The 172610-nt window shown below is 73.0% G+C and carries 162 protein-coding genes, 1 tRNA gene and 4 pseudogenes; 75 read left to right on the top strand and 92 right to left on the bottom strand.

Going from position 1 to position 172610, the window contains the following annotated elements:
* Together ACA361_RS32960 and ACA361_RS32955 are read left to right on the top strand one after the other, a co-directional pair.
* The coding region (locus ACA361_RS32960; RefSeq protein ID WP_375018554.1) for a HAMP domain-containing protein at nucleotides 1-3365 on the top strand (3365 nt) is incomplete at its 5' end.
* Nucleotides 3366-3422: 57 nt separating this feature from the next.
* Complete coding sequence (locus ACA361_RS32955) at nucleotides 3423-4106, top strand: two-component system response regulator (RefSeq protein ID WP_375018552.1); 684 nt, start codon at nucleotides 3423-3425, stop codon at nucleotides 4104-4106.
* 30 nt (nucleotides 4107-4136) lie between these two features.
* On the opposite strand, the gene gltX is transcribed toward ACA361_RS32955, so the two are convergent.
* Nucleotides 4137-5543, bottom strand: coding sequence for a glutamate--tRNA ligase (gene gltX / locus ACA361_RS32950; RefSeq protein WP_375018550.1), 1407 nt, complete (start codon nucleotides 5541-5543; stop codon nucleotides 4137-4139).
* Between the two features lie 88 nt (nucleotides 5544-5631).
* Nucleotides 5632-6216: a TIGR03086 family metal-binding protein gene (locus tag ACA361_RS32945; RefSeq protein ID WP_375018548.1), complete on the bottom strand. Its 585-nt coding sequence runs from the start codon at nucleotides 6214-6216 to the stop codon at nucleotides 5632-5634.
* A gap of 121 nt (nucleotides 6217-6337) precedes the next feature.
* Between ACA361_RS32945 and ACA361_RS32940 the strand changes: the two genes are divergently transcribed.
* Both ACA361_RS32940 and ACA361_RS32935 read left to right on the top strand, forming a co-directional pair.
* A complete protein-coding gene (locus ACA361_RS32940; protein ID WP_375018546.1) occupies nucleotides 6338-7171 on the top strand; it encodes a helix-turn-helix domain-containing protein in 834 nt (277 codons plus the stop codon).
* Nucleotides 7172-7197: 26 nt separating this feature from the next.
* Nucleotides 7198-7869: an NUDIX hydrolase gene (locus ACA361_RS32935; RefSeq protein WP_375018544.1), complete on the top strand. Its 672-nt coding sequence runs from the start codon at nucleotides 7198-7200 to the stop codon at nucleotides 7867-7869.
* A gap of 16 nt (nucleotides 7870-7885) precedes the next feature.
* Here the strand turns inward: ACA361_RS32935 and ACA361_RS32930 are convergent, their stop codons facing one another.
* The gene (locus tag ACA361_RS32930; protein ID WP_375018542.1) at nucleotides 7886-8653 is read right to left on the bottom strand and encodes an SDR family NAD(P)-dependent oxidoreductase; all 768 of its coding nucleotides are present in this window, start codon (nucleotides 8651-8653) and stop codon (nucleotides 7886-7888) included.
* A gap of 108 nt (nucleotides 8654-8761) precedes the next feature.
* Nucleotides 8762-9778 (bottom strand): methyltransferase, encoded by a 1017-nt coding sequence (locus tag ACA361_RS32925; protein ID WP_375018540.1) that lies wholly within the window; start codon nucleotides 9776-9778, stop codon nucleotides 8762-8764.
* Nucleotides 9779-9977: 199 nt separating this feature from the next.
* On the opposite strand from ACA361_RS32925, the gene ACA361_RS32920 reads away from it, so the two are divergent.
* A complete protein-coding gene (locus ACA361_RS32920) occupies nucleotides 9978-10604 on the top strand; it encodes a DUF1524 domain-containing protein (RefSeq protein WP_375018538.1) in 627 nt (208 codons plus the stop codon).
* Nucleotides 10605-10625: 21 nt separating this feature from the next.
* Here ACA361_RS32920 and ACA361_RS32915 read toward each other — a convergent pair whose 3' ends face one another.
* A complete protein-coding gene (locus tag ACA361_RS32915; RefSeq protein ID WP_375018536.1) occupies nucleotides 10626-11153 on the bottom strand; it encodes an HAD domain-containing protein in 528 nt (175 codons plus the stop codon).
* Nucleotides 11154-11255: 102 nt separating this feature from the next.
* Between ACA361_RS32915 and ACA361_RS32910 the strand changes: the two genes are divergently transcribed.
* Nucleotides 11256-12107: a class II glutamine amidotransferase gene (locus tag ACA361_RS32910; protein WP_375018535.1), complete on the top strand. Its 852-nt coding sequence runs from the start codon at nucleotides 11256-11258 to the stop codon at nucleotides 12105-12107.
* Nucleotides 12108-12130: 23 nt separating this feature from the next.
* Nucleotides 12131-12949: a PIG-L family deacetylase gene (locus ACA361_RS32905; RefSeq protein WP_375018533.1), complete on the top strand. Its 819-nt coding sequence runs from the start codon at nucleotides 12131-12133 to the stop codon at nucleotides 12947-12949.
* Here the strand turns inward: ACA361_RS32905 and ACA361_RS32900 are convergent.
* The 5 genes from ACA361_RS32900 to ACA361_RS32880 all read right to left on the bottom strand — a co-directional run bounded on the left by ACA361_RS32900 (nucleotide 12946) and on the right by ACA361_RS32880 (nucleotide 18097).
* Nucleotides 12946-14136, bottom strand: coding sequence for a hypothetical protein (locus tag ACA361_RS32900; protein ID WP_375018531.1), 1191 nt, complete (start codon nucleotides 14134-14136; stop codon nucleotides 12946-12948). The two genes, ACA361_RS32905 and ACA361_RS32900, sit on opposite strands and share 4 nt — an antisense overlap.
* Nucleotides 14133-15551 carry a hypothetical protein gene (locus ACA361_RS32895; RefSeq protein ID WP_375018529.1) on the bottom strand — a complete coding sequence of 473 codons (1419 nt, stop codon included), beginning with the start codon at nucleotides 15549-15551 and terminating at the stop codon, nucleotides 14133-14135. The genes ACA361_RS32900 and ACA361_RS32895 overlap by 4 nt, the downstream gene beginning before the upstream one ends.
* A gap of 164 nt (nucleotides 15552-15715) precedes the next feature.
* Nucleotides 15716-16096 (bottom strand): VOC family protein, encoded by a 381-nt coding sequence (locus ACA361_RS32890; protein WP_375018527.1) that lies wholly within the window; start codon nucleotides 16094-16096, stop codon nucleotides 15716-15718.
* Nucleotide 16097: 1 nt separating this feature from the next.
* Nucleotides 16098-16808, bottom strand: coding sequence for a TetR/AcrR family transcriptional regulator (locus ACA361_RS32885; protein ID WP_375018526.1), 711 nt, complete (start codon nucleotides 16806-16808; stop codon nucleotides 16098-16100).
* On the bottom strand, nucleotides 16805-18097 hold the full coding sequence (locus ACA361_RS32880; RefSeq protein ID WP_375018524.1) for an acyl-CoA dehydrogenase family protein: 1293 nt from the start codon (nucleotides 18095-18097) through the stop codon (nucleotides 16805-16807). The genes ACA361_RS32885 and ACA361_RS32880 overlap by 4 nt, the downstream gene beginning before the upstream one ends.
* 113 nt (nucleotides 18098-18210) lie before the next feature.
* Here ACA361_RS32880 and ACA361_RS32875 point away from each other — a divergent pair, with 113 nt between their 5' ends.
* Together ACA361_RS32875 and ACA361_RS32870 are read left to right on the top strand one after the other, a co-directional pair.
* Nucleotides 18211-19287 (top strand): phosphotransferase family protein, encoded by a 1077-nt coding sequence (locus tag ACA361_RS32875; protein ID WP_375018522.1) that lies wholly within the window; start codon nucleotides 18211-18213, stop codon nucleotides 19285-19287.
* 34 nt (nucleotides 19288-19321) lie between these two features.
* Nucleotides 19322-19822 carry a GNAT family N-acetyltransferase gene (locus ACA361_RS32870; RefSeq protein WP_375018520.1) on the top strand — a complete coding sequence of 167 codons (501 nt, stop codon included), beginning with the start codon at nucleotides 19322-19324 and terminating at the stop codon, nucleotides 19820-19822.
* 21 nt (nucleotides 19823-19843) lie between these two features.
* On the opposite strand, the gene ACA361_RS32865 is transcribed toward ACA361_RS32870, so the two are convergent.
* Entirely contained in the window at nucleotides 19844-20428 is a 585-nt protein-coding gene (locus tag ACA361_RS32865) for an SDR family NAD(P)-dependent oxidoreductase (RefSeq protein ID WP_375018518.1), read from the bottom strand.
* Nucleotides 20429-20605: 177 nt separating this feature from the next.
* On the opposite strand from ACA361_RS32865, the gene ACA361_RS32860 reads away from it, so the two are divergent.
* Together ACA361_RS32860 and ACA361_RS32855 are read left to right on the top strand one after the other, a co-directional pair.
* Nucleotides 20606-21316, top strand: a complete 711-nt coding sequence (locus ACA361_RS32860; RefSeq protein ID WP_375018516.1) for a DUF2625 family protein — start codon at nucleotides 20606-20608, stop codon at nucleotides 21314-21316.
* A gap of 56 nt (nucleotides 21317-21372) precedes the next feature.
* Nucleotides 21373-22296: a TIGR03621 family F420-dependent LLM class oxidoreductase gene (locus tag ACA361_RS32855; protein WP_375018514.1), complete on the top strand. Its 924-nt coding sequence runs from the start codon at nucleotides 21373-21375 to the stop codon at nucleotides 22294-22296.
* An 18-nt stretch (nucleotides 22297-22314) separates the two neighbouring features.
* Here the strand turns inward: ACA361_RS32855 and ACA361_RS32850 are convergent, their stop codons facing one another.
* The 9 genes from ACA361_RS32850 to ACA361_RS32810 all read right to left on the bottom strand — a co-directional run bounded on the left by ACA361_RS32850 (nucleotide 22315) and on the right by ACA361_RS32810 (nucleotide 35413).
* Nucleotides 22315-23409, bottom strand: coding sequence for a pentapeptide repeat-containing protein (locus ACA361_RS32850; RefSeq protein WP_375018512.1), 1095 nt, complete (start codon nucleotides 23407-23409; stop codon nucleotides 22315-22317).
* Between the two features lie 305 nt (nucleotides 23410-23714).
* Entirely contained in the window at nucleotides 23715-24662 is a 948-nt protein-coding gene (ligD, locus tag ACA361_RS32845; RefSeq protein ID WP_375018510.1) for a non-homologous end-joining DNA ligase, read from the bottom strand.
* Between the two features lie 108 nt (nucleotides 24663-24770).
* Nucleotides 24771-25100 carry a monovalent cation/H(+) antiporter subunit G gene (mnhG, locus tag ACA361_RS32840; RefSeq protein WP_375018508.1) on the bottom strand — a complete coding sequence of 110 codons (330 nt, stop codon included), beginning with the start codon at nucleotides 25098-25100 and terminating at the stop codon, nucleotides 24771-24773.
* A complete protein-coding gene (locus tag ACA361_RS32835) occupies nucleotides 25097-25366 on the bottom strand; it encodes a monovalent cation/H+ antiporter complex subunit F (protein ID WP_375018506.1) in 270 nt (89 codons plus the stop codon). Before ACA361_RS32835 ends, mnhG begins: the two co-directional genes overlap by 4 nt.
* Nucleotides 25363-25920, bottom strand: a complete 558-nt coding sequence (locus tag ACA361_RS32830; RefSeq protein ID WP_375018504.1) for a Na+/H+ antiporter subunit E — start codon at nucleotides 25918-25920, stop codon at nucleotides 25363-25365. The genes ACA361_RS32835 and ACA361_RS32830 overlap by 4 nt, the downstream gene beginning before the upstream one ends.
* Nucleotides 25917-27440, bottom strand: coding sequence for a Na+/H+ antiporter subunit D (locus ACA361_RS32825; protein WP_375018579.1), 1524 nt, complete (start codon nucleotides 27438-27440; stop codon nucleotides 25917-25919). Before ACA361_RS32825 ends, ACA361_RS32830 begins: the two co-directional genes overlap by 4 nt.
* Before the next feature lie 56 nt (nucleotides 27441-27496).
* Nucleotides 27497-28120, bottom strand: coding sequence for a Na(+)/H(+) antiporter subunit C (locus ACA361_RS32820; protein WP_375018502.1), 624 nt, complete (start codon nucleotides 28118-28120; stop codon nucleotides 27497-27499).
* Nucleotides 28117-30978 carry a Na+/H+ antiporter subunit A gene (locus tag ACA361_RS32815; RefSeq protein ID WP_375018501.1) on the bottom strand — a complete coding sequence of 954 codons (2862 nt, stop codon included), beginning with the start codon at nucleotides 30976-30978 and terminating at the stop codon, nucleotides 28117-28119. Before ACA361_RS32815 ends, ACA361_RS32820 begins: the two co-directional genes overlap by 4 nt.
* Before the next feature lie 139 nt (nucleotides 30979-31117).
* Nucleotides 31118-35413, bottom strand: coding sequence for an SCO7613 C-terminal domain-containing membrane protein (locus ACA361_RS32810; RefSeq protein ID WP_375018499.1), 4296 nt, complete (start codon nucleotides 35411-35413; stop codon nucleotides 31118-31120).
* A gap of 36 nt (nucleotides 35414-35449) precedes the next feature.
* Between ACA361_RS32810 and ACA361_RS32805 the strand changes: the two genes are divergently transcribed.
* On the top strand, nucleotides 35450-35632 hold the full coding sequence (locus tag ACA361_RS32805; RefSeq protein WP_375018498.1) for a hypothetical protein: 183 nt from the start codon (nucleotides 35450-35452) through the stop codon (nucleotides 35630-35632).
* On the opposite strand, the gene ACA361_RS32800 is transcribed toward ACA361_RS32805, so the two are convergent.
* Together ACA361_RS32800 and ACA361_RS32795 are read right to left on the bottom strand one after the other, a co-directional pair.
* Complete coding sequence (locus ACA361_RS32800) at nucleotides 35629-36993, bottom strand: lysine N(6)-hydroxylase/L-ornithine N(5)-oxygenase family protein (RefSeq protein WP_375018496.1); 1365 nt, start codon at nucleotides 36991-36993, stop codon at nucleotides 35629-35631. The two genes, ACA361_RS32805 and ACA361_RS32800, sit on opposite strands and share 4 nt — an antisense overlap.
* A gap of 165 nt (nucleotides 36994-37158) precedes the next feature.
* The gene (locus tag ACA361_RS32795; RefSeq protein WP_375018494.1) at nucleotides 37159-37809 is read right to left on the bottom strand and encodes a hypothetical protein; all 651 of its coding nucleotides are present in this window, start codon (nucleotides 37807-37809) and stop codon (nucleotides 37159-37161) included.
* Between the two features lie 541 nt (nucleotides 37810-38350).
* On the opposite strand from ACA361_RS32795, the gene ACA361_RS32790 reads away from it, so the two are divergent.
* The 4 genes from ACA361_RS32790 to ACA361_RS32775 are packed head-to-tail and all read left to right on the top strand — an operon-like array spanning nucleotide 38351 to nucleotide 41719.
* On the top strand, nucleotides 38351-39394 hold the full coding sequence (locus ACA361_RS32790; RefSeq protein ID WP_375018492.1) for a permease: 1044 nt from the start codon (nucleotides 38351-38353) through the stop codon (nucleotides 39392-39394).
* The gene (locus ACA361_RS32785; RefSeq protein ID WP_375018491.1) at nucleotides 39391-40155 is read left to right on the top strand and encodes a TIGR03943 family protein; all 765 of its coding nucleotides are present in this window, start codon (nucleotides 39391-39393) and stop codon (nucleotides 40153-40155) included. Before ACA361_RS32790 ends, ACA361_RS32785 begins: the two co-directional genes overlap by 4 nt.
* Nucleotides 40152-41024 (top strand): patatin-like phospholipase family protein, encoded by an 873-nt coding sequence (locus ACA361_RS32780; RefSeq protein WP_375018489.1) that lies wholly within the window; start codon nucleotides 40152-40154, stop codon nucleotides 41022-41024. Before ACA361_RS32785 ends, ACA361_RS32780 begins: the two co-directional genes overlap by 4 nt.
* Nucleotides 41021-41719, top strand: coding sequence for a pentapeptide repeat-containing protein (locus ACA361_RS32775; RefSeq protein WP_375018487.1), 699 nt, complete (start codon nucleotides 41021-41023; stop codon nucleotides 41717-41719). Before ACA361_RS32780 ends, ACA361_RS32775 begins: the two co-directional genes overlap by 4 nt.
* Nucleotides 41720-41776: 57 nt before the next feature.
* Here the strand turns inward: ACA361_RS32775 and ACA361_RS32770 are convergent, their stop codons facing one another.
* The gene (locus ACA361_RS32770) at nucleotides 41777-42160 is read right to left on the bottom strand and encodes a hypothetical protein (protein WP_375018486.1); all 384 of its coding nucleotides are present in this window, start codon (nucleotides 42158-42160) and stop codon (nucleotides 41777-41779) included.
* Nucleotides 42161-42579: 419 nt separating this feature from the next.
* Between ACA361_RS32770 and ACA361_RS32765 the strand changes: the two genes are divergently transcribed.
* Nucleotides 42580-43677 (top strand): winged helix DNA-binding domain-containing protein, encoded by a 1098-nt coding sequence (locus tag ACA361_RS32765; RefSeq protein ID WP_375018484.1) that lies wholly within the window; start codon nucleotides 42580-42582, stop codon nucleotides 43675-43677.
* A 25-nt stretch (nucleotides 43678-43702) separates the two neighbouring features.
* On the opposite strand, the gene ACA361_RS32760 is transcribed toward ACA361_RS32765, so the two are convergent.
* On the bottom strand, nucleotides 43703-45226 hold the full coding sequence (locus tag ACA361_RS32760; protein ID WP_375018482.1) for a long-chain-fatty-acid--CoA ligase: 1524 nt from the start codon (nucleotides 45224-45226) through the stop codon (nucleotides 43703-43705).
* Nucleotides 45227-45453: 227 nt separating this feature from the next.
* Between ACA361_RS32760 and ACA361_RS32755 the strand changes: the two genes are divergently transcribed.
* On the top strand, nucleotides 45454-45717 hold the full coding sequence (locus ACA361_RS32755) for a hypothetical protein (protein ID WP_366620387.1): 264 nt from the start codon (nucleotides 45454-45456) through the stop codon (nucleotides 45715-45717).
* Nucleotides 45718-45795: 78 nt separating this feature from the next.
* The gene (locus tag ACA361_RS32750; RefSeq protein ID WP_375018480.1) at nucleotides 45796-46974 is read left to right on the top strand and encodes a DUF2786 domain-containing protein; all 1179 of its coding nucleotides are present in this window, start codon (nucleotides 45796-45798) and stop codon (nucleotides 46972-46974) included.
* A 36-nt stretch (nucleotides 46975-47010) separates the two neighbouring features.
* Here ACA361_RS32750 and ACA361_RS32745 read toward each other — a convergent pair whose 3' ends face one another.
* The 3 genes from ACA361_RS32745 to ACA361_RS32735 form a co-directional block, all read right to left on the bottom strand.
* Entirely contained in the window at nucleotides 47011-47223 is a 213-nt protein-coding gene (locus ACA361_RS32745; protein ID WP_366620391.1) for a helix-turn-helix domain-containing protein, read from the bottom strand.
* A 336-nt stretch (nucleotides 47224-47559) separates the two neighbouring features.
* On the bottom strand, nucleotides 47560-48117 hold the full coding sequence (locus tag ACA361_RS32740) for a DinB family protein (protein ID WP_375018478.1): 558 nt from the start codon (nucleotides 48115-48117) through the stop codon (nucleotides 47560-47562).
* 108 nt (nucleotides 48118-48225) lie between these two features.
* Entirely contained in the window at nucleotides 48226-49113 is an 888-nt protein-coding gene (locus tag ACA361_RS32735) for a class II glutamine amidotransferase (protein WP_375018476.1), read from the bottom strand.
* A 297-nt stretch (nucleotides 49114-49410) separates the two neighbouring features.
* On the opposite strand from ACA361_RS32735, the gene ACA361_RS32730 reads away from it, so the two are divergent.
* Nucleotides 49411-49593: a hypothetical protein gene (locus ACA361_RS32730; RefSeq protein WP_375018474.1), complete on the top strand. Its 183-nt coding sequence runs from the start codon at nucleotides 49411-49413 to the stop codon at nucleotides 49591-49593.
* Here the strand turns inward: ACA361_RS32730 and ACA361_RS32725 are convergent.
* Nucleotides 49569-50354, bottom strand: a complete 786-nt coding sequence (locus tag ACA361_RS32725) for a DUF4184 family protein (RefSeq protein ID WP_375018473.1) — start codon at nucleotides 50352-50354, stop codon at nucleotides 49569-49571. The two genes, ACA361_RS32730 and ACA361_RS32725, sit on opposite strands and share 25 nt — an antisense overlap.
* 443 nt (nucleotides 50355-50797) lie before the next feature.
* Here ACA361_RS32725 and ACA361_RS32720 point away from each other — a divergent pair, with 443 nt between their 5' ends.
* On the top strand, nucleotides 50798-51967 hold the full coding sequence (locus ACA361_RS32720; RefSeq protein WP_375018471.1) for a hypothetical protein: 1170 nt from the start codon (nucleotides 50798-50800) through the stop codon (nucleotides 51965-51967).
* A gap of 460 nt (nucleotides 51968-52427) precedes the next feature.
* Here ACA361_RS32720 and ACA361_RS32715 read toward each other — a convergent pair whose 3' ends face one another.
* Nucleotides 52428-53195: a hypothetical protein gene (locus tag ACA361_RS32715; protein WP_375018469.1), complete on the bottom strand. Its 768-nt coding sequence runs from the start codon at nucleotides 53193-53195 to the stop codon at nucleotides 52428-52430.
* 104 nt (nucleotides 53196-53299) lie between these two features.
* On the opposite strand from ACA361_RS32715, the gene ACA361_RS32710 reads away from it, so the two are divergent.
* The 4 genes from ACA361_RS32710 (at nucleotide 53300) to ACA361_RS32695 (ending at nucleotide 57696) form a co-directional block, all read left to right on the top strand.
* Nucleotides 53300-54220 (top strand): aldo/keto reductase, encoded by a 921-nt coding sequence (locus ACA361_RS32710; RefSeq protein WP_375018467.1) that lies wholly within the window; start codon nucleotides 53300-53302, stop codon nucleotides 54218-54220.
* 98 nt (nucleotides 54221-54318) lie between these two features.
* Nucleotides 54319-55167, top strand: a complete 849-nt coding sequence (locus ACA361_RS32705; RefSeq protein WP_375018465.1) for a serine/threonine-protein kinase — start codon at nucleotides 54319-54321, stop codon at nucleotides 55165-55167.
* Nucleotides 55168-55318: 151 nt separating this feature from the next.
* Nucleotides 55319-56602, top strand: a complete 1284-nt coding sequence (locus tag ACA361_RS32700; protein WP_375018463.1) for a citrate synthase — start codon at nucleotides 55319-55321, stop codon at nucleotides 56600-56602.
* A gap of 188 nt (nucleotides 56603-56790) precedes the next feature.
* A complete protein-coding gene (locus ACA361_RS32695; protein ID WP_375018461.1) occupies nucleotides 56791-57696 on the top strand; it encodes a hypothetical protein in 906 nt (301 codons plus the stop codon).
* A 37-nt stretch (nucleotides 57697-57733) separates the two neighbouring features.
* Here the strand turns inward: ACA361_RS32695 and ACA361_RS32690 are convergent, their stop codons facing one another.
* The gene (locus ACA361_RS32690) at nucleotides 57734-59110 is read right to left on the bottom strand and encodes an MFS transporter (protein WP_375018460.1); all 1377 of its coding nucleotides are present in this window, start codon (nucleotides 59108-59110) and stop codon (nucleotides 57734-57736) included.
* Nucleotides 59111-59173: 63 nt separating this feature from the next.
* On the opposite strand from ACA361_RS32690, the gene ACA361_RS32685 reads away from it, so the two are divergent.
* Complete coding sequence (locus tag ACA361_RS32685; RefSeq protein ID WP_375018458.1) at nucleotides 59174-59536, top strand: hypothetical protein; 363 nt, start codon at nucleotides 59174-59176, stop codon at nucleotides 59534-59536.
* A 264-nt stretch (nucleotides 59537-59800) separates the two neighbouring features.
* Here ACA361_RS32685 and ACA361_RS32680 read toward each other — a convergent pair whose 3' ends face one another.
* Both ACA361_RS32680 and ACA361_RS32675 read right to left on the bottom strand, forming a co-directional pair.
* Nucleotides 59801-60382: a DUF4291 domain-containing protein gene (locus ACA361_RS32680; RefSeq protein ID WP_375018456.1), complete on the bottom strand. Its 582-nt coding sequence runs from the start codon at nucleotides 60380-60382 to the stop codon at nucleotides 59801-59803.
* A gap of 33 nt (nucleotides 60383-60415) precedes the next feature.
* Complete coding sequence (locus tag ACA361_RS32675) at nucleotides 60416-61099, bottom strand: TetR/AcrR family transcriptional regulator (protein ID WP_375018454.1); 684 nt, start codon at nucleotides 61097-61099, stop codon at nucleotides 60416-60418.
* 99 nt (nucleotides 61100-61198) lie between these two features.
* Between ACA361_RS32675 and ACA361_RS32670 the strand changes: the two genes are divergently transcribed.
* On the top strand, nucleotides 61199-62092 hold the full coding sequence (locus ACA361_RS32670) for a TIGR03620 family F420-dependent LLM class oxidoreductase (RefSeq protein WP_375018452.1): 894 nt from the start codon (nucleotides 61199-61201) through the stop codon (nucleotides 62090-62092).
* A gap of 540 nt (nucleotides 62093-62632) precedes the next feature.
* On the opposite strand, the gene ACA361_RS32665 is transcribed toward ACA361_RS32670, so the two are convergent.
* Entirely contained in the window at nucleotides 62633-63295 is a 663-nt protein-coding gene (locus ACA361_RS32665) for a response regulator (protein WP_375018577.1), read from the bottom strand.
* A gap of 152 nt (nucleotides 63296-63447) precedes the next feature.
* Nucleotides 63448-64611, bottom strand: a complete 1164-nt coding sequence (locus ACA361_RS32660; protein WP_375018450.1) for a sensor histidine kinase — start codon at nucleotides 64609-64611, stop codon at nucleotides 63448-63450.
* 167 nt (nucleotides 64612-64778) lie between these two features.
* Between ACA361_RS32660 and ACA361_RS32655 the strand changes: the two genes are divergently transcribed.
* From ACA361_RS32655 to ACA361_RS32645, 3 genes are read left to right on the top strand one after another with little or no spacing between them, the layout of a single operon-like run.
* A complete protein-coding gene (locus ACA361_RS32655) occupies nucleotides 64779-65735 on the top strand; it encodes an ABC transporter ATP-binding protein (protein ID WP_375018449.1) in 957 nt (318 codons plus the stop codon).
* Entirely contained in the window at nucleotides 65732-66511 is a 780-nt protein-coding gene (locus ACA361_RS32650) for an ABC transporter permease (RefSeq protein ID WP_375018448.1), read from the top strand. The genes ACA361_RS32655 and ACA361_RS32650 overlap by 4 nt, the downstream gene beginning before the upstream one ends.
* The gene (locus ACA361_RS32645) at nucleotides 66508-67287 is read left to right on the top strand and encodes an ABC transporter permease subunit (protein ID WP_375018446.1); all 780 of its coding nucleotides are present in this window, start codon (nucleotides 66508-66510) and stop codon (nucleotides 67285-67287) included. Before ACA361_RS32650 ends, ACA361_RS32645 begins: the two co-directional genes overlap by 4 nt.
* 74 nt (nucleotides 67288-67361) lie before the next feature.
* Here the strand turns inward: ACA361_RS32645 and ACA361_RS32640 are convergent, their stop codons facing one another.
* Nucleotides 67362-67679: a hypothetical protein gene (locus ACA361_RS32640; RefSeq protein ID WP_375018444.1), complete on the bottom strand. Its 318-nt coding sequence runs from the start codon at nucleotides 67677-67679 to the stop codon at nucleotides 67362-67364.
* Between the two features lie 452 nt (nucleotides 67680-68131).
* Here ACA361_RS32640 and ACA361_RS32635 point away from each other — a divergent pair, with 452 nt between their 5' ends.
* The gene (locus ACA361_RS32635; protein WP_375018575.1) at nucleotides 68132-68998 is read left to right on the top strand and encodes a helix-turn-helix domain-containing protein; all 867 of its coding nucleotides are present in this window, start codon (nucleotides 68132-68134) and stop codon (nucleotides 68996-68998) included.
* A gap of 205 nt (nucleotides 68999-69203) precedes the next feature.
* Here ACA361_RS32635 and ACA361_RS32630 read toward each other — a convergent pair whose 3' ends face one another.
* Nucleotides 69204-70037 (bottom strand): LLM class F420-dependent oxidoreductase, encoded by an 834-nt coding sequence (locus ACA361_RS32630; RefSeq protein WP_375018442.1) that lies wholly within the window; start codon nucleotides 70035-70037, stop codon nucleotides 69204-69206.
* A 55-nt stretch (nucleotides 70038-70092) separates the two neighbouring features.
* Entirely contained in the window at nucleotides 70093-70587 is a 495-nt protein-coding gene (paaI, locus tag ACA361_RS32625; RefSeq protein ID WP_375018440.1) for a hydroxyphenylacetyl-CoA thioesterase PaaI, read from the bottom strand.
* A gap of 98 nt (nucleotides 70588-70685) precedes the next feature.
* Between paaI and ACA361_RS32620 the strand changes: the two genes are divergently transcribed.
* From ACA361_RS32620 to ACA361_RS32610, 3 genes are all read left to right on the top strand, one after another.
* Nucleotides 70686-71087 (top strand): nitroreductase family deazaflavin-dependent oxidoreductase, encoded by a 402-nt coding sequence (locus tag ACA361_RS32620; RefSeq protein WP_375018438.1) that lies wholly within the window; start codon nucleotides 70686-70688, stop codon nucleotides 71085-71087.
* A 102-nt stretch (nucleotides 71088-71189) separates the two neighbouring features.
* Nucleotides 71190-72245, top strand: coding sequence for a phosphotransferase enzyme family protein (locus ACA361_RS32615; protein ID WP_375018436.1), 1056 nt, complete (start codon nucleotides 71190-71192; stop codon nucleotides 72243-72245).
* A 37-nt stretch (nucleotides 72246-72282) separates the two neighbouring features.
* Nucleotides 72283-73152: an NAD(P)-dependent oxidoreductase gene (locus tag ACA361_RS32610; protein WP_375018435.1), complete on the top strand. Its 870-nt coding sequence runs from the start codon at nucleotides 72283-72285 to the stop codon at nucleotides 73150-73152.
* Here ACA361_RS32610 and ACA361_RS32605 read toward each other — a convergent pair.
* A complete protein-coding gene (locus ACA361_RS32605) occupies nucleotides 73125-73829 on the bottom strand; it encodes a histidine phosphatase family protein (protein WP_375018434.1) in 705 nt (234 codons plus the stop codon). The two genes, ACA361_RS32610 and ACA361_RS32605, sit on opposite strands and share 28 nt — an antisense overlap.
* 74 nt (nucleotides 73830-73903) lie before the next feature.
* Between ACA361_RS32605 and ACA361_RS32600 the strand changes: the two genes are divergently transcribed.
* Complete coding sequence (locus ACA361_RS32600; RefSeq protein ID WP_375018432.1) at nucleotides 73904-74530, top strand: class I SAM-dependent methyltransferase; 627 nt, start codon at nucleotides 73904-73906, stop codon at nucleotides 74528-74530.
* 22 nt (nucleotides 74531-74552) lie between these two features.
* Here the strand turns inward: ACA361_RS32600 and ACA361_RS32595 are convergent, their stop codons facing one another.
* Nucleotides 74553-74987, bottom strand: a complete 435-nt coding sequence (locus tag ACA361_RS32595; protein WP_375018430.1) for a CBS domain-containing protein — start codon at nucleotides 74985-74987, stop codon at nucleotides 74553-74555.
* A gap of 198 nt (nucleotides 74988-75185) precedes the next feature.
* On the opposite strand from ACA361_RS32595, the gene ACA361_RS32590 reads away from it, so the two are divergent.
* The 4 genes from ACA361_RS32590 to ACA361_RS32575 all read left to right on the top strand — a co-directional run bounded on the left by ACA361_RS32590 (nucleotide 75186) and on the right by ACA361_RS32575 (nucleotide 80263).
* Nucleotides 75186-76304, top strand: coding sequence for a hypothetical protein (locus ACA361_RS32590; protein WP_375018428.1), 1119 nt, complete (start codon nucleotides 75186-75188; stop codon nucleotides 76302-76304).
* Entirely contained in the window at nucleotides 76301-77401 is a 1101-nt protein-coding gene (locus ACA361_RS32585; protein WP_375018426.1) for a hypothetical protein, read from the top strand. The genes ACA361_RS32590 and ACA361_RS32585 overlap by 4 nt, the downstream gene beginning before the upstream one ends.
* A 61-nt stretch (nucleotides 77402-77462) precedes the next feature.
* On the top strand, nucleotides 77463-78950 hold the full coding sequence (locus ACA361_RS32580) for a hypothetical protein (RefSeq protein ID WP_375018425.1): 1488 nt from the start codon (nucleotides 77463-77465) through the stop codon (nucleotides 78948-78950).
* Complete coding sequence (locus ACA361_RS32575) at nucleotides 78950-80263, top strand: AAA family ATPase (RefSeq protein ID WP_375018423.1); 1314 nt, start codon at nucleotides 78950-78952, stop codon at nucleotides 80261-80263. The genes ACA361_RS32580 and ACA361_RS32575 overlap by 1 nt, the downstream gene beginning before the upstream one ends.
* A gap of 34 nt (nucleotides 80264-80297) precedes the next feature.
* Here the strand turns inward: ACA361_RS32575 and ACA361_RS32570 are convergent, their stop codons facing one another.
* On the bottom strand, nucleotides 80298-81176 hold the full coding sequence (locus ACA361_RS32570) for an ABC transporter ATP-binding protein (protein ID WP_375018421.1): 879 nt from the start codon (nucleotides 81174-81176) through the stop codon (nucleotides 80298-80300).
* A gap of 95 nt (nucleotides 81177-81271) precedes the next feature.
* On the opposite strand from ACA361_RS32570, the gene ACA361_RS32565 reads away from it, so the two are divergent.
* From ACA361_RS32565 to ACA361_RS32555, 3 genes are all read left to right on the top strand, one after another.
* Nucleotides 81272-81787: a hypothetical protein gene (locus ACA361_RS32565; RefSeq protein ID WP_375018419.1), complete on the top strand. Its 516-nt coding sequence runs from the start codon at nucleotides 81272-81274 to the stop codon at nucleotides 81785-81787.
* 132 nt (nucleotides 81788-81919) lie between these two features.
* Nucleotides 81920-82612 carry a hypothetical protein gene (locus ACA361_RS32560; protein WP_375018417.1) on the top strand — a complete coding sequence of 231 codons (693 nt, stop codon included), beginning with the start codon at nucleotides 81920-81922 and terminating at the stop codon, nucleotides 82610-82612.
* 162 nt (nucleotides 82613-82774) lie between these two features.
* The gene (locus ACA361_RS32555; RefSeq protein WP_366626463.1) at nucleotides 82775-82990 is read left to right on the top strand and encodes a hypothetical protein; all 216 of its coding nucleotides are present in this window, start codon (nucleotides 82775-82777) and stop codon (nucleotides 82988-82990) included.
* A gap of 70 nt (nucleotides 82991-83060) precedes the next feature.
* Here ACA361_RS32555 and ACA361_RS32550 read toward each other — a convergent pair whose 3' ends face one another.
* From ACA361_RS32550 to hrpA, 7 genes are all read right to left on the bottom strand, one after another.
* Nucleotides 83061-84599, bottom strand: coding sequence for a chromosome segregation ATPase (locus tag ACA361_RS32550; RefSeq protein ID WP_375018415.1), 1539 nt, complete (start codon nucleotides 84597-84599; stop codon nucleotides 83061-83063).
* Nucleotides 84600-84729: 130 nt separating this feature from the next.
* On the bottom strand, nucleotides 84730-85518 hold the full coding sequence (locus ACA361_RS32545) for a sugar isomerase domain-containing protein (RefSeq protein ID WP_375018413.1): 789 nt from the start codon (nucleotides 85516-85518) through the stop codon (nucleotides 84730-84732).
* Nucleotides 85511-85963 carry a PTS sugar transporter subunit IIA gene (locus tag ACA361_RS32540; RefSeq protein WP_375018411.1) on the bottom strand — a complete coding sequence of 151 codons (453 nt, stop codon included), beginning with the start codon at nucleotides 85961-85963 and terminating at the stop codon, nucleotides 85511-85513. Before ACA361_RS32540 ends, ACA361_RS32545 begins: the two co-directional genes overlap by 8 nt.
* Complete coding sequence (locus tag ACA361_RS32535) at nucleotides 85960-86262, bottom strand: PTS sugar transporter subunit IIB (RefSeq protein ID WP_375018409.1); 303 nt, start codon at nucleotides 86260-86262, stop codon at nucleotides 85960-85962. The genes ACA361_RS32540 and ACA361_RS32535 overlap by 4 nt, the downstream gene beginning before the upstream one ends.
* 90 nt (nucleotides 86263-86352) lie before the next feature.
* Complete coding sequence (locus ACA361_RS32530; protein WP_375018407.1) at nucleotides 86353-87804, bottom strand: PTS ascorbate transporter subunit IIC; 1452 nt, start codon at nucleotides 87802-87804, stop codon at nucleotides 86353-86355.
* Between the two features lie 30 nt (nucleotides 87805-87834).
* Nucleotides 87835-88575, bottom strand: coding sequence for a GntR family transcriptional regulator (locus tag ACA361_RS32525; RefSeq protein ID WP_375018405.1), 741 nt, complete (start codon nucleotides 88573-88575; stop codon nucleotides 87835-87837).
* A gap of 160 nt (nucleotides 88576-88735) precedes the next feature.
* Nucleotides 88736-92716, bottom strand: coding sequence for an ATP-dependent RNA helicase HrpA (hrpA, locus tag ACA361_RS32520; protein WP_375018403.1), 3981 nt, complete (start codon nucleotides 92714-92716; stop codon nucleotides 88736-88738).
* A 209-nt stretch (nucleotides 92717-92925) separates the two neighbouring features.
* Between hrpA and ACA361_RS32515 the strand changes: the two genes are divergently transcribed.
* On the top strand, nucleotides 92926-94467 hold the full coding sequence (locus ACA361_RS32515; RefSeq protein ID WP_375018401.1) for a protein kinase: 1542 nt from the start codon (nucleotides 92926-92928) through the stop codon (nucleotides 94465-94467).
* Here ACA361_RS32515 and ACA361_RS32510 read toward each other — a convergent pair whose 3' ends face one another.
* Nucleotides 94468-95061 (bottom strand): CGNR zinc finger domain-containing protein, encoded by a 594-nt coding sequence (locus ACA361_RS32510; RefSeq protein WP_375018399.1) that lies wholly within the window; start codon nucleotides 95059-95061, stop codon nucleotides 94468-94470.
* Between the two features lie 124 nt (nucleotides 95062-95185).
* Between ACA361_RS32510 and ACA361_RS32505 the strand changes: the two genes are divergently transcribed.
* Nucleotides 95186-96337, top strand: a complete 1152-nt coding sequence (locus ACA361_RS32505; protein ID WP_375018397.1) for an epoxide hydrolase — start codon at nucleotides 95186-95188, stop codon at nucleotides 96335-96337.
* Nucleotides 96338-96364: 27 nt separating this feature from the next.
* Here the strand turns inward: ACA361_RS32505 and ACA361_RS32500 are convergent, their stop codons facing one another.
* The 3 genes from ACA361_RS32500 to ACA361_RS32490 all read right to left on the bottom strand — a co-directional run bounded on the left by ACA361_RS32500 (nucleotide 96365) and on the right by ACA361_RS32490 (nucleotide 99632).
* A complete protein-coding gene (locus ACA361_RS32500) occupies nucleotides 96365-97813 on the bottom strand; it encodes an NADH-ubiquinone oxidoreductase-F iron-sulfur binding region domain-containing protein (RefSeq protein WP_375018396.1) in 1449 nt (482 codons plus the stop codon).
* On the bottom strand, nucleotides 97810-98577 hold the full coding sequence (locus ACA361_RS32495) for a hypothetical protein (protein ID WP_375018395.1): 768 nt from the start codon (nucleotides 98575-98577) through the stop codon (nucleotides 97810-97812). Before ACA361_RS32495 ends, ACA361_RS32500 begins: the two co-directional genes overlap by 4 nt.
* 146 nt (nucleotides 98578-98723) lie before the next feature.
* Nucleotides 98724-99632, bottom strand: a complete 909-nt coding sequence (locus ACA361_RS32490; protein WP_375018394.1) for an SDR family oxidoreductase — start codon at nucleotides 99630-99632, stop codon at nucleotides 98724-98726.
* Between the two features lie 75 nt (nucleotides 99633-99707).
* Between ACA361_RS32490 and ACA361_RS32485 the strand changes: the two genes are divergently transcribed.
* Genes ACA361_RS32485 through ACA361_RS32470 form a run of 4 tightly spaced genes read left to right on the top strand, consistent with a single transcriptional unit; the run spans nucleotide 99708 to nucleotide 103169 of the window.
* Entirely contained in the window at nucleotides 99708-100460 is a 753-nt protein-coding gene (locus ACA361_RS32485; protein WP_375018392.1) for an enoyl-CoA hydratase family protein, read from the top strand.
* On the top strand, nucleotides 100457-101332 hold the full coding sequence (locus tag ACA361_RS32480; RefSeq protein WP_375018390.1) for a CoA transferase subunit A: 876 nt from the start codon (nucleotides 100457-100459) through the stop codon (nucleotides 101330-101332). Before ACA361_RS32485 ends, ACA361_RS32480 begins: the two co-directional genes overlap by 4 nt.
* The gene (locus ACA361_RS32475; RefSeq protein ID WP_375018388.1) at nucleotides 101329-102066 is read left to right on the top strand and encodes a CoA-transferase subunit beta; all 738 of its coding nucleotides are present in this window, start codon (nucleotides 101329-101331) and stop codon (nucleotides 102064-102066) included. Before ACA361_RS32480 ends, ACA361_RS32475 begins: the two co-directional genes overlap by 4 nt.
* A gap of 32 nt (nucleotides 102067-102098) precedes the next feature.
* A complete protein-coding gene (locus ACA361_RS32470) occupies nucleotides 102099-103169 on the top strand; it encodes an NAD(P)H-dependent flavin oxidoreductase (protein ID WP_375018386.1) in 1071 nt (356 codons plus the stop codon).
* A 78-nt stretch (nucleotides 103170-103247) separates the two neighbouring features.
* Here the strand turns inward: ACA361_RS32470 and ACA361_RS32465 are convergent, their stop codons facing one another.
* The 12 genes from ACA361_RS32465 to ACA361_RS32410 form a co-directional block, all read right to left on the bottom strand.
* The gene (locus tag ACA361_RS32465; RefSeq protein ID WP_375018384.1) at nucleotides 103248-104282 is read right to left on the bottom strand and encodes an aldo/keto reductase; all 1035 of its coding nucleotides are present in this window, start codon (nucleotides 104280-104282) and stop codon (nucleotides 103248-103250) included.
* A gap of 83 nt (nucleotides 104283-104365) precedes the next feature.
* Nucleotides 104366-105220, bottom strand: coding sequence for a helix-turn-helix transcriptional regulator (locus ACA361_RS32460; RefSeq protein ID WP_375018382.1), 855 nt, complete (start codon nucleotides 105218-105220; stop codon nucleotides 104366-104368).
* Between the two features lie 34 nt (nucleotides 105221-105254).
* Entirely contained in the window at nucleotides 105255-106184 is a 930-nt protein-coding gene (locus tag ACA361_RS32455; protein ID WP_375018380.1) for an oxygenase MpaB family protein, read from the bottom strand.
* A gap of 112 nt (nucleotides 106185-106296) precedes the next feature.
* Entirely contained in the window at nucleotides 106297-107481 is a 1185-nt protein-coding gene (locus ACA361_RS32450) for a CaiB/BaiF CoA transferase family protein (RefSeq protein WP_375018378.1), read from the bottom strand.
* 6 nt (nucleotides 107482-107487) lie between these two features.
* Nucleotides 107488-108663 (bottom strand): acyl-CoA dehydrogenase family protein, encoded by a 1176-nt coding sequence (locus ACA361_RS32445; protein ID WP_375018376.1) that lies wholly within the window; start codon nucleotides 108661-108663, stop codon nucleotides 107488-107490.
* Nucleotides 108664-108721: 58 nt separating this feature from the next.
* Nucleotides 108722-109417 carry a GntR family transcriptional regulator gene (locus ACA361_RS32440; RefSeq protein ID WP_375018374.1) on the bottom strand — a complete coding sequence of 232 codons (696 nt, stop codon included), beginning with the start codon at nucleotides 109415-109417 and terminating at the stop codon, nucleotides 108722-108724.
* Nucleotides 109418-109611: 194 nt separating this feature from the next.
* A complete protein-coding gene (locus tag ACA361_RS32435) occupies nucleotides 109612-110766 on the bottom strand; it encodes an acetyl-CoA C-acetyltransferase (protein WP_375018372.1) in 1155 nt (384 codons plus the stop codon).
* Nucleotides 110767-110809: 43 nt separating this feature from the next.
* Entirely contained in the window at nucleotides 110810-111427 is a 618-nt protein-coding gene (locus tag ACA361_RS32430; RefSeq protein ID WP_375018370.1) for a TetR family transcriptional regulator, read from the bottom strand.
* Between the two features lie 13 nt (nucleotides 111428-111440).
* Complete coding sequence (locus ACA361_RS32425) at nucleotides 111441-112223, bottom strand: SDR family oxidoreductase (protein ID WP_375018368.1); 783 nt, start codon at nucleotides 112221-112223, stop codon at nucleotides 111441-111443.
* Between the two features lie 46 nt (nucleotides 112224-112269).
* A complete protein-coding gene (locus ACA361_RS32420; protein WP_375018366.1) occupies nucleotides 112270-113457 on the bottom strand; it encodes an acyl-CoA dehydrogenase family protein in 1188 nt (395 codons plus the stop codon).
* 24 nt (nucleotides 113458-113481) lie between these two features.
* On the bottom strand, nucleotides 113482-115359 hold the full coding sequence (locus tag ACA361_RS32415) for a PP2C family protein-serine/threonine phosphatase (protein ID WP_375018364.1): 1878 nt from the start codon (nucleotides 115357-115359) through the stop codon (nucleotides 113482-113484).
* A 113-nt stretch (nucleotides 115360-115472) separates the two neighbouring features.
* Nucleotides 115473-116231 (bottom strand): hypothetical protein, encoded by a 759-nt coding sequence (locus tag ACA361_RS32410; protein ID WP_375018362.1) that lies wholly within the window; start codon nucleotides 116229-116231, stop codon nucleotides 115473-115475.
* Nucleotides 116232-116429: 198 nt separating this feature from the next.
* Between ACA361_RS32410 and ACA361_RS32405 the strand changes: the two genes are divergently transcribed.
* The 3 genes from ACA361_RS32405 to ACA361_RS32395 all read left to right on the top strand — a co-directional run bounded on the left by ACA361_RS32405 (nucleotide 116430) and on the right by ACA361_RS32395 (nucleotide 119297).
* Nucleotides 116430-116503, top strand: a tRNA-Pro gene (locus ACA361_RS32405).
* A gap of 1039 nt (nucleotides 116504-117542) precedes the next feature.
* The gene (locus ACA361_RS32400) at nucleotides 117543-118322 is read left to right on the top strand and encodes a PQQ-binding-like beta-propeller repeat protein (RefSeq protein WP_375018361.1); all 780 of its coding nucleotides are present in this window, start codon (nucleotides 117543-117545) and stop codon (nucleotides 118320-118322) included.
* A gap of 489 nt (nucleotides 118323-118811) precedes the next feature.
* Complete coding sequence (locus ACA361_RS32395) at nucleotides 118812-119297, top strand: hypothetical protein (protein WP_375018359.1); 486 nt, start codon at nucleotides 118812-118814, stop codon at nucleotides 119295-119297.
* Nucleotides 119298-119667: 370 nt separating this feature from the next.
* On the opposite strand, the gene ACA361_RS32390 is transcribed toward ACA361_RS32395, so the two are convergent.
* The 4 genes from ACA361_RS32390 to sigJ all read right to left on the bottom strand — a co-directional run bounded on the left by ACA361_RS32390 (nucleotide 119668) and on the right by sigJ (nucleotide 123784).
* Nucleotides 119668-120021, bottom strand: coding sequence for a DoxX family protein (locus ACA361_RS32390; RefSeq protein WP_375018357.1), 354 nt, complete (start codon nucleotides 120019-120021; stop codon nucleotides 119668-119670).
* Nucleotides 120018-120599, bottom strand: a complete 582-nt coding sequence (locus tag ACA361_RS32385; RefSeq protein WP_375018355.1) for a cupin domain-containing protein — start codon at nucleotides 120597-120599, stop codon at nucleotides 120018-120020. The genes ACA361_RS32390 and ACA361_RS32385 overlap by 4 nt, the downstream gene beginning before the upstream one ends.
* Before the next feature lie 38 nt (nucleotides 120600-120637).
* The gene (locus tag ACA361_RS32380) at nucleotides 120638-122809 is read right to left on the bottom strand and encodes an MMPL family transporter (RefSeq protein ID WP_375018354.1); all 2172 of its coding nucleotides are present in this window, start codon (nucleotides 122807-122809) and stop codon (nucleotides 120638-120640) included.
* A gap of 99 nt (nucleotides 122810-122908) precedes the next feature.
* Complete coding sequence (gene sigJ, locus ACA361_RS32375; protein WP_375018352.1) at nucleotides 122909-123784, bottom strand: RNA polymerase sigma factor SigJ; 876 nt, start codon at nucleotides 123782-123784, stop codon at nucleotides 122909-122911.
* A gap of 929 nt (nucleotides 123785-124713) precedes the next feature.
* Between sigJ and ACA361_RS32370 the strand changes: the two genes are divergently transcribed.
* From ACA361_RS32370 to ACA361_RS32355, 4 genes are all read left to right on the top strand, one after another.
* Entirely contained in the window at nucleotides 124714-125433 is a 720-nt protein-coding gene (locus tag ACA361_RS32370) for a hypothetical protein (RefSeq protein WP_375018351.1), read from the top strand.
* Between the two features lie 582 nt (nucleotides 125434-126015).
* Complete coding sequence (locus ACA361_RS32365; protein WP_375018349.1) at nucleotides 126016-127308, top strand: hypothetical protein; 1293 nt, start codon at nucleotides 126016-126018, stop codon at nucleotides 127306-127308.
* A gap of 107 nt (nucleotides 127309-127415) precedes the next feature.
* Nucleotides 127416-128003 carry a hypothetical protein gene (locus tag ACA361_RS32360; protein ID WP_375018347.1) on the top strand — a complete coding sequence of 196 codons (588 nt, stop codon included), beginning with the start codon at nucleotides 127416-127418 and terminating at the stop codon, nucleotides 128001-128003.
* 70 nt (nucleotides 128004-128073) lie between these two features.
* Nucleotides 128074-128670 (top strand): hypothetical protein, encoded by a 597-nt coding sequence (locus ACA361_RS32355; RefSeq protein ID WP_375018345.1) that lies wholly within the window; start codon nucleotides 128074-128076, stop codon nucleotides 128668-128670.
* Nucleotides 128671-128814: 144 nt separating this feature from the next.
* Here the strand turns inward: ACA361_RS32355 and ACA361_RS32350 are convergent, their stop codons facing one another.
* Nucleotides 128815-129093 carry a site-specific integrase gene (locus tag ACA361_RS32350; RefSeq protein WP_375018343.1) on the bottom strand — a complete coding sequence of 93 codons (279 nt, stop codon included), beginning with the start codon at nucleotides 129091-129093 and terminating at the stop codon, nucleotides 128815-128817.
* 221 nt (nucleotides 129094-129314) lie between these two features.
* Nucleotides 129315-130397 (bottom strand): pentapeptide repeat-containing protein, encoded by a 1083-nt coding sequence (locus ACA361_RS32345; protein ID WP_375018341.1) that lies wholly within the window; start codon nucleotides 130395-130397, stop codon nucleotides 129315-129317.
* 807 nt (nucleotides 130398-131204) lie between these two features.
* On the opposite strand from ACA361_RS32345, the gene ACA361_RS32340 reads away from it, so the two are divergent.
* The gene (locus ACA361_RS32340) at nucleotides 131205-131501 is read left to right on the top strand and encodes a hypothetical protein (RefSeq protein WP_375018339.1); all 297 of its coding nucleotides are present in this window, start codon (nucleotides 131205-131207) and stop codon (nucleotides 131499-131501) included.
* 1449 nt (nucleotides 131502-132950) lie between these two features.
* Here the strand turns inward: ACA361_RS32340 and ACA361_RS32335 are convergent.
* The 5 genes from ACA361_RS32335 to ACA361_RS32315 all read right to left on the bottom strand — a co-directional run bounded on the left by ACA361_RS32335 (nucleotide 132951) and on the right by ACA361_RS32315 (nucleotide 139240).
* Nucleotides 132951-133895 (bottom strand): PrsW family intramembrane metalloprotease, encoded by a 945-nt coding sequence (locus ACA361_RS32335; protein WP_375018337.1) that lies wholly within the window; start codon nucleotides 133893-133895, stop codon nucleotides 132951-132953.
* On the bottom strand, nucleotides 133892-135694 hold the full coding sequence (ftsH, locus tag ACA361_RS32330) for an ATP-dependent zinc metalloprotease FtsH (RefSeq protein WP_375018573.1): 1803 nt from the start codon (nucleotides 135692-135694) through the stop codon (nucleotides 133892-133894). The genes ACA361_RS32335 and ftsH overlap by 4 nt, the downstream gene beginning before the upstream one ends.
* A gap of 536 nt (nucleotides 135695-136230) precedes the next feature.
* Entirely contained in the window at nucleotides 136231-136905 is a 675-nt protein-coding gene (locus ACA361_RS32325; protein ID WP_375018336.1) for a response regulator transcription factor, read from the bottom strand.
* Nucleotides 136902-137444: a hypothetical protein gene (locus ACA361_RS32320; RefSeq protein ID WP_375018334.1), complete on the bottom strand. Its 543-nt coding sequence runs from the start codon at nucleotides 137442-137444 to the stop codon at nucleotides 136902-136904. The genes ACA361_RS32325 and ACA361_RS32320 overlap by 4 nt, the downstream gene beginning before the upstream one ends.
* Before the next feature lie 50 nt (nucleotides 137445-137494).
* The gene (locus tag ACA361_RS32315; protein ID WP_375018332.1) at nucleotides 137495-139240 is read right to left on the bottom strand and encodes an amino acid permease; all 1746 of its coding nucleotides are present in this window, start codon (nucleotides 139238-139240) and stop codon (nucleotides 137495-137497) included.
* 167 nt (nucleotides 139241-139407) lie between these two features.
* Between ACA361_RS32315 and ACA361_RS32310 the strand changes: the two genes are divergently transcribed.
* Together ACA361_RS32310 and ACA361_RS32305 are read left to right on the top strand one after the other, a co-directional pair.
* Nucleotides 139408-140751: a sensor histidine kinase gene (locus ACA361_RS32310; protein WP_375018330.1), complete on the top strand. Its 1344-nt coding sequence runs from the start codon at nucleotides 139408-139410 to the stop codon at nucleotides 140749-140751.
* 114 nt (nucleotides 140752-140865) lie between these two features.
* Nucleotides 140866-141042, top strand: a complete 177-nt coding sequence (locus ACA361_RS32305; protein ID WP_375018329.1) for a hypothetical protein — start codon at nucleotides 140866-140868, stop codon at nucleotides 141040-141042.
* A gap of 240 nt (nucleotides 141043-141282) precedes the next feature.
* On the opposite strand, the gene ACA361_RS32300 is transcribed toward ACA361_RS32305, so the two are convergent.
* Nucleotides 141283-141708, bottom strand: a complete 426-nt coding sequence (locus ACA361_RS32300; protein WP_375018327.1) for a DUF3592 domain-containing protein — start codon at nucleotides 141706-141708, stop codon at nucleotides 141283-141285.
* A 480-nt stretch (nucleotides 141709-142188) separates the two neighbouring features.
* Nucleotides 142189-142908 carry a TetR/AcrR family transcriptional regulator gene (locus tag ACA361_RS32295; protein ID WP_375018325.1) on the bottom strand — a complete coding sequence of 240 codons (720 nt, stop codon included), beginning with the start codon at nucleotides 142906-142908 and terminating at the stop codon, nucleotides 142189-142191.
* Between the two features lie 86 nt (nucleotides 142909-142994).
* On the opposite strand from ACA361_RS32295, the gene ACA361_RS32290 reads away from it, so the two are divergent.
* From ACA361_RS32290 to ACA361_RS32270, 5 genes are all read left to right on the top strand, one after another.
* Nucleotides 142995-144131 (top strand): PQQ-dependent sugar dehydrogenase, encoded by a 1137-nt coding sequence (locus ACA361_RS32290; RefSeq protein WP_375018324.1) that lies wholly within the window; start codon nucleotides 142995-142997, stop codon nucleotides 144129-144131.
* Nucleotides 144132-144142: 11 nt separating this feature from the next.
* Entirely contained in the window at nucleotides 144143-144844 is a 702-nt protein-coding gene (locus ACA361_RS32285; RefSeq protein ID WP_375018322.1) for a (2Fe-2S)-binding protein, read from the top strand.
* Nucleotides 144841-145824 (top strand): FAD binding domain-containing protein, encoded by a 984-nt coding sequence (locus tag ACA361_RS32280; RefSeq protein ID WP_375018320.1) that lies wholly within the window; start codon nucleotides 144841-144843, stop codon nucleotides 145822-145824. Before ACA361_RS32285 ends, ACA361_RS32280 begins: the two co-directional genes overlap by 4 nt.
* Complete coding sequence (locus ACA361_RS32275) at nucleotides 145821-148004, top strand: xanthine dehydrogenase family protein molybdopterin-binding subunit (protein WP_375018318.1); 2184 nt, start codon at nucleotides 145821-145823, stop codon at nucleotides 148002-148004. Before ACA361_RS32280 ends, ACA361_RS32275 begins: the two co-directional genes overlap by 4 nt.
* A 269-nt stretch (nucleotides 148005-148273) precedes the next feature.
* Nucleotides 148274-149326, top strand: a complete 1053-nt coding sequence (locus tag ACA361_RS32270) for a hypothetical protein (protein WP_375018316.1) — start codon at nucleotides 148274-148276, stop codon at nucleotides 149324-149326.
* Nucleotides 149327-150145: 819 nt separating this feature from the next.
* Here the strand turns inward: ACA361_RS32270 and ACA361_RS32265 are convergent.
* Both ACA361_RS32265 and ACA361_RS32260 read right to left on the bottom strand, forming a co-directional pair.
* On the bottom strand, nucleotides 150146-150793 hold the full coding sequence (locus ACA361_RS32265) for a response regulator (RefSeq protein WP_375018314.1): 648 nt from the start codon (nucleotides 150791-150793) through the stop codon (nucleotides 150146-150148).
* A complete protein-coding gene (locus ACA361_RS32260; RefSeq protein ID WP_375018312.1) occupies nucleotides 150790-151941 on the bottom strand; it encodes a sensor histidine kinase in 1152 nt (383 codons plus the stop codon). Before ACA361_RS32260 ends, ACA361_RS32265 begins: the two co-directional genes overlap by 4 nt.
* 230 nt (nucleotides 151942-152171) lie before the next feature.
* Here ACA361_RS32260 and ACA361_RS32255 point away from each other — a divergent pair, with 230 nt between their 5' ends.
* Entirely contained in the window at nucleotides 152172-152627 is a 456-nt protein-coding gene (locus tag ACA361_RS32255; RefSeq protein WP_375018310.1) for a DUF6326 family protein, read from the top strand.
* A 75-nt stretch (nucleotides 152628-152702) separates the two neighbouring features.
* Here ACA361_RS32255 and ACA361_RS32250 read toward each other — a convergent pair whose 3' ends face one another.
* A complete protein-coding gene (locus tag ACA361_RS32250; protein WP_375018586.1) occupies nucleotides 152703-152984 on the bottom strand; it encodes a hypothetical protein in 282 nt (93 codons plus the stop codon).
* On the opposite strand from ACA361_RS32250, the gene ACA361_RS32245 reads away from it, so the two are divergent.
* From ACA361_RS32245 to ACA361_RS32230, 4 genes and pseudogenes are all read left to right on the top strand, one after another.
* Nucleotides 152883-153212, top strand: coding sequence for a hypothetical protein (locus ACA361_RS32245; RefSeq protein ID WP_375018571.1), 330 nt, complete (start codon nucleotides 152883-152885; stop codon nucleotides 153210-153212). The genes ACA361_RS32250 and ACA361_RS32245 overlap by 102 nt on opposite strands.
* Before the next feature lie 807 nt (nucleotides 153213-154019).
* Nucleotides 154020-154244, top strand: a pseudogene (locus ACA361_RS32240) (hypothetical protein); the annotation flags it as partial.
* A 482-nt stretch (nucleotides 154245-154726) separates the two neighbouring features.
* Nucleotides 154727-155476 (top strand): hypothetical protein, encoded by a 750-nt coding sequence (locus ACA361_RS32235; RefSeq protein ID WP_375018584.1) that lies wholly within the window; start codon nucleotides 154727-154729, stop codon nucleotides 155474-155476.
* A gap of 453 nt (nucleotides 155477-155929) precedes the next feature.
* Nucleotides 155930-156091, top strand: a pseudogene (locus tag ACA361_RS32230) (DUF397 domain-containing protein); the annotation flags it as partial.
* 101 nt (nucleotides 156092-156192) lie between these two features.
* Here ACA361_RS32230 and ACA361_RS32225 read toward each other — a convergent pair.
* The 9 genes and pseudogenes from ACA361_RS32225 to ACA361_RS32185 form a co-directional block, all read right to left on the bottom strand.
* The gene (locus ACA361_RS32225) at nucleotides 156193-156666 is read right to left on the bottom strand and encodes a CAP family protein (RefSeq protein ID WP_375018308.1); all 474 of its coding nucleotides are present in this window, start codon (nucleotides 156664-156666) and stop codon (nucleotides 156193-156195) included.
* Nucleotides 156667-157272: 606 nt separating this feature from the next.
* Nucleotides 157273-157896, bottom strand: coding sequence for a hypothetical protein (locus ACA361_RS32220; RefSeq protein WP_375018583.1), 624 nt, complete (start codon nucleotides 157894-157896; stop codon nucleotides 157273-157275).
* A pseudogene (locus tag ACA361_RS32215) lies at nucleotides 157830-158480 on the bottom strand (MFS transporter); the annotation flags it as partial. The pseudogene ACA361_RS32215 and the gene ACA361_RS32220, both read right to left, overlap by 67 nt.
* Nucleotides 158481-158505: 25 nt before the next feature.
* Nucleotides 158506-158814, bottom strand: a pseudogene (locus ACA361_RS32210) (MFS transporter); the annotation flags it as partial.
* A complete protein-coding gene (locus tag ACA361_RS32205) occupies nucleotides 158811-159161 on the bottom strand; it encodes a hypothetical protein (protein WP_375018306.1) in 351 nt (116 codons plus the stop codon). The pseudogene ACA361_RS32210 and the gene ACA361_RS32205, both read right to left, overlap by 4 nt.
* Entirely contained in the window at nucleotides 159158-159670 is a 513-nt protein-coding gene (locus ACA361_RS32200) for a hypothetical protein (protein ID WP_375018304.1), read from the bottom strand. Before ACA361_RS32200 ends, ACA361_RS32205 begins: the two co-directional genes overlap by 4 nt.
* Nucleotides 159671-159717: 47 nt before the next feature.
* The gene (locus ACA361_RS32195; RefSeq protein WP_375018303.1) at nucleotides 159718-161304 is read right to left on the bottom strand and encodes an MFS transporter; all 1587 of its coding nucleotides are present in this window, start codon (nucleotides 161302-161304) and stop codon (nucleotides 159718-159720) included.
* Between the two features lie 70 nt (nucleotides 161305-161374).
* Nucleotides 161375-162415 (bottom strand): AraC family transcriptional regulator ligand-binding domain-containing protein, encoded by a 1041-nt coding sequence (locus tag ACA361_RS32190; protein ID WP_375018301.1) that lies wholly within the window; start codon nucleotides 162413-162415, stop codon nucleotides 161375-161377.
* Between the two features lie 588 nt (nucleotides 162416-163003).
* On the bottom strand, nucleotides 163004-163972 hold the full coding sequence (locus ACA361_RS32185; RefSeq protein ID WP_375018300.1) for a zinc-binding alcohol dehydrogenase family protein: 969 nt from the start codon (nucleotides 163970-163972) through the stop codon (nucleotides 163004-163006).
* A 109-nt stretch (nucleotides 163973-164081) separates the two neighbouring features.
* Between ACA361_RS32185 and ACA361_RS32180 the strand changes: the two genes are divergently transcribed.
* The 4 genes from ACA361_RS32180 (at nucleotide 164082) to ACA361_RS32165 (ending at nucleotide 166731) form a co-directional block, all read left to right on the top strand.
* Nucleotides 164082-164459, top strand: coding sequence for a winged helix-turn-helix transcriptional regulator (locus tag ACA361_RS32180; protein WP_375018298.1), 378 nt, complete (start codon nucleotides 164082-164084; stop codon nucleotides 164457-164459).
* 215 nt (nucleotides 164460-164674) lie between these two features.
* Nucleotides 164675-165379: a hypothetical protein gene (locus ACA361_RS32175; protein WP_375018296.1), complete on the top strand. Its 705-nt coding sequence runs from the start codon at nucleotides 164675-164677 to the stop codon at nucleotides 165377-165379.
* A gap of 364 nt (nucleotides 165380-165743) precedes the next feature.
* Entirely contained in the window at nucleotides 165744-165920 is a 177-nt protein-coding gene (locus ACA361_RS32170; RefSeq protein WP_375018294.1) for a pentapeptide repeat-containing protein, read from the top strand.
* Nucleotides 165921-166173: 253 nt separating this feature from the next.
* On the top strand, nucleotides 166174-166731 hold the full coding sequence (locus tag ACA361_RS32165) for a hypothetical protein (protein ID WP_375018292.1): 558 nt from the start codon (nucleotides 166174-166176) through the stop codon (nucleotides 166729-166731).
* Nucleotides 166732-167292: 561 nt separating this feature from the next.
* Here the strand turns inward: ACA361_RS32165 and ACA361_RS32160 are convergent.
* The gene (locus tag ACA361_RS32160; protein WP_375018290.1) at nucleotides 167293-167637 is read right to left on the bottom strand and encodes a DUF1801 domain-containing protein; all 345 of its coding nucleotides are present in this window, start codon (nucleotides 167635-167637) and stop codon (nucleotides 167293-167295) included.
* A 302-nt stretch (nucleotides 167638-167939) separates the two neighbouring features.
* On the opposite strand from ACA361_RS32160, the gene ACA361_RS32155 reads away from it, so the two are divergent.
* Entirely contained in the window at nucleotides 167940-168260 is a 321-nt protein-coding gene (locus ACA361_RS32155; RefSeq protein WP_375018288.1) for a hypothetical protein, read from the top strand.
* Nucleotides 168261-168497: 237 nt separating this feature from the next.
* Here ACA361_RS32155 and ACA361_RS32150 read toward each other — a convergent pair whose 3' ends face one another.
* Nucleotides 168498-168809, bottom strand: a complete 312-nt coding sequence (locus ACA361_RS32150) for an NADPH-dependent F420 reductase (RefSeq protein ID WP_375018286.1) — start codon at nucleotides 168807-168809, stop codon at nucleotides 168498-168500.
* A gap of 388 nt (nucleotides 168810-169197) precedes the next feature.
* Nucleotides 169198-169749, bottom strand: a complete 552-nt coding sequence (locus ACA361_RS32145; RefSeq protein WP_375018284.1) for a hypothetical protein — start codon at nucleotides 169747-169749, stop codon at nucleotides 169198-169200.
* 617 nt (nucleotides 169750-170366) lie between these two features.
* Between ACA361_RS32145 and ACA361_RS32140 the strand changes: the two genes are divergently transcribed.
* Nucleotides 170367-170612, top strand: a complete 246-nt coding sequence (locus tag ACA361_RS32140) for a hypothetical protein (RefSeq protein WP_375018282.1) — start codon at nucleotides 170367-170369, stop codon at nucleotides 170610-170612.
* Between the two features lie 116 nt (nucleotides 170613-170728).
* Here the strand turns inward: ACA361_RS32140 and ACA361_RS32135 are convergent, their stop codons facing one another.
* Nucleotides 170729-171019 (bottom strand): hypothetical protein, encoded by a 291-nt coding sequence (locus ACA361_RS32135; RefSeq protein ID WP_375018281.1) that lies wholly within the window; start codon nucleotides 171017-171019, stop codon nucleotides 170729-170731.
* A 444-nt stretch (nucleotides 171020-171463) separates the two neighbouring features.
* Between ACA361_RS32135 and ACA361_RS32130 the strand changes: the two genes are divergently transcribed.
* Nucleotides 171464-172198 (top strand): dienelactone hydrolase family protein, encoded by a 735-nt coding sequence (locus ACA361_RS32130; protein WP_375018279.1) that lies wholly within the window; start codon nucleotides 171464-171466, stop codon nucleotides 172196-172198.
* The last annotated feature ends 412 nt before the right edge of the window (nucleotides 172199-172610 follow it).

Here is a 172610-nt window from a genome sequence, read left to right as displayed (position 1 = left end):
GCGGGGTCTGGAAGGACCTGACCGACAACGTCAACTCGATGGCCAACAACCTGACCACGCAGGTCCGCGGGATCGCCCAGGTCACCACGGCGGTCGCCGAGGGCGACCTGGGCAAGAAGATCACCGTCGGCGCGCAGGGCGAGATCCTGCAGCTGAAGCTGACGGTCAACCAGATGGTCGACACGCTGTCGGCGTTCGCCGACGAGGTCACCCGCGTCGCCCGCGAGGTCGGCACCGAGGGCCGGCTGGGCGGCCAGGCGCGGGTCCCCGGCGTGAGCGGCGTGTGGAAGGACCTGACGAACAACGTCAACGGGATGGCCTCGAACCTGACCTACCAGGTCCGCAACATCGCCCAGGTCACCACGGCGGTCGCGCAGGGCGACCTGACGAAGAAGATCACCGTGGACGCCCAGGGCGAGATCCTGGAGCTGAAGGACACCATGAACACGATGGTGGACCAGCTGTCGGCGTTCGCCGACGAGGTCACCCGGGTGGCCCGCGAGGTCGGTTCGGAGGGCCGGCTGGGCGGCCAGGCCACCGTCCGGGACGTCAGCGGGGTCTGGAAGGACCTGACCGACAACGTCAACTCGATGGCCAACAACCTGACCACGCAGGTCCGCGGGATCGCCCAGGTCACCACGGCGGTCGCCGAGGGCGACCTGGGCAAGAAGATCACCGTGGACGCGCAGGGCGAGATCCTGCAGCTCAAGGACACCATCAACCAGATGGTCGACACGCTGTCGGCGTTCGCCGACGAGGTCACCCGCGTCGCCCGCGAGGTCGGCACCGAGGGCCGGCTGGGCGGGCAGGCGCTGGTGCCCGGCGCCGGCGGCATGTGGAAGAACCTGACCGACAACGTCAACGGGATGGCGTCCAACCTGACCTACCAGGTCCGCAACATCGCCCAGGTGGCGACGGCGGTCGCGCACGGCGACCTGACCCGGCGGATCGACGTGGACGCCCAGGGCGAGATCCTGGAGCTGAAGACCACGCTGAACACCATGGTCGACACGCTGTCGTCGTTCGCCTCGGAGGTCACCCGGGTGGCCCGCGAGGTGGGCATCGAGGGCCGGCTGGGCGGGCAGGCCGAGGTCGAGGGCGTGTCGGGCACCTGGAAGCGGCTGACCGAGAGCGTGAACGAGCTGGCCGGCAACCTGACCACGCAGGTGCGGGCGATCGGCGAGGTGGCCAGCGCGGTCGCCACCGGCGACCTGAGCCGCAACATCACCGTCGGGGCGCGCGGCGAGGTCGCCGAGCTCAAGGACAACGTCAACCTGATGGTCGCCACCCTGCGCGAGACCACCCGGGCCAACGAGGAGCAGGACTGGCTCAAGACCAACCTGGCCCGGATCGGCGGGCTCATGCAGGGCCACCGCGACCTGATGCAGGTCGCCGAGCTGATCATGCGGGAGCTGACGCCGACGGCCAACGCCCAGTACGGCGCGTTCTACCTGGCCGACCACTCCGGCGAGGAGACCGAGCTGGCGCTGATCGCCGGGTACGGGGTGCGCAAGGGCCGGGCCGGGTCGGTGCGGTTCGGGCTGGGCGAGGGCCTGGTGGGGCAGGCGGCGGCCGAGCACCGCACGATGCTGATCGCCGACGCCCCGGCCGACTACATCAAGATCGGCTCGGGGCTGGGCGAGGCCGGCCCGGTGAACATCATCGTGATGCCGATCATGTTCGAGGACTCGGTGCTGGGCGCGATCGAGCTGGCCTCGTTCAGCCGGTTCACGGACGTCCACCTGGCGTTCTTCAGCCAGCTGATCGAGACGATCGGCGTCACGCTCAACGCGATCAGCGCCAACGCCCGGACCGAGTCGCTGCTGTCGGAGTCGCAGCGGCTGGCCCAGGAGCTCCAGGAGCGCTCGGACGAGCTCCAGCGCCAGCAGGGCGAGCTGCGCAACTCCAACACCGAGCTGGAGGAGAAGGCGGCGCTGCTGGCCCAGCAGAACCGCGCGATCGAGATCCAGAACTTCCAGATCGAGCAGGCCCGGCGGACGCTGGAGGAGCGCGCCGAGCAGCTGGCGATCTCCTCGCGGTACAAGTCGGAGTTCCTGGCGAACATGTCGCACGAGCTGCGCACGCCGCTCAACAGCCTGCTGGTGCTGGCCAAGCTGCTGTCGGAGAACCCGAGCGGCAACCTCACCGACAAGCAGGTGGAGTTCGCCCGGACGATCCACGACTCCGGCACCGACCTGCTGGAGCTGATCAACGACATCCTGGACCTGGCCAAGGTCGAGGCCGGGAAGATGGAGCTGCACCCGCAGCGGCTGGCGGTGTCCGGGCTGGTCGACTACGTGGACGCCACGTTCCGGCCGCTGGCGGTCGACAAGGGCCTGCACTTCGGGGTGGACGTCTCCCCCGAGGTGCCGGGGTCGCTGTACACCGACGAGCAGCGGCTGCAGCAGGTGCTGCGTAACCTGCTGTCCAACGCGGTCAAGTTCACCTCCGAGGGCGACGTCCGGCTGCGGATCGAGCGGGCGGGCGACATCAGCTTCACGCTGCCGGCGCTGTGGAACACCCCGGACGTGATCGCGTTCCGGGTGATCGACACCGGGATCGGGATCAGCGCCGACAAGCTCCAGGTGATCTTCGAGGCGTTCCAGCAGGCCGACGGGACTACCAGCCGCCGCTACGGCGGCACCGGGCTGGGCCTGTCGATCAGCCGCAACATCGCCCGGCTGCTGGGCGGTGAGATCCACGCCGAGAGCGAGCCGGGCCGGGGCAGCGTGTTCACGCTGTACCTGCCGGCGCAGTACTCCGAGCCGGACGGCCGGCGGCGCTCGGTGCTGCCGGACGAGCCGGTGCCGGCGGCGGTGACCGCGTCCGCGACCGACCCGGGCGGCGCCGCGGCGCCGCCCGTGGAGCCGGTCCTGCCGGCCGATCAGCCGGCGCCGGCCGGGGAGCGGCCCGAGGAGGCCGAGCCCGCGCTGACCGGGCTCCTGGACGAGCCGCCCGCCGACTTCCTCGACACGGTGCTGTCGGGCCGCAAGGTGCTGATCGTCGACGACGACGTCCGCAACGTCTTCGCGCTGACCAGCGTCCTGGAGGGCTACGGCATGGAGGTGCTGTACGCCGAGGACGGGCAGGCCGGCATCGACGTGCTGCACCGCAACCCGGACGTGGCGCTGGTGCTGATGGACGTCATGATGCCCGGCCTCGACGGGTACGCGACGACCGCCGCGATCCGCGAGATGCCGCAGTTCGCCGAGCTGCCGATCATCGTGATCACGGCCAAGGTGATGAAGGGAGACCGTGAGAAGAGCCTGGCCTCCGGCGCGTCGGACTACGTTCCGAAGCCGGTGGACGTGGACCATCTTCTGGACGTCATGCGCAACTGGCTGCAGCCGTCCATCGTCCGCTGACCATAGGATCACGCGGAACGATCACGCGGGGCCCGGAGCGATCGGAGAAGAGCAAGCGTGGACGACAAGGCGAAGATCCTGCTCGTGGACGACCGCGAGGAGAACCTCATCGCGCTGGAGGCCATCCTCAGCTCGCTCGATCAGGATCTGGTCCGGGCCCGGTCCGGTGAGGAGGCGCTCAAGGCGCTGCTGACCGACGAGTACGCCGTGATCCTGCTGGACGTCGTGATGCCGGGGATGGACGGCTTCGAGACCGCCCGCGACATCAAGCGCCGGCGCAAGACCCGCGATCTGCCGATCATCTTCCTGACGGCGGTCAACAGCGACCCCGACTACGCGTTCCGCGGGTACGCGGCGGGCGCGGTCGACTTCATCTCCAAGCCGTTCGACCCGTGGGTGCTGCGGGCGAAGGTGTCGGTGTTCGTGGAGCTGCACAACAAGAACAAGCAGCTGCGCGACCAGACGAACCTGCTGCGCGAGCAGGCGGCGCTGCTGCGCGAGCAGGCCGCGCTGCTGCAGGCCCGGCCGTCCACCGATCCCAGCCGGGAGCCGGGCACCGTGCCGGAGGGCGAGGCGCGGGCGGCCGCGGAGCTGTCGGCGCGGCTGGACGCCGTCCAGGAGCAGCTGGAGTCGGTGGGCAAGCGGGTGCCGGCGACGCTGCGGGAGGACTTCGCGGAGCTGGACCGCCGGGTGGCCGAGCTGCGCACGACCGTCACCGGCGACGAGGACCCGGCGGGCTGACCGCCCGGCCGGGTCCCGGTCGCGCCCGGGTCAGGAGGCGGGCTGGGCGGCCAGCTTCGCGCGGGCGGCGGCGATGCGGGCCAGCGTCCGCTCGCGGCCGAGGATCTCCAGGGACTCGAACAGCGGCAGCCCGACCGTGCGGCCCGTGGCGGCCACCCGGACGGGGGCCTGCGTCTTGCCCAGCTTGAGGCCCTGCTCCGCGCCGACCCGCTCCAGCCGGTCCTTGAGCTCACCGGCCTCCCAGGGGGCGTCCCGGTAGGCGTCCTCGGCGGCGGCGAGGATCTCGGCCGCCGGGCCCTTCATGGCCTTCTTCCAGGACTGCTCGTCGTGGGGCGGCTCGTCCAGGAACGCGAAGTCGACCATCGGCACGATCTCCGACAGCAGCGCGACGCGGGTCTGCGCCAGCGGCGCCAGCTTCGCGAACACCCCCATGTCCACCTCGAACGGGGCGCCCTCCAGGAACGGCAGGCAGGCGGCGGTGAAGTCCTCGACCGCCAGGGCCCGGATGTACTCGCCGTTGAACGCGCGCAGCTTCTTCTCGTCGAAGAACGCAGGCGAGGAGTTGACGTCCTCGATCCGGAACTCCTCGACGATCACCTCCCACGGCACGATCTCGCGGTCGCCGGACGGCGCCCAGCCCAGCAGCATCAGGTAGTTGCGCATGGCCTCGGCGAGGTAGCCCTCGTCCCGGTAGTCCTCCAGGGCGACCTTGTCGCGGCGCTTGGACAGCTTCTGCCGCTTCTCGTTCACGATCACGGGGACGTGCGCCCAGACCGGCGGCTCGCCGCCGAGCGCCTCCCAGAGCAGCTGCTGCTTGGGCGCGTTGGACAGGTGCTCCTCGCCGCGGACGACGTGGGTGATGCCCTGGCTCATGTCGTCCACGGCGTTGGCCAGCAGGAACGTCACCGAGCCGTCGGCGCGGGCGATGACGAAGTCCTCCAGCACGGCGTTCTCGAAGACGGGCTTGCCGCGCAGCAGGTCGACCACGGTGGTCTGGCCCTCGTCGGGCGTGCGGAACCGCAGCGCCCGGCCCGGCCCCGGCTCCAGGCCGCGGTCGCGGCAGAAGCCGTCGTAGCCCTTGTGCTGGTCACCGGTCCGGGCGATCACGTCGTCGCGGGTGCAGTCGCAGTAGTACGCGCGCCCCGCGTCGATGAGCGTGCGGGCGGCCCCGGCGTGCTTGTCGGCGTTGGCCGACTGGAAGTAGGGGCCCTCGTACTGCCCGCCGTCGATCCCGAGCCAGGCCATCGCCCGGATGATCCCCTCGGTCCACTCGGGGCTGTTGCGGGAGGCGTCGGTGTCCTCGATCCGCAGGACCAGCGTCCCGCCCGACTGCGCGGCCATCACCCAGTTGAACAGGGCGGAGCGAGCACCCCCCACATGGAACATCCCCGTGGGGGACGGGGCGAAGCGGACACGGATCGAAGACGTTGAAGACATGCCCCAAGCGTAGAACGCCCCGCAACCGGTTTGCGCCGAGCCATGCCCGGGGCATGTCCCCCGTCGTTCCCTGTCGTTCCCCGCGGCGTCAGGGCTTCCAGTGCGGGTCGCGGCCGGCCATGCCGAGGAGGCGGTCGAGCAGCGGCGCCGATTCCGGCACCTTCACCTCCGCGCCGAACGCCCCGTACCGCCGGCCCATCTCCGCGGTCGGCTCCAGCTCCTCGTACGCGGCCCGGACGAGGTCGTCGGGGATGGCTGGGTCCTGGCCGGTGGCGACGGCGAGGTCCCAGCCGTGCAGGACGAACTCGCCGAGCATCATCCCGCCGATGACGGCCGCCGGCATGCCGTCCGGGTCGCCGGTGAGGCTGGTGTTCCCCTCCCAGGCGGCCGGGTCGGTCCACGCCTCGGCGCTCTTGCGGGCCAGGTCGGCGTACAGGTCGGCCCAGCCGGCGTCCGCGGTGAAGTCGTGGCCCTCCGCGGGGCCGCCGGCGGGCGGCGGCTGCTTGCGGGCGGCGCCCTCGCTCCGGCCCGTCCAGAAGATCGTGTGGTTGAGCAGGGCCCGGACGTCCCACTCCGGGCACGGGGTGGGCCCGTCCAGCGCCCCGGCCGGGACCCCCCGCACGATCCGCGTCGCGGTCTCCGCCGCCGGCGGCATCATCTCCCGGAACTCCATGGCGAACTCCCATTCTCGATCATGTGTTCGAATGCGGGTCCAGGTTAGCCCGGCCGCCGCCCGGCGGTCTTGAAAAAACGCGACACGGGCTCCGCCGGCCCCGGAGTCGTAACCTGGGGGCATGGCCCGGACGATCCCGCCCGAGAGCCCGTCCGGCGTGCTCAACGCCCGCGCGGCCCGGGAGAGCTTCCAGGTCACCAGGACCGCGCCGCCGCCGGAGCTGGCGCCGTACGTCGACTACTTCTGGGTCCTGGTGTGGGACCTGCGCGGCCGCGAGCCCCACCGCCAGCGGGTACTGACCCGGCCCAGCGTGCACATGACGTTCACCGGCTACTGGACGGCCGGGACGACCCGGGACCGGATCGTCGGCGTGGTCCGCGACGAGTTCGTCGAGGAGATCTCCGGTGATGGGCGCGTGGTCGGGGCCGGCTTCCTGCCCGGCGGGTTCCGGCCGTTCCTGGGGGCGCCGGTGGCGGGCATCACCGGCCGGATGCTCGCCGTGGACGAGGTGTTCGGGCCCGTCGGCCGCGCGCTCGGCGCGGAGATCGCCGGGCTCCGGGACGCGGGCGCGGCCCTGGCCCGGCTGGAGTCGTTCCTGCTCGAACGGCGCCCGGCCGCGCCGGACCCGCAGGCGGAGCGGGCCGCGCGGGCGGTCGCGCACGTCGCCGCGCGGCCGGCGCTGGTCCGGGTCGGCGAGCTGGCCGCCGATCTCGGCATCGGGCAGCGCAGCCTGCAGCGGCTCTTCCAGGAGTACGTGGGGATCGGCCCGAAGTGGGTGATCCGGCGGTACCGGATGCTGGAGGCGGCCGAGCGGGCCGCGGCGGGCACCGGCGTCGACTGGGCGGAGCTGGCGGCCGAGCTCGGCTACGCCGACCAGGCGCACTTCACCCGCGAGTTCACCGCCGCGGTGGGCACCTCCCCCGCCCGCTACGCCCGGGCCCAGGACGGCGCGTGAGCGCGGCCGCCTGAGAAGATCGGCCCATGCCCCGGTCCCCCGAGTCCCCCGGCTCCGGCCGCCCCGCCGCCCCCGACGCCGTTCTCACCAGCCTGCCCGCGTTCCGGGAGGCGGCGGCCGCGCGGCTCGGCGCGTTCGCCCACACCACGGTCCCGGACGCCCCCGGAGCGCGCCGCGCCGGGGTGGTGCTGTGCGTGGTCGAGGAGGCGGGCGTCCCGTCGGTGCTGCTGATCAAGCGGGCGCCGCGGGGCCGGAACGCGGGCCAGTGGGGGCTGCCGGGCGGCCGGATGGACCCGGGCGAGACGCCCGAGCAGGCCGCGCTGCGCGAGCTGCACGAGGAGCTGGGGCTGGCGGTCGGGCCGGCCGAGGTGCTGGGGCGGCTCGACGACTTCCCGGCGGCGTCCGGGTTCGCGATCACGCCGATCGTGGTGGCACCGGCCGAGCCGGGGCCGATCGTGCCCAGCCCGGCCGAGGTCCAGTCCGTCCACCGGGTGAGCCTGGCCCGGCTCGCGGCCGGCGACACGCCCCGCTGGGTGCCCCAGCTGGGCGGCGGGGAGCTGCTGCAGATGCGGCTGCGCCCCGACTGGATCGTGCATCCGCCGACCGGGGCGATGCTGTGGCAGTTCCGCGAGGTGGTGCTGCTGGGCCGGGAGGCGCGGGTGGCCGACTTCCTCCAGCCGGACTGGACCCGCACCTGACCCCGCCCGCCGGCCCCTAGAACGTGCCGCCGTCCACCACGACGCGCTGGCCCGTCACGTACGAGGCGCCGTCGGAGACCAGGAACCGCACCACGTCGGCGACCTCCTCGGGCGTGCACACGTGCCCGTACGGGGAGGACGCGTCGACCTGCCGGATGTCCTCGATGCCGGTCGTGGCCCGGACCAGCCGCTGCCCCATGTCGGTGTCCACCAGCCCGGGCGCCACGATGTTGACGTGCATGCCGTTGGAGCGCTCCTCCTTGGCGAGCGTGCGCGCCAGCGCCTCCATGGCGGCCTTGCCCATCGCGTACGGGGCGCCGTTCGCGGGGTACTGGTCGGTGATCACGCTGGAGACGAACACGATGTCGGCGCGCTCGGACCGGCGCATGAGGGGCAGCAGCGCCGCGGTGAGGTGGTGCGGGCCGAGGGCGTGCACGTTCATCACCCGGGCGAGCTCGGCGGGGTCGGTGTCGGCGACGCTCTGGCCGCGGCTGGCGATGCCCGCGTTGTGCACGAGGACGTCCAGCCGCCCGTAGTCGGCCTCCACGCGGGCGGCGAGGTCCCGGCAGGCGTCGGCGGAGTCCACCGGCGCCGCGTACGCGCGGGGCGCCGAGTCGGGGGCGGCGGCCTCCAGATCGGCGACGGTCTTGCGCGCGGACTCCTCGTCGCGGCGGTAGCCGACGGCCACGGTGGCGCCGTCGGCGGCCAGGCCGAGGGCGATCGCCCGGCCGATGCCGCGGCTTCCCCCGGTGACCAGGGCGACGCGTCCGGCGAGAGAACTCATGGGGCTTCTCCTTCGAGGGGTGCGAGGGGTGCGGGGCGAGGGCGGGACGGGGCGTCCCCCATCCTGCCCTGCGCCCCCGGCTCCCGGGTAAGCGACCCCTGACCGAGATCAGCCCGCCGGGACGGCCTCGATGATCCGGTAGCCGGAGCCCGGCAGCGCGGGCGTCACCGACGCCGCCCGCAGCCCCGCCGCCGCCAGCAGCGCGCGGAACTCCGCCTCGGTCCGCTCCCGCCCCCTGAGGACGACCATCATGTTGATGTCGGACATGATGTTCGGCGCGTTCCCGGGCGTGACCACGGGCGGCATCACGAAGTCGACGAGCAGCACCCGCGCGTCCGGCCGCATGGCCCGGCGGCAGGCGGCCAGGATCGCCGCGGCACGCTCGTCGTCCCAGTCGTGGACGACGCTCTTGAGCACGTAGGCGTCGGCGCCCTCCGGGACGGACTCGAAGAAGTCCCCGGCGACGATCTCGCAGCGGCCGGCGACGCCCGCCTCGCCGAGGGTGCGCTCGGCGTCCGCCAGCCCGCCGGGCAGGTCGAACAGGATGCCGCGCGCCTCCGGTACGGCCCGCAGGATCGCCGCCAGCAGGGTTCCGCCGCCGCCGCCGAGGTCGGCGATGGTGCGGAAACGGCCGAAGTCGTATCCGTCGATGATCGCCGGGGCGACGTCGGCGGTGTGCTCGGCCATGGCGGTGTTGAACGTCTTCGACAGTTCCTCGTCGCGGTCGAAGAACTCGAACGACGACATCCCGAACAGCCGTTCCCAGGCCGGTTCCCCGCTGCGCACGGTCTCGGCCAGGTCGCCCCAGGACCGCCAGACCTCGGGCCCGCAGTAGAGCCGCAGCAGGCCGGCGACCGAACCGGGGCCGTCGCTCCGCAGCCCCGCGCCCATCGGCGCCAGCTCGAACAGGTCCGGATCCTCGTGCTGGACCACGATCCCCAGCGACGCGAGCGCGCGCAGCAGCCTGCGCAGGAACGGCGCGTGCGTGCCGGTCTCCTTCGCCAGCTCCGCGGCGCTGCGCGGCCCGCCGGCCAGCGCGTCCCCGAGGCGCAGCTCCGCGGCGGCGTACACGATCTGCGCCGGCATGTAGCCGAAGGCCAGGTCCAGAAGTGGTGATCGGGCCATGACCCGCTCCCTCCGTCATTTCCCCACGTCATGCGTACGGGAACGACGCTAGGCACCGATCGAGCGGACGTATTGGACAAATGCGACCCGGTTTGCCGTAACAGTACCGTGATCTTGCCGGTACGTAACGGACATTTCTAGTTAATCCCGTTAAATGAGATTGGTGTGGCTCCCAATTCCGATGCCGGAGGAGAGAACCGTGAAACGCACGGCGATCACCGTCACCGCTCTCGCCTTTTCCATGGCCGCGCTCACCGCGCCGCCGGCCGCCGCCGAACCGCCCGCGCCGCCCGGGAAGGCGGCCACCCTCGACCACCTGGCGGCCCTCACCGTCGCCGCCGAGGGATCGTCCACCGGCTACAGCCGCGAGAAGTTCCCGCACTGGAGCACCGTCTCCGGCGCGTGCAACACCCGCGAGACCGTCCTGAAGAGGGACGGCACGAACGTACGGACCGACTCCGGCTGCGCCGCCACCTCCGGCAGCTGGTACAGCCCCTACGACGGCGCCACCTGGACGCGGGCGTCCGACGTGGACATCGACCACATGGTCCCGCTCGCCGAGGCGTGGCGGTCGGGCGCGAACTCCTGGACGACCTCGCGCCGCGAGGCGTTCGCCAACGACCGCGCCAGCTCCCAGCTATGGGCGGTCACCGACAACGTCAACCAGTCCAAGGGCGACCAGGACCCGGCGGAGTGGACCCCGTCGCGCACGGCGTTCCGCTGCATGTACGCGCGCTCGTGGACCGACGTGAAGTACCGCTACGGCCTCAAGGTCGACTCGGCCGAGAAGCGGGCCCTCACGAACCTGGTCAACACCTACTGCTGACGGCCCACTGCTGCTGACGGCCTACTGCGGGCGGGGCCGGGGCCCGGCCCGGCCGGCCAGGTCGCCCAGCCAGGCGCCGGCCAGCTCGACGTGCCGCCGCGTCAGCCCCGAATCGGGTTCGACCGGGACCAGCAGGTGATCGCCGATCCCGGGCTCGGCGGCGATGCGGTCGGCGGCGTCCGGCTCGTCCTCGAACCAGACGAACGGCCGCCGCTCGACCCACGCCGCCACGTGCCGCGCCTTCCACGCGCCCAGCGTGCCGGCGCCGGCGATACCCGGGAAGCGCGGGATCGGGACGTACGGCAGCTCCGGCAGCCCCACCCGCGGGCCGATCCAGGTGTTGGCCTCGTCGCACCAGTAGCTGGCCCACGCCAGCTCCGCGCCCGCCGACCCGGCCAGGTCCAGCAGCATCCGGCCGTGCCCGGCGTCCAGCCACAGCCGGTAGGTGATGCCGTTGGGCGAGCAGCGGTGCCGCTTGTAGCCCCGGTGCGGCCGCTGGAACGGGTTGAGCACGCCATCGACGTCCAGCAGCACCAGCGGCGTCCCCATAGCGGAAACGTACGCCATGGCCGGGCGCGCCGCCACGCCGTCCGATCACCGGCGCGGGGGGCGGTGCTGACGCGGGCGGCGGGCTTCCGGCATTGTGGAACCATGTGCCGACTCTTCGGTATGACGACCGGGGGACCGCGGGTCCGCGCCACGTTCTGGCTGCTGGACGCGCCCCAGAGCCTGCACGCCCAGAGCCGCAGGCAGCCCGACGGGACGGGGCTGGGCTGGTTCTCGCTGGGCGACGAGCCGGTCCGGGACCGGGCGCCGATCGCCGCGTACGAGAACGCCGACTTCGCCGCCGCCGCGACGCACGTGCAGTCGCACACCTTCGTCTCCCACGTGCGGTTCGCGTCCACCGGGGAGGTGAACGTCCACAACGCCCACCCGTTCGACATGAACGACCGGCTCTTCGCGCACAACGGGGTCGTCCAGGGCCTGGACGTGCTCGACTCGTGGCTCACCGACGTGGACCGGGCCCTGATGGAGGGCCAGACCGACTCGGAGATGGTGTTCGCCTACATCACCGCGGAGATCCGCCGCCAGGGCGACACCACGGCGGGACTGATCTCCGCGGTGCGGCGGATCGCGGCGGAGCTGCCGGTGTTCGCGCTCAACATCCTGCTGGCCGAGTCCGGCCGCCTGTGGGCGCTGCGCTACCCCGACCCGAACGAGCTGTGGGTGCTGGCGCCCGACCTGAACGGCGGCGGGCACGCCCGGCACCTGGACGGCGGCCGCGAGCCCGGCCATCTGGACCTGGCGGCCGACCACCGGACCCCCGCCCACGTGGTCGCCAGCGAGCGGATGGACGATGATCCCGGCTGGCGGCTGATGGAGCCGGGCGAGCTGCTGGTCATCGACGGGCTGAAGGCGACCTCGCTGTTCCCGTTCGATCCGCCGGCCCACCCGCTCACCCAGGCCGACCTGTCGGCCAAAGAAGCCTCGTCGCAGGCTTGAGACGTCTGAGGAGACAGCTGAACATGGAGACCCGGCTCACCCTGATGGCCGTGCACGCGCACCCCGACGACGAGGTGCTCGGCACCGGCGGGCTGCTGGCCCGCTCGGCCGCGGAGGGGATCCGCACGGTGCTGGTGACGTGCACCAACGGCGAGGCGGGCGACGACTCCGGCGGGCTGAAGCCCGGCGACCCGGGGCACGACGCCGCCGGGGTGGCGCGGCGGCGGCTCGCCGAGCTGCGGGAGTCGGCCGGGCTGCTGGGGATCGAGCACGTGGAGCTGCTCGGCTACCGCGACTCCGGCATGGCCGGCTGGGACACCAACGCCCATCCGGACGCGTTCGCCAACGTGCCGGTGCGGGACGCCGCCGCGCGCCTCGCGGAGCTGATGGAGCGCTACCGGCCGCAGGTCGTCGTCACCTACGACGAGAACGGCGGCTACGGGCATCCCGACCACGTCCAGGCGCACCGGATCGCGATGGCCGCGACCGAGTCGTCGGGGATCCCGAGCAAGCTCTACTACACGGCGGTCCCGCGGTCCGGGGTGAAGGACATGATGGCCTACCTCAAGGAGGCGGGCGCCGATCTCGGCGACGTCGAGCTGCCGGACGACTTCGGCGTGCCGGACGAGCTGATCACCAGCGTGGTCGACGTCACGCCGTACGTGGACCGCAAGTTCAAGGCGCTGGAGGCGCACGCCAGCCAGGGCGACAGCATCTTCATGCTGCGCCTGCCCGAGGAGGCCCGGGTGATGGCGTTCGGGTTCGAGGCGTTCACCCGCCGCGTCTGCCGCGTGGACGCCCCCGAGAAGGAGGACGACCTGTTCGCCGGCCTGCGCGGCTAGCGGTCCGCCCTGCCCGCCCTGCCCGCCCTGCGCGGCTTCTCGCCGCCGCCGCGCGCGGCGGCGCGGTAGTGGTCGAGGACGTCCTGGCGCAGCAGGTCTCCGAACCCGGCGCGCTCCAGCCGCAGCGCCAGCCCCGCCGCGTCCGTCCCCAGGTCGGGCGCGGCGGCCTCCAGGCGCCAGTCGTGCGCGGCGAGCCGGGTGAGCAGGTAGCCGCGCCGGACCTGGTTCTCCGACAGCCGGAACGTCTTGAGGTAGGCGGTCCGGCCGGTCTCGGCGTCCACGATGGTCTCGCCGATGTGGTTCTCGCGGCCGGGGGCGAAGGCGGGCAGGAAGCGTCCCAGCGTGAAGCCGTTGAGGTACTGGACCTCCTGGAGCGTCCGGTCCGCCCCGAACAGCCCGGCGGCCATGACCTCGTCGTGGAACGCCGCCCACTCGTCCCGCCGCAGCTCCGCCTGGGCGCGCAGGTCCTTCAGGGAGCGGACGGCGGTGCCGTCGACGCGCACCGCCATGTCCCGGGCCGGGGCGCCCAGCAGGCCGTACTGGTAGATCTGCTCGCCGAACAGGTCGTGCACCAGCGTCGCGTGCAGGGCCCGGTAGTCGTCCGGATGCGGGACGACGAAGGCGCTGGCCAGCGCGTCGGCGACGTACACCAGGACGCCGCACTGGCCGGGATGGATCTCGAAGACCCCGAGCGCCTCCTCCAGCCCCGGCACGTGCAGGCCGAGGTAGGTCTCCTCGGTGCGCGGCGACAGGCCCCTGGTCAGGGCCCGCCGCGACCACGCCTCCCACATGATCTCCGGGCCGCCGAAGTGCAGAGCGAGGTAGCCCTCGACGGCCAGGTGCAGGGGCAGGAAGCGCAGCCGGTCCCGGGCGACCCGGCGCGCCATCCGGCGGCGCACCGTGATCGGCATGCACGGCGGCGCCGCGCCCCGGTCGTCGCGGGCCAGCAGCCGGGTGCCGTACGCGGCGGCGGGCTCGCCGGCGGCCTCCCACCTCGCGACGAAGGCGTGCGGGATGTAGGAGGTGTAGTACGTGCCGTCGCCGACGTCCACGACGGACGGGTCGTCGTAGACGCGGCGGTCGAGCCGCAGGTGCGGGACCGGCTCGTCCCGGACGAGCGGCACCAGCCGGATCGATCCCCAGGTCTGCGCGGGCCGGGTCGCCAGCCCGTCGGGCGTGAACGTCACGGCGCTCCTCCGGTGAAGCGGGCGATCCGCTCGTCCAGGTAGGCGCGGACGTCCGCAAGGCCGGTCCGGCCCTCGGCGAGGGCGGCCAGCTCGGTCAGGGTCGGCAGGTCCTCGGCGTCGCGGACGCCCGCGGTGGGCACCGTCGGGGCGAGCCGCCGCACGTCGAAGTCGCCGGCGTCGTACACCGGGTTCAGATGGGTGATCGCGACCTTCCGGTCCGGGTCGAGGCGGGTCCGCCACACGCGCAGCACCTCGGCGGCGAGCCCGGGCGGCGCGTTGTCCCAGCCGTCGGAGACGATGACGAGGCGCTCGGGGCCGGTGTCGAGGGCGTCCAGGATCCGCTCGCCCAGGGGCGTCGGGCCGTACGGGTAGAGCAGCAGCTCGTCGGTGCGGCCGGACGTCCAGAACGCGGTGTAGCGCTCCGCGAGGGCCTGCAGCAGGTAGTGGCAGGCCAGCGCGACCGCCAGGGGGCGGCGGCGCTTCTGCCCGGAGCCGGTGGCCGAGAAGCTGTCGTCCAGGACGGCCGCGACCCGCCCCCAGCGGCCGGCCAGCGGCCCGGCCGCCTTGCGCGCGGCGGTGCGCAGGGCGGTGGTCAGCTCCTCGCGGCGCTTGACGCGGTCGTCCAGCGGCAGCGCCAGCACGTAGGTGGCGAGCCTGGTGAGCGGCATGCCGGACAGGTCGGTACGGACGTTGCCGGCCTTGTCCGCGTGCGCGTTCTCCTGGAGGCGGAGCCGTTCGAGGCGGGTCATCCGCGGCTCGATGCGCTCCAGGAAGACCTCCCGCGGCACGCCGTGCTTGGCCGCGAAGCCCTCGGCGACCGTGTAGGGCAGGTCGTACAGGGCGGCCTGCTCGTAGTGGGCGCGCCGCCAGGTCTCGAACATCGGCGTGCGGTACGAGGCGCGGCGGTGCGGGTCGAACAGGAACGGCCCCATCTCCCCCTTCACGCGCAGGTGCGCGTGCCGGATCGCGCCCTTGACGCCGGCGCGGTACTTGACCGCGTCGAAGCCGGGGTCGGGGCGGGCGGCCATCCAGTCGCGCATGATCGCCCGGGTGCGGCGGTTGTTCACCCGCGCGCGGCGCAGGTCGCGGAACAGCCGCAGGACGCGGTGCTGCGGGAGGGCCTGGAGCCGGGCCGCGATCAGCCGTCCCTCCGCGTGCCGCCGCTCCGGGCCGGGCGGGTGCACGAGGAGGTTGCGGATGATCATGGCCGCGTTGTGGTCGTTGACGTCGAGCGCGAGCGCGGCGGCGTACAGGTCGCGGTAGCCCTGCAGCATGTACTCGTGCAGGAACTCCAGCGAGAGCGCCTGCTCGCCCTCGTCCTGGCGGAACTCGCGCTGCCCGGTCGAGGTGATCGCCGCGTTGACGAACATCAGCACGTCCTCGCAGGCGACCAGGTCGGCCTGTGTCTCCGGCATCGCTCCCCCGCGGTCCCGTGGTCCGGGTGCCGGCCGGGGAATGGGGGCGCGAGCAGCGAATCATCACTGTAAAGGTGGGTTCCGGAAGTCGCACCGGAGTCCCGCGGCCGGCATCCGCACCGTAGCACCCGGAAGCCGGGCGCATCCGCCCATTTTCCCGAGGTTCAGGGGCGATATGTTCCGAAATGCCAGACGTTGCCCTCCAGATCGCGGGCACTGTAGTCGCGCGAGCCGTAGGGCTTGTCGGCGAGCCCGATGACGATCTCCGCTCCGGCCGCCTTCGCGCGGTCGTGATGGGCGTCGGGATCGTCGACCGCGACGTACATCCCGGCGTTGCCGCCCCCTTCGCCGGCGCCCTTCCCGGTCTCGCCGAGCATGACGATCCCCGTGTCGTAGCGCATCTCGATGTGCACGATGCCGCCCGCGTCGTTCCTGGCCACCTCGTGCCTCTCGAAGCCGAAGGCGCGCTCCAGCCAGTCCATCGCCTTGACCGGGTCGCGGTAGTCGACGATCGGGTAGAAGGTGCGCCTGGTGCCGTCGGTCATGTCAGCCTCCCTGTTCGCTGGTGACATGCCCATGCTGCGGCGGTCCCGCGTCCCCCGTATTGGAAGAATGCGACCCGCGCCTGGCGGCGTCCCGCTCGGCGGCCAGCGCGCGCGTCTCGTCCGACACGGGCGCCGCCAGGATCGCGGTGACCACGTCCGTCAGGTAGCTGGTGAACAGGCGGTCGTCGGTGCGCGGGCCGGACCTCGCCCGGCGGCCCAGCTCGAGCGAGGCGTACAGGAGCGCGGTGAACCGCCGGTGCAGGCGGGCGGCGTCCGCCTCCAGGAGCGGCAGCACCAGCGCGCGCCAGCGGTACATGCTGTCGGCCGGGTCCTCCAGCGCGGCGGCCGGGACGATCACGTCCGGGCGGCCCAGGACGTCCGCCCAGATCTGCAGGAAGTCCCGGCCGCCCTCGCTCGCCAGGAGCGCGGCGAACGGCCGCACGAGCGCGCCGGCGAGCGCCCGCACGTCGTCGCGGCGGTCCGCCTCGTAGGCGTCGAGCAGGGCGTGCCGCCGCGCCTCCACCTCGGGCAGGTGGCGGGCGAAGACGGCGCGGACGATGCCGGCCCGGTCGCCGAAGTGGTACTGGACGGCGGTGGCGTTGCGCGCCCCCGCGGCCTGGACGATCTCGCGGAGGCTCACCGCGTCCAGGCCGCGCCGGGCGTACAGGTGCTGGGCGGCGTCCAGCAGCCGCTCGCGGGTGGTGGCGGTCACTCGTTCCCTACGGCGTGCTCCAGGACGGCGGCGTAGCGCTCGCGGGCCGCCGCGCGGCGGGTGGGCAGGTGGCCGCTCGGCCACAGGCCCTCGACCGGCTCCCGGTCGCGCAGCAGCTGCCGCGCGACGGTGATCTTGTGCACCTCGGTGGGCCCGTCGGCGATGGCCAGCGCCTGCGCGCCCAGCATCATCTGGGTGAACGGCATCTCGCCCGACACGCCGAGCGCGCCGTGCAGGTGCATGGCCCGCTGCACCACATCGTGGAAGACCTTGGGCATGGCGGCCTTGACGGCGGCGATGTCCTTGCGCACCTTCCGGTAGTCCTGGTGCTTGTCGATCAGCCACGCGGTGCGCAGCACCAGCAGCCGGAACTGCTCCATCTCGATCCAGCTGTCGGCGATCTTCTCCTGGGTCATCTGCAGCTTCGCCAGCGGCCCGAACCGGGTGTGCCGCGACACCGCGCGCTCGCACATCATGTCGAACGCCTTGCGGACCTGCGCGATCGTCCGCATGGCGTGGTGGATGCGGCCGCCGCCGAGCCGGGTCTGCGCGATGGCGAACGCGCCGCCCTCCTCGCCGAGCAGGTTGCCGGCCGGCACCCGGACGTTCTCGTACCGCAGGTAGCCGTGCGAGCCCTCCCGCTCGCCGCCGACGCCGACGTTGCGCACGATCGTCAGCCCGGGCGCGCCGGCCGGGACGATGAACATCGACATGCCCTCGTACGCGCTGATGTCGGGGTTCGTCACCGCCATCACGATGAGGAACTCGGCGTGCCGGGCGTTGGAGGAGAACCACTTCTCCCCGTTGATAACCCAGCCGTCGCCGTCGCGCTCGGCGCGGGTGGTGAACAGCGTCGGGTCGGCGCCGCCGTGCGGCTCGGTCATCGAGTACGAGGAGGAGATCTCGCCGTCCAGCAGCGGCGCCAGGTAGCGCTCCTTCTGCTCCTCGGTGCCGAAGTGGGCGAGGATCTCGGCGTTGCCGGAGTCGGGGGCCTGGCACCCGAACACCGACGGCGCGTAGCGGGAGCGGCCGAGGATCTCGTTCAGCAGGGCCAGCTTGACCTGGCCGTACCCCTGGCCGCCCAGCTCGGGGCCGAGGTGGCAGGCCCACAGGCCCTTCTCCTTCACCTGCTGCTGCAGGGGCCGCACCAGCTCCTTGAAGCGCGGGTCGCTCTTGTCGTACGGGTCGCCCAGGACCAGGTCGAGGGGCTCGACCTCGTCGCGGACGAACGCGTCCGCCCAGTCCAGCAGCTTCTGGTACTCGGGGTCGGTCTCGAAGTCCCATGCCATGGCGGCCTCCTCGGCGTCGGGCGGTTCTCCCCGCCGATAATGTGCCCACTCGAAGTATTAATGCAAGTGCATCACTGTTACTCTCCGGCACAACCGTCCGAGGGAGTGCGATCGTGCAGCAGCCGGCAGACATCGAGCGCGGGCTCGTGGACTTCGACGTGCTGGCCGCGTGGATGACGGAGCAGGGGCTGCCGGACGGGCCGTTCGAGCAGGTCGCGCTGCTGTCCGGCGGCACCCAGAACGTGCTGCTGCGCTTCTCCCGCGGCGGCCGCGAGTACGTGCTGCGGCGCGGGCCGCGGCACCTGCGCGCCCGTACCAACGACGTGCTCCGCCGCGAGGCGCGGGTGCTGGCGGCGCTGGACGGCACCGCCGTGCCCGCACCGCGCGTGATCGCCGCCTGCGCCGACGAGAACGTCATGAACGGCGCCGTCTTCTACCTGATGACGCCGGTCGAGGGGTTCAACGCCTCGGTCACCCTCCCCGAGCCGCACGCCTCCGACGCCGCGATGCGCCGCGAGATGGGCCTGAACGCCGCCCGCGCGCTCTCCGCGCTCGGCGCCGTCGACCACGAGGCCGTCGGCCTCGCCGGCTTCGGCAAGCCGGAGGGCTTCCTGGAGCGCCAGGTGGGCCGGTGGATGTCGGAGCTGGACGGCTACGGCGCCCTCGACGGCTACCCGGGCCCCGACATCCCCGGCCTGGAGCCGGTCGCGGCCTGGCTGGACGCCAACCGCCCCACCACGTGGCGCCCCGGCATCCTGCACGGCGACTACCACCTGGCCAACCTCATGTACTCCCCGGAGGGCCCGGAGGTGGCGGCGATCGTCGACTGGGAGATGTGCACGATCGGCGACCCGCTGCTCGACCTCGGCTGGCTGCTGGCGACCTGGCCCGCGCACGGCGACATGAGCGCCACCCTCGCCGGGCCGCTCGGCGACGCCGGCGGCCTGCCCGGCCCCGGGGAGCTGGTCACCGCCTACGCCGAGCGCGCCGAGGCGGCGCGGGGCCGCGACCTGGCGTCCATCACCTGGTACGCCGTGCTCGCCTGCTTCAAGCTCGGCATCGTCCTGGAGGGCACCCATGCCCGGGCGTGCGCGGGCAAGGCTCCCAAGGAGACCGGGGACCTGCTGCACGGCATCACCCTCGGCCTCTTCCGCCGCGCCGAGGCGTTCATCGCCGCCGAGGACGCCTGAGACCGGGCGGCCGGGCGGCTGGGAGGATCGGGGCATGGAGATCCGCCAGGGCGGCGCGGACGACGCGCCGGTGATGCTCGCGATGCTGGACGGCGCGGTGGCGTGGCTCGCGAGCCGGGGACGGACCGGGCAGTGGGGCGCCACGCCGTGGAGCACCGACCCGGCGCGCGCCGGGCGCGTCCGGGACATCGCCCGTACCGACGACGTCCGGATCGCGTACGCCGGCGGCCGCCCGGCGGGCGCGATGGCGCTCTCCGCCGGCCCGCCCCGCTACATCGAGCCGGTGGACGAGCCCGAGGTGTACGTGACGCTGCTGGTGACCGACCGCGCGCACGCGGGCCGCGGCGTCGGCAGCGCCCTGCTCCGCCACGCCCGCGAGGAGGCGCTGCGGCGCGGCGCCGCGCTGCTGCGGGTCGACTGCTACGCCGGGGACGACGGGCGCCTCGTCGAGTACTACACGGCCAACGGCTTCGCCCGGGACCGGACGTTCTCGGTCGACGGCTGGCCGGGGCAGCTCCTCACCCGGCGCCTCTGACGCGTTCCGGGGCGCCCGCCGCTACCGCGGCGCCAGGGCGCGGTGAGGGAGGGCGAGGCGGACGATCTCGGCGCGGGCGCGGCCCATCGGGACGGCGTCGCAGCGGATGCCGTACCCGGCCAGCTCGGCGCCCAGGCAGCGGGTGAACTGCGCGGCCGTGGAAGCGGCGCCGGGCGTCCGCCGCGCGCGCGGGAAGCGGACGCCGGCCGCGGGCTCGTCGGTGACGGTGACGATCGCGCCGGTACGGCGGCCGACCATCCGGCGGGCGACCTCCCGGGAGACCAGGAAGACGCCGGTCGCGTCCACCGCGAACGCGCCCGGCGGCTCGATCCCGGCGACGTTGACCAGCAGCCCGACCGGGCCGAGCTCGCGTTCGGCGCGCGCGACGGCGGCCTCGACCGCGTCGCCGTCGAAGACGTCGGCGGCGACGGCGATCGCGCGCTCTGGGCCGATCTCGGCGGCGACGGCGCGGGCGACGGCCGCGTCCCGGTCCAGTACGGCGACCCGTGCCCCGGCGGCGGCCAGGGTACGGGCGAGGGCGGCGCCGACGCCGCGGCCGGCCCCGGTCACCAGGGCGGCCGTGCCCGCGAGCGGGGTTCCGTCCATGCGTTCCTCCACCGGCAAGTTAGGTGAACCTAAGTTAGGTGTACCTAACCAATCCTGAAACCGGGGTGCGCGTCAAGAGCCGACGCGCCCGTCGCCCCGGGGACCTTTCGGCCCGTTGCCGGACATCTGGGAGGATCGCCCGAATGCCCCGATCCCGGATGGGAGGACGTACGACCCGTGAGTGATCTCCGTTCGGCCGCCGAGCTCAAGGACGTCGCCGACCCCGCCTGGCCCGAGCTGCGCGAGCTGCTGGGCCGCGCCGACGGGTACCAGACCGCCGAGATCCTGCCGGTCGATGAGGCGGCCGGGGAGGAGGCGCTGCGGCGGATCCAGGTGAGCGCCGGCTCGTACCTGGGCGCGCTGGCCCTGCACACCGGCGGCGTGCTGGTCGCCGGCGGCTGGGTGCGGGTGCTCGGCGGCGGCTTCCCCGAAGGCGGGCTGCCCAGCCTGGCCGAGGCCAACCCCGCGCTCGGGCGGCGCGGCGGCCCGGCGCCGCCGCTGCTGGTCGGGTACGACGTGCTCGGCGGCCGGTTCGAGGTGAACGGCTCCGATCCCGCCGCCGACGGCCGGCCGGGCGAGCCCGGGCAGGTGTGCTACTTCCAGCCCGAGAGCCTGGAGTGGAAGCTGCTGAAGACGCCGCAGCGCGTCTTCGGGCACAGCATGTGGCTGCGGTTCCTCATCCTCGGCAACCTCACCGACTTCTACTGGACGCTCCAGTGGCCGGGCTGGGAGGACGACGTCGCCGCGCTGCGCCACGACGAGGGCATGGGCTTCCACCCGCCGCTGCCGGCGCTGAACGGCGCCGAGGAGATCGCCGCCGCCTCCCGCAAGCCCGTCCCGGTCGCCGAGCTGTTCGCCCTGCACGAGGAACTGCGCGCCGCCGGCTGACACTCGCGTCGGATTCCTGCCAGCGCGCCCCGGCCCGCCTGGGCGAGGCTGGGCGCATGAGTCATCGCTTCCGGTTCGGGATCGTCGGCGAGTCGGTCCGCACCGCGGCCGAGCTGACCGCGCTGGCGCGGCGGGCCGAAGAGCTCGGGTACGCCACGCTGACGCTGCGGGACCACTTCGTCGCCGAGCCGTTCGGCGACCAGCTCGCGCCGATGCCCGCGCTCACCGCCGCCGCCTGCGCCACCCGCACGCTGCGGGTCGGGACGCTCGTCCTGGCCAACGACTACCGGCACCCCGTCCTGCTCGCCAAGGAGGCCGCCACCCTCGACCACCTGTCGGGCGGCCGCTTCGAGCTGGGCGTCGGCGCGGGCTGGCTGCGCGACGAGTACCTGCGGGCCGGGCTGCCGTTCGACCCCGCCGGGGTACGCGTGGAGCGCCTGGAGGAGTCGCTGCGGATTCTCAGGGGCCTGCTGAGCGGCGAGAAGACGACGTTCGCCGGAGAGCACTACCGGGTGGACGGCCTGACGGTCTTCCCCGCGCCCGTCCAGGCGCCGCCGCCCCTCCTGGTCGGGGCGGGCAGCCCGCGGATGCTCGGCATCGCCGGCCGGCACGCCGACATCGTCGGGATCCTGCCCCGCGCGCTGCCCGGCGGGACGATCTCCGAGGAGATCTCCGAGCGGATGCCGGACACCATCGCCCGCAAGGTCGACCTCGCCCGCGAGCCGGGCCGCGACATCGAGCTGAGCCTGCTCGTCTCCCCCACGTTCGGCCCCGACCCGCGGGCGTGCGCCGAGCGGGTCGCCCGGCGCCGCGGCTGGGACGCCGGCCTCGTACCGGACATGCCGACGCAGTTCCTCGGGCCGCCCGAGCACATCGCCGGGCAGATGGCCGCGCGCCGGGACCGCTTCGGCTTCACCTACTACCTGGTCTCCGACCGCGACATGGAGGCGTTCGCACCGGTCGTCGCCCTGCTCTCCTAGGCCGGGACGGGCCGCGGCTCAGCGGCCGGCCGGGCGCTCGCGGGCCAGCCGGCCGCCGGCGGCGCCGGCCCCCTCGACCCGCCACCCCGGCGGGAGGACGTGGTCGCCGTTCATGTCCACCACCGTCGCCGACGTGAACCGGGCGGCGCCGTCGAACTTCACCGCGCGGAACCCCGTCCCCCCGGAGAAGACGGCCCGGTCGAAGCTGACGTCGCCGCCGAAGACCGCGAGCTCGAAGTCGGCGCGGCCGTAGAAGGCGGCCCCGACGAACCGGGCGTGCCCGGTGAAGGCCGTCTTCCGGAAGTCGGCGTCCCCGGAGAACGCCGCCCGGCCGAACCTGGCGGTGCCGACCGTGCAGCCGCTCAGGTCGAAGTCGAAGAGGATCGCGCCGGTCAGGTCCAGCCCGATGCCCGACCAGGGCACCTCGGCGTCGCGCCGCAGATGGGCCGCCAGCAGCCGCTGCGCGGTGAGCCTGACGTCGCGCTCCTGGTGCCAGGACACCGTCGGCTCGGCGGACGCGGCCGCGACCGCGGCGCGCTCGCTCGCCGGCAGCCCCGCCAGCTCCTCCTCGCCGACGGTCGGCGGCGGCGGCGCGGACAGGAACGGCATCCGCAGGTAGGCGCAGATGATGTTGACGATGGTCTGCCGGTGGATCGGGTTGTGGTTGCCCAGCCGCTCCAGGGTGTAGAGCGCGGTGACGCGCACCGGGGCCTTGTCCGAGCCGAGCAGCTCGGCGGCCGCGTACAGCTCGGTGACCCGGCGCTCCCCCGCGTCGTGGTCGATCAGCGCGGTGGCGATCTCCTGGTGCCGCTGCCGGCGGAACGCCAGCATCAGCCCCACCGCCGCGCCGACCCCGGCCCCGGCGGCCAGGCCGGTCCGCACGGCCTCCAGCCGCACCCGCGCCCGATCCGCCGCGGTCGCCTTGGCATCGCGGGCCAGCACGTCGTTGGTCGTGCCCAGCATCCACACGGTCGTCACCCAGATCGCGACGCCCGCGAGGGAGGCCGCGACCAGCATCCAGAAACCCGCCGCGAGGGGCCGTACCCGCGGCCGCTCGTGCGCGTTACGCCGGGCCTTCGCCGCCCGCAACGCGCGCCGTACCGAACCCAGCACAAGGCACCACCCCGTCCCGCGTCACCGGCCGGGCCGTGCCGTGGAAGGGGCGTTGGAGATCATGCTGACGCGTCCTTTCCCGGAGCCGGCGTGCCAATGAGAACGATCATTCGCGGCGAGGGGGTTTCGGGGGCGCCTCCACCACTGATGCACACACCCTATTATTACCGACCGCGAACGATTGATTACCGACCGAAAGCAAAAGGTTGGAGGATCATGCCTGGTCAGAGCCCTGACAGCGGGCCTGACAACAGGGAAGTGGGATCATTGCCGCCGTCCGTAACCGGGCGAAGCCCGGGCGGTTCTCAGTCCTCGGGAACGACCTCGTCGGGCGACTTGTCGGCCCGCAGGCCCCGCCACGCGGGATGGCGGAGACGGCCGTCGCCGGTCCACTCGGCGTAGGCGACCTCGCCGACGAGCTTGGGCTCGACCCAGTGCGCGCCGCGGGCCTCGGGCGGCGGGACGGGGGCGGGCGCCGCGTCGCGTTCCAGGGGCGCCAGCCGCTCCGCCAGGTCGCGGAGCATGGTGTCGGTGAACCCGGTGCCGACATGGCCGGCGAACGTCAGCGGCCCGGCCGGCGCGTGGACGGCCAGCAGCAGCGCCCCGATCGCGCCCGAGCGGCGGCCCGCGCCCGGCGTCCAGCCGATGACGACGACCTCCTGCGTGCGGACGTTCTTGACCTTGGTCCAGCAGCGGTCCCGGCGGCCGGGCAGGTAGCGGGAGTCCAGCCGCTTGGCGACGATGCCCTCCATGCCCAGCCGGCCCGACTCGGCGAACGCGTACGCGAGGTCGTCGTAGCCCGGCGGCGTGTCCCACCGGCGCGCCGACAGCTCCAGGCCCATCAGCAGGTCGCGGCGCTCCCGGTACGGGCGGTCGATCAGCGGGGTGCGCCCGGCGTGCAGCACGTCGAAGACGATGTAGACGACCGGGTTCTCGGCGGCGAACGCCGCGATCCGCTCGGGGCTGCGGACGTGCATGCGGTGCTGGAGGGCCTCGAACGAGGGGCGCCCGGCGCGGAAGCCGACGATCTCGCCGTCCAGCACCGCCGGCCCGTCCACGGCCTCCGGCAGCTCCGCGAGCTCGGGCCACGCGGCGGTGATGTCGCGGTCGTTGCGCGACATCAGCCGCAGCCGCCCGCCGTCGAGGTACGCGACGGCGCGGATGCCGTCCCACTTCATCTCGGCGGCCCAGGGCCCCGAGGGCAGCCCGCCGGCGACGGCGAGCATCGGCCGGTACGTCGGCAGCGACCCCATGACCGACGACGTACCGGCGAAAAGGCCAGGTCAAGGCCACGACCGTCCCAAAAGATGGGCAGCGCGGAGATCGCCGGTTCGAGGCCGCCGGCTCGCCGCCCGGCGGCCTCAGCCGTCCTGGAGGTCCTCGGCCAGCTCGTCCACGTAGAGGCGTTCCGGCTGGAAGCGGCCCGTACGGTACGCGGCGCGGCCGACCATGTGCGCGGCGACCGGCACCGTGACGATCTGGAGGAGCGCCACCATTAGCACGGTGGTGAAGACCCCGGGGCCGGGGAAGTTCACCGCGACCGCGGCCAGGATCAGCAGCAGCCCCACGGCCTGCGGCTTGACCGCGGCGTGCATGCGGGTGAGCAGGTCGGGCAGCCGGAGCAGGCCGAGGGCGGCGCTCAGGGCGGCACCGGAACCGATCAGCAGGCACAGCGCGGTGACGGCGGTCACGCGTCCTCCCCGTCGCGGTGCACGAGGAAGCGGGCGATGGACACCGACCCCACGAACCCGACCAGCGACAGCGCCAGCAGCGAGGGCAGCGTCCAGGGTTCGCCGGTGGCGATGGCCTGGACGCCGAGGCCGCCCATCGTGATGGCCACCATGACGTCGAGCGCGACCGCGCGGTCGAGCATGGAGGGGCCGCGGATCAGCCGTGCGAGCGTGCAGGCGGCGGCCAGCCCGAGGGCGCCGGCGGCGATGGCGATGACGATGGTCACGAGTCCTCCAGGGCTCGGCGGTCGGCACGGGTGCCGAAGGCGCGGACGACCCGCGCCTCCAGGGCCAGCACGTCGGCGCGCGCCCTGGCGACCGCGCGGTCGCCGGAGCCGCCGAGGATGTGCAGGTAGAGCGTCGAGCTGCGGCGCTGCACCTCCAGCACGAGGGTGCCGGGCGTGGCCGACAGCGCGATCGCCATCGCGGTCAGGATGAAGTCGGACCGGGTCCGCAGCCGTACCGCGATGACGGAGTTGACGACGCCGCGCTCGGCGTGCCCGAACGCCTGCCACGCCAGCGGGCCCGCGCTGCGCAGCAGGTCCGCGCCGAAGCGGGCGGCGAAGCGGAGCAGGCCGACCGGGTGCAGCCGCAGCCCCGGGTCCAGCGGCGGCAGCGGGAAGACCAGGATGAGGGCGACGGACACCAGCACGCCGGACACGGCGTTGGCCAGCGAGAACCGGTCCCACATCAGCAGCCAGATCAGCGTGAGCCAGGCGACCAGCGGCAGCGGGATCACCCGGCGGCCGATCCGCAGCGTGGTCCTGGGCAGGTCGTTCACGGCGGTCCCTCCGGTGCCACCGCGCGCACGTACGCGTGCGGGCGGTCGAGTTCCCCGGCGGTGCGGCCGGTCAGGTCCACCAGCGGGCCGCCGCCGGCGGTGTAGGCGAGGCTGAGCGCGACCATGGCGACGGTCGCGCCGACCATCGCGGCCGGCAGCCGCACGGAGGCGCCCGCACCGCCGTCCTCGTCGTCGCCCTCATCGTCCTCGTCGCCTTCGTCGTCGCCCTCGTCGTCGCCGCTCTCCTCCGGTCCCGGCTCGGCCGGGGCCCGCCAGAAGACCTGGTTCCAGACCTTGACCAGCGCGTACAGCGTGAGCAGGCTCGTCACCACGGCCGCCGCGACCAGCACCAGCGCCAGCGGGCCGCCGTCCCGGACGCCCGCGTAGAGCAGGCCGAGCTTGCCGAGGAAGCCGGACATGGGCGGGATGCCGCCGAGGTTCATCGCGGGGACGAAGAACAGCACGCCGATCAGCGGCGCGGTGCGCGCCAGCCCGCCGAGCCGGAGCGTCGACGCGCTCCCGCCGCGCCGCTCGATCAGCCCGCTGACCAGGAACAGCGCGGTCTGGATCGTGATGTGGTGCAGGACGTAGAACACGGTGGCGGCCAGCGCGGCCACCGACCCCAGCGCCACCCCGAAGATCATGTAGCCGATATGGCTGACCAGCGTGAACGACAGCAGCCGCTTGAGGTCGACCTGGACCATCGCGCCCAGCACCCCGACCAGCATGCTGAGCAGCGCGGCGACCAGCAGCGTGGTGCGCAGCGCGCCGCCGGGGAACAGCAGCGTCTCGGCCCGGATCACCCCGTAGATGCCGATCTTGGTGAGCAGGCCGGCGAACACGGCGGTGACCGGGGCGGGCGCGGTCGGGTACGAGTCCGGCAGCCACATCGACAGCGGGAAGACCGCCGCCTTGACGCCGAACGCCGTCAGCAGCAGCACCTCCGCGGCCAGCGTGATCCCCGGCGGCAGCGCGGCGATCCGGCCCGACAGCTGCGCGAGGTTGACGGTGCCGGTGGCCGCGTACAGGACGGCGATCGCGATGAGGAACATCATCGACGACAGCAGCGCCACGATGATGTAGATGGTGCCGGCCCGGATCCGGCCGGCCGTCCCGCCGAGCGTGATCAGGACGTAGCTGGCCATCAGCATGATCTCGAACCCGACGAACAGGTTGAACAGGTCGCCGGCCAGGAACGCGTCGGCGACGCCCGCGGCGAGCAGCAGGTACGTCGGGTGGAACACCGACAGCGGGGTGAGCGGGCCGCGCTCGGCCATGTCCTGCCCGATCGCGTACACCATCACGCACAGGGTGACCGCCGACGACACCACCAGCATCAGCGCCGACAGCCGGTCGGCGACCAGCGTGATGCCGACCGGCGCGGCCCAGCCGCCGAGCCGGGCGACCAGCGGCCCGGACCGGTCCGCCTCGGCCAGCAGCGCGATCGCGATGCCCAGCACGGCGGCCAGCACGGTCACGCTGATGACGCGCTGCAGGCCGGGATGCCGGGGACCGAGCATGATCTTGATGCCGGCGGCCAGCAGGGGCAGCAGGACCGGGAGCGGGACGGCCTGGTTCACCGGGCGCCTCCCGTGCCGTCGGGTCCGCGGCCGCCGGTATCGGGCGCGCCGGCGCCATGCGCGCTGCCCGTGCCGTCCGTGTCGTCCGTGTCGTCCCCGTACAGCGTGGGGTCGTCGACCGCGCGGCGCTCGCGCTCGGCGCGGATCCGCTCGCGCAGCTCGGCGCGCGCCCGGCGGGCCTCGCGGCGTCGCTCCCGGCGCAGCCTGCGGAACTCGCGGCGCTGCGCGCGGATCTGCGCGAGCAGCTCGGACCGCCCGCGCGCCACCCGCCGGTCCTCGACGTCGTCGCGGACGTCGTCGTCGCCGCCCTGCCGGCCGGAGCGGTAGGCGATCGACAGCACGAACGCGGCGGACGCCAGCGAGATGACGATCGCGGTGAGGATCATCGCCTGCGGCAGCGGGTCGCTCATCGGCCGTCCGGGATGGACGCCGGGCGGCGCCTTCGCCAGGATCGGCGCCCGCCCGGCCTGCCCGCCGGCGGTGAGGATGAGCAGGTTCACGCCGTTGCTCAGGACGAGCACGCCGACCAGCAGCCGGCTCAGGGTGCGCTCCAGCAGCAGCGTGACGCCCGCCGCGATGAGCACGCCGCCCGCCGCGGCCAGCGTGACCGACGCGTTCACCGGCCCGACTCCTCGTCCGCCGCCCGGTCGGCCTCGGCGCCCAGCGAGCCCAGGATGTCCATGATCAGGCCGAGCACGATGAGGTAGACGCCGAAGTCGAACACCAGCGAGGTCGTCATGTGCACCTCGCCGAGCAGCGGCAGGTGCACGTCCAGGGAGCCGCTCTCCAGGATCTCGCCGCCCCACAGCAGGCCGCAGAACGTGGTGCCGGAGGTGACGACCATGCCGGCGCCCAGCAGCAGCCCGACCTTGACCGGCGCCGCCTCGGCCAGCTCGAACGGCCCGCCGGCCAGGTAGCGGATGGCCAGCGCGAGCCCGGCCACGATGCCGCCGACGAACCCGCCGCCGGGCGCGGAGTGCGCGGTGAACAGCAGGTACAGCGAGTACAGCAGGACGGTGTGGAACACCAGCCGGGCGACGACCTCGATGACGATGGTGCGCCGCTCGGCGGCCAGCGTGTACGCGGCCGCGGCCAGCCAGTTCGGCTCGCGGTAGTCGTCCTCGTCCTCCTCGGTGGTGTCGGTGCCGGGCGGCGACATGCCGCGCACCGACCACACCGCGGTGCCCGCCGCGGCGTCGGCGGCGCGCGGCCACGGCGCGCGCCGGCGGCGGGCGAACACCATGCTCGTGACGCCGAGCGCGGCCAGCGCGATCACCGAGCTCTCGCCCAGCGTGTCCCAGGCGCGCATGTCGACCAGCAGCATCGCGACGATGTTGGAGCCGCCGGCCTCCTCGGCCGCGGCGGGGTACCCGCCGGAGATCGGCTCGGCCTGCCGGGCCCGCGCCGCCAGCAGCGTCAGCCCGGCGGCGAGCAGCCCCGCCAGGGTCCCGACTGCCACGTGCAGACGGCGCCGCCACCGCGCCGTACGGGAGTAGCCGCGCGGCAGCTGGCGCAGTACCAGGACGAACACGACCAGGCTCGCGGTCTCCATCAGCAGCTGGGTGAGCGCGAGGTCGGGGGCGCCCTGGAGTGCGAACAGGACCGACACGCCGTAACCGGAGGCGCCCGCGAGCACCACGGTCTGCGCGCGGCCGCGGGCGCGCACGGCGGCGACCGCGGCGGTCGCGGTCAGCGCGGCCACCATCAGCTGCGGCAGGCCGTCCCACCACCGCCAGGGCCCCCCGCCCGGCCACGGGATCCCCGCCACCACCACGGCACCGGCGAGCAGGACGGCGGTGACCAGGATCGTCTCCAGGTACCCGGGCAGCGAGCCGCGCTGGACGGTCCCCGTCACCTGGAAGGCGGTGTCGTTCAGCCGCCGCATGATCCGCCGGTAGACGGCCTCGGGCTCGGCGGGCGCCAGCCGCCGGTGCAGCCGCCCGGCGGGCCCGCCCGCAAGGAACAGCGCCACGCCGCCCACCAGGGTGACGGCCGTGAGCAGCAGCGCGGCGCCGAACCCGTGCCACGCCGCCAGGTGGTAGCCGTCGCCGCCCGGGTACGGCTCGGCCTCCCGGACGAGCGGCGCGTGCATGGGCGAGGCCAGCAGCCCGAGCGCCACCCCGGCCGCCGACAGGAGCGCGGGCGGCAGCAGGAACAGCGCGCCCGCCGGCTCGACCGGCGTCCGTTCCCGCGCCTCCCGGGCGCGCCCGGCGAACGCCCCCCACACGAACCGCAGGCTGTACGCGGCGGTGAAGGCGGAACCGATGACGAGCAGCGCCAGGAGCAGGGGCCGCCCCCCGATGAACGCCTCGTACGCGGCCTCCTTGCCGGCGAACCCGAGCGTGGCCGGCACGCCCGCCATCGAGGCGGCGGCGGCCACCGCGATCGCGCACAGCACCGGCGCGGACCGCGCGAGCCCGCGCAGCTCCCGCAGGTCGCGGGTGCCGGTGGTGCTGTCGATGATGCCGACGACCATGAACAGGGCCGCCTTGAACAGCGCGTGCGCGAGCAGGATCGTGAAGCCGGCGAGCGCGGCGACGGCCGTCCCCTCCCCCAGCAGCACGATCATGAAGGCGAGCTGGCTGACGGTGCCGTACGCCAGCAGCAGCTTCAGGTCGTTCTCGCGCAGCGCCCGCCAGCCCGCGAGGACCATCGTGGCGGTGCCGAGGACCAGCACCACGGGCCGCCACACCGGAGCGGCGGCGAACGCCGGCGCCAGCCGCGCCACCAGGAAGACCCCGGCCTTGACCATCGCGGCGGCGTGCAGGAACGCGCTCACCGGCGTCGGCGCGGCCATCGCGGCGGGCAGCCACAGCCCGAACGGCATGATCGCCGACTTGGACAGCGCCCCGGCCAGGACCAGCACCAGCGCCACCGACACCGCGGTGCCGCCCGGCGGATCGGCGACGATCTCCGACAGCCGGAACGTGCCGGCCTCCTGGCCGAGCACGACGAGGCCGACGAGCATGGCCAGCCCGCCGAAGGTGGTGATGACGATCGCCTGGGTCGCGGCGCGGCGGGCGGCCGCCTTCTCCGCGTCGTACCCGATCAGCAGGTACGAGAAGACCGTCGTCAGCTCCCAGAACACGTACAGCAGGATCAGGTCGTCGGCCAGGACCAGGCCGAGCATGGCCGCGGCGAACGCGATCAGCTCGCCGGCGAACGCGCCCAGCCCGGGCTCGTTCCCGGCGAAGTAGCGGCCGCAGTAGGCGACGATCAGCGCGCCGACCCCGCCGACGATGAGGACCATCAGCCAGGCGAGCGGGTCCGCGCGCAGCGCCAGGTCGAGGTGCAGGCCGGGGATCCAGGAGACCGTCTCGACCCGGTCGGCGCCGCCGTCCAGCCACGGGCCGAGCGCCCACAGGCCGGCCGCCGCGGGCACGAGCGCGAGCAGCGGGAACGCGCCGCGCCCCAGCCACCGCACCAGCGGGGGCGCCAGCGCCGCGGCCGCGCAGTGCACGGCGAACAACACCAGCATGGCACCCCTGGGTGACTGGACAGTGGCTTACAGTGATCAGAGATCACACTAGCCGTGCCCCGTTCGGCCGCCCCTCACCCGCCCCGCGTGACACTCCGCCACTTCCCGCGGTCACTTCATCGCTGTCACTTCATCGCTGTCACTTCATCGCGGCGATGGACCTGCGGACCCGGCGCAGGTCGCGGAGGCGGTGCTCGTACGTGGCACCGGCGAACAGCAGCGCCGTCCCGGTGACCGCGATCGGCAGCCAGCGCGGGCCGTCCCCGACCAGGTCGGCGAGGGCGGGACCCAGCTCGTGCGCCGCGTTCAGCACCAGCACGGCGCCGCCGAGCAGCAGCGGCGCCTGGAGGCGGTACCGGGCGCCCGCGAGCGTCACCGCGAGCGCCGCCGGCGCGAGCAGCAGCGGGCGGGCCGGGCCGCCGCCGTACCAGGCCGCGGCGAGGGCGGGCACCAGCGTCAGCGCGAGCGCGGCACCGTAGGCGGCCCAGGAGGAGAGCGCGCCGTCCCGGCGCCGCGCCCACCGGCCGCCGAGCAGCCCGAGCACGGTCACCGGGGCCGTGTACGCCTCGGGCGCGGTCACCCCGGCGGCGCCGAGCCGCAGCCACAGCGCCAGGAGCAGCAGCATGGCGGCGGCCCACCCGGCGTGCCGGCGGTCCGGGCGCAGCGCGGTCGCGAGGGCGAGCAGTCCCGCGCAGGCCAGCCCCGCGCTCGCGTACGGGACGCTCGCGAAGGTCAGCGCGGTGCCGGCCGCGGCGGCCGCGTACGCCGCGGCCTCGGTCGCCAGCCCCGGCGCGCGCCGCCACCGGCCGGTCTCGCGGGCGCCGTACGCCGCGAGCGCCGCGACCGCGAGCGCGGTGAGGCCGGCGAGTTCGGCGCGCAGGCCGGCCGCGAGCGCGCCCGCCACGGCCAGCCCCGCGAACGCCAGGACGGCGGCGGCCGCCGCGCCCGACCGCGCCGGCTCGCCGCGCGCGGCCGGCGCGCAGCCGGTGGCGAGCGCCGCGATCCCGGCCGCGACGGCGAGGGTCGCGACGGTCGAGGGGAGCGCCCAGGCGACGGCGTACGCGGCGGCCGGCAGCGCCGTCCCGGCGGCCGCGAGATCGGCGCCGCGCGCCAGGGCGGCCCGTACGGCGAGGGCGGCCAGGATCCCGCAGGCCAGGGCCAGGCCCGCCGCGTACGGGAGCCCGGCGGCGAACGGCAGGAGCACCGACGCGGCGGGCACCGCGATGACTGCCGCCCGGTGCGCGGCACGCCCGCCCAGCAGGCGGGCGGCGGCGACGGCCGTCAGCGCGGCGAGGACGGCCGTGGCCGCCGCCGCGGGCGCGACCGGATGCTCCGCCGGCACCGGAAGCGCCGCCGACCAGGTGCCCGCCGTCCAGCCGAACGGCGCCGCCAGGGCCGCGGCGAGTCCGGGCAGGTGCGGCAGCAGCGCGATCCCGGCGGCGGTCCCGGCGAAGGCGAGCACGACCGGCCGCGCCTGCTCGCGCGCCCGCACGCCGGCCATCGCCGCGGTCAGCCCGCCGATGGCGCAGACGAGCGAGAGCTGATCCGCGTGGCCTCCGGTCATGGCGAGGGCGGCGCACCACAGCACGAGCCCCGCGGCGTCGAGCGCGTGCGCGATCCACGGGCGGCGGCCGGCCAGCAGCGCGCCCGCGCGGACGGCGAGCACGGCGACGGCCACGACGGCGAACGCCGCGTACCGCGCGGGCAGGTCCCCGGCCAGCGCGACCGCGGCGCCCTCCGCGCCCACGGCCAGCGCCGCCGCGCCCGAGGCGGCCGACGCCACCGGGGAGTCGCCGCCGCGCAGCGCGCACAGCACGGCGGCGAGCGCGAGGACCGCGAGCACGGCCAGCGTCGCGGCCGGGTCCGCGAGCGACCAGGACACGGCGAGCGTCGCCGTCCACAGCGCCGCTCCCCCGGCCGCCGAACGGTGCGCGGCCGCCCGCAGCGCGAGGCCGGTGGTGACCGCGACGAGGAACGCGAGCGCGGCCCAGTAGGGAAGGTCGGCGGCGAGCGGTACCGGCGCCACCGCGACCGGGACGGCCACCTGGGCGACGCCGAGCGCGCCCGGCCGGCCCTTGTGGACCGCCGCGGCGCCGACGGCGGCGAGCGCCGCGAGCCCCAGGACCGGCAGCAGCATCGGCTGGTCGGTCCACGCCGTCCCCGGTGCCAGCGCGCCGCGCGCGCCCGGCGGGGCGCCCGCCCACGCGTCGGCCAGCCAGCCGTACGGGCCGAAGAGCGCGGGGAACAGCGCGTCGCCGAGCGGCAGCGGGGCCAGCGCCGCCAGCAGGTAGGACTCGCCGAGCGACGGCGCCGCCGGGCGACCGGCCCGCTTGCGGGACCAGGCCGTCGCGGCGGCCGGCAGCGCGGTGAGGGCGAGCAGCAGGGCCAGCGCCTCCGGCCCGGAGAACGCGGCGTACCCGATCGCGGTCAGGGACACCGCGGCCGACGCGGCGTCGAGCGCCGCGGCCTGGACGGGACGGCGCGCGCGCAGCGCGGTCCCCTTCAGACCGGCGCGGGCGAGCGCGAACATGACGCCCAGCAGGATCGTCCGGCCGGTACGGCGGGACCCGGCGACGGCGCGGGCCAGCGCGGGCGGCGGCTCGCCGGGCGGCAGCGCCACCAGGAGCGCGAGCGTCCGGATCCCCAGCAGCGCGAACGGCAGCGCGAGCGGCGGCCATCCGTACGCGGCCCACGCGAGCACGGCGAGCGTCCCCGCCGCCAGGACCGCGCCCGCCGCCGACACCGCCTGCGCGACCGCCGTGCGGGCCGGGCGCGCGAACGCGAGGAACGCCGCGGCCGGCACCGCGGCAGTGATCAGCGCGGTGGCCGCGTCCATGACCGACCAGCCGAGCGCGAGCACGGCGGTGTAGGCCGCGGCGCCGCTCAGGATCGGCGCGGCCGGCACCGTCCGGGCGCGGGCCGCGAGCGCGAGGAGGGCCACCGCGACGGCGAGCGGCAGCGCGATCCACGCCTCGTGCGCGACGCTCACGGCCGCGGGCAGGGCGGCCGCGGCCGCCACCGCGAGCACCAGGCCGAGCGTGCGGGTGGCGCGCGCCGGGACGGCGGCCGACGCGGCGGCCGCCGCCGCGAGGACGAGCGGCGTGGCGGGCGAGCCGTTCCAGGACCAGAACGCGTGCGGGTTCGCGTACGCCGGCGGGCCGGCGCCGTCGTGGCGCCAGAACGCGTCCGGACTCGCGAACCACCCGAAGGGCGCGACGAGAGCGATGGCCAGCCCGGCGGCGACCCAGGCGACGGCCACCGCCAGCGCGCCCAGGCCCGCGGCCGCCAGCCCCTCCCGCAGCCGTTCGGGCGGGCGTGCGGCGCAGGCCAGCAGCAGGCAGGCGGCCCCGGCGTACGCGGCGACGGCCCAGCGGGGATCGGGGAAGGACGCGGCGAGCGGCGCGGCGACGGCGACGATGGCGCACGTACCGGCGACCGCCGCGGCGAGGGTGCGCAGAGTCCTGTCGCCGGTGGCCCACGCGCCGGCCGCCGCGACCGCGACCGCCAGGACGAGCACGGCGGAGGCGCGCAGCGCGGCGCCCGGCGTGCCGGCCAGGAGGGAGGCGGCCAGCGCGGTCGCGATCCCGCCCGCGCCCGCCGCGATCCCGGTGGCCGCGGCGACCGCGCGGACCGGCGGGGCCGCGGCGCGGTGCCGGACGAGCAGGTCGAGCGCGGCCGTGAGGATCAGCGCCGCCGCCGCGCCCGCCGGGGTGGGGCCGGCCGCGACGGCGGCGAGCGGGAGCGGCGCCTGGGCGAGCGCCAGCGCGGCCGGGGCGGGCAGCCGCAGCGGCGCGTACCGCGCGTACCCCGCCCACGCCGCGGCCAGCGCGGCCGTCGCGGCGGCCGCCGCCCAGAACCCCGATGCGCCGCCCGTGCCGGGCAGGTCGACCTCGTCGGGCGCCGTCGAGCCGCCCGCCACCGCGTTGGACACGGCCATGTACGTGAGCGGCACGAGGACCAGCCCGATGAACGCGACGGTCTCGGCGGTCGAGCGCAGGCCGCGCCGGACGAGCGGCCACGGCGCCGCGAGCGCGCCGGCGGTCACCGCGGCCAGGATCGCCGCCCGGATGCTCAGATGCCCCCAGCTCACCACCGTGAACACGATCGCGGCGATGCCGAGCAGCAGCCCGCCGAGGAGCAGCAGCAGGTTCTGCACCGCGTGCCGGGAGAGATCGCGCCGCGCGCCGGCGGGGGCGGGCACAGGGTCGGGCGCCGCCGGGACCGCGACCTTCGCCCGTGCCCCTTCTTCCTCCCTCTCCCGCTCCCGCTGCCTCTCTCGCTCCTGCCGCTCAGCCCACGCCCTCGCCTGGTCCAGGAGAACGCGCAGTTCCGACCTTCGCGCCAGCAGCCGTCCGCGCCGGGCGTCCAGCCGCGCCAGCTCGGCATCGACGCTCCGGATCTCCTCGTCGATCCGCCACAGATCGATCTCGATCACCTCGCAACGGCAGGCGGGGGACTCGTACGGTCCCATATGTCCGTTGCGAATGCGTGCGGTTCGCCGCCGGCCCCGGTCAGCCGCTCGCCGGACAGCGTCCCGACGACGCGGCCGTGCTGGAAGACCGGCGCCCGGTCGCACCGCCTGGGCCTGGAGCGGCTCGTCCCGGCGGTGCGCACGGCCGCCGCCGTGCCGGCCCGCGAGCCGGCCCGCGGCTAGCCGACCGCCAGCTCGCGGGCCTCGGCGGCGGAGCGCGGGGCGGGCGGCCCGGCGCGGCGGGCGGCCAGCAGCGAGCCGAGGATCTCGCCCGCCCGGACGGCGCCGTTGGACAGCAGCGACGAGGTGATGCCGTGCGTGTGCTCGGTGCCGCCCTGGAGGTAGATCCCCGCGCGCACTCCCGGCACGGTCCTGATCCGGTAGTCGCGCTCCACCCGGACCCGGCCCCGCTCGTCCCGCTCGCACAGCCCGGCCGCCGGGCCGAGCAGGCCCAGGACGTCGTACGGCCGGTAGCCGGTGGCGCAGATCACGACGCCGGAGTCCAGCTCGTGGCGCTCGCCCGTGGGCAGGAACTCGTACGTCGTCCGCACCCCGCCCGGCCTCTCGCGGACCTCCAATACCCGGCAGGCGTTGAGGATCCGCAGCCGCTCCCGGCCCCGCACCTTCTCCTGGTACGAGCGGCGGTACAGCTCTTCGATCAGGTCCAGGTCGACGACGGAGTAGTTGGTGCCCCGGTGGTAGTCCAGCAGCCGCTCCTTCACCTCCTCGGGCGCGCCGTGGAAGTCGTCGACCGCCGCCGGGTCGAAGATCCGGTTGGCGAACGGGCTGTCGTCGGCCGGGCTGTAGCCGTACCGGGCGAAGATCGCGCAGACCTCGGCGTCCGGATACGCGCGGTGCAGGTGGTCGGCGACCTCGGCGGCGCTCTGGCCGGCGCCGATCACCGTCCAGCGGGCGGGCGGCGGGCCGTCGTACTCCGCGAGCCTGGTGAGGAGGTCGCGGTTGTGCCAGACCCGCTCGGACGCCTCGACGCCCTCGGGCAGCGACGGCCGGAGCCCGCCGCCGATCACCAGGTCGCGGGCGCGCAGGACGCTCTCGGCGCCCGAGGCGTCCCTGACGGTCACCGCGAACCCGGTGACGCCGCCCTCGCCGTCCACGCCGTCCACGCCGTCCTCGACAGGGGCGGCGGAGACGGCCTCGGTGCCGTACCGCACGAAGTGGCCGACCCGGGCGGCGGCCCACGACAGGTAGTCGTGGAACTCCACCCGGGTCGGGAAGAAGGTCTTGTGGTTGATGAAGTCGACCAGGCGCCCCTTCTCCTTCAGGTAGGAGAGGAAGGTGAAGCCGCTGGCCGGGTCCCGCAGCGTGACCAGGTCCTTGAGGAACGACACCTGCATGGTCGCGCCCTCGATCAGCATGCCCCGGTGCCAGCCGAACCGGGGCTGGCGCTCCACGAAGACCGCGGACAGCCGGTCGGCGGGGGCGGCCCGCGCGTTGTGCTCCTCCAGCGCGACGGCCAGGGCGAGATTGGCCGGGCCGAAGCCCACGCCCACGATGTCGTACGGTCGGTCACCCGGCTGGGTCACGGGGAGCCCCTTCTTAGGTAAGGCTAAGCTAACACTCCTCACCTAAGCACCGGGTGATCAGGACGGTCAACGCCGGACGCCCCGGCGATCGGGGGATCGCCGGGGCGTTCGCGGGTCGTTCTCGGACCGTTCCCGGATCCGGGCCGGGCCCGTTCCGGGCGGGGGTCAGGAGCCGAAGGGCTGCGGCTTGCCGCGGTTGCCCTTGCCCTTGCCCCACTCCAGGACCTCGTACTTGAGGCCGTTGATGTGGCCCTCGCCGGTACCGGCGTTGTACTTGCTCTTCGGCTTCTCGCCGTCCAGCAGGTACCGGAAGGTGTAGGTGTCGAGGTCGAGCATCACGCCCCTGTGAGAAGGCTCACCCGGGCCGCGGTCGCCCACGAAGCCGGTGACGCTGCGGCCGTTGGCGCTCACCTTCACCTTGGTGTGCATGGGCCAGCTCGGGCTGGCGAACAGGCCCTTCTGCATCGGCTTGCCGCCGGCGGGGGCGCCGGTGTCGCCGTTGACGCCGGAGCCGTCGTCCCAGAAGTAGGACGCCTTGGTGGTGCCCGTCAGGAGGGCCTTCTTCTCGACCTTCTTCCGCGCCGGCTCGTCGGCGTCCTTCGCGGCCGGCTTGCGGGCCGCCTCGGCCAGGCTGCGGGCCTTGGCCGAGTCGTTCTTCTCCGTGGAGTCCTTCTGCGCCATCGGCGACTGCGACGGCGTCTTCTGCTGCTGAGCGGAGTCATCACCGCTGGCGGCGGCCACACCGGCCACCAGCATGCCTGCCAGGCAGGTACCGGTCACACCGGTCAGGGCAACGTTGAGCGCTCGCTTCTGCATGAAAGTCCTTTATTCGGCGGTCAGGGATGCCGTTTCGCGCAGGGACAGGGGGAGTCCCGTTGGGTGCGCGGAAACGGTCCCGAGGCTCGAAGCTCGGGATGAGGAGCCGTCGCGGGGCGCCCCGCATCGAATGGGCCCGCGTACATGGCGGACCGCCGTCCGGGCACGGCACGCGACCCGGCTGAGCGGGCACGCGCGGAACGCGAACGTTATATGCGGGAGATATGCCGAACCGGGGGCTCTTGGGCCCGTCCGGTGGCCGCTGCATGGGTGCGGCCGGGACTCGGCGAGAGAAGGCCCCGCCTGGCGGGCGGGAGGGCGACGACTATGCGATTGGCCAGGTCAACGGTGCTTTGACCCCGACCTGGCGTCGAGTATATGCGCCATTACCACGATTTGGGCAAACCACACATTTCTTTACCTTTGGGCAGGTAGATCTTCTATGTCGTGGTGCCCGGGAGGTGTAACAGGCGGCCCCGCCCGGGGATTCCCGGATCGTCCCAGGCCGTTCGGTACGGGCTTTGCGGAACCCTGTGGAACGATGACCCGCATGACCGATCCCGCCGGCCTCCGCACGGCCGACGACGACCTCCTCCCCCCGTCCGACTGGGGATCCCGCGGCCCCGCCGCCCCCGGGACCCGCGCCGCCTGGGGCTTCGCCCTGCTGGCCGGCGCGCTGGTCGCGGGCCGGATCTTCGCGGCGCCGCTGATCGACGCCCGCGCGCTGGACGCCTGGACCACGATCTTCGTCGCGATCTGCGTCCAGGCGCTGCCCTTCCTGGTCTTCGGGGTGGCGCTGTCGGCCGCGATCACCGCGTTCGTGCCGCCCTCGTTCTGGAACCGGGTGCTCCCCCGCCGGCCCGGCGCCGCCGTCCCGGTCGCCGGCGCGATGGGCGCCGTCCTGCCGGGCTGCGAGTGCGCCTCGGTCCCGGTGGCGGGCGGCCTGATGGCGCGCGGCGTCGCGCCCGCCGCCGCGCTGACCTTCCTGCTGGCGGCCCCGGCGATCAACCCCATCGTGCTGATCGCCACCGCCGTCGCGTTCCCCGGGTCCCCGGAGATGGTGCTCGGCCGGTTCGCCGCCTCGCTGGTCGTGGCGGTGCTGGCGGGCTGGGCCTGGCTGCTGTTCGGCAAGGGCGAATGGATCAGGATCCCGTCCCGGCCCGCCACCGGGACCGGCGCGGGCGCCCGCTGGGAGGCGTTCCGCCAGGCCATGCGGCACGACATCATGCACGCGGGCGGCTTCCTCGTCGTCGGCGGCATGGCCGCGGCCACCATCAACGTGGCCGTCCCCGCCGACGCGGTGAACGGCGTGGCCGGGATCCCGTGGGCCTCGATCCTGGTCCTGTCGGTGCTGGCCGTGCTGATGTCGATCTGCTCGGAGGCCGACGCGTTCGTGGCCGCCAGCCTCAGCCAGTTCTCCCCCACCGCCAAGCTGGCGTTCCTGGTGGTGGGCCCGATGGTCGACCTCAAGCTGATCGCGCTGCAGACCGGCTTCTTCGGCCGCCGGTTCGCGATCCGCTTCGTCCCGCTGACGTTCGCCCTCGCCGTGACGGTGAGCACGATCACAGGAATGATGCTGCTGTGACGAAGGCCGCCCAGAACCTGCTGCTGATCGTGATCGGCGCCGCCGTGCTGTGGATCACGCTCGGCACCGACGAGTACCTCAACTACGTCAAGCCCGGATTCCGCTACCTGCTGGTCGCCGCCGCCGTGGTGCTGGTCGCCCTGGGGGCGGCCGGGCTGCGCGGCGAGTGGCGGGCCCGGCCCGACGGCGGGCACGAGCACGGGCACGGGGACGCGGCCGGGCACGACGATGGCCACGGGCACGATCACGGCGGCCGCGGGCCGCGCGTCGCGTGGCTGATGTGCCTGCCCGTGCTGGCGATCTTCATCGTGGCGCCGCCGGCGCTCGGCTCGTACACCGCCGGGCGCGACACCGCCCGCCAGGCTCCGCCGCCGGCCCCGCCCGCCCAGGGCTACGGGCCCCTGCCCCAGACCGGGTCGCCGGTGGCGATGACCATGGGCGAGTTCATCGGGCGGTCGTACGAGGCGCAGACCGGACAGTCGCCGTATCTCAAGGACGTGCAGGTCCAGCTGACCGGCTTCGTGACCCCCCGCGCGGACGGCCCCGGCTGGCAGGTGACCCGGCTCAAGATGGCCTGCTGCGCCGGCGACGCGGTGCCGTTCCCCGTCGTGGTACACGGCCTGGAGCGGCCCCCCGCCGACACCTGGGTCCGCGTCGTGGGCACCTGGCGGCCGCCGCAGGGCCGCGCCGTCTCCGGCCTGCACGAGCTGCAGGGCCGGTCGGTGACGAAGATCAAGAAGCCCAGGAACCCGTACGAATGACCGGGGACGGCGCGGCGGCGCACGCGGCCGGCCGGCGGGCGCTCGTGCTCGGCGGCGGCGGGATCACCGGGATCGCGTGGGAGTGGGGGATCCTGGCCGGGCTGGCCGAGGCCGGGCTCGACCTGGGCGCGGCCGACCTGGTCGTGGGCACGTCGGCGGGCTCGCTCGTCGGCGCGCAGGTCGCGTCCGGCATCGATCCCGAGGTGCGCTACCAGGCGCAGCTGGCCGGCGCCGGGGACGAGGCGCCCGCCCGGGTGGGCCGGTCCGTGGTGGCGCGCTGGGCGTGGGCGGCCGTGCGCTCGCGCACGCCCGAGGGGCTCGGCGCGAGGATCGGGCGGCAGGCGCTGGCGGCGCGCACGGTTCCCGAGGCCGAGCGGCGGGCCGTGATCGAGTCGCGGCTGCCGGTCCGGGAGTGGCCGGGCCGGCCGCTGCGGATCACCGCCGTGGACGCGGTCACGGGGGCGCTCGCCGTCTTCGACCGCGAGGCCGGGGTGCCGCTGGTGGACGCGGTGGGCGCCAGCTGCGCGGTCCCGGGCGTCTGGCCGCCGGTGACGATCGGCGGCCGCCGCTACGTCGACGGCGGGCTGCGGTCGGCCGCCAACGCCGACCTGGCCGCCGGGCACCGCGCCGTGCTGGTCCTGGCCCCGACGACGGCGGGCTTCGGCCCGATGGCGAGCGTGGGACGGCAGGTGGCCGCGCTGCGCCGGGCGGGCTCCCGGGTGGCCGTGGTGTCCCCCGGCCGCCGGGAGCGGGAGGCGTTCGGCGGCAACTCGCTGGATCCGGCGGGCCGGGCCCCGGCGGCGCGCGCCGGGCGTGCCCAGGCGCCGTCGGTGGCCGCGGCCGTGCGGGCCGTCTGGGAGGACGCGTGAGCCGCCGCCCGGCGTCCGGGCCGCGGGTGCCGGCGCGGGTGCCGGCGCGGCTGGGCGAGGTGCCGTTCGCCGAATGGCTCGTCCCGCACGACGGCACCTGGGGGCCGGACGCCGATCACGACACGGTGCACTTCGACGGGTTCCGGGTGAAGGGCGCCGACGCGGCGGGCTCGCGGTTCCTGGACTGCGCGTTCACCGGTACGGCCGTGGAGGGCGGCGGGCTGCGGCGGGCCCGCTTCATCGGCGTCTGGGCGAGCGAGCTGAGCCTGGTGGCCACCGACCTGTCCGGCGGCGAGTGGCGCGACAGCGCGCTGCTCGGCTCGGTGCTGGCGGCGGCGCCGCTGACCGGCGCCCGGCTGACCCGCGTGACGTTCCGCGGCTGCAAGCTGGACGGGATCAACCTGCGCGGGTGCGTCCTCACCGACGTGGCGTTCGAGGACTGCCTGCTGCGCGAGGCCGACTTCGGCGGCGCCACGCTGACCCGGGTACGCTTCCCCGGGTCGCGGCTGGCCTCGACCACGCTGGCCGGCGCCACGCTGGACGAGGCGGACCTGCGCGGCGCGGCGCTGGGGATCACGATCGAGCCGGCGTCGCTGCGCGGCGCCATCGTCTCCCCTGACCAGCTGCAGGATCTGGCGCCGCTGCTGGCCGAGGCGCTGGGCATCACCGTGGAGGCGGGCGGCCCGCCCGGCTGAGCGCGGCGCCCGGCCGGGCGCGTCCCGGCCCCGCGCGGCGGGGCCCGGGAGGTCGCGTCAGCGCAGCGGGAAGGCGGTGGGCAGCAGGCCGGGGCCGCCGGCCGCCGGCACCGGCGCCGCGGGGAAGCCCGTCGCCGTCACCGGTACCGCGGGGTGCCGCGGGGGCGGCACCGCCATGGCGGCGTCCGGCGGCGGCACGTGGGTGCCGTCGGCGCGCCGCGGTTCGGGGAACTGCTGGGCCTGCCGGCCGCGCCGCTCCTCCAGCACCGCCATCACGGCGCGCGCGGTCTCCTCGTCCATCTTCATCAGGACGGCGGGCCGCCCCGAGGGATCGACGAATGGCGAGACCGACGGTGCGGCGACCTGCTGCGGCAGGGTCTGCCGCAGCTCCTCGCGCAGTTCGTGGGCAAGCCGCAGCGCCTGTCGGTCGCTGTCACTCAAGTGTGCGTTCATCGCGATCTCCGGGGAGTTCACGTGCGGGGGTCCGGGGGTAATCCTGCTAGGTATGTCGTGCATGTGCAAGGGCCGATGCACGTGCAGGATAACGAAAAGTGCCTCATTCGAGCCGCACGGGACAGGCGTGGAAGCCTGGGAAACAGTGCGGTCCCGCCGCTTCCGCAAGCCGGTGACCAGCCCGGACGGCCACCCCGCCCGAGCGCCCTCACCACGCCTCCGCAGGACCGTGATCGAGCCGCCAAGTTTTTGTCGAACTTCATTCGGGTACGGGTCACCGGCCACGGACCGTACGGCGCCCGCTACGGTCCGGCTCGACCTTGATCACGAACCGGTCCCGGGCGCGTGCGCTCGGTGACGGCGACTCCGCGAGGTGCGCTCCGGGGCGGCTCCTCTACTGTGTGGCCGTGACGACCGACACACTCACCCTCCGGGCCCTGAACCGGGCGACGCTGGCCCGCCAGATGCTCCTCGCCCGCGAGGAGACCTCCGTTCCGGCGGCGGTCGGCCGCCTGTGCGGGATGCAGGCGCAGGAGCCGCGGCCGCCGTTCCTCGGGCTCTGGACGCGGCTGCGCGGGTTCGCCGCCGGGGACCTCCGCGCGGCACTGGACGGCGGTGCCGTCGTCCGGGCGACGATGATGCGCGGCACGCTCCACCTCATGACCGCCGCCGACTACCTCGCGTTCCGTACGGCGCTGCAGCCCGTACTGGACGCGGGCCTGAAGGTGCTGGGCGCGCGCGCCGAGGGCATGGACCTGGACGCCGTGCTCCCGGTGGCCCGGCGCCTCCTGGAAGAGTCGCCGCGCACGTTCAACGAGACGCGCGCGCTCCTCCAGGCCGAGTTCCCGGACGTGAACGAGCGCGCGCTCGGGTTCGCCGTCCGGATGCGGCTGCCACTGATCATGGTGCCCACCGCGGACCGCTGGGGCTTCCCGCGCAGCGCCCGGTTCGCCCTGGCGGAGAGCCGGCTCGGCGAGGCGCCCTCGGGCACCCCCGCCGTGGACGAGCTCGTCCTGCGCTATCTGGCGGCCTTCGGCCCCGCCTCCGCCGCCGACGCCCAGGCATGGTCCGGGCTGCCCGCCCTCGCCGAGGTCCTGGACCGCCTGCGGCCGCGGCTGCGGGCCTTCACCGGCGAGAGCGGCCGCGAGCTGTTCGACCTCCCGGACGCCCCCAGGCCCGACCCGGACACGCCGGCGCCCGCGCGCTTCCTCCCGGAGTTCGACAACCTCGTCCTCGCCCACGCGGACCGCACGCGCGTCATCTCCGAGGCGCACCGGCCCGGGCTCACCACCAAGAACCTGCGCGTGCGCGCCACGTTCCTCTGGGACGGCTTCGCCCGCGGCACGTGGGAGCTGGAGCGCAAGCGGAAGACCGCGACGCTGCGCCTGCGCCCCTTCGAGCCGCTGCCGCGCGGCGCGCTGGAGGAGCTGACGGCCGAGGCGGAGTCGCTCGCCGCGTTCGCCGAGCCGGAGGCGACCGACCTCCAGGTGGTCACCGAGCCTTGACCGCCCCGGCCCGGACGCGTCCGGCTCAGGCGATGGTGCGGCCGAGGCCCTCCCAGTACGGCGCGCGCAGGTCCTTCTTGAGGATCTTGCCGCTGGGGTTGCGCGGCAGGGCCTCCACGAAGTCGACCGAGCGCGGCCGCTTGAAGCCCGCCAGCCGCTCCCGCGCATAGGAGAGGACCTCGTCCGCGCTCAGCGACGCGCCCTCCGCGAGGACCACGACCGCCTTCACGGTCTCGCCCCACCGCTCGTCCGGAACGCCGATCACTGCCACGTCGGCGATGTCCGGATGGCCGGCCAGCACCTCCTCGACCTCGATCGGGTACACGTTCTCCGCCCCGGTGACGATCATGTCCTTGATCCGGTCGGTGAGGAACAGGTAGCCCTCTGCGTCGACGTGCCCCGCGTCGCCCGTGCGGATCCAGCCGTCCCCGGCCAGCAGCCGCTCGGTCTCGGCGGGCCGCTTCCAGTAGCCGGGGGTGTTCTGCGATGACCGGATCAGCACCTCGCCCGTCTCCCCAGGCGCCCGCTCGGCGCCGGTCGCCGGATCGGCGATCCTGATCTCCACCCAGTCGTACGGCCGGCCCGCCGAGCGCATCAGGTGGCGGCGCGGGCCCGCCGGGTCGTGGTCCTCGGGCTCCAGCTGGACGATCGCCCCGGTCGTCTCCGTCATCCCGTACAGCTGGAACAGCGGCGCCCGGAACGTCTCCAGCGCGCGCCGCAGCACCTCGGAGGTGATCGGCGACGCGCCGTACGTGATCGCCCGCAGCGCCGAGAAGTCGCGCTCGGCCGCGCCCGGCACCTGGCACATGAACTGCAGCACCGCCGGGACGATGAACGCGTTGGTGATCCGCTCGCGCTCGAACGTGTCCACCAGCGCCGCCGGGTCGATGTCGCGCACCAGCACCTGCCGGCATCCCGCGTACAGCCCGGCCAGCGCCCAGCCGGTCCCGCCGATGTGGAACAGCGGCATCGGGACCAGGCTCACCGCCGACGCGTCCAGCCGCCAGCGCGGCGCCATCCGCTCGCCGATGGCGAAGTTGGCGTTGCTGAGCTGGACGCCCTTGGGCGTCCCGGTCGTCCCGGACGTGTAGAGCTGCACCACGATGTCGTCCGGGCGGCCGGTGTGGCCGGGATCCTCGGGGGCGTGCGCGGCCAGCCAGGTCTCGTACGGCTCGCCGGTCACGACGACCTCGCCGGGCAGATCGGCGGCCAGGCCGGCGAACTCGGCGTCCACCACGGTCAGCGGCGCCTCGGCGTCGGCGATGATCGCGGCGATCTCGGCGGGCGTCAGCCGCCAGTTGACCGGGGTCGCCACCGCGCCGATCTTGGCGGCGCCGAAGAGCAGGTCGAAGAACTCGGGGGCGTTCTTGCCCACGTACCCGGCGCGCGAGCCCGGGCCGAGCCCCGCGGCCAGCAGCGCCTGGGCGGCCCGGCTGGACCGCTCGTGCAGTTCGGCGTACGTGACCGTCCGGCCGTCCCCGGTCACGGCGGGCGCTCCGGGGCGCTCGCGGGCGTGGTCACGGACGATCGACACCACCCGGTAGTCCAACTCCGACCCCTCCGAACGTCATTCGGTTACGGCAGGTAACCCTAGCCACCGGCCCGCGCGTCCCGTAAGAGGATCCGTACGCCCATCACCGTGCGGACGTGCCCGACTCCGAATAGTGATCAATCCGATATCTCCCTTGATTGAAAGATCCACCAAAGCGTCGCAGGCTTTCCTGCACACCTGAAAGCCCCGCGACCCCACCCCCTATCGCCGACAGGACGCGACCCATGTTCGAGATCTGGGAGACGAGCGAACCCGCCCGGCTCATCAGCGACGCCGGCAGCCTCAAGGTCGCGCTCGAGAAGGTGGACACGATGTGCCGGCTGCGCCATGACCAGGCCGTCGCGCACATCGGCGAGGCCGCGGCGGGCGGCTACCACTTCGAGATCCGCGACCGGGACGGCCGGGCGCTGGCCCGGCTGACCTACGTGCCGGACACCTCCCGCGACTTCCAGAGCGTCGTCGTCGAGGAGCTGCACGGGGACGCCTGACGGACCGGGTCACCACCACCGTGCGCTGCGTGGCAGGATGCCGAGTGGCACGCGGCGCGGAAGGGAGCGGGAACGGTGGTGGGGGCGACCCGATGGTGGAACCGGAAGACCCGCGACGCGGCGCCGCCCGAGAACCCGCCGGGAAATCCGCCAGGTGATCCGCCCGAGGAGCCGCCGTCCCGGGACGGGCTCCTCGTGGCGCGGCTCCAGCGTGCCATCACGGTCGCCTGGGGCCGCGGCTGGCAGCCCGCCGACCTCGTCCGGCACACCGCCCGCAGGCTCTCCCCGCGGCACGAGCGGCTGGTCGTCGACGCCATCGCGGCCGAGACGCGCGGGTACGCGACCCTCGGCCCGCAGTGGCGCGCGCAGCTCACCGCCATCGACGCCCGGATCTGGTGGGACGGCGACTACGCGGGCGCCTGGTGCGCGGCCGAGGAGGCCGGCCCGGACGCCCTCGCGGCCTGCGCGACCGAGCTCCTGGACCTGCTCCTGGCCCTCCCCCGGCTGGCGACGATCGGCCCGCCGCCCGGCGCGGCCGTCCCCGACACCCCGCCCGCCGAGATCGACCAGCGGATGCTGGGCAAGGTCCGCGCCCTGCTCGCCAAGGCCGAGTCCACCGAGTTCCCCGAGGAGGCCGAGGCGCTCAGCGCCCGGGCGCAGGAGCTGATGGCCCGGCACAGCATCGACCACGCGCTGCTGGACGCCGACCTCGGCACCGTCTCCGAACCGGCCGGCCGCCGCCTGGCCGTCGACACCCCGTACGACGGCCCCAAGGCGGCGCTGCTCACCGTCGTCGCCGACGCCAACCGCTGCCGCGCGATCTGGCACCGCGAACTCGGCTTCTCCACCGTCCTGGGATTCCCCGCCGATCTCGCGGCGGTCGAACTGCTCTTCACCTCGCTGCTGGTCCAGGCGACCACGGCGATGGTCAACGCCGGTCCGCGCCGCGACGCCGCGGGGCGCTCCCGTACCCGCTCGTTCCGCCACGCGTTCCTGAACGCCTACGCCGCCCGCGTCGGCGAGCGGCTCCGCGAGGCGGCCGGGCGCGCCGCCTCGGAGTCGGAGTCCGGCGGGCGCGACCTCGTCCCCGTTCTGGCCGCTCGCGACCAGGCCGTCGACGACGCTGTCGAGGCACTGTTCCCGAACCTGTCCCGCGGCCGGGCCCGTACGGTCTCCAACCACGAGGGCTGGGCCGCCGGACGCGCGGCCGCCGACCTGGCCAGCCTGAACGCGCGGTCCGAGGTGTCCGGCCGCTGACCGCGTCCCCCCAGGGAGCCTTGGGGGGACGCCTCCTCAGTCCTTCTTGCGGCGGGTGTTGCCACCGCGCCCGCGCAAGGGGATCCCCGCCTCCTTGAGAACGTTGTAGATGAATCCGTACGACCGGCCGGTCTCGGCGGCCAGGTCACGGATGCTCTCTCCTGCCGCGTACCGAGGGGCGAGCTCCGCCGCCAGCCGGGTGCGCTCGGCACCGGTGACACGGGTGCCCCTCGCCAGAGTGCGGGCCACGGTTACCTCCTCAATCGACGCGTGAGCCGGGACGGAACGATCGTCCCCGCAGCTCACGGCACTGTTGATCTACCCAACGTACACAATCCCCAATAATCCGCCCCCGATGCCGCGCGAAACGACACAAGACCGGCCACTGGTGGTCTTTTCCACGGCGAACGGCGTGTCGTTACCAGGCGTACCCACCCGTGGACATGCGTCAAAGCCCCCGTCCCCCGACGTACCTCTCCTTCCCCCAAGAACCAGACGTTCTCTGAACGATCGGGGTTGCCGATAAGAGCCCAAGACCCCACCTCAGCCGCCGGACCGGCCGCACACGGCCACCCGCGCGGGCGGTCACCCGGCCAGGGCGCGGTCACGGCCGTCGAGAGCGTGGAGACGGTGGAGGTTGTGGAGGAGCCCGATCTCGGCGACGTTCTTGGTGAGCTCGACGCCGAGCCAGGCGGCGACGTCGCCGAGAGTCAGGCCCTGGCCCCAGGGCAGGCCGGCGGTCCGGTCGGTCGAGTCGAGGTCGGCGTCGGTGAGTTCGCGGAGCCGGGCGCGCCACTCGTCGTTCAGGGCGCGGAGACGCGCGGTCGCGGCCGCGATGCCGCCGGGCCAGGTGATCTCTTCGCGGGCGGGGGCGCCGGACCCGAAGCAGTGGCCGAGCGTGGTCGTCCACCAGAAGTCGATGTGCCAGGTCACCCAGGCGATGGTGACGGCGGGGACGGGGTCCGGCTCGGTGTCGGCCCAGTCGGCCGTCCATCGGCCCTGCCCGTCCGGGCGGACCGTCCAGCAGTGCGGCGAGGGCTCCCAGAGGCAGGCGTCGTCGTCGATGCCCTCAAGGTGGTACTCGAACAGTGCCCAGGCGATGTCGAGCTGGCGGATCAGCAGGTCGGCGCGTGTCGTGGTCATCCGGAGACCCTCTCAGCGGCCGAGGGTTCCGGCCAGCGGTTTTACGCCGGGCCGCGGATCCGTACGGCGCCCGGGGGCCTGGAGGCCGCCCGGGCGCCGTACGGATCGTCAGAGGTCGCTGATCACCGCCGCGTCGTCCGCGGCGGGCAGGTCCTCGGCGGACTGCGGAGGGACGACCACGCCCTGCGAGGCGGCCTCCCGCAGCGACAGGTCATCCCGGCTCAGCCGGTGGCGGGGCGGCTCGAACGGGTGCAGCGACGTCTCCTCGAGCCCGTTCACGACCAGGAGCTCGCCCGGGTCCAGCAGCCGCCAGCCGGGCTGGCCGTCCATCGGCTCGCTCGCCACGACGACCGCGGGGACGTGCTCGGCCGCCTCGCCGCCCTCCGGCCCGCTCCGGCCGCCGTGTCGGGGGGACAGCACCCACAGCTCGTTGGAGTCGGGATGGCGCAATGCCCACAGGCGCCCCGCCTCGGCGATGAGGAGGTTCAACGAGAACACCGGCAGCTCGGCACCGATCCGGCCGACCGCCCGGACGAGTCCCTCGGTGGTGTCGCCCGCGCGGCGGATCTCGGCGGTGATGTAGGCGAACACCAGCTCGGAGTCGGTCTCGCCCGACACGTGGGCGCGGTCGACCTCCGTCAGCCACGAACCGAGCGTCGAAAGGCCCTTGACCACGCCGTTGTGGGCGAAAAGCCGGTCGTTCATGACGAACGGGTGGCAGTTGTGCACCGTCAGCCCGCCGACGGAGGCGTCACGGACGTGGGACACGAAGGTGTGCGACACGACGTTGCGCGCGTGGAGGGCGAAGTCGGGGCTCTCGAACGCGGCGAGCGGCGCCCGGTCGCGCACCGGCTCCGCGCCGAGCGAGAACCAGCCCAGCCCCGCGCCGTGCGGCATCCGGTGGCTCTGCGCGCGCAGGCATTCGGGCGCGTCCATCAACCAGTGCGAGGCCCGGACCCGGGGACCGCCGGTGCTCATACCGAACAATCGGCACATGCCGTTACCTTTCATTTGTCGGTCGTGCGTGTCCGCCCCGGCGCGAGAGCCGCGGCGGAGGGATCGCCGGCCGCGGCCGCAGAGAATGGTCAGCTGTTTGGGCATGCCGCGACACGACACCGCGGGAGATGACTGCGGGTGACCATGATTTTACCGTGCGCATTGCTCGACTGTCCGGCACTTTCTCGCCGACGGCCGGTCTCGGTCGATGTGGCATGTCGTCCGTTCCCCGGGGAGCGCGAGCGGAGGACATCTCTCTACCCAAAGAGGGCGAACTGGAACGAATTCATGTCCCGGATGGGTAATTCCTCATGCGCGGCACGAGAAAAGCCCCGCGACCGAGAAGAGGCCCACGCCCGTGAGCCCACCACCGAGTCCTGGAAGACCCTCAAACCCATCGAGAACGCGCGGAAGCCCGACGCCCTGACCGAGGTGTACCTCGGGATCGGCGCCGCCTACGCCGGCTCGCTCTTCCGCTGACGCGGCCCCGCCCGGCGGCGTTCCCGGAGTGTGAAAGCCGCGCCGTACAGGGTCAGCGCGATGACGCCGCCGCAGATCGTTCCGATGACCCCGCTCGCGAGAGTCATGTGCGAGGTGCGCGGCAGGTCCGGCTGGTTGAACAGGAGCACCGCCCCCAGCACGCCGCCCGCGGCCGCGCAGGACAGCAGCGCCCCGCCCACCCCGAGCGCCGCCCGCGCCGGCAGCCCCGCCGGCGGCTCGGGGTCGGCGGGCGCCGTGCGCGCCCACCGGTGCAGCCACCAGGCGATGACCACGAGACCTGCGGCACCGCTCCCGTACTGCAGCCACCGGTACAGCTCCATGCCCGCGAACGACGTCGTCACCAGCCAGGGCATGAGGTCCGCGAACCCGTGATAACGGTGCGTGAACGCGTCCCAGAACACGTGCGTCACCGTCCCGGCCAGCACCGACGGCGGCACCCACACCAGCATCGAGGGACGCGGACCGCGCAGCGGACCGCTCAGCAGCCGCCGTGCAGGCTCGGGGGCCAGCGCGGCCAGCGGCCGCTTCCAGAGCAGGTGGAACGCGGCGAACAGCCCGATGCCCAGCACGAGGTCGACCGTGACGATGCCCACCGGATCATGGGTGGCGCCCCGCAGATCCCCCATCCCGAAGAAGTACGGCACGTCCGGCGCCATAGAGCCCGCGACGAGCGCCGAGGGCACCATGCGCCCGCGAGCGAGCGGGATCACGGCGGCAGGATGGCTGAGAGTAAAGGGCACCCGACCCGCCTTCCCTATCGCAACCACCGACCGCCTCGGCCTGGAGCGTAGCGAAGACAGGCCCACTCCCCCTCCAAGACCGCCGACCCCACTCCCCAGCAGGCGGCCCACGGGCAGCGAACGGCCGGACGAGCGGGCGAACGGTGAGCGGCCGCGCAGGCGGGCGAACGGCAGGCAGCCCGGAGGGTGGTGAGCGGCGGGCCGGAGGGAGTCAGGAGCGGGCGAGCGAGCGGTGTGCGGGCGAGAGGGGCCGCTGCGGGTGAGCGCGGGTGTGGGCGTGCGGGCAGGTGCGGGTGGCTCATCCCTTATGGCCGCTTGGTCGCGGGGGCATGTACGGCAAGACCAAGAACTGTGACCAAATGTCAACGCTCCGTAGCCGAACTCACTATGATCGGCTACCTGACGCCGACCACCCGCTACCCCCCGGGGCGACAATGAAGCGCTTGCTGGCAGACCTCGGCCGCACCGGCTCCACCCGTGGAGTCGTCCGCTGCGCGTGCGGACTGCTGGGTTGTATGGCCATGGCCGGCGCCGCCTCGTTCGCCATGGCCGTCCCCGTCCAGGCCGACGAACCGCGGCCGCGCCGTACCCTCCCCGCCGACTGCCGGCTGGCCATGCGCACCGGCGACGGCCACATGTGGCGCAAATGCAAGGAAGCATGGCGCGCGATGTACCACCAGGATCGCCGCGCCGGGCTGGAGTTGCGCCCGCGGGAGCGGCATCCCAGCCGCAAGTCGCCGCCGACCCGGCCCGCCGTCCCGCGCGAGACCGCCGAGCGCTCCTCCCCGCGTCCGGTCGCGTCCAGCCCGCCCGCCACGCTCCTTCCGGCGCCGGCCGTCCCGACGGCCACCGCGACCCGCGATCTCGCGCGGGAGTCCGCGGCGGCGGGCTCGCTCCCGCCGCTGCTGCTGCTCGGCCTGCTGCTGCCGGCGGCCGTCGCGATCGGCTACCCGATGCGCCATCGCTTCTACGCCGTGGCCGGGCCGCCGTTCCCGGTGCCGGGCCCGCCGCCGGCCGAGCAGCCGGCGCCGCCCGTGTACCGGCCCTCGATCGACCCGTTCGCCGCGCCGCTGCTGGCCTTCACCGGCCCGGGCGCCACGGCCTCGGCGCGCGTGGTCGCGCTGGCCGCTCTGGAGGGCTGCGGCGACACCGCGCTCGTCGTGGTCCCCCGGCCCGACGCGGGCGCGCTGTTCGGGCTCGCCGAGGACGACCTGCTCGACGACACCGGCCCGGGTCTGTTCATCCCGGGCAACCTCGACGCCGCGCTCGCCTACCTGGAGACCGAGCTCGCCATCCGCCGCGACACGGCGGTCGCGCGCTCGCGTCGCCGCCTGTTCCTGGTCGCGGACTGCGGCCAGGAGGCCGCGCGGATCGAGCGGCTGCTGGCCCGCCATCCCGGCCAGCTCAACGCCGTGCTCCTGGGCGACTGGCCGCGCGACCGTGTCGCGGTGGACGAGGAGGGCCTGCCGGACGCCCCGCCCGCCCTGGCCGACGTCCTGCCCCCGCGCCTTCCCGCGATGTCCCGTACGGAGGCCCGCGACCGCCTCCACGCGACCATCGTTCCGACGCCGGAGGCACCCCCCACTCGCAAGTCTCGCTCCAAGCGCCGCTGACCGCTCCCCGCCTGTCCGAGCAGAGGATTTCCCTGAGCACCGCTTAGAGGTGCGATCCAGGCGGCGGGCGCGGCGGGCGCGGCGATCGCCCGCGCCTTGACGCCGCCACCTCTAATGATCGTGAACGCGACCAGCGGGGCCAGCAGCAGAACGACCGCCTTGACCAGCGGATACGCGTTTCCGGAGAACGGCAGCAGGCAGGCGACGACGGCCGCTGACACCAGCAGCGCCCAGCTCTCCTTGCGCAGCCGGTCCCGTGGAAACTCGGTCAGCGGCAGCGGCGGTTCGTCCTTCGGTCGTCTTGGACGTGTGGGGGCGTGGCGGTGCTTGCTGCGGGCGCTCTCTGGCATGGCCTGCGGGCATCATTTGGAGATCAGCGGACGGTTCCGGTGGCGTTCCGGCGCGATGCGTCGGGCCGCTCCCCTCCAGCGGCCCGCCGCTCGCGGGCGGTTCTCCGGAATCACGGGTGATCAAGTGGGGTGGCGCGGACGGTTCTGAGTGCTCGCAGGGTGCGGGTGGCGGTGGCCGGATCGGGCGGATCGTCGGCGGCCCGGTCCAGGTAGGCGGTGCAGCGCAGCATCCAGTTGCGCAGGACGTCCTCGTGGTGTTCCTCCTTGCGGCGGGCCCGGGTCAGGGCTCGGTGGCGCTGGTCGGCGCGGGCGCGGGCGGCGAGGTCGCCGTCGGCCGCCAGGGCGCGGACGTCCGCCAGGTGGTAGCGGCCGAGCTGGTCGGCGGGCAGGGAGTACTCGGCGGCGACGCGGTCGAAGAGGCCCTTCGGCCAGCCCAGGACGAGGGCGGCGCCCTTGGCGTCGACGCTGTCGAGGAGCGGGCCCTTCCGGGTGGCCACGACGTCGCGGACGCGGGCGGCGTCGAGCGCGTCCAGGTCCCGGAGCAGGTAGATGGGGTGCTGCCGGTAGCGTCCGATGACGGTGAGGTCGCCGCGGGCGACGAGCACCTCGATGTCGGCGCGGTCGACGTCGAGGGCGAGCCGCAGGGCGAGCCGGGCGGCGGCCTTGCCCGCGCCGATCGGCGGCTCCTCGCCGAAGGCTTCGATGATCTGGGCCTTGTCGCGGCACCGCTCGGGCGTGCCGGCCGGCCACCGGCCGCCGGCGTCCGAGGCCGGGACGAGGCCGTGGTCGAGGGCCAGCCGCAGCTGCCAGGTGGTGAGCCCGAGGGCTCCGGCCAGCTGGCGGAAGCCCAGGTCGGCGCGGGGGTTCGTGGTTCGCATCGGCCCTCCATTGGGACGGTCACGGATTGCAAGCGTCGCCGACGCCGAGTGACGAGGACAGTAGAAGGCGATTCTGTGGAAAACCCGCGTGCGAGAGTTGGGGGATGAGTGTGGGACGTCTGGGGTTGGGGCTGGCGGCGCTGGGCCGGCCGGCGTACATCAATGTCGGCCGGGCGGAGGGCCTGCCGGCGCGGCGCGGGGTGGAGGATCTCCGGAAGGCGACGTGGAGCGTCCTGGACGCGGCGTACGCGGCCGGGGTGCGCTGGGTGGACGCGGCGCGGTCGTACGGGAGGTCCGAGGAGTTCCTGGGCGGCTGGCTGGCCGAGCGCGGGCACGAGGACGTCACCGTGTCCAGCAAGTGGGGGTACGCGTACGTCGGCGGGTGGCGGATGGACGCCGAGGTGCACGAGGTCAAGGAGCACAGCCTGCGGCGGTTCCGCGAGCAGTACGCGGAGACGCGGCGGTTCCTGAGGCCGGACGTCTACCAGGTGCACTCGCTGACGACGGACAGCCCGCTGTTCGGGGACGGGGCGCTGCAGGCGGCGCTCGCGGAGGTGGCGGCCGACGGGGTACGGGTCGGGTTCTCCACTTCAGGGCCGCGTCAAGGCGAGACCGTCAGGAAGGCCCTGGAACTGGAGGTGGAGGGGCGGCGGCTGTTCAGCACGGTCCAGTCCACCTGGAACGTTCTGGAGCCTTCGGTAGGTGAGGCGCTGCGCGAAGCGCACGAGAACGGCGTCCACGTGCTGGTGAAGGAGGCCCTCGCCAACGGCAGGCTCGCCGTCCAGGCTCCCGGGTCCGTGCAGCGGGCCGCGGACGGCCAGGGGGTGGGGACGGACGCGGTGGCTCTCGCGTCCGTGCTGCGGCAGCCGTGGGCGGACACCGTTCTGATCGGGGCGGTCAGCACCGGCCAGCTGCGGTCCAACCTGGCGGCGCTGGACGTCGTCCTGGAGGAAGGTGCGCTGCCCTCCTTGGCCGTTCCGCCCGAGCGCTACTGGGAGCAACGTGCCGCTCTCCCCTGGACGTGACGCCGTGGGATCATAGGACGGCCCACCCGTCGTGATCGGAATCGGTGCCCATGCAGCCTCTGCCCCCTGACGCCCCCCAGACCATCGGGCCTTACCGGGTGGCCGCCAAACTGGGCGAGGGCGGCATGGGGAAGGTGTTCCTGGCCAGCTCGCCGAGCCGCCGGCTGGTGGCCGTCAAGGTGATCAGGTCGGAGCTGGTGGGCGATCCGCACTGGCGGGAGCGCTTCCGCCGGGAGGTCGCCTCGGCGCAGTCGGTCAGCGGCTTCTACACGGCGCCGGTGGTGGACGCCGATCCGGACGCGGCGAACCCGTGGCTGGCCACGCAGTACATCAACGGCGTCAGCCTCTCCGCGGCGGTGGCCGAGCGGGGCCCGCTGCCGGAGCAGGCCGCGTGCCGGCTCGGCGCCGGCCTGGCCGAGGCGCTCATCGCGATCCACCGGGCGGGGATCGTCCACCGGGATCTGAAGCCGTCGAACGTCCTGCTGGCCGCCGACGGGCCGCGGGTCATCGATTTCGGCATCGCCCGCCCGCTGGACGCCGTGCCGCTGTCGCGCTCGCAGATCCTGGGCACGCCCGCGTACATGTCGCCCGAGCAGGCGCTCGGGGAGGGCATCACGCCCCAGAGCGACGTCTTCTCCCTGGGGGCGACGCTCGTGTACGCGGCGGTCGGCGCGGCGCCGTTCGGCGCGGACCGCAAGGTACGGGGACGGATCGTGTACGGCGAACCCGACCTGTCCGGCCTGCCGGCCCCCATGCGGGGGCTCGTCACCCGCTGTCTCTCCAAGGAGGCGGTGGACCGTCCCTCCCCTGACCAGGTACTGACGGCGCTGTCCACGCTGCTGGACGCGCACTACGGCGAGGAGTGGCTGCCTACGGATGTGGCGTCCCTCATCGGCGAGAACCAGGAGACGGTGACCCAAGTCACCGCCGTCCTGCCGTCCCCTTAGGAGGTCCCGCGGGAGGCCGTACCGCGCGGTTCCCCGTCAACATCACCGTCAACTTGCAGGCAGGCCGGGGATCAAGCCGCATGATCGCGTGGATACGATGATGAACGGAACGTCTACGCAGGTGTGGACGGAGTTGGGAGCGAGAGAGAGTATGTCCGATTTCGAGCTCAACCACGCGGGCGGGCGACTGCCACTCGAGGTGACTCAGGCGACCGAGGGCCCATCGGGGCTGCGCATCGGCAACCTGATGAAGGAGACCGGTCAGGTCACCCTCGACACTGGCTTCACCAACACCGCGTCCACCACATCGGAGATCACCTACATCGACGGTGACGCGGGGATCCTGCGCTACCGCGGCTACCCGATCGACGAGCTGGCGGAGAAGTCATCCTTCCTGGAGGTCGCCTATCTGCTGATCTACGGCGAGCTCCCCACCGCGGAGCAGCTCTGGTCGTTCAGCGACAGCGTGCGCAACCACACGCTGCTGGACGAGAAGTTCCGGGCGTTCTTCTCGGCGTTCCCGCGGCGCGCCCACCCGATGGCGGTGCTGTCGTCGGCCGTCAGCGCCCTGTCGACCTTCTACCAGGACAGCCTGGACCCGTTCGACGCCGAGCAGGTCGACCGGTCCAGCGTGCGGCTCATCGCCAAGCTGCCCACGATCGCGGCGTACGCGTACAAGACCTCGATCGGGCAGCCGCTGCTGTACCCGGACAACTCCCTCGGCTACGTCGAGAACTTCATGCGGATGACGTTCGGGCTGCCGACCCAGCCGTACGAGGTCGACCCCGAGATCGTGCGGATCCTCGACATGCTGTTCATCCTGCACGCCGACCACGAGCAGAACTGCTCGACGTCGACCGTGCGGCTCGTGGGCTCCAGCCACGCCAACCTGTTCTCCTCCATCTCGGCGGGCGTGGACGCGCTGTTCGGCCCCCTGCACGGCGGCGCCAACCAGGCCGTGCTGGAGATGCTCGAGGAGATCCACGAGAACGGCAGCGACATCAAGTCGTTCGTGGAGCGGGTCAAGCGCAAGGAGCCCGGCGTCAAGCTGATGGGCTTCGGTCACCGCGTCTACCGCAACTACGACCCGCGCGCCGCGGTGGTCAAGAAGGCCACCCGCAGCGTGCTGGAGACGCTCGGCAAGCCCGACCCGCTGCTCGACCTGGCGATGCAGCTGGAGGACGTCGCCCTCAACGACGACTACTTCATCGAGCGCAAGCTCTACCCGAACGTCGACTTCTACACCGGCGTCATCTACAAGGCGATGGGGTTCCCCACCAACGCCTTCACCGTGCTGTTCGCCCTGGGCCGGCTGCCCGGGTGGATCGCCCAGTGGCGCGAGATGATGAACGACCCCGCCACCAAGATCGGGCGGCCGCGCCAGGTCTACGTGGGCCCCGGCGAGCGGCACTACGTCGACCTGGGCTCGCGCTGAGCCGAGCCTCCTGGCAGGGCAGGCGTCCCGCAGGGCCGGGCGATGGTCTCGACACCATCGCCCGGCCCTGACCGTTTCACGGTGCGGACCGCCCGGGTTTTCCACAGAACCGGGTTCCACTTCCGCGGGTCAGGGCCCCGGACCAGGCTGGATGCCAGTCGTCCGGCAACGGCCCGAGGAGGCGCCACGTGTCCGAGTCCATCCGCATCACCGTTCCCGAGCAGACCGTCTCGTCCTTCGTCGTCGCCACCGAACGCGCGCCCGGCGACCCACCGCTCGCCGCCCTGCGCCGGCTCCCCGCGCCGTTCGCGGCCGCCGCGGTGGAACGGCTCGGCACCCCGCGGCTGAGGATCGCCTCCTATCCCGCGGCCTACTCCCCGTGGAACATCGGCCACGCCACCCGCGTCACCGACGACGATGACCCCGGCCTGGAGGACCGGGCGCTCGGGGCCGCGCACCACATCGGCGTCCAGGCCGTGGCGGCGTCCGGCGACCGCCCGTTCGGCCACCAGCTGGCCCGCGCGGTGGCGGGCGCGATCGCCGAGCACCTCGACGCCGTCCCGGTCGACGTGGACACCGGGCAGATCCTGCCCGCCCGCTCCCGCGCGGACACCCGCTTCCGGCTGGCGGACGGCTGGCTCGGCGCCTGGCTCCAGAACCTCCGCGCCGGCGGCCGCTGCAAGGCGTCCGAGGACGACGTCGACGGCTGCGCCTGCGTCGGGTTCACCACGCGCGGCCTGACCCGGCTCGGGCTGCCCGAGCTGCAGATGGCGGGGGTCGCCTGCCCGCACGACCTGGCGGCGCTCAACGTCATCCGCACGACGGCGCAGCGCCTGCTGCCCATGGGCGAGCGCGCCGGCCCCCGCACGTTCGCCCGCGACCTGCCGCTCACCGGCGCCGACTTCGCCGCCTTCTGGGGCGCCGCCTCCCCCGCCTGGACGGACGATCCGGTCGTCGTGCGCCTCACGCCGTTCAGCCCCCGGCTGATCCGCGTGGGTGCGCCCGAGGAGTTCCCGGGCACCCTCAACGAGTGGCTGTGGGACGAGCTTCCGCCCGTCCTCTACGACCTCCTCACCTGCGGCGCGGACGACTAGAGGGCACCGTGGCGGGCGACTCCGGCCGGGGGCCGGGTCAGAGAGGTTCCGGGGTGGCCGTCGGTGCGGTGCGGGAGGCCCGCAGGGCGTTCAAGCGCTCGGCGGTCAGGTCGTACTTCAGCGTGCAGACGATGGCGAGACCCATGAACGCCGCGGGGATCAGGGCGCCGCCGTACACGATCGCGTCGAGCGCGCCGTCGGGCTGGGTGACCGGCTCGTCCGGCTCCGACGAGATGAAGCCCGCCATGTCTAGCACCCAGCCCAGGACCAGGGCGCCGAGCGCCATCAGGAGGGTCTCGACGCCGGTCCAGAGTCCGGTGAACGTTCCCGCGCGCCGCTTGCCCGAGCTGAGCTCGTCGTAGACGAGCGTGTCGGCCAGCATCGAGAACTGGAGGAGCTGCAGGCCCGCGTACCCGACGCCCATCACCATGACGCACGCGTGGGCGTACGCCGACCCGAGCGTCGGCGTCAGGGCCAGCCCCGCCCCGGCGACCAGGAACAGCAGGCTCGCCGCCACCATGCTCGCGCGCTTGTCGTACTTGCGCGACACCCGCACCCAGGCGGGCATCAGCACCAGCATGGGCCCGATCAGCGCGAGGAACAGCGTCGTGATCGCACCGGTGTCCCCGACGATGTAGGAGGCGAAATAGGGCGAACCGGCCAGCATGATCCCCACGGCGAACATCTGCGTCGCGCCGATCGCCAGCAGCAGCATGAACGGGCGGTTCCCGCGCGCCGCGGCGAGCTGCTCGCGGATGGTGCCGTGCTCGGGTGCGGCGCGTTCGATGCGGGGCGCCCGTGCCGTGCCGAAGAACGTCGCCGCCATCGCCACCAGCAGCACCGCGCCGATGACCAGTCCCATCGTCCGGTACCCGGCGAACGACGGTTCGCCGCCCTCCATGTTGACCAGCGCGGGGGCCAGCCCGCCGGAGAGGAGGATCGCCAGCCCGAGGAAACCCATCCGCCACGTCAGCAGCGACGACTGCTCGTGGTAGTCGTCGGTCATCTCCGCGGGCATCGCCTTGTAGGGCACCTCGAACAGCGCGTACGCCGTCGCCGCGAGGAAGAAGCACAGGCCGACGTACAGCGCCGCCGCACCGCCGCGCACGGGGCTGCCCGCGAACGTCAGCGCGAACGCCGGCGGTAGCAGGAGCGCGCCCGCCAGCAGCCACGGCCGCCGGGGGCCGAACCGCGACACCGTGCGATCGGACAGCCGCCCCACGTACGGGTTGATGACGATGTCCCACGCCTTGGGCAGGAACACCGCCAGTCCCGCCAGACCGGCGGGCACCCCCAGGGAGTTCGTCATGTAGTAGAGGAGCAGCAGCCCTGGAACGGTCCCGAACGTTCCGGAGCAGAACGAGCCGAGACCGTAACCGACGCGCACCGAGCGGGGCAGGGAGGCGGTGACCATGCGCTATTAGAACCTGTTACACCCGTTCGGCGGAAGACCGTCACCGTGACTAACGTCGTCCTCGTGGACAACGAATCCGTGGACAACGAACTCCCGGCACGCGAAAAGCTCGTCCGCGACCGCATTCCGGACATCATCCGCTCGACCGGCCGCGAGCCCGCCACCCGCGTCGCCGACCACGCCGAATACGCCGCGCTCCTGCGCGCCAAGCTGCACGAGGAGGCCGGCGAGTACACGGACTCAGGCGACCCGTCCGAGCTGGCCGACATCCTGGAGGTCCTCCACGCCCTGGCCGCCCTCCACGACCTCACCCCCGAAGACCTGGAAAGCCGTCGCGCCGCCAAGGCGAAAGCCCGCGGCGGCTTCACCCACCGACTGGTCCTCACCCTCCCCTCACCCGCGAGCCCAAGCCCGACCGACCGCTAGCACCGCCTGCAGAACGACGCCCGCAGCAATGGTCAGACCTTCAAGACGTCCGTCTCCAGTGCCGCGCGGGCCTCGACGCCAACGCACGCCCGCCGGCCGCGAACGGCTGCGGACACCGTCCAGACTCGTGCCCCAAGTCGCCTTCTCCTGTCTCAAGTCGCCTTGAGGACGAGTCGAGAGGAGAGGAGACGAGAGGACTCGACCCGGCGCGGGGCCGTGCATTCCGGCGGCGCGGGGCGCAGGAGTTGGTGTCGGGGCGAGGGGTCAGGTGGCTAGGCGGGCGGCCAGTGGTGCTGGCAGGGGGTAGGGACGTTCGCCCGGCAGCAGACGCCTGGCCTGGACGGTCTTGCCTTCCTGAAGGAGGCGGTGAATCTTGCGGACCGCAGGGGTGCGGTCCTCGATTCCCAGGGTCCAGTCATCGACGTAGCGGTCGATGATGTGGCGGCTCAGGCCGAGCTGGATGCTGCGCTCCTCCAGCTTCCGGCCGCGCAGGGAGCGCTCCGGGTCCCACTGGACATGGACGCGGGACTTGGCGAACGCGGCACGCCACTCCTCACCGGAGGCGAAGAGCCGGGGGTCGGGGTCGGTGGGGACGGCCTCGGCGAGGGCCTCCTCCCAGCCGGTACGGGTGATCCGCACGGCGAGGACCATCTCCTGGCCGGGCTTGCGGGCCCAGTTGCTGCGGGCCATGAGCCACAGGAACGAGGGCTTGATCCAGGTCATCCGGTCGCGGGAGAACGGGGGGACGAAGCGGCCGTGCTCGACGGCGGGCACGCCGATCTCCGGACGGAACGCCTGGTAGACCGTGATCGAACGGCGGTCGAATTCGGCGCGGATGGTTCGCATCGGGCTCACCATGGCGGGCGGCGCGCCCCGGGTTCAACCGGTTTTCCGGCGGCGGTGGGCCTTCTGGCGGCACGCGGAGCCGCAGTAGCGGGCGGGGCGGCCCGTCGTGGCGGGCTTCAACGGCGCGTTACATATCTCGCAAGTTTCGTTACGTCGCTCGGGTTCCGTTACGGAAGGGCGGATGGCGTCGCAGGCGAGGGCCACCATCCGGCCCGGGACGCGGCGGCGGCGCTCCATGCCCACGCAGCCGGCCATCAGCGTGCGGACGTCGTCGAAGTCGACGTCCGTACGCACCGCTCCCGCGTCCTGGGCCCGGCGCAGCAGGACGGCGAAGGCGTCGTTGAAGTCGGCCTCCGAGCACTGGTCGCGGAACACCCCGATCCCCTCCTCCATCTCCAGCGCGTCGCAGACCGCGTGGTTGAACGAGGCGCGTTCCACGACCCAGGCGAAGAAGCCGTAGAAGGCCCGACCTGCGTCGGCGTCGGCGGAACGGGAGCGCGCCTCCGCGATGATGTGCTGGATGCGGTCCGCCACGACCTCTTGGAAAAGGGCCTCCTTGGTGGCGAAGTGGCGGTAGACGGTCCCCGCGCCGACACCGGCGCGGCGGGCGATCTCGTCCAGGGGCACCAGCAGGCCCGCCTCCGCGAACGCCTCCTGGGCCGCGGCCAGGACGCGCTCGCGGTTGCGCCGGGCGTCGGCGCGCAGTTGGTCGGCCACCGGGATCCCTCTTCTCGCTGACTCGTTGACAAACGGGGCGCGCGTTCCGGTATGGTCCGGAAACGGGGCAAGCGTTCCGATTCTATCGAGGGAGCGACCATGGTGGTGGAAGAGACCAGGCGGCAACTGAGCGGCTCGGTCGGGGCGGGGCTGATGGTCCCGGTCGCTCCGGCCGCGGAGTGGCGCGAGACCGTACGGCGGGTTGAGGACGCCGGGTACGGATCGGTCTGGATCAACGAGGCGATCGGCGGCCGCGAGTCGTTCGCGCAGATGGGCGTCCTCCTGGCGGCCACGGAACGGATCATGGTGGGGTCCGGCGTCGCCAACGTGTGGGCCCGCCACCCGGCGGCCATGCAGGGCGGCGCGGCGGTCCTCGCGGACGCCTACCCCGGGCGGCTCGCGCTGTGCGCCGGCGTGAGCATGGGGAGCATGGTCGAGCAGGCGGGCCTGCGCTGGGAGCGGCCGCTCCAGAAGATGCGCGACTACCTGGACCGGATGGACGAGTCCGCCGACATGGCGCCGCGGCCGCCCGTGCCGTTCCCGCGGCTGCTGGGCGCGCTCGGCCCGAAGATGCTGGAGCTGGCCCGTGACCGGGCCGACGGCGCGCTGCCGGCGGCGATGCCGGTCGAGCACACCCGGCGCGCCCGCGAGATCCTCGGCCCGGACAAGCTGCTGGTCGTCATGCAGCTCGCGATCCCGGAGACCGATCCGGCCACGGCGCGCGGCATCGTCCGTGCTTCCGGGCTCCTGGACCTGCCCGGCTCCCCGTACGACCGGGCGCTGCGCGGGCTCGGGTACGGCGACGACGACCTCAAGAGCGACCCGCTCATCGACCTGCGCTTCGCGTGGGGCGACGAGAAGGCCATCGCCGACCGGATGCAGGAGCACCGGGGCGCCGGCGCCGACCATGTCGCCGTGAGCGTGCTGGCCCCCGACCTGCGTTCGACCGCCGACCTGCTGGAACGCCTGGCCCCCGCGCTAATGGCCCGCTGACCACCCCAACCGCTGGCCCCCGGGCCCCCCAGACCGCCAGCCTCTAGCCCTCCGGACCGCCGAGCCTCCGGCCCTCCGAGCCTTCGCCCCCCGACCGCCGGGCCGCTGGGCTGCCGGGCCGCTGGGCTGCCGGGGCTCCGGGCCTTCGGGGCTCCAGGCCTTCGGGGCTCCGGGCCTACGGGCCGCCGGGGCTACGGGCCGCCAGGTTCCGGGCCCCAGGCCCCGGGCCGGTGGGCCGCCGAGGTTCCGGGCGTCCGGCCCTCCGGACTTCCAGACCGCCGATGCTCCGGGCCGCCGGGCCGCTGGACTTCCAGGGCTCCGGGGCTACGGGCCACCGGGGTTCCGGGCCCCGGCCTCCGGGCCCCAGGCCCCGGGCTGCCGGGCCTTTGGGCCGGGCTGCCGGGCTGCCGGGGCTCCGGGTCCCTGGACCCTCAGGCCGCTGGGGCGCTGGGGCGTTCGAGGGGTTGACTCGTGGCGTGTCATCCTTCGCACGGACGCGCGAAGAGCGGACACGCCACGAGTCGACGCAGCGGCAGGCAGCTAGTGGTCGGAGGTTCGGGGGCGGACCAGGCCGGACTCGTAGGCGACCATGACCAGTTGCGCGCGGTCGCGGGCGTGCAGCTTGGCGAGGAGGCTGCCGATGTGGGTCTTCACGGTCGCGACGCTCAGGTGCAGGTGCTCGGCCAGCTCGGTGTTGGACAGGCCGCGGGCGACGAGGGCGAGGACCTCGCGCTCGCGGCCGGTGACGCCGTCGAGCCCGTGGGACGGGCGGTGCGCGGTCTCGGGCCGGCCGGCGAACTCGGCGATGAGGCGGCGGGTGACCGTCGGCGCCAGCAGCGCCTCGCCGGAGGCGATCACCCGGACGGCGGCCAGCAGGTCCGCTGGGACGGTGTCCTTCAGCAGGAAGCCGCTGGCGCCGGCCCGCAGCGCCGCGTACACGTAGGCGTCCAGGTCGAACGTGGTCAGGATGAGCACCCGGACGGCGGGGTCGGCCGCGCAGACGCGGCGGGTGGCCTCGATGCCGTCCATCTCCGGCATCCGGACGTCCATCAGGATCACGTCGGGCGCGGTGCTGGCGGCCAGCTCGACGGCCTCGGCGCCGTCGCCGGCCTCGCCCGCGACCGCGAAGCCGGGGCTGGTCTCGAGCAGGACGCGCAGGCTGCCGCGCAGCAGCGCCTGATCGTCGGCGATCAGGACGCGGATGGGAGCGGGCGCGGCGTCACGAGCGGCATCACGAGCGGCGGTGCCGCGGGCAGCATCACGAGCGGCGGTGCCGCGGGCAGCTTCGGGGGCAGGCGCTCGGGCAGGATCGGGGGCAGGCGCTCGTGCGGGATCGGGCACAGGGGCGGGGTCGGTCACGGGGTTCCTCGGTCGTACGGCAGGCGGGCGGAGACCGCGAAGCCGCCCTCGCGGCGGGGGCCGGCGGTGAGCTCTCCGCCGTACATCATCGCGCGCTCGCGCATGCCGATCAGCCCGTGCCCGGCCGGGCCGGCGCCGCCGGGCAGCACCCGCGCGCCGGGCCCGTCGTCGGTCACCTCGACGCGCACCTCGCGGTCGTCCTGGACGATCACGACGCGGCCGGTGGCGGGGGCGGCGTGCTTGACGATGTTGGTCAGCGACTCCTGGACGATCCGGTGCACGGCGAGCGCCATGCCCTCCGGCAGCTCCCCCACCCGGACGTCCAGGTCGACCCGGACGCCGGCGAGGGCGGCGCGGTCCACCAGCTCGGCCAGGCCGGCGATGCCCGGGACGGGCAGGAGGTCGGCTTCCCCGCCACCCTCCCCGTTCTCGCGCAGGACGCCCAGGAGGCGGCGCATCTCGGTGAGCGCGCCGCGGCTGGTGTCCTCGATGACGTGCAGCGCGTCGAGGGCCTCCTGGGGACGGGCCTCGGCGACGTGGACGGCGACGCCGGCCTTGACCGCGATGAGGCTCATGCTGTGCGCGACCACGTCGTGCAGCTCGCGGGCGATGCGCAGCCGCTCGTCGGTGACCGCGCGGTCGGCCAGCCGCCGCGCCGCCGCCGCGGCGTGCTCGCGGCGCTCGCGCATGGCGCGGCCGAGGGTCCAGGAGCCGCCCATGAGCGCCAGGCCGAGCAGCACCCCGCCGGCGCCGGCCGAGGCCGGGTCGCGCGGCCCGGCCGCGGGGCTCGCGACCAGCACGATCCCGCTGACCGTGCCGATCAGGGAGGTGGGGATCCAGCGGCTGCGGGGACGGGCGAGTGCGACGGGGTACAGGGCGTACGCGGCCGCGGTGAAAGCGTCGCGGGGCATGCCGAGGGCGAACGCGGCCAGCGACATCGCGAGCACCAGGGCGAGGACGGCGCGCGGCCACCGCCGCCGGAAGGCCAGCGGCGGCCCGGTCAGCGCCAGCACCAGGACCTCGACCGGCCCGCCCCCGTGCAGGCTGAGCTGGGCCGACATCACCATCGTGTAGAGCCCGGCGGCGACGGCGTCCAGGATCGCCAGCCGGCGCGCGCTGAGCCGCCGGACCAGGAATGAGGGCAGCTCGGGGTCGTTCACCCGGTCGACGGTAGCGGGGCCGGCGCGGGCTCGCCTCCGGCCGGGGGCCGTCATACCCGGGTAGGAGATCGGGGCCCGCCGCGCGCCGGTCCCGGCCCGCGGGCCGAGGGTGAGGTCCCGACCGCGCTCCGATCCGCGCGGGCGGTCCGGCGCGGGACCGTCGAGGCATGATCGAAGTACGCGAGCTGACCAAGAGGTACGGCGGTTCCGTCGCCGTGGACGGCCTGTCGTTCCAGGTGCGGCCGGGCACGGTGACCGGCTTCCTGGGGCCGAACGGGGCGGGCAAGTCCACCACGATGCGGGTCCTGCTGGGCCTGGACGCCCCCGCGTCCGGGGAGGCGCTGGTGAACGGGCGCCGCTACCGCGAGATCCGCCGCCCGATGCACGAGGTGGGGGCGCTGCTGGACGCGAACGCCGTGCACGGCGGGCGCAGCGCGTTCGACCATCTGCGCTGGATGGCGCGCAGCAACCGGATCCCGGTGAGCCGCGTGTCGGCCGTCCTGGAGCAGGTCGGCCTGGCGGGAGTGGCGCGCAAGCGGGTCGGGGGGTTCTCGCTCGGGATGCGGCAGCGGCTCGGCATCGCGGCGGCGCTGCTCGGCGATCCGGGCGTGCTGCTGTTCGACGAGCCGGTGAACGGGCTGGACCCGGACGGCGTGCGCTGGGTCCGCGAGCTGATGCGGGCGCTGGCGGGCGAGGGGCGCACCGTGCTGGTCTCCAGCCATCTGATGAGCGAGATGGCGCTGACCGCGGACCGGCTGGTCGTGATCGGGCGGGGCCGGCTGATCGCGGACACGTCCGTCCAGGAGCTGTCGGACCGGTTCCGGCGCGGGATCCTGGTGCGCTCGCCGCGCGCGCCGGAGCTGTCGGCGGTGCTGGTGGCGGCCGGTGCGGTGGTGGAGCGGGAGGGCGCGGGCGACCTGTCGGTGGCGGGGCTGGACGCGGCGGGGATCGGGGAGCTGGCGGCGGCGAACGGCATCCCCCTGTACGAGGTCACGCCGCGGAGCGCCTCGCTCGAAGAGGCGTACATGGAGCTGACCGCAGGCAGCGTCCAGTACGCGGCGGGGCAGGACGGCGCCCAACACGGCCGCGGCCGGCGGCCGGCGCAGGAGAGGACCGGCCCATGATGGACGCGCTGGCCGCGGAATGGCTGAAGCTGCGTTCCGTGCGCTCGACCGCCTGGACGCTGGCGGCGCTGGCCGGGTCCGTGCTGCTCTGCCTGCTGTGGTCCTGGGTCGTGGCGCGCGCCTGGGACGGGCGGCCGCCCGGGGAGCGGGCGTCGCTGCGGGCGGCGCCGGCCGAGCAGCCGCTCGTGCTCGCGCTGCCGGTGTGCGCCGCGGTGCTGGGCGCCCTGTCGATCACCTCCGAGTACGCCACCGGGATGGTGCGCACCAGCATGGCCGCGGTGCCCGCCCGGCCGCGGCTGTTCGCCGCCAAGGCGCTCGTCCTCGCCGGCGTCGTCCTTCCGGCCGGGCTGGCGAGCGTGGCGGCGGCGGTCGCGGCCGGCCGCGTGATCGTCGGTGACCGGGCGGTGCCGTCGTTCGCCGAACCGGTGGCGGAGCAGCTCCCGCACCTGCTCGCGATGGCCGCGTGGGCGGCGGTGATCGCGCTGGTCGGGTACGGGGCGGGCGCCGCGCTGCGGTCCACCGCCGGGGCGATCACGGCGGTGGTGGTGCTGCTGATGGTGCTCCCGCCGCTCGCGGACCTGCTGCCCGCTCCGTGGGACGAGCGGGCGGGGTCGGTGCTGCTGACCCGCCTGCCCGACCAGATCGCCGCCGCGCCCGCGGCCCCAGGCGGCGCGGGGTCGTTCTCCCCCGCGGGCGCGCTCGCGGTCCTGTTCCTGTACGCGGCCGCGGCGCTGGCCGCCGGCGCGTACTCGTTCGTACGGAGGGATGCACGATGAGGGACGCCGTCGCGGCCGAATGGCTGAAGTTGCGCACGGTCCGCTCGACCTACGTCATCGCGGGCGTCGCCCTCGTCTTCATGGCGCTGGCGCTGCTGCTGACGGTGCAGGTGGTAGGCGCCTGGGACGGGATGCCGGCCGGGCGCCGCGCGCGGGTCCGGATGGCCGAGCCGGCGATCCTGGCGGGCTGGATCGGCGGGCTGTGCGCGGCCGTGCTGGGCGCGCTCGCCGTCACGTCCGAGTACCGCTCGGGCATGATCCGCACGACGCTGACGGTGGTGCCGCGGCGGGCGTCGCTGCTGGCGGCCAAGGCGCTGGTGGTGGGCGCCGCGTCGCTGGCGGCCGGGCTGGTGATCACGTGCACCGTCTTCCTGGGCACCAGGCTGATCATCGGGGACCGGCCGATCGCCGGGTTCCAGACGGCGATCTCGGCGGAGCTGCCCGGGATCGCCGCGCGGGGCTGCCTGGTGGCGGTGTACGCGCTGCTGGCGCTCGGGCTGGCGGCGCTGCTGCGGTCCACCGCCGGGGCGATCGTCACCGTCGTCCTGCTCTGGTACATCATGCCGATCGCCACCGGGTTCCTGCCCGCGCCGTGGGACGAGCGCGTCTCGTCGTTCATGCTGGACGCGCTGCCCGAGCAGGTGGTGGGGATGGACAACGCGGACTCGGTGTACGGCGCTCTGCTGCCGCCGGCGGTGGCGGCCGCGGTGATGCTCGCCTACGCGCTCCTCCCGCTGGCCGCCGCCGTGCTCGCGTTCCGCCGCCGCGACGCCTGACCGCCGCCCCGCCGCCCCGCCGCCCCGCCGCCCTCCGCCGGGCGGCCGGGGGACGGCCGGGCGGGTGCGTCAGGTCAGCCGGCCTGGACGGCGCGCGGGACGCGGACCGCCATGCGGCGGTGCAGGAGGGCGACGGCCTCCGGCAGGGTCGGGGCGGCGGCCTGGGCGCGCAGCCGCCGGCCGTCGATGTCGACGACGGCCTGCGCGAGGGCCGGGCGGGGCAGCGCGGAGCCGGTCACGACGCTCAGCGTCAGGCGGGCCGAGGTGACGGTGCCGGCGACGCCGTCGAGGGCGGCGAGCAGCGCCCGTTCCGCCGCCGCCCGCTCGGCCTCGGTGACGGGTCCGGAGGTCAGGAAGTGGATCTCCGGCCGTTCCCGAGTGAACGATTGCATGATTCCCCCAGATAAAACGGATTGATCACTGAATGGTCACCGTGCGGTCCCCGCCGCAGGTACGGCGGGGCCTTGGCGGTCTCCGTATATAAAGACTTCGTCACCGTTCCGGGCGTTAGCCGGAACACGCGAGAGCTTCGTCACGCTGTCACCGCGAGTGCTCCGCGGGCCGCCGCAGGGCGAATCACCTGCGGGGTCACCTCCGCCCCCGGCCGCCGCCGAGGCGGCACCGGTCACGGGTGACCAGGCGTGACCACCCGTCTTTACCATGACCGCCCGCCCATGCCGAGAGCGGATATTTCACACTTCCCAATTGGCGGTCCTGATCCTCTAGCATGTTGCAGTGCCGTTCCGTCCGTGAACGGTTTCGTCGACTGGCTGGTGACCCCTTGCCCCAGGATTCCGCTGCACAGAAGCCCTCGGCCGATGGCGGATCGGCCGGCGGCCGGCTCATCGACTACCCGCGCCGCGGCGGGCCGACCGTCCTGCGCATCCTGCTCGGCGCGCAGCTGCGCCGGCTCCGCGAGGCGCGCGGGATGTCCACCGAGGAGGCCGGGTACGAGATCCGCGGCTCCCACTCCAAGATCAGCCGGATGGAGCTCGGCCGGGTCGGGTTCAAGGAGCGCGATGTCTCCGACCTGCTCACCCTCTACGGCGTGGAGGACCCGGAGGAGCGCGAGGCGCTGCTCCAGCTGGCCAAGGAGGCCAACACCCCCGGCTGGTGGCACCAGTACGGCGACGTGCTGCCCGGCTGGTTCGAGACCTACCTCGGGCTGGAGGGCGCGGCGTCGCTGCTGCGCACCTACGAGGTGCAGTTCGTCCCCGGCCTGATGCAGACCGAGGACTACGCGCGGGCCGTGGTGCGGCTCGGCTACGGCGACGCCTCCGAGGAGGAGATGCAGCGCCGCGTGGGCCTGCGGATGACCCGCCAGGAGCGGTTCACCGACCCCGGCTCCACGCCGACGCTGTGGGCGGTGCTGGACGAGGCGGTGCTGCGCCGCCCGCTCGGCGGCCGCGAGGTGATGCGCGCGCAGATCCGGCACCTGATCGAGATGACCGCGCTGCCCAACGTCACGCTGCAGATCGTGCCGTTCGGCGCGCTCGACCACGCGGCGGCGGGCGGGCCGTTCACGATCCTGCGGTTCGCCGAGCCGGGGCTCTCGGACGTGGTGTTCCTGGAGCAGCTCACCAGCGCGCTCTACCTGGACAAGCCCACCGACGTCGACACGTACATGCGCGCGATGAACAACCTCTGCATCGCCGCCACGCGGCCCGACGACACGGTCGCCTTCCTGAAGCGGATGCTCGACGAGGTCTGATCCACCCCCGGTCGCCCCCGCCCGATCGGCCCCTGGAAACGCTCCCGGCTGTCAAGGCCGCGCTGACCGGCGGCCTTGACAGCCGGATCCGGCCACGCCGTTCCGCCCTGTCAGATCCGGTCACGCTCGGTGGCCGTACGCCCGCCGCGGCCCTCGCATGAGCGGAGCGGCGGGCGTACGGCCGGCCGGATCCGACCGGTACGGATCAGAGCAGCGGGGCCAGCTCGCGCCATTCCGCCACCGGCGGCTCGTCGCCGTCCGTGATGACCTGGAGCGCCAGATGGTCGGCGCCCGCGTCGAAGTGCTCGGCGAGCCGGCGGCCGACGGCCTCCACGTCGCCCCAGGCGAACACCGCGTCGATGAGCCGGTCGCTGCCGCCGCCGGCCAGGTCGCTCTCTTCGAAGCCGAGCCGCAGCAGGTTGCCGGTGTAGTTGGGCAGCTGGAGGTACATCTCCAGGTGCCCGCGCGCGGCCGCCCGGGCGCGGGCCGGGTCGCTCTCCAGCACGACCTTGACCTCCGGGGCGAGCAGCGGGCCGGCGCCGAGCGCCTCGCGGGCGTGGCGGGTGTGCTCGGGCGTGATGAGGTACGGGTGCGCGCCCGCCGCGCGGTCCCTGGAAGCCGCCAGCATCTTCGGCCCGAGCGCGGCCAGCACGCGCCGCTCCGGCGGGGAGCCGGCCGCGTCGAGACGGTCCAGGTAGTCGATCATCGCGCTGTACGGGCGGGTGTAGCGGTCGCCGACCAGCGCGCCGTGGCTGGCGCCCAGGCCGAGCAGGAACCGGCCGGGATGGTCGGCGGCCAGCGCCGCCTCCTCCTTGGCCACCGTCTCGGGCTCGTAGTCCCAGATGCTCAGGATGCCGGTGGCCACCACCAGCCGCGACGTCGCCGCGAGCAGCCGCTGCGCGTGCCGCACGCCGGGGCTGCCGCCCAGCCACGCCGCGCCGTACCCGAGCTCCTCCAGTTCCGCCGCCGCGTCCTGGTTGCGCTTCGGGTCCCCGAAGCGCAGCTCGCTGCTCCACACGCCCAGCCGGCCGATGTCCATACGCGTCCCTGTCCCCTCAAGATCGAGTGCGGTCCCCCGCACAACCCCCGCGCACCTACCCCTCATTCCCCTCATTCCCCTCGGCTCCCGCGTCTCCCGCGTCTCCCGCGTTCCGCTCGCCGTCCAGGACGCGCTCGTCGCGGCTCCTGCTCGTGCCGCGGAACTCGGCGATGACGGCGCCGTCGGAGACCCGCCGGACGGTCACGTCGTACACGCCGCCGCGGCCGCCGTAGCGGACGCGCTCCTCGGCCACGGCCTCCAGGACGTCCCCGCCGTACGCGGGCGCGGTGAACACGACGTCGGCCGCCGCCGCGACGGTGACGCGGTCGCGGGTGTTGCACGCGTACGCGAACGCCGAGTCGGCCAGCAGGAACAGGTAGCCGCCGTGGGCGAGGCCGTGCCCGTTCACCATGGCGGGCGTGACCGCCATCCGGATCCGCGCCCGCCCGGGCGCGACGCCGCCGACCTCCATGCCCAGTTCGACGGCGACCCGGTCGCGCCCGTACATCGCCTCGGCGCACCGCCGCGCCGTCTCGTCCGCCGCGCTCATCGGTTCAGCGTATTGATCGTTCCGCTCGGGGGAAGGTGAATCGGGTACCGGTGTTGACCGACGCACCGGCTCATGTCCCGAACCGAAGGAGAGACCCGATGCTGTACGGGCAGGAACACGTCAAGCGCTACCAGGAGACCGACGGGGCCGAGGGGCACGACTGGCAGAACACCACCGTGCTGCTCCTCACCACCAAGGGCCGCAAGACGGGCAACCCGTTCACCACGCCGCTCATCTACCAGGAGGACGGCGGCAACCCGGTCATCGTCGCGTCCAAGGGCGGCGATGACGACGACCCGGGCTGGTACAAGAACCTCAAGGTGAACCCCGAGGTCCAGGTGCAGGTGAAGGGCGACAAGTTCACCGCGCGGGCGCGGACGGCGACGGCCGAGGAGAAGCCGGCGCTGTGGAAGAAGATGGTCGCGACCTGGCCCGCGTACGACGAGTACCAGACCAAGACCAGCCGCGAGATCCCGGTCGTGGTGCTCGAGCGCGTCTGACCCGGCGCGTCCGATCGCGCGGTTCCCTTTCACGGGGCGGGCGCGGGCGTGTAGCGTCGGGTGAACATGCGTTCGACCGTTCGAGCCTGCCGAGGTGCTGAGGTGCCGACGTCACCGCCGCCGCGACTGCTGAAGCGCTGGGGCATCGCCGACCCGGCGACGGCCGTCGCGCTGGGCGCCGGCCGCTGGCGGGTCGACGGCCCGTCGGGGTCGTACCACCTACGCGAGTACGCCCCGGAGGCGCGCCGCCGGGTGGCCTTCCAGCACACCGTGACCGCCGCGCTCGACGCGGCCGGGCTGCCGGTGCTGGCGCCCGTGCCGGCGCTGCGCGGCGGCCGCACGCTCGTCACGGCGGGCGGGCTCGGGTACGCGCTGCACCCGTGGGCGTCGGGCCTGCGCCGCGGCGGGCTGGAACTGGCGTTCGGCCAGTGCGAGCGGCTCGGCCGGCTGCTGGGCGAGCTGCACGCGGCGCTGGACCGGCTGACCGCGCCCGTGCAGCAGAGCCTGCTGGTGCCGACGCCGCGCGCGGCCGACGCGGTGGCCGCGCTGGACGGGATGCTGGCCGCGCTGCCCGGCGACGGCAACGACTTCGCCGCGCTGACCGAGCGGCGGCTGCTGGAGCGCCGCGCGCTGCTGACCGGCATGGCCGACCACCAGCCGCCGGAGATCGAGGTCTCCACGGTCGGGCACCTGCACGGCGCGTTCCACGCGGGCAACCTGCGGTACGGCGGCGCGGGCAACGTGACCGCGGTGCTCGGCTGGGACGCGCTGACGACCGGCCCGGTCGCCGGCGAGCTGGTCCGGTCGGCCGCGGCGCTGTTCGCGTGCGAGGACGAGCGCGGGCTCGACCTCGACCGGGTGCGGGCGTTCGTCCGCGGGCACCGCGCGGCGTTCCCGCTGGACGCCGGGCAGATCCAGGCGGCGGTGCACCGGGAGTGGTGGGAGCGCCTGTGCGACGTCCGCCCGCTGCGGCACCGCTACGTGGGCTCACCGGACGGCGGCGCCGACGACGACGGCGGCGCGGGCGAGAGCGCGGGCGCGTCGGCGGCGCTGGTCGGCTGGTGGTCCGAGCATCTGGACCGCACGCTGGACGTCTTCGCCGCCCCGTACGACGAACTACCTGAAGAGACTCCGGGCGACAGCCCCGCCTACGGCTGATCCGCCCCGCACGACGCCGACGCCAGAAAGGCCGATCATGACCGCTGTCGCGCTGCTCGGAACCGGGATCATGGGCGCGCCCATGGCCCGCAACCTGCTCCGGAACGGGCTCGAGACGCGGGTGTGGAACCGCACCCGCGCCCGCGCCGAGCCCCTGGCGGCGGACGGCGCCGTGGTGGCGGACTCGCCCGCCGAGGCCGCCGCCGGCGCGGACGTCGTCATCACGATGCTGACCGACGGCGACGCCGTGCTCGCGGCGATGCGCGACGCCGCGCCCGGGTTGGGCGAGGGCCGGATCTGGGCGCAGATGAGCACGGTCGGGGTGGCCGCGCTCGGCCCGCTCGCGGAGCTGGCCGGCGAGCACGGCCTGACGTTCGTGGACGCGCCCGTCCAGGGCACGAAGCAGCCCGCGGAGCGGGGCGAGCTCGTGATCCTCGCGGCCGGGCCGGAGAAGGCGCGCGGGCCGCTGGAGCCGGTGTTCGGCGCGGTCGGCGCGAAGACGCTGTGGGTCGGGGCCGACGGCGCCGAGGGCGCCGGCACCCGGCTGAAGATGACCACGGTCGGGTACGGCATCGCGCTGACCTCGATCGTCGCCGAGGCGATGGCGCTGGTGAAGGGCCTCGGTCTCGATCCGGCGCTGTTCGGCGAGGTCGTGACCGGCGGGCCGATGGACAGCCCGTACCTCCAGGCGAAGATGGCCGCCATCATGGCCGGCGACTTCGAGCCGAGCTTCGCGCTGCGCAACGCCGAGAAGGACACCCGGCTGATCGGCGAGGCGGCGCGCGCGGCCGGGATCGAGGTCGACATGGCCGACGCGGCCAACCGCCGCTTCCGCCGCGCGATCGAGCAGGGGCACGGCGACGAGGACATGTCGGCGACCTACTTCGCCGGGTTCACGTCCTCGTAGGCGGTGCCCGCGGGCAGGGCGGCGGGCAGGTGGGTGAACGACCCGGCGAGCATCCGGAGGTCCTCCGGCCCGCCGCCGCTCCCCCGCAGTTCGAGCACCGCGCCGTTCGGGACGGTGCAGACGCGCTGGAAGCGCGCGAACGCCCGCATCTCCGCCGCGTCCGGCTCGGTGACGCCGGTGGTGAGCGACCACATCAGCGCGCGCATGAAGAGGCCGTGGGTGAAGACGGCGGTCAGCCCGTCCGGCCGCCGCGACAGCCGCGCGAGGAGGTCGCGGGCGCGGGCGACGACCTCCCGGAACGTCTCGCCGTCGCCGCCGGCGGCGTACGCGGGGTCGGAGCGCTCCCAGTACGCGGCGGCGTGCGGGCGGCGCTGCACGTTGGTCGTCCCGGGGCCGTGCAGGGCGCCGAGGAAGGTGAACTCCTGGACGGGCCACTCCTCGTAGGGCACGTCCGGGAACCTCTCCCGCGTCGGCCGCGCGGTCTCGCGGGCGCGCACGAACGGCGAGCTCACGATCAGCCCGGGCGGCCCGGCGAACGCGGCGGCGACGCGTTCGGCCTCGGCCCGGCCGCGCGCCGTGAGGGGCGCCGCGCCGGGGCCGTCGGTGGGGAGCCCCGCGTTCGACTCGCTCTGCCCGTGCCGGATCAGCCATGCCCGCGGTCCCGCCGTATCGATCATGGACACAGGCTGGCACGCGCGCGGCGCGGCGCGAAACCCCCGGCCGGGCGGGACCGGCTGGTTAGGGTGGGGCGATGGCACGCACCACCGAGCCCGCGACCGGGGACTACTGGAACCACAACACGCACTACCACGGCCTGGTGCTGCGGGCCGTGCCGCGCGGGTGCCGCGAGGCGCTGGACGTGGGGTGCGGCGACGGGCTGCTCGTCCGCCGGCTCGCCGCGCGGGCCGGGCACGTCACCGGGATCGACTCCTCCGCCGAGATGATCGCCGCGGCCCGGAAGGAGAGCGGCGGCCTGGCGAACGTCGACTTCGTCGAGTCCGACCTGCTCGCCTACGACCTGCCCGCCGAGGGCTACGACTTCGTGTGCAGCGTCGCGGCGATCCACCACATGGACTTCACCGCCGCGCTCACCGCCATGCGCGACGCGGTGCGCCCCGGCGGGAGCCTGGTGGTGGTCAGCCTGGCGCGCAACGGAACGTTCCGGGAGAAGGCCCTCAGTGGCGCCGGCCTCCCGGCGCACTACTACCACCGCTGGCGCAACCGGGCGCGGGCCGGCGACCCGGACGCCCCGGTCACCGATCCGGAGATGACGTGGGGCGAGGTCCGGGACGAGGCGCTGCGGATCCTTCCCGGCGCGCGCTACGAGCGGCTCGCGCTCTGGCGGTACATGATCTCCTGGCACCGGCCCGCCCGCTGACCGGCCGGCCGCCGGGCGGCGCTCACGTGTGGGCGGCGTGCGTGGGCTTGTAGACGTTCTCCACGAACTCGGCGAGCTTGTCGTCGGTCAGGTGCCCGGCGAGATCGGCCTCGCTGATCATCCCGACCAGCCGGCCGCCCTCCATCACCGGTACCCGGCGTATCTGGTGCCGCGCCATCGTGCGCACCACCGCGTCGCCGTCGTCGGCGGCGTCGACGCAGTGCAGGTCCTCGTCGGCGAACGCGCCGGCCTTCACCCGCGCCGGGTCGCGCCCTTCGGCGCAGCACCGGACGACGATGTCCCGGTCGGTGATGATGCCGTGCAGGTGCCCGTCCTCGCCGCAGATGGGCAGCGATCCGACGTCCATGTCGCGCATCCGGCGCGCCGCGTCGAGCAGCGTCTCGCCCGCGTCGACGCATTCGGCGCCCGGGTGCATGATGTCGCGTGCGGTGGTCATGAAGTCCCCCTTCTTCGGCGTCGCACAGTTCCCACGATTCCCTACAAAGAACGCAGGTCGGGCAAAACCGACGCCACGGAACGGCTCGGCCCGGCAAAGCCTCGCCGCCGCGCGGGCCCGGGTAAATCCCTTCCCGCCCGCGACACGCGAAACTGGAAATTACTGGAACTGTCTGGAAGCTGCTGTACTCTCACCCGCATGCCCCCGTCCCACGGCGTTCCGACTCCCGAGGCACGGGGCCCCGAAACGGCGGGCCCCGAAGCGCTGGAGGCGCGCATCGCCGAATTGCGCACCGCCGTCCGGCGCGCGATGGCGCGGAACGACCGGCAGACCGCCCGCGCCCTGCGCGCGGAACTGCGCGAGACCGAGGAAGCCTGGGACGACGCGGTGCTCGGCGAGCCCTCCGGCGGCGCACCGGAAACGGCCGCCGCGGAAAAGCCCGCCCCCCTGAGGGGCGGCCGGGAAAGGGCCGCGCGGGACGCGAGCGGGCGGAGCGAACGGAATGGCGCCGCCGGTAAAGCCGGCCCCGAACGCGGGCTCGTCCCCGTCCGCGACCAGGTGCACCAGGCGCTGACGCTGCTCGGCGTCCCCGCCGCGCCCAAGCTGATCGGATCGGTGTACGCGGCGTTCTTCCCCGGCGAGATCCCCGGCACCCGGCTCACCAGCCTGCGCCGCGACGAGGAGCGCTCGTTCCGGACCGCGCCGTACGCCCGGCCCTACTACCTGTGCGCCGCGCTCACCGCCGACCTGCTGGCGCCCGCCCGCGGGCTCATCACGGTGAGCACCTGGCCGCTGGAGCAGCGGGTGGTCGGCCCGCTGAGCCCGCGCACCGACTTCCTGCGCGCCGCGGTGCGGATCGCCGAGCACGCGGCGCGCGGCGGCGGCGACCCGTCCCCGGCCGCCCAGCGGCTGCTGTGGCGGTTCGCCTCCAACATCCCCGGCGGCCCCGGCACCCCGGGCGGCCCCGGCGGCCCGGCCGGCACCGTCGACCCGGCCGCGCTGGCCGAGGCCGCCGGGGCCGAGCTGGAGGTGCACCTCGCGTCCGACGGGAAGGCCCGGCGGCAGGCCGCCGAGCGCGCCCGTATCCAGCTCGACGACGCCGAACGGCTCTTCGGCTCGCGCCTGCGGGCCATGCGCGCGGCGGCGTCGGGCACCGACGGCCGGGCCCCGGGCCCGGCGTCCGGACCGCCCGCCCCGGCCCTGCGGCCGGTGCGCGGCACGGGCAAGGCGAAGGGCACCCGCAGACCCCGCAGGACCGACGCGCCGGCCCCGCCGGCGCCGCGGCCCCACCGCACCACCCACGAGGACGACCGATGACCGAAACCGCCCTGGAACCGACCCTCGACCGGCTGCGCGGCGGCGCCCCGCCCCGCAACCACGACGCGCGCACCATCGCCGCGCTCACCGCCAACCCCGGTTGCGCGCGGCGCGGGGTGATGGACGCCGCCGGCGTCGACAAGGACTTCCTGGCCCGCGAGCTCGGCTTCCCCGCGCCGTTCGGCCAGTCACAGTTCGCCATCACGCGCGGCAACGCGTTCGAGGCGCAGGTGAAGGCCGACGGCTGCGCCGAGCTGCTCACGCTGCTGCGCGACACGCTCGGCCTGGACGTGCCCGAGGTCGCCTACGACGACCTTGAGGTGGTGGCCGGGCACGAGGGCCGCGAGCTGCGCCACGGCCGTACCCGGCGGCTGCTGGCGCGGGCGCTGGAGACCGGCGAGGGCACGCTGTTCGACCATCCGCTGCTGCGGCTGGACATCGCCGGCCAGACCGCCTACCTGGAGCCGGACGTGATCGCGTTCCAGTACGCGGGCCGGCTGCACGTGATCGAGATCAAGTCGTTCGCGGTCGTGGACGGGCAGGCCGAGCCGGAGCAGGTGGCCGCCGCCGCCCGCCAGTCCGCGGTGTACGTGCTGGCGCTGCGCCGGCTGGTGGAGGAGCTCGGCCATCCGCGCGAGCTGGTGTCGCACGAGGTCTTCCTGGTGTGCCCGGAGAACTTCTCCAACCGCCCGTCGGCGACGCCGGTGGACGTGCGGCCGCAGCTGGCGGTGCTGGAACGGCAGCTGGCCCGGCTCACCCGGATCGACCGCATCCTCGGCGAGCTGCCGGGCGACCTGACGTTCGCGCCCGGCGACGCGCTGCCCGGCTCGGTCAGGGCGGTCGAGGCCCGGTACGCGCCCGAGTGCATGGCCAGCTGCGAGATGGCGTTCTTCTGCCGGGACGAGGCGCGGGCCTGCGGCGCCACCGGCACGCTCGGCCGCTCGGTCCGCGACGACCTCGGCGGGGTCGACTCGATCCCGACCGCGCTGGCGCTGGCCGACGGCTCGCTGGAGCCGTCCGAGGACCTGGCCGAGACCGCCGCCCAGCTGCGCGCCGCCGACCGGCTGCGCCGCGAGGTGCTGGGCGGCGCCGCATGACCCGCCCCGGCCGCCCGTCCCCTGCCGCCCGCTCGACCCGTACCCCGGAGGTCCCCGCGACGTGAGCGTGCTCACCGCGCTCGCCCAGCTGGAGGCGGCCGCCACCGGCCGCGCCCAGCCGCTGGCGACGGTCCGGCACCTGCACGTGTCGGACGCGCCGCTGGTGCTGATCCCGCTGAAGCTGGCGGGTGAGGCCGCCGCGCCGCTCGCGGTGATGCTCGGCAGCGATCCGGCCGACCCGACGCTGCTGGTCGTGCCGCAGCCGCGCAACCGCGACCTGCGGTTCGCGTTCGCCGCCGACCTGGCCAAGCTCGTGCTCAACCATGTGGAGACGAGCCGGGGCGCGGTCGAGGAGCTGCCGCCGGGCAAGGGCGACAAGGAGGGCGAGGAGCGCATCCGGTACGGCGACGCCCCGCAGCTGCTGGTGCCGAACCGGGGCGGTGTGGGGTTCCTGCGGCTGCTGGGCCGCTCGACGCGGTTCCGCCGGACCGAGGGCCCGTACGCGGTGGACCCCGCGGTGCCGGTGCTGGGCCGCTGGCTGACCTGGTTCGCCGACCGCAACGACCATCCGGGCTCGTCGCTGCTGCTGGCGATGACCGAGGCGCTGCGGCTGCACTGGGCGACCGGGCAGAGCTCGCTGGAGGACGGCAACCTGGCCGCGCTGATGGGCTGGATCGCGCCGCCCGGCGGGCTGGACGGCCCGGCCGCCGCGGCGCGCGCCGAGGACCCGCTGATCTGCCCGCCGGCGGGCCCGGCCACCGACCCGTCGTTCGACAACGAGGTGCTGGCGCCCGCGATCGCCGCGTACGACCAGGCGGGCCGCGACCCGCGCGCCGAGGAGCGGGTCCGCCGCGCGCTGTCGGACCAGCTGTTCCCGACGTGGGAGCTGATGTGGCGGGCGGTGGACGCGCTGCGGAGCCTGCCGCCGGGCGCGAGCGTGGCCGCCCGCTGGGAGCGGGACCGCGACTCGTTCACCTACTACCACCAGACGTTCGGCGAGGCGTACCCGCAGGCCCGCCGCGACCCGCCGGTCCGCGCCGCGCGGCGGCTGCACGACCTGGAACGCGCCCAGGACGCCTACGAGGCGCAGCGCGCGTTCGACGACCCGCTCGTCATGGCCGAGCACCGGCTGGCCGGGCAGGCGTTCGGCGGCACGGTCGTCGACAGCGACCCGACCCGGCTGGACGAGACGGGCAAGCGCCCCAAGCTGCGCCCGCACCTGCGGGTCGCCACCGAGGACCCGATCCGGCTCGACATCGGCACCACGGTGTGCAGCGCCGAGCGGCCGTCCCTCAAGGGCCGGATCGTGGAGATCGACGAGCGCACCCGGAGCGTGCTGCTGGAACTGACCGGCGGGATGGGCCGGAAGCTGGAGCCCGCGCCGGGCGTCGTCCCCGAGATCGGGGCGCGGGTGGTGTTCACCTCGCACACCGCCGACTCGTTCGGCGTGGCGAAGTTCCCCGACAAGGAGGAGACGCCGTGGACGCACGGCGGCCCGCCCGAGGAGTACGTGGCCAACGACGAGGACGCGGCGGAGGAGTGGTCGTAGTGGAGGGCATCGATCCGTCGGTGGCGGCGACCAAGGTCGTCGAGGAGGTGCTGGCCGACCTGGACGGCGGCCACCGGGGCGTCGTGGTCGACTCCCCGCCCGGCGCCGGCAAGTCGACGCTCGTGGTCCGGGCCGCCGCGCACCTGGCCGCGGCCGGCGAGGCGCTGATGATCGTCGCGCAGACCAACGAGCAGGTCGACGACCTGATCGACCGGATCGCCGTGAAGCACCCGGACGTGACGCTCGGGCGCCTTTCGGCGTCCACGTACACCGTCTCCGACCGCGTGCTGTCGCATCCCGGCGTCAAGGTCGCGACGAAGGCCGACCAGCTGGCCGACCGCATGGTGGTGATCGCCACCGCCGCCAAGTGGGCGACGCTGTCGGAGGGCTCGTGGCCGTGGGCGATCGTGGACGAGGCGTACCAGATGCGCTCGGACATGCTGCTGCGCATCGCGGGACGCTTCCAGCGCGCGCTGTTCGTGGGCGATCCCGGCCAGCTCGACCCGTTCTCCACCGTCGAGGTGGAGCGCTGGGCGGGCCTGTCCTGGGACCCGATGCGCAGCGCCGTCTCCGTGCTGCTGGCCCACAACCCCGACCTGCCGCTGCACCGCCTGCCGGTGTCCTGGCGGCTGCCCGCCTCGGCGGCGCCGGTGGTGTCGGACGCGTTCTACCCGTTCACCGGTTTCCGGTCGGGCACCGGTCCGGGCGACCGCCGGCTGGAGTACGGCGCGGGCGGCATGGGCACCAGCTACGACCGCGCGCTGGACGAGGCCGCCGCGACGGGCTGGGCGCTGTACGAGCTGCCCGCCCGGCACACGCTGCGCACCGACTCCGAGGCCGTCCGGGCGACGGCGGCGCTGGCGGTGCGGCTGCTCCAGCGCGGCCCGGTCGCGCACTCCGAGCAGGGCACGAACCCGGTCGGCGCCGACCGGATCGCGATCGGCGCCGCGCACCGCGACCAGGTCACCGCGATCCGCGCGGCGCTGGGCCCGCACGGCGAGAACATCACGGTCGACACCGCCAACCGCCTCCAGGGCCGCGAGTACGACGTGACGGTCGTCCTGCACCCGCTGTCGGGGCGGCGCGACGCGACCGCGTTCCACCTGGAGTCGGGCCGCCTGTGCGTGCTGACCTCACGGCACCGGCACGCGTGCGTGGTCGTCGCCCGCGCCGGCATCCCCGAGCTGCTGGACGCGCACCCGTCCACCGAGCCCGTCCACCTGGGCGTGCCGGTGAAGTTCCCCGACGGCTGGGAGGCCAACCAGTCCGTGCTGGCCCACCTCTCCGAACACAGGATCCAGGCCCACGACTGACCCCACCCCCGCCCCACCCCCAAAAGAAGGAGCCCTAGCGACTGGAGGGCTCCCCGCCCCTCGGCCGGGTGGTGTGGAGGGTCGCCCCTCCACCATGACTAGTCGCGGCCCAGCGGCCGTTGTGGCGGGTGATCGCGATGGGGTGGTCGAAGCACTCGCTGACCAGTTCGGTGGTGAGGACGTCGCCGGCGGGGCCGGAGGCGAGGACGGCGCCGTCGCGCAGGAGGAGGGCGTGGCTGGTGCTGCTGGGCAGTTCCTCCAGGTGGTGGGTGACCAGCACGGTCGTGAGGTCGGGGCGGCGCTCGCGGACCTCGTCGATCGCCGACAGGAGGCGTTCGCGGGCGGCGACGTCCAGGCCGGTGGCGGGCTCGTCGAGCAGCAGCAGCGGCGGGTCGGGCATGAGGGCGCGGGCGATGAGGGCGCGGCCGCGCTCGCCCTGGGAGAGGTGGGGCCAGCGGGCGTCGGCGCGCGGTGTCAGCCCCATGAGCTGGATGAGCTCGCCGGCGCGGCGCAGTTCCTCGTCCGACGGCGTCCAGCGCGGCACCAGCTCGATGGTGCCGGTGACGCCGGTCAGGACGATCTCCCGTACGGTCCGCGCCGACTCCAGCGGGTGTCGCGGGTTGACCTGGCCGATCAGCCTGCGCAGGGTGAACACGTCGACCCGCCCGAGCCGGTGCCCGAGGATCTCGGCGGATCCGCGGGTCGGGTGGGTGTAGGCGCCGAGGATTCCGAGCAGGGTGCTCTTACCGGCGCCGTTGGGCCCGAGGAGGGCCCAGTGCTCGCCGGTGAGGACGGTGAGCGTCACCCGGTCGAGCAGCGTCCGGCCCTCCCGGACGAGGTCGATCTTGTCGGCGTTCAGGACGACACCGCGCGGTGCGTCCCCCTGGCGGTCGGAGGCAGCATGATCGGACACGCCGGTCACGCTAGCCGACGGCGGGCGGGCGATTCGACAGCGGGGCCCGGCCGGATACTGTGAGAGCCGCGGCACCTCAGCGATCAGGGAGGGACATGGAGGACATCGGCTTCATGTGCGCCCGCTGCGGCGGCGAGGTCCACGATGTGACGCACAACCGCGAGGGGTCGCTGGACGGTGTCGGTTACCGGCACAACCGGCGGGTCGAGCCGTGGGACCACGAGCTGGAGCTGGCGGTCGGCACGCCCGCGCCGCGCGCCCGCTCGTGCGACTTCTGCGATGTCGAGGGGCCGAGCTGGCTGTACTACCCGACGCTGGACCCCGAGGACACCGACATGTTCGAGGTGGAGCTGGACACCACCCACCTGTCGGACGACGACACCGCGGTCGCGGTGCTCAACATGCTGTACCCCTGGTACGCCTGCGACACGTGCTCGGTGCTGGTCGCCGACCGCAACGTCGACCTGCTGATCGCGCGGGCCCTGGACCGTACCCCGGTTCCGGCGGACGGCCCGGTGGACGAGGAGACGGTGCGGGCCCGGCTCACCGGGTCGCTGTCGGTCTTCTTCACCACCCGCCCGGGCCGCCCGCAGCCGTCGCGGGCCGTCTGACCGGGGCGGTTCCCCCGGCCGTTCCGGCCGTGACCGCGGGGCGGGCGTGAGCATGTCCGAGGCCCTGATTAGGATCGGTGTCCGGTTTCAGCTGGACACGTGAAGGACGTGTGAAGGTCCGGGGGATGCAAGGTGATCATTGAGAGACGGTTCCGCGGGCCCGCCGGGTCCGGGAACGGGGGGTACGTCGCCGGGCTGCTCGCGGGGCACGTCGCCTCCGACACGGTGACGGTCACGCTGCGGCGCCCGCCGCCGCTGGACACCGAGCTGCACGTCGCCACCGACGACGACCGGGGCATCGGCGCCCGGCTGTGGGACGGCGAGGAGCGGCTGGTCGCGGAGGCGCTCGCGGGCGCGATCGTGGTCCCGGCGGTGCCGCCGGTGGCGTTCGAGGAGGCGCTGGAGGCGGCGGAGAAGTATCGCGCGGCGGAGCGGCACCCGTTCCCGGGGTGCTTCGTGTGCGGGCCCGAGCGCGAACCGGGCGACGGGCTGCGGCTGGAGCCGGGGCCGGTCGCCGAGGGCACGGTCGCGGCGCCGTGGACGCCGGCGGAGCCGCCGGCGCCGGAGATCATGTGGTCGGTGCTCGACTGCCCGGGCGGGCTGTCGTACGGCCAGGACGATCCGCCGGTGGTGCTCGGCACGATGACCGCGCAGGTCACCGAGCTGCCGGAGGCGGGCGAGCGGTGCGTGGTGATGGGGCTGGCGCGCACCCGGGAGGGCCGCCGGCTGCACGCGGCGACGGCGGCGTACGGGGCGGACGGGCGGCTGCTCGGCCGGGCGGAGCAGATCTGGATCGAGGTCGACCCGGCGCGGTTCGGGTCCTGACGGATCGTTTCCCGGCCGCGGGGGCGGCCGGATGGATCGATCGGAAATTCTCAGCCGCCATCCGATCTGGTCAGAAAAGCGCCGTTTTGTGTCCGGTGACACTGACCGATCCCGCGCGGCGTCGTTCAATCTAGGCTTCGCGACCGAGGAGGTCGGGCCTGGATGAACGGAAACGGGTTCTGGTTCATCGTCGTGGCGGCGCTGGCGGCATACATGGGCACCTCGTGGGAGCGGGCCAGGAAGGCCGGCGACGACGCGCGGCTCGTCCGGCAGCGGGTGTCCCGGCTGCGGGCGACCGCGACCAAGGAGAGGCTGCACGCGCTGCTGATCGCCGCCGGGGCGCTGGCGGTCATCATGCTGATCGCGCGCGGCGGGTGACACCGGGCGCCGCCGCGCGGCCGACGCCCGCGCGGGTGGCGCCGCCGAGGTGAGGCCAGGGGCCCGCCGGTCAGCGGCCGGTGTAGAGCGGGTCGTTCGGGTCGGCGCCGTTGAGGGGGCGGCCCGGCGGCACCTGCGGGTGCCCGCCCGTACCGCCGTTCGGGACGGCCGGGGGCGGCGGGGCCTGGCGCCCGTGCGCGGGGCCCATCTGCGGGACCCCGGAGCCGCCCGGGCCGGTTCCGGAGCCCGGGTAGCGGCCGCCCGGGGGCACGTTCGACGACAGCGTGTTGTGGGTGAGCTGGTCGATCTGCCGGCGGGCGCGGTCGGCCTCGGCGCGCGCGGCGTCCCGCTCCTCGGCCAGCGCCGACAGCGCGGCCTGCTGCTCGGCCACCGACTGCGAGAGCTGGCGCAGCTGGACGCTCTGGTCGTTCACCTTGGTCTCCAGCTCGTCCCGCTCGGCGGTCGCCTGCCGGGCCTGCGCCTGGGCGGCGTCGCGCTCCTTGGCGGCCTCATCGGCGCGGGCGTTGGCCCGCACGACCTCCGCCTCGGCCTCCGACTGCGCGCGCAGCGCGGTGGTGCGCTCGGCCTCGGCCTTGCTGGCGGTCTGCATGGCGCGCTGGCGCTGCGCCTCGGTGTCGCGCATCGCGTTGCGCAGGTCCTCGGCGCCCTGCTTGGCCACCGCGGCCTCGACCCGCTGGGACTCGACCGCGCCCTCGGCCTCGGCGACCTTGGCGTGCAGCGCGACCAGCTCGGCCCGCGCGCTCTCCAGCGCGGCCAGCAGCTCGGTCTCGCGGGCGGCGATCCGGTCCCGCTCGCTCTCGGCGGCCAGCTTGGCCGACACCGCCTGCTGGGCGATCTGGTGCGCCTCCTCCCACGCCTGCTGCGCGGCGTCGCGCTTGGCGGTGGCGAGCTTGGCCTCCTCGCGGGCGCGGGCGGACTCCTTCTCCGCGCCCTCGGCGCGCTGCCGGGCGGACGCCGCCTCCTGCCACGCCTCCTCGGCCTGCCGCTGGGAGGCGTCCCGCTCGTTCTGCGCGATCGCCAGCTCGCGGGCGGCCTCGGCCTTGACCTCCGACACGCGGCGCTCGACGCCGGCGACGCTCAGCTCGGAGGTGAGCGAGTCGGCGAGCACGTCCGCGGCCCGCTCCAGCCGCTCGACCATCTCCCAGGTGGAGGCGACCTGGCCGGTCAGGCCGGGCGCGTCGCGGCCGCGCTCGCGGCGGCCGCGGGCCTCGCGGGCGCAGGCGCCGTCGTTGTCCTGGCAGTAGCGGACGGCGCGGACGGCGCCCATCGGCTGCGGTACGGGGCGGCCGCAGTTGGCGCACGGCCAGACCGTGACGGGCTCGCCCATGCGGGCGACCGCGGTCTCGCCCCGCGGCTCGGGAGCGGTGCCGGGCGGGAGCTCGCCCTCGTCCGCGGCGGCCGCGGCCCCGGGCTCGGGTGCGGGCCCGCCGGCGGCCGTGCCGGGGCCGGGTTCCTTCCGGAGCGTGGCGGGGTCGGCGGGAGTGGCGGGAGTGGCATCGTGGGTCGTTCCAGCCTCGGAGACCGCGCCGTCGGAAGTCCCGGCCTGCCCCCGTGGGCCGCTATTGTCGCGCTCATCACTCGTAGGCATGGAATGAACCATACGACCTAGTAGGCGTGGCTGCAGTGACTTGGGAGGCATATAGGTCCTCTCCCGTCCCCTGCCCGCCCGGCCGTTCGCGGACCACGACGGCCGGGCGGGGCTCCCGAAGTGGGGACGATCACATCCGAGCCGGCCCCCGATGGCCTCGACCGCGGCCGGTCAGCTCGGGGATGCGGTCGCCGTAGCGGGCGAGCAGCGCCGCGTTGGCCTCGTCGCCGCCCGGGACGTTCGCGCTCGTCCAGCACGGCAGCGTGACGCCGCGCGCGGCGGCCAGATCGTCCAGCGCGGCCAGCACCCGCGACCACGTGTACGCGCCCAGGACCGTCGAGACCGCCGCCGTGCGCGGCGCCTCCGCCGGGTGCAGCACGTCGCCCGGCGGCACGGCGGTGTCCAGCACGATCGTGGCGTGGTCGGCGAGCGCGGAGCCCGACCGGGCGGCGGCGGCCCGGGACGCGTCCGCGGAGGTCACCGCGATCACCGGCACGCCGCGGGCGGCGCACGCCTCGGCGATCTCGACCGGGTACGGGTTGCGCCCGCTGGTCGAGAACACCACGGCCACGTCCGGTGGAGCGGGTGCCGCCCGCTCGACCAGCGCGCGGCCGAGGCCCGCGCGGCGCTCGGCGCGGGTGCTGCGCGTCGCGTCGTCCAGCGGCAGCACCGAGGGGTCCCACAGCGGCCGGACCGGGGCCAGGCCGCCGGCCCGGTAGAAGGTCTCGAAGACCATCGCCAGCGAGTGCCCCGCCCCCGCGGCGTGCACGATCCCGTCGTCCTCGACGGACCGGAGCAGCAGCTCGGCGGCCCGCTCGATCGCCGTGCCCGAGCGGGCGTCGAGCTCGTCGAGCAGCGCGCGCACCCGCCCGGGGTAGCCGGTCTCCCCGGCACGGGCGGCCGGGCGGGGCTCAGCCATCGGTACGGGCCTCCTTCTCCAGCGCGCCCTCCAGCTCGGCGATCATCCCGTCCCGGCCGGCCGCGGCGCGCAGCCGGTCGGCCAGCCCCGCCGACAGCGCCCGGGCGAGCGCGGACAGCGTCGCCACGTGCGCGTCGGGGCCGGGCGTGCAGAACGACAGCAGCAGGTCGACCGGATCGTTGTCCGGATGCCCGAACTCCACCGGGGCGGCCAGCCGCGTCGCGGCCACGCCCACGCTGATCGCGCCGTCCTCGGGCCGGGCGTGCACCAGTGCCAGGCCCTTGGTCAGCACGATGTACGGGCCGTTCGCCTCGACCACCCGGACGCAGGCGGCGGGATACTCCTCCCCCGCCGCGCCCATCTCCACCAGGACCTCGGCCGCGGCGACGGTGGCGTCCCGCCAGCCGTCCGCCGCGACCCCGTCCCGCGCTCCGACCGCGGTCACGCGAGCCAGCCCTTCTCGGTCAGCCGCTCGCGCAGCTGAGCCTGGAGTCCCTCCTTGTCGAGGAAGTCGCTGACCGTGATCACCACGGGCGCCAGGTCGGCGATCTCGCTGGTGTGCATGCCCTGGCCGATGATCACGTCGGCGGTCATGCCGCGGGCGGTGGAGACGTCGGTGTTCTCCACCCGGGCGTCCACGTCCAGGCCGCGCAGCGCGTCCTCGGCGGTCATCTTCAGCATGAGGCTCGACCCCATGCCGACGCCGCAGACGGCGAGCACCTCCAGCGTGCGATCCAATGCCATGTCGTCGCCTCTCTGTGTCTCATGGGCGTGCGCCCGTTCTCTGCGAGTACGGCCGCCCCCGGGGAGCGTTCCCCGGGGGCGGCCGGCGGGTCATGCCCGGTCGCCGCCCTTCGCGGACTCGGCGTCCTGGGCGTCGTCCTCCGCCGCCGCGCTCTCCCGGGCCGCGCGGGCCTCGCGGCGGCCGAGGAGGAGCAGGGTGCCGGCCGTGACGGCCAGCGCGACCACCGGAACGGCCCAGATCGAGGCGTCGCCGATGATCGGGTCCACCGCCTTCAGCAGCCAGGCGATGGCGTACCAGTCAGGGTCGGCCAGCGTGGCGAGCTCGGGGGCGGTCCTCTCGAACAGCCCCCAGGTGACGGCCTGGCCGATCGCCAGCATCAGGCCGGAGATCACGCCGCCGATCACCGCGCCGCGCCAGCCGGCCACCACGTTGCCGAACAGCGCGGCGGCGCCGCCGACGAAGAACAGCATGATCATCGGCGGGGCCAGGGTGAACCAGCCGGCCGCGGCGAAGATGCCCAGGCAGGCCAGGAACACCACGGTCGAGGACACGAAGCCGATCATCACCGCGGTGGGCGCGACCGGGAACACCGTCGGGGCGTCCAGCGCGGGCCGGGTCCCCGGGATCACCTTGTCGCTGAAGCCCTTGAACGCGGGGACGATCTCGGCCAGGAACATCCGGACGCCGAACAGCAGGATCGCGATGCCACCGGCGAAGCGCAGGCCCACCAGCAGCGCCCACACCCACGGCGAGAGCTTCGCGTCCATCTCGGCGGCCAGCTTGGCCACCACCTGGTCGTCGGCGAACGCCACCGCGACCAGCATGATCACCGAGATCACCAGGGCGGTGCTGACGTTGACGTCCTTGAAGAACGACAGCTGCCGGGGCAGCTTCACCTTCTCGGTGTCGTGCTTCTCGCGGCTTCCGAACGGGCGCGCCACGTACCCGGTGACCAGCGCCGCGACGGAGCTGGTGTGCGCGAACCCGAACCGGTCGTCCGGCATCACCCTGCGCATCAGCGGGCGCATCCACAGCGGCTGGAGCGTCCAGTACGCGGCCACGAACCCGGCCCCGCACAGCACCAGCGTGAGCTGGTCGGAGCCCGGCGCGATCGTCACCAGCGACGCCACCACGACCGTGCTGACCCAGAACATCAGGTGCCCGGTCAGGTAGAGGTAGCGGGCCGCCGGGAACAGCCGCACGATCGCCACGTGCAGCAGGAACGCCACCGTGATGACCAGCGCGATCGTCCCGCCCTGCTGGGTGAGGAAGTCGTTCAGCGTGTTGTCGGCCTTGGGCGGGGTGGTGCCCATCGCGTCGGCCAGCACCGTCTGGAAGCTCGCCAGCCCCCCGGTGAAGATCTCCACGCCGATGAACAGGATGACCACGCCGATCGTGGCCCGCAGCGCCCCGGCGAGGGTGTCCTCGAACCGCTTGCGCTGCAGCAGCAGCCCGACCAGGGTGATCAGCCCGATGAGGATGGGGACCTGGCCGAACACGTTGTCGGCCAGGAAGGTGAGGATGTCCTTGAGAATGTCCACGCTAGATCTCCGTATCCTGCGGGGCGCCCGTCAGCGCGGGACGGGTTTGAGCTCGAGCTCCAGCCGGTAGCGGTCGCCGCGGTAGACGGACCGGACGTACTCCAACGGTTCGCCCTGCTCGCTGTGGCTGATCCGCTCGAAGAGGAACGCGGGCGCGTGCACGGGCACGCCCAGCACCTCGGCCTCCTCGGCCGTGGTGACGGTCGGCTCGACCGTCCCCCAGCCGGAGGCGAGGACGATGCCCCGCTCGCGCAGCAGGGTGTAGAACGAACCGTCCTCCAGATCCTCGCGGCGCAGTTCCGGCACCAGCGCCTTGGGAAGGCAGAGCGTCTCGATCGCCATGGGGGCTCCGTCCGCCAGCCGCAGCCGGCGAATGGTAAATACCTCTTCCGTCGGGGACATGGCCAGCCGGCGGCCGATCCGGGCGCCGGCGGTCTCCACCCGGAACGCCAGCACCCGGCCGCCGGGCCGCATGCCGCGGCGCTCCATGTCCTCGGTGAACGAGGTCAGCGTCAGCCCCACCGCGATGCGGCGTTCGGCCACGTAGGTACCGCTCCCGTGGCGGCGGTCGAGCAGGCCGCGGCCGGCCAGCTCGTCCACCGCCGCGCGCAGCGTCGGCCGGGAGACCCCGAGCTCCTCGGCCAGCCGCCGCTCGGACGGCAGCGCGTCACCGACGTCCAGGTCGTCCAGCATGGCCATCAGCCGCCGGACCACCGCCCGCCTTTTCGTGGTCGCGGGCTCGGATTCACCGCCGGATCGCACGCCGCTCATCTCCCGTTCCGGTCATACCGTCGGTTCCACAGGTTATGCCGCAGATCCCAAGTGGTCAATACCACTTTGGAACGGTCTCATCCGGACGAGGGCAGCGCAAGGCGCCCGGCGGCGCCGGGGACAGAAAAGGACAGAACAGGCCAGCTCGGGTCAGGACAGGTCAGGCGGCGGTCTGGGCCATGGCCTTGCGGATGCGCTTGTCCGACACCGGGAAGCGGGTGCCGAGCTGCTGGGCGAACAGGCTCACCCGCAGCTCCTCCAGCATCCAGCGCACCTGCCGGACGGACTCGTCGCCCCGGCGGGCGGGGTGCAGCCGCGCGAGGAACGTCTCGTACTCCCCTTCCAGGAGCACGACCTGGTTGATCAGGAGCCGGTCGCGGCCCGGGTTCTCCGGCAGCTTGTCCAGCCGGATCTCCAGCGCCTTGAGGTAGCGCGGCAGGTCGGCCAGCCGCTGCCAGCCGGTCTCGGTGACGAAACCCGGATGGATCAGCCTGCCCAGATGCCCGCGGATCTCGGTCAGCGCCGGGACGAGCGTGAGGCTGGCGGTGCCGCGCAGCCGCCGGTCGATCTCGTGCGACAGCGCCAGGATCCGCTCCACCTGCCCCACGATCGCGGCGGTGGCGTCGTGGAGATCGGCGCGGACGCGGTCGTACAGCGCCCGGTAGCCCGCCTCGTCCCACGCCGGTCCCCCGGCCTCGGCGATCAGCCGGTCGGCCGCGGCGGTCACGCAGTCCTCGAACAGCACCGCGACCGAGCCGTGCGGGCTGTGGCTCAGGGCCAGCTTGCCCTGGTTGGTGAGGCGGCCCTGGATCTGCTTGACCGGGGACGGCGCGTTCAGCAGGATCAGCCGCCGCGTGCCCTTCCACATCGCGGCGCGCTGCTCGGCCTCGGTCTCGTACATGCGGACCGCGACGGCGTCGCCCTCGTCGGTCAGCGCAGGGAACGCCCTGACCTCGTACCCGGCCTGCTTCCGCTCGTAAGTGCGGGGCAGCTCGCCGATCGTCCACTCGCGCAGGCCGCCGCGCTCCAGCCCGCCGGCGGTGGCGGCCTTCGACAGCGTGCCGCGCACCTTGCCCTTGAGCCGGCGTTTCAGCTCGTCCAGGTCGGTGCCCTCGGCGAGGGTGCGCTCGCGGTCGTCCACGACGCGGAACGTGACGCGCAGGTGGGGGGCGAGGCGGCCGAGGTCCCACGCCTCGCGGGCCACCTGGACGCCGGTCATGTCGCGCAGCTCGCGTTCGAGGGCGTCCAGGAGCGGCTCGGTGCGGGGGGTGAGGCGGTCGAGCAGCTTGCGGGCGTAGTCGGGGGCCGGGACGAAGTTGACCCGCAGCTGCTTGGGCAGCGAGCGGATCAGCTCGGTGACCAGCTCGGCGCGCAGCCCCGGGACCTGCCACTCGAAGCCGTCCGGCCGGACCTGGTTGAGCACCTGCACGGGGATGTGCACGGTGACGCCGTCGGCGTCGGCGCCCGGCTCGAACTGGTACGTCAGCCGCAGCTTCAGCTGGCCCTGCCGCCACGCGTCGGGGTAGTCGGCCTCGCTGACGTCGTCGGCGCTCTGGTTGATGAGCATCGACTTCTCGAAGTTCAGCAGGTCGGGCTCGGCGCGGCCGGCCTTCTTCCACCAGGCGTCGAAGTGCCGCCCGGACACGACGTCCGCGGGGACGCGCTCGTCGTAGAAGTCGAACAGCGTCTCGTCGTCGACGAGGATGTCGCGCCGCCGGGCGCGGTGCTCCAGCTCCTCGACCTCGTCCAGCAGCGCCCGGTTGTCGTGGAAGAACCGGTGGTGCGTCTCCCAGTCGCCCTCGACCAGCGCGTGCCGGACGAACAGCTCGCGCGCCAGCTCCGGGTCGATGGCGCCGTAGTTGACGCGGCGGCGCGCGACGATCGGCACGCCGTACAGCGTGACCGTCTCGTACGCCATCACGGCCGCCTGCTTCTTGGACCAGTGCGGCTCGCTGTGGTTGCGCTTGACCAGGTGCCCGGCCAGCGGCTCGACCCACTCGGGCTCGATCCTCGCGTTGATCCGGCCCCAGAGCCGGGACGTCTCCACCAGCTCGGCCGACATCACCCAGCGCGGCGGCTTCTTGAACAGCGCCGAGCCGGGGAACACGGCGAACTTGGCGCCGCGGGCGCCGATGTACTCGTTCGGCTGCCGCCGCCGCTGGCCGCCGGCGTCGTCCTTCCTGCCGTCGGCCTTCTTGGTGTCGGTGTCCATGAGGCCGATGTGCGACAGCAGCCCGGCGAGCAGCGACACGTGGATGCGGTCGGGCGGCGCGTCGGTGCTGTTGGTGGTGACGCCGAGGCCCTTGGCGACCTGCTTGAGCTGGGAGTGCAGGTCCTGCCATTCGCGCACGCGGAGGAAGTGCAGGAACTCGTTCTTGCACATGCGCCGGAACTGGCTGCCCGACAGCTCGCGCTGCTGCTCGCGCAGGTAGTTCCACAGGTTCAGGTACGCCAGGAAGTCGGAGGTGGGGTCGGCGAAGCGGCGGTGCTTCTCGTCGGCGGCCTGCTGGTGCTCGGCGGGACGCTCGCGCGGGTCCTGGATCGACAGCGCCGCGGCGATGATCAGCACCTCGCGGACGCAGCCGTTGGCGTCGGCCTCCAGCACCATCCGGCCCAGCCGCGGGTCGATCGGCAGCTGCGCCAGCCGCCGGCCGCGCTCGGTGAGCCGCTTGCGCGGGTCCTTCTCGGCCGGGTCGATCGCGCCCAGCTCGTGCAGCAGGTCGACGCCCGCCTTGACGTTGCGCCGGTCCGGCGGCTCCACGAACGGGAACGCGGCGATGTCGCCCAGCCCCAGCGCGGTCATCTGCAGGATGACCGAGGCGAGGTTGGTGCGCAGGATCTCCGGGTCGGTGAACTCGGGCCGGGACTCGAAGTCCTCCTCCGAGTACAGCCGGATGCAGATGCCCTCCGACACGCGGCCGCAGCGGCCCTTGCGCTGGTTGGCCGACGCCTGCGACACCGGCTCGATCGGCAGCCGCTGCACCTTCAGCCGGTGGCTGTAGCGGGATATCCGGGCGGTGCCGGGGTCGATGACGTACTTGATGCCCGGAACGGTCAGCGAGGTCTCGGCGACGTTGGTCGCCAGCACGATCCGCCGCCCGCGGTGGGGCTGGAAGACCCGGTGCTGCTCGGCCGACGACAGCCGCGCGTACAGCGGGAGCACCTCGGTCGCCTCGCCGCGCCGCCCGCGCAGATGCTTGGAGAGCGCGTCCGCGGTGTCGCGGATCTCGCGCTCGCCGCTGAGGAAGACCAGGACGTCGCCGGGCGCCTCCAGCGCCAGCTCGTCCACGGCGTCCAGGATGCCCTGGACCTGGTCGCGGTCGGGATCGGCCTTGGGGTCCTCCGGGTCGGTGAGCGGGCGGTAGCGCACCTCCACCGGGTACGTGCGGCCGGACACCTCCACGATCGGGGCGTCGTCGAAGTGCGCCGAGAACCGCTCGGGGTCGATCGTCGCCGAGGTGATGATCACCTTGAGGTCGGGCCGCCGGGGCAGGATCTCCTTGACGTACCCGAGCAGGAAGTCGATGTTGAGGCTGCGCTCGTGCGCCTCGTCAATGATCAGCGTGTCGTAGCGGCGCAGCAGCCGGTCGGTCTGGATCTCCGCCAGCAGGATGCCGTCGGTCATGAGCTTGACCAGCGTGCCGTCGCTCGACCTGTCGGTGAACCGCACCTTGTAGCCGACGGCCTCGCCCAGCTCGGTGTCCAGCTCCTCGGCGATCCGGTCGGCGACGGTGCGGGCGGCCAGCCGGCGCGGCTGGGTGTGCCCGATCGAGCCGAGGACGCCCCGGCCCAGCTCCAGGCAGATCTTGGGCAGCTGCGTCGTCTTGCCGGACCCGGTCTCGCCCGCCACGATCACGACCTGGTGGTCGCGGATCGCGGCCGCGATGTCGTCCTTCTTCTGGCTGACCGGCAGCTGCTCCGGATAGGTGATCGCCGGTACGGCGGCGCGGCGCCGGGCGACCCGGCGCTCGGCGGCCTCGACATCGGCGGCGATCTCGCCGGCCACGCGCTCGCGGCGCGCGGCGTCCCGCATCTTCTGCGCGCCCTCGATACGGCGGCGCAGCCGGTGCCGGTCGATCGGCATCAGCTCGGGCAGGCGCGCGCGCAGATCGGCGAGCGGCGTACTCACAGGCGTTCCCATACGGTCGACAAGGATAATTCGCGGGCCGTGGTGATCTTGCGGGACGGCCCGGGCGATCATCCCGCAACCTCGCACCGTAGCCGGACCGGCCCGGTGCCCGCGAGCCGTTTTCCCGCTGGGACAACGTCGCAGGCGGGACCGGCATTCCATCCCCGCCGCCACCCCCGGGATGCCCGCGGAACGGCGGATCATCGTTCATCATGGCCCGCATGGGGACTCCGGGGGCCGCGGGACGGCATCGGATCGACCGCCTGCTGGGTTCGGGCGGGTTCGCGTCGGTCTGGCTGGGCCATGACGCCGAACTCGACTCGCCCGTCGCGGTCAAGATCCTGGCCGACCACTGGGCGCTGCGCGAGGACGTGCGGGAACGGTTCGTCCGCGAGGCCCGGCTGCTGCGCCAGGTCGACTCGCACCTGCTGGTGCAGGTCTTCGACATCGGCGAGCTGGACGACGGCCGCCCCTACTTCGTCATGACCTACGCCGACCGCGGCAACCTGGAGGAGCGGCTGGCCGCCGAGCCGCCGCCGCTGAACGAGGCGCTGCGGCTGGCCAGGGAGATCACCGAGGGCGTGCGGGCGCTGCACGAGCGCGGGATCGTGCACCGCGACCTCAAGCCGTCCAACGTGCTGATCCGGTCGGTCCCCGGCGGCGGCGAGCGGATCATGCTGTCGGACCTGGGGATCGCCCGGACCGAGGACCACCTGTCGAGCCTGACGCTGCCCGCCGGGTCGCCCGGCTACATGGCGCCCGAGCAGGCCCGGATCGACGGGGCGCCCGACCGGCGGTCCGACGTGTACGGGCTGGGCGCGCTCACCTACCACCTGCTGACCGGCGAGCCGCCGGGCGCTTCGCGGCCCGGGGAGCCGGCGGCGGTGCCGGCGCCGCCGAGCCGGGCGCGGCCGGAGGTCCCGCCGTCGGTGGACGAGGCCGTGCTGCGCGCCCTGGAAGCGGACCGCGATCGCCGCTGGCCGTCCGCGGCGGCCTTCGGGGCGGCCCTCGACCGGATCACCAGCAAGGTCGACACCGACCCGCTGGCGGGCGCGCGCACTCCCCCGCGGGCCCGGGAAGGGCGGCGGCCGGGACGGTGGCTCCGCTCGCCGGGGCTCGGCCTGAAAGGGCACCGCCTGGCGGGGCGCCTCCGCGTCCCGATCCTCGCCGGCGGCGCCGCGGTCACGGTCATGGTCGCGGCCGGCGGCGCGTTCCTGCTGGCCGGCCCGCCGGACGGCGCGGACGGGGGCACGTCCGCCGCGCGCGTGGCCGATCCGGACGGGCGGCTGCTGCGGACGGACGCCGGGATCCCGCCGCGGTACCGGTCGCTGATCATCAAGGCGGGCAGCTGGTGCGATCTGGACGGCCTGAGCCCGGCGCTCATCGCCGCCATGCTCGCCGCCGAGAGCGGCTTCGACCCCCATCTGCGCGATCCGGCCAAGGACGAGTACGGCATCGCCCGCTGGACGCCGAACGTCCTGGTCCACTGGCAGCCCGGCGGCCTCGACCACCCCGAGCCCCGCCCGGACCAGATCACGCCGGAACTGTCGATCCCGGCCATGGGCCGCTTCCTGTGCTACTGGGGCAAGGATCTGAAGGATCTCCCCGGCGACCCCGCCCTCAACCTGGCCGCGATGTACCGCACGTCCTCCAGGACCGTCCGGAAGGCGGGCGGCGTGCCCGAGGAGTACAGGGCGCACGCCGAGAAGGTCCGCAAGTACATCGAGACCTACAAGCCGGCCGGGCCGGCCGGGCCGGCCTGATCAGGCCGTATCGGCGCCTGCTCGCGCGCCGGCGCCCTTCTTGCCGTGGCTGGCATTGAAGCGCGCCTTCTTCTGGCGATTCCCGCACGTGTTCATCTCGCACCACTTGCGGGTGCGGCTCTGGCTGGTGTCGAAGAAGGCGGCCCGGCAGGTCGGCGACGCGCACAGGGCCAGTCTCCCGTCCCGTTCGCCGGCGATGATGCTGATCGCGTCGGCGGCGATCACGCCCAGGGCGTCCTCCACGCGGGACGCCGGATTCAGCCGCCATTCGCGCTCGCCCTCGGGCGTCAGAACGGCCGCGGCCCGCCCCTGAACGCTGAAGTCGTTGATGATCCGCACAGCGGACGCAGGGAGGTCCTCCTGGTTCGCGGCCGCCGTCGCGGCGGCGTGGATCGCCTCCCGCAGTTCGCGGGCGTTCTCGAGCTGGGCGGGGGTGCAGGATTCCACGGCCAGGCCGTTCACCGCCAGCCAGTCGGCGAGTCGCCGCGGCGTGGGAATGCGTTCCACGGGATCGCCGCGGCGCTCCGTCAGGGTCCCCGTGAAGCTGGTCGCCAGCACGCCGCCGAGACGGAATCCGGGGAACTCGGCGCGCATGGAACCACCTTAGCAGGTTGCCCCCGGCCGCCCCCGGCTGTTAGAACCGTCTTAGCCGGTTCGCAGTGGATCGCGGCCGGCTCCGCGACGACCAGGAGGTCCCATGCCCGGTCCAGCCGATGACGTGCGAGCGTTCGAAGCCCGCGCGGCCGGCGCCGATCTCGACGATCTGCGGGCGCGACTGGCCGCGGCGCGGCTGCCGGAGGCCGAGACGATCCACGGCGCCGCGCCCGGCCCGCGCCGATGGGATCAGGGCGTTCCGCTCGCCGACCTCGTCGAGGTCGTCGACCACTGGCGCACCGGGTACGACTGGCGGTCCTTCGAAGAGCGCCTCGACCGGATCGGCCAGTTCCGCACGACCATCGACGGCCTGGGGATCCATTTCCTGCACCGCCGGTCTCCGCGCGCGGACGCCACTCCCCTGATCCTGACGCACGGCTGGCCGGACAGCGTCGTCCGGTTCGTCGACGTGGTGGACGAGCTGGCGGATCCGGGGGACGCGGGCGCGCCGGCGTTCCACGTCGTGGTCCCGTCGCTGCCCGGCTTCGGCTACAGCGACCGGCCGGCCACCACCGGGTGGGGCACCGAGAGGATCGCGGCCGCCTGGGTGGAGCTGATGGGAAGGCTCGGCTACGGCGAGTTCGCGGCCCACGGCGGCGACTGGGGCGGCAACATCACCACGGTCCTCGGCGGCAGGTTCCCGGCGCACGTGCTCGGCATCCACACGACGTTCGCGGAGGCGCCGCCCGGACTGACGACGGACGGGCTGACGGCGGACGAGCGCGCGTGGGCCGACGAGACCCGCGACTTCTGGCTCCACCGCGCGGCGTACGCGAAGCAGCAGGCGACCCGGCCGCAGACCATCGGCTACTCGCTCGTCGACTCGCCGGTCGGGCTTCTCGCGTGGATCCTGGACAAGTTCGCCGAGTGGTCCGACACCGCGGACAGCCCGTTCGAGACGATCTCCATGGACCGCGTCCTCGACAACGTCACCCTCTACTGGCTGACGCGGACCGGCGCGTCGGCGGCCCGCATCTATTACGAGAGCCACGACTCGCTGGACCCTGGGCTCCGGGTCGACGTCCCGTCGGCGCTCACCATGTACCCCCGCGACACCGAGAAGTGCCCGCGCCCCTGGGCTCAGGAGCGGTACCGGCGGATCGTCCACTGGAGGACGCCCGAGGCCGGGGGGCACTTCCCGTCGCTGGAGGTTCCCGAGTACTTCGTCAGGGACGTGCGGGAGGGCCTCGCGGCGGTGCTGGCCGCCGGCCGGTGATCCTCGCCCGGGCCGGCGAGGAGGGCCTCAGTTGCGGGGGACGAGGCGGAGCGCCAGGCCCGGGCACGCGGCCACGGCCCGGCGGGCCTCGGGTTCCAGGCGGGCGGGGATCGGTTCGCCCGGGATGACCGGGTAGCCGTACTCGTCCATGCGGACCAGGCCGCGCAGGATGCCGGCGCAGAGGCCGTGGCCGTCGCAGCGGCTCCAGTCGACCTCCAGGTGGAGGCGGGCGCCGGTCTCCGCCGGGAGCACCCCGAGGACCGGCCGCCCGCAGCCGCCGTGCGTGCGGTGGCGGGACGCGTCGGCGGCGAAGACGTCCAGCGCGGACAGGACGAACCGGCTCGTGCCGTCGGGATGGGTGCAGGCGCCGCGGCCGGCGGCCATCCGGACGGCCCGGCGGATGGTCCGCTCGGCGGAGGCGGCGTCGCGCCCTTCGGCCAGGTCCGCGAGGGCGCCGGCGATGTCGGGCAGGCCGAGGCGGCAGGGCCCGCACTGGCCGGCGGACTCGGCGGCGAGGAAGCGGGCGACGCGGGCGCACTCGCCGAGCGGGCAGGTACGGCGGCCGAGGGGCATGATGACGCCCGCGCCGAGCGTGCCGCCGGCGTCCCGCAGCCCCTCGCGGGAGAGCCGCGCCCGGACGGCGGCCTCGCCGGTGATCCAGGCGCCGTGGTAGCCGCCGACCAGGACGCCCTCGCTCGCGCGGGCCCCGCAGAGGTCGAGCAGGTGGCCCAGCGGCGCGCCGGCCGGCGTCTCCACCACGGCGGGGAAGCGGGCCGAGCCGGTGACGGTGAGGAGGACGGTGCCCGGTTCGGCCGGCGTTCCGACGCGGGCGTAGCGGTGCGGGCCGAGGGCGGCGAGCACGGCGAGCTGGGCGTAGGTCTCGGCGTTGGACAGCAGCGTGGGGAGGCCGCCGACGCCGCGGGTGGCGGCGCGGACCTTGCGGCCGGGCGGGACGGGCCGGCGGCCGTTGATGCCGCGGACGAGCGCGCCGCCCTCGCCGGTGATGAAGCGTTCGGGGAGCCGGACGACGCGGGCCCGGGCCGCCAGGCCGCGCTCGGCGATGGCGTCGTCCATCGAGGCGGCGGCGCCGGCCTCGGTGATCCCGAGGACGATCTCGCCGGCGCCGAGGGCGGTGGCGGCCAGCGTGGCGCCGTCCAGGACGAGGTGCGGGGCGCTGCGCAGCAGCACCTTGTCCTTGGCGCTGCCGGGCTCGCCTTCGGTGCCGTTCACGACCACGACCGCGCGCCTGCGCCGCCGCACCGAGCTGTCGGCGACGGCGCGGACCTTGCGGGCGAACGGGAACGCGGCCCCGCCGCGGCCGTGCAGCCGGCCGGCCTCGGCGAGCGCGACGAGCCGCTCGCAGGTCAGCGGGGACGGCTCGGGGTGCAGGCGGCGGTGCGCGTCCCAGTCGAGCCGGCCGGCGCCCGCCAGCCCGGCGGTCAGCCGGGGCGGCCCGACATGGCGTACGGCGATCATGCCGGCCGCTCCTTCCGGCGGGCCCGCCCGGCCTGCCGCGCCAGCCGTACGGCCAGGGCCACCGCCACCGCGGCGAGCGAGGCCAGGTACGCGGCGCGGACGGGGGCGGGCGGGGTGCGCCCGGCGGTGAGGCCGTGCAGGACGGCCAGCGGCCAGGCGGCGTACGCGGTCAGGTGCAGCGCCCGCCACGTCCAGGGGTGGCGGACGGGGGCGAACCGGCCGCGCGCGATGCCGCTGGCGGTGGCCACGGCCAGCAGGTAAAGGGCGATCGGCCCGGCGCCGGCGGGCAGCACGGCGTCGAGCACGCCCACGCGGTGCCGCAGCAGCTGGGAGGCCAGGTGCACGGCCAGCATGGCGACGGCGGTGAACGCGGCGGCGCGGTGCGCGGCCTGCGCGCGGACCCGGGCGGCGGGCGGGAGGACGCCGCGCCCGGCCGCCAGCAGCCCGATCATGACCGACAGGGTCAGCGCGACCAGCGCGAGCACGCCGCAGTAGTGGTCGGCGAAGCCGCCGGCGGCCGCGGCCGCGGGGCCCGCCCAGCCGAGCGAGATCGCCAGCCCGAGGGCGAGCCCGGCCGCGCCCGGGACGGCGGCGGTGAGGAGGAGGAAGCGGCGGCGGTGCGCACCGGGTCCGGGCCGCCGCCGCGCCGTGCCCGCCGCACCGGCCGCGGCGGGGCGGCCGGGGCCGATCCCGAAGCCGGCGGTCAGCTCGTGGAGCGGCCTCCTCCGGCGGGGGGAGGGCGAGGAGGGACGGTCGGGGTCCATCGCTCGGCGGCACCGGCCTCTCGGAATCGTGGCTGGCGGTTCCTGTGGCCTCTACGATGCGTGCGCGCCCCCGGCGGTTCGGTGAGTTTCGCCTTTCCGGGGGCGGCCCCGGCCGTTTCCGGCCGCGGCCGCCCGGTCCGGCGGGGTCAGCCCGCGCCGTACACCGGCTCCGGGGCGGGCGCCTGGGCGAGCAGGTCGCGGACGGCGGCGCCCACGTCGGCCGGGTCCCAGCGGGCGCCCTTGTCGACGGTGGGGCCGTGCCGGAACGCGTCCATCACGCAGATCTTGCCGCCCTCGGCCTCGAACACCCGGCCGGTGACCCCGGCCGAGTCGGCCGAGCCGAGCCAGGCGACCAGCGGCGAGACGTTCTCGGGGGCCATGGCGTCGAACTCGCCCTCGGCGGGCGCGGCCATCGTCTGCGCGAAGACCTCCTCGGTCATCCGGGTGCGGGCGGCGGGCGCGATCGCGTTGACGGCGACCCCGTACCGGCCCAGCTCGGCGGAGGCGACCAGGGTCAGCCCGACGATGCCGGCCTTGGCGGCGGAGTAGTTGCCCTGGCCGACGCTGCCGAGCAGGCCCGCGCCGGAGGACGTGTTGATCACGCGGGCGTCCACCGGGCGGCCGGCCTTGCTCTCGGCCCGCCAGTACCGCCCCGCGTGCTTCAGCGGCAGGAAGTGGCCCTTGAGGTGGACCCGCATGACCGCGTCCCACTCGTCCTCGGAGAGGTTGATCAGCATCCGGTCGCGCAGGAACCCGGCGTTGTTCACCAGCACGTCCAGCCGGCCGAACGCCTCGATCGCGGTGGCCACCAGCGCGGCGGCGCCCTCCTCGGTGGCGATGTCGTGCGGGCTGGCGACGGCCTGGCCGCCGAGCGCCTCGATCTCCTTGACGACCTCCTGCGCGGGGCCGCCGGAGGCGTCGCCGGAGCCGTCCCTGGCCACGCCCAGGTCGTTCACGACGACCTGGGCGCCCTGGCGGGCGAACTCCAGGGCGTGCGCGCGGCCGAGGCCGCGGCCGGCCCCGGTGACGATGACCACTCGGTCCTTGCAGATCACTCGGCATCCCTCCCGTACGTCCCTGCGGGCTCTGCTACGGTCTGTTCTAACAAATGTTTGGTGGAAAGGTAGCGCATGGGAATCTCCACCACGACCCTGCCCGGCGGGGTCGCCGAGATCGTCGTCGACGCGCCGCCGGTCAACGCGCTGACCGTCCAGGGCTGGTACGACCTGGCCGACGCGGTCACCACGGCCGGCCGCGACCCTGGGATCGGCGCGGTCGTGCTCCGCTCGGAGGGCCGCGGCTTCAACGCGGGCGTCGACATCAAGGAGATGCAGTCCACCGAGGGCCACACCGCGCTGGTGGGCGCCAACCGGGGCTGCTACGCGGCGTTCGCCGCCGTCTACGAATGCGAGGTCCCGGTCGTCGCCGCCGTGCACGGCTTCTGCCTGGGCGGCGGGATCGGCCTGGCCGGCAACGCCGACGTCGTCGTGGCCTCCGAGGACGCCTACTTCGGGCTCCCCGAGGTCGACCGCGGCGCGCTCGGCGCCGCCACCCACCTGGCCCGGCTCGTCCCGCAGCACCTGATGCGCGCGATGGTCTACACCTGCCGCAACGTCACCGCCGCGGAGCTGCACCACCACGGGTCGGTGCTGGAGGTCGTCCCCGCGGGCGGGCTGCGCGACAAGGCCCTGGAGGTCGCGGGGAACATCGCCGCCAAGGACCGGTACGTGATCCGGCGCGCCAAGGAGTCGCTGAACGGCATCGACCCCGTCGACGTCAAGCGCAGCTACCGGTTCGAGCAGGGCCTCACGTACGAACTCAACCTGGTCGGCGCGGGCGACGAGCACCGCGACGCCTTCGTCCGGCAGGGAGCGGAGCGATGAGCGGTCCTGACACCGCCAAGGTGAAGAGCATCGACGAGATCGTCGGCTCGCTGGAGAGCGGGATGACGATCGGGGTCGGCGGCTGGGGCTCGCGGCGCAAGCCGATGGCGCTGGTCCGCGCGATCCTGCGGTCCGACCTCACCGACCTCACCGTGATCTCGTACGGCGGCCCGGACGTGGGCCTGCTCTGCGCGTACGGCAAGGCGCGCCGCGTCATCGCCCCGTTCGTCACGCTGGACTCGGTGCCGCTGGAGCCGCACTTCCGGATCGCCCGGCAGAACGCCGCGGTCGAGTTCACCGAGTACGACGAGGGCATGTTCATGTTCGGGCTGTACGCGGCCGCGAACCGGCTGCCGTTCCTGCCCACCCCGGCGGGCCTCGGCTCGGACGTGCTCAAGGTCAACCCGCGGCTCAAGACGGTGCGGTCGCCGTACGAGGGCGGCGAGGAGCTGATCGCGGTCCCGCCGCTGAAGATGGACGTCTCGCTCATCCACATGAACCGCGCCGACGTCCGCGGCAACGCCCAGTACCTGGGACCCGACCCGTACATGGACGACCTGTTCGCCAAGGCCGCCGACCGCGCCTACGTCTCGTGCGAGCGCCTCGTCGACACCGCCGACCTGCTGAAGGAGGGGCCGCTGCAGTCCCTGCTGATCAGCCGGTCGCACGTGACCGGCGTGGTGGAGACCCCGAACGGCGCGCACTTCACCACCTGCGAGCCCGACCACGACCGGGACGAGGCGTTCCAGAAGCACTACGTCAAGTCGGCGGGCGACCCGGACCAGTGGGCGGCCTTCCGCGACCGCTTCCTGTCCGGCGACGAGACCGCCTACCAGCAGGCCGTCCGGGAGTACCACGAGGAGACCCGATGACTACAGCTACCGCGACGCGCGCGGAGGTCTGCGCGGTGGCGTGCGCCGAGATGTTCCGGGGCGACGGGGAGATCGTCGCCGCGGCGGTCAGCGGCATGGTGCCCGCGGTCGGCGCCCGGCTGGCGCGGCTGACGTTCGAGCCCGGCCTGCTCACCACCGACGGCGGGCCGCGGCTGACGGCCGACGCGATCCCGCTGGGCGCCCCGGCCGGCGACGTGGAGGGCTGGCTGCCGTTCCGCGACCACCTGTGGCTGGTGCTGAACGGGCGGCGGCACGTGGTGCTGGGCGCGAGCCAGATCGACGCGTACGGCAACTCCAACATCTCCTGCATCGGGGACTGGGAGCGGCCCAGGTCGCAGCTGCTCGGCGTCCGCGGCGCGCCCGGCAACACCAGGGTCAACACCACCAGCTACTGGATCCCCAAGCACACCACGCGCGTCTTCACCGAGAAGGTCGACTTCGTCAGCGGCATCGGCTGGGACCGCGGCGCGTACGAGATCCGCGTCGTCGTGACGAACCTGGCCGTCCTGGACTTCGCCACCCCCGACCACCGCATGCGGCTGCGCTCGGTGCACCCGGGCGTGAGCGTGGACGACGTCGTCGCCGGCACCGGCTTCGACCTGGTGATCCCCGACGAGGTCCCCGAGACGCGCCTGCCCACCGCGGAGGAGCTGCGGATCATGCGCGAGGTGCTCGACCCCAAGGGCCTGCGGGAGCGCGAGGTCCCCCAGTGAGCCGAGGCCCTCAGTCCAGGCAGGGCGGCGCCATGAGCGGGCAGCTGCTCGACACCCCGCTGACCCGGCTGGTCGGCGTGAAGCATCCGGTCGTGCAGACCGGGATGGGCTGGGTCGCCGGGCCGAAGCTCGCGTCGGCGGTCGCGAACGCGGGCGGCCTCGGCATCCTCGCCTCGGCGACGATGACGCTGGACCAGCTCGCGGTGGCGATCCGCGAGGTCAAGGAGCGCACCGACGCGCCGTTCGGGGTCAACCTGCGGGCGGACGCCGGGGACGCCGGCGAGCGGATCGACCTGATGATCAGAGAAGGGGTGAAGGTCGCCTCGTTCGCGCTGGCGCCCAAGCCCGAGCTGATCGCCAAGCTGAAGGACGCCGGGCTCGTGGTGATCCCGTCGGTGGGCGCCCGGCGGCACGCGGAGAAGGTCGCCGCCTGGGGCGCCGACGCCGTCCTGGTGCAGGGCGGCGAGGGCGGCGGGCACACCGGCGCGGTGGCGACCACGCTGCTGCTCCCCCAGGTCGTCGACGCCGTCGACATCCCGGTGATCGCGGCCGGCGGCTTCTTCGACGGGCGCGGCCTGGCGGCGGCGCTGGCGTACGGGGCCGCGGGCGTGGCCATGGGCACCCGGTTCCTGCTGACGTCCGACAGCTCGGTGCCCGACGACGTCAAGAAGGTCTACCTCGGCACGAACGAGACCGTCGTGACCCGGCAGGTCGACGGCATGCCGCACCGGGTGCTGCGCAGCGACCTGGTCGACACGCTGGAGCGCTCGGGCCGGGTCGGCGGGCTGGTCCGCGCCGTGCGCAACGGCGCCCGGTTCAAGAAGCTGTCCGGGATGTCGTGGCGCGCGATGATCGCCGACGGCAAGGCGATGAAGCACGGCAAGGACCTGTCCTGGTCGCAGGTGCTGATGGCGGCCAACACCCCGATGCTGCTCAAGGCCGCGATGGTGGACGGCCGCCCGGACCTGGGCGTGATGGCCTCCGGCCAGGTCGTCGCCCTGATCGACGACCTGCCCGGCTGCGCGGAGCTGATCGCCGAGATCGTCGAGGGCGCGGCCGCGGCGATCGCCGCGCAGCGCTCCCACCTGGTGAACCCCGCGTAGGACGGATGCGACGGCCGGGCCGCCGCCCTCACCCGAGGGCGGCGGCCCCGCTGTGCCGCGGCCCGTGAGCGGTGCCGCTCAGTACCGGCCGCCCACCGCCTGCGGGAGGCCGTCCAGTTCGGCCAGGTCGGCGGGGGTGAGGTCCACAGCGGCGGCGCCGGCGTTCTCGCGCAGGTAGCGCGGCTTCTTGGTGCCGGGGATCGGGATGACGTGCTCGCCCTGCGCGAGCGTCCAGGCGATCGCGACCTGCGCCGGGGTGGCGCCGTGCCGCTCCGCGACCGCGCGGACCACGTCCACGATCCGCAGGTTGGCCTTCAGCGCCTCCTCCTGGAAGCGCGGGTTGCGGCCCCGGAAGTCGGTGTCCTCGAAGTCGGCCGCGGTGACCGTGCCGGTGAGGAACCCGCGCCCCAGCGGCGAGAACGGCACGAACGCGGCGCCGTTGGCCGCGCACCAGCCGACCACGTCCCCGGGGCCGTCGTCCGCGGCGGTGTCGCCCACGAACGCGCCCGCGGCGCCGCCCGGGGCGCCCATCGCGTCCCGGGTCCACAGCGACAGCTCCGACTGGATCGCCGCGACCGGGTGGATCGCGTGCGCCTCCGCCGCCTGCGCCACCGTGACCTCCGACAGGCCGAGGTGGCGGACCTTGCCCTCGGCGGCGAGCTCGGCCATCGCGCCCCACGTCTCGGCCAGCGGCACGGCGGGGTCGACGCGGTGCAGGTAGAACAGGTCGACGGTGTCGGTGCCCAGGCGCCGCAGGCTCTCCTCGGCGGACCGCCGGACATGCTCGGGGCTCCCGTCGCGGCGCATGCCTCCGGTGGCATCGCGGTCGACGACCAGGCCGGTCTTGGTGGCCAGCACGGCCCGGTCCCGGTCGCCGCCGGCCAGCGCGCGGCCCACCAGCGTCTCGTTGTGGCCGTCCCCGTACACCTGGGCGGTGTCCAGGAACGTCACGCCCAGGTCCAGCGCCTCGCGGATCAGCGCGACCGAGGCGTCGTCGTCGCGTTCGGAGGGGGCGTACGCCCAGCTCATGCCCATGCAGCCGAGCCCGATCGCGCCTACGGGCGTGCCGGCGAAGTCGCGGCGGGCGATGGGGGTCTTCTCTTCGTTCGCCATACCGATGATCCTGGACGAACTCGGGCGGAAGCGGCAGAGTCCGTTCATCATGGGTGTGGCACCACCACCCTCGCGGGGCCGCCTCAGCCGGCCTCGACCAGGCGCGGGCCGTCCATCAGCCGCTCCAGCCGGGCCTCGGTGCCGCTGCCCGGCCGCGGGTTGTACAGGACGAGGTGGAGGCCCGGCCGGCCCGCCAGCGGCAGCAGCGTCGACTCGAAGACCAGCGTGCCCGCCTCGGGGTGCTCGACGGCCTTCACGACCTGGCCGCCCGCCGACACCTCGTGCCGGGCCCACAGCTCGGCGAACTCCGGGCTGCCGGCGAGCATCCGGTCGATCAGCCGGCCGAACTCCGGATCGTCGGGGTAGCGCGCCGCGTCCGCCCGGAAGCGGGCCACGACGCCGCGCGCCGCCTCGTCCCAGTGCGCGTGCAGGGCCCGGTAGCGGGCGCTGGTGAAGAACATCACCAGGCAGTTGCGGTCGCTCTCGCCGTAGCCGAAGACGGCCCGGGCGCCGTCGTTGACGGCGATGAAGTTCCAGTGCCGGTCGCGGACGTAGCCGGGGCGCGGCGACCATGCCTCCAGGACGCGCCGCAGCTCGGGGGTCACGGCCTCGCCGCCCTCCGCGCCGGCCCGCGCGGGCGGGTTGAGCCCGGCCAGCAGGTAGAGGTGCTCGCGCTCGGCCTCGTCCAGCCGCAGCGCGCCCGCGACGGCGTCCAGCACGCCGTCGGAGACCTTGATGTCGCGGCCCTGCTCCAGCCAGGTGTACCAGGACACCCCGACCCCGGCGAGCACCGCGACCTCCTCGCGCCGCAGCCCCGGGGTGCGGCGCCGGCCGGCCTCGGGCATGCCGACGTCGGCGGGGCGGAGGCGGGCGCGGCGGGTGCGGAGGAAGTCGCGCAGCTCCTCGCGGCGCCGGCCGGCTGGGGAGGGTTGGGGCATACCGCAACGATAGCCGCGACCGCGGCCCGGAGGATCAGACGAACGCGCGGCCGCTGCGCAGGCGCCTGCGAGTGTCGCGCAAATAGAGGTTCCACGGGAACGTGCGGAGCGCGCGCGGCATGACCCGGTTGAGGGCCGCCGCGAACCGGGTGAACCGGTCGAAGCGCGCCTGCTGCGCGGCCGTCCACGGCAGGCCCAGCTCGGCCCGGAACTCCGGCGGCAGGAAGCCCAGCGTGACGAACCGGCTGAACGGCCCGAACGCCCGGCGGAGCGGGCCCGGCATGAACCCGAGGTCGACCAGCCGCCGCAGGTAGGCCCGCGTCAGGCCGTCCATCTCCAGCTCCCCGACCGTCGCCTTCCAGTACTCCTCGAAGGCCGCGCGGTCGGCCGGCCACATGTCCTCGGGGACCTGGAGCGTCGTGCCCAGCCGGGACGCGTGCGCATAGAGGGCGTCCATGACGTCGGGCCTGAGGTCGCCGTACAGGGCGGTGAGGACGTCCTCGGTCCCCCTGTAGAGGCAGGCGGCCACCCACAGCTGGAGCTTGCGGTCGAACGCGTTGTAGCGGACCTTCTCCCCGGGCGCGGAGTGGACCTGCCGGTGCTGGCGGTCGACCTCCTTGCGCAGCAGCTCGCGCTCCTCGTCGGTGCCGTGCCAGGCCACGACCACGTAGCTGAGCGTGGTGCGCAGCCGCTTGATCGGGTGCTTGTCGATCCGGCCGCTGTCGACCTTGCTCTTGGCCACGCCGTGGCCGACCGGGAGCAGGGCCAGCTGCATGACCACGTTCGCCGAGGCGGCGCTCAGCGCGAACCAGCTGAGCGCGTTGTCGATCGCGTGCGCGGCCTGGCGGGAGCCGCCCGGCCCGCCGGCCCGCACGAGCCGGCCGCCCGGGACGGGCGCGACCGGCCGCGCCGCGGTGGCGGGCGGTTCGTTCGCGGGGAGGCGGCCGGCTGCTTCGGTGGCCATGGAACCTCGTTTCGGACGCGGGAGGCTTGATCCTTACCGGTCCTCCACCGTGCCGCAGTAAGTGCTCACTTTCAATGTGACGTGGGACACTCCGCGAGGCGGCCGGGACCCGTCAGGCGACCGCTCCCTCCGCCCGCAGCCGGGCGATCGCCGCGGCGTCGTACCCGAGCGCGGCGAGCACGTCCGCGGTGTGCTCGCCCAGCGCCGGGATCGGGTCCATCCGCGCCTCGGCGCCGGCGAACGTGATCGGCGGCAGCACCGCGCGCAGCGCGCCGACCGGCGAGCCCACCTCCCGCCAGCGGTCCCGCCCGGCCAGCTGCGGGTGGGCGACCAGGCCGTGCCCGTCGTTGAGCGTGGCGTTCGGCACGCCCGCCGCGTCCAGCCGGCGCAGCAGCTCCTCCCGCGGCATCGCCGACGTCACCGCCGCGACCAGCGCGTCCACCCGCCGCCGGTTGCGGACCCGCGCCTGGTTGGTGGCGTACTCCGGATCGTCCACCAGGTCCGGCCGGTCCAGCACGCCGGCGGCCAGCGCGGCCCAGCCGCGGTCGTTCTGGACGCCGATCACCACGTCGGCGCCGTCGGCGGTCGGGTACGCGTCGTACGGCACGATGACCGGATGCCCGAGCGCGGTGCGCTCGGGCGGCGCCCCGGTGTAGAGCGTGGTGTAGACCGTCTGCCCCATCCACTCGGCGACCGCGTCGAACATCGACACCTCGATCGCCGCGCCCTCGCCGGTGGTGCCGCGCCGCACCAGCGCCGCCAGCGCTCCCGAGAAGGCGTACATCCCGGCGGCGATGTCGGCGAGCGGCGAGCCGGCCTTCACCGGCGTCTCCGGCGTCCCGGTCACCGAGATCAGTCCCGCCTCGGCCTGCACGAGCATGTCGTAGGCGCGCTTGTCGCGGTACGGGCCGCCGCTCCCGTACCCGGACATGTCGATCACGATCAGCCGGGGGTCGGCGGCCCGCAGCCGCTCCGCCGACAGCCCCATCCGGGCCGCGGCGCCCGGCGCGAGATTCTGCAGGAACACGTCGGCGCCGGCGACCAGCTCGCCGAGGATCCGCCGGCCCGCCGGATGCTTGAGGTCGAGCGCGACCGACTCCTTGGACCGGTTGAGCCAGGCGAAGTGGGTGCCGAGCCCGCCCTTGACGGCCGAGTCGTACGCGCGGGCGAAGTCGCCGCCGTCCACCCGCTCCACCTTGATCACCCGCGCGCCGAGGTCGGCGAGCTGGCGGCTGGCGAACGGCGCGGCCACCGCCTGCTCCAGCGCGACGACCGTGATCCCCTCCAGGGGCAGCATGCGCGGTCAGCCCTCCAGCAGCCGGCGGCCGATGATCATCTTCTGGATGTCGGCGGTGCCCTCGCCGATCAGCAGCATCGGCGCCTCCCGGTAAAGCCGCTCGATCTCGTACTCCTTGGAGTAGGCGTAGCCGCCGTGGATCCGGAACGAGTCCTCCACGACCTCCTTGCAGTACTCGCCGGCCAGGTACTTGGCCATCCCGGCCTCCAGGTCGTTGCGCTCCCCGGAGTCCTTGCGGCGGGCGGCCATCACCACCATCTGGTGCGCCGCCTCCACCTTCGTCGCCATCTCCGCGAGCCGGAACAGCACCGCCTGGTGCTCGGCGATCGGCCGGCCGAACGTCTCCCGCTCGCGGGCGTAGTCCAGGGCCAGCTCGTACGCGCGGCGGGCCATGCCGGCGCCGCGCGCGGCCACGTTCACGCGGCCGACCTCGACGCCGTCCATCATCTGGTAGAAGCCGCGCCCCGGCTCGCCGCCGAGGATCTGCCCGGCGGGGATCCGGTACCCGTCGAAGAGGAACTCGGTGGTCTCGACCCCCTTGTAGCCCATCTTCTCGATCTTGCCGGGGATCGTCAGGCCGGGCGCGACCTCGCCGAACCCGGGGGTCTTCTCCACCAGGAACGTCGTCATGCCCTTGTGCCCCGAGTCCGGGTCCGTCCGGACGAGCGTGGCGACCAGGCCGGCCGAGGCGCCGTTGGTCAGCCACATCTTCTGCCCGGTGATCAGGTAGTCGGCGCCGTCCGGGACGGCCCGGGTCCGGATCGCCGACACGTCCGAGCCGCAGTGCGGCTCCGACATCGAGAACGCGCCGCGGATCTCGCCGGCGGCCATCCTCGGCAGGTAGTGCGCCTTCTGCTCGGGCGTGCCGTGGTGGGCGACCATCCAGGCGACGATGAAGTGGGTGTTGACGATCCCCGACACGCTCATCCAGCCGCGCGCCAGCTCCTCCACCACCAGCGCGTACGTCAGCAGGGACGCGCCGAGGCCGCCGTACTCCTCGTCGATGACCAGCCCGAACAGCCCGAGGTCGCGCATCCCGTCCACGATCGCCTGCGGGTACTCGTCGGCGTGCTCCAGCTCGGTGGCCACCGGCAGGATCTCCCGGTCGACGAACGCCCGCACCGTCGCCAGGATCTCGCGCTGCTCGTCGGTCAGCCCGTGCGTCTGCTGCAACCTGCTCACGATCGGTCCCTTCCTGTCACTGTCAACGGCCCGGGAAGCGCGGCCCGCGGCGGCGGCGTCATGAGGCGGCGCCGTCGCCGTCCCAGAACCCCTGGCCTTCCAGGTGCGCCACCAGCAGCGTGCCCGCGTGCCGGATGTGGGCGCCCATCGCCGCCCGCGCGGCCTCGGCGTCGGCGGTCCGCAGCGCCGCGAGGACCTGGTGGTGGTCGTCCACCGACGCCCGGTCCCAGCCCTGGATGCTCGCGTAGAAGCGGCGCGGCGCGTACCGGACGACCAGCTGCAGCAGCCAGGCGGTCTTCGGCGACCCGGCGGCCAGGTTGATCACCCGGTGGAACTCGTGGTTGGCCCGCTCGACGCCCTCGGCGTCGAGCGCCTCGGCCGCCCGCTCCAGCCGCTCCTGCGTGCGGCCGAGGGCGGCCGCCCCGCCCGCGCCGAGGCGCCCGGCGGCGCGGGCGGCCAGTTCCCCGGCGAGGTACGCCTGCGCCTCGAAGAGGTCCTGGACGTCCTGCCGGGTCAGCGGCGCCGGCATGAACCCGCGGCGCGGCTCCAGCGTCACGAACCCCTCGCCGCGCAGCGACAGCAGGGCCTCGCGGACGGGCGTGACGCTGACCCCGAGGTCCTCGGCGATCCGCTCCAGGCGCAGGAACTCGCCGTGCCTGACCTGGCCGGACATGATGAGGTCGCGCACGTACGCGGCCACCTCGTCGCCGAGCTGGCGGCGCCGGCCGAGGGCCCGGTCGTCCGGAGGGGCCATGCCGTCGCCTCCCGTGCCGTCCGGCGCCGCCCGATGCGGGTCCGCGCGAAGTCCGGAACAAAATATATGAAATGCGATCATGGCGCGAGGGTCTGGAGCGCGCCGCCGCGCGTGCTCACGCGGCCGCGGCGCGCCGCCCGTCCCGGCACTCGCCGAGAGAGGGGGCGCGCCGCGTACGTCCGGCTCGGGCCGGGTCAGAGGCGCTCGATGATCGTGACGTTGGCCTGGCCGCCGCCCTCGCACATCGTCTGCAGGCCGTACCGGCCGCCGGTGCGCTCCAGCTCGTGCAGCAGCGTGGTCATCAGCCGGGCGCCGGTGGCGCCGAGCGGGTGGCCGAGCGCGATCGCGCCGCCGTTCGGGTTGACCTTCTCCGGGTCGGCGCCGGTCTCCTTGATCCAGGACAGCACGACCGGGGCGAACGCCTCGTTGATCTCGACCGCGTCGATGTCGCCGATCGTCATGCCGGCCTTCTTGAGCGCGTACGCGGTGGCCGGGATCGGCGCCGACAGCATCCGGATCGGGTCCTCGCCCCGCGCCGAGATGTGGTGGATGCGAGCGCGCGGCGTGAGGTTGTGCTCCTGTACCGCCCGCTCGGACGCGACCAGCAGCGCCGCGGAGCCGTCGGTGATCTGCGAGGACACCGCGGCGGTCAGCCGGCCGCCCTCGACCAGCGTCTTCAGGCCCGCCATCTTCTCCAGCGTGGTGTCGCGGCGCGGCCCCTCGTCGGTGGCGTGGCCGTCGATCGGGGCGATCTCGCGCTCGAAGCGGCCCTCGTCGATCGCCCGGATCGCCCGCTGGTGGGAGTTGTAGGCCCACCGCTCCATCTCCTCGCGGGACAGGTCCCAGTCCCGGGCGATCATCTCGGCGCCCGCGAACTGCGACACCTCGGCGTCGCCGTACCGCCGCACCCAGCCCTTGGAGCCCGCGAACGGGCCCTCGGTGAAGCCCAGCGGCTCGGCGGCCGTCATCGCGTACGAGATCGGGATCTGCGACATGTTCTGCACGCCGCCCGCCACCACCAGGTCGGAGGTGCCCGACAGGACGGCCTGAGCGGCGAAGTGCACCGCCTGCTGCGAGGAGCCGCACTGGCGGTCCACGGTCACGCCCGGGACCTCCTCGGGCAGCCCGGCGGCCAGCCAGCAGGTCCGGGCGATGTCGCCGGCCTGCGGGCCCACCGTGTCCACGCAGCCGAAGATCACGTCCTCGACCGCCGCCGGGTCGGCCTGCGAGCGGTCCATCAGCGCGCTCAGCACGTGCGCGCCCAGGTCGGCGGGGTGCACCCCGGACAGCGCGCCGCCGCGCTTCCCGACCGGCGCGCGGACCGCTTCGACGATGTAGGCCTCGGCCATTGGGGGGTCTCCTTCGTACGGGTCGTACGGGTTCTGATGCGTTCTAGGTCGCCTGGATGCCTTCCAGGACCATGGCGAGGTACTGCTTGGCGATGTCGTCGGCGGACAGCCGCCCGCCGCGCTGGTACCAGTTGGCCGCGAGCCAGACGGTGTCGCGGATGAAGCGGTAGACGAGGGTCCGGTCGAGGTCGGAGCGGAACGCCCCCTCCTTGACGCCCCGTTCCAGCACCGAGGTCCACATCTGCTCGAAGCGGCCGTGGGAGTCCCGCAGGTAGCTGAAGCGCTCCCCGGCGGCCAGGTGCTTGGACTCGTTCTGGTAGATCACGACGGCGGGCCGGTGCCGGTCTATCGACCGGAACGACTCGACGACCAGCGCCTCCAGCGTCTCGCGGGCGCCGAGGCCCGCCTCCAGGACGCGGTCGTACGCGGCCCACATCTCGTCCAGGAACGTCGACAGGATCTCGTCGGCCATCGACTCCTTGGAATCGAAGTGGTAGTAGAGGCTGCCGCCCAGGATCCCGGCCGCGTCGGCGATCTGCCGGACCGTGGTGGCGGAGTACCCCTGCGAGGCGAACACCTCCGCGGCCGTGGCGAGCAGCTCGGCCCGCCGCTCCGCGCGCGCGGCCGCGGTTCCCTCGGCGTCGCGCCGTCGTGGACTCATGGTGGAAGGTTCCTTACGGATGCTGGCTGGAGACGGAGACGACCTCGCCCGTCATGTACGAGGAGTAGTCGCTCGCCAGGAAGACGATAACGTTCGCCACCTCCCACGGCTCCGCGTAGCGCCCGAACGCCTCGCGGCCGGTCAGGTCGTCCAGCAGCTCCTGCGAGGTCACCTTGACCAGGTGCGGGTGCATGGCCAGCGACGGCGACACGGCGTTGATCCGCACCCCGTGGTCGGCGGCCTCCAGCGCGGCGCAGCGGGTCAGCGCCATCACCCCGGCCTTGGCGGCCGCGTAGTGCGACTGGCCCTTCTGCGCCCGCCAGCCGATCACCGAGGCGTTGTTGACGATCGCGCCGCTCCCCTGCTCCCGCATGATCCGCAGCGCGGCGCGGGTGCAGCGCATGGTGCCGTTCAGCGTGATGTCCAGGACGCGGTTCCAGGCGTCGTCCTCCATGTCGACCAGGTCGGCGGTGCCGCCGAGGCCGGCGTTGTTGACCGCCACGTCGATCCGGCCGTACCGCTCGACGGCCAGCGCGTACAGCGCCCGGACCTGCTCCTCGGACGTCACGTCGCAGGGCAGCGCGGCGACCCGGTCGGCGCCGAACTCCTTCTCCAGCGCCTCCCGCGACTCGTTCAGCCGCCGCTCGTGCGCGTCGGAGATCAGGACGCGGCCGCCCTCCTCCAGGGCGCGGCGCGCGGTGGCGCCGCCGATCCCGGCACCGGCCGCGGCGGTGATCACCACGACCCGGTCGCGCAGCAGGCCGCGGGCCTCGGGGTAGGGGGGCGGGGGCGTCATGGGCGGGCCTCCGTGCTCATGGTCGCGCTCGCTCCTCGTTCGTTCCTCACTCGGTCGCTCTCCGCTCGCGTGGCAGGCCGAGCACCCGCTCGGCGATGATGTTGCGCTGGATCTCGTTCGACCCCGCGTAGATGGTGTCGGAACGGGAGAACAGGAACAGCCGCTGCCAGTCGTCCAGGTCGTACGGCTCGCCCTCGGCGACCAGTCCGGCGGCGCCGAGCACGTCCATGGCCAGCTCGCCCAGCTCGCGGTGCCAGGTGCCCCAGACCAGCTTGGAGATCGACGACTCGGGCCCGGGCGCCCCGGCCGCGACGCCCGCCATCGTGCGGGTCGCGTTCAGCCGCATGATCTCCAGGCCCATCCAGGAGCGGGTGAGCCGGTCGCGCAGCAGCGGGTCGTCGATCGCGCCGGTGCGGCGGGCCAGGTCGATCACGCCCTGCAGCTCGCGGCGGAACCCGACCTGCTGCCCCAGCGTCGCCACCCCGCGCTCGAACCCCAGCGTGGCCATCGCGATCTTCCAGCCCTCGCCGGGCGCGCCGACGATGTTGCCGGCGTCGGTGCGGGCGCCGTCGAAGAACACCTCGTTGAACTCCGAGGTGCCGGTGATCTGGATGATCGGCCGGATGTCCACACCGTCCTGGCGCATCGGGACGAGCAGGTACGACAGGCCGGCGTGCCGCTGGGAGCCCGGCTCCGTGCGGCAGACCACGAAGCACCAGTCGGCCTCCATGGCCAGCGACGTCCAGACCTTCTGGCCGGAGACGCTCCAGCCCTTCTCGTCCAGCTCGGCGCGGGTCTGCACGTTGGCCAGGTCGGAGCCGGCGTCCGGCTCGGAGTAGCCCTGGCACCACAGCTCCTCGACCGCCACGATCGGCGGCAGGAAGCGCTCCTTCTGCTCCTCGGTGCCGAACGCGATGATCGTCGGGCCGAGCAGGTTCTCGCCGATGTGGCCGACCCGCGCGGGGGCGTCGGCCAGGGCGTACTCCTCGTTGAAGATCACCTGCTGCTCGACGGTCGCGCCGCGCCCGCCGTGCTCCTCCGGCCAGCCGATGCACGTCCAGCCCGCGGCGGCCATGTGCCGTTCCCACGCCAGCCGTTCCTCGTGCGCCTCGTGCTCGCGGCCCGGGCCGCCCAGCCCGCGGGCGTGCGCGAACTCGCCCGAGAGGTTGGTCTCCAGCCAGTCGCGCACCTCGGCCCGGAACGCCCGGTCCTCGGGGGTCTCGTTCTGCTCCACGCCGCGAACTCTACCAAACAGTTGTTAGAAAGAATCGACCCGCACCACGAACACCGTGGTGTCGTCGGCGCTCGGGTCGTGCCGCATCCGGTCCAGCACCGTCTCCAGCACCTCCTGGGGATCGTCCCCGCACTCGCCCACCAGCTCGGTCAGCCGGTCGAGGCGCTCCTCCAGATCGGCGTCCCGGCGCTCCACCAGCCCGTCGGTGTAGAGGACGACCAGATCGCCCGGCTCCAGCCGGGACGAGACCGTCGCGTACTCCCACGCCGGCAGCGCCCCCAGCATGGGATCCGGCCGCACCCGCAGCTGCGACGCGGCGCCGTTTCGCAGCAGGATCGGCGGCAGGTGGCCCGCCGAGGCCCACTCCATGATCCGGTCCGCCGGGTCGTAGCGCGCCACCAGGGCCGTCCCGGTCGCCGCCCGCTCCTCCTCCAGCTCGCCGACCATCTCGTTCAGCCAGCCCACCAGCCGCCCGGGGACCTGCCCGGTGTACGCCAGCCCCAGCAGCGCGTTGCGGGTCCGCGCCATCGCCGCCGCCGCGGGCAGCCCGTGGCCCGCCGCGTCGCCGATCGCCAGCAGCGTCCGGCCGTCCGGCAGCGGCTTGCACGCGAACCAGTCGCCGCCGACCCGTTCCGCGCTCCCGGCGACCAGCGTCCGCACCGCCAGCCGCAGCCCCTCCGGCTGCGGCAGCTCCTCCGGAGCGGGCAGGATCGCCCGCCGCAGCGTCACCGCCACCCGCCGCTCCTGCGCCGCCCTGGCCTGCTGCCGCAGGATCTCCCGCCGCGTCTCCGCCAGCGCCTGCTCGATCCCCCGCCGCCGGGTGATGTCCTGCGACAGCAGATTGACCGACACCGGGCGGCCCGCGGAGTCCAGCACCGGCTCGGCGAACACCCACAGATGCCGCTGCTCCCCCGCCGGCGTCACCACCCGGTGCTCCATCTCCACCGGCTCCTGCCTGGACAGCATCGTCTGGAACCGCTCCTCGGTCAGCGGCCGGTCCTCGTCCATCACCACCTTGGACAGCTCGTCCAGCATCGGCGCCGACCCCGGCCGCAACCCGTAGTTCGCCGCCATCTGCGGCGTCCACTGCAACCGGTCGGTCGCCAGGTCGTACTCGGCGAACCCCAGCGCCGCCAGCCGCCCGGCTCGCTCCAGCCGGCGCCGCAGCCGGTCCTCGTCGTCCAGGTAGTGCCAGGTCACGCAGACGCCGGTCGGGACGGCCACGCATTTCACGGCCATCCGCGACGTCCGCGTCTCCCCCTCCTGCGCCGTCGAGAACTCGAACGGGCCCCGCTCATAGGGGCGTCCCGTCTCGAGCACCTCCACGTACCGCGCGAAAAGCCCCAGCAGCGCGGAACCCGGATCCATGCGCAGCAGCCGCTGCCCGGCCAGTTCCTCGGCGCCCCGCCCGAAAAGGTCGCGGGTCGCGGTATTCAAATTCGCATAAAGGAAATCGAGCACCTTCCCGCCGTCCCTCACGGGCACCAGATGCGCGGCCGAGTCGATCGAGGCGTCCAGCACGGCCTTCGCCTCGGGATCGTCCGGCAACTCCGCCAGCCTCCTGGCGTCCTCGGCCACATCGGCCTCGGGCACCGGGAACGCCTCGATGCTCGGCACCACCCGCGGCGGCGTCACCGCGGCGTGCGCCCCGGCCGCGCTCTCCGGCTCCTCCGGCGGGAGCGTGCGCCCGCCCCGTACGCCGGTGACCATCGCGGCCGCCTCCTCCAGCCCCACGTCCAGGTCGCGGGCCAGCCAGATCAGATGCTGCAGCGCCTCCTCGGGCTGCACCCCCAGCCGCCCGGCGAGCACGACCCGTGCCTCGGCGAGGATCGCGCGCTCGCGAGCGGCCCCGCGCAGATCGGCGAGTTCCGGTATCAGCGGCGTGCTCTCGGTTTCCCTCACACGAATCCCCCATCAAAGGAAGAACCGTATATAAGGCTATGGGGTCCGCTATTCAACACTCGCGCGCCGTACGCCCTATTTTGCCGCCCGCAAACAGGGTCAGCGCCGCCGCTTTACCCCGCGGCCCGGTAAACCTGCTTGGTCAACGCCGTCAACCGCCGCGCCGCGACACTGAACGACGAACCCGCCGGATGCAGCGTCAGCACCACCACGACCCTGTCCCCTACGACCCCCGTCGTGTGCAGAACCGGCCGCCCCAGCCCCAGATCAGCCGCCGCGGGCCGGTACGCCTGCCCCTTGCAGGGCACCGCGGGCACGTCCCCGAACCCGGACCACCCCTGCTTCACCGCCCACGGCCGCGGCAGCGCCCGCGGGATCCCGAAGTACTGGTCGTACCGATCGGTCCCGCAGGGCGTCGCCTTCCCCAACTCCCCCAGGATCAGCTCCCGATGCGCCTCCGGAGCCTTCTCCAGCAGGTACCGGTACGTCTTCGCCACGTCCATGGCACTGAGCGCCACGTACCCCCAGAACCCGGGCTTGTCCGCCGGCGGCGGCCGCGTGTCCCGCAACCCCGCCCGGGGCACCATCCGCTCGATGATCGCCCCCTTGCCGCCCCTGTTCCAGAACGCCGTGGCCGCCTTGTCGTCGCTCGACCGCAGCATCGGCCGCAGCAACGCCAGATCCGCCTCCGACGCCTTCTCCCGCCGCAGGAAGTCCAGCGCGATGAGGATCTTCACCACCGAGGCCGACCGGAACGTCAGCCGGGCCCCCTCCTGCAGCACGACCTTCCGGGCCTCCTGGTCGTACACCACGTACCCGGCCCGTACCCCCTCGGGCACCTTGGGCCGCGGCGGGGCCTTCGTCTCACTCACCCGCGCCTCCGGACTCTCCGCCCTCTCGGCCGGCACGGCACCACCACCACACCCGCCCAGCACCAGGACTCCGGCGACGACCATCCCCGCACGCAACGCGCTCACCCGGCCATCCCTACCAGATCCCGGCCCGCCACAACCGAGTACGCACCCACCCGCAGACTGCGCTACAGTAATCACGCCCGCTCAACCGGGCACCGGGACGTAGCGCAGTTTGGCAGCGCACTTGACTGGGGGTCAAGGGGTCGTGGGTTCAAATCCCGCCGTCCCGACAAAGAAGTACCAGCTCAGAGGCCGTCTCCCCGCCCGCGGGGACCGGCCTCTTGATCGTTTGTTAGCCGTTCGTTAGTGGCCCAGACCGCCCGAGACGACACTCAGCCGGTTCGCACGGCACCCGAAGAGACCAAGCCAGCACGACGTGTTCACTCCCCAGCGGCCCCAACTGCCGCCTCACAAGGTCCCAAGCCACCCAGAGGCAACACCCGGGACCTTCCAAACTGGCTCCGCGGGTTCGATTCCCGTCGCCCGCTCCAAAGTTTCCGCAGGTCAGCGCCATGATCGCGCCTTGTCGAGTCCGCGCCGGTGATCGTTTGTCACTCATTTGTCACCCGGACCTAACGTGATCATGTGTTCAACTCCGACACCCAGCACGACCACGCCGCACCCACCGACACCCGTGTTGATCACCCGCCCAAGCACGCCACCGCCCCCTCCTCCCCGCCCCCTGAGACTCGACCAGCACCCACCCAACAAAGGCCCACCGTCTCCCCGCACGCCTCATCGCTGCGCCGACACGCGAACACAGGTGCCCCGCTCGCCCCTTCCACACCCACAAGAAGCCGACCGCGCCGCACGCTCCTCCCGTGACCCATCCGCAGAGATGTCCAGCTAAGAGTCATAGAACGACAGCGACCTCAGGGAGATGCAGGCCCGGAAGCGTTCTCTCCGGCGCAAGCGGAGGTGATCCGGCCGCCGGCGGGAACCTCCGCCTGGTCCAGGTGTTCTCTCCGCACAAGCGGAGGTGTTCCGGGTAGCGTTCTAACGAGTTACCGGGCTGCCATGGGGCAACGGGACAAATGACGACATCACGCGTTCAAGCTCAACTAGCGCCCCTCGTCAAGCCGCCGGTTGCCCACTAACTCCTCCCCGGAACAGCCCCCTCCCCTGGACCAAGTGAGCCAACACCTCTCACTGCGCATCAGATACCCGTCCGGAGGAGGCGGCACCGTAAGCTCGCTCTATGAAGCACCCGCACCCACCAACCACATCATCAAGGACACGGCCGGACAAGCGGGGACCAAGGAGCCGGGCATGGAGGTGCCGCCCAATACCGGGGACATGGACCTGGGTGCGGTCGCCACCGGCGAGCGCCTGCTGGAGCTGTTGCAACTGCTGCACATCCGAGCCGGCCGCCCGGCCTACCGCACGATGCAGACCCGTGCGCGCGACCTGGGGCTGGCGCTGTCCAAGACCCGGGTCGGGGAGATCCTTAACGGCACCCGCCCGCCTTCCCGTCACGACCTGATCGCGTTCGTGCGCGCGTGTGACGTGCCCGCCGCCGGTGTCGAGCCGTGGGTGCGGGCCTGGGAACGCCTTGCCGGATCCGTTCCGCCGGGCAGCCGGTCCGCCGAGTGGCCACCCGGTCCCACAGACCCGGATGAACGCGGCGAGCCCCGCCACCCCCACACGGCGACCCCCTGGAAGCACTCGTTTTCGGGCGCGATCTGCTCCTCGCCTACGGTGGTCGACCAGGTGGTCTACGTCGGCGGCGCCGACGGCTACCTCTATACGCTGGAAGCCGCCACCGGGCGGCAGCGCTGGAAGATGCAGACCCGCGCCGCGATCTGCTGCCGGCCGGCGGTGGCCGGCGGCCTGGCCTACGTCGGCAGCACCGACGGGCACGTGTACGCGGTCGACATCGCCACCGGGCAAGATCGCTGGAAGCTGCCGATCCACCTGGCCCGCCAGCTCGGCAACCACATCGACAGCACGCCAACGGTGGCGCAGGGAATGCTCTACATCGGTACCAGCGACCGGCCCTCGGGCGGGCACCTGTACGCGGTGGACGCCAGCACCGGCGAAGGGCCGTGACCCCAGCTCCCTGCGGCGACGGTCCCCTGACCGACCTGACTACTCTGCGGCGTCCGCGTGCACAACTCCCCGCCAGCGCGTCCCCGCCGACGTTGTCGTAGGCCTTGGGGGGACGTGTCGGGAGAAGCTCCTCCCGCTCAAGTCCGGCGGTCTGCGGGTTCGAATCCCGCCTCCCGCACCGGGCATCACGGCGTTGCCCGACTGTGGCCATGGGCACAGACGGCTGCCCCACCGCTTCTGTTCGGCGTCGCGATCCTGGCCGCCCTCAACCAGCAGTGACGCCGGCGCCACGTCCGCGGCGGCCTGCCGGTCGTCGTGCGGGCGCGGCAGCGGGCCCTGCAAGGCCTGTACTCGGCTCCGCCGCGATCAAGCGGCACGATGAACCACCTGGGCGGGCGGACCCGGAGCCCAAGCGGGCCCGGCCGGTGCGCCAACACCGGCCGGGCCCTGAGCCCCCGCCAGAACACACCTGGAAGGGACCTGGCCCTCATGATGGATCACCCGCAGCACTGCCCGGTGTGCGGCACTCCGCCGCCTCCCCGCCGCACCGGCCGGCCCGCCGTCTGGTGCTCGACCTCCTGCCGCCAGACCGCCTACCGCGCCCGCCACAGCGCCGCCCGCGCCCAGGCCGCCGCCACCCAGGCCTCCGACCGGATCGCCGGCGCCGGCCTCGGCCAGGTCCAGGCCGCCGAACGCGCGCTGACCGAGGCGGTGCTGGCCATGTGCGAGCTGCCGCACGACGCCGCCCTCGCCGACGACGACAACCGCTGGGAGAGCGCCCTGGCCCGGCGCACCCGGGCACTGGCCCACGCCGCGACCGCCGTGGCCGAGCTGGCCGACCAGCACGCCCGCGCCCACGCCGGCTACCGCCACGCCCGCGCGGTGTTCCGTCACCCCGACCTGGTGCTGCCAGCGCGCGACGAAACCGGCCCCACCGGCTACCGGCTGCTGCGGGTGCGGGACACGTTGTTCTGAGTCGCTGGATCGCCCCGGTCTCGCCGCCAGCGTCAGGTATCCGGAGAAGAGGGCGGTCGGATGGAACACCATCCTCCGACGGAGGTCACGGCCGGCACCGCCGGCCGTGACCCCCGCCCCGTGCTGAGTCGCCTCATTGCGCGGTCCGTGGCAGGTGGGCCGCGCGGTGCCCGCGATGGTTCTCTGCGGACGGTGTCGTGGCCGCCCGGCGAACTGCGCGCCGCGTACACCACCGCATACCCTCTGGGACAGCCGTCGACGACGCCGTGCCCCGCTGGACACGCCCCGGCCCGCGCATGCCCGAATCACTGTCCCTCGAGAAAGTCGCTAGGGGGTGTCCCGATCCTCCCCTCTGGCCGACGGGCCGTGCTCAGGCGGCGGCCTGGGTTAGGGCGGCGGCGGCGATCGCCAGAGCGGCGATGATTGTGGGCGCGGCCGTCTTGCCCGGTGGATCGCCGGCGCGGAGGTGCGCGAGGACGGCGCCGGCCATGAGACAGACCAGGCCGAGGCTCGCTGCGGCGCCGATCGGCCACCAGGCCAGGCCGAGAACCAGTCCGGCGGCCGCCATTACCTCGCTGAGGCCGATGAGCCGATACGCGGCGAGGGAGAAGCCGAACCGCCGGGCGTCGTGGCGCATCGGGGATGCGCCCGCCAGCTTGGCGCCGCCACCGGCCAGCGCCGCGAGCGCCAGCACCACCGACAGGGTGATGGCCGTGGCGTTCATGAGAGGTCTCCGCGGTCTGTCGGCGAGCCGGAGGTCGGGGCGGTGCCGTCTCTGGACGGCAGGGCGAGGAGGCGCTCTTGCGCGCCGCCGTTCAGGAAGCTTCTCCATTGGGGGCTGTCGTGAAAGTGGTTGTCGTAGAGGTCCTGTGAGGCGAGGATCTCCTGCGGGCTCGCTTCGCCCCTGCGGACCCGGTCTCCCAGGCGGAAGTAGTCGAACCGCTCGGCGCCCGGCTTGAAGATGAGCATGTCGACTCCGGTGTGCGCGGGGGTGCTGAACGCATGCGGGGTGCGGGGCGGTACGAGCAGGAAGTCGCCGGTCCCGACGACGACGATCCGGTCGCCGGTCAGGACGTGCAAGCCGCCGTCGAGGATGTAGAAGATCTCGGCCGCGGCGCGGTGGTAGTGCGGCGGCGGCCCGTCCACCCCCTTGCCGATCTTGCTGCGGATCGCGCTGACCAGCCCGCCGGTGGTCGTGGCGTCGGCCACCAGCTCCATCGTGGTGGGCGGGTCGCCGAGGACCTCGCTCTCGCCCGCCCGTACCAGCACGGGGTGTGCGTTGCCCTGCTCGATCGTCGTCATGTGCTCTCCTTGGTGGGTGGTTCGGGGGGTTCGGGTGGTCAGTGCTTCTCGACGTCGAGCCGCGGCAGGATGCGCGCAAGGGGGGCGGGCAGCCACCACGCGCGCCGGCCCAGCAGGCGCATCGCGGCAGGGACGATCAGGCAGCGGATGATGACGGCGTCGACGAAGATGGCGACGGCCATGCCGAAGCCGACCTGCTGGAGAAGGCGCTGTGGGCTGAGCATGAAGGCGCCGAAGACGACGATCATGATGGCCCCGGCGGCGGTGATCAGCGAGCCGGTGTGCGCCAGGCCCTCGCGGACGGCCAGGGCCGCGTCCCCGGTGCGGCGCCACTCCTCGCGCATGCGGGAGATCAGGAAGATCTCGTAGTCCATGGACAGGCCGAACACCACGGCGAACACCATGACCGGCAGGTAGGCCTCGATCGGGGCCGGTTCGACGCCCAGCAGGCCGTGCTGGAACACCAGCGTCATCGCGCCGAGCGCCGCCCCGATGCTGAGCAGGTTGAGCAGCGCCGCCTTGAGCGGGATGAGCAGCGAGCGGAAGACGGCCATCAGCAGGAGCACCGACAGGCCGACGACGATGGCGACGAACAGCGGCATGCGGTCGGCGACCTTGGCCGAGTAGTCCTCGGCCGCGGCGGTCGATCCGCCGAGGGCGAGGCTCGCACCGGTCCGGGCCGACAGCTCGGGCAGCACGTCGCCGCGGAGCCGTGCGAGCAACTCGGTGGTCTCCTCGTCCTGGGGCGAGGTGGTCGGGAAGATCGTCACCGTGGCGATCCGGCCGTCGGCAGACGGGAGCGGCGCGGAGACCGCCTGCACCCCGGCGGCGCGGGCCAAGGGCCCCGACGCGGCGCGCGCGGCCTCGGCGGGCCCACCCGTACCGCCTTCGGCCACCAGGAGGAAGGGCCCGTTGAAGCCGGGGCCGAAGCCTTCCGCCAGCAGGTCGTACGCCTGCCGGCTGGTGCTGGACGGCGCGTCGTTCCCGGCGTCGGCGAACCCAAGGCGCATCCCGAGCGCCGGGGCGGCCAGCGCACCGAGCAGTACCCCGCCCACCAGCAGGGCCACCAGCGGCCGGCGCTGCACGAGCGTCCCGATACGCCGCCACACCGCCCCGTCCCCGGCCCCGCCCTTGGCCGCGCGGCGGGCGGCACGGGCGGTGAACGTCCTGGCGAGGCGCCCGCCGAAGAAGCCCAGCAGGGCGGGCAGCAGGGTCAACGAGGCGATCATCGTCACCAGCACGGTCAGCGCCACCGACAGCGCCATGCCCTGCAGTGAGCCGAGGCCGAGCGAGACCAGGCCCAACAGCGCCAGGATGACGGTGCAGCCCGCGAAGAAGACGGTGCGGCCGCCCAGGTCCAGCGCGGCCACGGCGGCACGTTCCGGGGACGCCCCGTTCAAGACCTCGGCCCGGAACCGGGCGAACACCAGCAGGGCGTAGTCGATCCCGACGCCGAGCCCGACCAGCATCATCACGTACGGCGTCCAGGCGGCGATCATGAACAGGTGCGAGGCGAGGACGATCGCGCCCAGCGTCGAGCCGACCGCGAACAGCGCGGTCACGATCGGCAGCCCGGCCGCCGTCACCGAGCCGAACATCAGCACCAGGATCACCAGGGCGGCCAGCAGCCCGGCCCCCTCGGCCAGGCCGCCCTGCCCCTCGGCCAGCAGCCGGGCGGCCTGCCCTCCCAGCTCGACCCGGAGTCCGTCGTCCGCCGCCGACCGTGCGGTGGCGTCGATCCGTTCGACGTCGGCGCGGTCGAGCTGTTTGGTGGGCACTCTCAGCACCGCCGTGGCGTAGCCGATCCTGCCGTCCGGGGCGATGGCGGACGCGTCGGCGTAGGGGGCGCGCACCTGCTCGATCGCCGGGAGGGCGGCGACGCGGGCGAGCATGGCCTCCACCCGCTGCCGGGTGGCGGGGTCGCCCAGCCCGGCGTCCCGGCTCAGAACAATCTGCACGGTGTCGCCCGCGCGGCCGGAGCCGTGCGCGGCCAGCAGATCCGCCGCCCGCTGCGATTCGGTGCCCGGCAGGGAGTAGTCCTCCCGGTAGTCATCGCCCACGGCGGACGCCGCGCCCCAGATCCCCGCCAGCGCGGCGACCCACAGCAGCAGAACGAGCCACCGGCGCCGGTGGGCGAACGTCGCGACACGGGCGAACACGCCCCGTGGAGCGGACGCGGCCACCACCCGGCTGTCTTCGGTTACGGTCATGACCCGCCTTACCATCCTTACAGTGAAGTATTGATAACTTAGAGTGACAATGAGAGGCGGCACGGGACCAGGTGGTCCCGGCCCGAGCGAGGAGCGCTTCTAATTCGTCCCGCGGACGTGAGTGAGCTTGTCGGGGTTGCGGACGACGTCCAGGGCGGTGATGCGACCGCCGTCGACGGTCAGGGACGCCACCGACAGGACGCCGTCCTCGCCGCGCAGCACCAGGCCGGCCGCGCCGTTGACGGTGGCGATCCACATCTCGCGCAGCGGCTCGCGGACGAACGACACCAGCAGGCGCGCCACCCGCTCGGCCCCGACCTCCTCGGTCGGCAGGGCGGAGACCTTGCCGCCGCCGTCGCCGCGGCACACCACCTGCGGGTCCAGCAGCGACATCAGCCCGTCCAGGTCACCGTCCCGGCAGGCCGCCGCGAACGCGGTGACCACCTGCCGCTGCTGGTCAGGGGTGGGCGGGAAGCGGGGCCTGCCCTCGGCCACGTGCCTGCGGGCCCGCGAGGCCAACTGCCGCACGGCGGCGGGCGAGCGTCCGACGACGTCGGCGACCTCGTCGAACGACAGCCCGAACACGTCGTGCAGCAGGAACGCCGTGCGCTCGGCCGGTGACAGGCTCTCCATCACCAGCAGCAACGCCATGCTGACCGACTCGTCCAGAGTGACCCGGTCGACCGGATCGGCCGCCACGTCCCCCACCAGGGGCTCGGGCAGCCAGGTCCCGACGTACCGCTCGCGCCGGGCGCGGGCGCTGCCCAGCGCGTCCAGCGCCAGCCGCCCCACCGCCCTGACCAGCCAGCCGCGCAGGTCGCGGATCTCCGTCACATCCGGCAGCCCGCGCAGCCGCAGCCACGCCTCCTGCACGCAGTCCTCGGCCTCGGTCATCGACCCCAGCGTCGAGTACGCGACCCGCAGCAGGTGCGGACGCTCGCTCTCGAAACGACGCGCGAGCTCCTCGGACGTCATGCCCGAACCCCCTCGGCCGGTCGCTCCCCACCGGGCAGGCGCGCCGGGCACCCGCGCAAGCCGCTCCCCAACGACCCGCGGCCCGAAGTTTCCGTCCCACCCATCACAGCGACTCTCATGATCTAAGGACGACACAGGCCACCTCAATGTGACATCACGCATGCAGTGACCAAGTTCCGTCGCATCAGGGGCGAGGTAGCAGAACGTGACGACCAGGTTGACATAGTGTTCCCTCTGATCCCGTCGGCCCGCGCGAGGCGGTCGGCGGCGGTGCAGCTGGGCCTAGGCGCGGATGCTGTTGGCTTGCCGTGACCTGGCCGCGGCCGGGGGACGCACAGGGCGCCCGGCCCCGGTGGCCTGCCGCGCTGGCGACGGCCAGTGACTGCGAAAGGTCGCCGCCCCACAAAAGCAATGATCGCAAGCTCAAGCGCTAATGATCGACGACTGAAGCCGCAATGATCCAAAACGCTGGTGTGGGCGCTAGCTGCGCAAATACCACCAGAGGTACGGCACCGGGTATGCGATGGGGGTCCCTGGTCATCCAATGTTGTCCTATGCGTCCGCCGAGGATGCAGAGGACACGGCAGCATGGCGCGAGCGGGGAACTCAGCGAGGCAGCACACTGATGTCCGTGACGCGAGAGATGCCCCCCAGTACGGCTGGCCGAAGCCAGCGGCCGATGACGCAGGACCAGACCATCGAGTGGCTCCTGGCCCGTTCGCAACGGCGCAACCATGCGGTGCCGGTGCGGCGTTCGTTCGTGCAGATCGCGGTGGAGGACGGGCCTCGATCGGCTTCTGTGCCTGGACCGCTGGCGAAACTGATGCGCAACGAGCCGGCTCTGGACCTGCTGCTACTGGTCTACGCCGTCACCACCGGCGGCGACTTCGGTGTCACCGAACGGTCCGAGACATGGGGGCGCGCCGGGGGTGTCCTTCGCGCTCGACGGATCGGCCAGCGCTCCGGTCTCGCGTCTGTGGCGCAAGTTGGAGCAGCTGCACCTCATCACGCGGTCGCAGAACGGCCGGAAGACGCGCGTCACCAAGCTGCGGGAGGACGGGACGAACCGTCCGTACACCCGGCCCATCACCTCCGAGAACGGCCCACTGGGCGAGATCTACTTCCAACTGCCGTTCCAGTACTGGGAGGACGGTTACCACCACAAGCTCGGCATCGTCGGCAAGGCCGTGATGCTGATCGGTATGAGCCTGCGCAAGCCGCAGTTCGCCCTCCCCCAGACCGCTGCTTTCGCCGGCTACTACGGCATCTCCAAACCGACCCTGGAGCGCGGCATCAAGGAGCTGACCGCGACCGGGCTCCTCAACGAGACCGGCTCAGAGACCTACAAGACCGGCGAGACCCGCACCGGGTACGGCGAGCGCCTCCTCTACGGCTTCCGCTCCCCGTTCGATCTGAACGTTCGAAAATCCCGCCCCGCAGATCCAGCCCCCGAGCACGAGGCCTCCCCGAGCGAGGCCTCCCAGGACATACCCCAGATGAGCCATGCCAGGACGTCGACGCTCAAGCCATTCGTCCTACCCCCGCAGGCGAAAGCGATCTTCGACAACGGGTCTCAGCAGAAGCCCACCGGAATCTGGGGCTCCTTCCTGACCCCGGCCCAAGTCACCACACAGGACGAGGGGAGGTGACAAATATGAAGAAGCCCCCGATGAACTGGCGTGACTGGAGGAACGTGTCCACGCTGCCCGGCGCGATCATCGCCGCCGCTGCCGGCGGCACTATCAGCACGCTGTTCGTGGAGGGGTTCCGCTACCTGATCGTCTGAGACCCGGCCTAGCAACCAAAGCTCAGAGCAACCAAGTAGGGAACCATCACCAGACCCCGCCCTCGGGCGGGGCCTTTCCCATCATGCAACAGAGACCCAACCAGGAGGAAGTCACGACGCCGCGGCCGCCGTCGTCGTTCAGGCGCCGCGCGAACGCGTCCCCGATGATGTGACCGCCGCCCCTCCCCCACCGGGCCGGCCGGAATACGCCGGAAGGGTCGCGTCAGGACGCTGACCGGACAGACCGGCAACGTGGCGTCCCGCTCCCGAACGTGGCCCACGCCGCCAGGTAGCAGAGCGTTACGGGCAAGTGGACATAGTGTCCGTGTCCGCTCGTGGGCTGGACTCGAGCCTCTTTACGGCACGTTCTGCTGGATTCGTCACGCGTGGGGCTACGATTTTCATCACGGCTAATGGTGCATGAACGTGATGAAAAGCGGGGGCGATGACCGACAGTGCGACGGGCGGGCCGGGGTGTGCGGTGTGCGGCGGGCCGGTGGCGGCGCGGCCGCGGGGGCGTCCGGCGGTGTACTGCTCGCGGGCCTGCCAGGCGCGCGCGTACCGGGCCCGCAAGGCCGAGGATGCGGGGATGAGCGGCCGGGAGGCGGCCCGGTGGGCCGCCTCCCATGCCTCCCTCGCGATCGAGAACGCCCTGGCGAACGGGTGGGAGACCCTGGACCGCTACGGCGCCGACCGGCCCCGCGTCCAGGCCGCCCTGAACGATCTGGTCGCCGAACTGGCCCGGCGCGCCGGCCCGGTCGCCGCGCTCCCCTCCCCCGCCCCCGAGCCGCCGGGGCCGGCCGCCGAGCCGACCGCCGAGGAGCCGCCGCCGCTCGCGTGTGACGAAAGCCTGGTCGCCGTGGCGCAAACAGTGTCCGCCTCGGCGTCTGCGGTGGTGGCGGAGTGCGGGGAGCTGGAGCTGGTGCGGCTGCACGCCGAGGACTACCTGCTGCTGGCCGACGGGCGGCGGGTCGGATGGCTGCGCGGCACCGGCGACGGCTGGCGGGTGCACGCGCCCGGTCGAGAGCAGCCGGTCGCCGGCCTCGATGGGGCGCTGACCGGGTCGGCGGCCGCGCGGGCCGGGGCGGCCGCCCTGGGCGTGCCCGGCGCCCAGGACGCCGAGGTGGCATGCAGGCCACTGCGCGACCGGCACGGCCGCATCATCGAGACCTCGCTGGGCTCGCTGGCGTCCTGGATGCTGCAGCGCGGCCGGGTGCCCGGCCGCGAGGACGTGCTGGTACGCGGCCGCTGCGTCGGCTGGCTGCAGCCCCACCCCGCCGGCGGCTACACCGCCTGCACCGCCGCCGGGCCAGTACCGGGACCGCCTGCCCCGTCCCGGGAGGAGGCCGCTCTGGCGCTGTTCGCCGCGCTGTACGCCCCCGCCCCCTTCCCCGCCCACGACCTCCCAGCCAAAGCCCGCACCCGGCGCCGCCCAGCCGCCCGCCCGCGCCGCGAGCGGCCGATCAGCCCCTACACCGCCGCGCAACTGGCAGCCGCCGCCACCGACCCGCCGCGCGCCGAGGGCGGCGGCTACCTGGTCACCGTCGACGACCACGGCGACACCCACACCCTGGGCCGGATCTGGCGCACCGGGCGGCACTGGCAGGCCGCCGGCACCGACCAGCGCACCGTCGTGCACCGCGCCGCCACCCGCACCAAGGCCATCGACCGCCTGCCGACCGCCCCCGGGGCCGCTGTTCGGCAACCCCGACGACACCCTCACCCACCATCTGCGTGACGAAAATCCGTGACGCAATCCGGCGGCGGGCACCGCATCCCCGATGATGTGACCGCTGCCCTGGACCGCCCCATCGCCGCCCTCCCCCGCCGGAAGGACCCCACCCGATGAACGCTGCCGCTCCTGGTCGGTTGCCGGTCCTGCTGGCGGCCACGGCCCGCGTGCTGGAGCAGATCGGCCCGCTGCCGCCAGCTACCGTCACCTGCGACCCGGCCACCCGCTTCCTGCCGCCGGTCACCCTCACCCCCGCCTCCCCGGCCGCCCCGGCCGCGCAGCAGCGCGACCTGGTGCACACGGCCGCCGCCCGGATGGGCTGGCCCGTGAGCCCGCTGGACGGCGGCGACGGCGCGATCGCCGACGGCACCGTCGACGGCATCCGCGTCCAGGCACTCGCCGCGCCACTGCGCAGCGCCCCAGCCGCCCGCGAACCGGCCGAGGAAACGCCCCGCGCCAGCGGTACCGCCGAGCACGCCGCGCTGCTGCGCGCCCTGACCGACTGGGCCGCCGCCCTCCGGCCACGGTCACCGCCCTGGAAGTCCGCGAGGACCCCGCCGCCGGCGGCGTACTGTCCGCCCGCCTGGTCCTGGCCACCCACGCCGCCGCCGACCAGCTGCCCGACGTGGTGGTCGGGGTCCCCAACGATGGCTGGAGCGGGCTCCGCGGCCACGGACTGCTCCCGACTGGGCACACCCTGACCATCAGCGTCGGGACCTGACCACCTGGGCCGCTGCCGAGTGAGGCGGCTATGGTCGCGGGGTGCGAGCTGTGTGGATCGACGGGGAGTACGACCGCGACACCGCAAATGACCGGCGCAGCCGATACGCGGCATGCGTGCGGGACAGCCAGGCTTCTTTCGCCAAGATCTGGCAGCTGTACCACGACGCGCAGATCCGCATCCTGGAGTTCACCGATGCCGCCTGGCGGGCCGCGACGGGCCCAACCATGTCATCGAGATGGGTCCGCTGCCATGGCACCGTGCTCGACGCCCAAATCCACCGGTCCAACTGGGACGGGTCGCTCAGCGCAAAGGTCGAAGTGGCGGCGCCGTGGCCAGCCGGCCTGGCCAAGTCCAGCGCGTGGAAGCGCGGCGCGTCATGGCGCGACTGGAACACCCACAGCAACGTCGGCGGCAACGATGACGACGCCGTGGTGTACGAGTCACCGACTGAGCAGAACACCGCGAAACACCCGTACGCGTTCGCGACGTTGACCCTGATGTTCCCGGTTCCCGCCGGCGGGTTCCCCGCACTCCCCGACACCATGCCCAACGACGACGACCTGGTCGACCTCGCGCGCCGGCACGTCGCTGAGGCGGTCTACCAGCTCAACCAGCTCGTGGTCCCGATCCTCGAAGCCCTCTGATCAACTGGGGGATCATCGGACGCGCCAACCGCACTGGGAATCCGCATCGACGCCAAGTACCGCTGGGAACTGGTGCCAACCAACGCTGGGAGGGGCGCAGCCGGAATACGGCAGAAAGGGGCCGCGGCTAGGTGTTTGCTGAGGTCAGCGGTGCCGACGAGCGGGGTCTTGCTGGGCGAGGGCTGCGCCGACGACCTCAGCGGTGACGTTGGTGTAGATGGCGAGGCTGCGGATGTTCTCGTGTCCGGACAGCGCCATGAGCATCGGGGCTGACCAGCCGTCTTCGGCCAGGTGGGTGAGCCGGGAGTGGCGGAGCTGGTGGAGGGTGCAGCGCGTCGGCGGGGGTCGTGCTGCTGGGTGTCCTGCTTGAACAGGTACTCGGCGCGTTCGTAGGACAGGCGGCCGCGGCCGGTGTGCGGGCACAGGTCGGCGGCCGCCGGCGTGCGAGCTGGCGCGGGGCGCGGCTGGCCAGGAACAGCGGGCCGGAGGTGCGGTCGCCGATCAGCCGTGGGAGCAAGTGGGCGGTGCCGGACTGCCAGTGGATCCAGCGGACGGTGCCGCCCTTGCCGGTGATCCGGCCGCGCTTGTTGTCCAGGTCCAAGTCCTCAATGCTGAGTGGCAGATCACTCGTTGGACAACGATGGCTACTGGACGGCTCCGAACGTGGTGCGGTGGTCCACCTTCGCCAGTGCCCGGATGTCCTGTTCGGGTTGGCCGGTGGCCCCGCGCAGGTCCGCGGCCCGCAGGTCTGCGAACCGTAGGTCGGCAGCCCGCAGGTTCACCTGCTGCAGGTCGGCGTACCGCAGGTTGGCGCCGCGCAGCTTGGCGCGCTGCAGGTTCGCGCCGCGCAGGTTGGCGAACCACAGCCCCGCGCGGCGCAGGTCCGCGCCGCGCAGGTCGGCGAACCACAGCCCCGCGTGCCGCAGGTCCGCATCCTCTAGGACCGCACCCCGCAGGTCCGCGTGCCGCAGGTTCGCGCGCTCCAGGACCGCACCCCGCAGGTCCGCGTCCCGCAGGTTCGCGCGCTCCAGGACCGCACCCCGCAGGTCCGCGCCGCTCAGGTCCGCGCCGCCCAGGTTCGCGCGCTGCAGGTCCATGTGGTTGAAGTCCAGGTCGGCCAGGCGGGCGGTGGTGAGGTGCAAGGCGCTGAGGTCCACCCGGCGGCGTTCGGGGCGCGGCGGCCGGCGGCCGAGGGCGGTCAGGGCGGCTTGGACGTCGGAGTCGGGCCGCTCGGGCAGCGGCGGACGTCGGCTCAGGGTCGGCCCGTCCTCCTCCGGGCGGGCCTGGGGTGCGCGGCGGCGGATGAAGGCCTCCAGGACCTCCACGACGTCGTCGTGGTGGGGGCGGGAGTCGCCGGCGACGTGGGCCAGCGCGTGGATGCCGCCGAGCCGGGCGTCGAGGTCGGTGGAGCTGAGCCGTTCCAGCGCCTTGGTGAAGCGGTCGGTGACCTGCCCGCGATGGCTGAGCCGGTAGGAGCGGGCGGTGTACAGCAGGGAGATCGCCACCACCACCGCGCCGCCGGCCGACACCACCAGCAGCCGGGCGTTGTGCCGGTCCTTGGCATCGCCGCCCCTGCCCTCCAGGCCCATCCAGGAAGGCATCTTCCACAGCGCCACCGCATACACCGCCGCCAGCGCCAGCAGGCCGACCCCGGCCAGCACCACGCCCGCGCCGCGCACGGCCGGGCGGGCGAGCGCGTACTGGGCGCGGCGGCGGGCTCGGGTCATCGGGTTCACGAACGATCAGTCAACGCGCCCGCCCCGCCCCGGCGCCACCACATGGCCACAACGGGGCAGCCGACCGCCCGGATCCCCCGACTCCGGCGGGCCCGCGGGGGTGCGTACCGGCCTCGCTCGGATCTCACATAATGCTATTTAAAGTGAGGCCACCGCGGCACCACCTTCCCGCACACCAGCCGGTGATAGACGCGTTTGTCCTGCTAGACCCCGGTATGTGGATGACCTGCCCTTTGCTTTACCCGGGTACAACTCAAAGCATGGGCAGGCACACTCTGCTGGTCATGGAAGCGGCGGTCCGGTTCGATCTGCGGCCGCGCGGAGTGATCCACGGCAGGACGGCTGCACCCGGCGGGGATCGACCCGAAGCAGCCGCCCGTCCCGGCGCCCAGGCTGCACAGACACGTGATCAATGGCTCTGGGGCGCCGGCGGGTCGCGCATCCGCATCGACGCGCTCCGCATGATGGTGTCGAGCCGGGCCCCACGATCGTGGGAGCAAGAATGAAAGGAATTCATGCCGCCGAGGTGGTGACGGCCGTCGCGCTCATCGCGGGCGGCGCGGGGGCGTGCGGGACGGACGAACCAGCTCCGCCCCCCAGCGGTCACAGGCGCCAGTGGACAGTCCAGCGACGTCGGACGAGCCGAAGCGGGAGCCGTCTCGGTCCCTCACCAGCAGCCCGGCGACGTCGGACACGCCGAAGTCGCGCGGGTCGTCTCGGTCGCCCGATTCTGAACCACAAGACACCGATAACCGGCCGCTTCCAGAAGAGTGCAAGCATCCGGCGGGGGGGGGAAGCGTGCGGCAGAACTGCATCGAGGAGTTCGGCCCGGATGGCGTGGGCACGGTTCCGCCGGTTCCACCGGTTCCGCGAGAGCAGGACCGCAACGGCAACGGCATCGACGACTCGGTGGAGGAGCCGGAGCCGACTCAGGACCAGGAGCCCAGGCCGACTGAGGATCCCGAGCAGGAGCCGAGTCAGGAGCGGGAGCCGACTCGAGACCAAGAGCAGGTACCGCCAACCGAAGAACAGATCGAGCAGTGCACCGAGCAGACCGGGTCATCCGAAGCCTGCCGCGAAAAGATCGATCCTTGATCGCTTGCCGGCCGCTTGATCGGCATGGCCTCGAGCCCTGCGCTCCTCCGATACGACTCCGCGTTGGCTGGTGACGGTACCCCGCCACGGCCCCCCTATGGTTGCGTCGCGGAGGTCCCCGCCCGACGGTGGCGACGAAGGCGTCTGCGCGCCAACTCGGCCTCCAGATCAACCATGATGCCCCACAGCAAGGAATTGTCCGAGGTGCCGGATGAGGGGCCATCCCCGCGTGCACAGGGAGCAGCGAACCGGTTCTATTCGTCGCGCCAAGGGATGGGGACCATCGCCGCGCGGGGATGGTCCCTCGCGGCACAGCTCGGCGCACAGCCGCTTGTACTGCTCCCCGCGCACGCGGGGATGGTCCGCGCACCGACAAGGGCCGGGCCGCGGTCGAGGCCCGCTCCCCGCGCACGCGGGGATGATCCCGGCCAGGCGACCGCAGGCGTGGCAGTGGCCCGGTGCCCCAGAGCGGGCATCCGAGGAGCGCGAGAAACTTCGGGCCCGGCAGCGTTCGGCGAACCTCACCCGGGAGGAACGCAACGAGGTACGCCGCACCCAGATCATGGAGCACCTCGGTAAGGCCGCCGATATCGTCAAGCAACTCGGCGAGGAGGCCCCGACCACCCCGCCAAGCTGACCGAGCACCCCTTCGGCGGCCGCGCCGACTGGAAACTGATGCGGGCCAAGATCAACGACCTCAACGACGCCTTGGCGTACGTTGTCCCACCCGAGCCCCCATCCCCTCTTCGAGGACGACACCCCGACCCTGATGAGGCCTGATAAGCAGCCCGAAGATCATGTCGGCGGCGCCCCCGACCGCGCTCCGGTGGCAGGAGGCGCTCGCCGCGACCCCGTCCGAAGGGCACTGCTACACCCAGCCGCGGTGGTCAGGCGCACGGCAGCGTGGCCACTGCCGCGAGTGCTGCCCCCGACGCTGCCACATGGCCCGCTGGCCTACCTGACACTGGATGAGAATGGCGCACCGCGGTGGGCGGTGGTGGCCGCGGCTGGTGCGACGGGCTCGAGTCCGTTCCCCCCTGATCCGCAAGTTCCCTCAGGAAGTTTTCGCAGGTAAGAGGCTCCCCGATCGACTTCCATCGACCATGATCGACAGTCCTGCTGTGGCTGGGGGTCAAGGGGTCGTGGGTTCAAATCCCGCCGTCCCGACAGAACAGGAAGCCCTGTCGATCACGGAGAAATCCGAGGTCAACAGGGCTTTTGTGTTTTCGGCTTCCACCGCCGTCAAGGTCAGACGACCCGGAGCGGGGACCATCTGGGGATCGCCGGGCGCTCCGATGCAGACTCGACGCCTCCCCCGCCGCAGCGATGGACTGGGCGTTCGGGTGCATAGCCCCGCCGGCCCGCGCCGTCCCACACCCGTACCTGGAGCGATCAGTCGTCGTTGGTGCTGCCCACAGGGGACCTGGGGGCAGCACCGACCGGGCTTCCTCACCTGCCCTGTCTGATTCTCGGGTCCGGCAGGACGCCACTGGGCGTCCCACCGCGTCTCCAGCCCCCGGTGAGGCGGGTTCGTGGTGTGACAGGAGGGGTGTGGTCGAGCCGCCAGGTCACCAGCAGGAGCAGGCCCAGGCTGATGCCGCCGACGATGAGGTAGCCACTGCTGCCTCCGACGGAGGAATCCCACAAGGCATGCAGCGTGACTACGCCTACGAAGACCAGGACGAAGCGCAGCCGTGCCAGGTTGAGGTGGCGGCTGCTCCGGATGGCTACGAAGGCGGCGGTCGCCAGGCCCGTCCAGGCGGCGTGGCCGCCCGGTTCCGCCAGTGCGCGCACGACGAGGAGGTTGGTCACCGAGAGCAGGTCCCCTTGAGTGCGCAGCAACGCGACGAACGCGTACCCCAGGGTCTCCAGTGCGGCGAAGCCGCTGCCGACGGCGACGCCCAGGACGAGTCCGTCCGTGGTGCGGGCGCGTCGGCGGGCCAGGATCAGCACCGGGACCGCCAGTTTCGCCGTTTCTTCGATCAGGCCGATGAGCGGTGCCGGAGTGTGGCCGAGCAGTCGCGCCGACTCGAACTCGAGCGGCCCGGCCAGCACGCACCCGACAACCCCGCCCAGCACCGCCGCGGCGGCAATGCGGGAGAAGGACAACGCTGCGGCCATCTTGAGATCGGACACGAAGGTGGTAAAGGTCACCGGCACCACGGCAGCACCGATCAGAAGCAGCGCAGGCACGTAAACGGGATTCCTGGTGACCAGAAGCGCGGCGAACACAGCCGTGTACAGCACCAGCCCTGTCGCCAGGACGGCCAGCCAGTGCAGGCGCCGCAGGATGCGTCGGTGCAGGGCCGGTGGCGGGGAGCCGAGGAGATCCGGGGCGCCGCCGGGATGCGGGAGGCCGGGAGGACAGGGCGGGGCGTCGAGGAGCCGCTTCATGATGCCTCCTTGGGCACGAGCGTGGTGGGGGTTGCCGGACGGCCGGCGATCTCGTACACGGCCTGGCCGTCGACCGTCTCCTCTTCCAGCAGCCGCCCGGTCAACTCGTCGAGGGCGCGGCGGTGGCGTTGGAGCAGGTCGATGGCATGCTGTTCGGCGGTGCGCAGCAGCCGCGCCACCTCGTGGTCGACCATCCGTTGGGTGGCCTCGGCGTAGGGACGGTCGGGGGCCTCGGCATCCAGGTAGGTCGACGAGGGAACGGGGTAGGCGACGGGTCCCAGCCGATCGGACAGTCCGAACTCCCGCACCATCCTCACGGCGAGCCGGGTGGCCCCGGCGAGGTCGTCGCCGGCGCCGGTCGAGGCCTGCCCGAAGACCACCAGCTCGGCTGCCCGTCCGGCTAAGCGGACGGCGAGGGAGTCGGTCAGATACGCCTCGTTGTAGAGGCGGCGTTCGTCCTCAGGGAGTTGGTGGGTGACGCCCAGTGCCATGCCGCTGGGGAGGATGGTGACCTTGGCGACCGGGTCGGCGTTGGGGGCAAGGGCCGCGACCAGAGCGTGCCCGCTCTCGTGGACGGCGACGGTGCGCTGCTCGGTCGGCAGCAGAACGCTGGACTCGTCCCGCTGGCCGAGGACGAGCCGGTCGCGGGCCTGGTCGAAGTCGGCGGCGCTAAGCTCGTCCCGGTCGGCGCGGGCGGCGCGCAGTGCGGCCTCGTTGACCAGGTTGGCCAGGTCGGCGCCGCTGAAGCCGGGCGTGGCGCGGGCGATCTTCGACAGGTTCACGTCCGTGGCCAGGCACTTGTCCCGGGCGTGCACGTACAGGATGCGTTCGCGGTCGGCCAGGGCCGGCAGCGGTACCTGCACCTGCCGGTCAAAGCGTCCGGGGCGCAGCAGCGCAGGGTCGAGAACCTCCGGACGGTTGGTGTTGGCCAACACGACCACCGAACTGTCGCCGGAGAACCCGTCCATCTCGGCCAGCAGCTGGTTGAGGGTCTGTTCATGCTCGTCGTGACCGGCGACCGCGCCCACGCCCCGGCGGCCGCCGATGGCATCGATCTCGTCGACGAAGATGATGGCAGGAGCCGCCTGCCGGGCTTGGGCGAACAGGTCCCGGACGCGGGAGGCGCCGAGGCCGACGAACATCTCCACGAAGGCGCTGCCCTCCATGGCGAAGAACGGCACGCGGGCTTCACCGGCGACTGCCCTGGCCAGCAGAGTCTTGCCGGTGCCGGGTGGGCCCATCAGCAGGACGCCGCGCGGCCCGCGCGCGCCCGCCCGCCGGTAGCGGTCGGGCCGCTGCAGGTAGTCCACGACCTCACGGATCTCCTGCTTGATCCCTTCGTATCCGGCGACATCGGTGAAGCGGGTGGCAGGCCGTTCGGCGTCGGTCACCCGTCCCTTGGTACGCAGCAGCCCACCAAGGCCGCCGGAGCCGCCGCCGGTAAGGCCGCCCTGCATACGGCGTCCGATCCAGACGGCCGCGCCCAGGAACAGCAGCGTGGGCAGGAGCGAGACGATGAGTTGGCGCAAGGTGTCGCTCTGCTGGTAGGCCGATACCTGTACCCCGTCGTTCTCCAGGCGGGACGCCAGGTCACCAGTGGTGAGCGCCCACAGCGGGGCCTGCGTGGTGAAGCGGGCGCCTTTGGTGAGCGTTCCTGTGATGGTGCCGTCGCTGCCGACAGAGACCGTACGTACCTGGTGCGCCTGCACTCTGGTGAGCAGGGTGCTGTAGTCGATGTGCTGGGTGGTGGCGGACGCCAGCAGGTCTGGTCCGAAGAAGAGAATCATGAAGACGGCGATGGTCGTGAGAAGCAGCCGGACACGCCGGTATCACGGCTGCTGGGGCGGCGCGGACGGAGGGGACGTCTGCTCCGGTCCGGCGTCCGGGCTTCGGGACGCGGGCCCGCGGGCCGAACCGGTGGCGTGGCGGACGGCCCGGCCCCACCGGCGTGCGGTGGCGGCGATATTCATGGGAACCCCCTTGTGGGTGGGCGTCGTGGAGGAACAGGCCGGTGGGCCCGGTCGCGATTCAGGGTGCCGCCCGGCAGATGAGAGGAATATGAAGGCCGTCGACGGTCGGCGGACCCGATCTACGGCGTGCGCGCCGAGGAGGCCCCTGGAACAGCGGGTAGGTCTCGATGTCGATCAGCATGGAGCCGACGGACCGCTTGAGTCCTCGGGCGCGAAACCGCCGGCGGCGAGGTCGCCACCGTGGAAGGCCGTGGCCAGCACCACCACCATGGTCAGAACGGAGCACGACGACTTTCCACCAGCCGTCCAGGTGTTGGCCTCGGTCACCACGGTGCGTGCCGGAGACGAATGCCCCGGCCGGCGGTTCAGGCGTCGGGGTCGAGGCGATAGCCAGCACCTCGCACGGTGCGGATCGTGTTGCGTCCGAACGGGCGGTCCACCCTGTCGCGCAGGTAGCGGATGTAGACGTCGACGATGTTGGAGCCGCCGTCGTAGGCGAAGTCCCAGACGTGGTCGATCAGGTGGGTGCGAGTCAGCACCTCGCCGGGGCGCCGCATGAACTCGTGCAGCAGCGCGAACTCCTTGGGTGAGAGCCGGATGTCCACGTCGCCGCGGCGCACCGTGCGTGTGCCGGGGTCCAGGGCCAGGTCACCGGTGCGCAGGACGGCCGGGCGTTCCAAAGGGTCGCGGCGGGTGAGCGCGCGCAGCCGGGCGAGTAACTCGGCGAGGGCGAAAGGCTTGGTCATGTAGTCGTCGGCGCCCACGTCGAGGCCGCGGACCCGGTCGGGCACCGCGTCGCGGGCGGTGAGCATCAGCACCGGCGCCCAGCGGCCCTGCTCCCGCATCCGGCGGCACACCTCGAAGCCGTCGGGGGGCGGGATCATGGCGTCGAGGACGACCCCGTCGTAGTCGTACTCCAGCACCCGCCAGAGGGCGTCCTCGCCGTTGCCGGCAGTGTCCACCGCGTAGCCTTCCCGGTGCAGGCCCCGGACCAGCAGCGCCGCCATGCCAGGGTCGTCCTCGACGACCAGCAGCCTCATGGCAGCCACCCTAGAACCGCGCGACCGCCCTGGACGCTGCTGTCCTGCTTCGGCCTGCCGGAGGTGTCCTGGTCGTCGACCGGCGCGTCCGAGACCGACGCCCGGACCGCGGACGCGTGGCCCGCGGTCTCGACGCGGGCGGCCAGCCGGGCGATCTCGCCGTGCAGCCGATCCAGCTCCCGGGTGACCTCTACTGCCATCGCCTCGGCGCGGTGGGCCCTGTCCAGGAGGAACAGGGCCCGCTCGCCGGCCGCGTGATCGTGTCGGCGCACCGCCATGAGAACCAGCTGCGGCTCGGCCAGGGCCAGTCCGGACAGCACCAGAGCGACGACGGTCACCGGGCCTGCCCGTTGATCGCGCTGGGCGGCCGACACCGCCGCCGCGGCGACGAGGACGATGGTCGCGCCCACACCGACCCACGAGCCCAGCGCGTCGCGGGCCAGATCAGCGGCCCGCTCGCCCCGGCGAAGCCGGGAGCCGGCTCGCGCCCCAGGGGGCCGGCCCCAGCCGCTCTTGGAACGAAGCGGCGCAGGTGCCATGGGCGGTACGGACGGACGCGCGGCTCCCCGTGGAAGATCTGTTCCGGTTCTCATGACGTCAGGGTGCTCTGGTCAGGATGAGAGGTTCGTGAAGGCCCCGGGACCTCTGCCGGGGGGTGACTCGAGCGACGGGGGCGGCAGGGGCGCCGGACGTTGACGGCACGGACGGCGCGGGCCCGCGGCCGTGCCCACGTTCCCGTCCCGATCTCAGCAGATAGGGCACGGAGACGACCACGATGCCCGAGCAGAACAGCAGCCGGCCCTTGATGCGCAGCGCGGTCTGGTCGTGCAGGAGTTCCTCCCACCAGTGGCCCACGACGTACTCGGGGATCAGGACGGTGACCACGTTCCTGCCGTCCCGGCGGCGGCGGTGCTTCACGAAGCCGACCACCGGACTCGTGATCTCCCGGTACGGGGAGTCGAGGACCACCAGCGGGACGCCGATTCCCCGGGCCTCCCAGGCAGCCTCCAGCGATGCCGTCTCCTCGGGGTCTACGCTCACGCTCAGCGCGGTCAGGCTGCTGGGCCGCATGCCCTCCGCGTAGCCGAGCGCCTGCATCGCAGGCGCGTTCAGCCGGGACACCAGCACGATGGCGTCGTTGCGCGGCGGCACGGTGGTCCGGTCGGGCGGACGTGTCTGCTCTCGGACGCCTTCGTAGTACCGGTGGATGCCTCGCATCATCCAGAACAGCAACGGAACCACAATGCAGACGATCCAGGCGCCGTGTACGAACTTGCTGGCGAGCACGATGACGAGCACGGCACCGGTGACCACGGCCCCCAGCGCGTTGATCGCCTGAGCCCGCCGGACCGCCGCAGCGTACGACCCTGTCCTCGGCGAGCCGGCGGCTCCAGTGCCGCACCATCCCCGCCTGGCTAAGCGTGAACGACACGAACACGCCGATGATGTACAACTGCAGGAGGCGTGAGATGCCGGCCTGGAAGGCGACGATGAGCGCGCCCGCGGCCAGGGCCAGCACGATGATGCCGTTGCTGAACACCAGCCGGCCCCCCCGGGGGTGGAACTGGCGGGGGAGGTAACCGTCCCGGGCGAGGATGGACGCCAGCACCAGGAAGCCGTTGAAGGCGGTGTTGGCCGCCAGCACCAGGTCGGCGGCCGTCGCGGCCTGCATGAACGCGAACAGCACGCTGCGGCCGAAGACCGCCTCGGCGACCTGCGCGAGCGCGGTCGGTTCGACGTAGGACGCCGGAGTCCCGGCCAGCTGCCCGGGATCGTCGGCGTAGTGCACATGCGCCATCACCGCCAGCACGGTGATGCCGGCGAACATCGTCGTCGCCAGCACGCCCATGATGGCCAGCGTTCCTGCGGCGTTGCGCGACTTGGGCGGGCGGAAGCCGGGAATGCCGTTGCTCACCGCCTCCACACCGGTGAGCGCGGTGCAGCCGGACGCGAATGCCCGCAACACCAGCGTCACCACCAGCACGTAGTCGACCAGCAACGCACCGGCCGCCACCAGGCTCGCGGTCTCCCCCAGGCTTTCCCGGCTGACGATGTAGGAACCGCCCCCGCCGGGGTAGGCGAAGCACGTCTGCCGGTACGAGGCGACGACGATGGCCAACAGCGCGACGATCACCGCAGCGATCCACGGCGCCAGGTGCATCAGCGCCAGGCCGCCCAAGGCCAGCACCGCGAGGATCTGCTGGGTCGCGTAAGCCACCGAGGACAGCGGATCGCTGCAGAACACCGGTAGCGCCAGCCTCTTGGGCAGCAACTGCCCGGCCAGTCCGGCGGTGCGCAGCGGTGGGCCGACGAACGCCCGCTTGATGTCGAACATCCCGGTACTCCCTCCGGCTGGTAGAGCACCGCGGCCGGAACGTGCGGGGCCGTCCCGGCCGCTCGCCGATCACACTGCGATCCAGATGATGAGAACGGCATGAGAGCCGCACGCCTCACGGCCCGGCGGTGTGAGTGAGAGGATCGGGGCGGACGGGGAGGTCGAGGGTGCGGCTGTTACCCGGCACGTTGCGCGGCCGTGTCACGCTGGTCGCCGCGGTGGGCGCGACCGGCGTTCTGGTGATCTGCCTGATCGTGTTGTTCGTGACGCTCAACCAGCAGCTCTGGTCGGCTCTGGACGCGGGCCTGCGTTCCCGCGCGGGCGACCTGTCCGCGTCCGTGCGCGCCGGGGACCTCGCCGAGCTGTCCGGCGACCCGATCGCCCAGCTCTACGCGCCCGATGGACGGCTGCTCAGTGGCTCGGTGTCCGTCCGGGGTCGGCTGCTCGCTCCGTCCGAGGTGCGCCAGGTGCGCGGCACGGTGCTCACCACCCGTTCGGTGACGCTCGGCTCCGGCGTAGGACGCGCCCCCGTGCGGCTGATGTCCCAGCGCGTGATGCCCGACGGCCGCGTACTGACGGTCGGCGTGTCGGCCGAGCCGGTGCACGCGGCGCGCGACCGGCTCGCGCTCGTCCTGTTCGTGGCGGCGCCGCCACTGATCGGCCTGCTCGCGCTTGCCGCCTGGACGGTGGTGCGGACGGCGCTGCGTCCGGTCGCCGCGCTGACGCGTGAGGCGTCGGAGATCTCCTCGCTGGAGGCCGAGCGCCGGCTGCCCGAGGCACCCGGCGACGACGAGATCGCCCGGCTCGCCCGCACGCTCAACGACATGCTCGCGCGGCTCCAGGTGGCCGCCGCGCGGGAACGGGCGTTCGTGGACGACGCCAGCCATGAGTTGCGGACCCCGATCGCGATCTTGCGTGGCGAGTTGGAGCTCGCGCTGGGAGCCGGCGGGGCGGAGCATGAGGTGCGGCACTCGCTGCTCGCCGCGCTCGGCGAGGCCGACCGCCTATCCCGGCTCGCCGAGGACCTGCTGCTCCTTGCCCGTGCTCGGGCCGGTTCCCTGATCGTCCGAATCGAGCCGGTGGACCTGCTCGATCTGGCCGCGGCCGAGGCGGGCAGACTCGGGTCGCTGTACATGTTGCGCACCGAGGTGTCGGGCGATCCGGTCGTGGCCGACGCCGATCCCGACCGGCTTCGCCAGGTCCTGGCCAACCTCGTCGCCAACAGTGCCTCCGCCGGGGCGCGCACCGTACGCGTCGAGGTCCGCGACGGCCGCGAACACATCACCCTCCAGGTCGCCGACGACGGGCCCGGGTTCCCGTCCGGGCTGCTCACCGCCGCGTTCGCCCGCTTCACCCGCGGCGACGACGCCCGCACCCGCTCCGCTTCCGGCGCGGGACTGGGACTGTCGATAGTCCACGCGGTGGTCGCCGCGCACCGCGGGACGGTGTCCGCCCGCAATGGAGAACCCTTGGGCGGTGCCGTCGTCACCGCGCGCCTTCCCCGCGACTGACCCCCTTCCTCCGCCGGGCCGCCGGAGCGAGGCCACAGACGCCCGGCTCGTGTCTCACCGTCCTCTCACTGCCACGTGACAGGGGCGGAACGGCACGGTGCGAGCATCGTGCTCGTGTGCGGCGATTCCGACGCCGCGCTGCGCGCCCTGCTCACGGTCCCCCCGTCCGCTCGCGACATCGAGGGGAACGGCGCCGGCCTCGACGAGGCGTTCATCGAGCTCATCCGCGATCCCTCCGAAACCAGGCCAGACGCCGGATCCCGCGTCGGGTCCCAACTGCGGGAGTCATGATGAACACACTGGTGAATCCCGTTTACGCGCGCTACGAGATCATTCGGACTTCCGCAACGTGCGGTTCGTCCTCGTCCCGCTCCTGCTGCCGCTGGCGCTCTTCTTCCTGATCGCGGGCCCGAACCGGCAGCTGCGGCTCAACGGGATCGCGTTCCCGGTCTACTACCTGACCGGGAAGCGGCGGTCGGTGAGGTGTCCCCACTTAAATGACGGGCACGGTCGGGCGGATACCCTTTCCGGTCAGTTCGCTCCGACCATCCCGGCGGCCACGGCGGCCACCGCGAAACCCAGGAACATCGTTCCAAGGACCAGGAGAATGCTGTTCTCCAGCAGCGACCGCACCATGTTCCATCGGGTGAAAATGAGCATGACCTCCGGTTTGTGCGCCATGTACACCACCGGCACTTCTTGCCCCAGCTGCATCTGCGCGTCCATGCGGACGATCGGTTTGATCGCCACCCGGTTCCCGTGCCGGTCCTCAAAGGCGAGGACCGGTGCCCACCGCGTTCCCGATTCGGCCCTGGTCGCTGCGTTGTCGACCACTACACCGATCGTGCGAATGCCGCGCCACCAAAGCCGCAACACGTGCACGACATCCCGTAGATAGGCTACGAGGCAGCCCGCTCCGACCGCCCCGGCGGCCACGACGGGAATCAGTTCGTCCACCACTCCGCCCCTCTCCACTTCACGGGCTTTCGAAGGTCTTGGATGCCACTGGATGCCCTGCGGTTCGGTTCCAGAGGGCCCGTGTCGATCTCCCGAGGTCGGCGCCGCCGGCCTCCGGTTTCTTAAAGTTCCTCGGACCGGTTCTTCTTTTCGCATATCGATCTTGGCGGGGCTTTGAAGCGGACGATACGGCGGCGTCCATGTGTATGAGGCCGGGCGCGGCGCACATCGCGGGCAGGAGAATTTCCGCGCCGAGGGCTGCGGGCGCGGGCGGCTGGAATACGGACGAAAGGAAGCCGCGGCATAGGCAGCACGCTGGGTGGTCTCCCGTCCTTGCCCGTCCCGTCTCTCGCGGTGACCGTCGTGGTGGGCGATCACAGCTCCCGGAACTCGAGCGGGGCACCACCGGAGGCGAGCTGATCACCGCGATTCGCAACGGTCTCGCCTGACACCGCCACCACCGGTAACGGGCCCGGCATTCTACGCCGGGGCCCGTTGCTCGTCGGCGGGTCCGGATGAGTTGGCGGCGCGGTCGAGCAGCTCGGTCAGGAGCGCGCGCTCACCGGGAGAGTAGAGGTCGGTGTCGTCCACGACCGCGTTCAGGGCCACGGCGCGCCAGGCGACGTCGGGTGGGCTGCTCGCGGCGGTCGTAGTGATCGCCGCGAGGAGCGCTTCGCGCAGCCGGTCCGCGACGGCGGGATCGCGTTCCTCGGATGGCGTCGCGATGAGGTTCATCGTGACGCCGACGCAGGCGGAGTGCATCATGCTGACGGCCGTGTCGACGCTGACGACGAGGCGTCCGGCCTCCGCGATGCGTTCGACGAGCATGCGCAGCCGCGCCACGCCCTGTTCGGCGGCGGGGTGCCGGTGCCCCGGCTTGGGCTGGGCGTACATCAGCAGGTAGTGCGCCGGATTCTCCAGGCCGAACCCGACGTGCAGATCCCACCCGCCGCGCAGGTCGTCGACCGGATCGTCGGACAGTTCCTGGGCCTGTTTGCCCGCGAGGTAGCGCGCGAAGCCCTCCGCGGCGACGGCCTCGAGCAGCCCGTTCATGTCGGCGAACAGACGATACAGCGTGGGGGACTGCACCCCCGCGGCCGCGCTGACGGCGCGGGTGGTCACGGCTTCACGGCCCTGCTCGTAGAGCAGCCGGGTCGCCGCGTCGATGATCCGCCGGCGGACCTCTCCTCGTTCGCTCACGTGGCGATGTTAACAGGATTGCGTTGTCAATGCTTGCGCTAGCGGTGACCATTGTTTAGTGTTAGCAATGACAACAAGGAGCGATCATGAAGAGATCGGTACCGACGCGGATCGTCATCGCGGCCGTCCTGGCCGGGGCCTTGGCGTTCGGCGTGGCCGCGTGCGCCCCCGGCACGGACGCGAGAGATGCCGCCGTCCACCCGACGGCGTCCAGCAGGGGCGACTCATCGATGCTGCGCGACCGCACCGAACTCGTGAGGGGGCTGGAGGCGCCCTGGGGGCTTGCGTTCCTTCCTGATCGCTCGGCGCTGGTCTCCCTGCGGCTGTCCGGACGGATCGTCCGCGTACCGGCGGGCGGGGGCGTGGCGCAGTCCGTGGGTACGGTCCCAGGTGTCCAGACCAGCTCGGAGGGCGGGCTGCTCGGCCTGGCCACCTCGCCGCGGTTCGCGTCGGACCGCACCGTGTTCGCCTACGTGTCCAGTTCACCCACCAATCGCGTGGTCGCGCTCCGGATCTCCGAGGACTACCGCTCCCTCAGCCAGACCCGCGTCCTGCTCGACGGCGTCCAGACCGCCGACCGGCACCACGGCGGCCGGCTCCGCATCGGCCCCGACGGCAACCTGTGGATAGGGACGGGCGACGCGTTCGAACCCGAGAACGCCGCCGACGACAGCTCACTGAGCGGCAAGATCCTCCGGATTCGCCCGGACGGGACGATCCCTCGCGACAATCCGTCCGGCACCGCCATCTACTCCAGCGGGCATCGCAACGTCCAGGGCATCACCTTCGCACCGGACGGCACCATGTACGCCTCCGAGCTCGGCCACCGCACCTGGGACGAGGTGAACGTCCTCCGCCCCGGACGGGACTACGGCTGGCCCGAGACCGAGGGCGTCAAGGGTGACACCGGGGAACGGCCGATCGCCACCATCCATCCCGACGAGGCGTCCCCTTCCGGGGTCGCCTACGCGCGCGGCTCGCTGTGGATCGGCGCGCTCGGCGGGCAGCGCCTCTGGCAACTGCCCGTCCGGGGTGGGCGCGCGACCGGACGGCCGATCCCGCACCTGGTCGAGACGTATGGCCGTATCCGCACGGTCGAGGTGGCACCGGACGGGTCCCTGTGGATCGTGTCGTCCAACACCGACCGTGCCACCTGGGGCGGCACGGACGCGCGCCCCGGCGACGACCGCATCATCCGGATCCAACTCCCCGCACAGAGCTGAGAAGGAGCGCGATGAACGACCACGGCGACCGGTCCACCTCCGAACCCGATGTCACACCCGATCGGAAGACGGAGTTCCTCCCCGAATCCACTCGCCGGACGATACTCAAGGCCATGGCGGCGACCACGGCGGGAACGGCCGCGGTCGGGACGGGTGCGGCCGTCGCCCCGGCCGCCGCGGCCGAAACGGCAACGGCGGGGGCGGGGGCGGCCAACGCGCCCGCACAGGCCATCGCCGCCGGATCGTCGGTGCAAGTCTCGTTAACGGTCAATGGGCAAGTGCGCAAGGTCGCCCTGGAACCGAGGGTGACCCTGCTCGACGCATTGCGTGAACGCCTCGGCTTGACCGGCACCAAGAAAGGCTGCGACCGCGGTGAGTGCGGGGCGTGCACGGTGCTGGTCGACGGTGAGCGGGTCAAATCCTGCCTGACCCTGGCGGTGATGCAACGCGACGCCGAGGTCACCACGATCGAGGGGCTCGCGCGCGGCGACGACCTGCACCCGGTGCAGGAGGCGTTCATCAAGCACGACGCGTTCCAGTGCGGCGCCTGCACTCCCGGTCAGATCATGTCCGCCGTCGCCTGTATCAACGAGGGCCGTACGGGTTCGGAGGCGGAGATCCGCGAGTGGATGAGCGGCAACCTGTGCCGCTGCGCGGCGTACCAGAACATCGTCGCCGCCGTCGGTGCGGCCGCCAGGGAGGTACGGCGGTGAGGGCCTTCGGTTACACGGTCGCGGGAAGCCCGGCCGAGGCGGTACGGATGGCCGCCGCCACACCCGGTTCGACGTTCGTGGCGGGCGGCAGCGACCTGCTCAACCTGATGCGGGACGGTGCGGAGGCCCACGACCACCTCATCGACGTGAACGCTCTCGACCTCGACGGTGTCGATCTCGACCCCAGGAGGCTGCGCGTCGGTGCGCTGGTCAGGATGCGGCAGGTCGCCGAACACCCCATGGTGCGGCGGGAGTTCCCCGTCCTGTCGGAGGCACTGCTGGCCTCGGCGTCCCCGCAGGTGCGCAACATGGCCGCGATCGGCGGGAACCTGCTGCAGCGCACCCGGTGCGGGTACTTCCGGGACCCTGGCTCGGCGTGCAACAAGCGGGTTCCGGGCAGCGGTTGCCCGGCGCTCACCGGGCACAACCGGGGACACGCGATCCTGGGTGGCAGCGGCCACTGCATCGCCACCCATGCCTCGGACATGGCGGTGGCACTGACCGCGTTGGACGCGTCCGTGCACCTGCTCGGCCCCAGCGGCGAACGCGACGTCCCGATCGGCGACTTCTTTCGTCTTCCCGTGTCCACGCCCACCCGGGAGACCGCGATGCGCCCGGGCGAACTGATCACCCGGGTGGACGTGCCGCGCACGCCCCTGGCCGCGCGTTCGCGCTACCTGAAGCTGCGCGACCGCGCCACCTTCGAGTTCGCGGTGGTGTCGGTGGCGGCCTCGCTGCGCACCAGGGGCCGCGTGGTGGAGGACGTACGGCTGGCGTTCGGCGGCGTGGGAACCCGTCCGTGGCGGGACGTCCGCGTCGAGGCGGCGCTGCGCGGCCGTCCTCTCACCGCGGCGGCGATCACCGAGGCGGGGCGGGTCCTGGTCCGGGACGCCCAGCCGCGCGAAGGCAACAGGTTCAAGGTCGAACTCGTCCAGCGGGCACTGGAGAGCATCCTCGGCGAGCTGGGAGGGGTCCGATGACCGAGCTGGTCGGCCAGGGCGTTGAGCGGGTCGATGGCCGCGCGAAGGTCACCGGCGCCGCCCGCTACGCCGCGGACAACGAGGTGTCCGACCCGCTGCACGGATTCCTGGTGATGAGCACCATCGCCCGGGGCGAGGTCACGCAGATCAACACCAGGGCGGCACTGGCACATCCCGGTGTCGTCCAGGTCTTCACGCACACCACCATGCCACGGTTCAGGACGGTGCCGGGCTTCCCCTACAACAGGACGTTCATTCCGATCCAGGACGCGCGGATCCACCACAGCGGGCAGCCGGTCGCCTATGTCGTGGCCGAGACCCTGGAGCAGGCACAGGAGGCCGCCGCCCTGGTGAAGATCCGCTACCGGACGGAGAAGCCCACCGCACGACTGGACGACGCGCTCGACGAAGCGTTCCTGCCGGACGCTTTCCGCGAGCGCCCCAACGAGGTCGAGCACGGTGACGCCGAAGCGGCGTTCGCACAGGCCGAGGTTCGGGTCCAGCAGACGTACACCAGCCCGATGCAACACCACAACCCGATCGAACCGCACACCACCACCGCCGTCTGGAACGACAGCGGCCTGACGCTGTACGAAAGCGCGCAGGGCGTGATGCTCACCCGGATAGCGGTGACGAACGCCTTCAGGGATGCCGATGGCAACGCTCCCGATATCCGGATCATCTCGCCCTACCTGGGCGGCGGCTTCGGCGCCAAGGGACCCACCTATCCGCACACGCTGCTCACCTCCGCGGTGGCGCGGGAGCTCCGCCGCCCGGTGAAGCTCGTGCTGTCGCGCGCGCAGATGTTCACGTCCAATGGTCACCGCGCCGAGTACCGCCACCGCATCCGGCTCGGCGCCACGCGGCGCGGCGAACTGACCGCCATCGTCGGCACCTCGACGGCACAGGTGACCCGCATCGACGAGCGCATATTCAACACCAGCGACTCCACGCTCAACCTCTACACCTGCCCGAACATCCACGTGCGGCAGATGGGCGTGCGGCTGGACCTGCCCACCTCCAGCTACATGCGCTCACCGGAGACCACCGGGCACTTCGGCCTGGAGACCGCGCTGGACGAGCTGAGCTACGAGCTCGGCATCGACCCGGTGGAACTGCGGATACGCAACCACCGCACCGTCATCAATCCCAGCACCGGCGAGCCCTACGAGAAGCACCTGCTGGAGTGTTACCGCGCGGCGGCCAAGGCGTTCGGCTGGTCACGCCGTAACCCCAAGCCGGGGACGACCAGGGACGGCGACGAATACGTTGGCTGGGGCATGGCCACCGAGACCCACACCTACGCGGTGAACCCGTCCCAGGCCCAGATCGTTATCGGCCTGAACGGGCGGGCGACCGTGCGGGCCGCCACCCAGGACATCGGCACCGGCACCTACACCGTGCTCACCCAGGTCGCCGCCGACGGGCTCGGCATGCCGCTCGGCCACGTCACGACGCTGCTCGGCGACACCACCTTCCCCAACGCGTCCCTGTCGGCGGCGTCGGCCACGATGGCCAGCGTGGTCGGGCCGGTCTCCAATGGCGCGGAGCAGGCACGGGAGGCCGTGATCGCGCTCGCCGTCGCCGACCCGCGCTCCCGGCTGCACGGCGTGCCCGCCGAGAACGTCGTGGCCGAGAACGGCGACCTGTTCGCGCGCGGCGACCGCCGCCGGAGGGACAGCTACCGCGCCGTCATGGCCCGCCATGGCAGCGAGATCCAGGTGCTCGGCAGCAAGCCCAACAACGGCGGGCACACGTTCGGCGCGGTGTTCCTGGAGGTCCGGATACGGCCACGACTCGGCGGCATCCGCGTGAGCCGGGTCGTGACCGCCTACGACCTGGGACGGGTCCTCAATCGCCGGACCGCGCACGGCCAGGTCATGGGTGGTGTCACCTGGGGCATCGGCTTCGCGCTCTTCGAGCACACGATGGTGGATCCGAACACCGGGCGCGTGACCAATCCCAGCCTGTCCAGCTATCTGGTGCCGGTGAACGCCGACACGCCCAAGCTGGAGGTCATGTTCGTGGACCGCCCCATCGGCGACAGCCAGGCACTGGGCGCCCGGGGCTTCGGCGAGACACCGGGGACGGGTGTACCCGCGGCCATCAGCAACGCGATCTACCACGCCACCGGCCGCCGCCTCCGCGACGTCCCCTTCACCCGGGACAAGCTCCTCTGACCGCAGGCCCCGGCGCGAGCCGCCCCGGGACGAAGCGGTTCGGCCCGGGGCAGCTTGGAGGTGTTGATGGGTCGTCCAGCCGGGTGGATGCAGGCGTTGACGGGGCGGTCACCGATGAAGTCGCCGGGTGCGCCGACGACATCGCGGGCAGTCGCGGCCGGCAGCGCTTGCGGATCGCGCCCCACTCCCGGCCTCCGCGCAGGCGAGGAGAGCCGTTCGCCGGTTCGGTGCCACCTGACTTGTCGGGGATTGTCGTTACCGTGCTGCGCATGAGCGACAACGAGGACGAGGAGTACTGGGAGTGCTCGGAACCTGACGAGGTCCGCGAGATCGTCGAGGGGTTGGCGCGCACCGATCGAGGTGCCTGGCGGGTGGCCGATCTGGAACGCCTGACCACTGAGCTGGGGTGGCAGCCCTGGACGCCGGCGGAGGAGTACTGGCCCGCCGAGCCCCATGCCGATGGCAAGAGCAAATACTGGTTCTTCGCGCACGACAACACCGAGGGCATCGCCAGCACACGCCACGGCGACTCCGACGAGCTTGACAATCTGGAATTCCAGGTCGCCCGGGGCATGGGCGACATCGACATCGTCACCGCGGCCGGTTTCTTCCGCGAGACCTTCGGGGCGGTGGAGCAGGTACTGGGCCCGCCGAGCTGGTGGGGCAACCAGCGGATCGCCGGGCCCCAGACGCAATGGCTGCTGTGGCCGATGGGCACGGACCACCTGATCGTGGAACGCACCTGGACCACCATCACGATGCGTGTCCGCCGGGCCGACGACGATGACCTGACCTCGCCCAGCACCGACCGGGTGCGGTGGCGCGCGGCCGCCCCCGAACGCCTGCCCGACCCGGCCGCCGTGCCCGACCCGGCCGCCGTCGACTGGAAGCAGCTGCAGGAACGTCTGGCGCCGCTGCTCAGTAGCCTGGCCGAGGACGCGCCGGTGCTGCCCTCAAGCGTCATCGTGCATCTGATCTCACGCCATCACGCGCAGCGCTTCGTCTCGTTCTGGACTGAGGGACTGGGGCTGCGGATCGAGGCGATGGGCCTGTACCACGAACCCCACCTGGCCGACCGCGCACGGCTGAGCGCGCTGGGCTGGCAGGACGTGGGAGACGGACTGTGGCAGCGCCGCTTCCCCGAAGCCCTGCACGAGCAGGAGCAGTGCGAAACGGCCGCCCTTCTGCTGGTCGAGGCGCTGCGCATGCTCGGCGACGCGCCGGCCGATTTCACCTACGCGGGCACGCTCACCCTCCAAGGCCACCAGGCCCACCTGGACTTTCCCCAACTCGGCATCCCCCGCAACCCCGATCCCGCCTGAACGGTGCCGCGTAGGCGAACCGGCCAGGAACCTCGCCGCCGACCTTGACCCTCGCTGTGCCGGGGCAGGGCTGTGGCCCCATCACTGCAAGCCCAACCCGGACTTCGACGAACGGGGCTGTCGGCCGCGATGGTCAGGTTGGTTGAGAGCGGGCCCTGGCCGCCGCCGTCTCGGCGGCGGCCAGGAACTCTGGGGTGCCGAGGCGCCCAGCACGCTGTCACCGACCAAGGTGTCGCGGGAGGTCATTTGAGCACTGAGGTGTTTCGGCGCTGCTGCGGGCGCTCATCGGCCCTCCCCTCTGGCCTTGGCCACCTCCGCGTGTACTGGCCGGGCTGCCACATCTTGCTGCAGGAGATGTCGATCCGACGCCGCGCGAACGGATTTGGGTTGACAATTTCCCTAAGTGCTAAGAGTCTTTACTCTAAGCAAAATGGCGCACGATCGGAGGCCAGATGCCGCCGCGATCCGCTCGATCCGCTCGATCTGCCCGTTGTGCTCGGACCCAGCTCGCACCCTCGGCTCCGTCCATGTCCGTGGACATCTCGGCCGAGGTCAGCCGCGCACCCGATGGCCATGTCGATCGCCTGTACCCCAGCGATGAGCCGCCGCATTCCTTGATCGAGCACCGCGCGATCCGCTGTAGACGACGTCTTCCCTCATCGGCTCTTCCGGCAGGGAACGGATCCCATCTCGGTGACCTTCCGGTGTCGTAGAACCGAGACTTCGAATCCGCACTACTACAAGGCTGATCGATATGCGCGCGAGCCGCTTTGACGCTGTGGGAGGTTGCGGCAAACGGCGGCGGGAGACTTTGCGGCGTCAGATGCGGCCGGTCTCGTGGGCCCACATGGCGACCTCGACGCGGTTTCGGGCGCCGAGCTTTCGCATGAGGCTGGCGAGGTGGGCTTTTACGGTGCTTGGGGTGATATGGAGCTCGCTGGCGATCTCATTGTTGGTGCGACCTTGGGCCACAGGCACGAGGACTTCCTCCTCGCGGGCGGTGAGCGGTTCTATCGGCTGGCTCGGTGGTGGGGTCTGTGCGCGGGCGAACGCTGCGAGCAGCCGGACGGTCACGCTGGGTGCGATCAGTGCGTCTCCGTCGGCGGCGGCGTGGATGGCCTGGGTCAGCAGGGCGGGTCCGGCGTCCTTGAGCAGGAACCCGCGGGCGCCGGATTTGAGTGCCCCGTGGACATACTCGTCGAGGTCGAAGGTGGTGATGACCACGATCGGCAGGGGGTCGGTGACGTCGGGGCCGGCGAGGCGTCGGGTGGCTTCGATGCCGTCCATCAGCGGCATTCGGATGTCGAACAGGCCGACGTCGGGGCGCAGCCGGAGCGCCAGGCGGACCGCCTCGCGCCCGTCGGCGGCCGCGCCGACCACTTCGATGCCGGGTTGGGCGTCGAGGAGCATGGTCAGCCCGGTGCGCACGATGGGCTGGTCGTCGGCGATGAGGACTTTGATGCTCATCGTGGCGTCCCGGTTCGAGGCAGGACCGCCTCTACCCGCCAGCCCCGCTCGGCGGTGGGGCCTGCGCGGAAGGTGCCGCCGAGCAGTGAGGCGCGTTCCCGCATGCCCACCAGGCCGTAGCCTGCTGGGGCGCGGCCGCCGGCGGCGGAGCCGTCGTCGTCGATGGTCAGCCGTACCTGGTCGGCGTCGCCTGTGACGGCGACGGTGACCTGGGTCGCGTGACGGGCGTGCCGTCGAGCGTTGGTGATGCACTCCTGGGCCAGGCGGTAGATCGCGGTCCCGACCGCCGGGCTGAGGTCGTCGAACTCGCCGGATAGCGTCACCTTGACGCAGGGACGCGTCCGGCCATCGGTGGCGAGCTGCTCGACCTCGGCCACGCCGGGCTGCGGCGCGAACTCGGTGTCCTGTGTGGCGCGGAGCACGCCGACGATGGCGCGCAGCTCGGTGAGGGTGCGGGTCGCTGCGTCCTCGATGATGGCCAGGGCCTCGATGGCACGCTCGGGGTGGGAGGCCGCGATGGCACGTCCTGCTTGGGCCTGGATGGCGATGCCCGAGACGTGGTGGGCGACGGTGTCGTGGAGTTCACGAGCGAGCTGTTCGCGTTCGCGGGCCTTGGCGTGGTCGATGTCGCGGATGCGGATCTTCGTGCGATAGCGGATCGCGGTGCCGAGCGCGGCGGCGAACAGGAAGAACGCGTACCCCGCGACCACCTCCGCCAGGCTGGCGGGGTCGGCGCCGAGGGTGGTGATGACAGCCGGCCAGAGCAGGATGGCGCCGAGGCCGCTTGCGGCTTCCCGGCCGGAGCCCCACCGGAACAAGGCGTAGGCCAGGATCAGCACCGCAATGCTGCTGTTCAGCAGGGCGCCTTGCGACCCGGTGAGGATTCTGACGATGTCGACGATCGTCAACATGCCGAAGGAGACCGCGACCGCGACGAGCGGGTGCGTGCGTCGCCACAGCAGGGGGCCGAGGACCGCGAGCACCGCGAGTAGCAGCAGCGGGCGTGGCGCCAGGTCCTGGCGAAGCACCGCTTCCACCACCGACCAGCAGATCAGTACTGAGACCAAGGCCCAGTCTCGCGGCCCCGGGTCCGGGGCATTCGTGGGTCGAGGTTCGGCCCACAGCGAGCGGAGTGCGTTGGTGGCCATCTGATCAGCCTAGGCAGCCCGCGTGCTCGGTGTATCCGCCGAAAGTACAGGAGCCCGGCTGTGCCAACGGCCAGGTCGGACCAGGCTCCGCGGCCGATGTGCCCACCGCCGGCGTCGGTGAAGGTGGAAGCTCCCACCCGATCAAGCCAGGGAGCATTGTGATGAGAACGCCTCGATCCCACACCGCACCAGAGAATCCGCCGTCCCAGAGCACGCTGGAAGATCTGCGCATGCCCGTGCAGGCCAAGCTCGCGGCAGCATGGACCAGCTTCATGTTCCTCTACATCTACGTCGACTACCTCGCCCTGTACAAGCCCGGCTTCCTCGACGACCTCCTGGCCGGCATCGTCCACGAGTTCGACACCGGCCCGACCTTCGTCGCCATCGCGCTCACGCTCATGGCCATCCCGATCCTCATGATCCTGCTCTCCGTGACACTGCCCGCCCGTGCCAACCGAACCATCAATCTCGTCGTCGCAACGCTCTACATCCCCGTCTCGATCTTCAACGCGGCAGGGGAGACATTGACCTACTCCTACTTCTACGGCCTCTCCATCGGACTCGAGGTGCTGCTCCTGGCCTTCATCCTGCGCTCCGCCTGGACCTGGCCACGCCGCATCGCATCACCGGCGACCCCGGCAACCAGCCTCGACGGCGAGCCACTCCGCAGGCCGCAGCAGGCGTGACCGCCCGCCCCGGCGCCCGGCCATCCTTCGCTCGCGCCACCCGCGGGCACGGTCCATTCAGCGGTGACCTGATGGTCATGCCAGTGTGGCGATGCTCCGGGGATCGCCCAGATAGGTGTTGCGTGGGGCTGTGAAGACCTCGACGCCGTGGGCTTTGGCCGTGGCGATGTGGGAACGGGCGCGGCCGAACGCGGTGAGTCCTCGCCCGATTCCTGGGCGCAGGTCGTCACCACGGCAACCGAACGGTTCGAGCCGGTGACCGTTCTGGTGAACGACGCCGGATTCGCCGGCCCATCCGCGACCGTGGCCTCCATGACCGCCGACAACTACCTCAAGACCATCGCCATCGACCGGCACGGCGTCTTCTTCGGCATACGCGGGCAAGGCGACCCGGCCCGGTGGTGGAGAGCCGGGCCGCCCGGACCGTGTGTCACTCAGCGGTACGACGGATCGCGAGGAACTGGGCGGCGGCGAACGCGCCCACCGTGCCCGCCTGCATCATGGCCCAGACCACGCCGACGGCGTTCAGATCGAGCCAGCCGGTGGCCACGGCGACGACGCTCAGCACGCTCCACAGGACGTTGATCTCGATCACGGCGTGAACGGCCGCGCGGGAGGCACGGGCAGGGATCGACAGCGCCGCCACGGCGATCGCGAAGACGACCAGGAACGCGCCCAGTCCGCGTCCGGCCGCGGTGTCCAGGCCGAGAAGGCGCTCCACCGGGCCTGCCAGCGCCAGGTAGGCCAGGCCGTTGACGCCGGTGACGACGGCGTCCGCGCGCAGCGCCAGCTTCAGGAAGCGGGGTCCGTCGGCGAACAGGCCGGGGCCGGTACGGGTCTCAGGAGCGGTGTGAACAGTCATGATCGTGGTTCCTTCCGAAGGATGGTGCCGGCACGGCCCGGCGGGCACGTCCAGCAGGCTCGAACGCGGTGTGAATCGGACGACGCCGTGGTGGGCGTCCAGCGGACCGGCGCTGACGGCAGCGAAGCAGTAACCCACCAGCGCGTTCATGCCGCTCATGGCTTGCTTTACCGGGGTGATTCCTACCGATGACCACCAAGCTATGGAGACTGCGAAAACGAGGAATCAGTCGCGCTTAGGTACTTTGGCGGCGCACAGCTCGATGAGCCTGCAGGCGTTCTAGTGATCGATCACGTGCTGTTTCCCGAACGGCTGGCCGGCGCGGCATCGCGCTCGGAGTCGCTGCGGACTTCCAGGAGGAGTGGGAACGCCGCGTTCCGGAGGGCGTCCGGCTTTGGCCTGCCCGGCAGGCGTGTCCCTGCCGAGGCCGTCGACGAGCGTTGTCAGCAACCCCGCACGGGCGGGGCACCAGAGGCCGGAGTGCCGCTAATCCAACTCCTTGCGGTCCAACAGGCGCCTTGCAGCGTTCGGTGGTGGCGTGGGGGGCCGGCCGAAGGCGCGGGCCCAGCGCCGGTTGCGGGGCGAAGGCGTCGCGTGCCCGGTCGGGCGTGCCGGTCGCGGCCTCGATCAGTTCGGGCACGCAGCGCATCGAAGCGCAGGCCACCGGCACCGGACTCCCGCAACAGCCACGGCCCGACGGGCATGACGAACTGACGTCCCAGGAACGCCACATCGTCCGCCTCGCCGCCCAAGGCATGACCAACAAGGACATCGCTGCCCAGCTGTTCCTCAGCCCCGTCCCGTCGGCCACCACCTCTACAAGGCGTACCCCAAGCTCGGCGCCGCCTCCCGCAACGGCTCCGACACCACTGCGCCGAAGTACTGATCATCGACTGATTCCGCCGGCGGCGGACGTCCGTAGCTTCATGGACGGCGCCCTACCGCGCCTCGATATCGAATCCGCCACTCAGCCGCAGGAGTCAGTCGTGATCAAACTTCCGATCAGGGGCCTCACGGTCGCCGCCGCGGCCGCGGTCCCCATCGTCCTCGCGTCCCCGGTCCGGGCGGACGCCCCGGTGACCGAGGGAACGGTGACGCCCGCCGCCCAGGCCTTCATCGATCGGCAGACACGGTTCGGGGGGATGCCCACCTACACCGACCCGGCACGGCCGAACCAGGCCGAACTCGACGCTCGGGTCGCCGTCTACGGCGAGATGTGGGACCAGAACGCGACCCTGTGGGAGGCCGCCGGCGAACCGGTCCCGGCCGCGTCAACATCGAGAACTCGATCCGCGGGACGCTGGGCCTGGTCCCCGATTTCGGCTTCCGCCCCACCCGTATCGCCGCCGACCGCACCACGGTCATGTACGGGGCGCACAACCACGCCGTCCTCAGGGGCAACAGGGTCGAATACCCGGCGATCTACCGCGTCGTGCTGAACGACAAGGGCGACGTCGTCCAGGGCCGCCGCTACTACGACCGCTTCCGCTGGTTCAAGCCGCTGGACGGCTCCCTGCGGGACCTGTTCGGCGGCGTCACCGACCGCAGTCGCCCCGACGTCCCACCGGCGAAGGGTTCCGCGCGTCCGGGCGACATCGCGGGCAGGGCCGCCGCCTGGAACCGGCGAGACGCCGCCGCCCTGGTCAACGCCACGGGGCACGCCCCGCTGAGCGGCACCGGCCTTGACGACCGCCGGCTGCGCACCCGCGCCGGCAAGCTCGCGTACCTGCAGAAGCTGTTCAGCACGTTCGGCAACGACCCGGCCGCCGGCCTGAAGCCCGGCCAGACGGTGCGCACTCCCACCGCCACCTACCAAGAGTGGTACGGAACGGTGAACAGCCGGCACCGCACGACCTCGTTCGGGATCATCGAGCGATTCGGCTACCGCAACGGCCGCCTGACCGATTGGTCCCTGACCTTCGACACGCTGCCCCTGATCGCCGACAACCAGAAGATCGCCGACCTCTACGGCCTACTCAAACCTTGATCCCAGGCCGAAGCGTGACCCGGACGGTGAGACCACGCCCCCTCACCGTCCGGCGGCCACCGCGCCACAGGCCTCACGGCGATCGTCCGGGCATCGGCGATAGCCCGGTTGAGCTCTCGGTGTTCGCCGAGGTCGACCTCCCAGCGGACGCTTCCGGACTCTGCGTCGAGCGGAGCACGCGACCATCCCGCTCGGCGATGCCGATCGCCGTCACGGCCTTGGCGACCGAGGGTTCACCGTGGCCTCCGTCGCCCGGACCGTTCACCACGGCGTACACGGTCCCGTCCACCACCGCCACCGCGCCCGCCGGAGTTCCAGCAGGCGTTCGAGCGGCTCGTCGCCGTCGCCCTCCCCTGCGTGGAAACCCTCCGGCGCGATCCAAGCGGGCCCGACTCCTCCGAGAGGTGTAACACGGTCATGGATGCCAGGGCCCTGAAGTAGCGCAAGTCCAGCCGCAGCGGCAGCAGGGGAGCCTGTGTTGAGGTCGCCGACGCGGTGTCGGCCGTGGCCGTCCGGGATTCCAAGGACCCGCAGGGGCCGCTGCTGGAGTTCAGCCGCGGCGCGTGGACGGCCTGCTCCAGGACATCAAGGGACGGCGCTGACGCGCGAGCGTAGACGCGCGAGAGGGCCGGCAACGCCTGCGGTTTCGGCCCTCTCGCCCGTGCGGTCCTGACGCGGAGGCGGCGACCTTTGCAGACGCGGCCCGCCGCTGCCGGTTAGGCCGGGTGGACGTTGTCGGAGAAGGCGCCTTCCATGTTTCCGGGCGGCTCAAAAACGAACACGATGTAGGTCTCGTAGTACTTGTCGCCGCGGCCCGAGACGCGTCCGATCCCGACCTTGGTGCTGGACTTCCAAACCAGTTGCGTGAAGTGGCCGGTGCTGGATGAGAACTGGGCCTTGTTGAAGTCGTAGTCCTTGATTTCGTCATACCAGGATTTCACTGCCGCCGACCCGTCGGCGGCGGTGGTGCCGGTGGTGGCGCCCCAGAAGATGTTCTCGCCGGTGCCCTTGCGCAGGCCATCGTGACCGGCGCTGAGCATCTCCTGCTCCGAGCGCGACGCCGCCCGCTGAATGGCGTAGGCGTTGAGGTCGGGGTCCATGACCAGCGGCGGCGCGTGGTGGGTGGCTCGGTAGGCGTTGGCCGCGGCGAGCGCCTCGGCCTGGAATTCCTGCGTGGTGTTGTCGGGCATGGCGGGACGGGTGGACGGCATCGAACATCCCCAAACTGGCGCTCCAGCGGCGCCCGCAGAAACCGCGATCTCCGATGACCGCGATTTGTGTCCCGATCGTGCACTCGTGGAGGCGCCAGAGGCAATCGGCGCGTAGACCCACCACATTTCGGCGTGCGGCGGATAGCGGCGCCATCCCGGTGCCACTCGTCCGCATGCGGACGCATCCGACACGGCGGCGCTGGAAGCGCGTGGGATGCACATCCAGGAGATCTCCGCGTCCTGAACCGGTCACCACCTGCACAAAACAGCCCGAAATTCGACCGTGGTGGTTTCGTTCGTCTCTATCTGCAGTGTTCTCCGTGTCAACGTCCCCACCCGCGGCAGTTCTGTGTCGTTGAGATTGGTGAACACCCAGGAGGGGCGGCCGGAAGACTTCAGACGGCTCCGCCGGCCCGCTCTCGGGCGAGCCCGTCCCGGCGGGCAGGCCGGCGGCGCCGGAGCTGGCCGGGGCAGCTCTTAAATCGACGGGACCATCCCCTGGTCTGGCGTGCCAACGCCGCCGGCGCCCATCGTGCAGGCCGCCCACGACGTCGCCGGCACCGAGCGCTGAACTCGCCGCGGCCGTTATGGCGCCGAAGCCGGTAGAGCCGAGGACCGGCCCCGCCCGGCCGGCGTCACGGCTGCCGCGCACCGGCGGCCGGTGCCTATGGCGGCCAGCAGGCCGGCGGCGATGCCCAGGCCGCCGAGGACCGCGGTGCCGGCGTGGAACGCGTCGGTCGCCGCGGCTTGGAGCGCCTTGCGCGCATGGGGTACCTCCGGGGGTGTCAGGTTCTCGGGTGGGACGATGGCGAGCGGATGGGCTCTGGCCTGTTCGACCACCGCCGGTGGGGCCGACGCCCGTTCCAGGGAGGCGGTCGACTGGGCGGAGATGACGAGTCCCACCACGGCGATGCCCAGGAGGCTGCCGGTCCGCGCCACCGCGTTGTTGATCCCTGAGGCGGCGCCCGCGTGCTCGGGTCCGGCCGCGCCGAGCACTCCGGCGGTCAGCGGCGCCACGAGCAGGGCGAGCCCGGCACCGTGCACCAGCATGGCGGGCAGGACTTCGGCGAGGAAGCGGGGCTCGGCACCTGCTCGCAGCATGAGCAGCTGCCCGGCGCCGGAGACGAGAGAGCCGCCCGCGATCAGCCATCGGTGCCCGAACCGGTCGGCCAGTGCTCCGGCGCGGCCGGACAGCAGGAGGACCTCCACGAGCGGCACGGCGGCGTCAGGCCGGCCGCCGCCGGGCCGTACCCGGCTGTCTGCCGCAGGAACAGGACGGTGTAGAAACCGGTGCAGACCAGCCCGCCGTACAGCAGGAAGGTGACGGCGTTCAGCACCGTGAACGTCCGGATCCGGAACAGCTCCAGCGGGAGCAGGGGCCGGGGCGCGCGAGCCTCCCACCAGAGGAGCGCCGCCGCCGATGCGAGGCCGGCCGCCGCCGCGGTGAGGATCAGCGGGTCGGTCCAGCCCAGTGACGGGCCCTGGATGAGGGCGAACACCGGGCCGGCGACGGCGGGCACCGCGAGCACGGCGCCACGGTCCACGGTCGCGTCCACCCGTTCCGCACGCCCGGGCGCCGCGTACGCGATCAGCGCGACGACGAGCGCGGCTAGCACGGAGAGGGCGCCGTAGACGTACCGCCACGAGCCGATCTCCAGCAGCGCGCCCGCCAGGAGCGGCCCGGCGATCACCGACAGGCCGCTCCATGCGCTCCAGCGGGCGATCGCCCGGGATCGCGCCGTGCCGTCGAAGGTCGTGGTGATGACCGCCAGGGCGCCCGGCACCATCAACGCGGCCCCGCCCCCCCTGGACGAGGCGGCCGGCGATCAGCAGTCCGGGGTTCGGTGCCAGGGCGCACACCAGGGCCGCGGCGCAGAATCCGCCGGCGCCGATCCCGAAGACCCGCCATCGGTCGTACACGTCGCCCAGTGCCCCGCCCACCAGGAGCAGCCCCGCCAGCGGAAGCAGGAACGCGGCGGGCACCCACTGCTGCGTCGCCGGCCCGGCGTCCAGGTCCTGGGTGATCGCGGGGAGGGCGAGGGGCGTCATCATCCCGTCCAGGCCGATCAGCGAGGAGGACAGGATGGCGGCGAGCAGCGCGAGAGGTTCCTTGGTCCGTGCGGTCATGCCGGCGGAGCGGCGTAGTGCCGGGCGATCTCGTCGCTGGTGGTCAGCCATACGCCGGGGTGGCCGGCGATGTAGTCGAGTGCCTGGTCCAGGTACCTGGCACGGAACGCCTGCCCGGTGACGAACGGGTGGAGGGCCAGCGCCATGACCCGCCCGCTTTCCGAGGAATCGGCATAGAGCTGGTCGAACTGGTCCTTGACCGCCTGGAGGAACTCGGGTCCGGTGAAGCCGTTCATGGTGAACAGGCACAGGTCGTTCAGTTCGAGGGAGTACGGCACGCTCAGCATTCCGGGAACGTTCAGCCGGTACGGCCGGTCGTCGTTGGTCCAGTCCAGCAGATAGGTCACGCCGAGTTCGGCCAGGAGCGCCGGGTCTGGAACGTCTCGGTGAGCGCCGGGCCGAGCCACCCCCGGGGACGGTGCCCGGTGGCGTTCTCGATGGTGCCGACGACCTCGGTCAGGACGGCGCGCTCCTCGTCGGCGGACATGCCCGCCTGCAGGACGGAGTTGTTCCTGCCGTGCGCGAGCCAGGTCCAGTCGCGTTCCCGTCCCGCCTCGATGATCTGCGGGTAGCGGCCGGCGACGTCGGAGTTGAGCAGGACACTGGGCCTGGTCCCGTGCCGGTCGAAGATCTCGGTGAGCCGCCAGACGCCCACGCGCGGCCCGTAGTCGCGCCAGCCGTAGTTCAGCGGATCGGGCGTCAGGGCCGCCGTCGCCTCGTTGAGGCTCGTGGAGGGACGGTCGATGAGGAAATGCTCGATGTTCAATCCCACGTAGAACGCGACGCGGGCGTCGCCGGGCCAGCGGATCGGCTCTCGTCCGACGATCGGGCTGTAGTCGAAGAGTTCGTTCTCCATCGTCGCCTTTCTCCTTCGTCGTAGTGCGGTGAGAGGTGCGGATCGGATCAGCGAACGGCCGCGGCCGTATCGGCGCTGTCCAGGGCCTCGGAACGGGGATCGCCTGCGGTGGCCGTGCTTCGCCGCCGCAGCGCCGTCAGGGCCACGGCGATGACGACCACCGCCAGCGCGGCGGCGACCGTCGCGGCGACGTGGAAGCCGGTGACGAACGCGTCCTGGGCCGCGTCGGTCAGCCGGCGGGCGAGTGGTGCGGGGAGGTTCCCGGCCGCCGCGATCGCGCCGCCGAGGGTGTCGTGAGCGGCCTCCTCGGCCCCGGCCGGCGTTCCGGCCGGGATGCGGGCGGCGACCCCGTCCCGGTAGACGGCCGTGGCGACGCTGCCGGTGATCGCGATGCCCATGGCCAGGCCCAGGTCGTACGCCGTCTGCCCCGCCGCCGCGGCCGAACCCGCCTTCTCGGCGGGCGCGGCGCCGACGGCCAGGTCCGTGCCGAGCACGCTGATCGGGCCGACGCCGAGCATGATGACGGTGATCGCCGTGGCGGCGGCGAGCGGGCCCGCCGCCTGCGCCGCCAGGGCGTATCCGGCCAGGGAGACCAGCGTCCCGGCCACCAGGACGCGGGCGGGTCCGGCGCGCCGGGCCAGCGGCGGGGTGACCTGGGAGCCGAGCAGGAACGCGGCGGCCGAGGGCAGCAGCCAGAGTCCGCCGGCCATCGGCGACAGTCCGCCGACCATCTGCAGGAAGGGCGGGACCAGGTATTCGACGCTGTTGAGCGCCATCATGCCCAGGAACAGGATCGCCAGCGCGGCGGAGAAGGTACGGTCCGCGAAGAGCCGCAGGTCCAGCAGCGGGAACGGGAGCCGCCGCTGCCGCCGCACGAACAGCCACCCGAACGCGACTCCGGCGGCACCGCCGGCGGCGACGGGCGCGTGCCAGCCGTCCTCGGCGATCCGCTTGATCGCGTAGACGGCCGGCAGGACGGCCAGCAGGAACAGCAGCACGCTCGGCATGTCCAGCCCCCCGGCCGAGCCGTCCCGGTACTCGGGCAGCAGCGACCGCCCCGCGGCGAGCACCACGACCATGACCGGCGCCCCCAGCAGGAACACCCATCCCCACCACAGCCGCGACAGCATCAGCCCGCCGAAGACGGGCCCCAGCCCGACGCCGAGCGCCAGCGCGGTGGACCACAGCGAGATCGCCCGGGTCCGCTGCCCCGGGTCGGTGAACATGGCGCTGATCAACGACAGCGTGGAGGGCAGGATCGCGGCTCCGGCGACGCCGAGCAGGGCGCGGGAGCCGATGAGCAGTTCCGGGCCGCGCACCGCCGCCGCCGTCAGCATCAGGAACTCCACCAGCAGGTAGAGCGCGGCGCCCGCCAGCAGCAGGCGGCGGCGCCCGACCCGGTCCCCCAGGGTGCCCATGACCACCAGGAATCCGGCGGTCATGAACCCGTACACGTCCGTGATCCAGAGGAGTTCGGTTCCGCTCGGCCGCAGGTCGGCGGTCAGGTCCGGCGTCGCCAGCCACAGCACCCCGAGGTCGGCGGTGAGCAGCATCGTCGGCAGCAGCAGTACCGCGAGTCCCAGCCACTGCCGGGCACCGGCCCTGGCCGGGGGCTCGTCATGTCGTTCGTCCATGATCGGGACGGTAGGGGCGCGGTGAGTGCCGCCGGGAGGACCGCAGGCGTCGTCGAGCGGACCGAACGCGTCAGATTCGGCCGGCCCGGCCGGCCCGTGACGACGTCCGGAGCGCGGCCGGACCGCGGCCGTACCAGCGGTGAACGGCCCGGCGCAGCGCGCGCGGATCGGAGTATCCGGCCCGTGCGGAGATCGCCTCCAGGGTCATCGACGTCTCCCGCAACAGGTGCTCCACCCGCTGCCGCCGGAACCGTTCCAGCTCGTCCCGCCAGCTCGTGCCCTCGTCGCTCAGGCGGCGTTGCAGCGTCCGCGGCCCCATCGCCAGCCGTCGCGCCACATCGGCCAGTTCGGGCGGCCCCGCGTCGACCGCCGCCTCCAGCGCGAGATGGAACCGGCCGAGCCAGTCCAGGACCGGGCGGGCGGTGGCGACCGTGATCCGCGCATGCTCGTCCAGGATCGCCGCCAGGGCCGGGTCCGCCCTCGGGAGCGGCGCGTCCGCGTCGGCCGCCGAGAACGTCACCGCCGGCGGTCCCGCCTCGAACTCGATCCGCCGGGTGCCGTACACCTCGGCCAGCAGGCCGTGCCGGGGCGGCGCGCGGTGGGGCAGCCGTACCCGTACCGGTACGAGCCGGCGTCCGGCACCCGAGCCCGCCACGCCGAGCAGCATGGCCGGCACGAACTCCGCGATCAGCGGGAACGACGGATGCTCCTGGTACGGCCCCTGCCAGGAGACCGTGACGCCCTCACCGTCGCGGGTGACGCCGAGGGTGTCGGCAGGGTCGGCGATGGACGCGAAGTGGCGGCCACCGGCGCGCAGCGCGTCGTGGAGCGTGTCGGCGGCGGTGAACAGGTAGTCCCACACGCCGAGCCGGCCCGGCCGCCACAGCTCCATCGCCCGCGCCCCGCCGCCCGCCTCCGCCATCGCCCCGGAGATCGTCTCCCACACGCGCAGCAGGGTCGCCGTGGGAAGCCGGACGTGCTCCTCGCCCACCACGGTCAGGCCCGGGACGCGGCCGAGCTGCGACCGTTCCACACCCGACCGCCGGCCCGCCTCCAGCAGCATCCGCGTGAGATGCGGCGAGACGCCGTCCACCATCCAGTCCATCCCCATCCGCGATCCCGGGTGCCAGTCTCGCATGGCAGGATCACCAGCCCCGCAGGTGATCGCGGCTGCTTCGATCGGCGACGTGCGCGTGCACAAGGCGGTGCAGGCGGAGGGGGCGGGGTTCCAGGTACGGCGCCCGTTCCTGGCAACTGTCGGCGGGACCCGTAAGCGAATTATCCTTCGACCGGTTCGTCCCGGTTTGCTCAGGTGAGAGCCGATGTAGCCCACGATCACCTGCCTGGTACCGCCCTTGGGGCCGCCGACATGCTGGCGTAGCGCCGTTGCGAGGTTGGCGTCGGCGCGGCCGACCGCGTCGTGGGATCGTGCTACCAGGGAGGCGACCGTGCGTGCGGTCAGCTCGGCCGGGGCGGGCGGACTCCTTCAGCTCTTCGTCGGCCTGGGCGAGCAACGCTTCGAACTCTCTGATGTCGGCGCGCATCGTGGCCAGTTCCTCAGAGGCTGTCCTCGACCCCGCTCGGGGATCGAAGACAGCCTCCTATCGCGCTGCCGGGGACCACATCGTCAGAGCCTCAGGAGCGCCGGTGCGGTCGCGGCGCTCAGCCCCAGGGGGATGCACCAGGTGTGATCCGAGGGCTAGGGCGTGAGGACCGTCTTGCCGATGGTGGTGCGTTCCTCGAGCGCCTTGTGTGCGGTGGCGGCCTGGGCCAGCGGGAGGGCGGCGCCGATGATCGGCTTGAGTTCGCCGGTGCGGGCCAGTTCGAACGCGCGGTCGAGCAGGCGGGCCGAGTGTTCTGGTGGCAGCACTGCGGACGCGAAGCCTCTGACGGATACGCCTCGGTGGTACACGTCGAGTGGGGCGAATTGCGGCGCCTGGCCGCTTGTCGTCCCGTAGACCACCATCCGGCCGGTACCGGGGGTCAGAAGGTCGAAGGCGGTCTTGGAGACCGGGCCGCCTGTGGCCTCCAGCACCACCTGGAGACCACCGCCCGCCGCCTCCCGCACACGCTCGGACCAATCCGGTGTGCTGTAGTCGATCGCCGCGTCCGCGCCGAGTCGCTCGGCCGCATCCAGTTTCCGTTCGCCCCGGGCGACGGCGATCACCCTCGCACCGGCGTGCTTGGCCAGTTGGACCAGCAGACTGCCGACGCCGCCCGCGGCGGCCTCGACCAGTACCGTCTCGCCCGGCCGGAGGGCGGCCGCCTCGGCCACCCCGACCGCGGTCGTCCCCTGCCCGAGCAGGGCCAGGGCCGTGTGGTCGTCCAGCGTGCCGGGCCGCGACAGGGCCGCCGCCGCGAGGACGGCCTTCTCGGCATAGCCGCCGCCCGCGGTGGCGCCGATCACCTGCCGGCCGATCTGTGCGGGATCGACGTCCGGGCCGACGGCGATCACCGTGCCCGCCACTTCGAAACCCGGCGCGTACGGCAGCGGGAGGCCGGTGAGCACCGATCGCATCAGGCCGGCCCGTATCTGGACGTCGGCGAAGCCGATCCCGGCCGCGGTCACCCGCACCAGGATCTCGCCGGCGCCGGGCTCCGGGTCGGGAACGTCGTCCACCTGCAGGACGTCAGGGGGACCGTAGTCGTGAAACCGAACAGCACGCATGGATGGTCCTTCGCATCGGAAAGATGTGAGGCGGCGGATGCACCGCCCCGCGAAGGTATCGATGAGATACTGGTTACTTCAAAGGTATCTGACTACCGTGAGGGTACTAATGGAACCGCTCGCCCCGGACATGTTCGACCCGGCCTGCCCGAGCAGCATCATGCCGATCCGGATCGGCGACAAATGGTCGGCGATGATCATCCAATGCCTCGAACAGGGACCACGACGGTTCACTGAGATCCGCACCCCGCTCCGGCACGCCACCCCCAAGGTGCTCACCCAGACCCTGCGCGCCCTCGAACGCGACGGAATGATCACTCGCACGGTTCATGCCGAGGTCCCGCCGCGAGTGGAGTACGAACTGACCCCGCTCGGGCGGACCCTGCTCGACCTCATCGCCGCCTGCCGGCACTGGGCACAGGAGAACATGCCCACCCTCCTCGCGGCCCGTGACGCCTATGAGAACACCGTCACCGACCCCAGCTGATCGAGCCAGCGCAGCACGCCGCGCGGGCACTCGCAAAGGGGGCCGCGAACCAGGCCCTCATCGACAGTGAGGCGACGAGCGCGAAGTGGCCGGACGCGTCGAACTCGGTGGCGGTCGGGTCCGGCCGGCCCTCGGGTGGTGGCCAGGGGCTGCCGTCGCCTTCGCCGATCTCGTCGTAGACGGTGTTTTGGATCTCGGCGGAGAGAGGGCGGCCGATGACGAGGATCCCGGGCGAGCGCGAGGCGATGGAGCGCAACGCCGAGTGGCTGTGCGAGCAGATCCGGGCGGTCATCACGGCGTTGACGGGCGATCAGGACCCGCGGGTGCCGAAGCCGCACAGGCCGGGGATCGCCTCCTGGGACACTCCGGTGAGGTACGGCTATCGCCTCCACGCCCAGCAGGTCCTGGGGCCGCCCGCGCCTGGTGCCGATCTGGTGGAGAGCACAAGGCTGACGCTAGAGCCCGCGGGCTGGAACGTGCGCGTGCACTACGACCGCCCCGGGCGGCCGACCAACATCTCCGCACGCCTGGACGAGTTCTCGATGGTCGTGTCCATCCCAGAGTCGCGCGACAGGGTCGACGTCACCGCCAGTACGCCGGCAAGTGCACTGCACGAAGCCCAGCCCGCCGTCGGCCCCGAATGCCCCCGCTGCGAGCGCGAGCTGAGGGCGATGAACTTGGGGAGACGCCAGATCCATAATCGGTGGTGGACCTGCTCCGAGTGTGGCTGGGTGGGTACCCAGGACCCCGATGACGACCGGCTGAGCCGAATGCGGCGGCTGGAAGGCGACTGCCCGTTCTGCGGTGAAGAGGACGCCTGGGCCGCCAGCGAGTCCTGGGAGAGCCAGGGAGAACTGCTGGACTGGGTCGTCTGCCTCGGCTGCGGCAGAGGCAACACCCGCCGCCTGCACCGCCTGTAGGCCGCTCACCCCGTACGTGTGTCTTCCAGCGCCCCGCTCAGGGCCCGGACAAACGGCGCTGACGGGCTTGTCTGCGGATACGCGAATCATGCCCCCGGTTCCCGTGAGCCCCCCAGAACCGGGATCGCAACTGGGCACGAACCCACCGTGTCCCCTTAGAAGTCCTCCCCTGTCGCCCGTACTCGCCTCATCCTGGGCACAGTGCTGAGCCGTGGGGTCCTGCACCGGCCGGGCGTACTCCCGTACGGGGCCTGCCTGGAGCATCTTCCTCAGGCGTACCTGGAACGCCACCTGCGGACGGTGCGGCCGGGCGCCGACCTCGACCCGGCGGCACTACCGTCCCGGTCGGGTCCTCGACTCCCTCATGGTCGGGCTCACGGGCCCCGGTCGGCACGTCCACCTGGGACGCTGCCGCTTCGAGGGCGACTGTTCCTTCGACGGCGCCGTTTTCGGCGGTGTGGTCTCGTTCTTCGGCGCGAGGTTCGGCGGGAACGTGTCGTTCCGGGGGGGCGCGCTTCAACGGCAACGCCTCGTTCCATGAGGCGCTCTTCCGGCGACATGCGGCGTTCGACGAGGCCGCCTTTAGCCGTGACGTTTGTTCTGGGGAACCGGTTGGCGCGCCGGCGCCTCGTTCACGCGGGCCGTCTTCGCCGGCGGCGCCTCGTTCGGCCGCGCGCGGTTCGGCCAGGACGTCGCGCTGCAGGCGGCGCGGTGCGGCGGGGCGTAATCCTTCCGGGGCGTCCGAGTCGCCCGGTGCGCGCTTCGAGCGGGCGCGGTTCAGGCAGGACGTCTGGATGGGGCCGAGGACGGCCGACGGTCTGCGGCTCACCGAGGCATCCGCGCCCGGCGCCCGGCGCGTGGACGCCGCCGTACGGCGGGTGACGGCCGACCGCCTCCGCGTCCGAGGCCCGGCGGACTTCCGGCTGCGCAATGCCGACCTGAGCGCGGACGGTGCCGTGTTCGGCGGCGCGCTGACCCTGCGGTCGCTCCCCCACCCCTGCATGCGCCTGGCCGAGCCCGCTGGGGCGGCGGGCCCGGCGCGCCTGCTGTCGCTGTGCGGGCACGCGCGAGCCGGAACTGGCCGGGATCGACCTGAGCCGCTGCCGGTTCGCCGGCCTGGAACAGCCAGCTGTCCTGCGGGTGACCGGCCGCGGCCCCGCGCCCGTACCGCGTACCGTGCCGCCAACGAACTCCTGGTGCCCACCGTCGCGCTCGCCTCGCTCTACCGGCGGCTCGCGGTCGCCGTCGCTTCCTGCAACCGGGACTCGGCGCGCGCCTTCCGACACTGCTCGCTGGAGGTCAGCTGCCGGGCGCGCCCCGCGCCGCCCGGCGGTGGCTGCTGCTGTCCCTAGCTGGCCTGGGACCACGGGCGGCGGCCGTTGCGGGTCTTATGCATCGTGCTGCTGATAGGGCTGCTGCTGGCGGATTCGGTGCCGTCCTGGCCCGGCACGGCCAGCACGCCGGTCCCGTACGCCCGCGCCGGCACGCGCCCTCTCCATCCATCACCGATGAGAACGAGCCGTCCACCTGCCGAACGCGGCGGTTCGCCAAATTTCGGAGAGCGGCTGCTCCTCGGGCAGGCGCGTCCGCCCGAGGAGCAGCCGGGAGGCACTGAGCCCCTGCCTTGGCCGTGGCGTCGCTGGGTCCGTCAAGCACCGTACGCTCCGAGCAGGGTGACCTGCCGCGGCTCGGCGCACGACCTTGCGGTGGCGCGAGTACATCGCGGGGTGGTGTGACCCGGTTTCCGCGGTGTCGAGACCCCGGGACCTCATGCCAGCAGCCGGATTCGTGATCTCTCGTAATCGCCGAGACGAGCACCCGGACGAACAAATCGCCGGCTGGAGGACTCCCAGCCTGGCCAGCGATCGGGAGCCTTCCTCCCCCAGCGACCTGCATGGCCTGCCCCCGGGCGACTACAGGCCGGTCGCGGTCTCTTTCAGGATGCCGGCAAGTGCGTCGTAGTCGACGGTTTGCCCTTCTCTGATGTCGACGGCTTTACGTTCGCCCTTGCCCAGTTTCCGGAGAAATCCCTTGACCTCCGGGATGTTCGTTGCGTTGAAGACCATGAACGTCACCTTGTCCTTGGCCACCGCGATGACGGCCGCGTAGTTCCCGTTCTTGAGGTAGTGCGGCTTGCCGTACTGGAAACGCTCCTCGACATCTGGAACGGTCTCGCTGACCATCGTGCGTAGCTTTTCGCATACCTCGGCCTGCCACGGTTGTGCCTTGTTGATGTACTGGGTGACTTCGTCACTCATGGCGTTCTCCTTACGTCGACTGGTCGGGTTCTGTTTGCAGGGAACGAAGTATTCTTTATTTTGGCAGCGGAGAGTGATCGTCGGGACACGGTCAACTCGTTCACGAATCTATAGAAGTGGCAGGACGAGCAACTGACCAGAAATCTAGTAGATTCATGATAGTCAAGACTGGTGACCAATCGGCGGCTCTCGGATGACGATCGGCCGGATCCGGACGTGGGCCTGCTGGCGGGCACGTTCAGGCGTCCGAGGCTGCCAATCGTCGGCGCCACGTGATCGGCGTTCGGTGCGAAAGTCGGTGCGTGACCGTCTCGGGAAGCTCTGGGCGACCGCTCGGGTCGCAATGGTTCGTGGCCGTCTCGCTGTTGATGTGGGCGGCCATCGGCCTGGAAACGGCCGTCCACGACTACCTCACCGGTCAGAAGGGCCGCATTCTCGGCAACTTGCAGCATCTGCTGCGGCCTGGCCCACATCTTCCGCGCCTTCGAACGGCCCCTCTGGTCGCGTCCACGCCTGCGACGACCGGTCCGCAGCGGATTGACGGCTGGTGCCCCTCTAGCACGGCATCTTCCAGCAGCGATGACAGCAGTTTGCGGATCTGGCCAACGGTGGCCCTGCTGTAGCCTCAGCCGACTTCACCGCCACCACCGCGCTTCCGCCGGGATCGTGGACGCGCGGGCGCCCTGCCACGTGGCGCGGGCCCGGGCGCTGCAGCTCGGCCAGCCAACCTCTACCTGCAGGCAGGTGATCCCAGCTAGCGGGTGGCCACCCCCAACGCGGCAGAATGTGATTCCTCAGCAGGCTGCTGTAGCCGCTGGCGCCGGGTCCGCCGGGGAACTGCTGGAGGAGTCCTCCGTGAGTCAGGGCGCCGAGTCCGATGGCGCGAAGCCGAGGTCGCCGGCGAAGGCCGAGACCTGTTTGCGGGCGTCGGTGTCGTCGCCGGAGACGAAGATGACGCGGCGGCCGCCTTGCTGGCGGGGATCGGCGCTGAGCAGGTGCAGCGGCAGGGTGTTGAAGGCCTTGACGGTGCGTGCGGTCGGTGCCAGCCCCGCCACGACCGCGGTGGACGGTGTGGTCCCGAGCGGTTCGGGCCGGAAGCCGGGACCGATCGCGTTGGTGGTGTCGATGAGGATCCGTCCGTCCAGGTCGGGCAGGTCGGCGGGCCACGGCACCGACAAGAGTCGCCGAGGAGCGGGACGCTGGGATGCAGCGCCGCTGCAGGGTCCGCACAGCTGATGCCCGGCCGCTGAGCGCCCGACCAGCACGCGCAGCTGACCTGCTGCGTGCATGACACATACCACTCCCAGCGGCCAGATCATCCGAATCGGGTTGGGCCTCCCGGCAGTAGATGCACGACCAAGCAGGTCGCGACGCGCACGGACATGCAGTAGAACGCTCCGCCATCAGCTCTGGCTCTAACGGGCTGGCCGACGTCATCCGGTGAACTCGGTCCAGGAGACGGCACGACCGAATATGCGGGCGGTGAGGTCGGCGTTCCCAGTGGATGGCGAGGCGTTCGCTGGCGAGCGGGAGTTCGCCCCCCCGGGGGGACGATGAGCATCAGTCCGGGGCCCAATACCTGCCGGAGTCCTCATCGGTCTTGGGGTCGGTCAGGTGCGAGCGGATGTCGTCGGCGTTCTGGTGTTCCTGTCCGCCACCGGCGAGCCACTGTACGGTCAGCACCGCCGCGAAGATCAGCAAGAACGGGACGGCGACGACGAGGACGAGTCTGGCGGTCCCGCCCCCGAACAAATAGGCGGCCAGGCCGGCGAGGGCGACCAGGACAAGCAGCAGCCAGGCCCGCCACGGACCAGATGAGTGGGGCTGCGGGTACAGGCCGCCGGAAATACTTGTCGGCGGCCGGGCCGGCTGCTGGGCTTGGCGGAGCATCTGCTCAAGCCGTTGCGCCTCGCGTTCGGGCAGTCGGGCCAGCGCTTCGGCGATCGCAGCGTCGACCTCCCGCGGGTCGCTTCCCTGCCGGCTGGAAGGCTGGGCTCTGGGGCGCTGGACGCCTGGCTTGGGCGCAACGGGTCGCGCGGCACCGGATTTCGGAACCCACATTCCGTTACGGAAGGTGTAATCGCCGATCCCTCTGGTGTTCCGGTCTTTCATGCGCCACCTGGCCTCTATGGGTGGTCTCGTGCCGATGTGAGTCCCTCGCCCAGTGTGACATGGACGCGCCTTGTGACTTCGCGGATGAACATGGCGAACGCCACGCAGACGCCTCCCGTACTCGGCGGCGCCGCATGCCCATGACCGATCGCGAGCGTCGTGCTTATCCGGCCGACGCTTGCGGCCACACCGGTCCTGGGTCAAGTCCCGGTCGGCTGTTGAGTGAGAAGGCGTCCGTCTCGGCCGCTCTGCGAAGCGTTCGCCTCAACCCGGCAGGCGATGGGTGGGGGCACGATCCGGCTGGTGACACGCTGAGGTCGCACGATCGCTTGCAAGTGTTCCGGCGCTGTGTCAGGCTTTCACGCTTATCACTCAGGGAAACCATGCGGACACAAGTAGCGATGAGAGTTGGTGGGTGTGCAGTGCCGACGCGTTCGGGCATGACCGAACACGACAACCCGAAGAGAACAGACCGACCGGCCACCCCCCGAGTTCCAGATCCATCGGCCCGATCCGGCCCGCCGCCCTCGAGACCGCGGCGCCGCCTCCCCCAGGCGCGCGACCTGGCCCACGCCGTCACCGCCAACGCCCGAGCGCACCGGCTGGTGCGCACCACGATGTTGATCTCGGTGGTGTCGGCGACGGGCTTGATGGCCTGCGCGTTGACGCTGGCCGCGGCCGGGTGCGCGATCTTCGCCTTCGCCTACCTGCTGCAGGGCACCTGGCTGGATGCCGCCGTCCTGCTGGGCGGCTACGGGTTCGCCGCCACCCTGCTCATCCTGCTGGGGGGCTCGGCCAAGCGCCGCACCGCACGCCGGCGCGCCCGTGCGGCCGCCGCGCTGGCCGCCCGCTGCGGACGGTGACCGCGCCGGCCCCGCCCGGGCGGTGCGCTCCTGCGATGCCGGCGGCCAAGCGGAACGGATCGCCGTCGCGGCCGTAAGGATCCAGGACCAGGGCAGGGCCGGCTCGCGGTCTGCGATCACCTGACCGCACTCCCGGCCGCGTTCTCCCCCGCGTCCCTGCCTCCGGCGTGCCGGGGGCAGGGACGCGGGGCCAGCAGCTCGCCCGAGGAGCCCGGCTCCCATTTCAGCGGGGCGTCTCGAAACCTCACCATCGCGCCGCGCTGGCCGCGGTCGGCGATCTGCACGTTGCCGGCCAGCGCGTCGATGGTCTGCGGACGGCGGCCGTGTTCGACGGTCGCGGCGTCGGCCCGTACCCGCTCCAGCGTGGCCGCGCCGAACCGGCGGCCGGTGCCGATCACCTCGATCACGCACCGTGCGCCGAGCCACACCGACCCGCCTGGCTCTCACCACCTGAAACGACGCATCCAGCAACCCGCGTGGCCTGCACCGTTTCGGCGTCTGCGGCAGGCACAACACCATGGCCGTCGTCTCCACCCGCACCAGGGCCTGTGCGGCCGGCTGAAAGACGACCTCGGCCGGCGTGAAGCGCCCTCTGGCTACGCCGTCAGCACGTGGCCTCGATCCCGTTGGGCAGCGCCGAAGTGTGTTGGCCGCGGCCGGTGTTAGGCTTTGCGGCGATGATCACCGGGACGGCATCGCGCCACACACGGATCGGTGACCCGGTGCTTCCCTGAGCGCCGTACGGGCCGATGCGCCCGCGCTGTTCGATCGAGGACGCCGCGCCGTCGCGCGGGCTCCGCCTCCGTCGTGTCGATCACGAGCTCGACACATCGACCACGACAGGAGACCTCATGCCCACCAAGACACTGCAGATCCCCACCGCGGACGGCCGGGCCGACGCCTTCGCCGCCTACCCCGGCCATGGCGATCGGCACCCCGGGGTGCTGATGTACGCCGACGGCTTCGGGATCCGGCCCGTGCTGAAGGAGATGGCCCGCCAACTGGCCGGGCACGGGTATTACGTGCTCGTTCCCAACTTCTTCTACCGGCACGGCCCGGCACCGGTGCTGGACCTTCCCGAACACATCGGCGAGGAGCACCGGTCCGCGGTGTTCGCCCAGCTGATGCCCATGATCGAGGCGCACACCGCCGAACGCGCGCTCAGCGACGCCGATGCCTACCTCAGGTTCCTCACCACCCAGCCCGAGGTCGCCGCAGGGCAGGTCGCGGTGACCGGCTACTGCATCGGCGGCCTCCTGGCGATGCGCACCGCCGCCGCCCACCCCGGCCAGGTGGCCGCCGTCGCCGCGTTCCACGCCCCCGCGGGCGCCGACGGACCCGAAAGCCTCTCCAAGATCACCGCCCAGGTCCACCTCGGCCACGCCGAAACCGACATCACACCCGAGGCCCTCGGCCGGCTCAACCAGATCCTGGACGACGCGGGCGTCGGCTACACCTCCGAGATCTACCCCAGCACCGCCCACGGCTTCACCATGTCCGACACCGATGCCTTCGATCCGGACGGCCTGCAGCGCCACTGGAACCGCCTGCTCCCTCTCCTGGACCGCACTCTGGCCAGCGGTTAGAGGGCACCTCCTCCGATCCGTGGCCGGCCTGGCGCGGTCAGGCCGCCTGAGCAGCGCCGGAACGGGGGCGTGGCCCGAGACCGGCTCTGGTGACATGCCGTTCGGGCGCGTAAGCGGGCTGCCGAGCGGGAGATGCACGGCGACAGTGGTCACGGCGCAGGCCGCGGAGTGGTGGGCCCGGTAACCATCAGCATTCGCTCCGGATCCGCCCGCAATCTCTCTTGCGTTCCGGGGTGGGAATGCGGTCGGGGCCGCCGGACCGGGTGGTCTGGCGGCCCTGTTGGTCCGGTTCATGGTCAGGACTTGTTGAAGGTGTGTTTGGCCCAGAGGTAGGACAGGATCGCGATGGCGGTGCACCAGGTGGTGGCGATGGTGGCGCTGTTGCCGATGGGGGTGCCGAGGGTGAGGCCGC

This window comes from Actinomadura sp. 21ATH, assembly GCF_041951345.1.
Taxonomy (GTDB): Bacteria; Actinomycetota; Actinomycetes; order Streptosporangiales; family Streptosporangiaceae; genus Spirillospora.
Note: the sequence above shows the minus strand (reverse complement) of the source record. Positions and strands in the feature narration are given on the sequence as shown.

Coding starts and splice junctions, on each gene's coding strand:
- gltX (WP_375018550.1), bottom strand. CDS start 5,543: ATGTCTTCAACGTCTTCGATCCGTGTCCGCTTCGCCCCGTCCCCCACG.
- ACA361_RS32945 (WP_375018548.1), bottom strand. CDS start 6,216: ATGGAGTTCCGGGAGATGATGCCGCCGGCGGCGGAGACCGCGACGCGG.
- ACA361_RS32940 (WP_375018546.1), top strand. CDS start 6,338: ATGGCCCGGACGATCCCGCCCGAGAGCCCGTCCGGCGTGCTCAACGCC.
- ACA361_RS32935 (WP_375018544.1), top strand. CDS start 7,198: ATGCCCCGGTCCCCCGAGTCCCCCGGCTCCGGCCGCCCCGCCGCCCCC.
- ACA361_RS32930 (WP_375018542.1), bottom strand. CDS start 8,653: ATGAGTTCTCTCGCCGGACGCGTCGCCCTGGTCACCGGGGGAAGCCGC.
- ACA361_RS32925 (WP_375018540.1), bottom strand. CDS start 9,778: ATGGCCCGATCACCACTTCTGGACCTGGCCTTCGGCTACATGCCGGCG.
- ACA361_RS32915 (WP_375018536.1), bottom strand. CDS start 11,153: ATGGGGACGCCGCTGGTGCTGCTGGACGTCGATGGCGTGCTCAACCCG.
- ACA361_RS32910 (WP_375018535.1), top strand. CDS start 11,256: ATGTGCCGACTCTTCGGTATGACGACCGGGGGACCGCGGGTCCGCGCC.
- ACA361_RS32905 (WP_375018533.1), top strand. CDS start 12,131: ATGGAGACCCGGCTCACCCTGATGGCCGTGCACGCGCACCCCGACGAC.
- ACA361_RS32895 (WP_375018529.1), bottom strand. CDS start 15,551: ATGCCGGAGACACAGGCCGACCTGGTCGCCTGCGAGGACGTGCTGATG.
- ACA361_RS32890 (WP_375018527.1), bottom strand. CDS start 16,096: ATGACCGACGGCACCAGGCGCACCTTCTACCCGATCGTCGACTACCGC.
- ACA361_RS32880 (WP_375018524.1), bottom strand. CDS start 18,097: ATGGCATGGGACTTCGAGACCGACCCCGAGTACCAGAAGCTGCTGGAC.
- ACA361_RS32870 (WP_375018520.1), top strand. CDS start 19,322: ATGGAGATCCGCCAGGGCGGCGCGGACGACGCGCCGGTGATGCTCGCG.
- ACA361_RS32865 (WP_375018518.1), bottom strand. CDS start 20,428: ATGGACGGAACCCCGCTCGCGGGCACGGCCGCCCTGGTGACCGGGGCC.
- ACA361_RS32855 (WP_375018514.1), top strand. CDS start 21,373: ATGAGTCATCGCTTCCGGTTCGGGATCGTCGGCGAGTCGGTCCGCACC.
- ligD (WP_375018510.1), bottom strand. CDS start 24,662: ATGGGGTCGCTGCCGACGTACCGGCCGATGCTCGCCGTCGCCGGCGGG.
- ACA361_RS32825 (WP_375018579.1), bottom strand. CDS start 27,440: ATGCTCGGTCCCCGGCATCCCGGCCTGCAGCGCGTCATCAGCGTGACC.
- ACA361_RS32815 (WP_375018501.1), bottom strand. CDS start 30,978: ATGCTGGTGTTGTTCGCCGTGCACTGCGCGGCCGCGGCGCTGGCGCCC.
- ACA361_RS32805 (WP_375018498.1), top strand. CDS start 35,450: ATGTCCGTTGCGAATGCGTGCGGTTCGCCGCCGGCCCCGGTCAGCCGC.
- ACA361_RS32795 (WP_375018494.1), bottom strand. CDS start 37,809: ATGCAGAAGCGAGCGCTCAACGTTGCCCTGACCGGTGTGACCGGTACC.
- ACA361_RS32790 (WP_375018492.1), top strand. CDS start 38,351: ATGACCCGCATGACCGATCCCGCCGGCCTCCGCACGGCCGACGACGAC.
- ACA361_RS32780 (WP_375018489.1), top strand. CDS start 40,152: ATGACCGGGGACGGCGCGGCGGCGCACGCGGCCGGCCGGCGGGCGCTC.
- ACA361_RS32755 (WP_366620387.1), top strand. CDS start 45,454: ATGTTCGAGATCTGGGAGACGAGCGAACCCGCCCGGCTCATCAGCGAC.
- ACA361_RS32740 (WP_375018478.1), bottom strand. CDS start 48,117: ATGACCACGACACGCGCCGACCTGCTGATCCGCCAGCTCGACATCGCC.
- ACA361_RS32735 (WP_375018476.1), bottom strand. CDS start 49,113: ATGTGCCGATTGTTCGGTATGAGCACCGGCGGTCCCCGGGTCCGGGCC.
- ACA361_RS32730 (WP_375018474.1), top strand. CDS start 49,411: ATGGGTAATTCCTCATGCGCGGCACGAGAAAAGCCCCGCGACCGAGAA.
- ACA361_RS32715 (WP_375018469.1), bottom strand. CDS start 53,195: ATGCGAACCACGAACCCCCGCGCCGACCTGGGCTTCCGCCAGCTGGCC.
- ACA361_RS32710 (WP_375018467.1), top strand. CDS start 53,300: ATGAGTGTGGGACGTCTGGGGTTGGGGCTGGCGGCGCTGGGCCGGCCG.
- ACA361_RS32700 (WP_375018463.1), top strand. CDS start 55,319: ATGTCCGATTTCGAGCTCAACCACGCGGGCGGGCGACTGCCACTCGAG.
- ACA361_RS32690 (WP_375018460.1), bottom strand. CDS start 59,110: ATGGTCACCGCCTCCCTGCCCCGCTCGGTGCGCGTCGGTTACGGTCTC.
- ACA361_RS32680 (WP_375018456.1), bottom strand. CDS start 60,382: ATGCGAACCATCCGCGCCGAATTCGACCGCCGTTCGATCACGGTCTAC.
- ACA361_RS32670 (WP_375018452.1), top strand. CDS start 61,199: ATGGTGGTGGAAGAGACCAGGCGGCAACTGAGCGGCTCGGTCGGGGCG.
- ACA361_RS32655 (WP_375018449.1), top strand. CDS start 64,779: ATGATCGAAGTACGCGAGCTGACCAAGAGGTACGGCGGTTCCGTCGCC.
- ACA361_RS32650 (WP_375018448.1), top strand. CDS start 65,732: ATGATGGACGCGCTGGCCGCGGAATGGCTGAAGCTGCGTTCCGTGCGC.
- ACA361_RS32645 (WP_375018446.1), top strand. CDS start 66,508: ATGAGGGACGCCGTCGCGGCCGAATGGCTGAAGTTGCGCACGGTCCGC.
- ACA361_RS32640 (WP_375018444.1), bottom strand. CDS start 67,679: ATGCAATCGTTCACTCGGGAACGGCCGGAGATCCACTTCCTGACCTCC.
- ACA361_RS32630 (WP_375018442.1), bottom strand. CDS start 70,037: ATGGACATCGGCCGGCTGGGCGTGTGGAGCAGCGAGCTGCGCTTCGGG.
- paaI (WP_375018440.1), bottom strand. CDS start 70,587: ATGAGCGCGGCGGACGAGACGGCGCGGCGGTGCGCCGAGGCGATGTAC.
- ACA361_RS32620 (WP_375018438.1), top strand. CDS start 70,686: ATGCTGTACGGGCAGGAACACGTCAAGCGCTACCAGGAGACCGACGGG.
- ACA361_RS32610 (WP_375018435.1), top strand. CDS start 72,283: ATGACCGCTGTCGCGCTGCTCGGAACCGGGATCATGGGCGCGCCCATG.
- ACA361_RS32605 (WP_375018434.1), bottom strand. CDS start 73,829: ATGATCGATACGGCGGGACCGCGGGCATGGCTGATCCGGCACGGGCAG.
- ACA361_RS32600 (WP_375018432.1), top strand. CDS start 73,904: ATGGCACGCACCACCGAGCCCGCGACCGGGGACTACTGGAACCACAAC.
- ACA361_RS32595 (WP_375018430.1), bottom strand. CDS start 74,987: ATGACCACCGCACGCGACATCATGCACCCGGGCGCCGAATGCGTCGAC.
- ACA361_RS32590 (WP_375018428.1), top strand. CDS start 75,186: ATGCCCCCGTCCCACGGCGTTCCGACTCCCGAGGCACGGGGCCCCGAA.
- ACA361_RS32585 (WP_375018426.1), top strand. CDS start 76,301: ATGACCGAAACCGCCCTGGAACCGACCCTCGACCGGCTGCGCGGCGGC.
- ACA361_RS32565 (WP_375018419.1), top strand. CDS start 81,272: ATGGAGGACATCGGCTTCATGTGCGCCCGCTGCGGCGGCGAGGTCCAC.
- ACA361_RS32555 (WP_366626463.1), top strand. CDS start 82,775: ATGAACGGAAACGGGTTCTGGTTCATCGTCGTGGCGGCGCTGGCGGCA.
- ACA361_RS32550 (WP_375018415.1), bottom strand. CDS start 84,599: ATGCCTACGAGTGATGAGCGCGACAATAGCGGCCCACGGGGGCAGGCC.
- ACA361_RS32545 (WP_375018413.1), bottom strand. CDS start 85,518: ATGGCTGAGCCCCGCCCGGCCGCCCGTGCCGGGGAGACCGGCTACCCC.
- ACA361_RS32535 (WP_375018409.1), bottom strand. CDS start 86,262: ATGGCATTGGATCGCACGCTGGAGGTGCTCGCCGTCTGCGGCGTCGGC.
- ACA361_RS32525 (WP_375018405.1), bottom strand. CDS start 88,575: ATGAGCGGCGTGCGATCCGGCGGTGAATCCGAGCCCGCGACCACGAAA.
- hrpA (WP_375018403.1), bottom strand. CDS start 92,716: ATGGGAACGCCTGTGAGTACGCCGCTCGCCGATCTGCGCGCGCGCCTG.
- ACA361_RS32515 (WP_375018401.1), top strand. CDS start 92,926: ATGGGGACTCCGGGGGCCGCGGGACGGCATCGGATCGACCGCCTGCTG.
- ACA361_RS32510 (WP_375018399.1), bottom strand. CDS start 95,061: ATGCGCGCCGAGTTCCCCGGATTCCGTCTCGGCGGCGTGCTGGCGACC.
- ACA361_RS32500 (WP_375018396.1), bottom strand. CDS start 97,813: ATGATCGCCGTACGCCATGTCGGGCCGCCCCGGCTGACCGCCGGGCTG.
- ACA361_RS32495 (WP_375018395.1), bottom strand. CDS start 98,577: ATGGACCCCGACCGTCCCTCCTCGCCCTCCCCCCGCCGGAGGAGGCCG.
- ACA361_RS32485 (WP_375018392.1), top strand. CDS start 99,708: ATGGGAATCTCCACCACGACCCTGCCCGGCGGGGTCGCCGAGATCGTC.
- ACA361_RS32480 (WP_375018390.1), top strand. CDS start 100,457: ATGAGCGGTCCTGACACCGCCAAGGTGAAGAGCATCGACGAGATCGTC.
- ACA361_RS32475 (WP_375018388.1), top strand. CDS start 101,329: ATGACTACAGCTACCGCGACGCGCGCGGAGGTCTGCGCGGTGGCGTGC.
- ACA361_RS32470 (WP_375018386.1), top strand. CDS start 102,099: ATGAGCGGGCAGCTGCTCGACACCCCGCTGACCCGGCTGGTCGGCGTG.
- ACA361_RS32465 (WP_375018384.1), bottom strand. CDS start 104,282: ATGGCGAACGAAGAGAAGACCCCCATCGCCCGCCGCGACTTCGCCGGC.
- ACA361_RS32460 (WP_375018382.1), bottom strand. CDS start 105,220: ATGCCCCAACCCTCCCCAGCCGGCCGGCGCCGCGAGGAGCTGCGCGAC.
- ACA361_RS32455 (WP_375018380.1), bottom strand. CDS start 106,184: ATGGCCACCGAAGCAGCCGGCCGCCTCCCCGCGAACGAACCGCCCGCC.
- ACA361_RS32450 (WP_375018378.1), bottom strand. CDS start 107,481: ATGCTGCCCCTGGAGGGGATCACGGTCGTCGCGCTGGAGCAGGCGGTG.
- ACA361_RS32440 (WP_375018374.1), bottom strand. CDS start 109,417: ATGGCCCCTCCGGACGACCGGGCCCTCGGCCGGCGCCGCCAGCTCGGC.
- ACA361_RS32435 (WP_375018372.1), bottom strand. CDS start 110,766: ATGGCCGAGGCCTACATCGTCGAAGCGGTCCGCGCGCCGGTCGGGAAG.
- ACA361_RS32430 (WP_375018370.1), bottom strand. CDS start 111,427: ATGAGTCCACGACGGCGCGACGCCGAGGGAACCGCGGCCGCGCGCGCG.
- ACA361_RS32425 (WP_375018368.1), bottom strand. CDS start 112,223: ATGACGCCCCCGCCCCCCTACCCCGAGGCCCGCGGCCTGCTGCGCGAC.
- ACA361_RS32400 (WP_375018361.1), top strand. CDS start 117,543: ATGGAGGTGCCGCCCAATACCGGGGACATGGACCTGGGTGCGGTCGCC.
- ACA361_RS32395 (WP_375018359.1), top strand. CDS start 118,812: ATGATGGATCACCCGCAGCACTGCCCGGTGTGCGGCACTCCGCCGCCT.
- ACA361_RS32390 (WP_375018357.1), bottom strand. CDS start 120,021: ATGAACGCCACGGCCATCACCCTGTCGGTGGTGCTGGCGCTCGCGGCG.
- ACA361_RS32385 (WP_375018355.1), bottom strand. CDS start 120,599: ATGACGACGATCGAGCAGGGCAACGCACACCCCGTGCTGGTACGGGCG.
- ACA361_RS32380 (WP_375018354.1), bottom strand. CDS start 122,809: ATGACCGTAACCGAAGACAGCCGGGTGGTGGCCGCGTCCGCTCCACGG.
- sigJ (WP_375018352.1), bottom strand. CDS start 123,784: ATGACGTCCGAGGAGCTCGCGCGTCGTTTCGAGAGCGAGCGTCCGCAC.
- ACA361_RS32365 (WP_375018349.1), top strand. CDS start 126,016: ATGACCGACAGTGCGACGGGCGGGCCGGGGTGTGCGGTGTGCGGCGGG.
- ACA361_RS32360 (WP_375018347.1), top strand. CDS start 127,416: ATGAACGCTGCCGCTCCTGGTCGGTTGCCGGTCCTGCTGGCGGCCACG.
- ACA361_RS32345 (WP_375018341.1), bottom strand. CDS start 130,397: ATGACCCGAGCCCGCCGCCGCGCCCAGTACGCGCTCGCCCGCCCGGCC.
- ACA361_RS32335 (WP_375018337.1), bottom strand. CDS start 133,895: ATGAAGCGGCTCCTCGACGCCCCGCCCTGTCCTCCCGGCCTCCCGCAT.
- ACA361_RS32325 (WP_375018336.1), bottom strand. CDS start 136,905: ATGAGGCTGCTGGTCGTCGAGGACGACCCTGGCATGGCGGCGCTGCTG.
- ACA361_RS32320 (WP_375018334.1), bottom strand. CDS start 137,444: ATGGCACCTGCGCCGCTTCGTTCCAAGAGCGGCTGGGGCCGGCCCCCT.
- ACA361_RS32315 (WP_375018332.1), bottom strand. CDS start 139,240: ATGTTCGACATCAAGCGGGCGTTCGTCGGCCCACCGCTGCGCACCGCC.
- ACA361_RS32290 (WP_375018324.1), top strand. CDS start 142,995: ATGAAGAGATCGGTACCGACGCGGATCGTCATCGCGGCCGTCCTGGCC.
- ACA361_RS32285 (WP_375018322.1), top strand. CDS start 144,143: ATGAACGACCACGGCGACCGGTCCACCTCCGAACCCGATGTCACACCC.
- ACA361_RS32275 (WP_375018318.1), top strand. CDS start 145,821: ATGACCGAGCTGGTCGGCCAGGGCGTTGAGCGGGTCGATGGCCGCGCG.
- ACA361_RS32270 (WP_375018316.1), top strand. CDS start 148,274: ATGAGCGACAACGAGGACGAGGAGTACTGGGAGTGCTCGGAACCTGAC.
- ACA361_RS32265 (WP_375018314.1), bottom strand. CDS start 150,793: ATGAGCATCAAAGTCCTCATCGCCGACGACCAGCCCATCGTGCGCACC.
- ACA361_RS32260 (WP_375018312.1), bottom strand. CDS start 151,941: ATGGCCACCAACGCACTCCGCTCGCTGTGGGCCGAACCTCGACCCACG.
- ACA361_RS32255 (WP_375018310.1), top strand. CDS start 152,172: ATGCCCGTGCAGGCCAAGCTCGCGGCAGCATGGACCAGCTTCATGTTC.
- ACA361_RS32225 (WP_375018308.1), bottom strand. CDS start 156,666: ATGCCCGACAACACCACGCAGGAATTCCAGGCCGAGGCGCTCGCCGCG.
- ACA361_RS32200 (WP_375018304.1), bottom strand. CDS start 159,670: ATGGAGAACGAACTCTTCGACTACAGCCCGATCGTCGGACGAGAGCCG.
- ACA361_RS32195 (WP_375018303.1), bottom strand. CDS start 161,304: ATGGACGAACGACATGACGAGCCCCCGGCCAGGGCCGGTGCCCGGCAG.
- ACA361_RS32190 (WP_375018301.1), bottom strand. CDS start 162,415: ATGGGGATGGACTGGATGGTGGACGGCGTCTCGCCGCATCTCACGCGG.
- ACA361_RS32185 (WP_375018300.1), bottom strand. CDS start 163,972: ATGCGTGCTGTTCGGTTTCACGACTACGGTCCCCCTGACGTCCTGCAG.
- ACA361_RS32180 (WP_375018298.1), top strand. CDS start 164,082: ATGGAACCGCTCGCCCCGGACATGTTCGACCCGGCCTGCCCGAGCAGC.
- ACA361_RS32175 (WP_375018296.1), top strand. CDS start 164,675: ATGACGAGGATCCCGGGCGAGCGCGAGGCGATGGAGCGCAACGCCGAG.
- ACA361_RS32170 (WP_375018294.1), top strand. CDS start 165,744: ATGGTCGGGCTCACGGGCCCCGGTCGGCACGTCCACCTGGGACGCTGC.
- ACA361_RS32165 (WP_375018292.1), top strand. CDS start 166,174: ATGGGGCCGAGGACGGCCGACGGTCTGCGGCTCACCGAGGCATCCGCG.
- ACA361_RS32160 (WP_375018290.1), bottom strand. CDS start 167,637: ATGAGTGACGAAGTCACCCAGTACATCAACAAGGCACAACCGTGGCAG.
- ACA361_RS32145 (WP_375018284.1), bottom strand. CDS start 169,749: ATGAAAGACCGGAACACCAGAGGGATCGGCGATTACACCTTCCGTAAC.
- ACA361_RS32140 (WP_375018282.1), top strand. CDS start 170,367: ATGTTGATCTCGGTGGTGTCGGCGACGGGCTTGATGGCCTGCGCGTTG.
- ACA361_RS32130 (WP_375018279.1), top strand. CDS start 171,464: ATGCCCACCAAGACACTGCAGATCCCCACCGCGGACGGCCGGGCCGAC.